This window comes from Rhodococcus sp. SBT000017, assembly GCF_003688915.1.
Lineage (GTDB): Bacteria > Actinomycetota > Actinomycetes > Mycobacteriales > Mycobacteriaceae > Rhodococcoides.
Genome location: NZ_REFU01000002.1, coordinates 173,015 through 403,700 on the forward strand (window position 1 = coordinate 173,015; position 230,686 = coordinate 403,700).

General features: G+C 64.5%; 194 protein-coding genes, 3 rRNA genes and 2 pseudogenes (2 of these 199 cut by a window edge). 92 read left to right on the top strand and 107 right to left on the bottom strand.

From position 1 onward, the window contains the following. Positions 1–583 carry the 3' portion of a serine hydrolase gene (locus tag AYK61_RS21995; protein WP_121873106.1) on the top strand. Its footprint begins 551 nt before the window's first position, so 583 of the gene's 1,134 nt are visible here — the last part of the coding sequence; its start codon lies off the left edge, out of view; the stop codon is at positions 581–583. A 37-nt stretch (positions 584–620) separates the two neighbouring features. Here AYK61_RS21995 and AYK61_RS22000 read toward each other — a convergent pair whose 3' ends face one another. The 5 genes from AYK61_RS22000 to AYK61_RS22020 all read right to left on the bottom strand — a co-directional run bounded on the left by AYK61_RS22000 (position 621) and on the right by AYK61_RS22020 (position 5,772). Further along, positions 621–1,877 carry an ATP-binding protein gene (locus AYK61_RS22000; RefSeq protein WP_259468225.1) on the bottom strand — a complete coding sequence of 419 codons (1,257 nt, stop codon included), beginning with the start codon at positions 1,875–1,877 and terminating at the stop codon, positions 621–623. Between the two features lie 104 nt (positions 1,878–1,981). Then, positions 1,982–3,085 carry an LLM class flavin-dependent oxidoreductase gene (locus AYK61_RS22005; RefSeq protein ID WP_259468226.1) on the bottom strand — a complete coding sequence of 368 codons (1,104 nt, stop codon included), beginning with the start codon at positions 3,083–3,085 and terminating at the stop codon, positions 1,982–1,984. A 28-nt stretch (positions 3,086–3,113) separates the two neighbouring features. Then, entirely contained in the window at positions 3,114–4,160 is a 1,047-nt protein-coding gene (locus AYK61_RS22010; RefSeq protein WP_121873108.1) for an ABC transporter substrate-binding protein, read from the bottom strand. A 28-nt stretch (positions 4,161–4,188) separates the two neighbouring features. Next, the gene (locus AYK61_RS22015) at positions 4,189–4,908 is read right to left on the bottom strand and encodes an ABC transporter ATP-binding protein (protein ID WP_121873109.1); all 720 of its coding nucleotides are present in this window, start codon (positions 4,906–4,908) and stop codon (positions 4,189–4,191) included. A 3-nt stretch (positions 4,909–4,911) separates the two neighbouring features. Further along, entirely contained in the window at positions 4,912–5,772 is an 861-nt protein-coding gene (locus AYK61_RS22020; RefSeq protein WP_397485572.1) for an ABC transporter permease, read from the bottom strand. A gap of 115 nt (positions 5,773–5,887) precedes the next feature. Between AYK61_RS22020 and AYK61_RS22025 the strand changes: the two genes are divergently transcribed. From AYK61_RS22025 to AYK61_RS22035, 3 genes are all read left to right on the top strand, one after another. Next, positions 5,888–6,418, top strand: a complete 531-nt coding sequence (locus AYK61_RS22025) for a GNAT family N-acetyltransferase (RefSeq protein WP_121873110.1) — start codon at positions 5,888–5,890, stop codon at positions 6,416–6,418. Positions 6,419–6,451: 33 nt separating this feature from the next. Beyond that, positions 6,452–7,678 (top strand): MFS transporter, encoded by a 1,227-nt coding sequence (locus AYK61_RS22030; RefSeq protein ID WP_121873111.1) that lies wholly within the window; start codon positions 6,452–6,454, stop codon positions 7,676–7,678. 139 nt (positions 7,679–7,817) lie between these two features. After that, a complete protein-coding gene (locus tag AYK61_RS22035; RefSeq protein ID WP_259468227.1) occupies positions 7,818–8,885 on the top strand; it encodes a ParB/Srx family N-terminal domain-containing protein in 1,068 nt (355 codons plus the stop codon). Between the two features lie 16 nt (positions 8,886–8,901). Here the strand turns inward: AYK61_RS22035 and AYK61_RS22040 are convergent, their stop codons facing one another. Then, positions 8,902–9,555 (bottom strand): DedA family protein, encoded by a 654-nt coding sequence (locus AYK61_RS22040; protein WP_121873112.1) that lies wholly within the window; start codon positions 9,553–9,555, stop codon positions 8,902–8,904. A 176-nt stretch (positions 9,556–9,731) separates the two neighbouring features. On the opposite strand from AYK61_RS22040, the gene AYK61_RS22045 reads away from it, so the two are divergent. Together AYK61_RS22045 and AYK61_RS22050 are read left to right on the top strand one after the other, a co-directional pair. Beyond that, a complete protein-coding gene (locus tag AYK61_RS22045; protein ID WP_121873113.1) occupies positions 9,732–10,952 on the top strand; it encodes a sensor histidine kinase in 1,221 nt (406 codons plus the stop codon). Beyond that, positions 10,943–11,587, top strand: coding sequence for a response regulator transcription factor (locus tag AYK61_RS22050; protein ID WP_121873114.1), 645 nt, complete (start codon positions 10,943–10,945; stop codon positions 11,585–11,587). Before AYK61_RS22045 ends, AYK61_RS22050 begins: the two co-directional genes overlap by 10 nt. A 24-nt stretch (positions 11,588–11,611) precedes the next feature. Here the strand turns inward: AYK61_RS22050 and AYK61_RS22055 are convergent, their stop codons facing one another. Next, positions 11,612–12,616, bottom strand: coding sequence for an HNH endonuclease (locus AYK61_RS22055; protein WP_121873115.1), 1,005 nt, complete (start codon positions 12,614–12,616; stop codon positions 11,612–11,614). 161 nt (positions 12,617–12,777) lie between these two features. Here AYK61_RS22055 and AYK61_RS22060 point away from each other — a divergent pair, with 161 nt between their 5' ends. The 6 genes from AYK61_RS22060 (at position 12,778) to AYK61_RS22085 (ending at position 17,074) form a co-directional block, all read left to right on the top strand. Further along, on the top strand, positions 12,778–13,098 hold the full coding sequence (locus tag AYK61_RS22060) for an SAV_915 family protein (RefSeq protein WP_121873116.1): 321 nt from the start codon (positions 12,778–12,780) through the stop codon (positions 13,096–13,098). Continuing rightward, a complete protein-coding gene (locus AYK61_RS22065) occupies positions 13,095–13,391 on the top strand; it encodes a hypothetical protein (RefSeq protein WP_121873117.1) in 297 nt (98 codons plus the stop codon). The genes AYK61_RS22060 and AYK61_RS22065 overlap by 4 nt, the downstream gene beginning before the upstream one ends. Before the next feature lie 11 nt (positions 13,392–13,402). Then, positions 13,403–14,455: a hypothetical protein gene (locus tag AYK61_RS22070; RefSeq protein WP_147458381.1), complete on the top strand. Its 1,053-nt coding sequence runs from the start codon at positions 13,403–13,405 to the stop codon at positions 14,453–14,455. Then, positions 14,424–15,679, top strand: a protein-coding gene (locus AYK61_RS22075) for an IS3 family transposase (RefSeq protein WP_121872722.1) whose coding sequence is annotated in 2 segments (ribosomal slippage) — positions 14,424–14,697 and positions 14,697–15,679 — 1,257 coding nt in all. Because the reading frame shifts where the segments join, the coding sequence is not laid out codon by codon here. Before AYK61_RS22070 ends, AYK61_RS22075 begins: the two co-directional genes overlap by 32 nt. A gap of 259 nt (positions 15,680–15,938) precedes the next feature. Then, entirely contained in the window at positions 15,939–16,430 is a 492-nt protein-coding gene (locus AYK61_RS22080) for a hypothetical protein (protein ID WP_147458382.1), read from the top strand. A 47-nt stretch (positions 16,431–16,477) separates the two neighbouring features. Then, complete coding sequence (locus tag AYK61_RS22085) at positions 16,478–17,074, top strand: hypothetical protein (protein ID WP_183130497.1); 597 nt, start codon at positions 16,478–16,480, stop codon at positions 17,072–17,074. A 92-nt stretch (positions 17,075–17,166) separates the two neighbouring features. Here the strand turns inward: AYK61_RS22085 and AYK61_RS22090 are convergent, their stop codons facing one another. The 4 genes from AYK61_RS22090 to AYK61_RS22105 all read right to left on the bottom strand — a co-directional run bounded on the left by AYK61_RS22090 (position 17,167) and on the right by AYK61_RS22105 (position 19,898). Then, positions 17,167–17,823, bottom strand: a complete 657-nt coding sequence (locus AYK61_RS22090; protein WP_121873550.1) for a nitroreductase family protein — start codon at positions 17,821–17,823, stop codon at positions 17,167–17,169. 7 nt (positions 17,824–17,830) lie between these two features. Further along, complete coding sequence (locus AYK61_RS22095; RefSeq protein ID WP_121873121.1) at positions 17,831–18,817, bottom strand: alpha/beta fold hydrolase; 987 nt, start codon at positions 18,815–18,817, stop codon at positions 17,831–17,833. Between the two features lie 7 nt (positions 18,818–18,824). Then, entirely contained in the window at positions 18,825–19,154 is a 330-nt protein-coding gene (locus tag AYK61_RS22100) for a hypothetical protein (protein ID WP_259468228.1), read from the bottom strand. A gap of 111 nt (positions 19,155–19,265) precedes the next feature. Further along, positions 19,266–19,898, bottom strand: coding sequence for an isochorismatase family protein (locus AYK61_RS22105; protein WP_121873122.1), 633 nt, complete (start codon positions 19,896–19,898; stop codon positions 19,266–19,268). A 122-nt stretch (positions 19,899–20,020) separates the two neighbouring features. On the opposite strand from AYK61_RS22105, the gene AYK61_RS22110 reads away from it, so the two are divergent. Together AYK61_RS22110 and AYK61_RS22115 are read left to right on the top strand one after the other, a co-directional pair. Further along, entirely contained in the window at positions 20,021–21,001 is a 981-nt protein-coding gene (locus AYK61_RS22110; RefSeq protein WP_121873123.1) for a GlxA family transcriptional regulator, read from the top strand. After that, entirely contained in the window at positions 20,998–21,831 is an 834-nt protein-coding gene (locus AYK61_RS22115) for an adenylate/guanylate cyclase domain-containing protein (protein ID WP_183130499.1), read from the top strand. Before AYK61_RS22110 ends, AYK61_RS22115 begins: the two co-directional genes overlap by 4 nt. Positions 21,832–21,992: 161 nt before the next feature. On the opposite strand, the gene AYK61_RS22120 is transcribed toward AYK61_RS22115, so the two are convergent. Continuing rightward, a complete protein-coding gene (locus AYK61_RS22120) occupies positions 21,993–24,230 on the bottom strand; it encodes an NADP-dependent isocitrate dehydrogenase (protein WP_121873124.1) in 2,238 nt (745 codons plus the stop codon). A gap of 239 nt (positions 24,231–24,469) precedes the next feature. Here AYK61_RS22120 and AYK61_RS22125 point away from each other — a divergent pair, with 239 nt between their 5' ends. Then, on the top strand, positions 24,470–25,846 hold the full coding sequence (locus tag AYK61_RS22125) for an NAD-dependent succinate-semialdehyde dehydrogenase (RefSeq protein WP_121873125.1): 1,377 nt from the start codon (positions 24,470–24,472) through the stop codon (positions 25,844–25,846). Between the two features lie 72 nt (positions 25,847–25,918). On the opposite strand, the gene AYK61_RS22130 is transcribed toward AYK61_RS22125, so the two are convergent. From AYK61_RS22130 to AYK61_RS27440, 11 genes are all read right to left on the bottom strand, one after another. Next, the gene (locus AYK61_RS22130; RefSeq protein WP_121873126.1) at positions 25,919–27,358 is read right to left on the bottom strand and encodes a serine hydrolase; all 1,440 of its coding nucleotides are present in this window, start codon (positions 27,356–27,358) and stop codon (positions 25,919–25,921) included. A 44-nt stretch (positions 27,359–27,402) separates the two neighbouring features. Next, entirely contained in the window at positions 27,403–29,553 is a 2,151-nt protein-coding gene (locus tag AYK61_RS22135; RefSeq protein ID WP_121873127.1) for an MMPL family transporter, read from the bottom strand. Then, a complete protein-coding gene (locus tag AYK61_RS22140; protein WP_183130500.1) occupies positions 29,547–31,376 on the bottom strand; it encodes a non-ribosomal peptide synthetase in 1,830 nt (609 codons plus the stop codon). The genes AYK61_RS22135 and AYK61_RS22140 overlap by 7 nt, the downstream gene beginning before the upstream one ends. Continuing rightward, the gene (locus AYK61_RS22145; protein WP_121873129.1) at positions 31,373–32,698 is read right to left on the bottom strand and encodes an aminotransferase class III-fold pyridoxal phosphate-dependent enzyme; all 1,326 of its coding nucleotides are present in this window, start codon (positions 32,696–32,698) and stop codon (positions 31,373–31,375) included. The genes AYK61_RS22140 and AYK61_RS22145 overlap by 4 nt, the downstream gene beginning before the upstream one ends. Then, the gene (locus AYK61_RS22150; RefSeq protein ID WP_231893662.1) at positions 32,698–32,898 is read right to left on the bottom strand and encodes an MbtH family NRPS accessory protein; all 201 of its coding nucleotides are present in this window, start codon (positions 32,896–32,898) and stop codon (positions 32,698–32,700) included. The genes AYK61_RS22145 and AYK61_RS22150 overlap by 1 nt, the downstream gene beginning before the upstream one ends. 42 nt (positions 32,899–32,940) lie before the next feature. After that, entirely contained in the window at positions 32,941–34,554 is a 1,614-nt protein-coding gene (locus AYK61_RS22155) for a cyclic peptide export ABC transporter (protein ID WP_121873130.1), read from the bottom strand. Then, on the bottom strand, positions 34,551–38,885 hold the full coding sequence (locus tag AYK61_RS22160; protein WP_121873131.1) for a condensation domain-containing protein: 4,335 nt from the start codon (positions 38,883–38,885) through the stop codon (positions 34,551–34,553). The genes AYK61_RS22155 and AYK61_RS22160 overlap by 4 nt, the downstream gene beginning before the upstream one ends. Continuing rightward, positions 38,882–40,978: a non-ribosomal peptide synthetase gene (locus AYK61_RS22165; protein WP_121873132.1), complete on the bottom strand. Its 2,097-nt coding sequence runs from the start codon at positions 40,976–40,978 to the stop codon at positions 38,882–38,884. Before AYK61_RS22165 ends, AYK61_RS22160 begins: the two co-directional genes overlap by 4 nt. Further along, entirely contained in the window at positions 40,975–41,895 is a 921-nt protein-coding gene (locus tag AYK61_RS22170) for a TauD/TfdA family dioxygenase (protein ID WP_121873133.1), read from the bottom strand. Before AYK61_RS22170 ends, AYK61_RS22165 begins: the two co-directional genes overlap by 4 nt. Beyond that, complete coding sequence (locus tag AYK61_RS22175) at positions 41,892–50,429, bottom strand: AMP-binding protein (RefSeq protein ID WP_183130501.1); 8,538 nt, start codon at positions 50,427–50,429, stop codon at positions 41,892–41,894. The genes AYK61_RS22170 and AYK61_RS22175 overlap by 4 nt, the downstream gene beginning before the upstream one ends. A gap of 97 nt (positions 50,430–50,526) precedes the next feature. After that, entirely contained in the window at positions 50,527–50,691 is a 165-nt protein-coding gene (locus AYK61_RS27440; protein ID WP_183130502.1) for a hypothetical protein, read from the bottom strand. Positions 50,692–50,914: 223 nt separating this feature from the next. Here AYK61_RS27440 and AYK61_RS22180 point away from each other — a divergent pair, with 223 nt between their 5' ends. The 5 genes from AYK61_RS22180 (at position 50,915) to AYK61_RS22200 (ending at position 55,075) form a co-directional block, all read left to right on the top strand. Beyond that, positions 50,915–51,853, top strand: coding sequence for a UbiA family prenyltransferase (locus AYK61_RS22180; protein WP_183130503.1), 939 nt, complete (start codon positions 50,915–50,917; stop codon positions 51,851–51,853). Positions 51,854–52,092: 239 nt separating this feature from the next. Continuing rightward, the gene (locus tag AYK61_RS22185) at positions 52,093–53,172 is read left to right on the top strand and encodes a sensor histidine kinase (protein ID WP_121873136.1); all 1,080 of its coding nucleotides are present in this window, start codon (positions 52,093–52,095) and stop codon (positions 53,170–53,172) included. Further along, the gene (locus AYK61_RS22190) at positions 53,169–53,816 is read left to right on the top strand and encodes a response regulator transcription factor (RefSeq protein ID WP_220709167.1); all 648 of its coding nucleotides are present in this window, start codon (positions 53,169–53,171) and stop codon (positions 53,814–53,816) included. The genes AYK61_RS22185 and AYK61_RS22190 overlap by 4 nt, the downstream gene beginning before the upstream one ends. 51 nt (positions 53,817–53,867) lie before the next feature. Further along, entirely contained in the window at positions 53,868–54,164 is a 297-nt protein-coding gene (locus AYK61_RS22195; protein ID WP_121873138.1) for an antibiotic biosynthesis monooxygenase, read from the top strand. A 47-nt stretch (positions 54,165–54,211) separates the two neighbouring features. Continuing rightward, positions 54,212–55,075, top strand: coding sequence for an alpha/beta fold hydrolase (locus AYK61_RS22200; RefSeq protein WP_121873139.1), 864 nt, complete (start codon positions 54,212–54,214; stop codon positions 55,073–55,075). Positions 55,076–55,077: 2 nt separating this feature from the next. Here AYK61_RS22200 and AYK61_RS22205 read toward each other — a convergent pair whose 3' ends face one another. Then, entirely contained in the window at positions 55,078–56,430 is a 1,353-nt protein-coding gene (locus AYK61_RS22205; RefSeq protein ID WP_121873140.1) for a cytochrome P450, read from the bottom strand. 85 nt (positions 56,431–56,515) lie between these two features. On the opposite strand from AYK61_RS22205, the gene AYK61_RS22210 reads away from it, so the two are divergent. Next, the gene (locus AYK61_RS22210; RefSeq protein WP_183130504.1) at positions 56,516–57,133 is read left to right on the top strand and encodes a TetR/AcrR family transcriptional regulator; all 618 of its coding nucleotides are present in this window, start codon (positions 56,516–56,518) and stop codon (positions 57,131–57,133) included. Between the two features lie 73 nt (positions 57,134–57,206). Here AYK61_RS22210 and AYK61_RS22215 read toward each other — a convergent pair whose 3' ends face one another. Next, complete coding sequence (locus AYK61_RS22215; protein WP_121873142.1) at positions 57,207–58,571, bottom strand: acetamidase/formamidase family protein; 1,365 nt, start codon at positions 58,569–58,571, stop codon at positions 57,207–57,209. A 106-nt stretch (positions 58,572–58,677) separates the two neighbouring features. Next, positions 58,678–58,860: a hypothetical protein gene (locus AYK61_RS27100; protein WP_147458384.1), complete on the bottom strand. Its 183-nt coding sequence runs from the start codon at positions 58,858–58,860 to the stop codon at positions 58,678–58,680. Between the two features lie 65 nt (positions 58,861–58,925). Between AYK61_RS27100 and AYK61_RS28035 the strand changes: the two genes are divergently transcribed. Beyond that, positions 58,926–59,882: a hypothetical protein gene (locus tag AYK61_RS28035; protein WP_259468229.1), complete on the top strand. Its 957-nt coding sequence runs from the start codon at positions 58,926–58,928 to the stop codon at positions 59,880–59,882. Next, complete coding sequence (locus tag AYK61_RS22225) at positions 59,879–60,541, top strand: hypothetical protein (RefSeq protein ID WP_121873143.1); 663 nt, start codon at positions 59,879–59,881, stop codon at positions 60,539–60,541. Before AYK61_RS28035 ends, AYK61_RS22225 begins: the two co-directional genes overlap by 4 nt. Here the strand turns inward: AYK61_RS22225 and AYK61_RS22230 are convergent. Together AYK61_RS22230 and AYK61_RS22235 are read right to left on the bottom strand one after the other, a co-directional pair. Further along, positions 60,474–61,742, bottom strand: a complete 1,269-nt coding sequence (locus AYK61_RS22230; RefSeq protein ID WP_121873554.1) for a DUF4185 domain-containing protein — start codon at positions 61,740–61,742, stop codon at positions 60,474–60,476. The two genes, AYK61_RS22225 and AYK61_RS22230, sit on opposite strands and share 68 nt — an antisense overlap. A 142-nt stretch (positions 61,743–61,884) precedes the next feature. Further along, on the bottom strand, positions 61,885–62,298 hold the full coding sequence (locus AYK61_RS22235; protein WP_121873144.1) for a DUF6992 family protein: 414 nt from the start codon (positions 62,296–62,298) through the stop codon (positions 61,885–61,887). A gap of 83 nt (positions 62,299–62,381) precedes the next feature. Here AYK61_RS22235 and AYK61_RS22240 point away from each other — a divergent pair, with 83 nt between their 5' ends. Together AYK61_RS22240 and AYK61_RS22245 are read left to right on the top strand one after the other, a co-directional pair. Beyond that, on the top strand, positions 62,382–62,732 hold the full coding sequence (locus AYK61_RS22240) for a hypothetical protein (RefSeq protein ID WP_259468230.1): 351 nt from the start codon (positions 62,382–62,384) through the stop codon (positions 62,730–62,732). Continuing rightward, complete coding sequence (locus tag AYK61_RS22245) at positions 62,732–63,172, top strand: hypothetical protein (RefSeq protein WP_121873145.1); 441 nt, start codon at positions 62,732–62,734, stop codon at positions 63,170–63,172. The genes AYK61_RS22240 and AYK61_RS22245 overlap by 1 nt, the downstream gene beginning before the upstream one ends. 13 nt (positions 63,173–63,185) lie before the next feature. Here AYK61_RS22245 and AYK61_RS22250 read toward each other — a convergent pair whose 3' ends face one another. Next, positions 63,186–63,752, bottom strand: coding sequence for a peptide deformylase (locus AYK61_RS22250; protein ID WP_121873146.1), 567 nt, complete (start codon positions 63,750–63,752; stop codon positions 63,186–63,188). 22 nt (positions 63,753–63,774) lie between these two features. On the opposite strand from AYK61_RS22250, the pseudogene AYK61_RS28040 reads away from it, so the two are divergent. From AYK61_RS28040 to AYK61_RS22270, 4 genes and pseudogenes are all read left to right on the top strand, one after another. Beyond that, positions 63,775–63,903 (top strand): annotated as a pseudogene (locus AYK61_RS28040) (DUF2256 domain-containing protein); the annotation flags it as partial. 15 nt (positions 63,904–63,918) lie between these two features. Next, positions 63,919–64,170, top strand: a complete 252-nt coding sequence (locus AYK61_RS28045) for a DUF3253 domain-containing protein (protein WP_237669216.1) — start codon at positions 63,919–63,921, stop codon at positions 64,168–64,170. A 46-nt stretch (positions 64,171–64,216) separates the two neighbouring features. Further along, the gene (locus tag AYK61_RS28050; protein WP_259468232.1) at positions 64,217–65,995 is read left to right on the top strand and encodes an HNH endonuclease signature motif containing protein; all 1,779 of its coding nucleotides are present in this window, start codon (positions 64,217–64,219) and stop codon (positions 65,993–65,995) included. A 317-nt stretch (positions 65,996–66,312) separates the two neighbouring features. Further along, positions 66,313–66,852: a DUF2231 domain-containing protein gene (locus AYK61_RS22270; RefSeq protein WP_121873148.1), complete on the top strand. Its 540-nt coding sequence runs from the start codon at positions 66,313–66,315 to the stop codon at positions 66,850–66,852. 1 nt (position 66,853) lies between these two features. Here AYK61_RS22270 and AYK61_RS28055 read toward each other — a convergent pair whose 3' ends face one another. After that, positions 66,854–67,303, bottom strand: a complete 450-nt coding sequence (locus tag AYK61_RS28055; RefSeq protein ID WP_121873149.1) for a hypothetical protein — start codon at positions 67,301–67,303, stop codon at positions 66,854–66,856. Between the two features lie 172 nt (positions 67,304–67,475). Between AYK61_RS28055 and AYK61_RS22280 the strand changes: the two genes are divergently transcribed. Further along, complete coding sequence (locus AYK61_RS22280) at positions 67,476–69,773, top strand: excinuclease ABC subunit UvrA (RefSeq protein ID WP_121873150.1); 2,298 nt, start codon at positions 67,476–67,478, stop codon at positions 69,771–69,773. A gap of 75 nt (positions 69,774–69,848) precedes the next feature. Continuing rightward, entirely contained in the window at positions 69,849–70,775 is a 927-nt protein-coding gene (locus AYK61_RS22285) for an ABC transporter substrate-binding protein (RefSeq protein ID WP_121873556.1), read from the top strand. A 1-nt stretch (position 70,776) separates the two neighbouring features. Here AYK61_RS22285 and AYK61_RS22290 read toward each other — a convergent pair whose 3' ends face one another. The 16 genes and pseudogenes from AYK61_RS22290 to AYK61_RS22360 form a co-directional block, all read right to left on the bottom strand. After that, positions 70,777–71,307, bottom strand: a complete 531-nt coding sequence (locus AYK61_RS22290; protein WP_121873151.1) for an LpqN/LpqT family lipoprotein — start codon at positions 71,305–71,307, stop codon at positions 70,777–70,779. Next, positions 71,304–72,221, bottom strand: a complete 918-nt coding sequence (locus tag AYK61_RS22295; RefSeq protein WP_147458385.1) for a hypothetical protein — start codon at positions 72,219–72,221, stop codon at positions 71,304–71,306. The genes AYK61_RS22290 and AYK61_RS22295 overlap by 4 nt, the downstream gene beginning before the upstream one ends. Continuing rightward, positions 72,218–73,225 carry a WXG100 family type VII secretion target gene (locus AYK61_RS22300; protein ID WP_147458386.1) on the bottom strand — a complete coding sequence of 336 codons (1,008 nt, stop codon included), beginning with the start codon at positions 73,223–73,225 and terminating at the stop codon, positions 72,218–72,220. The genes AYK61_RS22295 and AYK61_RS22300 overlap by 4 nt, the downstream gene beginning before the upstream one ends. Then, positions 73,222–73,521: a type VII secretion target gene (locus tag AYK61_RS22305; RefSeq protein ID WP_121873154.1), complete on the bottom strand. Its 300-nt coding sequence runs from the start codon at positions 73,519–73,521 to the stop codon at positions 73,222–73,224. The genes AYK61_RS22300 and AYK61_RS22305 overlap by 4 nt, the downstream gene beginning before the upstream one ends. A gap of 241 nt (positions 73,522–73,762) precedes the next feature. Next, complete coding sequence (locus AYK61_RS22310) at positions 73,763–74,929, bottom strand: XdhC family protein (protein WP_121873155.1); 1,167 nt, start codon at positions 74,927–74,929, stop codon at positions 73,763–73,765. 7 nt (positions 74,930–74,936) lie between these two features. Beyond that, positions 74,937–75,563: an SRPBCC family protein gene (locus AYK61_RS22315; RefSeq protein ID WP_121873156.1), complete on the bottom strand. Its 627-nt coding sequence runs from the start codon at positions 75,561–75,563 to the stop codon at positions 74,937–74,939. After that, positions 75,560–76,063 (bottom strand): (2Fe-2S)-binding protein, encoded by a 504-nt coding sequence (locus AYK61_RS22320; RefSeq protein ID WP_121873157.1) that lies wholly within the window; start codon positions 76,061–76,063, stop codon positions 75,560–75,562. The genes AYK61_RS22315 and AYK61_RS22320 overlap by 4 nt, the downstream gene beginning before the upstream one ends. After that, positions 76,060–77,289 carry a xanthine dehydrogenase family protein molybdopterin-binding subunit gene (locus AYK61_RS28060; RefSeq protein ID WP_397485759.1) on the bottom strand — a complete coding sequence of 410 codons (1,230 nt, stop codon included), beginning with the start codon at positions 77,287–77,289 and terminating at the stop codon, positions 76,060–76,062. Before AYK61_RS28060 ends, AYK61_RS22320 begins: the two co-directional genes overlap by 4 nt. Then, a pseudogene (locus tag AYK61_RS28065) lies at positions 77,272–78,425 on the bottom strand (xanthine dehydrogenase family protein molybdopterin-binding subunit); the annotation flags it as partial. The pseudogene AYK61_RS28065 and the gene AYK61_RS28060, both read right to left, overlap by 18 nt. After that, positions 78,422–79,222: a xanthine dehydrogenase family protein subunit M gene (locus tag AYK61_RS22330; RefSeq protein WP_220709168.1), complete on the bottom strand. Its 801-nt coding sequence runs from the start codon at positions 79,220–79,222 to the stop codon at positions 78,422–78,424. The pseudogene AYK61_RS28065 and the gene AYK61_RS22330, both read right to left, overlap by 4 nt. 48 nt (positions 79,223–79,270) lie before the next feature. Beyond that, positions 79,271–80,701, bottom strand: coding sequence for an MFS transporter (locus AYK61_RS22335; protein ID WP_237669182.1), 1,431 nt, complete (start codon positions 80,699–80,701; stop codon positions 79,271–79,273). Beyond that, entirely contained in the window at positions 80,698–81,957 is a 1,260-nt protein-coding gene (locus AYK61_RS22340; protein ID WP_121873158.1) for an FAD-dependent monooxygenase, read from the bottom strand. Before AYK61_RS22340 ends, AYK61_RS22335 begins: the two co-directional genes overlap by 4 nt. Position 81,958: 1 nt before the next feature. Next, on the bottom strand, positions 81,959–82,990 hold the full coding sequence (locus AYK61_RS22345; protein WP_121873159.1) for a hypothetical protein: 1,032 nt from the start codon (positions 82,988–82,990) through the stop codon (positions 81,959–81,961). After that, entirely contained in the window at positions 82,968–83,861 is an 894-nt protein-coding gene (locus AYK61_RS22350) for a carbon-nitrogen hydrolase family protein (RefSeq protein WP_183130505.1), read from the bottom strand. Before AYK61_RS22350 ends, AYK61_RS22345 begins: the two co-directional genes overlap by 23 nt. Next, positions 83,858–84,490 (bottom strand): flavin reductase family protein, encoded by a 633-nt coding sequence (locus AYK61_RS22355; protein ID WP_121873161.1) that lies wholly within the window; start codon positions 84,488–84,490, stop codon positions 83,858–83,860. The genes AYK61_RS22350 and AYK61_RS22355 overlap by 4 nt, the downstream gene beginning before the upstream one ends. A gap of 159 nt (positions 84,491–84,649) precedes the next feature. Further along, positions 84,650–85,684 carry a formamidase gene (locus AYK61_RS22360; RefSeq protein WP_121873162.1) on the bottom strand — a complete coding sequence of 345 codons (1,035 nt, stop codon included), beginning with the start codon at positions 85,682–85,684 and terminating at the stop codon, positions 84,650–84,652. A gap of 112 nt (positions 85,685–85,796) precedes the next feature. Here AYK61_RS22360 and AYK61_RS22365 point away from each other — a divergent pair, with 112 nt between their 5' ends. Continuing rightward, entirely contained in the window at positions 85,797–86,852 is a 1,056-nt protein-coding gene (locus tag AYK61_RS22365; protein ID WP_121873163.1) for a LacI family DNA-binding transcriptional regulator, read from the top strand. Here the strand turns inward: AYK61_RS22365 and AYK61_RS22370 are convergent. Genes AYK61_RS22370 through AYK61_RS22385 form a run of 4 tightly spaced genes read right to left on the bottom strand, consistent with a single transcriptional unit; the run spans position 86,823 to position 91,006 of the window. After that, complete coding sequence (locus AYK61_RS22370; RefSeq protein ID WP_220709169.1) at positions 86,823–87,746, bottom strand: PfkB family carbohydrate kinase; 924 nt, start codon at positions 87,744–87,746, stop codon at positions 86,823–86,825. The genes AYK61_RS22365 and AYK61_RS22370 overlap by 30 nt on opposite strands. Next, positions 87,743–89,203: a cytosine permease gene (locus AYK61_RS22375; RefSeq protein WP_121873164.1), complete on the bottom strand. Its 1,461-nt coding sequence runs from the start codon at positions 89,201–89,203 to the stop codon at positions 87,743–87,745. The genes AYK61_RS22370 and AYK61_RS22375 overlap by 4 nt, the downstream gene beginning before the upstream one ends. 30 nt (positions 89,204–89,233) lie before the next feature. After that, positions 89,234–90,235 (bottom strand): ADP-ribosylglycohydrolase family protein, encoded by a 1,002-nt coding sequence (locus AYK61_RS22380; RefSeq protein ID WP_121873165.1) that lies wholly within the window; start codon positions 90,233–90,235, stop codon positions 89,234–89,236. A gap of 33 nt (positions 90,236–90,268) precedes the next feature. Further along, a complete protein-coding gene (locus AYK61_RS22385; RefSeq protein WP_220709170.1) occupies positions 90,269–91,006 on the bottom strand; it encodes a GntR family transcriptional regulator in 738 nt (245 codons plus the stop codon). Between the two features lie 243 nt (positions 91,007–91,249). Between AYK61_RS22385 and AYK61_RS22390 the strand changes: the two genes are divergently transcribed. The 10 genes from AYK61_RS22390 to AYK61_RS22435 all read left to right on the top strand — a co-directional run bounded on the left by AYK61_RS22390 (position 91,250) and on the right by AYK61_RS22435 (position 100,873). Then, positions 91,250–93,001, top strand: a complete 1,752-nt coding sequence (locus AYK61_RS22390; RefSeq protein WP_121873167.1) for a pyruvate dehydrogenase — start codon at positions 91,250–91,252, stop codon at positions 92,999–93,001. A gap of 245 nt (positions 93,002–93,246) precedes the next feature. Then, positions 93,247–94,248, top strand: coding sequence for a tripartite tricarboxylate transporter substrate binding protein (locus AYK61_RS22395; protein ID WP_121873168.1), 1,002 nt, complete (start codon positions 93,247–93,249; stop codon positions 94,246–94,248). After that, the gene (locus AYK61_RS22400; protein ID WP_121873169.1) at positions 94,245–94,754 is read left to right on the top strand and encodes a tripartite tricarboxylate transporter TctB family protein; all 510 of its coding nucleotides are present in this window, start codon (positions 94,245–94,247) and stop codon (positions 94,752–94,754) included. The genes AYK61_RS22395 and AYK61_RS22400 overlap by 4 nt, the downstream gene beginning before the upstream one ends. Beyond that, positions 94,751–96,256: a tripartite tricarboxylate transporter permease gene (locus tag AYK61_RS22405; protein WP_121873170.1), complete on the top strand. Its 1,506-nt coding sequence runs from the start codon at positions 94,751–94,753 to the stop codon at positions 96,254–96,256. The genes AYK61_RS22400 and AYK61_RS22405 overlap by 4 nt, the downstream gene beginning before the upstream one ends. Next, complete coding sequence (locus AYK61_RS22410) at positions 96,249–97,169, top strand: sugar kinase (RefSeq protein WP_121873171.1); 921 nt, start codon at positions 96,249–96,251, stop codon at positions 97,167–97,169. Before AYK61_RS22405 ends, AYK61_RS22410 begins: the two co-directional genes overlap by 8 nt. Before the next feature lie 24 nt (positions 97,170–97,193). Continuing rightward, positions 97,194–97,949 carry an IclR family transcriptional regulator gene (locus tag AYK61_RS22415; RefSeq protein WP_121873172.1) on the top strand — a complete coding sequence of 252 codons (756 nt, stop codon included), beginning with the start codon at positions 97,194–97,196 and terminating at the stop codon, positions 97,947–97,949. Beyond that, the gene (locus tag AYK61_RS22420) at positions 97,925–98,557 is read left to right on the top strand and encodes a bifunctional 4-hydroxy-2-oxoglutarate aldolase/2-dehydro-3-deoxy-phosphogluconate aldolase (protein ID WP_121873173.1); all 633 of its coding nucleotides are present in this window, start codon (positions 97,925–97,927) and stop codon (positions 98,555–98,557) included. The genes AYK61_RS22415 and AYK61_RS22420 overlap by 25 nt, the downstream gene beginning before the upstream one ends. 10 nt (positions 98,558–98,567) lie before the next feature. Then, complete coding sequence (mgrA, locus tag AYK61_RS22425; protein ID WP_121873174.1) at positions 98,568–99,620, top strand: L-glyceraldehyde 3-phosphate reductase; 1,053 nt, start codon at positions 98,568–98,570, stop codon at positions 99,618–99,620. Beyond that, positions 99,617–100,093 (top strand): heme-degrading domain-containing protein, encoded by a 477-nt coding sequence (locus AYK61_RS22430; protein WP_259468235.1) that lies wholly within the window; start codon positions 99,617–99,619, stop codon positions 100,091–100,093. Before mgrA ends, AYK61_RS22430 begins: the two co-directional genes overlap by 4 nt. 75 nt (positions 100,094–100,168) lie before the next feature. Next, positions 100,169–100,873 (top strand): tellurium resistance protein, encoded by a 705-nt coding sequence (locus AYK61_RS22435; RefSeq protein ID WP_121873175.1) that lies wholly within the window; start codon positions 100,169–100,171, stop codon positions 100,871–100,873. Here AYK61_RS22435 and AYK61_RS22440 read toward each other — a convergent pair whose 3' ends face one another. Next, complete coding sequence (locus AYK61_RS22440; protein WP_121873176.1) at positions 100,874–101,941, bottom strand: DNA polymerase IV; 1,068 nt, start codon at positions 101,939–101,941, stop codon at positions 100,874–100,876. 34 nt (positions 101,942–101,975) lie between these two features. Between AYK61_RS22440 and AYK61_RS22445 the strand changes: the two genes are divergently transcribed. After that, complete coding sequence (locus tag AYK61_RS22445) at positions 101,976–102,404, top strand: hypothetical protein (protein WP_121873560.1); 429 nt, start codon at positions 101,976–101,978, stop codon at positions 102,402–102,404. Here the strand turns inward: AYK61_RS22445 and AYK61_RS22450 are convergent. Then, positions 102,398–103,390: an isopenicillin N synthase family oxygenase gene (locus tag AYK61_RS22450; RefSeq protein WP_121873561.1), complete on the bottom strand. Its 993-nt coding sequence runs from the start codon at positions 103,388–103,390 to the stop codon at positions 102,398–102,400. The two genes, AYK61_RS22445 and AYK61_RS22450, sit on opposite strands and share 7 nt — an antisense overlap. An 88-nt stretch (positions 103,391–103,478) precedes the next feature. Between AYK61_RS22450 and AYK61_RS22455 the strand changes: the two genes are divergently transcribed. Continuing rightward, on the top strand, positions 103,479–104,147 hold the full coding sequence (locus AYK61_RS22455) for an SIMPL domain-containing protein (protein WP_121873562.1): 669 nt from the start codon (positions 103,479–103,481) through the stop codon (positions 104,145–104,147). Positions 104,148–104,170: 23 nt separating this feature from the next. Continuing rightward, entirely contained in the window at positions 104,171–104,935 is a 765-nt protein-coding gene (locus AYK61_RS22460) for a YqjF family protein (RefSeq protein ID WP_259468236.1), read from the top strand. On the opposite strand, the gene AYK61_RS22465 is transcribed toward AYK61_RS22460, so the two are convergent. The 16 genes from AYK61_RS22465 to AYK61_RS22540 all read right to left on the bottom strand — a co-directional run bounded on the left by AYK61_RS22465 (position 104,921) and on the right by AYK61_RS22540 (position 130,692). Next, positions 104,921–105,415, bottom strand: a complete 495-nt coding sequence (locus tag AYK61_RS22465) for a hypothetical protein (RefSeq protein WP_121873177.1) — start codon at positions 105,413–105,415, stop codon at positions 104,921–104,923. The two genes, AYK61_RS22460 and AYK61_RS22465, sit on opposite strands and share 15 nt — an antisense overlap. Continuing rightward, entirely contained in the window at positions 105,412–106,266 is an 855-nt protein-coding gene (locus AYK61_RS22470; protein WP_121873178.1) for a ParA family protein, read from the bottom strand. The genes AYK61_RS22465 and AYK61_RS22470 overlap by 4 nt, the downstream gene beginning before the upstream one ends. Before the next feature lie 30 nt (positions 106,267–106,296). Beyond that, positions 106,297–109,236, bottom strand: a complete 2,940-nt coding sequence (locus AYK61_RS22475) for a Z1 domain-containing protein (RefSeq protein WP_121873179.1) — start codon at positions 109,234–109,236, stop codon at positions 106,297–106,299. After that, on the bottom strand, positions 109,233–110,720 hold the full coding sequence (locus AYK61_RS22480) for an ATP-binding protein (RefSeq protein WP_121873180.1): 1,488 nt from the start codon (positions 110,718–110,720) through the stop codon (positions 109,233–109,235). The genes AYK61_RS22475 and AYK61_RS22480 overlap by 4 nt, the downstream gene beginning before the upstream one ends. Beyond that, complete coding sequence (locus tag AYK61_RS22485) at positions 110,713–112,770, bottom strand: hypothetical protein (protein ID WP_121873181.1); 2,058 nt, start codon at positions 112,768–112,770, stop codon at positions 110,713–110,715. The genes AYK61_RS22480 and AYK61_RS22485 overlap by 8 nt, the downstream gene beginning before the upstream one ends. A gap of 129 nt (positions 112,771–112,899) precedes the next feature. Then, positions 112,900–113,523: a DUF6188 family protein gene (locus tag AYK61_RS22490; protein WP_183130506.1), complete on the bottom strand. Its 624-nt coding sequence runs from the start codon at positions 113,521–113,523 to the stop codon at positions 112,900–112,902. 257 nt (positions 113,524–113,780) lie between these two features. Then, positions 113,781–113,897, bottom strand: a 5S ribosomal RNA gene (rrf, locus tag AYK61_RS22495). Positions 113,898–114,055: 158 nt separating this feature from the next. Next, positions 114,056–117,210, bottom strand: a 23S ribosomal RNA gene (locus AYK61_RS22500). Positions 117,211–117,555: 345 nt separating this feature from the next. After that, positions 117,556–119,073: ribosomal RNA gene (locus tag AYK61_RS22505) — 16S ribosomal RNA — on the bottom strand. The 16S, 23S and 5S rRNA genes sit together here, the layout of an rRNA operon. A gap of 507 nt (positions 119,074–119,580) precedes the next feature. Beyond that, on the bottom strand, positions 119,581–120,990 hold the full coding sequence (locus AYK61_RS22510; RefSeq protein WP_121873182.1) for a plasmid pRiA4b ORF-3 family protein: 1,410 nt from the start codon (positions 120,988–120,990) through the stop codon (positions 119,581–119,583). Positions 120,991–121,041: 51 nt separating this feature from the next. Beyond that, the gene (locus AYK61_RS22515; protein WP_121873183.1) at positions 121,042–121,587 is read right to left on the bottom strand and encodes an LpqN/LpqT family lipoprotein; all 546 of its coding nucleotides are present in this window, start codon (positions 121,585–121,587) and stop codon (positions 121,042–121,044) included. 74 nt (positions 121,588–121,661) lie between these two features. Further along, complete coding sequence (locus tag AYK61_RS22520; RefSeq protein WP_147458387.1) at positions 121,662–122,591, bottom strand: hypothetical protein; 930 nt, start codon at positions 122,589–122,591, stop codon at positions 121,662–121,664. Then, on the bottom strand, positions 122,575–123,273 hold the full coding sequence (locus AYK61_RS22525; RefSeq protein WP_147458388.1) for a hypothetical protein: 699 nt from the start codon (positions 123,271–123,273) through the stop codon (positions 122,575–122,577). The genes AYK61_RS22520 and AYK61_RS22525 overlap by 17 nt, the downstream gene beginning before the upstream one ends. 64 nt (positions 123,274–123,337) lie before the next feature. Continuing rightward, positions 123,338–124,177: an HAD family hydrolase gene (locus tag AYK61_RS22530; protein ID WP_121873186.1), complete on the bottom strand. Its 840-nt coding sequence runs from the start codon at positions 124,175–124,177 to the stop codon at positions 123,338–123,340. 28 nt (positions 124,178–124,205) lie between these two features. Beyond that, positions 124,206–125,420, bottom strand: coding sequence for a metallophosphoesterase (locus AYK61_RS22535; protein ID WP_121873187.1), 1,215 nt, complete (start codon positions 125,418–125,420; stop codon positions 124,206–124,208). Between the two features lie 106 nt (positions 125,421–125,526). Further along, entirely contained in the window at positions 125,527–130,692 is a 5,166-nt protein-coding gene (locus AYK61_RS22540; RefSeq protein WP_121873188.1) for an AAA domain-containing protein, read from the bottom strand. Between the two features lie 223 nt (positions 130,693–130,915). On the opposite strand from AYK61_RS22540, the gene AYK61_RS22545 reads away from it, so the two are divergent. The 3 genes from AYK61_RS22545 to AYK61_RS22555 all read left to right on the top strand — a co-directional run bounded on the left by AYK61_RS22545 (position 130,916) and on the right by AYK61_RS22555 (position 138,068). Beyond that, positions 130,916–131,518 (top strand): dihydrofolate reductase family protein, encoded by a 603-nt coding sequence (locus tag AYK61_RS22545; protein ID WP_121873189.1) that lies wholly within the window; start codon positions 130,916–130,918, stop codon positions 131,516–131,518. Between the two features lie 14 nt (positions 131,519–131,532). Then, positions 131,533–132,204 carry a TetR/AcrR family transcriptional regulator gene (locus AYK61_RS22550; RefSeq protein ID WP_121873190.1) on the top strand — a complete coding sequence of 224 codons (672 nt, stop codon included), beginning with the start codon at positions 131,533–131,535 and terminating at the stop codon, positions 132,202–132,204. Between the two features lie 386 nt (positions 132,205–132,590). Then, entirely contained in the window at positions 132,591–138,068 is a 5,478-nt protein-coding gene (locus AYK61_RS22555; RefSeq protein WP_121873564.1) for a carboxyl transferase domain-containing protein, read from the top strand. 127 nt (positions 138,069–138,195) lie between these two features. Here AYK61_RS22555 and AYK61_RS22560 read toward each other — a convergent pair whose 3' ends face one another. The 4 genes from AYK61_RS22560 to AYK61_RS22575 form a co-directional block, all read right to left on the bottom strand. After that, positions 138,196–138,441 carry a hypothetical protein gene (locus AYK61_RS22560; RefSeq protein ID WP_121873191.1) on the bottom strand — a complete coding sequence of 82 codons (246 nt, stop codon included), beginning with the start codon at positions 138,439–138,441 and terminating at the stop codon, positions 138,196–138,198. Between the two features lie 67 nt (positions 138,442–138,508). Further along, on the bottom strand, positions 138,509–139,384 hold the full coding sequence (locus tag AYK61_RS22565) for a pseudouridine synthase (protein WP_121873192.1): 876 nt from the start codon (positions 139,382–139,384) through the stop codon (positions 138,509–138,511). Positions 139,385–139,388: 4 nt separating this feature from the next. Then, complete coding sequence (locus AYK61_RS22570; RefSeq protein WP_121873193.1) at positions 139,389–140,231, bottom strand: rhodanese-related sulfurtransferase; 843 nt, start codon at positions 140,229–140,231, stop codon at positions 139,389–139,391. 21 nt (positions 140,232–140,252) lie between these two features. After that, entirely contained in the window at positions 140,253–141,902 is a 1,650-nt protein-coding gene (locus AYK61_RS22575) for an alkaline phosphatase (protein ID WP_121873194.1), read from the bottom strand. A 127-nt stretch (positions 141,903–142,029) separates the two neighbouring features. Here AYK61_RS22575 and AYK61_RS22580 point away from each other — a divergent pair, with 127 nt between their 5' ends. The 3 genes from AYK61_RS22580 (at position 142,030) to AYK61_RS22590 (ending at position 146,598) form a co-directional block, all read left to right on the top strand. Continuing rightward, a complete protein-coding gene (locus tag AYK61_RS22580; RefSeq protein WP_121873195.1) occupies positions 142,030–143,502 on the top strand; it encodes a cryptochrome/photolyase family protein in 1,473 nt (490 codons plus the stop codon). Between the two features lie 403 nt (positions 143,503–143,905). Next, entirely contained in the window at positions 143,906–145,234 is a 1,329-nt protein-coding gene (locus AYK61_RS22585) for an HNH endonuclease signature motif containing protein (protein ID WP_121873196.1), read from the top strand. A gap of 101 nt (positions 145,235–145,335) precedes the next feature. Further along, positions 145,336–146,598 (top strand): IS256 family transposase, encoded by a 1,263-nt coding sequence (locus AYK61_RS22590; RefSeq protein ID WP_121873197.1) that lies wholly within the window; start codon positions 145,336–145,338, stop codon positions 146,596–146,598. A gap of 177 nt (positions 146,599–146,775) precedes the next feature. Here the strand turns inward: AYK61_RS22590 and AYK61_RS22595 are convergent, their stop codons facing one another. Beyond that, the gene (locus AYK61_RS22595; protein ID WP_121873198.1) at positions 146,776–147,825 is read right to left on the bottom strand and encodes an iron-siderophore ABC transporter substrate-binding protein; all 1,050 of its coding nucleotides are present in this window, start codon (positions 147,823–147,825) and stop codon (positions 146,776–146,778) included. Between the two features lie 100 nt (positions 147,826–147,925). Here AYK61_RS22595 and AYK61_RS22600 point away from each other — a divergent pair, with 100 nt between their 5' ends. Further along, positions 147,926–148,750: an SDR family oxidoreductase gene (locus AYK61_RS22600; RefSeq protein ID WP_121873565.1), complete on the top strand. Its 825-nt coding sequence runs from the start codon at positions 147,926–147,928 to the stop codon at positions 148,748–148,750. Beyond that, the gene (locus AYK61_RS22605) at positions 148,747–149,241 is read left to right on the top strand and encodes an SRPBCC family protein (RefSeq protein WP_121873199.1); all 495 of its coding nucleotides are present in this window, start codon (positions 148,747–148,749) and stop codon (positions 149,239–149,241) included. Before AYK61_RS22600 ends, AYK61_RS22605 begins: the two co-directional genes overlap by 4 nt. Here the strand turns inward: AYK61_RS22605 and AYK61_RS22610 are convergent. Further along, entirely contained in the window at positions 149,232–149,747 is a 516-nt protein-coding gene (locus AYK61_RS22610) for a mycothiol transferase (RefSeq protein ID WP_121873200.1), read from the bottom strand. The genes AYK61_RS22605 and AYK61_RS22610 overlap by 10 nt on opposite strands. A gap of 100 nt (positions 149,748–149,847) precedes the next feature. Here AYK61_RS22610 and AYK61_RS22615 point away from each other — a divergent pair, with 100 nt between their 5' ends. Continuing rightward, positions 149,848–150,882, top strand: coding sequence for an NADPH:quinone reductase (locus AYK61_RS22615; protein ID WP_121873201.1), 1,035 nt, complete (start codon positions 149,848–149,850; stop codon positions 150,880–150,882). Between the two features lie 671 nt (positions 150,883–151,553). On the opposite strand, the gene AYK61_RS22620 is transcribed toward AYK61_RS22615, so the two are convergent. The 4 genes from AYK61_RS22620 to AYK61_RS22635 form a co-directional block, all read right to left on the bottom strand. Beyond that, a complete protein-coding gene (locus AYK61_RS22620) occupies positions 151,554–152,483 on the bottom strand; it encodes a hypothetical protein (RefSeq protein WP_147458389.1) in 930 nt (309 codons plus the stop codon). After that, complete coding sequence (locus tag AYK61_RS27450; RefSeq protein WP_183130507.1) at positions 152,471–154,732, bottom strand: hypothetical protein; 2,262 nt, start codon at positions 154,730–154,732, stop codon at positions 152,471–152,473. Before AYK61_RS27450 ends, AYK61_RS22620 begins: the two co-directional genes overlap by 13 nt. Further along, complete coding sequence (locus AYK61_RS22630) at positions 154,729–155,013, bottom strand: hypothetical protein (RefSeq protein ID WP_259468238.1); 285 nt, start codon at positions 155,011–155,013, stop codon at positions 154,729–154,731. Before AYK61_RS22630 ends, AYK61_RS27450 begins: the two co-directional genes overlap by 4 nt. 205 nt (positions 155,014–155,218) lie before the next feature. Beyond that, positions 155,219–155,908, bottom strand: a complete 690-nt coding sequence (locus AYK61_RS22635) for an MspA family porin (protein ID WP_121873566.1) — start codon at positions 155,906–155,908, stop codon at positions 155,219–155,221. A 442-nt stretch (positions 155,909–156,350) separates the two neighbouring features. On the opposite strand from AYK61_RS22635, the gene AYK61_RS22640 reads away from it, so the two are divergent. Continuing rightward, positions 156,351–156,725: a hypothetical protein gene (locus AYK61_RS22640; RefSeq protein ID WP_147458390.1), complete on the top strand. Its 375-nt coding sequence runs from the start codon at positions 156,351–156,353 to the stop codon at positions 156,723–156,725. Between the two features lie 100 nt (positions 156,726–156,825). Here the strand turns inward: AYK61_RS22640 and AYK61_RS22645 are convergent, their stop codons facing one another. Then, entirely contained in the window at positions 156,826–157,299 is a 474-nt protein-coding gene (locus AYK61_RS22645) for a phosphoribosyltransferase (protein WP_121873204.1), read from the bottom strand. A gap of 82 nt (positions 157,300–157,381) precedes the next feature. Here AYK61_RS22645 and AYK61_RS22650 point away from each other — a divergent pair, with 82 nt between their 5' ends. The 3 genes from AYK61_RS22650 to AYK61_RS22660 all read left to right on the top strand — a co-directional run bounded on the left by AYK61_RS22650 (position 157,382) and on the right by AYK61_RS22660 (position 160,083). Further along, the gene (locus AYK61_RS22650; protein ID WP_121873205.1) at positions 157,382–158,050 is read left to right on the top strand and encodes a bifunctional 2-polyprenyl-6-hydroxyphenol methylase/3-demethylubiquinol 3-O-methyltransferase UbiG; all 669 of its coding nucleotides are present in this window, start codon (positions 157,382–157,384) and stop codon (positions 158,048–158,050) included. 9 nt (positions 158,051–158,059) lie between these two features. Next, positions 158,060–158,422: a VanZ family protein gene (locus AYK61_RS22655; protein WP_121873206.1), complete on the top strand. Its 363-nt coding sequence runs from the start codon at positions 158,060–158,062 to the stop codon at positions 158,420–158,422. Between the two features lie 230 nt (positions 158,423–158,652). Continuing rightward, positions 158,653–160,083 carry a stealth family protein gene (locus AYK61_RS22660; protein ID WP_121873207.1) on the top strand — a complete coding sequence of 477 codons (1,431 nt, stop codon included), beginning with the start codon at positions 158,653–158,655 and terminating at the stop codon, positions 160,081–160,083. Between the two features lie 3 nt (positions 160,084–160,086). On the opposite strand, the gene AYK61_RS22665 is transcribed toward AYK61_RS22660, so the two are convergent. Next, the gene (locus tag AYK61_RS22665) at positions 160,087–160,998 is read right to left on the bottom strand and encodes a phosphodiesterase (RefSeq protein ID WP_121873567.1); all 912 of its coding nucleotides are present in this window, start codon (positions 160,996–160,998) and stop codon (positions 160,087–160,089) included. A gap of 159 nt (positions 160,999–161,157) precedes the next feature. On the opposite strand from AYK61_RS22665, the gene AYK61_RS22670 reads away from it, so the two are divergent. Continuing rightward, the gene (locus AYK61_RS22670) at positions 161,158–161,967 is read left to right on the top strand and encodes an alpha/beta fold hydrolase (RefSeq protein WP_121873208.1); all 810 of its coding nucleotides are present in this window, start codon (positions 161,158–161,160) and stop codon (positions 161,965–161,967) included. A gap of 72 nt (positions 161,968–162,039) precedes the next feature. Here AYK61_RS22670 and AYK61_RS22675 read toward each other — a convergent pair whose 3' ends face one another. Together AYK61_RS22675 and AYK61_RS22680 are read right to left on the bottom strand one after the other, a co-directional pair. Next, positions 162,040–163,167: an acyl-CoA dehydrogenase family protein gene (locus tag AYK61_RS22675; RefSeq protein ID WP_121873209.1), complete on the bottom strand. Its 1,128-nt coding sequence runs from the start codon at positions 163,165–163,167 to the stop codon at positions 162,040–162,042. Positions 163,168–163,183: 16 nt separating this feature from the next. Further along, on the bottom strand, positions 163,184–164,359 hold the full coding sequence (locus AYK61_RS22680) for an acyl-CoA dehydrogenase family protein (RefSeq protein ID WP_094609740.1): 1,176 nt from the start codon (positions 164,357–164,359) through the stop codon (positions 163,184–163,186). Positions 164,360–164,437: 78 nt separating this feature from the next. On the opposite strand from AYK61_RS22680, the gene AYK61_RS22685 reads away from it, so the two are divergent. From AYK61_RS22685 to AYK61_RS22700, 4 genes are read left to right on the top strand one after another with little or no spacing between them, the layout of a single operon-like run. Then, entirely contained in the window at positions 164,438–164,992 is a 555-nt protein-coding gene (locus tag AYK61_RS22685; protein WP_121873210.1) for a histidine phosphatase family protein, read from the top strand. A 14-nt stretch (positions 164,993–165,006) separates the two neighbouring features. Continuing rightward, positions 165,007–165,489, top strand: a complete 483-nt coding sequence (locus AYK61_RS22690) for a RidA family protein (protein ID WP_121873211.1) — start codon at positions 165,007–165,009, stop codon at positions 165,487–165,489. Positions 165,490–165,528: 39 nt separating this feature from the next. Continuing rightward, complete coding sequence (locus AYK61_RS22695) at positions 165,529–167,019, top strand: ABC transporter permease subunit (protein ID WP_121873212.1); 1,491 nt, start codon at positions 165,529–165,531, stop codon at positions 167,017–167,019. Then, positions 167,016–167,762, top strand: coding sequence for an amino acid ABC transporter ATP-binding protein (locus tag AYK61_RS22700; protein ID WP_121873213.1), 747 nt, complete (start codon positions 167,016–167,018; stop codon positions 167,760–167,762). Before AYK61_RS22695 ends, AYK61_RS22700 begins: the two co-directional genes overlap by 4 nt. A 26-nt stretch (positions 167,763–167,788) precedes the next feature. Here the strand turns inward: AYK61_RS22700 and AYK61_RS22705 are convergent, their stop codons facing one another. The 4 genes from AYK61_RS22705 to AYK61_RS22720 all read right to left on the bottom strand — a co-directional run bounded on the left by AYK61_RS22705 (position 167,789) and on the right by AYK61_RS22720 (position 173,236). Further along, positions 167,789–169,867, bottom strand: a complete 2,079-nt coding sequence (locus AYK61_RS22705; protein ID WP_121873214.1) for a xanthine dehydrogenase family protein molybdopterin-binding subunit — start codon at positions 169,865–169,867, stop codon at positions 167,789–167,791. Beyond that, a complete protein-coding gene (locus AYK61_RS22710; protein ID WP_121873215.1) occupies positions 169,864–170,859 on the bottom strand; it encodes a xanthine dehydrogenase family protein subunit M in 996 nt (331 codons plus the stop codon). The genes AYK61_RS22705 and AYK61_RS22710 overlap by 4 nt, the downstream gene beginning before the upstream one ends. After that, the gene (locus tag AYK61_RS22715; protein WP_121873216.1) at positions 170,856–171,356 is read right to left on the bottom strand and encodes a 2Fe-2S iron-sulfur cluster-binding protein; all 501 of its coding nucleotides are present in this window, start codon (positions 171,354–171,356) and stop codon (positions 170,856–170,858) included. The genes AYK61_RS22710 and AYK61_RS22715 overlap by 4 nt, the downstream gene beginning before the upstream one ends. A 104-nt stretch (positions 171,357–171,460) precedes the next feature. Then, positions 171,461–173,236, bottom strand: a complete 1,776-nt coding sequence (locus AYK61_RS22720; RefSeq protein ID WP_121873568.1) for a DEAD/DEAH box helicase — start codon at positions 173,234–173,236, stop codon at positions 171,461–171,463. A 310-nt stretch (positions 173,237–173,546) separates the two neighbouring features. Between AYK61_RS22720 and AYK61_RS22725 the strand changes: the two genes are divergently transcribed. Further along, positions 173,547–175,334 carry a long-chain fatty acid--CoA ligase gene (locus tag AYK61_RS22725; RefSeq protein WP_183130508.1) on the top strand — a complete coding sequence of 596 codons (1,788 nt, stop codon included), beginning with the start codon at positions 173,547–173,549 and terminating at the stop codon, positions 175,332–175,334. Between the two features lie 61 nt (positions 175,335–175,395). Here the strand turns inward: AYK61_RS22725 and AYK61_RS22730 are convergent, their stop codons facing one another. Beyond that, positions 175,396–176,013: an alpha/beta hydrolase gene (locus tag AYK61_RS22730; RefSeq protein ID WP_121873217.1), complete on the bottom strand. Its 618-nt coding sequence runs from the start codon at positions 176,011–176,013 to the stop codon at positions 175,396–175,398. A gap of 79 nt (positions 176,014–176,092) precedes the next feature. Here AYK61_RS22730 and AYK61_RS22735 point away from each other — a divergent pair, with 79 nt between their 5' ends. After that, positions 176,093–179,542: a bifunctional RecB family nuclease/DEAD/DEAH box helicase gene (locus tag AYK61_RS22735; RefSeq protein WP_121873218.1), complete on the top strand. Its 3,450-nt coding sequence runs from the start codon at positions 176,093–176,095 to the stop codon at positions 179,540–179,542. Here AYK61_RS22735 and AYK61_RS22740 read toward each other — a convergent pair. Then, on the bottom strand, positions 179,512–180,726 hold the full coding sequence (locus AYK61_RS22740; protein WP_121873219.1) for an alanine racemase: 1,215 nt from the start codon (positions 180,724–180,726) through the stop codon (positions 179,512–179,514). The two genes, AYK61_RS22735 and AYK61_RS22740, sit on opposite strands and share 31 nt — an antisense overlap. A 90-nt stretch (positions 180,727–180,816) precedes the next feature. After that, positions 180,817–181,458, bottom strand: coding sequence for a TetR/AcrR family transcriptional regulator (locus tag AYK61_RS22745; RefSeq protein WP_121873220.1), 642 nt, complete (start codon positions 181,456–181,458; stop codon positions 180,817–180,819). Between the two features lie 75 nt (positions 181,459–181,533). On the opposite strand from AYK61_RS22745, the gene AYK61_RS22750 reads away from it, so the two are divergent. Together AYK61_RS22750 and AYK61_RS22755 are read left to right on the top strand one after the other, a co-directional pair. Next, the gene (locus AYK61_RS22750) at positions 181,534–182,847 is read left to right on the top strand and encodes a D-arabinono-1,4-lactone oxidase (RefSeq protein ID WP_121873221.1); all 1,314 of its coding nucleotides are present in this window, start codon (positions 181,534–181,536) and stop codon (positions 182,845–182,847) included. A 61-nt stretch (positions 182,848–182,908) separates the two neighbouring features. After that, the gene (locus AYK61_RS22755) at positions 182,909–184,396 is read left to right on the top strand and encodes a molybdopterin-dependent oxidoreductase (RefSeq protein WP_121873222.1); all 1,488 of its coding nucleotides are present in this window, start codon (positions 182,909–182,911) and stop codon (positions 184,394–184,396) included. Between the two features lies 1 nt (position 184,397). Here AYK61_RS22755 and AYK61_RS22760 read toward each other — a convergent pair whose 3' ends face one another. Together AYK61_RS22760 and AYK61_RS22765 are read right to left on the bottom strand one after the other, a co-directional pair. Beyond that, positions 184,398–185,339 (bottom strand): adenosine deaminase, encoded by a 942-nt coding sequence (locus AYK61_RS22760; protein ID WP_121873223.1) that lies wholly within the window; start codon positions 185,337–185,339, stop codon positions 184,398–184,400. 10 nt (positions 185,340–185,349) lie between these two features. Continuing rightward, the gene (locus AYK61_RS22765) at positions 185,350–186,141 is read right to left on the bottom strand and encodes an enoyl-CoA hydratase/isomerase family protein (RefSeq protein ID WP_121873570.1); all 792 of its coding nucleotides are present in this window, start codon (positions 186,139–186,141) and stop codon (positions 185,350–185,352) included. Positions 186,142–186,230: 89 nt separating this feature from the next. On the opposite strand from AYK61_RS22765, the gene AYK61_RS22770 reads away from it, so the two are divergent. Continuing rightward, positions 186,231–187,376 (top strand): acyl-CoA dehydrogenase family protein, encoded by a 1,146-nt coding sequence (locus AYK61_RS22770; RefSeq protein ID WP_032396497.1) that lies wholly within the window; start codon positions 186,231–186,233, stop codon positions 187,374–187,376. Positions 187,377–187,442: 66 nt separating this feature from the next. Here AYK61_RS22770 and AYK61_RS22775 read toward each other — a convergent pair whose 3' ends face one another. The 3 genes from AYK61_RS22775 to AYK61_RS22785 all read right to left on the bottom strand — a co-directional run bounded on the left by AYK61_RS22775 (position 187,443) and on the right by AYK61_RS22785 (position 189,989). After that, entirely contained in the window at positions 187,443–188,897 is a 1,455-nt protein-coding gene (locus AYK61_RS22775; protein ID WP_121873224.1) for a DHA2 family efflux MFS transporter permease subunit, read from the bottom strand. Continuing rightward, on the bottom strand, positions 188,894–189,511 hold the full coding sequence (locus tag AYK61_RS22780) for a PadR family transcriptional regulator (protein ID WP_121873225.1): 618 nt from the start codon (positions 189,509–189,511) through the stop codon (positions 188,894–188,896). The genes AYK61_RS22775 and AYK61_RS22780 overlap by 4 nt, the downstream gene beginning before the upstream one ends. Positions 189,512–189,785: 274 nt before the next feature. Beyond that, positions 189,786–189,989, bottom strand: a complete 204-nt coding sequence (locus tag AYK61_RS22785) for a cold-shock protein (protein WP_008714360.1) — start codon at positions 189,987–189,989, stop codon at positions 189,786–189,788. Positions 189,990–190,162: 173 nt separating this feature from the next. Between AYK61_RS22785 and AYK61_RS22790 the strand changes: the two genes are divergently transcribed. From AYK61_RS22790 to AYK61_RS22825, 8 genes are all read left to right on the top strand, one after another. Continuing rightward, positions 190,163–190,915 carry a GNAT family N-acetyltransferase gene (locus AYK61_RS22790; RefSeq protein ID WP_121873226.1) on the top strand — a complete coding sequence of 251 codons (753 nt, stop codon included), beginning with the start codon at positions 190,163–190,165 and terminating at the stop codon, positions 190,913–190,915. 56 nt (positions 190,916–190,971) lie between these two features. Beyond that, positions 190,972–191,988 carry a glutathione S-transferase family protein gene (locus AYK61_RS22795; RefSeq protein WP_121873571.1) on the top strand — a complete coding sequence of 339 codons (1,017 nt, stop codon included), beginning with the start codon at positions 190,972–190,974 and terminating at the stop codon, positions 191,986–191,988. Between the two features lie 29 nt (positions 191,989–192,017). Then, positions 192,018–192,737 carry a hypothetical protein gene (locus tag AYK61_RS22800; RefSeq protein WP_121873227.1) on the top strand — a complete coding sequence of 240 codons (720 nt, stop codon included), beginning with the start codon at positions 192,018–192,020 and terminating at the stop codon, positions 192,735–192,737. A gap of 43 nt (positions 192,738–192,780) precedes the next feature. After that, entirely contained in the window at positions 192,781–193,620 is an 840-nt protein-coding gene (locus AYK61_RS22805; protein WP_121873228.1) for an LLM class F420-dependent oxidoreductase, read from the top strand. A gap of 122 nt (positions 193,621–193,742) precedes the next feature. Beyond that, the gene (locus AYK61_RS22810) at positions 193,743–194,786 is read left to right on the top strand and encodes an ABC transporter ATP-binding protein (protein ID WP_121873229.1); all 1,044 of its coding nucleotides are present in this window, start codon (positions 193,743–193,745) and stop codon (positions 194,784–194,786) included. Further along, entirely contained in the window at positions 194,783–195,553 is a 771-nt protein-coding gene (locus AYK61_RS22815) for an ABC transporter permease (protein WP_121873230.1), read from the top strand. The genes AYK61_RS22810 and AYK61_RS22815 overlap by 4 nt, the downstream gene beginning before the upstream one ends. 182 nt (positions 195,554–195,735) lie before the next feature. Next, positions 195,736–199,470, top strand: coding sequence for an ABC transporter ATP-binding protein (locus AYK61_RS22820; protein WP_121873572.1), 3,735 nt, complete (start codon positions 195,736–195,738; stop codon positions 199,468–199,470). Between the two features lie 110 nt (positions 199,471–199,580). Beyond that, complete coding sequence (locus tag AYK61_RS22825; RefSeq protein WP_121873231.1) at positions 199,581–203,387, top strand: multifunctional oxoglutarate decarboxylase/oxoglutarate dehydrogenase thiamine pyrophosphate-binding subunit/dihydrolipoyllysine-residue succinyltransferase subunit; 3,807 nt, start codon at positions 199,581–199,583, stop codon at positions 203,385–203,387. A 157-nt stretch (positions 203,388–203,544) separates the two neighbouring features. Here the strand turns inward: AYK61_RS22825 and AYK61_RS22830 are convergent, their stop codons facing one another. Beyond that, positions 203,545–204,204 (bottom strand): TetR/AcrR family transcriptional regulator, encoded by a 660-nt coding sequence (locus AYK61_RS22830; protein WP_121873232.1) that lies wholly within the window; start codon positions 204,202–204,204, stop codon positions 203,545–203,547. Between the two features lie 69 nt (positions 204,205–204,273). On the opposite strand from AYK61_RS22830, the gene AYK61_RS22835 reads away from it, so the two are divergent. The 3 genes from AYK61_RS22835 to AYK61_RS22845 are packed head-to-tail and all read left to right on the top strand — an operon-like array spanning position 204,274 to position 207,645. Then, complete coding sequence (locus tag AYK61_RS22835; RefSeq protein WP_121873233.1) at positions 204,274–205,845, top strand: NAD(P)/FAD-dependent oxidoreductase; 1,572 nt, start codon at positions 204,274–204,276, stop codon at positions 205,843–205,845. Then, positions 205,842–206,675, top strand: a complete 834-nt coding sequence (locus AYK61_RS22840) for an SDR family oxidoreductase (protein WP_121873234.1) — start codon at positions 205,842–205,844, stop codon at positions 206,673–206,675. The genes AYK61_RS22835 and AYK61_RS22840 overlap by 4 nt, the downstream gene beginning before the upstream one ends. Before the next feature lie 13 nt (positions 206,676–206,688). Next, complete coding sequence (locus tag AYK61_RS22845) at positions 206,689–207,645, top strand: alpha/beta hydrolase (RefSeq protein WP_121873235.1); 957 nt, start codon at positions 206,689–206,691, stop codon at positions 207,643–207,645. Here AYK61_RS22845 and AYK61_RS22850 read toward each other — a convergent pair. Further along, positions 207,601–208,491, bottom strand: coding sequence for a glycine betaine ABC transporter substrate-binding protein (locus AYK61_RS22850; RefSeq protein ID WP_121873236.1), 891 nt, complete (start codon positions 208,489–208,491; stop codon positions 207,601–207,603). The genes AYK61_RS22845 and AYK61_RS22850 overlap by 45 nt on opposite strands. A 209-nt stretch (positions 208,492–208,700) precedes the next feature. Between AYK61_RS22850 and AYK61_RS22855 the strand changes: the two genes are divergently transcribed. Genes AYK61_RS22855 through AYK61_RS22870 form a run of 4 tightly spaced genes read left to right on the top strand, consistent with a single transcriptional unit; the run spans position 208,701 to position 212,177 of the window. After that, positions 208,701–209,675, top strand: a complete 975-nt coding sequence (locus AYK61_RS22855) for an ABC transporter substrate-binding protein (RefSeq protein ID WP_121873237.1) — start codon at positions 208,701–208,703, stop codon at positions 209,673–209,675. Next, complete coding sequence (locus AYK61_RS22860) at positions 209,675–210,826, top strand: ABC transporter ATP-binding protein (RefSeq protein WP_121873238.1); 1,152 nt, start codon at positions 209,675–209,677, stop codon at positions 210,824–210,826. The genes AYK61_RS22855 and AYK61_RS22860 overlap by 1 nt, the downstream gene beginning before the upstream one ends. Continuing rightward, positions 210,823–211,488, top strand: a complete 666-nt coding sequence (locus AYK61_RS22865; RefSeq protein ID WP_121873239.1) for an ABC transporter permease — start codon at positions 210,823–210,825, stop codon at positions 211,486–211,488. The genes AYK61_RS22860 and AYK61_RS22865 overlap by 4 nt, the downstream gene beginning before the upstream one ends. Beyond that, entirely contained in the window at positions 211,485–212,177 is a 693-nt protein-coding gene (locus AYK61_RS22870) for an ABC transporter permease (RefSeq protein ID WP_121873240.1), read from the top strand. The genes AYK61_RS22865 and AYK61_RS22870 overlap by 4 nt, the downstream gene beginning before the upstream one ends. A 78-nt stretch (positions 212,178–212,255) precedes the next feature. On the opposite strand, the gene AYK61_RS22875 is transcribed toward AYK61_RS22870, so the two are convergent. From AYK61_RS22875 to AYK61_RS22890, 4 genes are all read right to left on the bottom strand, one after another. Then, positions 212,256–213,461 (bottom strand): NADP-dependent malic enzyme, encoded by a 1,206-nt coding sequence (locus AYK61_RS22875; RefSeq protein WP_183130509.1) that lies wholly within the window; start codon positions 213,459–213,461, stop codon positions 212,256–212,258. A 242-nt stretch (positions 213,462–213,703) separates the two neighbouring features. Then, positions 213,704–213,991 (bottom strand): hypothetical protein, encoded by a 288-nt coding sequence (locus AYK61_RS22880; RefSeq protein ID WP_121873241.1) that lies wholly within the window; start codon positions 213,989–213,991, stop codon positions 213,704–213,706. After that, on the bottom strand, positions 213,988–214,602 hold the full coding sequence (locus AYK61_RS22885) for a MarC family protein (RefSeq protein WP_121873242.1): 615 nt from the start codon (positions 214,600–214,602) through the stop codon (positions 213,988–213,990). Before AYK61_RS22885 ends, AYK61_RS22880 begins: the two co-directional genes overlap by 4 nt. Beyond that, positions 214,599–215,435 (bottom strand): PHP domain-containing protein, encoded by an 837-nt coding sequence (locus tag AYK61_RS22890; RefSeq protein WP_121873243.1) that lies wholly within the window; start codon positions 215,433–215,435, stop codon positions 214,599–214,601. The genes AYK61_RS22885 and AYK61_RS22890 overlap by 4 nt, the downstream gene beginning before the upstream one ends. A 57-nt stretch (positions 215,436–215,492) precedes the next feature. Between AYK61_RS22890 and AYK61_RS22895 the strand changes: the two genes are divergently transcribed. Both AYK61_RS22895 and AYK61_RS22900 read left to right on the top strand, forming a co-directional pair. Beyond that, the gene (locus AYK61_RS22895) at positions 215,493–216,581 is read left to right on the top strand and encodes a magnesium and cobalt transport protein CorA (protein WP_183130510.1); all 1,089 of its coding nucleotides are present in this window, start codon (positions 215,493–215,495) and stop codon (positions 216,579–216,581) included. A 140-nt stretch (positions 216,582–216,721) separates the two neighbouring features. Further along, a complete protein-coding gene (locus AYK61_RS22900) occupies positions 216,722–217,684 on the top strand; it encodes a lipase (protein ID WP_121873574.1) in 963 nt (320 codons plus the stop codon). A gap of 7 nt (positions 217,685–217,691) precedes the next feature. Here the strand turns inward: AYK61_RS22900 and AYK61_RS22905 are convergent, their stop codons facing one another. Further along, positions 217,692–218,285 (bottom strand): suppressor of fused domain protein, encoded by a 594-nt coding sequence (locus tag AYK61_RS22905; RefSeq protein WP_121873245.1) that lies wholly within the window; start codon positions 218,283–218,285, stop codon positions 217,692–217,694. Positions 218,286–218,355: 70 nt separating this feature from the next. Here AYK61_RS22905 and AYK61_RS22910 point away from each other — a divergent pair, with 70 nt between their 5' ends. The 4 genes from AYK61_RS22910 (at position 218,356) to AYK61_RS22925 (ending at position 221,976) form a co-directional block, all read left to right on the top strand. Beyond that, positions 218,356–219,072 (top strand): metallophosphoesterase, encoded by a 717-nt coding sequence (locus AYK61_RS22910; RefSeq protein ID WP_121873575.1) that lies wholly within the window; start codon positions 218,356–218,358, stop codon positions 219,070–219,072. Then, complete coding sequence (locus tag AYK61_RS22915) at positions 219,062–219,922, top strand: chromosome partitioning protein ParB (RefSeq protein ID WP_121873246.1); 861 nt, start codon at positions 219,062–219,064, stop codon at positions 219,920–219,922. Before AYK61_RS22910 ends, AYK61_RS22915 begins: the two co-directional genes overlap by 11 nt. 140 nt (positions 219,923–220,062) lie before the next feature. After that, positions 220,063–221,529, top strand: coding sequence for an MFS transporter (locus AYK61_RS22920; RefSeq protein WP_121873247.1), 1,467 nt, complete (start codon positions 220,063–220,065; stop codon positions 221,527–221,529). 162 nt (positions 221,530–221,691) lie between these two features. Next, the gene (locus AYK61_RS22925; RefSeq protein ID WP_121873248.1) at positions 221,692–221,976 is read left to right on the top strand and encodes a hypothetical protein; all 285 of its coding nucleotides are present in this window, start codon (positions 221,692–221,694) and stop codon (positions 221,974–221,976) included. Positions 221,977–222,039: 63 nt separating this feature from the next. Here the strand turns inward: AYK61_RS22925 and AYK61_RS22930 are convergent, their stop codons facing one another. From AYK61_RS22930 to AYK61_RS22955, 6 genes are all read right to left on the bottom strand, one after another. Beyond that, on the bottom strand, positions 222,040–223,209 hold the full coding sequence (locus tag AYK61_RS22930; RefSeq protein WP_121873249.1) for an ABC transporter ATP-binding protein: 1,170 nt from the start codon (positions 223,207–223,209) through the stop codon (positions 222,040–222,042). A gap of 5 nt (positions 223,210–223,214) precedes the next feature. Next, positions 223,215–224,048, bottom strand: coding sequence for a carbohydrate ABC transporter permease (locus AYK61_RS22935; protein WP_121873250.1), 834 nt, complete (start codon positions 224,046–224,048; stop codon positions 223,215–223,217). Next, positions 224,048–224,998 (bottom strand): carbohydrate ABC transporter permease, encoded by a 951-nt coding sequence (locus tag AYK61_RS22940; protein ID WP_121873251.1) that lies wholly within the window; start codon positions 224,996–224,998, stop codon positions 224,048–224,050. Before AYK61_RS22940 ends, AYK61_RS22935 begins: the two co-directional genes overlap by 1 nt. Then, the gene (locus AYK61_RS22945; RefSeq protein WP_121873252.1) at positions 224,995–226,317 is read right to left on the bottom strand and encodes an extracellular solute-binding protein; all 1,323 of its coding nucleotides are present in this window, start codon (positions 226,315–226,317) and stop codon (positions 224,995–224,997) included. Before AYK61_RS22945 ends, AYK61_RS22940 begins: the two co-directional genes overlap by 4 nt. Positions 226,318–226,512: 195 nt before the next feature. Then, complete coding sequence (locus AYK61_RS22950; protein WP_008714301.1) at positions 226,513–227,001, bottom strand: general stress protein; 489 nt, start codon at positions 226,999–227,001, stop codon at positions 226,513–226,515. Positions 227,002–227,071: 70 nt separating this feature from the next. Beyond that, positions 227,072–228,013 carry a CoA ester lyase gene (locus AYK61_RS22955; RefSeq protein WP_121873253.1) on the bottom strand — a complete coding sequence of 314 codons (942 nt, stop codon included), beginning with the start codon at positions 228,011–228,013 and terminating at the stop codon, positions 227,072–227,074. A gap of 74 nt (positions 228,014–228,087) precedes the next feature. Here AYK61_RS22955 and AYK61_RS22960 point away from each other — a divergent pair, with 74 nt between their 5' ends. The 3 genes from AYK61_RS22960 to AYK61_RS22970 all read left to right on the top strand — a co-directional run. Next, the gene (locus AYK61_RS22960) at positions 228,088–229,362 is read left to right on the top strand and encodes a magnesium transporter MgtE N-terminal domain-containing protein (RefSeq protein ID WP_121873254.1); all 1,275 of its coding nucleotides are present in this window, start codon (positions 228,088–228,090) and stop codon (positions 229,360–229,362) included. Between the two features lie 20 nt (positions 229,363–229,382). Further along, on the top strand, positions 229,383–229,925 hold the full coding sequence (locus AYK61_RS22965; RefSeq protein WP_121873255.1) for a DUF1003 domain-containing protein: 543 nt from the start codon (positions 229,383–229,385) through the stop codon (positions 229,923–229,925). Positions 229,926–230,037: 112 nt separating this feature from the next. Then, positions 230,038–230,686, top strand: the 5' portion of a protein-coding gene (locus AYK61_RS22970; protein ID WP_183130511.1) for a murein transglycosylase. Its footprint extends 224 nt past the window's final position; only the first 649 of its 873 coding nucleotides appear in the window; its start codon is at positions 230,038–230,040; its stop codon lies beyond the right edge, outside the window.

Genomic DNA, 230,686 nt, shown 5'->3' on the forward strand with positions numbered 1-230,686 from the left:
GATCTCCGGACCCCTCGGTGCCGACTTCCAGATCGGTGCCGACCAGGGCGACTTGGATCGGATCGCCGACGTCGTACCGCCGCCTCCGCCCACCGACGACGCTGTGCCCGACCCATCGATGGTGCGTCGAAAGACGTTCCTCGGGCCGTTGGTGCACGCCGAGTCGGCGAACACCGCGGCCTGGCGCGGCGCGGACATGGGCGCCTTGAACGGGCATGGCAATGCGCGATCGGTTGCGAGAATCCTGTCGGTGATTTCCCGAGGCGGCACCGTGGACGGCATACGACTGCTGAGCCCGGAGACGATCGACACGATCTTCGAGGAGCAATCCAACGGAGTCGATCTGGCTATCGGCATTCCATTGCGCTTCGGCCTGGGCTTCGCTCTGCCACAGCAGGAATCGGTGCCCTACATCCCCGACGGCAAGATCTGCTTCTGGGGTGGTTGGGGTGGATCCTTGGTCGTCATGCACCCGGAATCGCAGCTGACCATCGCGTATGTGATGAACCGAATGGGACCGGGAATCATCGGCTCGGATCGGGCGGAGCAGTACGTGCGCGCGGTGTACGCCGGAATCTGCTGACAGGGCGTATCACCGACTCCGAGCGGCCGAGGCCCGGCTATGGCGCGAGCAAAGCCAACGGAATCACCGCGACACCGTCCTGTCGGCGGTAAGCGTGAGGACCTGTCGTCACTACGATCGCGTCCCTCATTCGACTGCCCACTGCGCTCCGAAGCCACTTCAGATGTCGGACATCGTGGTCCGTGATGTCGGGCGAGACTTTCACCTCGATGCCGATGAACGATCCATCGCCTTGCTCGACGATCAGATCCACTTCGGCAGTCCTGCCACGGAAATGAAACAGCCTCGCCTCGTTCGCTTGCGCGTACACCTCGAGGCTTTGCGTTACGAACGACTCGAAAAGGTGCCCCAATCTGACGCCCGCCGAGCCGCCGGGCGTCAACAGGGACTCAGCTGTCACGCCGAGCAATCGAGCGCACAGGGCTGGGTCCACTAGATGGTGCTTCGGTGCCTTGGCCAGCTTCCCCAACGAATTATCCTGCGGCAACCATGCTTCTACGTCATGCAGCATGCGCAGGCGACTGAGCACATCGCGATAGTTGATCGATGTTTGACGGGTTGGCTTGTGGGTCGCACCCGGCGTTGCCGCATCCCTGATCGACTCCCAGGATGCTGTGGTCGATGTGGCTGCAGCGTATGCAGTCATCCAGGCACGAAGGGATTCCGGACGTCGAACCACGTGGCCTTGCTCCGGAAAGTCGTGTTCGATGATCGCGTGCAGGTAGCCGTCCAAAGCTGCGCGATTCGCGCGACCGGCGAGACGACGGATGCCAGGGAAGCCGGAAACCAGCACTTCTTCGATGTAATCGGCGAGCATGGTCTCGGTCGAACCCGAAATAGTCACCTGCCGGGGAGACAGCAAGTCCTTCAGGGATACAGCCGAATCCGACGGCCGACGTTCGGCGAAGCTCATAGGCCACATTCGTACACGGACAATTCGGCCTGCACCGGAGTGGACGACAGCGTCGGAAGGCGGCGCGTTTCCCGTCAGCAGAAATTGCCCACCCGACGCATCGTTGTCCACGGCTCTGCGAACCAGATCCCATGACGGCGGGAATCGTTGCCATTCATCGATAAGCATGGGGCGCGCCGATCTCGCGAGCAGATCTGGGTCCGCAGAAATCAGCTGCCGATCCACCGCGTTGTCGAGTTCGAGAACCGACTTCGCACGGCGGGTGGCGGTAGCGGTCTTGCCTACGCCCTTCGCACCGTCAAGGTTGATCGCGGCTAGGTGAGGGAGGAGGTCGTCGAGCTCCTCGTCCACGATTCGCGGGACGTACATGGCACTGGACACTCAGCAATCATACAGATTTGCACTCTTCTATCATCCATTTTTCACACCATCTACTGAACAGATTTCCCAAATGCGTAGTCCCGTCGGGTTCGATCCCACGTGCTCTAGCGCGCGGGAACCGTGATTCCTCGGGTGTCGAGGATCGGGCGCACTCCCTCGGCGAAGTGATACGCCTCCTCCAGGTGCGGGTAGCCCGAGAGGATGAACTCGTCGAAGCCGGCGTCGTGGTACTCCCCGATCAGGTTCGCGACCTCCTCGTGCGAACCGACCAACGCCGTCCCTGCGCCGCCGCGAACGAGTCCTACGCCGGCCCACAGGTTCGGGTAGATCTCGAGCGAATCCTTGCTGCCACCGTGCAAAGCGGCCATCCGACGCTGACCCTCGGACTGTGACGACGAGTGCAGTCGATGCGCCTCGGACACCTGCTCCTCGGGGAGCTCGTCGAGAAGCTTCTGCGCGACGGCCCAGGCCTCCTCGGACGTATCGCGGCTGATGGTGTGCAGCCGGATGCCGTAGGTCAGCTTGCGTCCCTCGGCGTCCGCGAGCGCCTGCACCCGCTCGATCTTGGCGCGAGCATCGGCCGGCGGCTCGCCCCACGTCAGGTACGTCTGAACCCGCTTGGCGGCGACGGCCAAGGCCGGCTCGGACGAACCACCGAACCAGAACTCCGGCACCGGATCCGGCGCTTCGGACACCCGCGCATCGGCGACCTTGAAGAACTCGCCTTCGTGATCGACCGACGTTTCGGTCCAGATCCGTTGCACGAGTTCGAGGAACTCGTCGGTGCGTGCGTAGCGCCGATCGTGGTCGATCCAGTCCCCGAAACGGCGCTGTTCGACGTCATCGCCCCCGGTGACGATGTTGAACAACACTCGCCCTTCCGAGAACCGCTGCAACGTCGCCGCCTGCTGCGCGGCCAACGTCGGGGGCGTCAGACCGGGACGGAAGGCGACGAGAAACTTCAACCGTCGCGTGCTTTGCAGTAGAGCCGCCGTGGTCAGCCATGCGTCCTCGCACCAGGTTCCCGTCGGTGTCAACACACCCTCGAAGCCGAGTCGATCGGCGGCCTGCGCCACCTCGGTGAGATAGCGCAGCGACGGGCGACGAAATCCGGCCGGTTCGCGGAGGTTGCCGGATGCGTGGGACGCGCCGACGATGGAGCGGCCGTCGCCTGCGGTGGGGAGGAACCAGAAGATGCGTGCGGTCACGAGTGAACTCCTACGACGTGGTGGGTGATCAGTTGGTCGAGGCGGTCGCGTCGGCGATGGAGTCGTTGTAGCGCGTGTCGACGAAGTCTGCGAACGTGTTGCCGCCGGGGATGCTTCCGCTCTCGACGAAGGCATCGAAGAGTGCCTGCTCGGACTCGATCACACTCTCATCCAATGCAATTGCGGGTCGCTGGCTCCGTCCCTGCGCCAATTCTCCTGCAGCTGGATCGATGCCGACCGCGGCCGAGTACGCTGCCGCCCACTCGGCCGGGTTGGCGTCCGCCCATGCAGAGGCTTTGGCTAGGCGAATCACGAAGTCCTGCAACGCCGTGTTCTTCGCGGGATCGTCCAGAGCCTGCTGCGAGGCGATGCCGAAGCCGTAACCGTTGGCGACCCCCTCGGCTGTGGTCAGTGTCTTCGAGCCGTTCTGCACCTGCGCGATCGCGGTGAACGGATCCCAGATCGCCCAGGCATCGACCTCACCCGAGGTGAATGCCGTCAACGCATCGGCGGGCTGGAGGAATACCAGCTGAACGTCGTCGGTGGTCAAGCCGGCCTTCTGCAACTGCAGCAGCACATGGCCGTGCGCCGAGCTTCCCTTGCCCACTGCGATCTTCTTGCCGCGCAGGTCTGCGAACGACGCGAGAGTCGAATCGGCAGGCACGAGGATCTGATCCCCACTGGCGTCGTTGGTGTAGGCGGAGACGACCTTGATGCGCGCGTTGGCTGCCACACCGAACACCGGAGGTGTGTTGCCCGTGACCGCGAAGTCGATCTGGCCGGCGGTTGCGGCCTCCACCTGCGGCGGGCCGGAGGTGAAGGTGGAGAACGCGACATCGTACGGCGCAGAGTCCAGCTCACCCGATGCGCGAAGCAGCGCCTCGGTGCCGCCTTTCTGGTCGCCGACGTCGAGGGTGACGGTGGTGAGCTGGTCGTTCGAGACGAGGGCGGGGGCTTCGGTGGCAGTGGTGTCGCTGCCGCGGGAGACGCAACCGGTGAGTCCGACGACTGTCAGGGACAGGGCAGCGAGTATCCCGACGGCGCGCAGCGAGCGGGAAGGAGCGTGTGACGACATGCGTGAAAGATCCTTCGTATCAGTGAAATCAGTGGACGCCGAGGGCACCGAGTAGATGGGTGCGGATGCGAGAGAATCCGGCTGTTCCCCGGTCGCGGGGACGAGGAGGATCGACGGTGACGGTATCGACCACGGCACCAGCGTCGAGCACCAACACCCTGTCCCCCAACGCAATCGCCTCGTCGACGTCGTGCGTGACCAGAAGGATGCCGAATCGGTGCCGTCCCCACAAATCGAGCAGGAGCGACTGCATGGTCAGCCGAGTCAATGCGTCGAGCGCTCCGAACGGCTCGTCGAGGAGCAGCAGTTCTGGCTCCCCCACCAACGCTCTGGCCAACGCGGCGCGCTGAGCTTGGCCGCCGGACAGCGTCATCGGCCATGCGTCCCGCTTGTCGGCGAGCCCCACTTCGTCGAGGGTCGCATCCGCAGCAGTCAACGCCTCGTTACCCGTCACGCCTGCGGTGTTGAGCCCGTAGGACACATTCTGGCGAACCGACCGCCACGGAAACAGTCGTGGTTCCTGGAACGCCACTGCGGGGTGCCCGGCGACGCGTCGCTCCCCCGTGTGGTCCGTCGACAGACCTGCCAGAATGCGCAGGATCGTCGACTTGCCGGAGCCGGATCGTCCGACCAACGACACGATTTCGCCGCGTTCGATGGACAGGTCGACGCCCTGCAACACGTGACTCGAGCCGTAGAACTTGTCGATGCCGCGCAGCGTGGCGACGGACGTAGTTGTCGTGGTCATGGGTCAGACATCCAATCGGTAGCGGAGAGCGCGCTTTTCGAGAACTCGCACTATGCCGTCGGTGGCGATCCCCATCAGTGCGTAGACGACAAGTCCGAAGATGATGGTGTCGACCCTCAGGAAATCGCGCGCATTGTTGATGATGTAGCCGATCCCGGATTCGGCGTTGATCTGCTCGGCCACGATCAGCGACAACCACGCAATGGCCAACGACTGACGAAGTCCCACCAGCAGTTGCGGGGCAATGCTCGGCAAAATGATGGTGGTGAATCGCTGCCGCCACGAGAACCCGAGTACGACGGCCGTGTCGAGGAAATTGCGATCGATCTGACGAATCGCCGAGAAGGTGTTCAGGTACAACGGAAATGCGACGCCGAGGGCGACCAACAGAATCTTCGGAGTCTCACCGATCCCGAACCACAGAATGAACAGCGGGATCAGGCCGAGATGCGGTAACGCGCGCAGCATCTGCAACGGCGGGTCGACGGTTGCCTCGGCAAGTTTGGACAATCCGACCAGCGCTCCGAGTGCCACTCCGATCACCCCACCCAGCACGAGTCCCTGGACTACGCGGGTTCCCGAAATGGCCAGGGCGTCGACCAGTTCTCCGTTGCGCAGCAATTCCAGCCCTGCGTCGAAGATCAGCGACGGGGCGGGCAGTACTCGTTCGGAGAGCACGCCTGCAGCACTGGCGATCTGCCACAGGACGAGGAGGGCGACGGGTGACAGGACACGTAGAACGGTCCATCGGTACCGCTGCCATGCCGAGTCTCTCGGTGACAGGGTTATGGGGCCGACGTCGGAGGCGGCACTGTCACGCATGTCCACAGGTCCCGCGGGAGCGGCGTACGACGTCACGACCATGGATACAGGCCTTCCGGTTGAGTGCGAGCGGGTTCGAGTACTCACCCTCGTTCACACCGGGTTCTACGACCAGGGTTCGAATCAGCGTGAATCTAGGTCGGGCAAGATTGGACTCATGAATGTCGAGCCCATCCACACCGAGCGCCTGACGCTGCGCCTGTACCAACCAGACGATGCGGACAAGATTCTCGCGTACTACAGCGACCCGGAGGTCTGCCGCTACCTTCTGCACGAAGCCTGGTCACACGCCGATGCCGTTGCCGCGGTGGGTAAACGGATGAAACGAACCGGATTGCATACCCAGGCGCTGTCGATGGTCGTCGAACACGAGGGCACGGTGGTGGGCAACGTCGAGGCATGGTTGATCGACGGATCACCGGCCCTCGCCGAACTCGGGTGGACGTTCTCCCCCGACGTTGCGGGCCGCGGGTACGCCACCGAGGCGGTCAACGCGCTGATCGAGCACGTGTTCTTACTACCCCAGATTCACCGGATCAGCGCACAGCTGGACGGACGCAACGACGCCTCTGCCCGTCTGGCCGCCCGGGTCGGGATGCGTCAGGAAGCGCACTTCCGCCAGAACTGGTGGTGCAAGGGTGAATGGACCGACACCCTCGTCTACGCGATGTTGCGCGAGGATCGCTGAGTCGGTTGTGCGGAGGCATCGTGAGCAGAACCCGTGAGTGACGTCTCGACACCAGGCCGTCGTTCGTCGTTTCGCCGGTTTCTGACGGCCGCAGTGATCAGCTCGGCCGGCTCGTCGGTGACGGCGGTTGCGCTGCCCATCTTGGTGGTGCAGCTTCTGGACGCGACACCCTTCGAGGTCGGGGTGGTGAACGCTGCACAGTTCATCCCATATGCGGTACTTGGGTTGGTCGCCGGGGTATACGTCGACCGGTGGCGTCGCAAGCCGATTCTCGTGTGGGCCAGCGTCGGCCGCGCAGTGACGCTCGGTGCTGTGCCGCTCCTGTGGCTCGCAGGCCTACTTCACATCTGGGTACTGATCATCGTGTTGCTCTTGTTCGGATCCTTCTCGGTGTTCGGATTCGCTGCGATGCAGTCGTTCCTGCCTCGGTTGGTGCCACGCGGTGAACTGGTGCAGGCGAACGCTCGACTCGACCAAGCCGACGCGGCAGCAACGACATTGGGACCGACACTCGGAGGCGGACTCGTAGGCCTGCTCGGCGCTCCCCTGGTGATTACCGTCGATGCCATCAGCTATCTAGTCGATGCAGCACTCAATGCAAGTCTCGATGTGGACGAGCCTCGACCTACTGCTAACGCCCGCAACCTGATCCGCGAAGTACGTGACGGTCTGAAATTCACGTACCGCCACCGCACGCTCAACCCGCTCGCTGTCTCGACACACGTGTGGTTTCTCGCCAACGGAGCCGCATTGACCGTGCTGTCGCTCTTCGCGCTCCGCTCACTCGGATTCAGCGCCTACACATACGGATTGCTGCTGACGACGTTCGGCGCCGCCAGCCTGCTCGGAGCGTCCGTTGCCCACACGCTCGGCAAACGACTCGGCTCGGGTCCAGCAGTGGTTCTCGCCCGCTCGCTGTATCCCCTCGCCTGGATTCTCGTGGCCTTCGCAACCGACACATTGATCGGCCATGTTGTGCTTTTCGCAGCCCTGGGCCTCCAAGGCCTCGCGGCGGGCGCGGAGAACGCGAACGAGATGGGGTACTGGCAAGCGCTCACCCCGGATGAGCTACTCGGGCGTGTGAATGCTGCCAGGCGCTCCGTCAACCGCACCATGGCCGCGGTCGGTGCCGTGATCGCGGGCCTGTTGGTCAGCGTGATCGGTGAACGACCGACCCTGATCGGCGTCATCATCGTATTCGCCATCGCCGCAGCCATAGTGGCATTCTCGCCACTGCGGCACCCTGAAGCCGGGTTCTGACACAGCCATCCCAGGGCTGTGTCCGCGATGTGACGCGTTCACCTCACGAACACCTCTGCGTCGGTTACACGACATCGACCGGTGACCGTGGTGCGACAGTCTCGGGAAACTTCACTCGAACTCATGGGAGTTTTCACCGATGGCCCTGCGTCGTAGCGCTGCCCTGCTGGGCACACTTGCCCTGATCTCTATTTTGTCCACGTCGATGGGCGGCGTTGCCACGGCCGCTCCGACACGGACGGTGTCGCCGTTGTGTCAGGTCGCGGACCTGCTTCCCACCGGATCGTCCGCGGGCCTCGGCTACCAATGTGCCGAAGCGGGTGAGCTTCTCGATCTCCCGATCGGTGAGGTGCGCGCAACGCAACCGTCGCTCGGGTACGACGAGGTGTACTACAAGCTCGGTCGATACACGCTCGGGAAAGACGAGATCAACAAGAAGTTCGACGACTGGTGCGAAGCCAACGGCCAGGAAGAGGCCGCGTCCGCGTTACCCGATGCACGACTGGACAATCCGTCGTCGTTCACCTGCACCGTCCCCGTCGGCCAGGAAACGCCCGACACCATCGCCCCGATGAAGACTGTCGTCATCGGGCCGGGCGGTGTGCCGTACCTGACCGACGGACACCACACGCTCACCTCGTTCTACGAAACGGCCGACGGCGGACCGAATCTGCACCTCCGCCTGCGGGTGGTCGCGAACCTCAGTGACCTGAGCACCGCCGACTTCTGGGCGCGAATGAAAGCCGAGAAGTGGGTGTGGAACTACGACGTCGACGGCAACGAGGTTCCAGTGGAACAGCTGCCGTCGGGAGTCGGTCTCGCCAAGTTCCAGAACGACAAGTACCGCAGCCTGACGTACTTCGCCCGAGACATCGGCTTCACCCCCGGAACCATCCCGTTCCAGGAATTCTATTGGGGTGCATGGGTTCGCGACTCCGGCGCAGTCGACATCAGCGGCTGGGACAGCAACAACCTGGCGAGCTACCTGAGCACCGTCGAGTCGGTCTCGCGCGCCCAGGTCGCGGCACCGAAAGACGCGGTGATCGACAGTGGCCGCACTGCAGCAGAACTCGGTGCACTGAGCGCATGGAACGACGGCAAGGCCGCGACCAAGGGTGAGTTCGGAAAGCTGTCGGCCCCGTACTCGGACGACAAGCCCGGCAAGCTGGCCTACGCCATGCAGTACAAAATGGGGCTGCCCAGGTAGTTCCGTTCCGGCGTCGTCACAGCCGGGCGCGGCGGGACCGCAACCGCATAGCTACGAATCCGACAGTGGCGACTGCAATCGACACGATGACGATCTTCTGCAGGATTTCGGCGTAGGCGTCGACCAGGTGCCAGTTCTCGCCGAGTTGATATCCCGCAGTGACGAAAATGGTGTTCCAGATCAAGCTGCCGAGTGTGGTGAGTACGAGGAACTTCGCCATCCCCATTCGCTCGATTCCAGCGGGCAGGGAGATGAAGCTGCGAAACAGTGGGACCATCCGGCCGAGGAACACTGCCTTCGAGCCGTGCTTGGCGAACCAGGCCTCCGTTCTGTCGAAGTCGGTGGCCTTGATCAGCGGGATCTGCACCACCAGTGCCCTCGTGCGCTCGCGCCCGATGAGCGCGCCCACCGCGTAGACGATGATCGCGCCCAGGACCGAGCCGAGCGTCGTCCAGAAGAGAGCAGCACCGAAGGAGAACACGCCCTGACTGGCCGAGAAACCGGCAAGGGGCAGAACGAGTTCGCTCGGGATCGGCGGAAACAGATTGTCGGCACCGACGACGACGGCGGCACCGGGCCCGCCGAGTGCGTCCATGACCCCGACCGCCCATCCGGCCAGCCCGTCCAGTTGCTCGGTGTCAGCAGTTGCAGCAATCAGCAAGTTGGACATATTCATTCCCCTGTTCGTCGGTGACGCCTCCCGTCGGGACGGCCACTGAGAACGCTAGAAATTCTCCGAATGGGGGACATCGAGGAAAACCGTCGACCATTCATGCGGACTCCCCCCGCCGAAATCTTGCGGTTTACCGCAATACCAGCGGCCACATACCCCGCTACGCTGCTCGAGTGCTCGGAAACGACGTCGTACATCCACCTGACCTGGCGGATCGGATTGCCGTCAGCTCGCTTGTTCGGCGTTGGCTGATGGCTTTTGCCGGGGTCCTTCTCGGCAGCGTCACGGCGGTCTCTGCCCTGTTGTTCTCCGTGGCTGCGGTACTCGCCCTCGCGTTGGCGCGACTCCTCGGCCGGTGGGGAGCGCCACTGAGGGCTGTAGTCGATGCTGGTGCACTGACGTTGAGCGAGTGGGAGATTCGGCGAATCACCCGCTTCCACGGCACGCTCCACACTGATGTGGCGACCCCTCACCGCTGTCGCTGGTATCTCGGAACACGCTGGACGATAGGGCTACTCGGTATCGGCGTGGTCCTGCTGCTGACGCTGTGTCTCGTCGTGGCCGGCTCGATGATCTCGGCATGGGTGCTGAGCGGCGGCTGGGGCCTGATCGAGAACTCCGACCGGGTCGACGGCGGACTCGTAGCGCTGGTGTCGCTGCCCGGCATCCTCTTGATCTTCGTCGCAATCGTCGGAGTAGCAGGGGTGGGATCGTTGGACCGCTGGTTCGCCGTCCAAGTACTCGGCCGACAGTCGGATCGGTTGCTGCACCAGCGGGTAGCCGAGCTGACGAGCAGCCGCGATCACGTGGTCGATGCCATCGACGACGAACGCCGCCGCATCGAGCGCGACCTGCACGACGGCATACAGCAGCATCTGGTGGCCCTGGGGATGCTCATCGGCCGAGCCCGCCGCGCCGAGAAGCCCGACAAGGTGCACGAACTCCTCACCCAGGCCCAGGCCACATCACGCGAGGCGATCACCGAGCTACGCGAGGTCGCCAACCGGGTGTACCCGATCGCGCTCGACAAGGACGGACTGCGCGCATCTGTCGAGGCGATGGCCGACCGGGCCAGTGTTCCGGTCCGAGTCACCTACGACCTGACGGACAGGTTGCGACCCGCGGTGGAGTCGGTCCTCTATTTCGTCATCTCGGAGGCCGTCACCAACGCAGCCAAGCATGCGTGCCCGAAACACTTGGAGGTCAACGTCACTCACCAGAAGTTGAACCGCGTGCTGGCCACCGTCACCGACGACGGACCCGGTGGAGCCGATCCGTCCGGCACCGGCTTGTCCGGGCTGTCCCGCCGCGTCGCCGCCGTGGACGGCACGCTGAGTGTGCACAGCCCGGTCGGCGGCCCGACTGTCGTGACGGCGAGCGTCCCGTGCGGGTGATCGTCGCGGAGGACTCGACATTGCTGTGTGAGGGTCTGGTCCGTCTGCTCGTCGACGAAGGCCATGACGTGATCGCGTCCGTGGGCGACGCCGATGCGCTTCTCGCCGCGGTGGAACAGGATCGTCCGGACATCGTCGTCACCGACGTGCGCATGCCTCCGGGTCACAGCGACGAGGGACTGCGGGCAGCGCTGACGATTCGCCGTCGCTGGCCTGAGGTGGCGGTGCTCGTACTGTCCCAGTACGTCGAGAACCGTTACGCAGCAGAGCTGATCAGCGGATCCGGCGGCAAGGTCGGGTATCTGCTCAAGGACCGCGTCGCGCAGGTCGACGAATTCCTGGACGCCTTGGACAGGGTGGCCGATGGCGGAACGGCTTTCGATCCGGAGGTGGTGCGACAGTTGTTGTCACGCAGCAGCCGATCGAATCCGCTCGACCGACTCACTCCGCGCGAACGCGATGTGCTCGAGCTGATGGCTCAAGGTCTCACCAACGCGCGCATTGCAGCTGATCTCTACATCTCGGTGAGCTCGGTCGAGAAACACATCAACGCAGTGTTCGACAAACTCGGATTGGCGAACTCCACCGGTATGAGCCGCCGAGTGATGGCTGTGGTGGCGTACCTGCGCACCTGATCGGGACTGCTATCCCTCCGACATCTACAGCGACGCGAAGACGTTCTCCCGGTGCCAGGTCAGGTACGACACTTCAGGAGCTATCGACTCTTCACCGAGAATGAGCTTCTCGTGGAGTGGGGGCTTTCCCAGCGCATGACGCAACGGCGGTGACACTTTCAGGTCGTTCTCGATCCCAGGCGCATAACTGACACTGAGATCTTTGTTCACCGTGATGAGTCCGGTGTCGAAAGCGACGTCATGGGTTGGACACGCCGTGAGACCGTTGCGTCTATCGAGACGTTCTTTGTTCGTGCTGTCTCGCCACGGTTTGATATGGCTCGCCGCCAGCAACCGCGGCCGACGCTTTCCGCCGATTACACCGCTCATGCCGCAGAACACACAGCGGTGCTGATGATTTCGCAACACCGACTGCGCGAAGCGGTGCTGCCCCACGCGTACCGCGGAGATCAGCATTCTTTCTGTCGTTGCGATCGGCACGTCAGCGCGCTCGCGAGCCCATCTTTCCAACGCATCGACGAGCGAGGACTCGACATCGCTGGAATCCAGCTCGTACTGCCCTTCGAGCTCGAACTGCTCACCGTCCTCGAGCCCGAGGAAGTCCGGCAACTGATCGCGGTCGATACCGAGGCTGCGCGCAGCATCGAGAATTCGGAGATAGATTCCCTGCAGAAGTTCGACATCGCCCAGACGCGCCGCAACCTCGAGTTCGTACTTGCCGCCGTTGCTACGGGTTCCGTCCAGATTTGCCATCTTCGCAATGATCGATGTCGGGGGTCGTTTGAACAATTGGGCCAGGTGCTGCACCGGAAACTCTGCCTTGTGTGCAGTCGAGCTGCCGTATTTGCTGTGATCCATCAACAGCGACGCGCAGTGACACAGAACTACTTCGCAGGGAACGAAATTCACCTGTCGCACGCCCTGTGGAACCACCTTGCGGGCAAGCACCGACAGCCACTGATCCCGCAGCAAGTCGGCACTCGGATCGACGAATGCTGCTACCCCGGCACTCATCGGGTCAATCGTCATTCACTCTCCAGCAGCACAGTGAGCACGCTACACAGATGCGCGAACGGCGGTGCGCAGTCGTTGCCTCGAGTTGGCAACGCCTCCGAATCAGACAGAACCCGCTACTGTATTGCCGGAGTCAGCACGCCGGGGGTTGCTGACGTCGACTTACCGGGGGGTAAATGTTCGAGCATCGCGGCAGTTCGCCGGGGTTGTATGTGCCGCTTCAACCGTCGGAGGGCACTGCCAGCAGGACGGTTGATCTGCGAATCCTGCCCGACGGCCGAGTCGGGTTGGCGGCATACACGTCGCTGACATCATTGGTCCAGAACTGCGGCAACGGACAGCCGTGGGGGCTGGTGGACGAACACGGGCTCGCGGAGATCCGCGAGTCGGCCGAAATCAACGTCGTCCTACTCGATGCCGCACTTCCGCTGCCGGACAGACGTATCGGTGTTGCTAGCAGTACACCCGGTACCTACATGACGGATCCGCTCCGATGAGCCTGCCAGGCATCGAGATCGGTGACCTGAACGAACCCGCTCGGATACTGATCGAGAACACGCAAGCGTTGGATTCGAGTGGCGACAGCGCACCCGAGGTGCCGAACGCAGGCCCGTCCACCATCTTCGTCGGCGAGGCCATAACGTCTCTGGCGCAGGCGATGTCGGAGCTGATGATCGCCTCGGCTCGCGCAGCCGACGCAGTGCAGGCGTGCGACGAGAACTACGCGACGGCAGAAGACTCGAACACTGCGGCCGTTGTCGATGCCGGTACACCGGGCGGTCCCCGCTGATGACGATCTACGTGTACCTCGACGTGGACATCGATGCCTGCCGCGAGTGTGCGGCAGCGTTGCGCACGCTCGGCGAGAGTGCAGAAGGCGGATTCGAGAGGTTCCGCGACGCACGCGACCGATCCGAGGAAGTGTGGAAGTCCGGAGCCGGAGACAGTTTCCGCGACACGATCTCGACGCTGAGTACCGCGGCAGAACGCACCGCCGACCGCGCCGAAGCGTTGGCGCAGGCACTCGAGTCATTCGCCGACTCGATGCTCACAGCCCGGGAGTCCCTGAACCGAGCGGTCGCCCGCGCCATGGAAACCGGCATCTGGGTCGGCCCGGATGTCTGCAACGCAACCTGGATCGGTGATCCTGAACCACTACATCCGACGGGCCCCTGGTCGATCGATCAACTGACAACGCAGGCGAACCAGATCGCGGCGTACAACGATGCCGTCGACATGGTCGTCGAGGCACGGACGACCGAGTCGAAAGCTCACACGGCGCTGCAGTCCGCCTTCGATGACCGTGCTGGCTGGCTGGACCGGCTGCGCAGCTCTGCGCCGTGGATGGCCGCCGGCGGAGCGATCAGCTACCTGGGCACTGCCGCTCAGCAAGCCGATCACTGGGGCGCGATTGCTCAGACCAGGGCTGCGCAACTGGAACGGTTCGTGGCCCTTGCCGCGGAAGCTGCACCAGATTCGGTCACTGCGGCTGCAACGAGATCGACATCGGCCTTCACACCTGCGGCAGATGATGCAATTCGAGTCGCTGCGCAAAACAGGGCGCTGTTGCCGGGGACTAGCGCTACTACGCTCGGGCGTCTCGCAACTGTTGGACTTCCTTTCGGAGGCAAGGTCGGATCAAAAATCCCGATTGTTGGAATCGGGGTCACCGCAGGCCAAGTCGTCTATGACCTCCAAGATGCTGAAAGCCCGGGAGACGCGGCCAAGATAGTCGCAAAAGACGCTGGGGGTTTCCTCGCAGGTACTGCAGTGAACCGTCCCGGGTTTGATGCCGCTTCGTTCTTTGTGAAGGATGAAGTACATGGCGAAGCAGTACCCGGCCGAGCAACGTGAGCGTGCGGTGAAGATGGTCCTCGACCACCTCCACGAGTACAACTCCGTGTACGGCGCGTGCAAAGCGATCGGACCGAAATTGGGCGTCGGCGCGGAGTCGCTCCGGCTCTGGACACGCCAGGCTCAGATCGATGCCAACCAAGCCCCCGGAGCAACAACCGAGGAGCAGCAACGCATCAAGGAACTCGAACGTGAAAATCGAGATCTCAAGGAAGCCAACGAGATCCTGAAGTCGGCATCGATTTTCTTCGCGAGGGAGCTCGACCCTCGCCGCCGCAAATAGTCCAGTTCATCGATCAGATGCGTGCACAAAATTACCGGGTCGAGTCGATCTGCCGCGTGCTTACCGAGCACGGCGTGCAGGTCGCCCCACGCACGTACCGCAACTGGAAAACCGCACCACCATCGGCTCGCACTGTCTCCGACGCCTACCTCACCGCCGCTCTCCGCGACACGGTCGGCGAACCGGAAGAGCTCTACGGTCGCCGCAAGATGTACCGGCACCTGCGCAGGAAGGGCCATCACGCCGCTGCCTGCACGATCGACCGCCTGATGGGTGACGAGGGTATGTCCGGCGTCGTCCGAGGCAAACGGCACCGCACCACGATCCAGGGCGGCAAGAACGCCACACGGGCTCCTGACCTGCTCGACCGTGACTTCACGTCCGAGGCCCCGAATCGGAAGTGGGTCACCGACTTCACGTACATCAGAACATGGGCCGGGTTCGTCTACGTCGCGTTCGTCATCGACTGCTTCTCCCGAGCGATCGTCGGGTGGCACGCCTCGACGGTCAAAGACACAGCGATGGTCACCACGGCGCTGAAGATGGCACTGTGGCGACGAGATCACGGGGGACACCGCGTCGGCTCGGGGCTCATTCATCACAGCGACGCGGGCAGTCAATACACGTCGATCGCGTTCGCGGAAACGCTTGTGCTCGAGGGCATTGCAGCATCGATCGGCAGTGTCGGGGATGCCTACGACAATGCGTTGGCGGAGAGCACAATTGGGTTGTTCAAGACCGAGGCGGTATCGAAGAGGAGTCCGTTCCTGAACGGTCCGATGAAGACCATCGACGATGTCGAGTTCGCCACGATGGGATGGGTCGACTGGTTCAACCAACGCCGCCTGCACAGCACCCTCGACTACCTCACACCGGACGAATTCGAGGAGGTCTACTACAGTCAAGAATCGGCACTCCGCCCGGAGATGTTGCAAGCGTAGGAGCGGCAAGAAACCCGGGACGGTTCACAGCGACGACTTTGCTACTCGGGAGCGTCGCTGGGGGGCCAGCAACAGTCGCGGCCGTTGGCGTCGGAATTTTGGTCAGCTACGGCGTGGGCGAGCTCATCGAATGGGCCGCCGACTGATGTCGAAATCGCGACGCATTGCGAGGAAGCCAGCTCCGATGCCGAATCCGACGACAGGCGAACCTCGACCACCGACCGCGCACCGAGGTGAGGCACGCGCACATTGGGTGACGATGCCGGGCGACCTCGAAAAAAGCGTTGTGCCACTCGAACACGGCCCAGCATTGGAAGCTTTCGAGGAGCCCCGAGGGACTAAAGTTCTCCAAGCTTGGATGCTGTTCGCGATTTTCTTGCTGGTTTTTGTCGTTCCCTTCCGCGGCTTCGGATGGGCTGACCTTTGGTTTCCTTGGTTCGTGATTCTAGGACTCCCTCTTCTGCACTATCGCAAGTCCCTCGGCGACCGCGTCCTGGCAGGAGCCCGCTGGGTTCAACAGCGCGACCAGTGGATCTCGACCTACGAAATCACCAAAATCCGATCCACCACCGTCGGACTGAACCGAGCATCCAAGATCGAAGATGTCCACGGCAACAAGCTCATCCTTGTACTGCGCGACGCCCAGATGAACCCATTGCTGTGGAACCTCGTCTACAACGGCATCGCGCACTCCGTCGCCTACGGCAATTGCGACATATCGAAAGCGGCACGCCGAATTCTTAGGGTGTAGAGGCAATCTCCCGTCAATCGTTCCGCGCCCAGCAGAGAAGACCGAACATGCGCAGAGTCACCCAACCCGCCCGAATGCCCGACCCGATGACTGGCGAACTGAGACCGCCATCTGCACCCCGCACCGAATCCAAGGGCATCCGCACAACACCACCCGGCTTCCCCACGACCGAAGTCGTCGCACCCGAAGAAATGGGACCACCCCTCGAATGGTGCGAAGAATCCAAGCACTACCCACTTCAGGGAGCGATCTTCTACCTCTGTCTTTTTGCCGTCAGCGGAACAATCATCTACCGCGGATTCGAGTGGACATCCAATTGGTTTCTGTGGGTCTTCATCACCGTGATCTGCGTGGCGATGTACTTCCATCTGAAGAAGGACCGTGTTGTCGCCGGATCCCGGTGGGTTCAACAACGCGACGAATGGATCTCGACATACGAGATCACCAAAATCCGATCCACCACCGTTGGACTCAACCGAGCATCCAAGATCGAAGACGTCCACGGCAACAAGCTCATCCTCGTACTCCGCGACGCCCAGATGAACCCACTGCTGTGGAACCTCGTCTACAACGGCATCGTCCACTCCGTCGCCCACGGCAACTGCGACATATCGAAAGCCGCACGCCGAATTCTGAAAATCTAGTCGCCGCCTGAATAGAACCGTATTGGCGACAGCGCCATCATAATTCGGTTCGTCCGACATCGTTCCTCGGCTCCGCATCCTGCCAAGCCGATTCACCACCGATCGACGTGCAGCACCGTCTCGATCGGATCCCGCGGAGCGACTTTGAACGTCTCCCCCGTGTAGTACGCCGTGGGTATCAGCGCACCCTGGTGGAAGCCCTCGGGGATGCCGAGCAGTTCGGAGATCTCGGCTTCCTTCGCGAGATGAATTGTCGTCCAGGCTGTTCCGAGACCGCGCGCCCGCGCAGCCAGGGCGTAATTCCATACCGCGGGCAGCAGCGAGCCCCACAGACCTGCCTGATTACCCGCTGGCAACGTCTTGCCCGCCTGGATGCAGGGAATCAGCAGAACCGGAACCTCACCCATGTGCTCGCCGAGCCAGCTCGCACTGTCTCCGACGCGCTTCTGGACCGATGCGCGTTCCGGGTCGTCGGTGAACAAGGCCGTCGCGGAATGCTTGGACGCCTGATACGCGGTGAACAGTTCGCCGTAGATAGCGCCGATGCGTGCACGCAGATCAGGATCGGTGACGACAATCCACTGCCACCCCTGCTTGTTCGAGCCGGACGGAGCCTGCAGAGCGATCTCCAGACATTCCTTGATCAGCTCCGTCGGAACCGGACGCGTCAGGTCGAGGCGCTTGCGGACTGTACGCGTCGTGGTCAGCAGCTCGTCGGGAGTCAGGTCGATGATCGGGAAGGAAGTCACTTCTCGATCATGCACCATTCGGTGACCGCAGTGCCCTGTCGACCAAATCTTGGTTCGCTGCATCCCAGTACGCACTCATGGACTTGCCCCCGTGCCCGTCATTTTCGTCGACGACGAGCGTCGATCCGGGCCAAACCCGGTGCAGACGCCACGCAGTGACAGCGGGTCCGGACACGTCGCGTCGACCGTGGATCAGTACGCCCGGCATCTCGCCCAGATCTGCTGCGCGGTCGAGCAGCGGCGGATCGCAGAACCCGTCGTGTGCCCAGTAGTGCGTGGTTAGTCGCACGAAGGCAAGGCGGAACCGGTCGTCTTCCCACCTGGGATTACGTCGGATGCCGCCGGTGCCGATCGAGATGTGGACGTCTTCCCACAACGCCCACTCTCGGGAAGCCCTGTCCCGCAACGCAAGATCGTTCAAGTTCAACAGTTGGGCGTAGGCGTCGACTATTCGTCCGTGTCCGCGGTGGTAGCCGACGCCGGCCTGCTCGGCGAAGGTGGCGAAACGATCCCACGCTTCGGGGAAGATCGCGCCGACGCCCTCGGTGATCCAGTCGACCTCCTCGCGGCCGGTCGTCGTGACGGCGGCCAGGACAACGCCGATGACGCGCTCCGGGCGTGCGAGAGCGTAAGCAACTGCGAGAGTCGATCCCCAGGATGCGCCGTTGACAATCCACGCCTCGACGCCGAGGTGCTCACGCAGGGCTTCGATGTCGGCAATCAGATGGGCAGTGGTGTTGGTGGACAACGACGTCGAGGGATCGGACGCGTGTGGAGTGGACCGTCCACACCCGCGCTGCTCGAATCCGACCGCTCGAACTTTGGAGAGGTCGAAGTGGCGACGAAACTGGCTCGCGTTCAGAGTCCCACCCGGACCGCCGTGCAGGTACACCGCCGGCACGCCATCGGACGGACCCCACTGCTCCCAGTAGATGTTCTGGCCGTCCCCCACATCCAACATTCCGTGCAGCGTCGGCTCGTCGTCGAGTGTCATGCAGCCATCACATCATTGAAGGCAGCAACTGTCGGATCACTGCCCACGCGGACGCGTCGACCCACGACGGATTCGATTGCTGCGGTGAGCGGAACACCTCGAGGGCCGACAGTGCTGCGATGGACTGAATGCCAGACGCAAGGATCGGCTCGTCGAACAACACAATGTCGCTGGCTACCTTCCACTGCGGACCCGGGACCGGGGTACCGGTCAAGGTGCCGGCACCCCAGATTCCGCGTCGCGGATGGCTACTGACCCAGAACAGGACCGGTTGGCCGGGCACCATCAGTCGAGTGCGGTAGTTGTCGGCGACGCACCAGTGCTCGTGGGCTTTCACTGACGCGACCATCGGTGCCAAGTCGGTCTTGTGCGGATTGCACTTGATCACCCATGCGCCGAAAGTCTGATCAGTTATCGCACGAGCAGTCACCATTGCCAGTGTAGGGACTCAGGCCACCGCGTCGTTGCCCTGCGCTGCAGAGACAACCAAATTGTTTGCTGTGAGCCCGTTTCCATTCTTGGCGGCGTCGATCCACTGATCCGTCGTCGCCACCGCCGCGAAGTTCGACTGGTAGAGCACCATCAGCGCCTTGTGCAGTTGTTCGGCCGACACGGTGCCAGCCTCGTTCGATAGGTTGATCGCGCCGGTGGCGTCGGACAGGATCTCGACGGTCAGCTCCAGCGCCTCGGCGTCGGCGCTGGAGGCGAGGTCGCAATTGTTGGTCATGTAACCGACGATCGTGACGGTGTCGATGTTGTTGCCCTGCAGCCACTTCGCAACGCCAGTACCGGCGAACACGCTGCTGTACTTCTTCTCGACCCGCTCGAAGGAGGGCTGCACGACGGCCTGAATATCGGGGTGCAGCTCGTACGTCGGGGTGCCTTTGACGAAAGCGGGCGAACCTTCGGGCATCTCGTGCTGCACGATGGCCACGGGAACATCCTGCGCCACAGCCGCTTCGATGGCGCGGACGATATTGGCCAACGACTCCTCGCGAGGCGGGTACTGAATCTTCAGCACTCCCTCGAAGTATTCCTGCTGGACATCGATGACGATGAGAGCTCTGCGCGGTGCAGTCATGGGCGTTCTCCTTCACGTGGCGTTCTCGGTCGATACCCATACTTCGTCATCGACCTTGCATCCACGAGTGGCACGGATGCATACTTTCGATGGAATTGCGCCAACCCGTCGATCGGAGTCCCATGCGCATCGCGCTGTACGTGTTCGACGGCATGACGATGTTTCATCTCGCCGCCCCACTGATGGTGTTCGGCGAGGTGACCCGACTCGGTCTCGCCGCGGACTGGGAGACGCGAGTGTGGTCCGAAAAACCAGGGTCGATCCTCACCGAGGAGGGGTTCCCGATCGGGGAGATCGCGGGTCCCAACACTGTCGACTGGGCCGATATCGTCATCGTGACGTCGTGGCCGGAGTCGTTGCCGCACATAGGCACTGACTTCTCGAAGGCTCTCCGCGAAGCACATACCCGAGGCGCAGAGATCGCGGGTATGTGTCTCGGTTCGTTCGCCGTCGCAGACACTGGATTGCTGGCCGGCCGCCCCGCCGTCACGCACTGGACCAAGATGACCGAACTGCGGGCGCGAAACGCACACGCCGGCGTCGACGAGTCGGTTCTCTACATCGACCACGGAGACGTGATGACCTCCGCGGGAACCGCGTCGTCGATCGATTCCTGCCTCCACATCGTCCGCAAGCACCTCGGTTCGGCTGCGGCGACGCGGGTGGCGCGCAGTCTGGTGGTCGCACCGCATCGCGACGGCGGTCAAGCGCAGTACATCGAACGGCCGGTCATCGAGGCATCCGGAGATACTGCGATCGCCGACGCACAGAGCTGGGCACTCGAACGACTGGACGAGGCGTTACCCATCGAGCGACTGGCCGAACACGCGCGCATGAGCCGACGCAGCTTCATCCGTCAGTTTCAGCGCGAGACGGGGTCCACCCCGGCTCGCTGGGTGCTCGACAAGCGACTGAACGAGGCCAGGAGCCTGCTGGAGACCACCGATCGCAGCATCGACAACATCGCTGCCCTGTGCGGATTCGGCAGCGCCGTGACCCTGCGTCAGAACTTCCGCTCGGCATTCGCAGTGACACCGACGGCCTACCGACGGCAATTCGCCGTCGGATGTGCGCCCACACATGCGGTCGACAGGCAAGGATGAGCGACGTGATCCTGTGGATAGTTGCCGGAGTAGAGCTCGCCGCCATCATCGCGCTCGGTGTGGTCCTGATCGTGTCGCGTCGCAAGCTGAAGCACACGCGCCGAGCGCTCGACCGCGCCCTCGAATCGCAGCACCGCCGTAAGCGACGCGGCCTGGTGCCCTTCGCGATCAGAACCGCCTTCCACACCACCGACTTGCTCATCAACAAGGGCTTCGGCGCAACGGTCCGCAACTCGGTCGAGGATCTCGCCGGCTGGGCCAAGGTGGAACGCCCCGATCTGGCACGCATGACCGCCGACGGCGACATCGTGGTGATGTTCTCCGACATCGAGGGATCCACCGCACGCAACGAGGAACTGGGCGATCGCGGCTGGGTGAAGCTGCTCGAAAAACACAACAAACTGATCTGCAAGAACGTCGCGGATCACGGCGGACACGTGGTCAAGAGCCAGGGCGACGGATACATGATCGCCTTCTCCGACCCAGCTCAGGCCGTGCGCTGCGGGGTGAAAGTGCAGGAAGCACTGCTGGAGAACCCCGATCGATGGGACCGCATCCGCGTCCGAATGGGCGTGCACGTGGGCAGCTCGGTGCGCCGAGGTGACGACCTGTTCGGCCTCAACGTGGCAATGGCAGCACGCGTCGCGGGACAGGCCGACGGCGGCGAAATTCTGGTCAGCGAACCGGTCCGCAACGCCATCGGTGCAGCGCACGATCTGTCTCTCGGTACACCGCGAGACGTCGAACTCAAGGGTATGAGCGGAAGTTTCCAACTGTTTCCGGTGGAGCTCCCGGTGCTGCCCAATGCGGAGGTCGCCCTGAACGAATGAATGGTCCATTCAGTACGTCTGAGCGCGTGAAAGTCACATCGATCCGGACGGGGTGGGTGGCGGACCGAATTCTGTTGCGTCCCAGAACGAATGAATGGCCCATTCACAACGTCTGAGCGCGTGAATGGACCATTCATTCGATGGGGGTGAACCAGTGGGAACTACTGCTTGGCCGACTCCAGAGCCTCGTTGAAGGTCTTGGACGGACGCATCACTGCCGCGGTGGCTTCGGGGTCCGGGTAGTAGTAGCCGCCGATGTCGACTGCGTTGCCCTGAACCTCGTTGAGCTCGGCGACGATCTTGTCTTCGTTGTCGGACAAGGTCTTCGCCAGAGCAGCGAAGTGCTTGGCCAGCTCGGTGTCCTCGGTCTGTGCGGCGAGTTCCTCGGCCCAGTAGAGAGCGAGGTAGAACTGGCTGCCACGGTTGTCGAGTTCACCGGTCGAGCGCGACGGTCCCTTGCTGTTCTCGAGCAGCTTGCCGGTGGCGGAGTCGAGTGCCTTGGCGAGGATGGTCGCCTTGACGTCGCCGGTCTTGGTACCCAGATCTTCGAGGCTCACTGCCAGAGCCAGGAACTCGCCGAGCGAATCCCAGCGCAGGTGGTTCTCCTCGATGAGCTGCTTGACGTGCTTGGGAGCCGAGCCACCCGCACCCGTCTCGTACAGTCCGCCGCCTGCCATCAGGGGAACGATGGAGAGCATCTTGGCGCTGGTGCCGAGCTCGAGGATCGGGAACAGGTCGGTGAGGTAGTCACGCAGGATGTTGCCGGTGGCCGAGATGGTGTCGAGTCCGCGGACCAGACGCTCCATCGTGTACCGGATCGCGCGAACCTGCGACATGATCTGGATGTCGAGGCCCTCGGTGTCGTGATCCTTCAGGTACTTGCGCACCTTGCCGATGAGCTCGTTCTCGTGCGGGCGGTACGGGTCGAGCCAGAAGACGACCGGCATGCCGGACTCGCGCGCACGGCGCACGGCCAGCTTGACCCAATCCTGGATCGGGGCATCCTTGACGATGCACAGACGCCAGATGTCGCCCTCTTCGACGGTCTGCGTCAGCAGTACCTCGCCGGTGGCCTTGTCGGTGATGTTCGCGATGCCCGCCTTCGGCACCTCGAACGTCTTGTCGTGCGAGCCGTACTCCTCGGCCTTCTGCGCCATCAAGCCGACGTTGGGCACGGTGCCCATCGTCGTCGGATCGAACTGGCCGTTGGTCTTGCAGAAGTTCACCATCTCCTGGTAGATCCGGGAGAAGGTCGACTCGGGGTTGACGGCCTTGGTGTCCTTGGGACGGCCGTCCGCTCCCCACATCTTGCCGCCGGCGCGAATCATCGCAGGCATGGACGCGTCGACGATAACGTCGCTGGGAGAGTGGAAGTTGGAGATGCCGCGAGCGGAGTCGACCATCGCGAGCTCCGGACGGGTCTCGTGACACTTGTGCAGGTCCTCGATGATCTCGTCGCGCTTGGACGCCGGGAGGGTCTCGATCTTGGTGTAGAGATCCGACAGGCCGTTGTTGACGTTGACGCCCAGCTCCTCGAAGAGCTCGTTGTGCTTGGCGAACGCATCCTTGTAGAACACTCGCACGGCGTGGCCGAACACGATGGGGTGCGATACCCGCATCATCGTCGCCTTGACGTGCAAGGAGAACATCACGCCGGTGTCGTAGGCGTCCTGCATCTCGTGCTCGTAGAAATCGAGCAGGGCCTTCTTGCTCATGAACATCGAGTCGATGACGTCACCGTCGGTGAGCGACACCGTCTCCTTGAGCACGATCGGCTCGCCGTCGGTGGGCAGTAGCTCCATCTTGATCTCGCGGTCGCCGTCGACGACGGTCGACTTCTCACCGTGGTAGAAATCGCCCTCGCGCATGTGCGCAACGTGGGTGCGCGACGCCATCGACCACTCGGTCATGCTGTGCGGGTGCTTACGGGCGAATTCCTTCACGGCCTTCGGGGCACGACGGTCCGAGTTACCCTCGCGCAGAACCGGATTGACCGCGCTGCCGAGGCACTTGGTGTACCGGTCGCGGATTTCGCGCTCTTCGTCGGTCTTCGGATTGCCGGGGAAGTCGGGAATCGCATAGCCCTTGTCCTGCAGTTCCTTGACGGCTGCGAGCAACTGCGGCACCGAGGCGCTGATGTTCGGCAGCTTGATGATGTTGGTCTCGGGCAGCTGCGTCAGCTTGCCCAGCTCGGCGAGGTTGTCGGTCACTCGCTGGTCTTCGTTGAGGTAATCGGGGAACTCGGCGAGGATGCGGTTGGCAACGGAGATGTCACTCGACTCGACGTTGATCTCGGCCGCGCTGGCGAAAGAACGTATGACCGGCAGAAACGCGTGAGTCGCCAGCATGGGCGCCTCGTCGGTCAGGGTATAGATGATGGTCGGCTTCTTCGCAGTCATGTTTCGCCTTTGCCTCAGTTTCAACGTCGTCTTTTGGATGCGTCCACTGTCGACTTTAATCTTTGAACCCGCCGCTGTGCGTCCCAGTGGGGTATCACTCCACCTGCGGTTCCAAGTTACCGACCAGTAGGGCGCTCAAAGGTTTTCGCAGCGTTCCTCGATCAGCCCCTGACCACCGCCGGAGCATCCGATTTGCCCGAATAGGAACAACAACCCCCGTCGCGGCCGTTGAACCGGATATGACGACCTACAAAACTGTCAATCCTGCCGATGGCACAACCGTCAAGGAATTCGAGACTCTCGATACGGCCGGCGTCGAGCGCGCACTCGCCGACGCCCACGCCGGGTTCCAGACGTGGCGCAAGACCTCACCGAAGCACCGCGCCGAGATTCTGCACAAGGTCGCCGACCTCTACACCGAGCGTTCCGAGGAACTGGCCCGAACGATCTCGCTCGAAATGGGCAAGCCGCTGACCGAGTCGCAGGGCGAGGTGGAACTGTCGTCGAACATCTACCGCTACTACGCCGACAACGGCCCCGCCCTCCTCGAGGACGAGAAGCTCGACGTGCCCGGTGCGGAAGACACTGTGCTGCAGCGCAAGCCGGTCGGCGCGCTCGTCGGCGTCATGCCGTGGAACTTCCCCTACTACCAGGTGGCCCGGTTCGCAGGCCCGAACCTGATGGTGGGCAACACGATTCTGCTCAAGCACGCACCGAACTGCCCGCAGTCGGCACTGCTGATGGAAGAGATCTTCCAGCAGGCCGGACTCCCTCAGGACGCGTACATCAACATCTTCGCGACCAACGAGCAGATCGCCGACATGATCGCCGACTCACGCGTGCAGGGCGTCTCGCTCACCGGTAGCGAGCGAGCCGGAACCTCCGTCGCCGAAACCGCAGGACGCAACCTCAAGAAGGTCGTCCTCGAACTGGGCGGATCGGACGTCTTCATCATGCTCGACTCCGACGACATGGACGCAACCGTCGAATCCGCAACTCGGGCGCGGCTGTCCAACGCAGGTCAGGCCTGCAACGCCGCAAAGCGGATCCTCGTCGCCGAGGAGTTCTACGACGACTTCGTCACCAAGCTCGTCGCATCCTTCGAGGCCGTGCAGACCGGTGACCCGTTGGACGCGAACACCACCCTCGGCCCCCTGTCGTCGCAGACCGCTGCCGACACATTGATCGAGCAGATCGACGACGCCGTCGCCAAGGGCGCGACGCTTCTGACCGGCGGCAAGAAGATCGACGGACCGGGTGCATTCGTGCAGCCGACACTGCTGACCGACGTCACCCCCGACATGCGGGCGTACAGCGAAGAGCTGTTCGGACCGGCCGGAGTGATCTACAAGGTCGAAAGCCCGCAGCAGGCAATCGAATTGGCGAACTCCTCGCCCTACGGCCTGAGCGGATCGGTGTGGAGCACCGATCTGGACAAGGCCCGTGATGTGGCCGAGCAGCTCGAGGTCGGTATGGCCTTCGTCAACGAGCACGGCACCACCCTCCCCGGCCTGCCGTTCGGCGGAGTCAAGCGCTCCGGCGTCGGCCGTGAGCTGGGACCGTGGGGCATGGACGAGTTCGTGAACAAGAAACTCGTGCGGGTCTCCGCGAAATAAGCACCATCTCGACCGAGCTGCTCCCCGGCCCCGCGGCCGGGGAGCAGCTCGTCTGTTGGTTCGTCGGATCTGCTAGGTCTGCCGAATTCGGCTGTAGTTGACCACCTGATCGGCCACGACCAAGGCAGACGCGAGGAACACCGTGCCGAGCAGAATCCAGAACGCCAGAGTGACGTCGGGAGCCCACAGGGCCATGACCGACAGTGACGCACCGACGATCGACGGCACCCCGATGTAGGCACCGATCAGCACCGACCCGCCCAACACCGTGGTGATCGCGATACGAAGCGCTGCACCGCCGAGCGAACGCTGTCGAACCTGCCCGGTGAACAGCCGAACGGTGACCCAGACGACGATGGCGAGCAGGACCGCCACGGCCGAGAAGATGGCACCCAACACCATCGGAGCCGACGACGACGGTAGGCCGGTGGTCGACCCGTCGATGACGAGTGTGGTGAGATTTCTGCCCACCGCGGCGATGTGTTCGGCTTCGATCTCGCCGTATCGATTGGTGGCCAACACCATTGACCTGTCCAGGGCTGGCACGAATGCCACGTAGGTGTAGTAACCGGGGACGGCTCCGGAATGCCACCACACGTCCTGTCCGGCGATCTTCTCGTGAAACAGTCCGTCGCCGTACTCGGTGCCCTCGCCGGTGTCGACCTCGGGGGCTGTGTCCTCCCCGCCCTGCAGTTGGCTCAGTCGCCAGGATGCGTAGCGTCCGAGATCGCCCGTGGAGCCCGCGAGGTAGCCGTAGCCCAGACCAGCCGAATCGACACCGACGTCGATGGGTCGGGCCGAGCCGAAGAACGGCACATGACCCGGTGGAACATCTTCGGTGAACTGCTCCGGATCGGTGATGGCGGACGTCTCGGCAGGCGCGAGGACCTCGGCGTCGAGCGCATCGGCGAACGACTCCCCCGTCACCGACTCGACGACTGCCTGCAGGAGCAGATAGTTCAGGCTCGAATACCGGAACGATCCACGTTCGGTCGTCCCCACCGGATGCGAGATGGTCGCGACTGCGTCGACGGCCGAACCGCGGCGGGACCAGTCGTCGGTGACCGTGATGTCGTGCGGCAAGCCGCTGGTGTGGTGCACCAGGTCGTCGACTGTCGTTGCCGGATCGCCCAGCATGTCCCGCGCTCGCGGAACGATGTCCACGACGGGCGTGGACTCGTCGAGTGCACCCTGCCGTTCCAACCCGACGACAGTGGCCGCCGTGAACTGCTTGGACACCGAGCCCCACACGAACGGTGTCGAGGCATCGACGGGCTCGCCGTTGCCGTCGACACCGCTCGATGCTTCCGCCACCACCGCGTCCGAGTCGAGAACCTGGACCGACATTCCCGGGGCTCCGATCTCGGCCGCCCACCCATCCACTGCATTCTGCAGCTCCGTGTTCGACAACGACACTGCCGCAGCAGGACCGGGCGCAAGCCCGAGAAGGAAGGTCAGAGTCACCAGCACTCCCACGACGAGTCGTCGGGTACCTGCCGCTACGGTCGCCATCCTTCTCGAGCTCCTGTCCGTGAGGTGATCGGCCGTACCGGTGGTCAGTGATGCCCCGCGCCGTCGAGCGAGCGCTTCCACACGCCGGCCCCCAGCAGTCGCAATGCGGCAGGGACGAGAATGCCGCGAACGACAGTCGCGTCCAGAGCAATTGCCGCGGCCAGCCCGACACCGAGCTGCTTCATCTCCGGCGTCGGCAACAGCGTGAACATCGCGAAGATCACCACCATCACGGCCGCAGCCGCAGTGACGGGCGGCGCGGACCGGACCACACCCTGCCGGACGGCATCCTCGACACCGAGGCCACGACCGAATGCTTCGCGCACCCGAGTGAGGATGAAGACGTGGTAGTCCATCGACAGGCCGATGAGGATGACCAGCATCATCACCGGCAGCAAAGTCACCACCGGGCCGACGTACTCCGATCCGAACACCGTTGCACCCCAGCCGTACTGGAACAACAGCACCAGGATGCCGTAGGACGCGAGCACCGACAGCAGATTCAGACCCACACTCAGAGCGGCCAGCCCGACACTGCGGAAGGCGAGGTAGATCAACGCGAAAGCGACCAGCAGGACGATCGGTATGACGATCAACAGATCACGCGACGTCGATTCCGAGACATCGACGCTGACCGCGGTCTCACCACCGACGAGGATCTCACGATCACCCGCGAACTCCGGAACGAGGTTGCCTCGCAACTCGTTCAGAGAATCCCTCGCCGATTGCGCGTCGATACCGTCTGCGTCGGTGCCGATCTCGATGCGCGCCACCGACTCGTCCGTGGAGATCTGAACCTCTCGTACCTGCCCGTCGAATCCGGGCAGCCCGGCCGCGTCCTCGGCGATGTCGGTGAGGACCGCCGAGGTACCGGCGACGTCACCGCCGGTCTCGGTGACCACGGTATGGCTGACGCCGTACAGCGGGAACTGCTCGGAGACGTCGTCCAGCGTGCGCAGCGTCTCGAAGGTGCGCGGCATGCTGTCGGTTCCCGGAAACTGCAACTTCATGGTCGCGACCGGTGCTGCCAACAAGACCATCACGGCCAGTCCGGCGAGCAGCGCAGGCACCGGGCGCCGAACGACCGTGCCCGACAGCCGACCCCAGAACCCTGTCTCCTCCGCCGCGTCGTCCGGGGTCTTGCCGAACAACTGCTTGACGACTCGTCGACGCCCCAACGCCAACAGCGCCGGGAGCAAGGTGATCGACGCAAGCATCGCGGCGACGACGACGAGAATGATGCCGAGTGTGAGCGAGTGGAAAATCGGCGATTCGGTCAGGAAGGCTGCGATCACCGACACACCGGTCACCAGACCGGCCACCAGAACCGAGCGCACCGTCATCGACACTGCGATCGTGGCGGCCGCGTCGGCGTCACCGGATCGGGCGAACTCCTCGCGGGCGCGTCTGACGAAGAACAACGAGTAGTCCACGCCCAGAGCGAGACCCATCAGCAAGATGACGCTCATCTGGTTGCTCTCCATGGGCACCAACAACGACGTCGGCCCGCTCCAGAGGATGGCCAGTGCCACCACGGCGAGGCCGGTGACAAGCGGGATCAACGTGGCAATCAGACCGGCGAACACGAGGAACAACACGACGGCCGTGACGGGGAGGCTGAGCATTTCCAGCAAGACCAGTCGCTCACCGTAACTGGTGGTGACGTCGGCCTGCACCGAGATGGGCCCGGTAGCCGATATGGCAGCACCCGGGTTGGCCTCGCGGGCGCTCTCGATCGCAGACTCGATCCCCTGCACGCGCTCGGACGGCGATGCCTGCTCGTCGGGCAGCAGCACCTGCAGAACCCGTTGGTCCCCGGCAGCGGCCGTCAACTTCTCCGGAGGCTGCTGCGCCGTCCCCGCCAGCGCCGCGGCCAACTCGTCCGCGATGCGATCGGAGTCCCCCGCCGAGTTGCCCTGCACCAGAATGGTTTCGGTGCGCGAGGACAGGAAGTCCGAGCCCGTTTCCAATTGCTCCGCCGCGCCGGACTCGCCGACGAACCCTTCCGCAGGAGACAACTCGGACATACCGAGTCCCACGTATGCCCCGGCCGACAACACCAGCGCCACAAGCCATCCCGCAAGCACTGCGAGACGATGACGGTAGCTCCACCTGGCCACTCCCGCGAAACGTTCCAGGATGGAGCCATCCCTCGTCGCGCCCTCGATCGGGGGCCTCTCCCTCGTGGTCACCATGACATCTCCTCCTGTCCACGGCTCGACGCCGATGCGCCGACCGACAGACGATTCGTTTCTCTGTCCACGACCGACGCGATCTCACGCACGGTCAGTCCCTCCACTACATCCGCCAACTGCAACCGCACCCCGAACTCACGGGCGATGCCGTTGACCAAGCGCGCGACCAACAAGGAGTGGCCGCCCAGCGCGAAGAAATGGTGATCGGTACCGATCTCCTCGATTCCCAGCAGACGTCGCCACAGCGTCAGCAACCGCTCCTCGGTTTCGGTCTCTGCCGCGCGGCCCGCGGTGGTGCCGGCAACGAAGTCGGTGATCACCGGCGCGGGCAACTTCGCGACATCCAACTTCTGGCCGACGGTCACTGGAACCTCGACCACGTTCACCAGAGCGGCAGGCACTGCGTGGCGCGGCAGCGTGCGATAGAGCTGCGACCACAACTCCGCACGATCGACATCGACATCGTCGAAGGTGGCGAAGTACGCGACGAGAACATCGAGGTCGGTGCCGCCGACCGTGGCATGGGACCACCGGATCCCCGGGTGCGACGCGATCGCTCGCTCCACCTCGCCGAGCTCGAGCCGGTACCCCCGCAACTGCACCTGGTCGTCGGCGCGGCCGTGATAGACGAAGCGGTCGCCGGCGTCGGTACCGACGATGTCCCCGGTGAGATACAACCGATCACCGTGACCGGCCGGGTCCGGGACGAACGCTGCTGCGGTCGCGCGCGAGTTTCCGAGGTATCCGTGCGCGAGCTGGTCGCCGCCTACCGCAAGTTGCCCGAGGCCGTCGACCGAACCGACACCGTCCGCGACCGGCAGTACCGCCGTTCGCACACCCGACAGAGCGGGCCCGATGGACGTTCTCGGCTCGGCGAGATCCTGTTCGACGAGTTCGCCGCCGGTGCAGGACACCGTGACCTCGGTCGGGCCGTACCAATTGACGAGTCGGCACCGGCCGAAAGACGGTGCGGCCATGACGTCGGCGAGCCTGCCGCCGTCGGAGGCCTCACCGCCCACCAGCAACGATCTCAGCGCCAGCCCGCCCCCGATCGCCTCGTCGTACGCGCCGAGTTGATACGCCGCGGACGGCGTGGTCGAGAGCACGGACGCACCTGTCTGCGTAAGAAGCTCGTGCAGCCGAGCAGTATCGGCCGCAACACCTTCCACGACGAGGACTGCGGTGGTGCCTGCCTCCACCGATGCGAACAGTTCCCACACCGACAGATCGAAGGCAGCGGACGAACGCGCAGCCACGACATCGGATGTCGAGAGGGCGACGACCCCGCGGGCCGCGTCGAGAAAGGCCAGCACGGCTCGGTGCGGCACCAGAACGGCTTTCGGCGTACCCGACGTCCCGGATGTGGTGATGATGTACGCGGGGTCGTCGATGCTGCGCGGTGAGGGCGACACCGGCTCGAACGAACCGAACAGGAAGACGACGGCGTCGCCGAGTGCCATGGACGGGCGTCCGCGCCAGGACGCCGGATGCAGGTCCTCCCACACCACCATGGCGGCAGGCTCGACGGTCTCGAGCAACAGCGCTTCGACCGCCTGCGGACTGTTGTACGGGATGACCGTGTACGCGGCACCGGCACCGAGAATGCCCAGCAACGTCGGTAGCAACCAGGAGTCGCGGCGGCCTTTCACGGCCACGACGTGCCCGCGGCCGACGCCGGCACGCAACAGGGCCTCGCGGACCTGTGTGCTCCGCTGTAGGAGTGCGGTGACGCTCAATTCACCGTCCGCGCAGAGCTGCACGGGACGGACACCGAAACGCTCCGAGAGCCCGGTGAGCACGAGTTCGTCGACGGAGGCTGTCACGAGCGACCCACCGCCGTCAGTGACCGAGTCACTGCATCGAACGACAGTGCCAGTTCCTGCTCGGTGACCAACAGGGACGGACGCCAACGAATCGACCGGGTCCCGCACGGCAGGAGCACGGTGTCGTGTTCGTCCAATGCGATGCCGAGCACGGCGTCGCGCAGCTCGCGCGAGGACAGTGAGACGGCTCCCCACAAGCCCCGTGAGCGGGCCGCAGTGACACGACCGCCCGAGGAACTCACCATCGCGTCGAGTCCGGCGCGCACGAAGGGGCCCATCGCCGCCGCTCGCGCGATCACGTTCTCTCGCGCGATGTATTCGTAGAGCAGTGCGAAGCGCACCAGATCCACCAACGAACCGCCCCAGGTCGAGCTGATCCGACCTGGTACTGCGAACGCATTGGTGTCGAGATCGTCGACGCGACGGCCACCGATGACCCCGCACACCTGCAACCGCTTACCGAATGCCACCAAGTCCGGATGCAGTCCCAATGCCTCGTGCGCCCACCGGGCGCCGACTGTGCCGCCACCGGTCTGGACCTCGTCCGCGACGGTGAGGACGTCGTGCTCGACGCACAACGACTGCACGGCCCTGAGGAATGCAGCACCCAGGTGTCGGTCGCCGCCTTCCCCTTGAATCGGCTCGTAGACGAAGCACGCGATCCTGTCACCGTCGGCGACGAGGGTCGCTTCGATCTCGGCGAGTGTCCGACGTTCGGCCGCACTGAGCTCGGCTCGGTCGGCTTCGTCACCGCCGTCCTCACCGCGAGCCGGGGCTTCGATTCTGGGCCAGTCGAATTTGGGGAACCGCGCCGTCTTGGCCGGATCGGTATTGGTCAGAGACATGGTGTAACCGCTGCGACCGTGGAAGGCCCAACGAAGATGCAGCGCTTGCAGTTTCGATTCGTCGGTGCCTGCACGCTGGGATTTCCAGTCGAAGGCGACTTTCAGTGCGTTCTCGACGGCAGCCGCACCACCGTCTATGAGGAACAGATGCGGCATGTCCTCCGGCATGAGCAGGCGACGAAAGGTCGAGACCGAATCCGCCAGTACGCGGGACGCGAAATCCGGGTTCGAGGGCTTCATCTTGGCTGCTGCCAACAGCTTTCGCTCGGCTTCGATGTGCGCGAGCGGTGTGGGATTGTGGCCGAGCGGGGACGACGAGAAGAACATCCCCATGTCCAGGACCGGTCGCCCGGCTGCCTCGTCCCAGAGGTAGGAACCGGACGAACGCTCGATGTCGATGGTCATCGGCAGGAAATCGCCCACGAGGGTCCTGGCCAGCGACGCGGGGACTCCCGACGCGGTATCGAGGACGGTCATCACGCCACCCCCAGCGCGCGGCGTAGCGACAAAGGGCGGATGTCGGTCCACACCAGTTCGATGTGGTCCAGGCACGCCTCACGGTCGCCGGTGAATCCGACCTCGTACCACCCCAGCGGCAGTGGTCGCTTCGCCGGCCAGATCGAATGCTGTTCCTCGTCGTTCCGTACGACTGTCCATTCGGAAATGTTGTCCTGCACTGTGATCCCCTGTTCCTTCGACTGGTTGCGTGATGGCTTGCGTCAGTTGTGTACGGGCTGATCGACGAACACCTGCGCGCCCCGCTCGAGTTTGACGAGGTGATCGCACAGGTCGAAGTAGCGATCGTCGTGGGTCACGACGATCACGATGCGGCCTTCGTCGCGAATGCGCGGAAGGATGTCGGTGTAGAAGCGGTGGCGGTTCTCCGGATCCTGTTCTGCGGCCCACTCGTCGAGCACCACGACATCGCGTGGGTCGGCCAGCGTTTCCACCAGGGCCAGCCGCTTGCGCTGTCCGCTCGAGAGTCCCTCGAAGATCAGCCGTTCCCCGTCGAGCTCGACGACCGCGTCGAGACCGAGCTCGTGCAGCCAGTAGCGGGCACGCGCGGCGACCTCGGGATCGGCCGACCGCAACCGTCCGAACACGAACGAGTCGGCGAAGCAAGCCGAGACGTTCTCCCGATAGGCGACGATCTCGTTGGGTGAGAGGGCACTGCCGTCGACCTCGAGCGATCCACCGTCCGGGGTGTACAACCCGGCCAGTACGCGGCCCAATGTGCTTTTGCCGCTGCCGTTTCCGCCCACGAGGAAGGTGATGGTGCCGCGGGCGAAGCGCTGTGTCACCGGTCCGATCGCGAAGGCCTCCCCTGGCGAGGCAGCGTCGTACGCGAATGTCATACCCTCGACGCCTATCTCGTCGACCACGGCGGGTCGCTCGACGTCGACGACAACTTCGCTGTCCTCGCGCAGTGTCGCGACCTCGCCGATTCGGCGCAGTGCCACGACGGCACGCGACAGAACCGGTCCGATGTTGAGCACGGTGACGAGCGGGGTGTTGAGGTACAGAACCGCCAGGGCGACACCGACCCGATCCTGCGCCGGAATACCGAGGGCGTCCCCGCCGAAGGCGACGGCACCGACGCACGCCAGGAAGAGCATCTGCCCCCAGTACCCCGTGACGAGGCTGACGGTGGAACCTCTGACGACACTGCGCGCGTAGTCGGCCGATTGCCGACGCAGGTCCTGCTCCACCAGGGATGCCCTCAGCCGGGAGCTGAGCTTGACGTCCTTGAAGCCGTGCGTGATGGCCTGGTATGTCTCGTGCAGTCCGTCCTGAGCTTCTCGTGCTCGGTACATGTGAGCTCCGGCTTTGCCATTCGCGAACGCGTACGCACTGCCGCCGATGACGATGACCAGCACCAAGACTCCCAGCGCAACGGGCGAGAGTATGCCCACGTACCCCAGTGCACAGATGACGATCACCGAGTTGATGAGCAGCAACGGCAAGGACTGGACGGCCTGACCCACGGCGGCGAGGTCCTCGGTGAGCACCGCCATCGCGCGGGCCGTGCGGAACGACTCGAATCCGCGCAGCGGCACCGACAGAAGGTCGTCGACGAGCTTCGTGCGCAGTCGGTCGACCGACTTCTGTGTCACCCGCACCAACGCGTTCGAGGCCAACGCACCGGACAGCAGTACCGCCACGGCCGCCGCGACGAACGGTGCCAGTGCGTCGAGTCCGGTGTCGGAGGTCACCGCGCTGGTGATGGTCGCAACCATGACGATGGTGGCAACACCGGTGACGATTCCCGCAATCACGGCCAGGGCCGAGATTCCGCGACCGCCTCGAAGTAGAACTGCGAGCAATGTTTTCATGACGAGGTGTCTCCTTCGGTGGCGTCGACCGCTGTCGCCGCATCGGCCAGTGCTGCGCGGTACGCCTGGATGATCCGTCGGTGCCGCGGCGGTGACACACGGGCGGTGTCGACGACGAGCATCAACGCGAGCCGATGCTCGGGTGGGTGTATCGAGAACGTCGCCATCAGGGCGAAGTCGGTGTCCTCCTGCGAGAAGTGGGAATCGTCGTCTTTCGATCCGAAGGTGTGCGTCTTCTCGATGTCCGAAAGACGATGGAAACGAACGAAATTGAATCCGTAGTCGAACAACGGTCCCTTGCCGACGGCCGTCGTGATGTCCACGTTCGGCAGGCGTCGGTGCGGCATCAAGGCTGCCTCGGTGCGAGCGCATTCCTCCGCTGTCGCGATCGGATCGGCCAGGGCACGCAGCTGCAGCGGCAGCATGTTCAGGAACATCCCGCGGGCGTCGACACCGCCCTCGCGCTCGAGCCGGCCGTTCGCGGTTGTACCGGTGACCAGTTCACGATCGCCGAAGACGTCGGCCAGCGCGTGAACGTGCACGGCCATCGCGAGGTGACGAACCGAAATACCTGCTGCTGCGGCACGTTCACGCAGAGCGTCGGCGTCGATCTCGGTGCGCCGGACGTGTCTGTCACCGATGCTGCGAACATCGGCTACCCGGCGCGGCCGGACGCCGCGCAGGTGCTCGGCCCAGGCCTGCGATGTCGCTGCGGACGATTGCGCACGTCGTTCTGCTGCAACGTAGTCGACGAACTTGACGGGTACGGGTGGGTAGCGGGTGTCGTACGCCTGATCTCGTCGGAGCAGAGCGTTGTGTCGGTCGACGACCTCGGCCAGTGTCGAGGTCCAACTCCACCCGTCGAGTACGAGGTGGCTGTCGCTGATGATCAGCTGGTCCTCCCCCGGCGCGACGCGAACCAGCGTGAGGCGGAACAGCGGTGCCCGGTCGAGGTCGAACGGGCGCACCCGTTCCGCGGAGACGATCTCGTCGATCACCGCATCGGCGTCCGAACCGGCAGGCACCGAGACCACCGACAGGGGTGTGGCCACGTGCCGATGCACCAATTGCAGGGGCTCCGCTGCACTCCACTCGTCGACGGAGGTGCGCAGCACCTCGTGCCTGCGCACGGTATCGGCGAGTGCCACTCGAAACGCCAACGGATCGAGCCCGCCGCGAATGCGCACGCTGACCGTGTTGTGGTAGACGCCAACGGCCGAATCGGAGCGAATATGGAACAACATGCCCTCCTGCGCTGCCGACAACGGGTACGCATCGGCCACGTCGTAGGGCAGGCCATCACGAACCTCGGCGTCGATCAGCGAGAACGGCAGCAGCTCTTCGTCTTCGGGCTCGGTCCTGGGCCCACGATCTGCAACGAGTGCGGCAAGTTCTCTCAGACTCGATGCGCCGAGTACATCGCCGATTCCGAGTTCTGTTCCACGCGAGCGGGCATCGCTGACGAGGCGGACCGCGAGAATCGAATCGCCGCCGTTGGCCAGGAACGACCGGTCTTCGTCGTGCGACCGAACTCCCAGCGCATCGGTGAGTGCGCGCTCGAACCACCCTCGGGCAGAATCCGATTCGTCACGCTGCCTCACCTCCGGCGGGAGCGCCACAGCAGTCAGCGACTCCACTCGCCGATCGAGCTTGCCGTTGACCGTCACCGGGAACTCGCGCACGCGATGGATTCGGTCGGGTACCTCGTAGGCGGCCAGGCCATCGGCTGCACCGGCGTACAGATCGGCGCAGTCGTCGGCGGCGTCGACGAACGCGAGCAGACGGTTCTCGTGGGCGACGACGCAGGCCCGCCGAACGCCGGGGAGCTGCTCGAGCACGGCCTCGACACCGGCCGTTTCGATCCGGTGTCCGCGAACCTTCACCTGAGAGTCGATGCGACCATCGACGTGCAGTTCCCGTGGTGCGAGCCACCGGCCCTTGTCGCCGGTGAGGTAGAGCCTCGAACCGGGCAGAGCATCGGGAAACGGATCGGGAACGAAGCGTGACGCTGTCAATCGACCGCGTCCGAGATAGCCGAGAGCCAGACCTGCGCCACGAACGGTGATCTGGCCTTCGAGGCCCCTCGGCAGTGCCCGCCCGGCCGCGTCGATCACGACGACGTCGAGATGTGCGAGCGGTTCCCCCACCTGGACGGCGGAGGCCTCGAGATCGGTCCGGGTGACCACCCGCCGAGTGGTGTGCACCGTGGTCTCGGTGGCACCGAGCATGTTGATGACTTCGACGCTCCCCGCAGGGTGTTCGACTGCGTCGAGCCACTGCTGCACGTAGCCGGACGAGACCTGTTCCCCGCCGAGCACCACGCGTCGCAGCGACGGCAGAACCGGCCGCGCCGCAATGAGCGACCCGAACGCCGAGTTCGTCAGCGACACAACGCTCACACTGTCCGCGTTCAGCCGCACGGCCAATTCGAAGGGGTCGCGAGCGACGTCCTCCTCGTAGATCACGACGCGCGCCCCGCGGGAGAGCGCCGTCCATATCTCCCAGACACTGAAGTCGAAGGTGAACGCGTGCACGGCGGAGACGATGTCGCTCGGCTCGATGATCGACGCGGTGGCATCGCGCAGCGCCAACAGATTGGCGTGAGTGACCGGGACACCCTTGGGAGTGCCGGTGGTGCCCGAGGTGAAGATGACGTACGCGGGGAGACCTGACACGACAGTCGGCAGCTCGACCGCATCGACCTCGGGAACCACCGGTTCGCGGTCGATCGCGTCGAGACCGGGCGGAGCATCGGCGGCGTCCGAGAACACACCCGACTTCGCATTCGACTGTGCCGCAATGGAAGCGATGCGCGCTGCTCCGTGCCGAGTGTCCACCGGAACATAGGCTGCTCCGAGCGCCATGATCGCCGCAGCCCATGCCACGAACTCGTGGTCACGCTCGACCGACAACAGGACTGCGTCTCCGCGGACCACGCCGTGCTGCGTCAGAACTCCTGCACGCACCCGAATTTCCCGAACCAGCTCCGCACGCGTGAGGGTGCGATCGGGTGCCACCAGCGCTACTCGGGAATCGTCTGTCGCGGACAGCAGCGGCGCGAGAATCGAGGTGTCGAGCGTCGATCGAGACGCCGTCCTACCCGTGAGTCCGACCGAGAGTTCCCCGACGGGCACGGACGAATCTGCGTGGAGCACGGTGAGCAGGACGTCTCGAATGCCGTCGTGTGTCACCGCCGACCAACCCGGCAGCGCCGACTCGATCTGCACCTCCGGCGATTCGGTCGCCGAGATACTCACCGTCAGTGCGGCTTTCATCTCACCTGTGTGCACTGCGACAGGCCGAGCTGTCGCGCCGCCCAGCGCGATGTCGGACCGATCGACGCTCTGGACGTTGACGAACACCTCGGTCGGCAGAAAGAACTCGGGGTCATCGCGGCGGAGGTCGCCGACCACGCCTGCCAGATCCACATCTGCATGCGCGCTCGCATCCTCGACCAGTGCTTCGATGCGGCTACGAACCGTGCCGAGACTGTCGGACTCGCACACCTCGACGACCAGAGGCACGGTGCTCACGAGTGGGCCGACCACGTCGAATTCCTCGACCTCTCGACGGTTGGCCAGTGGCACCGACAGGCACAGAACCTCCGAGCCCAAAAGCCTCGACAGCGTGACGGCCACTGCAGTGAACCAGCTCGTGGCATCCCGGCGACCGGCCTTCACCGGGCCACGGCTTACGACGGGTTCGCCGGGCTCGGACGGCCGCCAGGCGCGGTGATACGGCACCGTGGACAGGTGGTCCGTCCACCACGACCTCGACGAACGCCGAACGCGGACAACATCGCGGTACCGGGGACGAGTCCGCATCGAGGACGTACCCGGTTCGGCGAGCTCCCGGGCGATGTCGGTGATCAGGAGCGACACCGAATGGCCGTCGATCACGGCATGGTGAAACACCATGGCGATGCGGTCCGAGCGTCCCTCTCGGCGAAACAGCGCGACCCGCACCAACGGTCCGCTCGACCACCCACGTGCAAGCAGTTCCTCGGTCGCGGCGTCCAAGTCGGCCACGACAGCGATCTCGGGAACGATCGGACCGACGGGTTCGAGAGCGAAGCCGGGGCCGTCCGCGTCGACGATGCGCGTGGCGAACACGTCGTGCGCTGCCAGGACCTCGAGGATCGCCGCGAGCACGCGTGCGCTGTCTCCGCCGTCCAGATCGAACACACACGGCACCGAATATGCGGTCGACGGTGCAGCGCAGTGCGCTCTCCAGAGCCGTTCCTGGTACGGGCTCGGTGCCCGCAGATCTGCGGCCTCCTTCGCGTCGACCCCCGTGTCTGCGACAGCGAGGAGGAGGTCGATGTCGCTCACCGTTTCGCCCCGTTCAACGATGCGGCCATTCGGTCGAGGTGGGCGACGTCGACGCGCTCGAGGAGTAGGTCTTCGTGTTCACCCAGGGTGTCGCGTTGCTTGAAATCCTGAAGCGAGACGTCCACTTTGAGGATGCGCCGGTAGAGCGCGACGATCTTGAGCTGCTTCATCGAATCGCCGCCGAGCGCAACGATGGACGACGACCGAGTCGGCTCGGATCCGAGCACGGACGTCCAGATCGTCTCGAGCACGCGGTGCGGCGGCGCGGGCGCTGCCGCTGCCGCCGTCGGTTCGAGGCCTGCCGACACAGCCGGCCGGTCCGCGTGCCGGGCGAGGGCCGCGACGTCGACCTTGCCCACCTCGGTACGAGGAATCTCGGCCACCCAACGCACCCGGCTGGTGCGCAATTCGCGTCGCCAGGTGGTGTCGATTCGTTCTCGCACCGATCCGAGCACATCGTCCCGCTGTTGCGGTGCGCATTCGACGACGACTTCGATCCCGCCGTCCACCACGACCACGGCGGCTCTCGTCACCCCCGGGACGACGGCGATGTCGTTGCGCAGAGCCTCGAGGTCGGTGCGGACTCCGTTGACCTTCACTTCGGCATCGGTACGGCCGAGATAGACCAGCCCGTCGGACGTGGCTCGCACCCGGTCGCCGGTCGCGTACATCCTGGTGCCCGATCCGGTTCCGCAGTCCACTGCCATGGGCAGGAACGAGGCCGCGGTGCGACGCGTGTCGCCGTGGTAGCCCCGCGCAACGCTGTCGCCCGCGATATGCAGGGTCCCGACAGCGCCTACGGGTACTGGGGTGAGGCGGTCATCGAGTACCACTGCGACCGAACCACGGATCGCGGCGCCGATGGGCGTGCGATCGCGCCTGCGGGTGACCTCGCGCAACCACGTTGCGTTGGAGGTGCATTCGGACGGTCCGTACAGGTTGACGATACGTACGCCCGGCCACAGAGCCCGGGTGCGGTCGACCAGAACCGGATCGAGCGCCTCACCACCGAGCAGTAGCGTTCCCTGCGTCGTGATCGGACGGTGCGTCGCCACGTCCAGGAATTGATTCCACACGGCCGGCACCGTGTTGATCGACACGTTGTCGATCGCAGTGGCGCGGTCGATCTCCCGTAGTACGTCGCCCGACTCGGGCAGCACCACCGTGCCCCCGGCGGTGAGCTGCCCCCAGATCTGCTTGACGATGGCGTCGAATTCAGGAGCGCTGAGGACCGGCATGGTCACCCCTGGGCCGCAGAGGTTCTCGGCCTCGAGAAACGCGCAGTAGGCCGACAACTGAGCCCGTTCGACGACGATCGCCTTCGGCTTCCCCGACGTTCCCGACGTGAACTGCACGTACGCGGCGGCGGAGGCCGACGTTCGATCGAACCCGCCGGAGGCCGATTCCTGATCCGAGGCGATGGTCGATGCGATGCGGGCATAACCGGATTCGTCGTCGGAGGACAACAACAGATAGGCGCGCCCCGAGATCAGGGCTCCGAGCAGTTCCACCACCGAGCCGATCGACCGATCGAATCGCACCGCAACCACCTGACCGGCTCGTGATGCATCGAGTTCGTCGGCACGCACCTCGGCGGCGCGGACCAGGTCCGCATAGTCGACAGCCGCGGTAGCGGAACGAATTGCAGTGCGGTCGGGTGTGATTCGGGCATGTCTGCGGATGCGCTCGACGACATCGACGTTCTCGAACTGTTCGGCCGCGGGCAAAGGCACGTGACCGGCGATACCCGCGTCGAGTCGGCGTGCCGTTTCGGTCGCGATGGAGTGCGCGACCAACGAATCGAGTGTCCACCCGTCCGCCTGCCCCGAGACCTCCACCCGTTCGGATGTGGCCGTGATGGTGATGTCACCGGCGTCCACCACCCAACCGGCACCGGTACGCGTCGTCCGCAGCGAACCGATAGTGCCTTCCCCCAACAGAAACGGTGTCAGCGCAGCATGGATGGCGGCCTCGACAGCATCGACGGAGGTGTCGGCCACGTGCGCCGTCACCCCGTTCGGTTCGTGGCCTGCGCTGTCGTCGACCGCGACCCAGGCCCCGGCCAAACGAGCGAACAACGTATCGGCGGTCATACCCAACTCCCCTCTCCGGTCATGCACACCCGCACCTCCCGGGAGCCGGTGTACGGCTGCCGTCCGTGTGCGAAGCGGCGATTGTCGACGATGGTCAGATCTCCTGCCGCCCAGGGCACAGCGGTCGATGTCGCGTCGACCGCATCACGTACCGCGCTGATGTCGGATTCGACGAACGGCGTGCCGTCACCGAGCAGAGTGTTCTTGGGAATTCCGTCCTCACCCACGACGTCGAGCAAGTCCTCTCGCACCCCTGACGGCAGCGTGCGCACGTTGAACGCGACCATCTGGTTGAACCACGACTCGACGCCGCCCTCGCTGTCTCGGTACGCAGGCAGGGTCCACGACGACGTGACGACGTCACCGTCGATGCGCACGTCCTCTCCGCGTCGGGCGGCAGCGTCGAGAAGCTCGGCCTCGTCGTTCACGCCGTATGCGCTGCGCCAGTCGGTGCCGAGCAGCGGGTGAAAGGCGCGCCGGTACCGGATGCCGAGGAGACGGAGCCGCTCGGCAAGCGTGCTCGGAATTCGCTCGGCGATCGCCACAGTCGATGCAAGCGGAGTGGCCCCGCCCGAACGTGGAGGCTGCGCACAGCAGAATGCGAGGTAGAGCGGCCAGGTACGCGAGTACGCCATCTCCGAGTGCAGATCGATCGCATACTCGGACGGGAAATCCGTGGACGAGTACACGTTTCGATCGATTCGGGTACGCGGCGTTGCGCCGCCGTGGTACTCGAGTGGCGCAGCGCCCGTCACGGTTTCGGTGATCGCGTCGAACTCGCGAACTGCCTCTCCGAGACCGCGCAGCCGCAGCACGCCCTCGGTCGTGAGAATCTCGCGGAGTTCGATCAGATGGGAATCGATCCACGCGGTCGCGTCGGCCCCGACGTCGATCGCCGTGCTGGTGGTGGTGGTCAACGTGTACTCCTCGGTGCAGAGTCGGCTGTGGTGCTGATGGGCAGATCGGGAACGCGTCGGTCCGTGGAATCGGCAGGCTCGGCGAGCTCGGCCAGGATCGCGAGAAGATCACACAGGATGCGGTGTCCGTCCTGCTCGGTCACCTGCTCCAGATCGCAGTTGAGGGTCACCTCGATGCCCGACGCGCCGCCGTGGTCGATCACCGACACGGTCAGCGCAAGGCCCGTGCGTTCACGGGTAGACAGCACATCGACGGGGCGACCGAGAAACTCTGCGGCCGAACCGGTTCCTCGCGCGTCGTCGACGATCACCGCGGTCTCGTACATGGCACCGACACCGGCCGTGACGGCATCATTTGGATCATGTTCGTGCACATCGGATTCGGCCTCTGTTCGCAGAGCGCTGTGCATCGACTTCAGCAGAACGTCGACATCGGCGGGCAGTCGCACGTCCAGCGTGCGGGTTTCGATGTACATGCCGGGCGCATCGTCGTGGCCCGCCGGACGGTGTTGTCCCACACTGCCGAACCGCACGTGCCGACCGGACCGGCCGAGCAGCAGTGCCCAGCCGGCGTGGGCAAGTGATGCCAGAGTGACACCGCGTCGGGCGGCGGCCCGCCGGAGCTGCCGAGCAGCCCCCGGTTCGACGGAGCGGGTCAGATCGATGTTCCCGTGGCCCGCCGCGGGTGCGTCCGGATCGAGTGGTGGCAGCAGCGTGGCCGGGGAACGGTCGAGGGAGGGGGGCCGGTGCCGATTCGCCGATACCACCATGTGCAGGAGCATCCGGTGATCGGCGTCCGTCGGCACGGGTCGATCGAAATAGTGATCGTTTATGTGCTGCAGCAGCATTCGGACAGTCCAGCCATCGGCGACGAGATGATGGAAGGTCAGGGCCAGTGCACCGTTCGAGATGGTGGCCCGAAAGAGCGCCGAACCGTGTGCAAGAGAATCGACTTCGATCCCGGCATCGAGGGTGTCGGACACGAAGACCGGTTCGGCGTGCGCTCGCACCACCAGGATGGGATCGGCGAGCCCCTCCCATACGATGTCGCCGCGTAGAAGGGGCATCACCGCGACCGCGGATCGGACGGCTGCGCACAACCGGTCGACCTCCACGCCGTCCGGCAGTCTCAGGACGATCTGCTCGACGTACGCAGCAGCGGGATCGGAACCGCTGCGCAGGTACATCGCCTCCTGAACTTCGGTGAGCGGCGCGAGGGCCTCGACAGGCCCGGAAGCAAGTACGTCGTCGATCGTGTTGCCGCGCAGATCGATCGCACACAGTCCTGCCTCGACCGCAATCGGCCGGGCCGTCGTCGCGGCTGTCACCGCCGCGACGATCGCATCCGCGACCAGTTCCGCCGACTCCCCGTCCACGTGTTCGACCGCCACGACGAATTCCCCGCCTCTGAACCAGGCGTCGATCTGTACGGCGACCGGTCGCGCAGCGTGCGCGGCACGCAGGTGCCCCTCGCCGTACGCACCCGCCGAGCCCGTCCGATCGGCGTCGAGCCTCCCGACGTAGTTCACGCCGACGTGTGGACGCAGTCCCGGGCACGGATCCGACCCGAGGACGTACCGCAGGACCGTGGGCAGCTGGCCGGTCGCGCCGAGACACGTTCTTCTCGAGCGGATCTCGGCGATCTGCTCGCCCGGTGTCGCGGGGTGCACCGGAACCGCGGACAGTCCGGTGAACCACCCGACGGTTCGGGTGAGATCGATACCCTCCGCATCGAGCTCACGTCCGTGCGTCTCGACTTCGATGACGACCGGCGATGCGCCTGCTGTCTCGGCGTACGCCGTGACCGCCGCCGACTGCAGGATCTCCTCGACGCTGGCGCCGATCGCTGCCGTCGCCGCGTCGATCACCGCTGCGGGAACACTTCGGTGCACCGAGACCGCGTCGCCCTCGGTGCCCGGGTCGACGCGTCCGGCATCAGCGCCTGTCGGCGTCAGTCCTCGATAGGCCGCGCGGCATCGCTCGTACGCACCGGGCGCGCTCGCGTCGGAGGCCAGCCATTGCACCCACTCGTGAACGCTGGTGCGCTCGGACGGAAGACGAGCGCCGTCGTTGCCGTGAGCGATGGCCTCGATCAGGTCGCCCGCAACGATGTGCAGGGACACGACATCCATGACCAGGTGATGCGCCAGCACGATGATCGTGGCCGCACCCGAGTCCATAGCTCGGACGACACCGAAACCGATCGGTGTGCCGTTGTCGATGCCGACTCGGCCGGTCAACCGGTTGAACACCCGCTTGCACGCGTTCGTCACTTCGTGTTCGACCGTGTCGAAGAAGAACAGAACAGGGCATGCCTCCGTGAGAACGAACTCCCGAACCGAGTCCGTTTCTTCGAGTCGGACGCGAAGCATCGGGTGTACGCGAAGCACCTCCGCTACTGCCGCGTCCACGTGGGCACTGTCCGGCAGGAAGTCCAGATCGAGCCGAATTGCCATGTTCCACTGCGCGATCGGCTCGCTCGACACGCGATCGCTGAACCAGTGCACTGCCGGCGGTAGGAGTCTGCTGCGATTCGGCTGGGTACCGTCGGCCATGGCAGACGGGTCGACGGATGCGGTTGCCACCAGGGCATCGACGGTGCCGTCGGCGAGGGCTACCCGTACGTCGAGTACGACACCGCTGCGCCGCACTATCGCCGACAGTTCCAGCGCACGCAGCGAATCGCCTCCGGCGGAGACGAACCCGACGTTTCGATCGGTGACTCCGAGAACCTCCCGCACCGCCGAGGTGACGATCCCGTCGATGTCGGCGGCGTCGCCGGGGTCACCCACGGCTGAGGTACCGGCGAGAATCCGAGTCCGCAACGCGACGTCGTCCACTTTCCCGTTTCGGGTCAGCGGCAACTCGGGGACCACGTGCACACGCGACGGCACCAGATGGGCAGGCAGGGTGGTTCCCATTGCCGCACGAACGGACCGAGCGTCCCTGTCTCGAACCACGACAACGCATTCGATGCGCACCGCCACACCGTCGCTGGGTGCTACGAGCAGTGCGCGCGCCGAGACCACGCCGTCCACTGCAACCGCCGCGGTCTCGATCTCGGCCGGATCGACTCGGTATCCTCGGACCTTCGCCTGACGGTCGACCCGGCCGACGAACGTGATGGAACCGTCGGCAGCCCTGAAGCCGAGATCTGCAGTGCGATACATCCGTTCGCCCGCCGATGCTCCGGTGACCGAGTTCGGCCGGAACGCATCGGCCGTACTTCGGGGGTCTCCCAGATAGCCTGCGGCCAGAATGCCGGTCAGCCAGATCTCGCCGATCACGCCGTCGGCGACCTGCAGCAGATCGGGGCCGAGGACCGCCGCACCGCGGCCCGGCTGCGACGTTCCGATCGGGAGTGGATCGATCGCCCGGCCGTCGACGCGGTGGGCGAGCGCCGTCACCACCGCCTCCGTCGGGCCGTACGCGTTCCAGAGCGCCACCCCGTCCGGTACGCGAGTTGCCCACGCCGGCAACGCCTCTCCACCGACGATGACCGTGCGCACGGTCGGGGGCAGCGCAGCGGAGGTGAACTGGGTCCAATAGCCCGTGGGCGGGTTGAACACAGTGACGGCGAAGTCCTTCAGGAACTGTGCGAGTTCGGTCGGCGCAACGATGTCCTTCGGTCTGCCCACCGCCGTAGCACCGACATACAGTGCACCCAACAACTGTTCGAGCGACGCATCGAACGCCACGGAGCCGAACACCAACACGACGTCGGTCGGCCGATAGTCGAAACGCGAGCACGTACCGGAAAGATGGCGAGCAAGTGCGCCGTGCTCCACAGCGATCACCTTGGGCTCACCGGTGGTGCCGGACGTGAAGATCAGGTATGCGAGATGATCGGCCGAGCTCGCCCCGGAACTCGGCGGCAGCGCCACGGTCGACCGCACGGCCCGCTCGCCCGGCACCAACGACCAGTGCGCACCGGATCGGGCGAGCATGGCGTCGATTCGCTGGGCCGGAAGGTCGTCGTCGACGACCAGCCAGGTGGCACCCACGGTCACGATCGCGAGAAGCGTACGGGCCAGCGACACGGACGCCGGTGCGTGCACGGCCACCACGTGCCCTGGCGCGACACCGACGGCACGCAATCGAGCCGCGTCGTCTCTACGAAGCTCGTCCAGTTCGGCGTAGGTCGAGCGGACGCGACCGTCGACCAGGGCGACCTGAGCGGGATGGTTCCGCGCGTTCTCGGCGAATCTCTCGACCATCGAAACCGCTTGTTCGACAGCGTGATCGATCTCTCGGTGCACGGGGGCGGCGAGGATCGCCGCCACCGGAGTATCACCCGTGGCAGTCGCGAGCCCCGAGAGCACGGCTCGAACTCGTCGAGCCACGGCTCCTGCGGCTGCCGGCGAGACCCTCGTGGTGTCGACGTGCAGATGCAGCGCGCTCGTCGGCCATGTCCGGTACTGCAGAACCAGTGCGAACTCGGTCTGTTCGACGAGCTCCACCGATGCCGTCTCGATCCCTGGTCCGAACGAGAGCGCCGACGGATCGAGGGGATAGTTCTCGACGACAACGAGGGTCTCCGGTGCCCACCCGGTGGCAACAGGTCCGTCCATTGCGGCGGCCACCTGATCGGCGACCAGAGCACCGAGGTCGGCGAGTTCGGTGACGTCGGTCCACGTCGAGGTGATCGGGTCGATCCGCACGAACATCCCCACCGCGCGATCCATCCCCGGTGTACCGATGTAACGGCCGCTGCCGACCATGCCGTGCTCGACGGTCTGCACTCCGAAGACACTTCCGAGCACCAGCGACCACACCGTGTTGACCAGTGCGGCCTCCGTGATGCCGAGTCGGTCGGCCACGACATCGAGATCGACTGGTGGAGTGATGGTGTGGGTCCGGGTGGCACCGAGTTCGAGCTCCGTCGGCGAGGTCAGCCTCTCCACCAGAGGGCGTGCACTCGATCGATGGGCGGCAACGGACTCGTCCGCCGACGACTCGAATCCGGCTTGTCTTTCGCCGACGTCGCCCGAGCGATACGCGGCCGCGAGGCCGCCGACTATCACCGGAAGGGACCAACCGTCGGCGATTGCGTGGTGATGAGTCCACAGGACCCGCACACCTTCCGCGTGCGGCGCAATCAGCACCCGCGAGAGCGGGTCGACCGGCAGGGTGAAGCCGCGCGCACGATCTTCGGTCAGCACGTCGGTCCAATTCACGACCTCGTGGCGGACGTCGATCGGAACGGTGCCTGCTCGTCCGGTGTCGAGGGTGAGGTACGGGGCCGCAGTGGCGTGCGCACCGAGGACTGGGAAGGCCTCGAACACGGCTCGCCACGCGGCGGCGAGCCGGACCACGTCGACATCACCCGACAGTTCGAGCACCAACTGCTCGACGTAGACCCCCGGGGACGACGCCTGCGCGGTCTGCAGCAGCATCGCTCGTTGAGCACGGCTGGTGGCGAGCGCATCCGTCCGATCGCCTGTGGGCCGGACCGAGGGAACCACCTCCTGTCCGGCGACGAGCGACAGTTCGCGTAGCGGTACCGGTGCCAGAAGTCGGCGCGGTGACAGCTGCACACCCCGTCGGTGCAAAAATCCCACGACCCGCATAGCGGCGATCGAGTCACCGCCGTGCTCGACGAACGTTCGACTCGCGTCGACCTCTCGCGACAACGCACGCCGAACCGCATCCAGGAGTAGGCCGTCGGTGTCGGTGGAGGGCACATCGGCCGCATCGCGCTCGGTCGTCGGGACCGCGACCTCGGACAACAATGCCGCAACCGCACGCCTGTCCACCTTGCCGTTGACATTGCGCGGGATGGACTCGACGACCCGCACAGCGCGCGGCGCGAGATGTGCAGGCACCTCCTCGCGAATGCGCGAGAGCATCGCTTCGACATCCACGTCTGCGAACACGGCATCGTCGACGGCGATGACGAGGTCGCGGCGTCCACCAGGCCCCGTCGCGACACCCGCGACGCACTGATGCCCGGTGATCCGACGCACCACCGCTTCGACCTCGCGCGGTTCGATACGAAACCCGGAAATCTTGAATTGCTCGTCGACTCGGCCGTCGAACAACAGCCGACCGTCGGATCCGATCCGCACTCGATCCCCGGTTGCGTACACCCGCCGTCCGCCGGTCCCCCACGGATCGGGCCGAAACTTGTCGGCCGTCGCGCGCGGGTCGCCGTCGTATCCGTAGGCCAGTGTGCCGGTCAGGTGAAGTTCTCCTGGCGTGCCTGCCGGGACCGGGCGACCGGACTCGTCGACCACGCGAGTACCGATACCGGGGACTGCTCGCCCGATCGTGACCGGCTCACTCGCCGCGACGTGATCGGCGGTCGACCAGATCGCACTTTCGGACGGGCCGTACTCGTTGGTCAGTGTGGCACCGGGAAGTCTCGCATGGTGTCGATCGACCAGAGCCTCGGTGCACTCCTCGCCCGCGACGATCACCTGTCGCAGCGAGAACAGGCTCGCGGACTCGTCGAGCAGTGCCTCGTACAGCGACGGGATGGCAAGTACGTGGGTGACACCCCGATGGGCGACGATATCGGCCAGTTCTGCGGTCGAGCGCGGTTCCCCGGTGTCGACGAGCAACAGCTCACCGCCCCGCACCAACGTCCAGAACAGACCGGCGTATGCACTGTCGAACGACAGCGACGACAGGTGCAGAAAGCGTTGCGGCTCTTCGTCGTACACGACATCGCGGGCAGCCGTGGAGTACGCCAGAGCTGTGCGACCGACGAGCACCCTTTTCGGCCGTCCGGTCGATCCCGAGGTGTGCACGGCGTATGCAGCACGCGTCGGAGGTGTGCGGTCCGGTATCGGAAGCGCACCGGCCGTGGGACTCCCGACCGCACCGCCGTGTTCGATGACGGCCCCTGCGAACGTCTCGGGAATCGCGCCCCTCGTACCGGTCGCGACGACGACCACGTCGAGGCCGGCGAGCATGATGGCACGGCGCTGCTCGGGATACATCGGGTCCACGACGACGAAAGCGTTGCCGGACAACATCACCCCGAGCATTGCGGCCACCGTGTCGGGCTCTTTCGGCATCGACACGGCCACGATCTCGCCCCGTCGACCGCTCAGCAGGCGGGCCACCCGACTCGCCGAATGCCACAGGTCTGCGTAATTCAGCCGGTCCGAACCGGACGACACTGCGGAACGGTTGGGGTGCGAACGCGCGATGTCTCCGATTCGTGCGATCACATCGGCAGGTGGCGGAGCAGGCTCGCGATCGGCCGGATGCACCCAACCCGAACCGAAGCGACCCGGTTCGACGAAAGCGATGGACGCCGGTCCCGATAGGCGCTGGAGATCGTCTCGGATGTGTTCGGCGATCAGCACTGCGGCACGGTGATGCCGCGGTCCGAAATGCACTGCACAGACATATCTTCCGTGCACCAGTCCGACCTGGAATCTCAGATCGAATTGGCCGGTCTGAGAGGGCACCGGATACGGGTTCGCCCGATAATCCGACAGATCGAATTCCCATCGATCGCCGAGAACGAAGGCAGTGCCGAACGCCAGATGTGACGGCTCGTAGAGAAAGGTGGTGCGAGTCAGGTGTGCCGGTTCGTCGGCGTACTGTGCGTACTCCGAGAGCGGAAGGCGTCCGTGGCGCCTGGCACCCGCAATGGCCGCGCCTGCTGCCCGAAGGTCGTCGTCGAACGAGAGCCCCACACGCGAACGCGCCACTGCGAGTTGGGTGAAGCTGCCCAGCGTCGTCAGATGTCGTTCGTCGCGCTGCAGCACCGGCATTCCGACAGCGATGTCGGCGGCGCTGGAGGTCGAGACGGCGGCGAGAGCGCGCTGGAAGGCTGCGAGGAACAGTGCGGCCGGCGACACCGCGGCGGACTTCGCATGTGCGCGAAGAGCGTCGGCGACGTCGGGCTCGGCCTCGAAACGCACGAACGGTTCGAGAGGGTCGTGAGCGGGGTCGGTCGAGGTCGGCAGATCGGCCAGCGGATCGTTCGAGTAGCCCTCGACTGCAGCACGCCAGTACGCTCGATCTGCTTCCGCGTCGGCGGATCGCAGGTAGGCCTGCTCGGCATCGACGAACTGCTCGAAGTTCGCTCCTGGATCGATCGTCGTTCCCGGTTCGCCGAATTCGAGCGCTCGCAGGTTCGCGAAGTATTCGTTGAGAATCAGTGGTGCGCTCGCGACGTCGATCAAGATGTGATGGACCACCAGCGACACCACGGCACGGTGCCCGTCACAACGGACCGCCGCGCGGACGAGGGGGCCGGCGAACAGGTCGAACGGTTGCATCGCACGAAGCGCGAGGTCCTCTCGCACACTCCGGTCACGCACATCGGGCACCTGAGCAACGTCGACCGACATCGACCCGTCGGCCGTCTGGAATCGGAACCCGCTGTCGTGAGCCACAATTCGGCTCGTCAGAACCGGGTGCCGTCGCAGTGCGTCCTCCCACGCCGATCGGTGCGCGGCCGCCGATGCCGCACTCGCAACGATCACCGACGCCACGACGTTGTTCCCCACATCCGTGGGTTCGGCGATCTGGTCGAACAGCATCGCCGACTGAGCGGCGGTCAATCGATTCATCTCGCAGATCTCCCATGGGCTGGCGTCGGAATCCCCGAAGGCGCGACGCGCATCGGCTCCGACGGTGCAATGCGGGGTACAGGTCGGGTCCGGGGTTCTACTCCGCCGGGTCGTTCTTCCCCGGCACCGTGCGGTGATCGTCCGAGCGGGATGCCGTCTGGCGTCCGCGTACCAGGACCACCAGTGCAACGACGACCACCACGATGATGATGGCGATGAAAGCCATCCATCCGAGCGCCAACCAGACATAGTCCGTGTTCACGAGCATTCCACCTTCGTAGGCCGATGAGAGTCGGCGACTGTCGTTCTCGTGCGCCGGGTTCCGATTCCGTCGAATGCGGTGTTACAACTCGAAAGCTAAGTGGCAGAACACCGAAAGCCAATGGGGTCGCCGCGAAGGTGCACCCTCCACTACGACCAAGGTCGTAGTGGACTACGACCCTCGGGCCATAGACGTGCGTCGCCCGGCCGTAGACGATCGACGCATGGCCACCGCTAGTGGAACAGTCGGTCCCAGCACTGCATCGCCGAGTCACGTTGTCGCTGCCGGTGCGCCCGATCGGACGCTGCGGTCGTCGATCCGCTCCGCCTGGTCCGAAGCTCGCCCCGCGGTGCAGATCATCTTCCAGCTTCGGATTATCGCGGTTGTCGCCGTGGCTTCTCTCGACGCCGGAGCTGTTCCCCGGTGGACGGCCGTCGCACTGTGCTGTGCGGGTTGGTTGTGCATCACGTGGTCGATCTATCTGCTCAACGGTCTTGCCGACCGCGTCGAGGATCGGTTGAACGGTTCCACGCGGCCACTTGCGCGGGGAACGCTCGATGCGGGAGTTGCTCGCCAGCTCGTCCCCGTTCTTGCGTGCGCGGGTGTGATTCTGTGCGCGTCGGCCGGCCGATCGGTCCTGGTGTCGGCGCTCGTCATGGTCGCCCTCGGCTTTCTGTACTCCGCCGGGCCCGCGCCGTTGAAGAACAGAGTGTGGGGAGTCCAGGTCTCGGTGATCGGAGGCGGACTTGCCACCTACACTGCCGGAGCCTGTGCGGCCGGCATCGGGATCTCGCCGGCCGTGGCCGTCTTCGCTGTCGTCATGTCCGCGTGGATGGGAGTCGGAGGTCTGGCCAAGGACCTGTCCGACGTCGAGGGCGACCGCGCCGCCGGACGGTCGACGCTGGCGATGTGGAGCGAACGCGGTACCTGTCTGATCGTCGCTTCGCTGGCCGGGATCATCGCCGTCGGCTTCGCCGTCTCGGCATTCACGGTGGAAGAACGTCTCCTCGTCCCCGCCCTCGCCTTGGGCTGTGGAGTAGCGGCGATAGGCGCATGCGCGGTCGCCGGACGATCGCGTCGATGGCATCCGCGTACCCCGTACCACGCCTTCATGTACTCGCAATACGGTGCGCACACGGGCGCGCTGTGCATGCTGCTGTGATCGACACCCGGTCGCCGCGAATCGAGATCCGACCCGACCACGCAGCGAACCACCGGTGACCAGCAGGTGAACCACTTCGGGCGAAGTCCCGAACGGAAGCGCCTCGACGTGCGGGTATCCGTGTCCTCGGTACCAATTGCGCTGTTTGTCCCGCTAATATGATGCGATCGGGATCGGCGTCGCGAATCAGGCTTTCCAGGGCCTGATCCGTCCGGTTCTCCAGGGCGGGGGCGAACGAAGTGAGTGTCGAGCCGAATCGACTCGTCGATCGAGCGGTCGCGGCGTACACCACCCTTCTCGACGGTTCGGGAAGCCCGGTCCTCACCGACCGATCGTTGCAATTGCAGCTGACGCGTCAGGCCGAAGCCGTCGTGCGCGTCGTCGCAACAGCGTTCGCCGCTTTCGGGACACCGACATCGACGTTGCCCGCGCCCGATCCGAGCGAGGCCATCGGTGAGCAGCGCGCCAAATCCGGTATTCACCCGACCCAGTCGCTGGCAGCGGCCACCTTGATGTTCGAAGCCCTGTTTCCCGTACTCGTCGAAGCATTCGACCCACCGACCGCGACCGATACCGTCGTGGCCTTGGGAACCGCTCTGCAACGCGAGATCCAGGAACGGTTGGCGGTCGGATCGATCCCGTACGTCAACTATCTCTTGACGAAGCTTCTGTCCTCGCAGCAGGACGAACGTAGCCGGATCGCTCGCGACCTACACGACCGCATCGCTCACGGAATGGGTGCCGCACTCCAACAACTCGACCTCTACGACCACTACCGCTCGCGCGATCCCGTTCGAGCCCAAGCCCATCTCGCCACCGCACGCGAGTCGATCAAGTCGAGCTTCGACAGTACTCGGCAGGTGTCGGCGGACCTGTGGGTTCGGTTGGGCGGCGAATCGCTGAGCCAGTCGTTGGCGTCCTACCTGGAATCGACCGTCCCCGAGGGAACGGTCTCCGAAGTAACGGTGGACGGGGACGAACCGGGTCTGGCGGACGAAGTTGCCCAGGAGCTCTACCTGCTGCTGCGAGAAGCGATCCGCAACGCCGTCGTCCATGGGAAGCCCGACACGATCACCGTCGAACTCGCCACCCAGCAGGACAGACTGCGCGCCGTCGTCCGCGACAACGGGTGCGGCTTCGACGTCGGAGCCGTCACGGCGATCAAGATCGTGGGTGGGCTGGCGTCCATTCGCGAACGCGCCGAGTTGCTCGGTGGGCGCGCCGTGATCACAGCCGATCCGGGGTGCGGCACCACGGTCGAGGTGCAGCTGCCGTTGCTCGACCGCACCGCCGAGTCGCTCGGGAGGAACCGGTGGTGACCGGCCACGCCATCCGTGTGATCCTCGCCGACGACCACACGCTCTTCCGCGACGGTCTCGCAGCGTTGATCGAGACCGACCCCGCGTTCACGGTGGTCGCGCAGTGCCCGGACGGAACGACCGCCATCGAGGTGATCACTCGAGACGTTCCGGACATCGCGGTGGTCGACATCGAAATGCCGGGCCCAGGAGCACACGCGGTGGTGACGGCGATTCGCGCCGCAGCACCGACCGTCTCCATCGTCGTCCTGTCGATGCATCAGGATGCCGAACTGTTGCGCAGCCTGCTCGATGCCGGGGCATCGGCATTTCTGTCCAAAACCGTCGCGCGCGATCAACTGATCGCCGGGCTGCACTCCGTCCAGCGCAGTCCGGACAACGTACTGCTGTCCACGTCTCGCGATTCGATCAGCTCGGCGCTCGACTCCGACATGCCGGGAACGCCGAACCTGTTGTCGCCCAGGGAACTCGAAGTTCTGCACCTGCTCGCCCAGGCGCGTTCGAACTGGCAGATCGGGCGAGAACTCGGAATCACGGAATCCACGGTGAAGCGCCACCTGACCAATATCTATGCCAAACTCGGTGCTGTGTCACGGGTGGATTGCGTCCGTAAGGCCACGGCGTTCGGAATTCCGGGCGTCTAGGGCTTCGGGCCCGCCGAACCGGCGCCGGGCTGCGCCTCGCATACTGTCCCGATGATCGTCGAACACGCCCTCCTGCATGTCATTCCCCGCCGAACCGACGAGTTCGAGGCAGCCTTCGCCGACGCGAAATCGATCATCGCGTCGATGCCTGGGTTCGTGAATCTGACGCTCTCGCGTGGCGTCGAGCAGCCCTCTGTTTATCTGCTTTTGGTGGAGTGGGAACGCCTCGAAGACCACACCGAGGGCTTCAGGCAGTCCGACGAGTACCAGGAGTGGAAGGCGCTGCTGCATCACTTCTACGAGCCGTTCCCCGTCGTCTCGCATTTCGACCCGATAGAGAACGCCTAGGAGATAAGTTCGAGTCTCGTCCCCATCGCCGTTTCGAGGAGATATTCGTGGCCAACGCTTCGTCGTTCGTATCCAAGCAGGACGACATCGAGATCAGCACCTACACCTGGGCCACGTCGGCCGATCCGGCTCGCGGCGTCGTCCAGATCGCGCACGGACTCGCCGAACACGGCAGCCGCTACGCCCGATTCGCCGCTGCCCTGAACGACGCCGGATTTCACGTCGTCGCGTCCGATCATCGTGGTCACGGCCAGTCGATCGTCGACACCCCCGGTGATTTCGGTGCGGCAGCGTTCGCGGGTCTGTGGGCCGACATCGAGCAGTTGGGCGAATCGTTGCTGGGCGAGTACCCGCACCTGCCCCTGTTCTTGTTCGCGCACTCGATGGGTTCGTTTGCCGCGCAACATGTTCTGATCGAACGATCCGACTTGTACGAGGGCGTGGTGCTGTCGGGATCGACGACACTGAACATCCTCGCGGCCGGGATGGCCGACGCCCCCGCGGGCGATCTGAGCGTGTTCAACGCCGCCTTCGAGCATCGCACCGGATACGAATGGCTCACCCGCGACGAGGCAGAAGTGGACGCGTACGTCGCCGATCCTCTGTGCGGATTCGACCTCCCGGAGTCGACGGTCCCCGCGTTGTTCGGTGAGGCCGACAAGCTGGCCGACCCGCACAATCTCGAGCAGATCCGCTCCGACCTACCGCTGCTCATCACCTCGGGAACCGACGACCCACTCGCCGGCGGCGGACAGTTGATCGAGACTCTCGCCGCCCGGTACCGCGAGGCCGGGATGAGCGACGTGACCGTCACCCTCTACCCCGGCGCGCGCCACGAAATCCTCAACGAGACCAACCGGGACGAGATCACCGCGAACATCATCGGCTGGCTCACCGACCGCGCCGGATAGACCTACCGCTTTCGTAGCTGCACGGGCTGCCCGTCCTCCGGGAAGGGCAGCGACGTGAAGTTCAGCGGCGCAACGTAATCGGGATCGACCGACCAGTCGAACCGCAGCAGCAGGTGGTGCATGATCGTCTTGATCTCCGCACCTGCGAAGAACATGCCGATGCACTTGTGCACGCCTCCGCCGAACGGCTCCCACGCGTAGCGGTGCACCTTGTCTTCCCGGCGGTCGTCGGCGAACCGGCCGGGGTCGAACTTCTCGGGGTTGGGCCAGTACTGCTCCATGTGGTGCGTGAAGTGCGGCGCGACCGACGCGTACGTCCCCGCGGGTACGAACTTTCCCTGCACCTCGGTGTCCTTGACAGCGCGTCGCGCCACCACCGGAGTGGGCGAGACCAACCGCAGGCATTCCTTCATCACCAGGTCGACACTGTGCAGTTCGTCGAGTTCCGCGAGCGTCGGCGCATCGGTGCCCAGTGACTCCGATTCCGCGCGGCACTTGTCCTGCCACTCCGGATGCTGCCCGAGGTACTGCATCATCGTCGAGAGCGTGATCGTCGACGTGTCGTGCGCGGCCATCAGCAGGAAGATCATGTGGTCGATCACTTCGTCGTCGGAGAAACGCTCGCCGTCGTTCCCCTCGATGTGGCACAGAACCGAGAACAGGTCGTCGGACTCGTTGGCTCGCCGCGCTGGTATGTAGCGCCGGAAGAACTGCTCGAGCATGGCGCGGCCATCGAGGCCACGCTTCCACCGCGTTCCCGGAACGCGATAGCGCACTATCGAGGTCGCAGCCTGGACGCACGCCACGAAACTCGAGTTGAGCTCGGCTATCTCGGCTTCGGTGCTGCCCTCGGCACCGCCCATGAAGATGCTCGTTGCCACCTCCAGGGTCAACGCCTTGAGCGCCGGGTAGACCTGGACGTCGCGCCCGCCCTGCCACGCGTCCAAACCGGTTGCGGTGACAGGATTCAACGCCTCGACGGATTTGGTGAGCCGGTCCCTCGTGAAGGCCTGCTGCATGATTCGTCGATGCTTCAGATGCTCGTCGGAGTCGAGCAGCATCAAACCACCGTGAAAGAACGGGCCGATCAGCAGCGACCAGCCGTCACCGTTCGCGAACGCCTTGTCTGCGTTCTGCAACACCTCTTGGCACGCATCCGGACCGAGAACGGTGATCCACTTCTGCCCGGCCATCGTCAGCCACGACACCTCGCCGTATTTCTCCCACCGACTCCCGAGCAGTTTCAGCGGATCTCGGATGTACTCGAGGGTGTGCCCCACGACCGGCATGCCGCCATCGCCGTATACCGGTTGGAGCGTTGAATCAGCAGGTGGAGCAGCCAGAGCACGTGCCATCGTCTACCTCCGTCAATCTGACAGAGTGTCCTGTCAGATGGGATGTAGTCTGCGTCACACATGCTTCCTCTGTCAAGATCCATCCATGGCTTCCACGAAGCGCCGCTACAACGGCATGAGTGCCGACGATCGCACCGCCGACCGTCGCGCGCGGTTGCTCGAAGCCGGACTCGAGGTGTTCTCGACGGCCGGTGCCCAGAACACGACCATGACCGCGATCTGCGCGGAGGCCAAGCTGACCGAGCGCTACTTCTATCAGAACTTCTCCAGCAAAGAGGACTTGCTCGAGAAGGTGGTCGAGTCGGTCTCCGACGAGATCCGGGCCGCTGCTCTGGACGCGCTGCACTCCCCGGCACCCACCGTCGAGGAACAGGTGCGTAACGCCATCGGCGCGTTCGTCGGCGTGCTCACCGACGACCGACGCAAGGGCCGCGTCGCGATGATCGAGTCACTGGCCGTCGACTCACTGCGGGACTACCGACGAAAGTCCATGCGCGCGTTTGCCCATCTGGTAGCCGAGCAGTCACGCGAACTGTTCGGCGAACAGGCCTGGCCGCAACCACAATCCGAAATCAACGGCCTGCTGTTCATCGGCGGACTCGCCGAACTGGTCATCGCGTGGTTGAACGACGAAATCGACGTCACCCCAACAGACATCGTCGACGCCGCCGCCCGCCACTTCGTCGCGACAGCACACCGCTGAGGTGCCTTCGACAGTGGCGTGATTATGTGCCCGCGCAGGCACTTATTCGCACCACTGCGCCGAAGGCGCACTCCTACCGGTCGAAGTGCGCCTTCGAGATCTGGCCGTGCACGCCGACGGTCTTGTCGACCACCTGCGACACGGTGAAGTTCGCGGCCGCGGAGAGGTACGCATAGGCCGTCGCCCGGTCCATGCCGAGGTCGGTCTCGAGGAAGTCGAGCGCGTTGACCACGGCGCGACGCATGGCGGCGTTCAGGTCCGAACTCTGGCCGCCGACGGCACCGTCCGGATCGGACAGGCCGATCGGAATCCACGAGTCCTCGTTCTCGGCAAAGGGATACGAGTACGCGACGGACGGGGCATCCCCGCTGCCCGCCTTGCAGACCGTGAGGCGGAAGGTGCCGCGCAGGGAGCCTTCCATCGCAGTCAGCGCCACCTCACCGTCGCCCATCGCCATGTGCGGATCGCCGACGTAGAACAACGCACCCTCCGCGAACACGGGGAGGTAGAACGTCGATCCGACGCCGAGCAGGCCGACGTCGATGTTGCCGCCGCCGAGTGTCGGTGGAATCGAATTCGCATTCGGTGACGTCAGACCCGGGTCGCTGGCGAACGCGACACCCATCATGCCCATGAACGGACGGAGCGGAAAGCGCACGGCCGCATCGCCGTACCGCATCACACCCTGCCCGTCCTCGACGGCGGTGAACGTGGAGATGTTCCCGTACTGAGTCGGGTCGCCCGAAGTCCTGCCATCGTTTGCGATCGGCGGCATCACCTCGTCGAGGCTGATGCCCGCAGGTGCCTCACCGGACCCAGTGACCGCCAGAGCGCCCTTGCCGTGCCTGCTCGACACCACACCGTACGGAACGCGTGGAATCGCCTCGAGCGTCTCGATCTTGAGCACGTCGCCTCGCTGCGCCCCTTCGACGAACACCGGGCCCGTCACCACATGCGGGCCGTCGACGTCGAAATTACGGACCGTCCGGTCGTAACCGCCGGCGATGTCGATGGCGTCCTGCAGCACGTCGGATTCCAATACACCTTTGCCGCCGAAGAATTCGACGGGGTCGCGGCCCTGGTCTTCGAGAATTCCCTCATGGCTGAGCGCGTCGATGGTCACCGTCTCACCGGACTTCATCTGCAGCACCGACTCGGACTCGACCGTCGGGACGTAGCCCCACAGGACCTTGTCGACTTCGGAACTCAGGTAGTGATCGCCGGCGATGTCGCCGGCTCCGGGCTGAAGGATCCCGCCAGCGGTAGTTGCGGGTGCCGATGAACTCGCAGCGGCTGTGTTCGACGAGGACGTAGAACACGCTGCCGTTCCGGCGATTCCGACGCCCGCGCCCAGGGCCGCCACCGCCTGGATGAAACCGCGCCGACCGATTCCCTTGGTGATCGTCTCGGCTGCGTGCTCCGCCATCGACTGCGCCATTGCTACCTCCAGAATTGTCCGAATCTCGAACGTAGACCGGAGGTGTTTCTCGGCAGTTACGAACACGCGTCGTCGCAATTGCTCCGCAGCTCAATTGCTCCGCAGCTCAACTGGGATCGCTCCCGCCTATCGCGGACCACCAGAGCGCGGTGACCGCGGCCAGAACGGAGACTGCAACGAACTCGGCGAATCCTCCCCCGTCGACGATCAGCCACAGCAGGCCGATGATCGGGCCGGCCACCGCGGCGGGGGCGTCGAGCGAAGCACCCGGAGAAATCGTCGACCGCAATATTCATGGCTCGACGGGAAAAGCGAGAATAGGTGCTGCCCACTCACATCGGTAGATTCACCACTATGCCGACTGCCTCCACACCCGACGGATTCACCTTCGAGCGATTCGACGTCACCGACGCCGGATCCATCGCCACGGTCTTCGCGGCCAAGGAACACCGAGCCGGGCTCTACGTTCTGCACTTCACCGACGGCTCGGCCTACGTCGACCATTCCGATTCGGTGGCCGCGCGGTTCGCCGCGGACCTCGACGCGTGGACCGACATCGAGGCACTCGACTTCACCGCAGGCACAGCAGACCAGCTCGAGCAGTTGCAGGATCTCGTGTCGCGCCTGACCCGCCTACGCGAACGCCCCTCGGTGCCCGGTGCAAACGGCGAGGCCCCGAGCGCGAAATCCGCACTGCCGAAGGAAAGAGCCAAGCGGGCCACACTGCTCGACACGGCCGTCGGCAAGGCGCGCAAGCAGTTCTGGGACCTGTCCGACCACATCGCGTATCCCGCCATCCGCAGCATCGTGGCCGACTACATCAACTCCTCGATCCCCGACCCGGCGAACACCGCGAAATATCTGTGGCAGATCGCCGCCCTATCCGACGAGCCCGCAGACACCGGGCCTCGACGCTTGGTGACGCTGACGTGCGGCGGCTTCGAGACGCTCCGCGTCGACGAGATCGTGCACGACGACGACACGATCGAACTCGACCTGCGGATCAACACCAACGTTCCGCGCGACCGGACCGACGAGCAACTCGAGGTCTCCAACGAGACCGTCAGCGCCGGGCGCGGACCATACCGGGACGAACGCGTGTGGTCGTGGTCGATCGACCTCGGGGCGCTACTGGAAGAAGACGTGGACGTCGACCTCGGCATCGACGACGACACGTTCGACGACCTCGCCTACGGCCTTAACGCCAGGCTGATGCGATCCGGAAACTCGACGGGCGCAGCGTCACACAACCACGACCTCGCGGCCGACCTGCTCGCCGAGGCGTACCGGCAGCTGTTCGAGACCGAGTGACCGGTCAGCTCTGGTACGTCTCGTACGGTTCGAATCTGCTGCGCGAGAGGTTCTTCACCTACCTGACGGGATCCGACGAAAGCTCCGAATTCGGTGCGCACCCACCGGCACCCTCGACAGCGTTGCCTGCCGGGGAAAGATGGCTGTGGATCGATTATCCGCTGTACTTCGCCGGAGTCTCGCGGCGGTGGACCGGAGCATCTGCGTTCGTCTCGACGACGGCAGATACCGCGAATCGGTCTGTAGCGCATGGCTATCTACTCGACCGCGTCCAGTTCGCTCACCTGGCTGCCGTCGAGAACGTCGTCGCATCCATCGATGCCGGGGCGACGGAGACACTTGCCATCGGACAGTGGTCGCAACTGGCAGTGGATCGCGAAGGTGAGAGCTTCCGTGGGAAATACGATGCACTGCTGCGGCTTCCGGACATCGACGGACGTCCCGCGTTCACGCTGACAAGTTCGATCGTACGGGAGCCCGGCGAACCGTCGAGCAGATATCTCTCGACGATCCGGCGCGGATTACTTTCCGCCCCCGACGATCTCGATGTGGACGCCTACCTGCAGGCGGCGATCGAACGATCGGCGGAGCTCACTTCAACGCATCGAGGTTCGTCTTCAACAGCAACACGTTGTAGTCCGACCACCGAGAAGCAGTGAAGTACAGGTCTTTTCCGCTCGACATCGGGTGAATGAACGGCGCATAGATTCCGCCGGCCGTCTGACCGGCGTCGAGGATCGTCTTCGGAGCACTCCACGGACCCTCGGGATTGTCTGCAGTGCGCGCGACCAAGGTTCGGGAGTTCTCGTCCCCGTACATCATCACGTAGCGGCCGAGGTAGTCGTTCCACGCAACCGACATCTCGCTGACCGGGCCCTTGACGATGGCAACGGTGTCACCGATGTTCTTCGACCACTGCTTCGTCGGATCAGGATCCTGCGTCGAGTACTCGTACGCGTCGAGATTCTCGATGTCGTTCGGTGCCACCCGCGAGACGAAGGCGTCGCCGAATCGTCCGTTGGGAGTACCGAACTGGTACAGGTATTGGCCGTCGCGACCCAGCACGTACGCACTCTGCTGGAACTTGCCCTGGCTTTCGTGGACGTTGGTGAAACCCGGGATGGTCACACCCTTGTTGACGCGGATCGTCTTGGGATCCGTCGACCAATTCTGGCCGTTGTCAGTAGATTTCGCCGTCGCAGAGTAGTTCGTGATCCAGCGCCCGGGTGTGCCCCAGCTCTGCACCGACATGTAGTTGATGTACTGGGTGTTGCCGATCGCTATGGCCGCCGTGGGAATCGTCGTGTCCTCGACGCTGGGCAGCTTTGCGCTGGAGATGATCTCGGCTGCATAGTTCGGACTGCCGGCCCGCACGACGGCACCGGAGGTGTTGTCCGCGGGGTCGGCCGGACCGATCTCGATGCCCTGCGCCAAATTCGTCGACGCCTTGTCCGACCGGAAGAGCGCGTTGCTGCGCCACTGGGCATTGCCGGAGGAGCAGTCTCCGAAGGTGTCACCGAACGCCATCAGGATCTGGCCGGCCCCGTTGTCCCAACTGATCCCGAGGTCGGTGCCGGACATCGCGAGGTCGTTGTAGGTGTTGTTCACACTCTGCGGACCCGTGACCCAGGCGATGCTCTGCGTGTTCCCGGTGATCCGAGGAAGCGGCCCCTGAGGGCCTTGCGGGTTCTTGCCCGACATCCCGGCACTGCCCGACGACCCGAACAGCGGAGACGAGCCCGGCCCACCGAGCCCACCGCACGGTTCGGCCGACACGGTGGGCGCGGTCAGAGCGCTGAGTCCGCTCACTGCCAGTGCCAGGACAGCCCCGACAGCAATCTGCCGACTACGTACACGCATGAACGAACCCACCGTTTCCCGTGTGACCCACGATACTGATGTGACTGATGGGACGAGTGTTACGCAAATCTACTGATCACGCAACAAATCGGGCGTGTTGATACTTGACAAAACGCCTACGGCGAGAATGACACTCGTGTGATTAGCCGGCAATCATGCGGGCGTGTGTCGTGTCCAATACGAGAAGCGCAGCGCCCTGGACGACGACGGCAGAGCCGTGGCCCAGCGCCTGGTCAGCAGTGATCCGGCCGCCGAACCGAGGCTTCCTGACGGCGATGTGCGCACCGGTCGCGATGTAGAGGACGTCGAGACCGGCATTGATCCACAACAGCTTGGTCAAGCTCTTGGACGTCGGGACCGAGGAGTTCAGCGCCCCGGCACCGGCGATGGCCACATCGATTGCTCCCCACCCGGCGGTCTGCTGACCGAACGCCCGCCAGGCAGGCGACGACCCGCGCAAGGCCAACACCGTTCCAACAAGCACACTTCCTCCGCCCCACACCGAGAGACGACGGCCGAGCCGCTGGGCAACGATGGGCGCTTCGAGTGCTGTCATCACTCCAGTGTGCCGGGTTCGAGGGAGGAACCGGTTCGTAACGCGCGGTCGGTTGCGGCCGATCCCATGAGCACTGAGCATTCGTGCTCGAAACGAACGGAGCCACCATGCTGAAGAAGATCCTCGCCGGAGTCGCGCTGGCAATCGGCGGCGCAGTGTTCGTCGCACCGACAGCCTCCGCCGCTCCCGAAGACAACCCGTTCGGGCCCAAGGACTCCACCTCTAGTTTCGTCAGCGCATTCGACCCCGCGGCGTTCAGCAGCAATAAGTCGTTGATCGTCAGCCCGTTCGGCACGAGTATGCAGATCGATTGTTGGTCGTTTCACGCCCGCGGTTCGTGCTCCCAGAACGGCCGGGTCCTGACGGAGATTCGAATCCCGGCCGGATCCTCGGAGTGGGACTACCGGATGCTCTACGTCTACAACCCGTTCTGATGATCGTCGGACGCGCGCTGTGCGGACTGGCTCTCGTCGCTCTCGCCGGTTGCGCCGCAACGGAACCCGAGCCGACGATCGACGCCGCGGTGAACGTTGCGCCGTCGTCGTTCCCGGCACCTCCTCCCTCCGTCGCACCCTCCGCCATCCCGACCCCGGACGAAGCGACCGCCATCTTCCGTACCGTTTTCGACTGGACCGCAGAGCGGTCCGACCGCGCCGACGCACTCGCAGGCACTCTCGAGGAGAACGCAGCGTTGTTCGACAGCGGCGGGGTCATGTCGGACCTGACGTTCGACCGCGTCGACGCCGTCGCACCCGGACGGGTCGAGGCGAGCGGCACTTCCGACGGGCCAGTGTCCTCGATCGGTTTCGTTGTCTCCGAGGGCCGTTGGAAGCTGGAACGCGCAGCGGCATGCGCACTCACCGGAGTGTGTTGATCGCCGGTTCAGGTCACCATCCGAAAGGGTCCGAGTCGGACCCGGGCAGCCAACTGTTGCCGGGTCCGACCCATCCTCGCGCCTTGATCATCTTCTTCGCAGCACGCTGATTGCGGCCGATCAGGCGATCGAGGTACAGGTGACCGGCCAGATGGTCGGACTCGTGCTGCAGACACCGAGCCAGGTAACCGTGGCCCTCGACCGACACGGGATCGTTCTTCGCATCGACACCGGTCACGCGGGCCCAGTCCGCACGGCCGGTCGGGTACCGCTCCCCCGGTACCGACAGACACCCTTCACCGTCTTCGGGGTCGGGCATCGTCTCCGGGATCGCCGACGTCTCGAGCACTGGGTTGACCACGTGCCCGCGGTGACGGACCCCGCCGTCCCTGAGGTCGTAGACGAACACTGCACGCGGGTCGCCGACCTGGTTGGCAGCAAGACCCGCACCGTGCGCCGCGGTGTTGGTCTCGAACAGGTCCTCCACGAACGCCGCCAACTCGGCGTCGAACACGGTGACGGGTTCGGCGACCGTCGTCAGCCGCGGGTCACCGGCAATGAGAATGGGTCGAATCGCCATGCACCGAGGTTACTGTCGAAGCATGGCCCATTCTCGTCGCTCCTCCACTGCGCCGCCCGCCGACAAGGTCTGCGCATCGTGCGGGCGGCGAATCGAATGGCGCAAGAAGTGGGAGAAGAACTGGGATGACATCAAGTACTGCAGCGACGCATGCCGGCGGCACAAGGTGAGCACCACCGACAAGGAACTCGAAGACAAGATCCGTTCCCTGCTCGACGCCCGGTCCCGCGACTCCACGATCTGCCCCTCCGACGTCGCACGTGCCCTGTCCGACGACGGTTGGCGGGAGTTGATGGAACCGGTCCGCCGCGCCGCCCGCCGGATGGTCGACGCGGGAGAAGTCGAGATAACCCAGAAAGGATCCGTCGTCGATCCGTCGACCGCGAAGGGGCCCATCCGCATCCGGTGGACGCGCTGACCTGCGCCGACAGAAGTTGTCGGTGGGTGGGTATAGCTTTCGTGGTGTGAAGACATGGGGGGATGTGTTCGGGCTCGGGGACCAGGACTTGGTCTCCGCGCTCGCTGAGGTGTCCTCCCACGAAAATGCCGCCGCCGCAGCCAGATACACGATGCTCGCGAAGATCGAGCGACGTGGTCTGGCGATGAAACTCGGGCATTCGACGGTCACCCGCTGGTACGCGAGGTCGGTGCGGATCACCGACGGGTCCGCTGCCCGTCAGATGGAGTTGGGGCAGTGGCTCACCGGCCGGCGCACGGTGCTCGACGCCCTCGCCGGTGGTGACATCCACGCCGCGCACGCCTCGGTGATCGCCGACGGCTACGCCACCGTGCTGGTCGCCGACCCCACCCTCGACGAACAGCGCCGCGACGCTGTCGTCGCGGAACTGCTCGAGACCGCGATGCGCAGCACCGCCGGGCAGGTCACCTCCCGTGCGCAGGCTCTCGCGCATTCTGCGGCAGAGGACGCGCGAGAAAGGCACGAGCAGGCCGAGAAGAAACGACGGGAGCAGGAGCGCGAGCGCGAACGGGAGCAGGCGAGCCGAGCCGATGCAGGTGGCTCCGGTGATTCAGGCGGCTCGGGTGCCACTGGGCCCGAACCTGCTGGGCCGGAGCCTGTTCCGTCGGGGCCGCCGCCGGTACCGGTGTCGGAGAACCCGAACCTGAACCGGTTCGACGTTCACCCGTTGTCCGACGGCCGCTTCCAGATCGGTGGCAACGTCGACCGGCTCCTCGCCGAGAAACTGCTCACGACACTGTCGGCTTTGACCGCACCGCGGCCCGGCCCCGGTGGTGAGCGTGACCCGCGGAGTCCGTCGAAGCGCCGAGCCGATGCACTCGATCAGATCCTCGACAGGCACCTACGCGGCAGCACCCGCGGATCGGCAGGTGGGTCACGGGCATCGGTGCACCTGATCGTTCCACTGCGGGACCTACTCAGCGACCGCGGAAAACAGCACACTGCCAGCGCACCAACGAGTTCGACAACACACGGCACCGGTGCCGACGGCGGCGACCGCGCCGGCGGGAGCAGCGCTGGTGCCGGCGACCGTTCACGAACCGGCGATACCACCACGGCACCCGAAGCCGGTGCTGACGGCGGTCGCGTCCGCGGGAGCAATGCTGGCACCGTCGGCAACTCACGAACCGGTGATGCCGACGCCGGTCCCGATCGTGGTGCTGACGGCGGTCACCGCACCAGCGAGAGTGCTGGTGCCAGCGACCGTTCACGAACCGGCGATTTCCGCGACGATCGTGTCGGCCGTAGCGATGCCGGTAGTGATGCCGGTGGTGATGCTGCCGGTGGTGGTGGCGCTGCCGGGGAGAAGTCTGCTCCCGAGTCGGGCGATGCCGAGTGGCCGTTCCACTTCGATTGGACCGGGCCGATGAGCCGGTCCCTCGCCGAGCTTCTCACCTGCGACGCCGACCTCACCCCGGTCATCGTCGACCACCACGGAGTCCCGCTCGCGCTCGGCCGCACCACCCGACTCGCCTCCGACGACCAACGCATCGCCCTGACCATCCGCGACCGATGCTGCGTGATGTGCGGCCGCCCCGCGCAGTGGTGCCAGGCCCACCACGTGAAATTCTGGGAACACGGCGGCCCCACCGACCTGAACAACCTCGCCCTGGTCTGCGGAGAATGCCACCGCCTCGTCCACCACGGCGACTGGCAACTACTCATGGGCGACGACGGACACCCCTACGCCATCCCACCCGAATCCATCGACCCCACCCGACAACCCATCCCCAGCTACCACCGACGAAAACGCCGCGCAGCCTGACAAGGAGAACCACCCAGCGCAGGCACCAAAAGACCCACACCCATGTGGGGCAACTCGTCGTCGAGTGTTGCTCGAACGGAACTCACCCACGCGAGCACCCCTCAGCCGACCCTGCGGATGACGGCAATGCGAATGACGGCAATGCCCATTGCTCGACGTCGACGCAGTTGCGCCCTGGATCCTGCCGGCAGGACCTTCGAGGCTGTCCAGTGACGCCGTCCGCGGCGTTCGACCCTGTGCGCAGTAGCGTCCGTATTCCGCCCAGTGTTTGGCTGCCCTTGGGGTTGGCACATCCCCAGTGGGGCATTCGCCCAGGTATGACACTCAAGCAAGCACTCGACAGCCTCGAATCGGCATCGTTCCTCGACGGAGCCGGCAACGCCATCAACGACGTCCTCGAGCCCGCACTCGACGACAGCACCGTCGGTAGCGCGCTCCGGGGACGGTGGATCGGACACCCCATCCACCCGGCTCTCGTCAACGTCACCATCGGTAGCTGGACCAGCGCCGTTGCCCTCGACCTACTCAATCACCAATCGAGGGCCAGCAAGCTCGTCATCTCCGTCGGGCTCGTGTCCGCGCCGGCGGCCATCGCCACCGGATGGGCCGACTGGTCGACGATGAACACCCGCCAGCGACGCGTCGGGATGATCCACGCGGCCTCCAACGCGACCGGCGTCTTCCTCTTCCTCGGCTCCTACCTACGGCGTCGGAAGCAGACCGATGGCATCGCCAAGGCCCTGGCTGCTGCCGGTCTGGCAACAGCAAGCGTCGGCGGCCTCATCGGAGGCCACCTCGCCTACAGCTCGACCGAGCAGGAACCGACTCCAGCAGGAAAGCACAGCCTTCTCCGCTAGATCAGCAGTTGTTCGGCTCCCCGATCTTCACCGCAGACAGCAGAGCGTCGCCCTCACCGACGAGCACCCCTGCTTGCGGATCCTGCGCCACAACAATCCAGTTCGAGTCGTTGACCTGTCTGCGGCTCGCACCGGACGCATCGACGCTCCGGGAGTAGAAGATCCCTGCCGCCTGGATCGCGTTCTGGGCGGACTGCAGGTTAATGCACACGACCGAAGGCATCGCGGCGAGGACAGGCTCCGCCGCGGGCGGCTCGGTCGCGGTGGTGTCCGGGACGCCGATCCTCTCGACCGGTGTCGGTGCGGGCGTGGTCGCCTCCACGGTCACAGTCCGCACTTCGGTCCGAACGTCGGGCTCGGAAGAATCCGTTGATCCGCAGCCCGCGAGGACGATCACAGGAAGGGCGAGCACGATGACCGACTGCACGCGGGAACGACTATTGCTCGTCATGGAGACCTTTCGACACGACCGATGGCCTGATGCAACCGGCACCATGTGAGATCGCCAGACCGGTAAGTCTGTTACCTGCCATCACCGGTAGCAATTCCGTACACCGTACGGTAGACTGCGTCGGCCCCGGACGAACCAGCGTCGGGGGCGGCGAAAGGCGACCGAAGCGCACATGACCCAGGCCCAGCCGACGACACCAGCTCAGCCATTTATCGACGAACTGTCCACCATCCTCGTTCGCGGAGCACGCGAGAACAATCTTCGCGACGTGAACCTCGACCTACCCAAGCGTTCGCTCGTCGTGTTCGCGGGCGTCTCCGGGTCGGGGAAGTCATCACTCGTCTTCGACACCATCGCAGCCGAAGCTCAACGGCAGATCAACTCCACGTTCACCGCGTTCGCGCAGACATTTCTTCCGTCCTACGGTCGCCCCGACGCCGATCTGATCGCCAACCTGTCGGCCGTCGTGATCGTCGACCAGAAGCGACTGTTCGGTGGCCCGCGGTCGACGGTCGGCACCATCACCGACATCGGCGACTGGCTGCGCATGCTCTGGTCCCGCGGCGTCACCCCGACGATCGGGTTCGCGAACGCGTTCTCGTTCAACGACCCGGCCGGCATGTGCCTCGAGTGCGAGGGGCTCGGCGAGGCGAAGGTCGTGGACCTCGCAGAACTGGTGGACGAGTCGAAGTCCCTGCGCGAGGGGCCGTTCAAGCATCCGGACTTCGAGGTCGGCAAATGGCCGTATCGGGTGTTCGCCGACTCGGGCCTGTTCGATCTCGACGTCCCGATCGATCAGTACTCCGCCCGCGAGCGCCACATCTTCTTCGACGCCAAGCCCGGCGAGGTCGACGTGCTGAATCCCGACGCCGTCATGAAAAGCTACGAAGGGATCGTCTCCCGGTTCCGGCGCAGCTACCTGGCGAAGGACGCCGATGCCCTCAAGGGCAAGGCCAAGCTCGCGTTCGAGCGCATCGTCACGCGCGGCGTCTGCGAGTCCTGCGGCGGCTCCCGCTACAACGAGACCATCCGCGGTGCCACCCTCGAGGGCCTGTCTCTGCCCGACGCGTTCGCGATGCAGGTGTCCGAACTCGCCGATCGTATCGACGGGTGGCAGATCAACGGCCTGGGTACCGTCACCGCCGAAATCGTCACGCAGCTGCGAAGACTCGTCGATCTCGGTCTCGGCTACCTCAGCCTGGACCGAGCGACGTCGTCGCTGTCGGGCGGTGAATCGCAGCGCATCAAGATGGTGCGGCACCTGGGAGCCACCCTCAACGACATGCTCTACGTCTTCGACGAACCGACGACAGGCCTCCACCCCCGCGACGTCCACCGTCTCGACGACATGTTGCTCGCGCTGCGCGACAAGGGCAACACCGTCCTCGTCGTCGAGCACGACCCCGAGGTCATGGCCATAGCCGACCGCATCGTCGAGATCGGTCCCGGCGCGGGAAAGGCCGGTGGCACGGTGGTATTCGAGGGAACCTACGACGAACTACGCAGCGCCGACACCAGGACGGGTGCCACGTTGCGGCGCGAGGGCGTCGAATTACGCACTCCCCGTGCCGCTTCGGGCTGGTTGAGCATCACCGGAGCGAGTACGCACAACCTGCGTGATGTCAGCGTCGACGTTCCGCTCGGAGTGTTGACCGCCGTCACCGGCGTCGCCGGTTCCGGCAAGTCGAGCCTCATCCACGGCCATCTCCGTGACGCCGCGCCGGACGCCGTCATCATCGACCAGGCACCCATCCGCGGATCGCGCCGCTCCTCCCCCGCGACCTACACCGGTCTGCTCGATCCGATCCGCGCCTACTTCGCCAAGAAGACCGGGCAACCGCCGTCGCTGTTCTCGCCCAACTCCGACGGCGCGTGCCCCGACTGCCAGGGCAGCGGCGTCATCTTCACCGACCTCGGATTCACCGACCCGGTGACGAGCACCTGTGAGACGTGCCAGGGCAGGCGGTTTCGGTCGGGCGCGATCCGGCACACCGTCGACGGCATCAGCATCGCCGACATCTTCGAGATGTCCGTCGAGGACGCGCAGGACTTCTTCGAGGTCAAGAAGATCCGCGACATCCTCCGCCGGTGCCGGGACGTCGGGCTCGGCTACCTCTCTCTCGGCCAGAACCTCTCGTCGCTCTCCGGCGGCGAGCGTCAACGGCTCAAGCTCGCCACCGAACTGGTCGGGTCGTCCCCGGTGCTGGTTCTCGACGAGCCGACGACCGGTCTGCACCCGTCGGACGTGTCGAACCTGATCGCGTTGCTGTCCGGGATGGTCGACGAGGGCAGGTCGGTGATCGTGATCGAGCACAACCTCGACGTCATCGCCGCTGCCGACTGGGTCATCGACCTCGGCCCCGACGGCGGACACAACGGCGGTCTGATCACCTTCACCGGAACCGTCGACGAGTTGGTGGTCTCCGACACCCACACCGGCACGTACCTGGCACGGAGCCTGGGTCGCTGACCACGACCCGATAGTGTTGGCGCTCCACGAGGTATCGGAAACACAGGAGTGGCAGTGCAGCGTCGATCGGCACGAATGATCTCAGCCGGGTTCGCGGTCATCGCGCTGGTCGCAACCGGATGCGGCAGCACGACCACGGGCTCCCCGCCGACTACCACCTCGGCCATGGCGTCGAGCGGGGAGTTCCCGAGGACGATCGCGTCGGGCTCGGACGGCGGGACCGTCACCATCGACGCGATGCCTCGTTCGATCGTCTCCCTGAGCCCGACGGCGACGGAGACCCTGTATGCCGTCGGGGCAGGTGAGCAGGTGGCGGCCGTCGATGATCAGTCGGACTATCCCGCCGACGCTCCGAAGACCGGGCTGTCGGCGTTCACGCCGAGCCTCGAGGCGATCGTCGCCTACGACCCTGATCTGGTGATCACCTCCACCGACCTCGGCCTGGTGACGTCCACTCTGGCCGAGGCCGGCATTCCGACGCTGCTGGTCCCGGCCGCGACGAGCCTCGACGACGCGTACTCCCAGATCGAGCGCGTCGCGGACGCGACCGGGCACGACGCGGACGGCGACGCAGCGGTCGCGCAGATGCGGTCCCGGATCGACGCTGCCGTGGCGAGCGTTCCGGATCGTGATCGGCCGCTGACGTACTTCCACGAACTCGACGACACGTTGTACACGGTGTCGAGCGCGAGCTTCGTCGGCCAGATCTACGGTCTGTTCGGCCTGACGAGCATCGCCGACGGCTCCGGCGCAGGCGACTACCCACAACTGTCCGCCGAATCGGTGATCACCGCGGATCCCGATATCGTCTTCCTCGCCGACGCCCAATGCTGTGGCGTCACAGCCGAATCGGTCGCAGCTCGGCCAGGGTGGGGTTCTATGACAGCCGTCCGAGACGGCAGGATCTTCCCGATGGACGAGGACCTGTCGAGTCGGTGGGGACCACGCATCGCGGATCAGGTGGAAGCCGTCGCCGCCGTGGTGCAGCAGATTCCCGAGTAGATCACCCCTGCCCGATGCGTACCCCGTCGATGAATTCGTCTGCAGCGCAGGATAATTTCTGCCGAAGCGAATCCGGCACGGTGACCGTCACCTGAACCAGATACTGATCGACGATGTGGTGGACGACGACGTACCGGGTGCGGGCGAAGAGCAACCGTCCGTCGCAGTCGTAGCGGCCCGCGGTCGAGACCGCCGGCAGACCACGGAACGGGTCTCGGTCGTGACCGATCTCGACCCAGCCGGGAAGAGCCCTGGAGTCTCCGAACCCATACTCCAGCAACGATTCCGGATGAACAGATCGACTGAGCTTGCCGACCAGAACCACCGCGTTCGGAACGAATCCATCGACTGCGTCGGTCGGCGAGCACAGCACCGCGGTGGCGTGCGGGAACAGGTGCTCGGGAACGACGTCCCAGTCCGGTAGCACCGGGAGCTCGAGCCCGAACCTGTCGCATTCGGCGCGGTGCGCCGGAACGAGTTCGACACCCTGTTGCTGAAGAAACGCCCCTATCGATTTCTCTCGAACCGTCACTGGAGAGCATTCCCTTCACCGGAGGTCGATGCGGCACGGTCGGCGCGGATACGGTCGAGCAGCCTGGGCGGGCGCAGCAACTCGCGCGCATCATCGTGGTCCAGTTGCGCACGAGCCCAGGGATTGTCGCGACACCACAGAAGCAGCGCGAGCAGCGAATTCGGTTCGACCTTCTTCTCACACGCCATGATGACCAGCTCCGGTTCGTCGGTCTCGCTCGAAAGGCGCGGGACTCGAATCACCGGCAGGTCACCCCGGTGCGGGACCGCTGGATTCGGATGCTCCTCCAGGCGCAGATCCGCAATGTCGCTCCATCGCACGACCGTCACGTCCTTCGACACCTTCCACCCACGACGTCGATAGATCTGTTGGACAATACCTTCGGGGTGCAGAGAGACCCTGGTGCGGTTGACGACGACGAACCCCAGGACGAACCACGCCAGGCATGCCGGCGCGCCTATCGCCGTCAGCAACTCGGCCATCTCTTGGCGAGGGTCCGGTCCGTCATCCCTGAATACGAAGTAGGACAGGCCCACCACCGACGCGAAGGCAAGTAGACCTGCCCGAGCCACGAAGTCCCCGCGCCCGGGCACCGACAAACCTGCGCCGACGCCTGCAACGTCGACCCGCCGCACGAAACGTGACAATCGTGCAGATCCGATGCCGGAGATCGGCACAGCCATCCCCAAGGGAAGGAGCACGAAGAACGCGAGCCACAACAGTGTCAGGAGGCCTCCTGCGCCCGTCCTGGCAATCACAGGGACGGCGACAACCAGCAGCCCCACCACTACCGTACAGATGCCGAAAACCACTGCGAGCCAGCCGAGGTGGACACTGCGCCATCTCCGCACCCACACAGGTCTCGGATTCGCTGTCGCAGGCGTGTTCGCGCCTGTGTCCTCACGGTCGGTCATCGCAGCGTCCATTCGAAGACCTTCGATACGCCGTGGCTGACGGAACCCCCGACCAAGGCACCCAACGCGACGCCTGCGGCAGCACCGGCCACCGTGCCCGGCCCGGGAAACACCGAACCCGCGGCACCACCGAGTCCCGCAAGGGCGCCGGTCACGTAGCTCGCAGCTGCGAGGCCGGCGGCGGTACTCGCCGTATTGACCGCAATCGCCTCGGTGGGGCTCACCCCCTCATCGATGTCGTGTGCAATCGAGGGAATCGTTCCGGCGACCGCACCGAACGCCCCGAGTCCTCGGCCGATGTTCTTGGCGACGTCGTCCACGGAACTGATACCGGGCAATTCCAGCGCCCTCTTCGTGACGTCGCTCATGCCTCCGATCACCGTCGCAGCTGCGGTCGTCGGCCAGTCCGGGATCCATGAGAACGATCCGTCCGGGTTCTCGACGAACTTGCCGGTCGGACTGCCGAGCGCCAACTCGGTCAACAGCTTCGTGGGTTCGGCCAACTGCTGCGCAGCGTCGACCGCAGCGCGCTCGGCCTGCAACAACGCCCCCTGGATGTCCCGCGTCAATTGGGCTGCAGCAGCGCGAAGTTCGTCCGCCTGGCGTACCTTCTCCTCGCCGAGGCTGTCGGGAATCAGCGCAATCATCCCCTCGGGATCCACCACGCCGTCGGCCCGTACGGCGAACCCGCTCGTCGTTGCTGCGGACACCTGCGCCTGCAGGTGCGCCTTGGCGGCGTCGACCATTCCGGCGGCGCTCTCGAATGCCATGCCGAGCGACTCGATCTCACCGCATACCGTGCCCATCCGGGAGCATTCGGTCACCACACGTTCGGCTGCGGCGTCGGCTGCTTCGCCGGTCCACGTCTCGGCCAACGTGTCTTGCTCCTCCAGCACTCCGGTGCGTTGGCCGTTGACGCGCTCGACGATCTCCGACAGTTCGATCATCGTCTTACGCATCGACTCCGGCTCCCACCCCGCGACGTGCGGGACCGTCGGGGTCACTTCGGCTGGTCCATCGCAGCGAGGCGGCGGGCGAGTTCGTCGTCGGCGATCTCGTAGTTCTGCGCGACGCCGCGGGCGATGCCTGCGATACATTCGGCTCGCCCGGCCAGTGCCGCAACTGCTCCGGCCGCTGCTGCTGCCGCCGCCGCACATGCTGCGTGAAAGTCACTACCCTGCAACGCATTCTCCGACGCACGGAACGGAGCAAGAGCATCCACCTCACGGATCACCCCGCCAGTTGCCGACAACACATTCGAGAACTGCCGCAGGATCGCTGGATCCACGTTCACTGTCATGACGCTCCCCCGAGTCGCACTCTGTCGACGCCCGGTCGTTCGGCGTCATCGGGTTTGACGCCCGCGGTCTCCGATCGGTTCCATCCCATCGGTAGACGGGTTTGCGCGAATCTCTCCCGAATCGAGGGGGCGTCGCATCAGGTTGGGCGTGGCGTACATCGGTTCGGTTGCCTGCCTTGCACCGCCGAGCCGATCGGTTCCCTTCGATCCGTTTCGGACGAACTCGGGCGCGGCAGGTGGCCTACAGCGTCGGACAAGTGCTGGCACCGTCGGGCGTAGTGCCTGCGACCGACGCACCGATCCCCGGGGCGCTGCGGAGGGCACCGTCCTCACGGCCGTGCAGCGATCCCGTGCCGTCGCGCAACCGTCCGCCGGAGCGCCCGTTCGATACCGCGACCATTTCGGCCACGATCGACAACGCGGTCCCTCCGGGGCTACGCCCACCGAGATCCAGACCCACGGGCGAGGCCAACCGCGCCAAAGAATCCGCGTCGACCCCGCGTGCAAGGAGTCGGCGACGGCGATCCTCGTGTGTTCGACGGCTCCCCAGCACGCCGATGTAGCCGGCCGGGGTGCGTACCGCGACGTCGAGCAGCGGGACATCGAACTTCTCATCGTGCGTCAGTACACACAGTGCGGTGGAGCCGCCGATCGATCCCTTGCCCCACTGAGCCGTCAGATACTCGTGCGGCCAGGCCACCACGACCTCGTCGGCGTGTGGAAAGCGTTCGGCCGTAGCGAAGATCGGCCGAGCGTCGCACACCACGGTGCGGTATCCCACGATCGCGGCTGCCCGGGCGACGGAGTCGGCGAGGTCGAGCGCGCCGAAGACGATCAGTAGCGGCGGAGCCGGGAACGATCGCACGAAGACCTCGACGGCGTCGATCTCACGAAGTCCGCTCGATCCGTCCGCCAACATGACCCGAGCGAGCTCGGTGGCTCCAGCGTCGAGAAGCGGGTGGCCGATGGAGCCGAACGAATCGTCGGCCGTCACCACGAGGTGACCGCCCGCAGCACCGGAGGCGACGGTCACTTCGGCAACCGAAGATCGCGACATGATTCGCTCCAACAGCTGTCCGTAGTGCGGGCGGCTGTTCCGATCGACTCGGTCCACCACGACCTCGATGGTGCCGCCGCAGGTGAGCCCGATGGCGAACGGGTCATCTGCCGCGACGCCGAATCGAAGCCGATCAACGAATCCACCCGTCGCCGCCGACACCGCAGCGTCGAACACTGCACCTTCGACGCATCCGCCGGATACACCTCCGAGTGCTCCGCCGCCGGCGTCGACGGCCATGACGGCACCCACCTCTCGGACCGCACTGCCGGAGGTTGCCACGACGGTGGCCACACCGAACGGCCGTCCGCTGATGAACCAGTCGTGGAGTGTGGCGGCGAAGTCGAGCATCGCGAACCTACCGTCGCCCGAAAGCCCTGGACACCAACCATCCCTCGACCATTCCGGCGAGGAAGATGCCGGCAATCGGCGCGTATTTGCGCACCGGTTCGGGCATCAGAGACATCGCATTCAATTCGCCGTCCATCGGGCTCGGAACAGCGGCCTTCACCGCCGAAGGCGGGGTTGATTCGGCCGTAGCCGAACCACTGAGCAGCGCACCGAGATTGACGGCGAACTGTTGCAGGACCTTGTTCGACACCGCCACGATCGCGCCCTTGCCGAACGAGACGATCTTGCCGCTGATCACCAGATCGGTGTTCAGGGTCAACCGCGAACGGTCACCGATCGACTCGACCGCGAGATCGACCTGGGCCTCGGCGTCGCCGTTGCCGTGCGAGTCCGCTCCTTTGGCCTCAAGTGTGAGCGTGCGCGTCTCGGCGTCGACCTCGAGGAATCGAATCGTGCCGGCGTACGACGCACTGATCGGGCCTACTTTGACCTTGACTCCACCGAGGTAGGTCTCGCCGTCCTTACCCGTGATGGCGGCCCCCGGTACGCACGTCGCCACCTTCTCGACGTCGTTGATCAATCGGAACACGTCCTCGGCGGACGCGTCGATGTCGAGTGTATTGGTCAGTATCACTTGCGAACTCCGTTCACACAGCCGGCGCAGCGGCGCTGCTCGGCGCACGAGTCGATGGCCTCGACGATGGTTTGATATCCGGTACAGCGGCAGTAGTTCGATGCCACCACCTCGCGGATCTGTTCCTTGGTGGCATCGGGGTTGTCGGCGAGGTAGCCCTCGGCCAGCATCAGGAATCCCGGTGTGCAGAAGCCGCATTGCAGGCCGTGGTGGTCTGCGAAGGCCTGCTGCAGATCGTTCAGTTCGCCGTCGTTGCCGAGCGATTCGACGGTCTCGATGTCCGAGTTCTCCACCTGCGCTGCGAACGTCAGGCACGCGCGGGCCGGCTTGCCGTCGATCAGCACGGTGCAGGCCCCGCACACGCCGTGCTCGCAGCCGACGTGTGTTCCGGTGAGCTGCAGGTCGTGCCGCAGTACATCGACCAGAGTTCGGCGTGGTTCGGTGATCACCTCGTGGACGGTGCCGTTGACGTTCAGTTCGATCAGTTGCTTGTTGCTCATGGCCTTCCCTTCGCCAGTGCTGCCTGTACTGCCACAGGGGTGATCGGTGTGTCGTTCAGTTCGACTCCGGTGGAACGCAATCCGTCGTTGACGGCGTTGAGCACGGCGGCGGGTGCCCCGATCGTGCCGCCCTCACCGGCTCCCTTGGCTCCGGATTCGGTGAACAGGCATGGCGTTTCGAGGTGATGGATCTCGATGTCGGGGATCTCGCAGGCGGTGGGCACCTTGTAGTCGATGAAGCTGGCGCACAGTGGGTTTCCGTGGTCGTCGTACGAGACCTGCTCGAACAACGCGCCGGCGATGCCCTGGGCGATTCCGCCCCGGCACTGGCCTTCGACGATCTTGGGGTTGATGGCGACGCCGCAGTCCTCGACGCACACGTACTTCAGAATCTCCACTCGGCCGGTGCCCTCGTGCAACTCCACCACGACGCCGTGGGTGGCGTTGGAGAACGTGCCGTCGTTGAACACGTCGAAGCTGGCCGTCGCGGACAATCCGGGTTCGACGCCCTTCGGTAGCAGTTGCGCCTTCAGGTACGCGACGTCGGCGATGTCCCGGTAGGTGACGTACTTCGAGTGGTCGTCGCGCTGACGGACGCGGCCCGAGGCCAGCTCGACGTTGTCGTCACGGGTCTCCATCAGGTGCGCCGCGATCTCACACAGTTTGTCTCCCAGCTTGTTCGACGCCAACGCCACCGCGCTACCGCCGATGGTGATCGAGCGGGAGGCGAACGACCCGAAGCCGTAGGTGATGCGGTCGGTGTCGCCCTGCACGATCTTGACCTGTTCGACGTCGATGCCGAGCCGGTCTGCGACGATCTGCGCCATGGTGGTCTCGTGGCTCTGGCCGTGGCTCATTGTGCCGGTCGTCACGACCACCGTGCCGGAGGTGTCCATCCGGACCTCCGAGATGTCGAATCCCGGCACCACGTTCATCTTGCGGGCCGCGAATGCGCTGCTGCCGTAGCCGGTTCGCTCGCTGAAGCACGAGTATCCGATGCCGATGTGTCGGCCGTCTGCGGTCGCCCGCTCCTGGAAGTCGTACCACCCACCGTCTAGTAGCATCTGCTCGCACAGGTTCAGTGCCTCGAGGTAGGAGCCCGGATCGTAGGTGATGTTGTTGACGCCGGTGTAGGGGAAAGCGGTGATGACGTTGCGCCGTCTGATCTCCACCGCATCGAGGTTCAGTTCGCGGGCCGCTCGCTCGAACAGCCGCTCCATCACCATGACGTACTGCGGGCGGGACACCCCGCGGTACGGCGCGGTCGGTGCCTTGTTGCTGAACACGGAACGGCCCCGCACCCGATATGCCGGAACCTGGTACACCCCGGCATTTCGGCCGAGGCCATGAGCGGCTCGATGCCTGCGGTGAAGGGGTAGCACGAGTACGCGCCCATATCGCACACGACATCTGCGTCGAGGCCGAGAATGTGCCCCTCGGAATCGAACGCTGCCCGCACGTCGTACTGCTGTTCGCGCGCCAGGAACGACGCCGTCAGTGCGTCCTTGCGGTCCTCGATCCATTTGACCGGGCGGCGGAGCTTCAATGCGGCTGCGGCGACGGCGATCTCCTCGCGACCGACGACGCACTTCTGTCCGAAGCCGCCACCCATGTCGGGTACCACGACACGGACCTCTCGCTCGTCGAGCCCGAGGCACAGCGCGGTGACGGTCCGAACCTGGTGCGGCACCTGTGTACAGATGTGGACGATCAGCTGCTTGTCGCGGTCGTCCCAGTACGCGATGCAGCCGCGGGTCTCGAGCGGAAGCGCGTTCTGACGCCCGGTGCGCGATCGCACGGACACGACGGTGTGCGCGTCGTCGAAAATCTCGTCGATGCCCTCGGTGGCGAACATCTGTACGTCCACGACGGTGTTGTTCGGAACCGAATCGTGCACCAGGGGTACGCCGTCGGACATGGCCTGGTCTGCGGAGGTGACGGCGGTGACGGTCCGGTACGACACCCGTGCCGCTTCGAGCCCGTCCTCGACGCTGTAGGCATCGGCGGCGACGACGATGGCCAGTGGCTCACCGACGTAGCGCACGACGTCGTGCGCCAGTACGGGCATGTCGGTGGGCACGAATTCGCTGAGTGGACGGGATAATTCGGCTCGGATCGGCCGCAGCTCCAGGTCCGCCGCGGTGAAGACGCCGCGCACTCCCTCGACTCCGGCGACATCACCGACGTCCAGACCGGTGATCGAGCCGGCCGCGACGGTGCTGCGTACGAACTGAGCGTGCAACATTCCCGGCATCGCGATGTCGTCGACGAATCTGCCTCGGCCGGTGAGCAACCGCGGGTCTTCCCGGCGGGCGACCGAGGTGCCGACGAATTTCGGCGTGAGGACCTGATCGACGCTCATGTGGGCACCCCCTGCGAGACCAGTGCGTCGCTGCAGGCTTCGGCGACCAACGTGCGCACCAGGGTGCGGCGGTACTCTGCGGTGAACATGCCCTCGTCCTCCAGTTCCAGTGCTTCGGCTGCGGCGTCCGCGCAGTCGGCGAACGTTCCACCGGCGGCGAGCGCGGCCTCGCCTGCCGGCGATCGCATCGGCGTCGCGCCGACGCCCGCGAGGGCGACGCGTCCGCCGACCACGGCCACCCCGTCGAGATCGAGGGACACCGCTGCACCCACGATCGCGAAATCGCCCTGTCGCTCGGCATATTCGGTCACTGCTGCGTGCGGTGCCGGGTTCGGGAACACGATCTCGACGATCATCTCGTCGAACGCGAGATCGGTGGAGTAGTACCCGAAGAAGAACGCGTCCGCCTCGACGGTTCGCCGCCCCCGCACGCTCTCGACGACGATCCGGGCGTCGAGCAGGATGGCGAGCAGGCACCATTCTGCGGTGGCGTCCGCATGGGCGATGCTGCCCCCGACGGTGCCGCGGGTACGGATCGGGTAGTGCCCCACCCACCGCATGGCGTCGCGAAGAACAGCGAAGTCCGTTCCCACGTGACCGGATTCGACGTCGTGGTGGGTGGTGAGCGCTCCGATGTGCAGGCCGTCGGATTCTCGGCGGATGTATCGCAGAGTGTTCAACCCACCCACGTCGATCAGGTGCCCGGGCCGGGCGAGGCGGAAGTTCATCATGGCGACCAAGGACTGGCCTCCGGCGATGATCTTCGCGTCCTCGCCCAGCTCGGCCAGCAGCCGCACTGCACCCGAGACATCGCGCGCGGTGGTAGTCGAACTGTGCGGGCTTCATCAGACCCGAGCCTCGCCTGCGACTACCTCGGTGGGTTCGTCGACGAGGGTGTCGAGTTCGCGTCCCTTGGTCTCCGGTGCGAAGTACGCCATCCAGATCACCGCGAACAACACGAACGCGGTGACGATGCCGAAGGTCAACGGAAGACCCAGGATCGGCCACATCACGGAGCCGAAGAGCAGTGGCGCGAAGCCCGTGGCCACCCGGCTCACCGAGGACGCGTAGCCGAATCCCGAAGCGCGAATATTGGTGGGATACAGCTCCGAGACGTAGCAGTAGAGCACCGGAATGGTCAGCTGAATGACGAAGCCGAAGATGCCGAGCCAGATCAGCGCAGCGGATTGAATGTCGAGCATGACGGCGAACATGACCAGCGCACTACCCGCAATCGGGCCGGACAGCCCGATGACCCATTTGCGTCCGAAGATCTCCACGATGAACGCCGAGGTGAGCACACCGACGATGCCGACTCCGGTCATGAGCGTCGTACCGGCGAAGGCTGCGAACTCACCGTAGCCCTCGGCGCGGAGGATGGATGGCATCCAGCTCAGCGCTGCGTAGTAGAGCAGCATGATCGACACGAACAGCATCCAGGCCGCGGCGGTGATGCGCGGGCTGTAGCGCCAGACCGACTTGAGCTGTGTGAGAGCAGCTTTCATGCCGCCCGGTCCCTTCGGGGCGGTGTCGGCGACGATGACGTACTCGACGGCCTCGGATCCGGTGCGGGTCACCATGTCGTCGATGACGGCGCGGGCCTCGGCTTCTCGCCCGACCTTGGCGAGGTAGATGGGTGACTCCGGGATGCCGCGTCGGACCCAGAACAGCAGCAGCGCAGGCAGAACCATGAACAGCAGCATGTAGCGCCAGCGAACATCACCGTCGATCGGGACCAGAAGTGTTGCCACGACGCCGCAGATGGTGGCACCGATCGGCCACCAGACGTCCATCGCGGACAGAATCTTGCCGCGAATGCGGCGGGGCGAGAATTCGCTGACCAACGCGTAGTCCACCGGGATGCAGCCGCCGAGGCCGAACCCTGCGAGGAACCGCAGGATGATGAAGATCTCGAAGTTCGGCGCGAAAGCACCGAGGACGGAGAACAGCGCAAAGATCAACAGCGTCAACGAGAATGCACGCTTACGCCCGACCCTGTCTGCGATCGTTCCCCACACGACGGCTCCGACGGCCATGCCGATCAGGTTGCCGGTGGCGACGAGCCCGCGCTCGGCCTGGGACAGATCCCAGTAACTTCCGAGCAGCGGCGTCAAGAAACCGTTCAGCGCCACGTCCCAGGCGTCGAACATGTAACCCAGTCCGCCGATGATGAAGATCTTGCCCTGCACACCCCATTTCCAGGGGAGTTCCTGTACTACCTGATCACCAGTCTTCATCGCAGCCTCCGGCGCGGTGTTGTGGTCCGAGGTCGTCATCGGACGAACGAGTAATGGAATTTCTCGTCGTCGCTGTCGTCGAGCGGGGTACCGCTCCACAGCCAGTCGTACGAGATGTCGGACTCCCCATCGAACGACGCCAGTGTCGCGTCCCGCTTCTGCTGCTCGGGTCCATCGGGTATGTGGTAGAAGGTCTTGTTCTGCAGGCTCGCGTCCTGCACCATCCGTGCGTGCCGGGCCCGGCGAAAGACGTAGCGCGCCAACGCGTCGTCGATTCCGCTCGAGGTCACCTTCGCGAGTTCCTCGGCCAGCACGGCGGCATCTTCCATGGCCTGCGAGGCACCTTGCGCCTGGTACGGCAGCATGGCGTGGCAGGCATCGCCCAGCAGCGCTACGCGGCCGTCGGTCCAACGCGGGTCGGGCCTGCGGTAGTAGAGCGCCTGGCACAGCACGTTCTCGTCGGCCTTGGACAGCATCGCGTGGGCGCGGTCGTCCCAGTCGGGGAACGTCGCCATCAGTTCCTCGGGCCCGACGAGCCGTGGTCCACCGTCGCGGACCTCGTCGGTACACGGTGCCAGCGCAACGACATTGAGGTATTCGCCGTTTCGGATCATGTAGTGCACCAGGTGTCGGTCGGGTCCGTACCAGATGGTGCTCTGGTATCGGTCGACGAGCCAGCGGGTCGCCGGGTCCTTGACGATGCGATCACCCGGAATGAGTGCGCGATAGGCCATTTCGCCGGAGAACACCAACGTGTCGGGCAGGCCGATGAGATCGCGTACCGTCGAGCGGATTCCGTCGGCTCCGATGAGCAGATCCGATTCGTATCGACGTCCTGCTCCGGTCACCGCGACGGGCCGCATCGGATTGGTGCGGTCGACCTCGACGACCTTCGCGTCGGTCTCGAACACCACGACCGGGCCCGGGCCGTCGGGGTCGAGGCACTGTGCATGGATGGCGGAGTGCAGGTCCGCACGGTGGTAGTGCCAATACGGCGCGTTGAAGGTCTTCTTGCAGTATTCGCCGAGCGCGGTGAGCGCGATGACCTTGCCGTTCTCCCAGCGCCTACGCACCTGGTCCATCGGTTCGGTCTTGATCGCTTCGAGCTTCTCGCGCATACCGAGGGCTATCAGGATGCGGCTCGCGTTCGGTGCGGTCTGGATGCCGGCACCGACCTCGCCGAGTTCGGCGGCGGCTTCGAGTACCGTCACCTGGATTCCTCTGTGTCGCAGCGAGAGCGCCGCGGTCAGCCCGCCCAGACCGCCGCCTGCGACGACCACTTCGATCGGTGCCATGTCAGTTCTCCACCAATCGGCCTTCGGTGACGACGTCGATGCCGTCGATGGATACGGTGCAGGCGCGCATTCCGATGTCGAGGTGTGCGTAGGAGTCTCGGCCGAGTACGGGGTGCGGGCCGGTGGACCACAGGAAGCTGCCGGCGAAGGCTCGGGCGTCCATGCCCATGATGTCGTCCTTGCCGTACATCGCGGCCGCGAACCAGTCTCCGGTCTTCATCAATCCCCAACCCATGTGGGACAGGTAGCGCGCCCATTTGTCGTTGGAGTCGGCGAAGAACATGTTGAGCAGAGCCGCCTCGCCACCGCCGGTGACCTCGTCGATGTGTCCGTTGGTGACGGTCAGTGTTGTCCTGTCGCGGACGTACTCCTTGAACGGCAGCAGGATGTCGCCCTCGGACAACACGATCTGTCCGTTGGAGATCTCCGGCCAACACAACACCATGGTCGACGGCCAGTGATCCCAGCGTCCCTTGTCGTCGGCGAAGCCCACCTGGAACTCGGGCTGCGAATTGCTCAGTTGCACGGTGAGATCGGTGCCGGCCTCGTTGGTGATGCGCATCGTCGAACCGTTGCGGATCAGATCGACGCCTGCCTGCACCCGTTCCTTGTCGCCGTCCTGCGGCATGTTCCTGATGAGCACGTCCGGGGCGTCGCACACGAAAATGATGCGTGTTCCGGCGGCCAGGATCTCCTGCTGGATGGGAGCGTGGATGAAGCCCTCGCTGGTCAGATCGACCACGAGATCGGCTCCCTTGAGCATGTCCTGAGCGACCGAACTGTTCATGACCGACACCAGACCGGGGCCGGCACCGGTGTGGGTGCTCGGCATCGGTGCCGGACTGCCGCCGGGAACGGTGGCCGAGAGTACCTGTGCGCCCAAACTCTGAGCCGCCCCGAATGCAGCCGAGACGTAATCACCGCGGCTCGACGGCTCCGCGAGAATCACCACCTGCTCTCCTGGCTGAACTTTGCACAGCTCGAGCTGACGGGTGAACGCGCGCAGGAGATCAGCTGATCGCAGATCGAACATCTCGGTTCCTCTCGTGAGGGTTCTCGGTTGAATCGTTGTCGGTGATTCCGCCCAGGCGGGCAAGGTCTTTCAGATAAGGCACTTCGTCGCGTGCGTCGAGCAACTCACGGCGAGTCACTGTCGCCGAGACCGATCCGACGCTCTCGTCCATCTCGACGATGGTGCGCCCCTGCGGTCCGACGATCACGCTGTGGCCCGCGAACCGTGGGCCGTCGCCGGTCTGTCCGGTGAGTCCGGCGGCCGCGACGACGACGCCGTTCTCGAGTGCTCGGGAGCGAGTGAGCAGCTTCCACACGTGCAAACGGACGTGTCCGAAGGCCGACGGTACGGCGATCACATCGGCTCCTCGCTGGACGAGGTCTCGGACCGTCTCGGGGAACCCTGCCTCGTAGCAGATCACGACGCCGATGGTGCCGAACGGAGTGCTCACCAGCAGTCCGCTCTCCGCGCCGGGAGTGAACACCGATTTCTCTCGGTCCCACAGAAAGCGCTTGTGTCCCAATGCGATCAGGCCGCCGGGACCCACGACGAGCGAGCTGTCGAAGACGACTCCGTCGGCATCACGAAACGCGATGGCCGTCACCAGAACCGTGTCGGTTTCGGCGGCGAGTGCTCCGAGCGCGGTCGACGTTCGACCGGGTACGGACTCGGCCATCGTTTCGATGCTGTCGAGATCGTAACCGCTGGCGAACAATTCGGGCAGAACGATCAACTTCGATCCGCCCGCGGCGAGAGACTGCACCTCCGCGCGCACCGCGTCGATGTTCTGCTGCCAAGCCCCGATTCGCGAACCGGTCTGCACCACAGCGATATCGAACGTATCGACAATCGACTCGGTGTCGACGCCGCGCAGACGGGCCGAGGCCGTCACTGCGCCACCCGATTCATGTCGGTGGTGTAGAACGGGCCCGCCAGCCGGCCCAGGAAACGGTGTTCGAGAGTATCGACGTGCAGGTCGGCGGTGAGCAGGCCGGGCCTGCTGGTCACCGCCGTCACGGTCCCCAACACCAGAGTGTCCGTGCCGAGTGCGATTTCCTGCATGGTGCGGCATTCGAGAGACACCAGGGATTCGAGCACCGACGGGGCCGCGACCGACACCGACGGCACCGCGGTCATGTGCGAGAGCTCGAATTCGTCGACCTCCGTGTCGACGGTGGCGCAACTCGCTGTCACCGCGTCCACGGTGTCGGCGGACGGAATGTTGACGACGAATTCGCCGGTCTCGCGAATGTTGACCAGCGTGTCCTTCAGCTCTCCTGGGAACCCGATGCGTTCACCGATGGAGATCATCAGCGTCGCCGGATTGCGCGAGGCGACGTTGAAGAAGCTGAACGGTGCGAGGTTGCGGACGCCGTCGCCGGAAACGGTCGAGATCCATGCGATCGGACGAGGCTGCACTGCACAGGACAGCAGTTTGTACACATCCCCCGACGACATCGAGTCGATGTCGTGGCGGGTGCGATCCGTGAGCTCCAGAGAGTCGCCTACCTGGGAAGTCATCGAAACGAGCCTTCTTTCGCTTGCTGTGCAACCGGTCGTGCAACCGATTGCGTTGCTCTGACGATAGAGGGGTTTCTCAGTCGATGTCGAGCTTTGGGCGACAAATCCGAAACCAATTAATGGCACCGTTACACGGGCACCGGCTGCGTAACCTGCGCCTTACTCGCCGCGCATCCCGGCCCTGGCCGTATCGATCGGACTGCCGTGTCGGCGCGGGGGTCCATATCCCTCCGAGGTCCCGTCGACGATGTGAACCTCGTCCTCCCACGGAACTCGGTAGGTTCCGTCGGCGAGATCGCGGACGTAGGTGTACGGGCAATCGCGCGCCCCTCCGTCGAGCGCGGTGTACCCACGATGACCCAGTTGATAGATGTTGTTCTCCACTCCCCACTCGCGACGTGCCGCATCGGCCCTGGCGGGCTCGATCGACACGGTCACCACCCGATCGGGTGTGGAATCGCCGCGCTCGATGATCGTTCCTTCGTAGTCGCACACCATCGCCTCGCCCATGGACGGGATGCCGTTGCCGTCCTCCCCCGCCAGACACACCGACGCCGTGTACGCCAGATTGTGAAAAGCGTTGGCCTCGTTGGTGATACGCCAGGACTGCCGCAGCGGAAACTTGTACCCGGCCGTGCGCAGCAACACGTTGGCACCGCGGTAGCTCGCCTCACGCGCCATCTCGGGAAACATTCCGTCGTGGCAGATCAACAGCGACAGCACCGAGCCCTTGGGCCCCGGGCAGACCGGTAGACCGATGTCGCCCGGTTCCCATGGCTCCTTGGGCGTCCAGGGATGCAGTTTGCGGACGTACAGGGCTATGTCGCCTCGGTCGTCGACGATGATTCCGGAGTTGAACGGCGCTCCGCCGGGGTTGCGTTCCATGATGCTGAAGCAACCCCACACTGTCGACTCACGGCACGCGTCGCGCAATCGCTCCACCTGCGGACCGTCCATGTCGCACATCACCTCGTCGGACGCCCACGACGACTTGCGTAGACCGTGCAGCGAGTACTCCGGAAACACCACGAGGTCGAGCGCCCCGAACCCGGCCTTCGCCTCGCGCAACTGCCGGCACACGCGATCGGTCGTCGCGTCGACATCATCCATGCTCGTGATCAGCGGAACCTGCTGCTGAACCAGGCCGAGCGTGAGAGACGTCGGCGACGGATTGAGACCACCAAGACCTGTCATCGAATGTCCGTTCCTCGAGGGCAACTTGTTGCGCAAACGATTGCGCACGGTGCTAGCTTAGGGGTCATCAGGGGTCGGGGCAGCGCCGACGGAGGATCGAGGGGAACCGCCAGTGGACAGCACTACTTCGGGAAGCGTCACGCTCAAGACGGTCGCAGCTGCTGCGGGAGTACATGTTTCGACCGTCTCCCGAGCTCTGCGACGCGTTGCGCTCGACCCTGCCGGTGCCAGCGCCGGAGATCTGCGATTGTTCGAGCTGGCCCGCGAGATGGACTACGTCCCCAACCCCAACGCGGCGAGCTTGACCACCAAGAAATCCACCGCGTTCGGAGTACTCGTCCCGCGATTGACCGACGTGGTGCTCTCCGCGATGTACGACGCCATCGAGGAAACTGCGAACCGTGCCGGGTACGAGACCTTCGTCGCCAACACTCACGACGATCCGATTCAACAGCGTCGACGCATCGATCTGTTGCTCGGCCGCAACGTCGACGGCCTCATCTTCGGTGATGCTCGCCTCGACAGCGAGAACCTCGAAGACCTCCACCGCCGAGGGATCAAGTTCGTGCTCATCAGCCGTCGATACCCCGGGATGACCTCGGTGACGTGCGACGACCATCGGGGCGGCTACCTCGCCGGCGAGCACTTGGCCAGACTCGGCCACACCCGAGTGGGGATCGTGTCGGGTCCGGCGTGGGCCAGCACCGGAATCGACCGATTGGAGGGCTGCCGGGCTGCCCTCCGCGACGCAGGAATCGACGTTCCGGACGAGTACGTTCGGGAAGAGGGTTTCGATCCCGAGGCCGGACGACGCGGGGCCACAGCACTTCTGGCATTGCCGAAACCTCCGACGGCGATCTTCGCGACCAACGATTTCAGCGCCATCGGAGTCCTCGGCGTGCTGCGCGAAGCGGAATTGCAGCCGGGACGCGACATCGCCGTCGTCGGCTACAACGACATCTCGATCTGCAGCGAACTGACGGTGCCTTTGACGACAATTCACAGTCCGCACCGCGAAATCGGCACACGCGCAGCCGAAATGCTGTTGGCCGTCACCCACGGACTACCGGTGTCCTCGGTGGCACTCACACCGACACTGGTCGTCCGCGACTCCACCGTTCCGGGGCGAACTGCCCCCTCACTCTCCGACCAACGCGTCGGTACGTGATCGAAGCGGGGCCGTCGCTGGTCCACGTTCGGTGACGGCAAGCGCTGCAGCAGCATTCGCCCGCAATGCCGCCTCGTACAGGTCGAGTCCGCGCGACAGTCCTGCCAACAACACACCGGCGTGCGCGTCGCCTGCACCGTTGGAGTCGACCGCCTGCACCGCAAACCCGGGCACCGACCGGGACGGCCGTCCGGCGCTCGCGATCCGGCACCCCTCCGGACCGGTACGCAGTACCACCGATGCCGCAGAGCGCACCCGCTCGGCCAATCCGACCGCGATGGAATCGATGTCGACCGCACCCGTCATGAGCGCACCCTCGCGCAGATTGACACTCACGATGTCGGCCCGAGCGAGTACGGCGTCCACGACGCATCGGTCCAGAGTCTCGATCAGCGGGGACGGATCGAACAAGACCACGACTTCGTCCGGCAGCGTCGGAAGCCAGTTCATCAGTGCCGCAGCGTTGCTCTCGTGTGCCAGTCCGTATCCGGTGACGTACACCAGATCACCGCGTCGAACCCCGGTTGCCTCCAGGTCCGCAGCGCCCAGTTCGGCCTCGGCTCCCGGGTACGTCACAAATGTTCGCTCGGCATTCGCGTCGACGAGGGCGATACAGAACCCCGAATCCTTCTGCAGTGGTCGATCATTGACCACGTTGGCCCCGCTGACAGCGAGCGCGTCTCGGACGATCGAGCCGTAGTGACCCGAACCGAACCTACCGGCGAAGACGACGGGAAGGTCATCGCGAATCGCAGCCACCATGACGTTGAGGCCGCCTCCGGCAGTCTGGTTCAGTGACGTTGCCACGACGTCTCCGCCCGGAGTCGGGACCTCGGGGACGGCCATCACGACGTCGACGATGACTTGGCCGGTGTGGATCAGCCGCGGACTCACCGCGCTACGGTCTCGGTGCGGCGCGCTCCCCCGGTGGCGAGGTACAGACCGGCGGCGACCACGAACGACGCGACCCAGCCGAGACCGTTGTCACCGATCCAGCTGCCCGACAACGGCCCGGTGTAGATGACGTCGCCATCCACAGCGATGGCAGTGAACAGGAACCCGACGACGATGCCCGCTGCCCAGCTCGCGAACGCGTACCAGTTGACTCCGCCGGAATACCAATAGCGGCTGGTGTTCCCGATGTTCATGATCGATGCCGCGTCGTAGGTCTTGCGCTTGATCATGTCGGACATGAACACCCCGAGCCATGCCGTGAGCGGAACCGCGAGAACCGAGATGAACGTGATGAACGGGCCGTAGAAACCGTCGGAGATCAGCATGAAGTAGATCGCACCGACGAACGTGACGAACACGTCGACTGCGACCGCGTAGACCCGCTTGATCCGGAAGCCGAGTGTCAACGTGGTCAGACTGGCCGAGTAGACCGAAAGATGATTGGACAGAAGCAATCCGCCGAATGCGGTGATCAGGTACGGAACGGCCATCCAGGCCGGCAGAATCTCCCGGATCGCTGCGACCGGATCCGACGCCGAAGCGAGGCTGTTGTCGCCGGCCGAGAGCAGTGCGCCGAGTCCGATCAGCAGTACGAGCGGAATACCGGCACCCGCCGCACTGGACAGCACCAACGAACCGGCTCCGACGCTCTTGCGCTGATAGCGCGACATGTCGGCTCCGGCGTTGGCCCAGCCGATACCTGTTCCGGCGGCGATGGTTCCGATACCGATGACCATCGCGCTGATCGATCCGGCCGGGGTACTCGTCACAGCGGTCCAGTCGACGGTGGCGATCAAGAAGACTGCAACGAAGATGTTCAGGGCACCGAAAACCCACGTCGACCAGCGCTGGATGACGAGTATCGCCGAGTGTCCCAGCCCGCTGACGACGAGCGTGAGCACGATGAAGATGACGATGGACACGATCGTCACGACAGGGTGATCTTTCGCGGCACCGGATCCACCGAAGATCAGAGTGAAGATCGACAGCAGCACGAATGCTGCGGTGGTGGTGTTGACGGTTTCCCAACCGAGCCGCGACATCAACGACACCAATGTGGGTCCGATGTTGCCTCGGACCCCGAATGTGGCCCGCGACAGTGTGAGACTGGGGGCACCACCGCGTTTACCTGCGATCGAGACGATGCCGACGATGGCGAAGGATCCGGCGGCACCGATCAGCGCGACGATCAGCGCCTGCCAGATATTCAGCCCGGTGAAGACCACGAGAGTGGCGCCGAGCGGGAGACCCAGGATGGAAATGTTCGCGGCGAACCACACCCAGAACAGTTGTAGCGGATTACCGTTGCGCTCGTTGTCCGGGACGGGCTCGATGCCGCGAGTCTCCAGCGACAGTGCGTCGGCTGTAGTTTCCGAGACGGAGGAGGAAGGGGTGATGGTTGTGCTCCAAGAGTGAGTCGAACTGTGTCAGTTCGTATTACGGAGAGCGAGCAGCCGGTCGACGAGGGGCTCGAGATCGAGCGAGTTGACGTCGATGACCGTTCGAATCGCTTCGCCGGGCCACGCTGCCAGGCCACCGACGGCACCGCGGAGCGCACCTGCTATCGCTGCGATGGTGTCGGTGTCGCCGCCGATGGTGGCGGCTGCCAGTACGACGTCCCACGGGTCGTCGTACGCAACGGCCAGAGCAAAGGCCGCTACCACTGATTCCTGTGACGCAACGGACGTGCCGACGATGTCGGCGACCGTGACCGTGATGTGTTCGTCGGTGGTGGTACCGACCAACTGGACCGCCCACTCGATTCGGGTCGCGATGTCTCCACCGGCAACCCAGTATCCGCGGGCGGCGCCCTCGGCCGCAGCAGCAACACCGATGTCGACTGCTTCGGGTAGGTCCGCGCCCGCGATGCCGGCGCTGATCGCGCCGGCAACCGCTGCGGCAGAGGCTATTCCGAGGGAAGTGTTGTGGGTGACGAAGCTGCATCGGTAGATCGCGTCGACGAACGAGCTCATGCCGCCGTCCAGCGAGGCTGCGATTGCCGCAGGGGTGATACGCATGGCTGCGCCATTGGTGCTGCCGAACCTACCGGCTTCGGTCGGATCCGATCCGTCGAGAATGCGTTCGACGGCACGCTTGGTCGACGGACCGAGGAGGTCGAGCGATCCACGTGCCTTCATTCGCGATTCCCAGGCAATCAGGGCGTGCGCGAACGCGGTCGGGTCCACGATACCGGCACCGTCGATGATCAACTGCGCCAACATGATCGCTTGCTCGGTATCGTCGGTGATCGAACCGGCAGGCATTCCGTGAGCGATGAACTGGCGTGGGCCGGCGTCGACGAATCCGCGCAACTGGCCGTAGTCCTCGGCAATGTCCCTGCGGCACATCGATTGTGTCGGCATTCCCAGCGCATCGCCCAACGCCAGACCGTAGAAGGCCCCGAGGGCGCGATCGCGTGAAGCAGACATCGAAACAGTCCTTGCCGAGAGTGGGGTGATCGTTCAGGAATTGAAAGTGAGGTGGAGCCGAAAGCGGTCGGGTGCCAGCAGACTGACGACCTTCTCGACGAACCGACCCGACGCGTCTCTACTGACACGAATGCTGTGCAGGTACGGGGTGCCCACCGGCACTTCGAGAACAGCTGCATCGGCCGCGTCGACAGGAACCACCGAGACCCATTGCTCGCCACTGGCAGCCACGAGCCCCGCGGACCTCAAGGTTGCCGTCAGCGAGTCGCCCACCAATCCGTTCTCGGGCAGGTCCGCGAGCGGTCCGAGTGCTGGGATACGGCTGCGCTCCAACGACACCGGACGCCCATCGACCACGTGCCGCACTCGGTCGACGGCAACGAAGTTCAGTGTGTAAGTACCGGCCTCGGCTGCCAACTCGGGATCGACGATGCGCTCGACCCGGAGAGTACGGGTGTGCATCTCGACTCCCGCAGACGACAGCGCCCGTGCCCATCCGTCGGCGGTCTCGATCTGATGGCCATCGAAGGTAACGAGTGACCCTATGCCGCTGCGCTTTTCGATGAGTTTCTGATCTTCCAACTCACTGAGTGCAGAACGAATGGTTCCACGACTGACCGAGAACTCGCGGGCGAGTTCGTTCTCTCCTGGCAGGAACGAACCCGAGGGGATGTCGCCGGACTCGATGGTGTTCTTGAGTGAGGCGAGCACCTGATGGCGCTTGTGCCGCGCACGCTCCGATGTGCGCTGAGTCATAGCGGGCTCGGTCATGTCAGTACCCTACATCCCAAAAGTGAACCTGTACAGAGCCTGTTTAATTTGACGGGAACGGGCACGAGCACTTCCGGGAGCATCGCGTCGTGACGCAGATCGCCACAGCGCTCTACCAGCGCTTTCCCCTTGACTCGCCGCCTGCGCGTACCCAGGATGTTTGACAGGCCCTCCACGCAGGGAAGGCGTCGAGAAGACGCGGCCGAGGCACATCGGTGCGTCACCGAATTCTGAGGAGAATCAATGCCAACCACAGTGGCCGATCAACTCGTTCGAGGACTCGTCGACGCCGGCGTACAACGCATCTACGGCATCGTCGGCGACAGTCTCAATCCGGTGGTCGACGCAGTGCGTCGCACCGGTGGATCGGCCAAGGGCGGCATCGACTGGATTCACGTCCGGCACGAGGAAGCTGCGGCCTTCGCTGCGTCGGCCGACGCGCAGACCACCGGAGCGCTCGCCGTCTGCGCGGGTTCGTGTGGACCCGGAAACCTGCACCTGATCAACGGCCTGTACGACGCACACCGTTCCGGCGCACCGGTTCTGGCGATCGCGTCGCACATTCCCAGCAGCGAGATCGGATCGGGATACTTTCAGGAGACGCACCCCGACCGCCTCTTCGGTGAATGCTCGCTCTACAACGAATTCGTCTCCACCGCCGAGCAGGCTCCCCGGGTGTTCCGAGCAGCGATCAACGCAGCCGTCACCGGCGGCGGAGTGTCCGTGTTGACGCTTCCCGGGGACATGGCCGAGCTGTCGGCCGCCGGCACGATGGATCCGATCGCCATTCCGTCCACACCGATCGTGACACCGCCTGCGGCGGACATCCAGAAGCTGGCCGATGCCATCAACAACGCCGAGAAGGTCGCCATCTTCGCCGGCTACGGAGTCAAGGGTGCCCACGACGAGGTGGTTGCGTTCGCCGAGACCATCGGCGCTCCCGTCGGACATTCGTTGCGCGGCAAGGAGTTCATCCAGTACGACAATCCGTACGACGTGGGGATGACAGGGTTGCTGGGATACGGCGCGGCCCATGCCGGGATCCACGACGCGGATCTGCTCATCCTGCTCGGCACCGATTTTCCTTATCAGCAGTTTCTGCCGGAGGACGTCACGACTGCACAGATCGACATCGATCCAACGAAGCTGGGGCGTCGAACCGCGGTGCAGTACCCGATTCACGGTGATGTCCTCGCGACGCTGAATGCCCTGCAGCCGTTGGTCACTCGCAAGACCGATCGCCGCTACGTGCAGAAGTGGGTGGACAAGCACAACGACCTGATGGGCAAGACCGTGGGCGCGTACACCCGCAACGCCGAGAAGCTGGTCCCCATCCATCCCGAGTACGCCGCGTCGGTGCTCGACGACCTCGCCGCCGATGACGCCGTGTTCACCACCGACACCGGCATGTGCAACGTGTGGACCGCGCGTTACATCAACCCCACCGGCAGAAGGGCGTTCGTCGCGTCGATGCTGCACGGTTCGATGGCCAATGCCCTGCCGCACGCCATCGGAGCGCAGTTCGCCAATCCGGGCCGCCAGGTCGTCTCGATCTCCGGCGACGGAGGATTCTCGATGCTGCTCTCCGAACTCCTCACAGTCGCGATGTACAAGCTGCCCGTCAAGATCGTGCTGTTCGACAACTCGACACTGGGCATGGTCAAAGCCGAGATGCTCGTCGACGGTCTGCCCGACTTCGGAGTCGACGTACCGCAGGTCGACTACACAGGTATCGCCGCAGCTGCGGGTATCCACGCACAACGCGTCGATCGGCCCGAGGACATCCGCGGCGCACTCGAGACCGCGTTCGCCGTCGACGGTCCTGCGCTGGTTCAGCTGATCACCGATCCGCTCGCGCTGTCCGTCCCACCGACCATAACCGGGGAGCAGATCAAGGGATTCGCACTCGCGATGAGCAAGGTGGTGCTCAACGGCGGTGTCGGCGAGGCGGTTCGGATGGCCAAGTCGAATCTGCGCAACGTGCCGCGCCCGTAGATCGGATTGCAGCCCGAGAAATCGGCGCGATGGGTGGCCCTCGAGGCCTCACCCGTCGCGCCGATTTCTGTCGCTATCTCGTTCGGCCCAACCTCGCCAGTGGAGCGCGTTCCGTCACAGTAAAGAAAGTCTATGCCGGGGGTCACACATGAGCTACTCTATGTGCACAGCGAGCAACGCTGTTGCATACAGTGCAACACTTGCTCCGCGCATCGACCAGACGCCGCTCACCCTCGGAGGATCCCGTGCCCACTTCCACATTCGCGTTCCGCTCCCGCACCGTCAGGGTCGCCGTCGGCAGTAGTGCCGCGGCAGTACTGCTCATCGGCGGAGTCACCGGCTGCGCCGACCGCTCATCGGGAGGTGGCGACAGCGCAAGCTACCCGAGCGGCAACATCACCCTGCTGACGCCGACGTCCGCAGGTGGCGCAACCGATCTCACCGCTCGAACACTGGGTAAGCAGATGGAAGCTGACCTCGGGGTCAGCGTCATCGTCGAAAATCGCCCCGGCGGAGCCGGTTCGATCGGCATGCAGTATCTGGCCGACCAGGATGCCGACGGCTACACGATCGGGGTGCTGCCGGTCGAGGTGAGCTTGCTCGGCCACCAGGGATACTCCATCGACCCTGCGTCCTACGACTTCCTCGGCCAGGTCAACTCACAGCCCGGCACCATCGCAGTGCCTGCCGCCAGCCCGTACCAGACCCTCGACGATCTGATAGCCGCGGCCGAAGCAGACCCAGGCTCCATCACCGTGTCCAATGCCGGACCCGGTTCGATCTGGGAAGCAGGGGCCATCGAACTCGGCCGCGTGGCCGGCGTCGAGTTCACCGGAGTCCCGTTCGACGGCGGCGCACCAGCGGTCACCGCAGCGGTCGGATCTCAGGTGGATGCCGTGGTCGCGGGCATCGGCGAAACTGCACCGGCACATTCTGACGGACGCCTGCGCGTACTCGCCGTGTTCACCGAAGACCAGGCACCCGCCCTCCCCGGCGTCCCCACCGCCACGGAACTCGGGCTGGATGTGGTGATCGGTAGCTGGGCCGTCATCGCTGCGCCGTCCGGCCTGCCCGAGGACATTGCGACGAAGCTGGAGCAGTCTATCGAAACAGCCTCTGCTACAGACGAATACATCGATCTGATCGAGTCGGGCGGCAACCTGCCGCTGTACCGTTCGGCCGGCGAGACCACCTCGTTCGTGGGATCCGAGTCCGATCGCTTCGCAGAGTTGGCGGCACAGGAATGACCACCCGAGACGTACCTACCGTCGACCAGAGGACGGAAGGCGCGAGGGCGGACGCCCCGCGCACACCGAACCGGCGGTCATACGAAGCTGCAGTTGCCCTCTCGGTCGTCGCACTGGGTGTACTCGTCTACGTCATGACAAGCCGCATCGACGTCGCGCGTGAGGGGCAACAGTTCGGACCACGCTGGTGGCCGACGGCTCTCGCTGTCGCGATGATCATCATCGGACTCGGGCTGGCCCTGCAGTCCGTTCTGAATCGCATCACTTCGGACGATCCGCCCATAACCAAGTCCGGCGGGTTCGTACTGACGGTCACGCTGGCGACGATCGTCTTGTACGGAATCGCCTGGCATTACCTGGACTTCAGGCTTGTCACCGTATTCCTACTGGCCGCCATCACGGCCATCTCTGGAGGTCGCGGCATCAAAGCTCTCGTCGTGTTCCCGATCCTCACGACCGGAATACTGTGGTTGATATTCGGCTTGCTGCTGCAGGTGCCCCTGTGAACGCGGTCGTCGAAGGCCTCGGTGCATTGCTCGATCCAAGCATCGGGCTGTGCTTGCTGGTCGGTGTACTGCTCGGCACCCTCGTCGGTGCCGTTCCCGGCATCACCGCCGCAATGGCAGTCGCGCTCGCAGCCGGTTTCACCCTCACACTCGAGCCACTTCAGGGCCTCTCGGTTCTGCTGTCCATCTATGTCGCGGCACAGTTCGGCGATCGCGTCCCCGCAATTCTGATCAACACCCCCGGCACACCGGCCTCCATTGCCACGACATTCGACGGCTTTCCGATGGCCAAACAAGGTCGTGCCGGAGTTGCGTTGACCAGTTCGGCGTTGGTCTCTGCTGTCGGGTCGGTCGTCGGCATCTGCATCCTGGTCTTCGCCGCACAACCCATCGCCGGTATTGCGCTGGAGTTCGGCCCAGCCGAGATGTTCGCACTCGTCGTCTTCGGAATGACCATGATGATCGGCGTTTCCGGTGGACGCGTCGTAAAAGGACTGTTCGCGGGCGTACTCGGACTCATGTTCGGTGCCATCGGCCGTGACCCGATCACCGGCGACGGGAGATTCACATTCGGGCTGAACGAACTGAGCTCCGGCATCCCGTTCATCGCCGCCATTGTCGGACTGTTCGGCATCGCAGAAGTGTTCAACCAGATGATCACTCGCCACCCGAACATGATTCCGACACCGATTACCCAACTCGGCAAATGGTGGCCGAACAAGTCCGAACGGCACGAATTGATCAAACCGGCCTTGATCGGATCCGGCGTCGGAGCAGTAGTCGGCGTGGTCCCCGCGGCAGGCGGCGACATCGCAGGCATCGTCTCGTGGGACCAAGCGCGTCGTGCATCGCAGACACCGGAGAAGTTCGGCAAGGGCTCACTCGAGGGACTCGCCGCGGCGGATACCGCAAGTACCGCAACCATGGGCGGGTCGGTGACAACCACTCTGGCACTCGGTGTTCCGGGAGATGCGGTCATGGCCGTCATGATCGGATCGATGGTGATCTGGGGCCTCCAGCCCGGCCCGGCACTGTTCGTCAACTCACCCGATCTCGTCTACAGCCTCGCGGCGATCATGCTGCTCGCCACGCTCGCTGCACTGGCGCTGGCACTGGTACGTATGCGCGGTGTCATCAAGCTGCTGGATCTCCCGCAGCAGTACCTGTGGGCCGTCATCATCACGTTCTGCATGGTCGGCACCTACGCCGTGCAGAACAGTGCATTCGACGTCGGACTGATGCTCGTGTTCGGGATCCTTGGTCTGGTGTTGCGGCGCAATGGTTTTCCGGCAGGCCCGCTGGTACTCGGACTCATTCTCGGGCCTCTGGCCGAGAGCAACATTCGCCGCGCGTTCCTGATCGACGGTGCCGCCAGCATCTACACGAGCGCAATCGCCGTCGGTCTGCTCGCGCTCAGTGTGCTCGCCGTCGTCGGGCCCCATATTCGAACCGCCTTCACGAAGGGCCGCCGCCGCGAGGCCAAGGAGGATATCGATGCCTGAGGTCATCTGCATCGGTGAGACCATGACCATGGTCGCACCCGTCGACGCCACACCTCTTGTGTCGGCTGACCTGTTCACCCTGCACATGGGCGGCGCGGAATCGACTGTCGCGCTGTACCTCGCCGAACTGGGGCACGACGTCGCGTGGGCCAGCAACGTCGGCAAGGACCCCCTCGGCCGCCGCATCGTCGATGATATTGCCTCCTACGGCGTCGATACCTCCCTCGTGAGCTTCGTCGAAGACGCTCCCACCGGGGTGTACTTCAAGGACCCCAAAGGTGCTGCGACAACTGTCCACTACTACCGGAGAGGTTCCGCGGCCTCCCAGATGTCTCCCGCAACCCTGGACGGACTGCCGCTACGAGAGGCATCTCTCGTGCACGTCTCCGGCATCAACGCCGGGCTGTCCGATTCATGTCTCGACATGATGCGAGCATTGTTCGACCTGTGTGTCGGCTCGACAACGCGCATCTCCTTCGACGTCAACTACCGGCCGGGAGTATGGAGCACGGCCGAGGCCGGTCCTGTTCTCCTCGAACTCGTTCGTCGCGCCGACGTCGCCTTCGTCGGCCGCGACGAGGCCGCCGACCTGTGGGGCACCACCGACGCGAACTCGATCGGCAGTCTGATCGATGCCGGACCCCACCGGGTGGACACACTCGTGGTCAAGGACAGCGACGTCGGTGCTACCGAGATTGCCTCGGCGGGTATGACATTCGTGCCGGCACATCGAGTCGATGTCGTCGAGGTCGTGGGAGCGGGCGATGCATTCGCGGCGGGATACCTGTCGGGGCTGCTGAACGGCAGGAATGCTCGCGAACGATTGTCTCTGGGACACGACCTCGCGGCCCGAGCGTTGTCGAGTACCAACGACTACGTTCCAGCTATCACCTCGGTCCGCGCACATGGGTGACACCCCTACGAACAGGAGCAAGCAATGTCGCAGAGCGTGGAACGCGCCGTCGAGATACTCGAGTACGTCGCCGTGCGTCCTCGCACGCAGAGCGAGGTCGCAGCTCACCTCGACGTACACCGCTCGACGGCGCTTCGAGTGCTGCAGACGCTCACCGACTACGGTCTCACCCGCAGACGCGAGGACGGTAAGTACAGCGTCGGATACCGGCTCGCCGGGCTGGCGAATGCCGCCCGAGAACAATTCGATTTCGCCAACGTGGCGCGCCCCTACCTCGTCGGTCTCGGCGAGCAATGCTCGCACACAATCCATCTCGCTGCGCTGGAAGCGAACAGGATTATCTACATGGACAAGATCGAGCAACCCGGCATGATCAAATTGTTCTCACAAATCGGGGCCTCGGTTTGTCTGCACACTGCAGGCGTCAGTAAGGCGATTCTGGCGTTCCAGGATGCCGATACAGTCGATTCAGTCATGGCTGCAGCCGATTTCGAGAAGCACACGTCGACCACGATCACCTCGCGTGCGCAATTCGACGACGAACTCGCGCTGGTCGCAGAGCGAGGCTGGTCCGTCGACGACGCCGAATACGAGGACTACGTCAACTGCGTCGCGATGCCGGTACGCGACGCCGCGAACCGTGTCGTCGCAGCAGTCTCGGTCACAGCCCTCAAGGGCCGTGCCGATCTCACCGCACTCGGTCTTCTACTGCCCGATCTGAAGGCAGTGACCGACAACATATCCAAGGAGCTCGGATGGAGACCACAGAATACGGAGTAGCGCAGGCGAACTCCTGGTTCGACGGGGCGTTCACGGCCACGCCCGTCATGGCAATCCTGCGAGGGTTTTCACCCGATCGGACAGTCGAACTCGCTCGTCGCGGTTGGGATGCCGGAATCACGTGCATCGAAGTACCGATTCAATCTGCGGTGGCGCTCGACGCGCTCTCCGCAGTGGCGGACGCCGCGCGTGAACGTGGCCTCGTGGTCGGGGCAGGCACCGTCGTCAGCTCCGAGCATGTGACTCGCGCGCACAATTGCGGAGCATCGTTCACGGTGGCACCCGGATTCGATGCCGCGGTTGCCGGTGCCAGCATCGCCGCGGGGATGCCGCACCTGCCAGGTGTGGCAACCGGTACTGACGTACAGCACGCCGCTGCCTTCGGCCTGAGCTGGGTAAAGGCCTTTCCTGCTTCGGTACTCGGCCCGGATTGGTTCACGGCGATGCGAGGACCGTTTCCGCAGGTGAAGTTCGTGGCCACCGGAGGCATGAATGCACGGAACGCCCCTGCGTACCTCGCGGCCGGAGCCAGCGTGATCGCCGTTGGGTCCGCCCTCGAAGACGAGGTCCAAATCGACCTTCTCTCAAACCTTCTCGCAGTTCGATAGGAGATCCACCATGCCCTCGCTACTCAACGACGTCTACACCCCGTCGCCCTCTCGTTACGAATCCATGGAGTATCGCGCCGTAGGAAGATCCGGACTGGTGTTGCCTGCGGTCTCACTCGGTATGTGGCACAACTTCGGGGACGATACACCTTTGCAGCGTCAGCGTGAGATCATCAGAGCTGCTTTCGATCTCGGGATCACACACTTCGACCTCGCCAACGGTTACGGTCCGCCGATGGGGTCATCCGAAAAGAATGTCGGACGCATTCTGCATGAGGATTTCGCGAATCGCAGGGATGAGATCGTGGTGTCCACCAAGGCCGGCTACGACTTCTTTCCGGGGCCGTACGGCCGCGGCGGCGGAGCCAAGTATCTCCTCGGCAGCCTCGACCATTCGTTGCGCAGCCTCCGGCTCGACTACGTGGACATCTTCTACAGTCATCGTTTCGACCCGAATACTCCGCTGGAGGAAACAGCGCGCGCACTAGACGCCGCCGTGCGCTCGGGTAAGGCTCGCTACGTGGGCATTTCGTCGTATTCGGCAGCGCGAACCGTCGAGATGGCCGCGTTGTTGCGCGATCTCGGAACCCCACTGGCCATTCACCAACCGTCGTATTCGCTTCTCAACCGTTGGGTCGAGGACGGTGAGCCGTCGTTGCTCGAAGTACTCGACGCTCAGGGAATCGGCTGTATTGCCTTCTCCGCGTTGGCACAGGGTTTGCTGACAACCAAGTACCTCGACGGCATTCCCGACGGATCACGCGCTACGCAGGGCAAGACGATGCGCGAGGGAATGCTGTCGCAGGAAAACCTGGACAACGTGGCTGCTTTGAACAAGATCGCCGAGCGGCGCGATCAGAAGCTGGCGCAGATGGCACTTGCATGGGTACTTCGTCGCTCGCAGATCTCGTCGGTACTGGTCGGTGCGTCACGTCCGAGCCAAGTCGCCGACAGCGTTCTTGCGTTGCGGAGTCCAGAGTTCACAGACAGCGACCTCGCGGAGATCGACGAATATGCAGTCGACGGAGGCCTGAACATCTGGCTTGCATCGAGCACCGCGTGAACGCCGCCGACTCGAACGTGCTGGACGAGCAGTCGATGCGATTTTCCTGCTTCGACTACGACGATGCCTGGGACCTGGGCTGTCAGTTGCGGGCGTCCGCAGTGAAACGCCGACTGCCGATCGTCATCGGTGTGGTGCACGGCCAGCAGCGCGCATTTCATTCGGCACTCCCCGGGTCGTACCCGGAGAACGATCATTGGCTCAGCCGCAAGATTGCCACCGCGCAGCGTTATGGCCGCAGTTCGTTGGACGTGCTCGAATTCTTCGACTCGACCGGCCGCGATTTCGACACCGACTCACGACTCCCCCACGACGAATTCGCAGCTGCGGGCGGGGTTCTTCCCATCGTTGTCGAGAGAGTAGGCATCGTCGGGTTCGTCGGTGTGTCCGGCCTACCGCATCGTGACGATCACACGTTCGTCGTCGAACAAGTGCAGTTCTTCCGCCGGTCGCAGAGGGTCGATCCGAGGTAGAGGTCAGGGCACGGGTAGTCGTTTTGTTAGGGTCAACTAGGCATTTCGGGCACACCTCGATCGAAAGGCACGACCATGGCCATCGACTACACCCGCAAGCCCTCGACGGGGCAGAACTCAGCGCAGCAACCCGGAGCTCCCGTCAGTCTGAGCAAAGTCACGCTGTCCAAGGCGTCACCGACGATCAGCCTCACCAAGTCCGGCGAGAAGCAGGGTTCGATGCGGGTGAACCTCAACTGGTCGACCGGCGCACCCGCGGCGCAGCCGAAGAAGAAGGGCTTCCTGGCCAAGTTGGCTGCGGCGTCGTACGGCTCCGGCGGTGTAGATCTCGACCTCGGCTGCCTCTACGAACTGCGTGACGGTTCCAAGGGCGTCGTCCAGGCTCTCGGCAACAGCTTCGGCTCACTGCAGGATGCCCCGTTCATCGCGCTCGACGGCGACGACCGCTCCGGTTCGGTCAGTGGCGGCGAGAACATGCACATCAATCTCGCCCACCCCGAGAAGTTCGCTCGAATCCTGATCTTCGCGATGATCTACGACGGCGCACCGAACTGGGCCGCCGTGGACGGGGTGGTGACGCTGTACCCCACCAGCGGACCGCAGGTGGAGGTACGCCTCGACTCGGCCGAGAACTCCGCGCGAATCTGCTCGATCGCATTGTTGGAGAACACCTCTGCGGGGATCACCGTCACCCGCGAGGTCGAGTACATCCAGGGCAGCCAGGCCGACCTCGACAAGAAGTACGGTTGGGGACTGCGCTGGGCGGCGGGCCGCAAGTAGTCAGAGAGGTTGCGGCGGAGTCATTTCCAGCCGGACGCCGATCAGTCGAACCTCTCTCGTGTGGTCGAGGCGATCGACGAGAGCCACGGCAGCCGAGGTCAGGATCTCCGGATCGAAGGTGGGCGCGCCGACGATCGGTGCGCTGACGGTATGCGTCTCGAACGGTGCATAGCGGATCTTCAGTGCAGCCCGAACGGCGGGTCGGTTCTCGGCTTCGATGTCGGCCAACACCGTCGACGTCAAAGCGGCGACCTCGTCTCGGATGATCGCCCAATCGGCGACGTTCTTCTGGAACGTGACCTCGCGGCTGTGCGACCGAGCGACCCACGGCTCGGACGTCACCGGTGCGAGGTCGACGCCTCGCCCTTTCGTACCGAGCCACGGACCGATCTTCGGTCCGAACGCGGCGGCGAGGTCCGCGTCATCGGCATCGGCCAGTTCTCGGACTGTCGAGATGCCGAGGGCGGTCAGCCTCTTCGAGATCTTCTTGCCGATCCCCCACAGCGCGTCGGTACTGCGATCGCCCATCACCTCGAACCAGTTGTTCTGCGTCAGCCGGTAGATACCCTGCGGCTTGTCGAAGTCGGTGGCGATCTTGGCTCGTAACTTGTTGTCCCCGATGCCGACCGAGCAATGCAGCCCCGTCGCGTCGAACACCGCGTCGTGCACGGTCTTCGCCACGCCCTCGGGGTCATCGGTCTCCACACCGAGAAATGCCTCGTCCCAACCGATCACCTCGACCACGAATCCCAACGTCCCCAGAGTGTCCATCACGAGCACCGACGCCTCGTCGTACGCCGGCTTGTCCACGGGGAGGAAGATGGCGTCGGGAATCTTCTTCGCGGCGACGCGCAGTGGCATTCCGGATCCGACGCCCTTCGCACGCGCCTCGTACGAGGCCGTCGACACCACCCCGCGCTCGGTCGGGTCTCCCCTGCCGCCGACCACGACGGCTTTGCCCGCCAGATCCGGATTGCGGAGCACTTCCACGGCGGCGATGAATTGATCGAGGTCGACGTGCAGTACCCATCGGCGCCGCGCTGGGTCGGTCGGTGTACTCCCGGTCATAGTGCTCAGTGTGCCCGTGGTGTCTCATGACGCCATGACGAAATCGATATCTCGCACCATCGGACGAGTAGTACTGGGAGCCTTCCTCGTCTTCGCCGGCCTCAGTCATCTCTTCTGGGCGAGGAGCACCTTCGCCGCCCAGGTGCCGACCTGGGTCCCGATCAGTACCGACTTCGTCGTGCTGGCATCAGGCGTCGTGGAGATCGCGCTCGGCTTGGCGCTGCTGTTCTGGACCGCTCGCGCGCCACTCGTCGGTTGGGTGGTCGCGGCGTTCTTCGTCGCAATCTTCCCCGGCAACATTTCGCAGTTCGTCACGCACACCGACGCGTTCGGCCTCGACACCGATACGGCCCGAGGAATCCGATTGCTGTTCCAGCCACTGCTGATCGTGTGGGCGCTGTGGTGCACCGGGGCATGGGCGCATTTCCGCGCATCACGTCGGGGCCGCAGTCGGAATCAGTAGACAGACTGCCGACCGGCCGCAGCGATGCCGTGGTGCAACTGCGCCACGTCGGGGTGTGCTCGCGTTCGGGACTTCCACGCGTTCTCGCCGTAGGTGCTGTAGATGGGATTGGCGGGATCGTTCTCGACTCCCCGGGACTGCCGGGCCAACTCGGCCGGCAGTTCGATCACCGGGACGACGGCATCGAGGGCCGGACTCAGAAAGTGTGGCACCGATATCCGGTCGGTGTCGGGCCCTGGCGCGACCACCCGATGCCGCGTCGCCCGTAGATAGCCGCCGGTCGCAACTTCCAACAGCTCGCCGATGTTGACGATGAACGCCCCGGCCAATGGTGGAACGTCGATCCAGGTATCCGGCGTCGTCTCCACCTGCAGCCCGGTCGAGTCCGGCTCGACGAGCAGCAGCGTCAACACCCCGGAGTCCTTGTGCGCACCGACGCCCTGCGAATGATCGGGAGTGCCCGGGTAGCGCACGACCTTCATCAGCGTCGCGGGCGTGGTAGCGAATGCACCATCGAACGCATCCGGGGGCGCTCCGAGGGATTGCGCCCAATGACGCAGGAGGCGAAGCCCGAGACCCGACACCGTGCGTTCCCACTGCTCGAACGTCTCTCTGAATCCTGCGGGCTGCGACGGCCACAGATTGGGGCCCTGAAGGTTCCAGTACCCCACTGCTCCGTCGATCGCCGGGCGTTCGGGACCGATGTCGATCTGCTCCCGCCAATCCACCCGACCGTTCGTGAGCTCGCCGCCCACCCGCGAGTAGCCGCGGAAGTGCGGGCTCTTCAGCTGACTGATCTCGTCCTTGACGTGATCCGGCACGGCGAAGAACTCACGCGCGAGGCGCAACACCTCGTGCATTCGTTCGATCTCGATCCCGTGTCCGACGAGATAGAAGAAGCCGGACCGGTGAGCTGCTTCGCGCAGGGACAGCTGGAACGCGCGGGGGTCGTGGTCGGCCAGACCGAGATCGAGAACGGGAAGCATGTTCACGATTGTCCTCCTCCCTCGACGCGTCGGCCAGCACTGTCCAGGTTCTGTGAAACCGCCGGACCCGGATGCAACACTGAATGCCATGAGCCCCGAAGCACTCGACATCACCGTCGTCGGTCACGGCGCAGCCACCTACCCGCCCGAACAGTGCACGCTCGCGCTGACTGTTCGCACCGACGGTCGCACTGCAGAGTCTGCATCCGAGCCGGCTCAGCAACTCGTCCGAGAGCTCACGAGACTGGTCGAGCCGCTCTACAACAGCGCTGGGGGACCCATCGATCGGTGGTCGGTGGACCAGGTGCGCCACTCGCGGCAACGCCCGTTCAATCACGACGGAGAACAACTGCCGTACGTCTATCAAGCCGAGGCGTCAGTGGAGGTGCAGTTCAGCCAACTCGATCTGGTGGATGCGTTCGTCTACGCAGCCTCCGCACTCGAGGGAGTGTCGATCGACAATTTCCACTGGGACCTCACCGAATCCAGCAGAATTGCGCACACCCTCGCGGTCCGGGAACTCGCAGTGCGCGACGCGGTCTCCAAGGCCGAGGCCTACGCGTCGAGCCTGGGACGATCGGGCGTGCACGCTGTCGCGGTGGCCGATCCCGGTCTGCTGCCAGGGGTCGCCGAGCACGGTGGCGTCGAATCCTCGGCGCGGATGTTCGCAGCGAAATCTGCGCCGGCAGGATTTGCTCTCAAGCCGGAGAACATCACGATCTCCGCGAGCGTGCACGCCCGATTCACCGCCTCCTGACGCCTCGCGCCTACGCTCGAATCATGAATCGAGACGATGCCCGACGCCTCTGGCCGCGGCCACCGCTGCTGCCTCGTCCGATCGTGATGGATCAGCGATGGGAACGGCTGGTCTTTCTGCATTGGCGGGTTCCGAGTTCGGCTGTCGCCCCACTGTTGCCCCGCGGTTGCGTACCCGACGAATTCGACGGCTCGTCGTGGGTCGGGCTGATCGGCTTCCACATGGTCGGAGCCGGCCTCGGCTACCGTCACCCCGTTCCGTACTTCGGCACGTTCGGTGAGATCAACGTGCGCCTGTACTCGGTCGACGCGGAGGGTCGACGCGGCGTCGTGTTCCGCTCCCTGGAAGCAACCAGACTCGCAGTCGTGGTGGGCACCAATGCCGCTCGCATTCCGTACCGCTGGTCATCGATCGACATCGGCGACGACAGTCGAACGATCGGCTACCGCAGCCGGCGACTCGCACCACCGCACCGCGGCGCAACTACGGACTTCGGCGTCGTCAGAGGGTCACGCGACATGTCCGAGGATCCGCTCGCTGTGTTCCTCACCGCGCGTTGGGGATTGCACACCTCACTGGCCGGCCGTCTGCTGTACGTCCCGAATGTGCACCGGCACTGGCCGCTGGTCGACGCAGAACTCACCCACTGCTCCGACGAGCTCCTGGCAGCTGCAGGCCTACCCGATGTCAGTACCCGGCCCCCGGACTCGGTGCTGTACTCCCCCGGTGTGGAGACCCAGTTCGGTAGGCCTTACGCGATTCCCTCGGGTGGCTCACCGAAACACTGACCCCTTGTCTGCAAGCAACTTCACACGCTCTACGATCCAGTCCGCGACGATTTCCGGCTTGCGTTTGAGTCGCATCTCCTTGTGAATGTCGATTTCCTGCTCCGCAATGATGTCTCGCAGCTGCTCCAGATTCAGTTCAGCAAGCTTCGCAGCAAGGGCCTCTTCACCGCTGTCTCTGTAGATGTCGAACGGATCGAACTGGCCCGCCTGGCGGATCACTTTCTTAGGTGCCGCCTTCTTGCGCACGGGTGGCTTCGCTACCACTTCGGCAATCGGTTCACCGCCGCTTACTGCAGCAACAGCGAATGCACCGGCCAGCGCTTTTGCGAAACGCTTCGACTGGGCGGCCTCCTCAGCAACTACCTGAAACAGTTTGGTCAGCAGTGCTGCGGCAGTCGCATCCGTTGCGTTGAGTTTGAGCAGAGCTCCACCGAGTTCCTGAATCTGCATGCGCTGCTTGCCATCATCTGGTGTGGTCATAGCTTTGCTTCGGCCTCCGTCATGATGTGCTTCGTAATTTCACGTAGCTGATCGAACTGACCAGCGTTGCCGTACTTGACTTTCAGAGTGCTGTACTTGGAAAAGAGAGCAGATGCCGCTATTGCGTTGGACTCGGCAAGATAAACCGGAAGAACGTTCTGAATCTCCCTGTCGCGGCGGAGGTTTCGGACTGTTGCATTGTGTATCGCGGAATTGGACTTGTACTTGGTGATGACGAGTCCCAGTTCGACGATGTCGCGACCCAACTCTCTACCGAACTTCGCAATGTGAGTCTGAATCTGCGGAATACCGTAGGTCGACAACACATCCGGGATGGTCGGAATGATGTACCCATCCGACATCGCCAACCCGTTCAGAGTGATCGGGCCGATGTTCGGCGGGCAGTCGATCAAGATGTAGTCGTAGAACGCCGCAACCGGAGCAATTGCGTTTCCCAGGATATTCACCGCTGCTGTAGTGGATCCCTCGGCGACTCTGAGAGCACTCAGCTGTTCTTGAAGGGAGATCAAATCCAGCGACGACGGCAACAGGTCAACGCCGGTCACCCTTTTGACGCTGGAGACTCCACGCTGAATGCTCGCCTGCACGTCGAAGTTCGACGTTCCCTCGATCGCATCCCTGAACGCTGTAGCAAGCGTGAGGCCTTTGTTGTTCAGCTCCCACCACTCGTTCTCGCCGATCATCATCGTCGTCAAATTTATCTGGGAATCGAGGTCGACGACGAGAACCCTCTGACCGAACTCCAGCGACATGAACTCCGCCAGTGCCGCCGTGATGGTTGTCTTGCCTACCCCACCCTTGAGACTGATCGTGGTGATTATTTTGGGCATCGTGCACAGTTCCTCTTCATGACAGTTCCCTCATGTTGCATCGACGATTGCGTCCGGACCAGGCTGTCGCACACGGAATCCGATCCTCGGCGTGGATTCTGCCAAGTACGGCAGAGCGTAGGAGAAGAGAGTGGCGAAATCACCTGGATCGACCGGCCCCGTTCTCGCGCGCTTCATGTTCTTGGAGCCGACAGCAGGATCGTTCGCGAAGACCAAGATCAGTCCCCCTCGGGTGCCCTGCCGTAACTGTCGAGCCTGTGGCCCACCGTCTTTTCCCGGAGCCCCTGCGATGTGCTCGATAGCTTCTCGCTCGCGGACGGCTGTACCGCTGAAGCCGGAGCGGTACTCACCGTCCAGTCGTTTTCGGTTGACGATGGGAAGCGGTTCATCCCAGCCCTTGACCGCGACGGGCTGACGGGTCTTCGGCTTCGGCAGCAGAATCGCGAAGTCCTTCAGCATGTCTCGTTCGATCGCGGATCTCATCGCCGCCAGATGGGGCTCGAACGTCCACTTCTCGTCCCACACGAATCGACTGACGATCTCGAGGACCTCTTCGGCCAGAACAACTCCGTACTGCGCCTCGAATCTCCGACGAATTCCGTGACTTCCGGTCATCTCGAACGTGGCCGAGCCCTGCATGCTCCTCAGCAAAGGTCCAACTGCCTCGAAGTGCTTCTTATTGTTGGTTCCGTCGCCGCGCGGCTTTTGCATCGTGAAACTGAACGCCTGTCCGCCGACGCCGCGGTAGACCTGCTCGGCGTTGTACATCTTGTTCGCGGCCGCAGGCTTGAGCCACGGTTGGGACTGAAACACCATCGGCGGTACGTCCATGGGGGTCACCATCGGCTCCCCGCCTGCATTGAGGTCGGCGAACCGGGCCAGCTCAGATCGGAACTCCGCCTCGTCCGCCACGATCGTCGCGAAGGCCTCGTACATGTCGAACGATCTACCGGCAGGCCCTGGAACGTCGCGCCCGATGAACAAGCGCACCAGGTCACGGTATCCGGGCCGGAAGCCGAACCAGCGCCCCATCTGCATCAGAGTGTCGGCTTGCGGCGTCCGACGTGTGTAGTAGGTAGTGGTCAATCCCTCCACGGTGAAACCGCGACTGAGCTTCGTTCCGCCGACCAGAATCTTCCACACCCCGCGTGCCTCGAAGTTCAGCGCTTCCTGCAGGTAGTCGTCCTGCTTCTCCCCGTTGACGATGATGACGGGACTCGAGCCCTCGGAAATCTTGTTGTACGCGATGCCGACGAATTCTTCGAGCTCCTCGAACGTTGTTGGGTTGACGACGCCAACCTCGGCGCGTGCGGCGGAGACGACCGAGAAGTCTTCGACCCACAACTGCTCCAGTCGAACGAGGCTCGATGGCTGGGAGTAGCCGGCAGACTTCCACAGCGCCTTGAACTCGTCCGCGACTGCGGTGTGCTCGGTAGTCTTCACCGATTCGTGGACGAGCATCGTATGGTGCCGGAAGGTACTGGATCCCTTGCTTTCCCGGAACAGTTTGATGGCACCGGACAGCACAAACGAGTCCAATGCCTTGAGCTGCTCGCTCTCACGGCCTTCACCATCCCAGCCCGCCCACAAGTCACGTACGAATGCGGCCTTGTTCGAGTTGGCGGGCGTCCGCTCCGAATCGTCGAACTCGTCACCGTCGTCGGAGTCATGGAAATCAGAACCACCCATGTACGGTTTCGGACGGTCGAGACTGACGATGAAGTCTTTGGGAAAGATCGTTTCACTGTCCTCGACGTCGACGAAGACATTTGCGAAAGGCGTTGCCGTGTAACCGATGTATTGGGCGCGCTTCAGTACGCTCAGCAGGTCGGTGATGCGTGCATTGATGGCCGTGCGCTCGATCGTGTCGGCAGCCCACCTCGCCGGATTCAACGTGTTCACCGATGCCTGGTCAGCCTCGTCGTCGATTATCAGCGCGGGAATCTGTTCCAGCGCAGTACGACTACGCCCCAGATCTTCGACCAGTCGTGTCAGCACGGTGGAGTTCTTCTTGACCACAGCGACACGGATATTGCTGGCAAACAGGTTCTTCGGATCGTTCAGCGGGCGACTGTGGTCGACGAACTCCCACTCCAACGCGCTGATACCCTTGTTCAGCGTCTTGTAGTCATCGGTTGCGCCAGTGAGTCGTCGTATCGCGGGCGATGTCGACGAGAAGTTCGGATCTTCCTCCAGACGAACAAATTTGCCAGCATTCCAGTCCGGATCTTGGGCATAGTCACCGTCAGCACCGATGTTCTGCTGTCCGATGAGTTCCATGTCGAGGCGGCGCTGAGTCTGACTGCGTAGCAGTTCGATCGTTCCCGTCAGGACGACAACAAACCGGTATCCGGCATCTATCGCCTTCGCAACGACACCGGTGAAGTTTGCCGTCTTGCCGCTCTGCACGTAGCCGACGACCAGGCCCTTCGATTGGTAGGGCTCTTCGCGAACGGGGTCGGCAAGCCGCGCAACGATCCTCGATGTCACCGAATCCAGGTCCTCGACAGTGTCTGCGTCCAGCTTCGAGGACAGCACGCCCCGATACGCGCGCCAGTAGAAGTTGTGCTCGAGTTGGCGTTGGTGGGTATACCACGGCGACCAAGGCTGCTGCGCAGCAATGATGACCGCTCCACCGCGCCTCGGGAAGGTGCTGTCGAGAATGGAGAAGCCCTCGTCCGGAACTCCAAGCAACTCGTATATCCGCACACGCCGCTCGGGTGATCCGGGACCGGTATCGAGACACCAAGGTTCAGCTGTCTCCAGATCCCACTTCAACAGGCTCGCACGAACAACAGCGCGCAACTGAGGAACGTCGTCGGAGACCAACACAGTTACGATGTCGTCTATCCCAAAGTCCTCTGGTACTGAGTTACCGAGTCGACCCTTGATCGGAGCCACCAACGGCTCGGGCGGATACAAACCAAACTCTCGTCCGATTGCCGCGATCAACTGAGCCGAGTCAGTCATCGAAGTGCCCCCATCTGCTCACGGTGGGCAGACATTGCCGCCACCAGCACGTCCTGCCATGCCTGCATCTGTTCCTGCTGTCTGGAACTATGACGGTGCACATCGAACATGCTGTGCACCAACAGATACAGCAATGTTCTTAATATCGGCACGTCCGTGTTGTCGGTACCCTTACGACCCAGTATCTCGCGTCGGAAGCGGGCATTGATCCACAAAGTGCGGGTCTTGAGATCCACCTCGAAGAATGCGTCTCTGGCGAGCACCCGCCAACCGACGCTGACCGGATCCACACCGTCAACGAATGTGAACGCATCGCTGAAGGCGTCCGAAAGTTCTTGAGGGAAGCCCTCGAAGGGCTCGACGACCGAAATGGGTCGCGGCGTGTGACTGCGTGCCGCATGAAGTACGGAGGTGGCGTCGGACAGAAGGTTTCTACCGTCGTATTCACGCAGTATGGCCTGCTGCAAGACCGCGACTGCGGTCGCGTCGAGCACCACGCCGGACTTCTCCGGGTTGATCGTGACGTGCGATCGAAGGTCGTCATCGAGATCGATTGCAATCCGCGCCAGTCCGAAATCGGGCCGACCGTGCCAGAGCCCGTTCCAACCGCCGATCTGCAGCAACCTGTCGTTTCGATAGAAGTACAAGCCCTGCCAGTCGCGACCGGGCGCGCCGAAGAGCTTGAACTCTGTCGACTGACTCCGTGCCGGCCAGATATGCGCCAAGACAGTCGATCCCGTGCCGGTGTCCAGCGGCATCGGATACCGGGCTCCGCCAGTCCCCAGATATCCGAACGGATCGATGGGCTTGACGTTGTTCAGCGCCCCCGCCCGCTTGTAGCCGATGTCGAAGACATCGAGGCCGATGGTCAGATCCTTGCCTAGCAACCTGTGGAAGACGATGCCGAGATGACTCCGAATGTCACCGATGGTCGCTTCGAGCCAGCTGACCTGCTCATCGGCATCAGCAGACATCAAGAACGATCTGATCCCGCGCCACTCCACCACAGTCCCCGTCACGAACGGGAATCGAGGCTTGATCGATGTGACAGTGGAGCCGGCAAGCGTCGGGTCGATGGAGTGCACCTGCTGCGTGTTTGCGCCGTGTATTGAGCGTGCCTGTGCGTCATGACCGTCTGCTTTCGACCACACGAACAATGACTCCGCCTGACTCATCGAGGCGGCCTTTAGACCGACTCCGAAGTGGCCGAGATCGGACGTGCTGTAATTTCGCCGAGTGCCATAAGACATCGCGGCATCTATTGTCGCGTGATCCATGCCCCTACCGTTGTCGATCACCATCAGACCAACGATCGCGGCGCCATCTTGAATAAAGCGAACAAGGACATTGTGTGCCCGGGCGTCGATACTGTTGTCGATCAGGTCTGCAAGCGCGCTAGCCAGGGTGTGATGTAGTCCGATAGACCTGGACAAGAACTGGTCTTGTGCCGTGTTCGTCGTGGCCGACGTCGAAATTTCACTCATCCGCGGTAACCCTGTGCACCCAAGCCTCTTTCAACAGATCCACGACTTGTTCTTCGCTCCCGGTCTCGTATTCTCGTAGCAACCGGCGAGGACGACTTTCTCCGTACAGACCGATCGCATCAGCAAGTACACGGGTGACATGGCGGTCAGCGACACTCATCGGCTGAGGGTGTCCGATAGCCGCGAGGGCCCGACGGAGCGGATCAGCATCGGGCGGAACGGTTTCGGGACGCACCACCGTGAACGACCTGTCCGGCGAAAACTCCAGCAGCACTTCGTCTCCTGGCTGCGCATCCAAGTCCCGCAGAAAGCGTCGAATCGTGCCTGAAGTCGGCTGGGCTCCGGTCCACCTCACCATCTGAGCGCCAAGTCTGCTGCGTAGTTCGACGGTCCCGCCACGCTCGCAACCGACCGCGACCGCAACTCCCGCGGGCAGGGCAAACCCCGAACCTCTCAACTGATCCGCTGTGACCACGATTCGGTACCTCCAAGCAAGGCCGATTCGATACAACCGACGCGTCTGCTCCGGGGTCTTCCCATTGCGTTCACGCCGACGTCGACGCACCACGCCGTCGTCCGCCGCCTCGAAGTCCTCAAGCAAATCGACTGCAGCAGGCATGACGGCGTCCGCCCAGGCAATCAGGCTCCACAGACCGTCGGACCCGAGCACCGAGCGGTCGTCGCCGACGAGCGCGCGGTGCACTGCCTGGGCAGGCTTGCCGCTGTCGACGAGTACTGCGATATCCGACGCCGCCCGAGGTTGTCCGACGGCTTCGAGGACTCCTACGGCTGCGTCGACAACTGTTTTGGTTCGAGTCAGTGCGGATCCGTGCACTACGGGAATGGCGCACCATCCGAGCCAGGCCTCGAGTTCACTACGCGGCATCGTCACGAGCAATTCGAGGTCATCGAGAGGAACGACGCCGTTCGGCGACTCCAGATCTTCGAGAATGGATCGTGTCCTCATCTGCGCTCCATTGACATCGGGGGCGGCCGCCCACCCATCCGTGACCTCGAAGTAGTCGTCCAGCCGATCCAGAACCAGCCACAGCGGCACTCCCAGGCTTGGCACAGGTTGCTCGATCTCGGGGTGCACGGAGACCAAGCGTGACATCGAGGCAACCGGCTGGATCTCCACCCGCAGACTTGCCAGCAGGTTTCCAACCGCTGTCCCATACCCACAGGCTGCGTTGATCTTGGCCTTCGTGCGGGACTCGATCGCACCTGAAGCGGGCTTGGACAGGTGCAACTTGGTGCTCAGTTCACCCAGAGAGATCGGTTCCGCCGCCAACAGCCTTTGATGCAGCGCGATACTTTCACGACCGTCGAGCTGCGAGATCAGATTTTCGATCTCATCGACTGCATCGCCCGCACAGATGTCCGGAAAGTCCCTCGATGTCACCGATTCGAGCCGCGCCGCGACTTCCTGGACGGCCTCGGGCGAATCGTCGTCGATCTCCACCGACATAAGAGGACGATCAATTTCGCCCCGAATCCGACGCCAAACAGCCAGTTCCGTCAAGTCGTCGAGAAGCTGTGTAACAACGGGCGCCGTCTCACCATCGTTGTGCTCATCGAGGCGACCGAGCGGGTCGCGAAGGACCGCACAGTAGAGCAAACCGTGGACAACGTCACGCACAGTCTGCTCGCTTGTGCCTGGCACAGCAAAGATGTCCGTCACTGTGTGAGAAAGGAGCCCTGACAACGTCGAGGCGGACGTCAACCGTTTTACGGCGGTGGCCGCTCTGGCCTCCAAACCCATCAGCGCGATCGGCAATGATTGCAGCAGAGCCGGAACGGCATCCGCGAGCAACGTGTCCTTGTGTCCAGCGACAAACAGCTCCGCCAGGCCTGCAAGCAGATTGTCCAGAGTCACCTCGTCCTCAACCACAGTCTCGGACGGGCCGTCTTCCAGCCACCAATCCGTGCCGGGCGCGAGTCGTTCGAGCAGAGCAGCACGCTGAGAGACGTAACCGTCCAACCAAGGCATCAGCTCTACCCAGTGTGCGTCTGTCAGCACCGCCGAATCGAGAGTGTTCACACCCGACATCCATCAACCACTCTCATGAACCTGCCTTCGCAATACCTACAAAGTAGGCCACGCGGTCGGCTTGCGCAGAGAGGGGTGCCGTCATGCATCGACTGTTCATTCAGTCGGATGAACGGCTCTTGGTAGGCCCTACACGGTGCGCGGTCGGTAGAAGATCACGTGCCCCGAGGACAGCTCAACTACCCAATCCTCGTGAGCCCTATCGCCGCCTTCTTTTGAGCTGGAGCTCGACGTGACGCTCTCCCTCAACACGAGATATCCGGAATCGAGCGGAAGATCGAACAGCAGCTTCGTGTTGTCCGAGAATTCGACGGCAGGGTTGTCGCCAGTGGAGAGCCTGACCACGGTGGCTCCGATGGACGGAAGCCTCTCGACGGTCGGGGCCACCGCCTTCGGGTGCTCGGGTGCGGGCCACGATTCGACGGCCCCTTCCGGTCCACACAAAACAGTCGAACCGTCCGCGGCGGTGTACTCCCAGGATTCGACTTCGTCTCGCGGGCTGGCCACCACTCTCTGCCGGCCCCCGAACGTCAGACGGAGAACACCGAATTCGTCGTAGTCTGCGTCGTCGCATACAAGACCGTGCAGTGTCGCGAATGCGCGTAGGCCCTCGAACTGATTGTCCTCGTCGACGATGAGGCCATCCACCGTCACCTCACTGAAGGCAATGCTGGCACCGTTGTCGAATTCGATGCTCAGATCGAAATCGAGCAGAATTCTGCTGACGCGGAGCTGATCGACGGCGAGTTTCATCGCCGTCGACTGTGCCACAGAATCTCGTGGGAGCCCACGAAGACTGGCCGGAGGCATGATGCGCGGCAGCCTCGCCGGATGGCAAGTGCGCGCGCGTGTGTCAGGTGCGCGGGGAATGGGCAGTGGCCGGGTGCGATCGTGCGCGCGTGTGGCGGATGCGTGCGCGTTCGTCCGCGAGAGGGTGGTGTGGGTGTGGGTGGTTTCGAAATGCAGAATGGCCCCGGACCTGGTGGTCGGGGGCCATTCTGGAATGTTGTGTTCGGCGGTGTCCTACTCTCCCACACCCTGTCGAGTGCAGTACCATCGGCGCTGGAGGGCTTAGCTTCCGGGTTCGGAATGGGACCGGGCGTTTCCCCTCCGCTATGGCCGCCGTAACTCTGCGAAACAGAGATCACGAGCGGTCTCAGTCGGAGAACACAACCCCCACATGCAGTCTGGGGTGGTGTTTCGTTCTTGGACCTGTATTCGATTGTGCTTGCTGAATCAACTCGTGTGTTGTTTCAGATATTGCACAGTGGACGCGTAGCTTCTTTGTGGTAAGTCCTCGGCCTATTAGTACCAGTCACCTGCATCGGTTACCCGACTTCCAGTTCTGGCCTATCAACCCGGTGGTCTGCCGGGGGCCTTACCCCCTCGAGGGGGTGAGAAACCTCATCTTGGAACAGGCTTCCCGCTTAGATGCTTTCAGCGGTTATCCCTTCCGAACGTAGCCAACCAGCGGTGCTCCTGGTGGAACAACTGGCACACCAGAGGTTCGTCCGTCCCGGTCCTCTCGTACTAGGGACAGCCTTCCTCAAGTTTCTTACGCGCGCGGCGGATAGAGACCGAACTGTCTCACGACGTTCTAAACCCAGCTCGCGTGCCGCTTTAATGGGCGAACAGCCCAACCCTTGGGACCTACTCCAGCCCCAGGATGCGACGAGCCGACATCGAGGTGCCAAACCATCCCGTCGATATGGACTCTTGGGGAAGATCAGCCTGTTATCCCCGGGGTACCTTTTATCCGTTGAGCGACACCGCTTCCACTTGCCGGTGCCGGATCACTAGTCCCGACTTTCGTCCCTGCTCGACTTGTCAGTCTCACAGTCAAGCTCCCTTGTGCACTTGCACTCGACACCTGATTGCCAACCAGGCTGAGGGAACCTTTGGGCGCCTCCGTTACATTTTAGGAGGCAACCGCCCCAGTTAAACTACCCACCAGGCACTGTCCCTGAACCAGATCATGGTCCGAGGTTGAGGTATCCAATACGATCAGAGTGGTATTTCAACAACGACTCCACAGTAACTGGCGTCACCGCTTCACAGTCTCCCACCTATCCTACACAAACCGAACCGAACACCAATACCAAGCTGTAGTGAAGGTCCCGGGGTCTTTTCGTCCTGCCGCGCGTAACGAGCATCTTTACTCGTAATGCAATTTCGCCGAGTCTATGGTTGAGACAGCTGAGAAGTCGTTACGCCATTCGTGCAGGTCGGAACTTACCCGACAAGGAATTTCGCTACCTTAGGATGGTTATAGTTACCACCGCCGTTTACTGGGGCTTAAATTCTCAGCTTCGCCATCACTGGCTAACCGGTCCTCTTAACCTTCCAGCACCGGGCAGGCGTCAGTCCGTATACATCGTCTTACGACTTCGCACGGACCTGTGTTTTTAGTAAACAGTCGCTTCTCACTGGTCTCTGCGGCCCCACCCAGCTCACACTGCAAGAGTGATCACCGGACAGGGCCCCCCTTCTCCCGAAGTTACGGGGGCATTTTGCCGAGTTCCTTAACCATAGTTATCTCGATCGCCTTAGTATTCTCTACCTGACCACCTGTGTCGGTTTGGGGTACGGGCCGTGTAACAACTCACTAGAGGCTTTTCTCGGCAGCATAGGATCACTGAATTCGCCTCAATCGGCTACGCATCACCTCTCAGGCTTGATGAACGGCGGATTTGCCTACCGTTCGCCCTACAGGCTTACACCAGTACAACCACTGACTGGCCCAGCTACCTTCCTGCGTCACCCCATCGCTTGGCTACTACCAGATCAGGTCCCACGCATCCACCACACGCCTCACTCTCGAAAGAGATCAGTCACGTGGATTCAGGGTGGTTAGTGTCACTGATTCACCATGGGCGCGGTTACACGGGTACGGGAATATCAACCCGTTGTCCATCGGCTACGCCTGTCGGCCTCGTCTTAGGTCCCGACTCACCCTGGGCGGATTAACCTGGCCCAGGAACCCTTGGTCATTCGGCGGACGAGTTTCTCACTCGTCTTTCGCTACTCATGCCTGCATTCTCACTCGCGCAGCCTCCACACCTGGATCACTCCGATGCTTCCATGGCTGCACGACGCTCCCCTACCCACCCACACACCTGCACACAAATCCGCAGACTTGCATGGGGCTGTTGTGTGAGTGCCGCAGCTTCGGTGGTGTACTTGAGCCCCGCTACATTGTCGGCGCAGGATCACTTGACCAGTGAGCTATTACGCACTCTTTCAAGGGTGGCTGCTTCTAAGCCAACCTCCTGGTTGTCTTCGCGACCCCACATCCTTTTCCACTTAGTACACGCTTAGGGACCTTAGCTGGCGATCTGGGCTGTTTCCCTCTCGACTACGAACCTTATCGCCCGCAGTCTCACTGCCACGCTCTCACTCACCGGCATTCGGAGTTTGGCTGATTTCGGTAAGCTTGTAGGCCCCCTAGACCATCCAGTAGCTCTACCTCCGGCGAGAAACACGTGACGCTGCACCTAAATGCATTTCGGGGAGAACCAGCTATCACGGAGTTTGATTGGCCTTTCACCCCTACCCACAACTCATCCCCTCAGTTTTCAACCTAAGTGGGTTCGGTCCTCCACGACGTCTTACCGTCGCTTCAACCTGGCCATGGGTAGATCACTCCGCTTCGGGTCTAGAACACGCCACTACACACCACGAAGGTGATACGCCCTATTCGGACTCGCTTTCGCTACGGCTACCCCACACGGGTTAACCTCGCGACATGCCACTAACTCGCAGGCTCATTCTTCAAAAGGCACGCCATCACCAGCCATGACGAATCATGCACCAGCTTTGACGGATTGTAAGCGCACGGTTTCAGGTACTATTTCACTCCCCTCCCGGGGTACTTTTCACCTTTCCCTCACGGTACTAGTCCGCTATCGGTCACCAGGGAGTATTCAGGCTTATCGGGTGGTCCCGACAGATTCACAGCAGATTTCACGGGCCCGCTGCTACTTGGGTATCCACAACGACAGTTGCAATGTTTTCGTCTACGGGACTCTCACCCTCTACGACAGGCCGTTCCAAACCACTTCGACTAACACCACAATTTCTCACTGTCGGCCGATCCGGCAGAATCGACAATGCAAACCCCACAACCCTCCATACGCAACCCCTGCCGGGTATCACACGCACAAAGTTTGGCCTCATCCGCTTTCGCTCGCCACTACTCACGGAATCACTATTGTTTTCTCTTCCTGTGGGTACTGAGATGTTTCACTTCCCCACGTTCCCTCCACACACCCTATATATTCAGGTGCAGGTAACACGACATCACTCGTGCTGGGTTTCCCCATTCGGACACCCTCGGATCACAGCTCGGTTGACAGCTCCCCGAGGCTTATCGCAGCCTCCTACGTCCTTCATCGGCTCCTGGTGCCAAGGCATCCACCGTACGCTCTTCATTACTTACAACAAAGATGCTCGCGTCCACTGTGCAATTCTCAAACAACACACAACCAACTCCATACACGTCGACCTCAGACATCCCCCAACAAGGGAACCGATAGATACAACCGAAGCTGCCTGTATACGTCTTGCCTAGAAAGAAACATGCTTTCGCGTGTTCTCTCAGGACCCAACAGTGCATCGATATAACTCGTTCGGCCACCGGCATTGCCGGCGACACGATGAACGAATTGGTTGTCAGTGTTCCACCCGTGAGCTCCCGCCGTTCCACGTGTGGGAACGAAACGGGCTCTGCCAGACCATCATCCGAGCACCTGTGTGCTGGTACATGGTCTGGAGAATGCTCCTTAGAAAGGAGGTGATCCAGCCGCACCTTCCGGTACGGCTACCTTGTTACGACTTCGTCCCAATCGCCGATCCCACCTTCGACGGCTCCCTCCCACGAGGGGTTAGGCCACCGGCTTCGGGTGTTACCGACTTTCATGACGTGACGGGCGGTGTGTACAAGGCCCGGGAACGTATTCACCGCAGCGTTGCTGATCTGCGATTACTAGCGACTCCGACTTCACGGGGTCGAGTTGCAGACCCCGATCCGAACTGAGACCAGCTTTAAGGGATTCGCTCCACCTCACGGTCTCGCAGCCCTCTGTACTGGCCATTGTAGCATGTGTGAAGCCCTGGACATAAGGGGCATGATGACTTGACGTCGTCCCCACCTTCCTCCGAGTTGACCCCGGCAGTCTCTTACGAGTCCCCGCCATAACGCGCTGGCAACATAAGACAAGGGTTGCGCTCGTTGCGGGACTTAACCCAACATCTCACGACACGAGCTGACGACAGCCATGCACCACCTGTACACCGACCACAAGGGGGACCGTATCTCTACGGTTTTCCGGTGTATGTCAAACCCAGGTAAGGTTCTTCGCGTTGCATCGAATTAATCCACATGCTCCGCCGCTTGTGCGGGCCCCCGTCAATTCCTTTGAGTTTTAGCCTTGCGGCCGTACTCCCCAGGCGGGGCGCTTAATGCGTTAGCTACGGCACAGATCCCGTGGAAGGAACCCACACCTAGCGCCCACCGTTTACGGCGTGGACTACCAGGGTATCTAATCCTGTTTGCTACCCACGCTTTCGTTCCTCAGCGTCAGTTGTTTCCCAGAGACCCGCCTTCGCCACCGGTGTTCCTCCTGATATCTGCGCATTTCACCGCTACACCAGGAATTCCAGTCTCCCCTGAAACACTCAAGTCTGCCCGTATCGCCTGCAAGCCCGAAGTTGAGCCCCGGGTTTTCACAAACGACGCGACAAACCGCCTACGAACTCTTTACGCCCAGTAATTCCGGACAACGCTCGCACCCTACGTATTACCGCGGCTGCTGGCACGTAGTTAGCCGGTGCTTCTTCTGCAGGTACCGTCACTCACGCTTCGTCCCTGCTGAAAGAGGTTTACAACCCGAAGGCCTTCATCCCTCACGCGGCGTCGCTGCATCAGGCTTCCGCCCATTGTGCAATATTCCCCACTGCTGCCTCCCGTAGGAGTCTGGGCCGTGTCTCAGTCCCAGTGTGGCCGGTCACCCTCTCAGGTCGGCTACCCGTCGTCGCCTTGGTAGGCCATTACCCCACCAACAAGCTGATAGGCCGCGGGCCCATCCTGCACCGATAAATCTTTCCACCACAACACATGCATGCTGTAGTCATATCCGGTATTAGACCCAGTTTCCCAAGCTTATCCCAGAGTGCAGGGCAGATCACCCACGTGTTACTCACCCGTTCGCCGCTCGTGTACCCCGAAAGGCCTTACCGCTCGACTTGCATGTGTTAAGCACGCCGCCAGCGTTCGTCCTGAGCCAGGATCAAACTCTCCGTAAAAGACCTGCGAAACAACAACCCCACCCCCGAAAAGAGAGCGAAAGCTGCGAATCAGTCAAAGACATCAAGTCAAATCACTAGCAAAAAAACTCAACTAGCATTTCAAAACAACACCCGACAACAACCACCACAAGCGGATGATTGATACATCGAATGCTTCACCAAAACAAAAAATTTCGGCACTGACATTCATCGACACACTGTTGAGTTCTCAAAGAACACGCACACACTCTCAACCCACGAACACACAGTCCGTCGGCCTCAAGGGCAACTGTTCCAGCCTATCCCAGCTTGGTCTCGGACACAAGGCCCGACTCTTGGGGGATAAAACCTGCCGAGCCACACGTCCAACCTCGTTCACCCTGTCCGTGAAGACCGGGTCGGTGTCCGTCGCTCTGACTCGACAAAAGTTACGCCACCAACCACACCAACGCAAATCGCCTGCTCAGCGGCGACCCTCCGCGGCGCGAGCCCGAATCGGCCTTCCTGAAACCGCTTCTCGACGACTCAGCTCAGCAATGCGTCCCTTGCGAACCTGCGCGACCAGCTCGGCGAGTCCGATACCTCTTGACGGAAGTAGAACCGCGGACCGTGTGCACCGATGAGATCGAGGAAGCTCACCGTGGCCTGCGCCGCGAACTGAGCGTCGAAAACACCGGAATCTTCGCTGGCCCAGCCTAATTCGGCCACGGTCTCGATCAACATCTCGTTGCGATGCGCCGCGGATGCCGATGCGGCCAGGGAGATCAGGAAGAGAGTCGCCGCGTCGGTCTCGTACGTCTCCTTTCCCAGAGGGAGGCGCGAGGCCGTATGTCGCCACATACCTACCGGGTCGTCGGTCAAAGCTGCACCGAGCTTGGTGCGCAGCAACCTGCCCTTCGATGTGCGGGTCAACCCGAGGTGCCGCGCCGCCTCGCGCAGATCGGTCACCTGATGATGGTCGATCTCGCGATTGCTCGGCCCTACCCACCCCAGACCCCAGTCGAGCTCCTCACGAATCGCCGCCACGAATGCGGGCTTGAGGTAGCCGGCACCCGTCAGGTCGGCTCCGTCGTTGCCGATTCTGCCGAGAAACCACGTCAACTTGGCCATTGCAATTTCTGCGACGGGTAGATCGACCGAGCTCTCGACTGTGAGTTCGCACCGCGGAAGCAACGCCATCAGTGACGGCACCTCCGTAGGACGCACCCGACCGAACAGCTTTCCGATAGCCGGAGCCGCCGCCACCGCTTCGGCGAGCACCGAACGCCCCACGTCGAGCGAGTGCAGCACTGTGTTGACTGCATCGGCGTCGAACAGAGCCGGATCGAAAGCCGCGCCCCACCGCGCCAGCTGGGCTGCGTGTTCGGGATCGGACGGGTCGGCAGCGATGTCGAGCGCCTGTGCATAGCGCGAAGGCCCGCCAGACTCCTCGGGTGGACATGCGCGTGCCCCGTCGAGGCAGACGGATCGGAGGTCGTCGATATCGGAATCGATCTGCTCCAGAACGATCGTGTGTGTCCACCCGTCACCGAAGTCGTACTCGTACGTCATGGTGGAACCCGATGCCGTGAGCACGTCGTCGATCCGCACTCGCTCTTCGCTCGACGCCTCGCCGTCCGGTTCGTCGTCGAGCGTCACTTCCATCTCGAATCGACGCGTGGCACCGGCGGTCCTGACGCTGAACGCATGCAGATGCCGGTCCTCCCACCCGAGAGCCTTCTGGAGCACCGCGTGCAGCTCGGACAGCAGCAGATCCGAGCGCACCCGCACCCGACGCCAGATCTGCGGACGGGTGTGATCCACGGTCACCCGAAGCACCAAGTTCACCAGGCCCCGCCGCATGGCTTCCGTCGCGTTGTCGTCGGCCGGTTCGTCGGTGTCGGACAAATTCGGCACCACAGACAGGTGCCGGACGCGACCGGTTCTCATCGACATGGAAAGGACCCTAGTCGGACCCGTGCGTCGGACGCAGGGGCTCGCGGTCTTCTACGTACCAGTGGTCAAACCATCGTTGATCGCGGCGACGTCGAAGGCCAACGCATCGAGCTGAGATGCCAACGTCGTCACCGTCAACTGCACCAGGTATTGGGTATCGACGCCCACCACCACATACCGCGTCGTCACGGCGGCTTCGAGTTGCTGCGCGACGTACGTACCCCGAATGAATCGGGACGGCCAGCCGAGCCACGACGCCGCGCTCGCCTCGCGCTCCACCCAGCCGGGCATCGCACGTCCGTCGCCGAAACTCAATGCCATCAACGCTTCCGGGTCGATCGTGCGTGACAACGCACCGACCAGAAGCACCGCGTTGGGCGCGAACCCGTTCTCCACCAGGTTCGGTTCCACGATGACCTGAGTCGCCCCGGGAAACTGCGCCGGATCGAGCGTCTGCCATCCCGCAGGAATCGGCACGGTGATGCCGAGTTCGGCCGCCGCGGCACCGTCGAGCGGCGACACGCGCAACGCGTGTGCGTTCAGATACTCGGCGATCGTGGTGGGCTCGGACGATTCCGTCGACAGGGCGTCGTTCACAGCAGGGCCTTTCGTGATGGACGATTCACTGACACGCCAGAGGCTACCCGCGCCGGTACGCTGGTCCGTAGCTCCTAGACGCAGTGACCGGCGGGGAGCTGGGCGCTGTGCGACTCCAACCATCCGCCGACCGCGTCGAGCATGGCAGTTCCGTCGGCGAACTCACCCGAATTCGGTTGCGCCGCAATCGCTACCCCGACTCGCCCGGCAACGGTGGTGACGATACCGACCTGCCGGACGTCGTAGCCGCCTTGGAGGCTCGGCCCCCAACCGCCTTTGTAGGCCGCATCGGACAGCTTCGCGAGACCCCATTGATGCTCGGGCACAACGGTGTTCATCATCTCGACCACCGGTGCAGCGTCCGGGATACACGACAGGCCCGCCGCGAACGTCGCCTGATCCTGCGTCGACCACTCGGTCTGTCCGAATGCGCTGAATTCAGGGCGAATCCGCTCCCGCTGCACCGCAGTGGCAGCGTCTCCGCCCTGCCGCAAAACCGATTCGACCGAAGCACCTGCGGCAGCGGAATCTCCGAGCGACCCCCACAGGGCCTCGGCCGCTGCGTTGTCGGAGCTTTCGATCGCGGCGGTGGCGTCCGCAAGCGCCGCGTCGCCACCGCGACGCAGGGCGGCCACAGCCAGAGGCACCTTGACCGTCGACCACGCCACACCGGAAGTCCAGGTGCCGAGGACTGTCGACGGTCCGCCGCCGACCGGAACCAGAGCGAGGCCGATGGGACCACCCACCGTCGACTCCAGTGCGCCGAACTCCGTGGCCAGATCGTCTGCCGGCAGCGCCTCGACAGGAGGCGCAGTGGTCCACACTCCCGAATCGGACGTCGGCGCACTCGCCGGAGGCACCGGAGCAGAAGATGTTTCGGACACGACGGGTGTTTCGGGGCCGTCGTCGGTGGCGATGGTGCAGCCGGCCATCAGAACACCGACCGCAAGGGCGACCGATCCGACTCTTCCGACGCGGCGGGCCGAACTAGAAGAGGTAGACAACAGCGTTCTCGCCACCGGTACACGTCACCAACTGCGCAGACGAGACGCAGTTCATCTCGTATCGCTTGCCGGTGACCGGGCTGCTGGCCACCACCGTCCGCGAATTCCGATCCGAACCCGCCCTGGTGTAGGCCAACCGAACCTCCTCGGCGAACGGGCACGACGTGACAGTGGATCCCACCGCCGAACCTCGAAGCCCGCTGCTCGACGCCACGGTGGCCGGGCAAGTCTGCGCACCCGCGGGCAGAGTGGCGACGCCCGGCTGCGGTGAGTTAGCCGCCGTGGGCGCGGGTTCACGGCCTGGAACGCTGCCGTCGGATACTGCCGAGGACGATGCTGCACCCGACGACGCCACCGCGGGAGTTGCGTCGTCGCGCACCACCACCCACGCGATCACGCCGCCGAGAATCACAGCGACCACAGCCAGAACGGCCACCACGATCCAGATGCCACCGCTGCCTTTTCTCGGCGGTCCCGGTGGAGGAGCACCCGGGACACCACCGGCGCCGAACACGGGTGGCCGCGGAACCGCGCCGTACCCACCTGGCTGCGCCGCGGCACGAGACTGTGGCGCGCCATCTCCAGAGGACGGCGGCGGAATGACTCGATCGGATGGATTCGGCTGCGCGCCGTACTGTCCGTACGCGCGCTGCGAGGGGTCGCCCGAACCTGGATAGCTCACTGGTGTCCTTCTGCCGATGATGGGGCCAGCCTCTCATACGGCGTCGCAACCAGCAGACCGGACGCTACAGTTTCGCTCTGCGCGCGGTGAGCTCCTCCAGATAGCGCGCAACCGCGTCATCGTCGTTGGATTCGAGCACTCGATCGGCAACGGATCGCACGGGCTCAGCGGCATTCGACGGGCACAACGCCGTACCCGCCCAGGTCAGCATCGGCAGATCGTTGCGCGCATCTCCCACTGCCGCAACCGAACCCGAAGAGATCCCCCAACGCTCGCACAATTCCTGCAGGGCACTGGCTTTCGAGACTCCCGCTGCGGACATCTCGATGTACGGAGCACCGGAATGGGTCAACTCCACTCCGTCCACCCCCACAGCAGCGACGAGCTCGTACAACTCCTCGCTCGTCGTATCTCTGTGCCGAGCAACGATTTTGACCGTCGGCTCGACGTCGACCGGCAGACCGTGCTCCGACAGTTCCATCTCGTGCGGCTGCCGGTGATGGTCTGCGAACACGCACAGCTCGGCGTACCGCGCCTCGGCCACGAATCGCGTGGCACCGACGGTCGCGAAAGCCACGCCGGGAACGAGGGAGCGCACGACCGATTTGGCCGAGGCCACCGTCTCGGCCGGTACCGACCTGGTGCCGACGATGGCCGGGAAGCCGTCGGCCAAGTCGAGGACGACAGCCCCGTTGGCACCGATCGCCGTCCCGCGAAATCCGCAGGACGCTGCGAGTTCGTCGATGGAGTGTCGCGCGCGAGCGGTGGCCCACACCACCCTGATTCCGGCGGCGTCAGCCGCAGCCATCGCGGCGGCCGTTCGCGCAGAGACGGTTCGGTCCGAACGCAACAGGGTGCCGTCGAGATCGGTTGCGACAACGACGACCTCTTCGGTTCTCTTCACCCCACCGATACTGCCAGGTGTCGATCGCTCAGCCGGCGACCAATGTCAGAACGGAAATCTCACTGGGCGCGAACACTCGGAAAGGCGGACCCCAGAATCCCGATCCGCGGCTGGTGTAGAGCTGAGTTCGCGCGCCGTGTCTGCTCAGACCGTGCACCACCGGCTGGTCGAGCCGAACCAAGGCCGAGAACGGCCAGATCTGACCGCCGTGTGTGTGGCCGGAGACCTGCAGATCGACGCCGGCGTCGACAGCGTCACCGATCTGTTTCGGCTGATGAGCCAGCAACAGTACGGGGATCGCGGGATCGGTTCCGGCAAGTGCGCGCACGAGATCGGCACCGTGGCCGGGCGCACCCGACCCTGCGGCGGTGGCGTCGTCGACGCCCGCGATGATCAGTGCGTCCTCACCGCGGTACAGCACCACGTGGCGATTGTGCAGGGAGTTCCATCCGAGGTTTTCCATGTGATCGAGCCACTCCTGCGCCTCGCCGAAGTACTCGTGATTGCCGGTGACGTACACGCGCGCCGCACTCGCGAGCATTGCCTCCAACGGCGCGGCCTGCGCTCGACGCCGATCGACCGAGCCGTCGGCGATATCGCCGACGTGGGCCAACACATCAGGTTCGAGCGCATTGACGGCGTCGGTCAATCGATGCGACCACGTCGTTCGATCGAGCGGGCCGAAATGCGTGTCGGTCACGAGAACCACTCGTAGACCGTCGAATCGAGCCCCGAGCCGATCGATCCTGACGGTCGTGTGTCGCACGCGGGGAGTTCGCATCGCCTCGTAATGACCCCACAGCGCCAGGACGACTACGACGACCACGGTTGTCACCGACACGATCCGCGACCGAAGAGGGTCGTCGACCCCGGCCACCCACAGACCGAGCCGCAGCAGCAGCGAGAGTGCCGACCACACGAACGCGATCCAGACCGAGCCCAACAACACGTCTCCGACGCGCGCCCACGCGTCCTTGGGGGCCCCCTCGGCACTCGGCCGGTGGCCCAGATACATCGCCGCAGGCAGAGCCACGAATGCGGCGACCGCAACCGCAGAGCCGACCAGCTGTGCAACCACCGGCCACTGCGCACCCGCGAACACGATAGTCCAGGCCGGCAGCGCGACAAGCACAGCGCAGACCAACGAAACAACGGTCGGCACGACGATCCGTCGAGTGCGCGGTCGCGTCGACCCGTCCGGTGAGACCGACTGTTCGGGGTGCTGCGTCTGTCGATCCGTCATCGGCGTCGAACCCTCTTCACTCGTACGTGCGCGCAATCCGAGGCCAAGACTACGTCGCCTTCGCTGGTTCGTCCCGGGCGCTGAGCCTGCCGGTCAGGAGCCGGAGCTACGGCCGACGTCGGGTGGTGTATCCGCGAAGTCCGTTGAGCGGCAACTCGTGTTCTGCGATGCCCTCGTCCTCGGGTGCCTCCAGGGTGCCGCTCGGCTCGGCATCGGCCGTCGTCGCTTCCGTCGAATCGCCCTGTGTCTCGGCCGGATCGGATCCGTCGAGCGCGGACTCCTCGACGCTTGCCGCGGCCTCGTGATGTGCGACCGTCTCGTCGGCCTCGTCGACCCGGTCCGTGGCCGCTGTCGCAGTGTTCGTGGTTTCGCCGACCTCGGTGGCCGAGTCGCTGCTCGCCCCAGCGTCATGCACCCGCGCGGACGCGTCGGTCTCCGCGTCCTGTGCGGGTGTGGATCCGTTCGTCATCGCCGAGCGGTTCGATGCCGAAGACTCGCTCGGCCGAGCAGCGCCATTGGAGCCGTTGGAACGACCGGCACCGTTGGTGACAGACGCACCGTTCGTCATTCCCGAGCCGTTGGTCGGTCGCGAACCGTTCTTGACGCCGGCTCCGTCGGTGGTTCCGGAACCGTTCGTCATGGGCGCCGATCCTTCGCGGTCGCCTCCTCGAGCTTCCGATTCGGACTGCTCCTCGGTGGGAATGTCTATGCGCGGCATGGTCCACAGAGACAGCACCGACCCGTGCCGCGCGGGCGAGCCTGCGTGCGCGGACGTCTCGAAAACTCCGGAATCGTCGAACTGCGAGGACTCGAGTGGGACCGGGGTCCAGGCCTCTTCCGAGCTCTCGAGACCTTCCACGACAACGCTGTTGGGCTTGATTCCCAGGCGGGCCAACGTGGCCCAGAGGCTTTCCAGCGCTGCGTCGCGGTCCAGGTAGTACTCGGATTCACGCACCCGCCAGAACGTCCAACCGCACCGCTTGAGTTCCTGCTCCCGCTGCAGATCCGCCAACCGCTGAGCCGGGGTCGACAGGAAGGTGTCGCCGTCGCACTCGACGGCGAGCCGCGAGGAGTCGCCGGTGACGACCAGGGCGAGACGCCTGTTGTTCACCTCCACACCAGGATTGACGTGAAAACCTCGCTCGACGAGGTCGTTCCACAACTGCTGCTCCAGCAACGTCTCGAAGGGTGCCTTCCGGACCTCGCGCGAGACATCGACCGGCATGGGATCGGCCGGAGCGGGCGAGACGGAGGTGACGTAGCTCAGCAGCGAGTTGCGCAGGTCCGCTCGCTTGAGACGGTCGACGGTCACCGAGTGGAAGAGCCACAGCTGATCCTGTGCCCGCGACGCTGCCACGTTGAACCGCCGCTTGTACTGATTGGCGGTGAGGGTCGCGAAATTCTGGTCGGGTGCCACCACCATCGACAGAAACACGACGTTGCGTTCGTCGCCCTGGAAGTCCGGCGGCGTACCGACGCGAAGCCGACGCTGTTCCCACTGTTCGATGCCGATCCGCTTGATCAACTCGTTGCGAATCTCGTCGACCTGCGATTGGCCCTGCAGCACAACCACTCCGAAGGTCAGGTTGTCGTACGCGGAGTCTTCGAGGCAGTCGGCGATCTGGTCGGCGATCGCGATGGCCTCGGTGCGGTTGACCAGTGATGCGTTCTTTCCGGTCACCGTCGCTCCGCGAACGTACGTGTGCCGCAACGGCGGTAGCCGATCCGCACCGAACTGCCGCACGGGCACGAGCGGGGAGTCTCCATAGAACTGTTGACTCGACCAGTTGATGATCTCGGGCATCGAGCGGAAGTGCTCACGCAACCGCACCACCTGACCGAACCTGGTACGCAGCATGGAGAAAAGGCTCGACCTCGGGGTCAGCGTCGCACGCACATGCTCGGGCAGATCGGGCAGGTAGACGTCCAACCGATCGAACACGTCCTCGAGCGTTCCGGTCTGCGGGACATCGGCCGGTGCGCACTGCCTGTCGTCACCCACCACGATCACGCGGGGTGCGAGATACAGCAGGAAGAGACTGGTGATGTCGGCCTGACTCGCTTCGTCGACGATGACGACGTCGAAACTGCCCGGCACCGGCGGAATCGATGCCAGCACCTGGGAGAGAGGCATGACCCAGGCGGGTACCGCACTCTGCGCCTCACGCATCGCCGATCGTGCTGCACTGCGGTAGGTTTCGGCGTACTTGCCGGCTCCTGAGCCGATGCTGGAGATGTGCTCGCGGTAGGTCTGCAGCGCACGCACCTCGACGGCAGTCATTCGTTCGAGACTGTTGCGCCAGGCACTGGCGGCGGCGAGACGTGTCGTGAGATAGGCGATGTCGGTATCCGCAGCGGCCAGCTCCGCCTCCAATTGCTGCTCGAGACCCCCGTGGTGCTGCTCGCCGACCCACTCGCGTGCCCGACGCCACGCCCAGGCCTTCGACATCTGCCAGCTCAGCTCATCCCATTCGACGTCGCCGGCGGTGTCCCTGACCAAGTCGAACAGCGCGGGTGCGACCTCGGACAGCGACGCCGACATCGATTCGAGCAGGAGCTGATCCTCCTGCTCGGAACACGCCAGCGAATACGCCGCAACGGCGGCAGCCAATTCCAAGGGATCCGCGGTGCTCAACGCACTCACCAGATTCGAGCCCTCGGGCGACGGACCGGCATCGATACGAGTGGCAACCGCGAACTGCAGGGCGTCGAGCTCGGCACGTGCGGCGTCGATGTCGATACGCGTGGCGATGGCCTCGGCGGCCCCGGCGACTTCCTGAGCTTCGGCCAGGCTCCGAATCCACGGTGCCGCAGGCGAAATGGCGTACAGCCGGTGCACCAGGGCATCACGGGCAGCGACGACTGCCGACACCAGACCCAGCCGGTCGGCGATACGCGCCACGTTGTTGACGCGAATCGAGCGCGTGCCGTCGAGCGGAACGACGATCGTGAGGTCGGCCAGCAGCACCGCGGCGGTCTGCACGGTCTCGAGCGCGCGAATGTGCTCTGCCACCAGACGCGCGGCCATCGCCGTCGTCGCGGGTTGTCCGTCGACGGTGGCGACGATGTCGAGAGCCTCGACGGCCTTCTGCTCCTCGCTTCGACGGAAGCGGGGCTTCCACTCGATACCCGACTCCAGCGCGCCGGCGAACGCGTCCATCGCCGTGAGTGCCGCAGGCGAGCTCGACGAGCACTGCACATCGTGCGCACCGACGTAGCGATCGGACGCAGCTGCCGTCTCGACCATCGCGTCGATTCCGCTGACCCGAGACCACAGGTGGGCGGCCTCGCCGGACAGCACGGAATCGGTCAGGCGTGGGTAGGAGCCGTCGAGTTCGACGACCGCTCGCACTCGGGCGGCGAGCTCCTCGCACAGCTGCTTGATCTCCGATGACACCGCGGGTTCGACCCCGTCGAGCAACGCCACGAGATCCGCGGCCTGGGGCGAGAGAGTGTCGATTCGTGCACCCACGCGCTGGCAGAGCAGTGCGAGTTCGGCCGAGTTCGGAAGCATCGTCTCCGGACGCGGCAGCACCTGGCGCGAGCGGAGTTCGCGAGTGCCGTCGGAGCCGGCGATGAGCTTGCGAAGCTGATCGACCTGGGCACCGTCGAGGGGTGGGCGATCGGCGAGCAGTGGGCCGGGCAGCCACTCGTGGGCACCTTCGGCTGCTTTGACCTTGCGCACGATGGACGACACCGTGCCGTCGTATCCATCGGAAACATATTCGTGCACAACAGTTTCGGACTCGCGTAGCGCACTGACACGATCGAGCAGCTCGGCCCGCCGGGCCAGAGCCGCGCCGCGCTGCGTCGTCAGCGCCTCGATCTTCTGCACCTCACTGGCCTCGTCGAACGAGGTCTTACGCTCCGCGATCTTCGCAACGCTGCGGTTGAGCTCGTCCGAACCACCGCGAGAGAGGTCGGTGATGGACACGCAGAGCTCCTGTAGCTCCGGCGGGAGCTTATCGCGCAGCACGCGCAAAGCTTGTGACTTTTCACTAGTGACCAGAACCCGTTGACCGCGAGCCAACAGCCCGGACATGAGGTTGGCGATCGTGTGGGTCTTGCCCGTTCCCGGCGGCCCTTCGACCACGACGCCGCTGTCACGCCCCAGCCGTTCGATGATCTGCGACTGCTCGGCGTTGGCCGGCAGCGGGAACAGCGGGTCCTCCGCCAGTGCCGCCGACTCCCCCGCCCCCGTGCGTTCGAGCCACGCCATCCGATCTGCAGGCTCGATGGCATCGACCAATTGCGCGAGCCCCAGCGGTACCGGAGAGTCGGCGAACTCGAGGTCGGCGATCATCTGCTCGTAGTACTCGACCAGCGCGAACGAGTCTCGAACGCGGAGAACGAGGGCAGGTGAGACGGTGAGCGTGCGGTCGTCGTCGATGTAGGCGAGAGCCCCGGGCGGACCGAGACGATCGAGCACCTCGATCTCGTGCCGTGGCACCCGCGCCGCCCAGTTCCTCAGGAACTGCTCGACCCCGGCTCCGATCGGTGAAGTGACGGTGTCGTGCAATTCTTGGGCCAGAGCGACCGACCCGGAGGTGTCGAAATCGTCCGAACCGGTCAGCAGCTGGCCGTCCTCGAGCCGCGGGGTGGTGCTCGCGGCGAGGCGAACCAGCAGATCACCGGTGCGCACGTCGCGTTCGATGCTGGCCGACTGCGTGATCAGGTGAGTGCGCACGCTGCGTTGCTGATCGGTGTTGCTCGACGTCAGCAGCCCCGAGGCAACCACGAGTTCGATGGACTCGGGTCGCGATGCCAGCTCCTGCATCATCAGCTGCAGAGCCTGGTACAGAGCGGCCTGCGGTCGCCGATCCCGATCCTCCTGCGCCCACTCCTTCCACGATTCCGAGTACTCCTCGAAGGCCTGCTTGATCTCGTAGGCCTTACGGATGTCGAAGTCGGCGTCGGACTCCTGCGCCTCCGCTCGACGGCGGGACGTCACCGATGATGCGTCGGCCAACTCGAGTTCGCGATAGCGGCTGTCCGCGACGACCTGAGGATCGAGCCAACCCGACAGCAGCGCAGGCGGCTCGGGCGGCTCGTCGACCGCGATGCGCGGCGCGCGGAGCACCACACCACCCTGCTTTGCCCGCGGGTCGAGCTGCATGGGCACGTCCCCTGCGTGCACCCATTCGACCTGGACGTGGTCGTCGAAACGCAGCACCGGGTTCGAACGCGCCTCGACGATTTCGCGAAGGAAGCGCAGCAGGCGTTGAACCCTGCTCTTGAGCTCGTCGTCGTGTTCACGACCGGTAGCCGTCACAGTTTCCCCACAAAGTACTCGAATGGTCGTCCTAAACAGGGACGGTGTTTGCACACCCGGGCCACACTAGCCGTTGAAAACCAGTTGTTCATCGCGTCCTGAGCACACAAAATACGTTCTAGTGCTGGGTCACAAAGACCCACTTCGGTCGCTGGATTCCCTACAGCGGACCGACCCGCCCTGCCCACGGGTTCTCTACCCGGTCGACCACGACAGGAGCCGAATGCGCAAGCTGGTTTACTACATCGCCGTCACCCTCGACGGGTTCATCGCTGCACCGGACGGTAGCTACGACTGTTTCGTGTCCGAAGGCGATCATCTCGACGCCATCGTGGCAGAGCTGCCCGAGACGTTGCCGGTCCACGTGCGGTCCATGTTCGGCCTGGACGGTCCGCCCGCTCGATTCGACACCCTCGTCATGGGCCGTGAGACGTTGCAACCGGCGCTCGACGTCGGGATCACCAGCCCCTATCCCCACTTGCGCCAGTACGTCTTCTCTCGCACCCTCGCCCCGTCGGACGACCCGACTCTCACGGTGGTGCACGAGGATCCGCTCGGACTTGTCAGGAGCCTCAAAGCCGAGGAGTCCGAGCTCGACGTCTGGATCTGTGGCGGCGGAAACCTGGCCGGTCAACTGCTGCCCGAGATCGACGAGCTGTTCCTCAAGGTCAACCCCGTCGTACTCGGCAAGGGCATCGGCCTGTTCTCGTCCGGCATCGGTCCCGATCCGTTCCCCGCGCAGCTGTTCGGGCACCTCGAATCACGCCAGTTCGACAGCGGGGTGAGATTCACCCGGTTCATCCGCCCGGACGCTCGCCAGCGATGACGTATAAAGACTGAATGCCTGCCGCGCCGGAGCCAGACCGTGAGCTGCCGAATCGGGAGCTGCCGACCACCCCGCGCGGACTGAGGACCCGATCCTCGCTCGTGGCGGCCGCCCGTCGAGTCTTCGAGGACAGCGGCTACCTCGACTCCCGACTGATCGACATCACCCGCGCCGCTCGATGCTCCGCCGGCACCTTCTACACCTATTTCACCAGCAAGGAAGAGATCCTGGCCGCGGTGCTCGAGCAGGCCAGGGACGACATGCTGCATCCCGGGACCGAACGAGTGGACCCACACGACGATCCGGTCGCCGTGATCGCCGCGAGCAACCGTGCGTACTTCGAGGCCTACCGACGCAACGCGAAGCTGATGGCGCTGCTCGAGCAGGTCTCGAACATCGATCCCGAGTTCCGACGCCTCCGCCGTGAACGCGCCGATGCCTTCGTCAGGCGCAATGCCCGCAGCATCGAGAGCCTGCAGAGCCGCGGTCTGGCCGACGCGGAGCTCGATCCCCTGCTGGCTTCCCGCGCACTGTCCTCGATGATCAGCCGGCTCGCGTTCAATCACTTCGTCGTCGACGCCGCAGACGGCCACCCACCTGCGGACTCCGAGGATCTGCTCGCGACGGCGACGAGGCTGTGGGTCAACGCGCTGCGACTGCCGCGGATGAGCGAGGGTGACAGGTGAGGGAGACCGCACTCGTCGACGAGCGAGGCAACTCGAGCCGATCGGCTCGAGTTGTACCCGTCGGTAATGTACTCGCCGGTAGCAACGCAGGTCGTCGAATGGCGAATTACGCCTCACGCCAACGCTACTCGCGAGTACGTTTGCAGGGTGAACGGAAATCGACAGCGAGTTCGCAGCCAAAGTGGTTGCCACAGAATATGATTCACCTGTTGGTGATCAATCACACTCACGCCGAACGCCGTTGGCGGTGCACAGGGCCTCGTTACCGTTAGAATGAGCCGATCGGAGTGCCGCATGGTGAACGAGAAAATGACATGCCCGGCACCAATCCACGTTCCATCGAGTGCACCGACGCGGTGCGCCCACACCGAGCGAAGAGAGATACGTTGTTCAAGCGGATTGCAGTAGTCAACCGAGGCGAGGCAGCAGTACGGCTGATCCGAGCCGTCCGAGAGCTCAACGCCGAACACGATTACGGCATCCGCACCGTAGCGCTGCACACCGAGGCGGAGAAGCGGGCCATGTTCGTCCGCCAGGCCGACGAAGCGGTCACGCTGCGCAAGCCGGCAAGTGGCTCGGCGTACCTCGACTACGGCGTCCTCGAGGCCGCACTGGTCGAGTCCGGTGCCGATGCGGTGTGGGTCGGCTGGGGCTTCGTCGCCGAGGACCCGACGTTCGCCGATCTCGTCGCCCGCCTGAACATCACCTTCATCGGCCCGTCGGCCGACGCGATGCGCCTGCTCGGAGATAAGGTGCAGGCCAAGCTCCTCGCCGAGAAGGTCGGCGTCCCCGTCGCACCGTGGTCCGGCGGCCCGGTCGAGACCCGCGCCGACGCCCGCCGTCACGCAGCGGCGATCGGCTATCCGCTGATCATCAAGGCCCGCTCCGGCGGCGGTGGCCGCGGTATCCGCAAGGTCTTCCACGAAGACGAACTCGAACTCTCCCTCGAACGCACCCAGGGTGAGGCCGAGCGCTCGTTCGGCGACCCCGTCGTCTTCCTCGAACGGCTCGTCACCGACGCCCGCCACGTCGAGGTTCAGGTGATCGCCGACAGCCACGGCAACGTCTGGGCCCCGGGCGTGCGCGACTGCTCCATCCAGCGCCGCAACCAGAAGGTCATCGAAGAATCCAGCTCGCCGCTGCTCACCAAGGAGCAGGCCGACCAGCTCCGGACCGCCTCGGCCGAGCTCGTCAAGGCCGCCGGCTACCAGGGCGCGGGCACCGTCGAATACCTCTACCAGCCCGAGCAGAAGATCTTCACCTTCCTCGAGGTCAACACCCGCCTCCAGGTCGAGCACCCCATCACCGAATACACCACCGGCATCGACCTGGTGAAGCTGCAGATCCTCGTCGCCGACGGCCAGGCACTGCCCGGCGAGTGCCCCACAGAGTTCGGCCACGCCGTCGAAGCTCGCCTCAACGCCGAAGATGCCGACAACGGCTTCGCGCCGGCCCCCGGCACTGTCGAGCTGCTCAAGTTCCCCCTCGGCACCGGCATCCGCGTCGACACCGGCATCGCGCAGGGCGACGTGATTCCACCCGACTACGACTCGATGGTCGCCAAGGTCATCGCCTGGGGCCGCGACCGCAGCGAAGCGCTGGCGAGATTGCGCAATGCGCTGCGGGAAACCACCGTCGTCATCGACGGCGGCACCACCACCAAGTCCTTCCTGCTGAGCCTGCTCGACCGCGAGGAAGTCATCTCCGCCTCCGCCGACACCGGCTGGCTCGACCGCACCGAAGCCGGCTCCCAGGTGGGCCCGACGGCCGTCGCCGACATCGCCATCGTCGCCGCAGCCATCGATGCCTACGACGCCGAGGAAGCCCGCGAGCGCACCGCGTTCCTCAACTCCGCCCGCGGCGGTCGCCCCCGCGCCACCCATGCCATCGGCCGCACCGTCGAATTGAACTACCAGGGTCAGGCCTACAAGCTCGAAGTCGGCCAGACCGGCACACACCGCTACATCATCGACGGTGACGGCATCGGCGATCTTCAGGTCGACGTCGAACGTCTCGGTACGTACGAGAGCCGTCTGGTCATCGGCGACCGTCGCTACCAGGTGGTCACCGTCGCCGGAGCTGCGCACTTCCTCGTCGAGGTCGACGGCATCAGCCACCAGATCTCGCAGGACGAGGCCGGGTTGGTGCGCGCACCGGCTCCCGCCGTCGTCGTGGCCGTGCCCGTTGCCGTCGGAGACGAGGTCGAAGCGGGACAGACCCTGGTCGTCCTCGAATCGATGAAGATGGAAACCGCCGTCCGGTCCCCCTACGCGGGCACCGTGCGTGAAGTACTGGCCTCGGTCAACGGACAGGTCGACGCTGGAGCGGCACTGCTGCGCGTCGATCAGGCCGGTGAGCAGAAGGTCTCCGAGCAAGCACCGCGCGTGCAGTTCCGCGGGATCGACGACGCCGAGCAGCGTACGCCGCAGCGCCGGGCACTGGACCGACTCGACGAACTCGCCGCCCTCATCACCGGCTTCGATGTCAGCGGAGCCCGCGCTCGAAACCTGTTGTCCACCTACGAGACTCTGCGTGCCGATGTGCCACGGAACGATTCGGGACTGGTCTCCGCCGAGCTGGCTCTGCTGAACACGTTCGCCGATATCTGCGAGCTCTCCCGGAACCGTCCGACGATGGACGAAGAGAGCACCGACGAACGCGTCCACTCCCCTCGCGAGCACTTCCACTCGTTCCTCCACTCCCTCGACGCAGACGTTCAGGGGCTCCCGGAGTCGTTCCGCGCCAAGCTCACTCGCGCACTCGCGCACTACGACGCCGCCATCGACGAGGGCCGTACCCCCGAACTCGAAGAGGCCGTCTACCGCGTCTTCCTGGCACTGCAGCGCATGGAGAACCAGGTTCCGGTCATCGCGGCCCTGCTCGGCCATTGGCTCAGCGACTGCTCGGCGCAGCCCGAAGCCACCCCGGCCATGGCCGAGGTACTCGAGCGACTCATCGGTGCCACCCAGGCCCGCTACCCCGTCATCGGCGACGTCGCCCGCAACCTGCGCTTCCGACTGTTCGACGAGCCACAGATCCGCAGTGCACGCGAGAAGATCTACGACGGAGTCCGCGGTAGCCTGCAGTACCTCGCCGAGAACCCCGACGCTGCCGACTATTCGGCGCGCATCGCAGCTCTCGTCGCCACCCCGGAACCGTTGATCGAGCTGCTGGCACAACGGATCACCGATCCCGGTGCCCTGCTCGAAGTGATCACTCGGCAGTACTACGAGATCCGCACCCTCGAAGACGTCAAGGCTTTCGACCGCGACGGCAAGCACTTCGTCACCGGCAACTTCGAGCTCTCGGGCGAACGGCTGCATCTGGTTTCCACCGCAACCGATTTCGACTCGCTGGCAGCGACTCTGGATTCGGTCGACGACATCGCCGGACCGGCACCGGAGAACCTGGCCGTCGACCTCTACCTGTCCTGGCCGGACGCTCCGACCGACGGCGACGAGCTCTCGGCCCAGCTTCAGGCCGTCCTCGCCGCGCACCCGGGCACCGGCCGCTGGCGTCGCGTCACGGTGACGGCCTTCGGTTCCGCCGCTCGAAAGATGACCTACCGTCGCACCACGGTCGAAGGGTCCGAGCCTCTCGCCGAGGACACGATCATTCGGGACATGCACCCGCTGACCGGTCAACGACTCGACCTGTGGCGACTGAAGAACTTCGACGGTGTTCGGTTGCCCGCCAGCGCCGGAACGTACCTGTTCCACCTGACGTCGAAGGCCAACCCCTCCGACGAGCGACTCGTCGCACTCGCCGAGATCCGCGGCGTCACAACGCAGTTGGACGACGCCGGTAACATCGTCGCGGTACCCGAGATCGAACGGACAGTCGCGGCCTGCCTCGACGGAATCCGCCGGGCCCAGGCCGGACGCGGCAAGAAGCGACTCGACGCCAACCGCGTCGTGCTCTACGTCTGGCCGGTACTGAACGTTCCCGCCGACCGCATCGCCACCATCGCCCGGCACATCGCGCCGCTGACGATCGGTGCAGGCCTCGAAGAGATCACCCTCATCGCACGTCTGGCCGAAACACCCGGCGCCACACCACGCGAGGTCGCACTGCGCCTGTCGTACCGCTCCGGTGCCGGCATCGTGGCCAAGGTGACCCCGCCGCCGACCGAGCCGATGCGTCCGCTCGACGAGTACACCCAGAAGGTGCAGCGCTCCCAGGCCCGCGGCACCGTGTACCCGTACGAGCTGATTCCGTTGCTCAGCAGCAACGGCGGCACGTTCACCGAGTACGACTTCGGCTCCGACGGCGTGCTCGCACCGGTCGACCGTCCCTACGGCCGCAACACTGCAGGCGTCATCGTCGGCGTGGCGACCACACCCACCGCCAAGTACCCCGAGGGCATCACCCGCGTCGCACTGTTCGGTGACCCGACCAAGGCCCTCGGCACCGTCGCCGAGGCCGAGTGCTCGCGGATCGTCGCGGCCATCGACCTCGCCGAGCAACTCGGCGCACCCGTCGAATGGTTCGCATTGTCCTCCGGTGCAACGATTTCCATGGAATCGGGCACCGAGAACATGGACTGGGTCTCACGTGGACTGCGTCGCATCATCACCTTCACCCAGGCCGGCGGCGAGATCAACATCGTCGTCGCGGGTATCAACGTCGGCGCTCAGCCGTACTGGAACGCCGAAGCCACCATGCTCACCCACACCAAGGGCATCCTGGTGATGACCCCAGACAGTGCGATGGTGCTCACCGGAAAGCAGTCCCTCGACTACTCCGGCGGCGTCTCGGCCGAGGACAACTTCGGCATCGGCGGCTACGACCGCGTCATGGGCCCCAACGGCCAGGCACAGTACTGGGCACCGAACCTGCGGGCCGCGTGCGACATCCTGTTCGCGCACTACGACCACGCGTACGCCGCACCGGGAGAACGCTTCCCGCGCCGCGCGGCCACCGCAGACCCGACAGAACGCGACGTGCGTACCTACCCGCACGTGCACCCGTCGAGCGACTTCACCAACGTCGGCGACATCTTCTCCTCGGTCACCAACCCGGACCGCAAGAAGCCGTTCGACATCCGCACCGTGATGCGCGCCGTGGTGGACCAGGATCACTCGGTGCTCGAGCGTTGGGCCGACATGGCCGACGCCGACACCTCCGTGGTGTTCGACGCCCACCTCGCCGGGATCCCGGTGTCCGTCATCGGTATCGAATCGCGGGCCATCCCCCGTAAGGGCTGGTTCCCGTCCGACGGCCCCGATCAGTGGACCTCGGGAACCCTGTTCCCCAACTCGTCGAAGAAGACCGCACGCGCCATCAACGCCGCCAGCGGAAGCCGGCCGATCGTGGTGCTGGCCAACCTCTCCGGCTTCGACGGATCACCGGAATCGCTGCGCAACATCCAGCTCGAATACGGTGCCGAGATCGGCCGCGCCATCGTCAACTTCGACGGACCGGTCGTGTTCTGTGTCGTCTCCCGCTACCACGGAGGCGCTTTCGTGGTGTTCTCCGGAGCGCTCAACGACAACATGGAGGTCCTCGCAGTGGAGGGCTCCTTCGCCTCCGTACTCGGTGGAGCCCCGGCAGCAGCAGTGGTGTTCACCCGCGACGTCAACGCCCGCACCGCAGCGGACCCGACCGTCAAGGAACTCGAGACTGCCCTGAACACAGCCGAGGACGACGCCACCCGCTCGGCCCTGCGCGTCGAACTGGCCACCGTGCGAGCGAACGCCCGCAACGCCAAACTGGGTGAAGTGGCAGCCGAATTCGAGGCCATCCACAACATCCAGCGAGCACAGAACGTCGGATCGGTGCACCACATCGTCCCCGCCGCAGAACTACGACCGCAGCTGGTCGCAGCCATCGAACGCGGAATGGCGCGGTCGCTGGCGAAGTAGGGCCTGGGCTCGCTCAACGCACACGCGCGCTCGTTTGCTGGATGCTCGCGGAACGGTTACCTGTTCCGCGAGCGTCTGGCGAATGCGCGCGCGTTTGTCGGTTCGGTGGTGTGGCTCAGGCCGAGCGTTACCAGTAGGTCACGTCTGTGGCGACGACACCGGTGCATTGACCGGTGAAGATGGTCACCGCGCAGGCCTCCCAGAGCCGCGACAGCATGTCGAAACCACCCAACGCACTGCTCGAGCTACCGGTGCTCGCACTTCCGGTATCGGCCACCGCGACTGCCGGCGACGCGATGGCGATGACTGCGGCTCCCAGCACAACAGCAAGACGACGCTTCACGCTGTTCTCCTCTTCGATTCCGTCGGACATGGTTCGCTCGACACGCTAACCTCGCGTCCCCATTGTCACAATCGTCCGAACGAACGATGCCGAGCTGTCAGAGCTCGAGGGTTCGGGCGCTGACGAAGCGGCGGGGCTCATCGGTGAGTGGGTCCGTGAAATTCAGAGCCCGGGCGAGAAGTTGCAACGGCCGGGTGAAGTCGTCGGCCGGGATGGAAGAGAACTCCGGATAGTACGGGTCGTTCACGATGGGAATACCCAACGAGGACAGATGGATCCGCAGCTGATGGGTCTTGCCTGTCTTGGGGAAGAGTCGATATTGGGCGAACGTGCCGAACGTGTCGACCAGTTCGATCAGGGTCTCACTGTTCGGCTCCCCCGGCTCCTCGTATGCCGTCATGACCCCGTGTTCTTTGAGGATTCGACTACGCATTATGCGCGGAAACTCCAGCGCTGCATCGAATCCCGCAACTGCCTCGTATTCCTTGGTGACGTTGCGCGAGGAGAAGAGTTCCTGATACGGCCGTCGGGCCTGCTTGGTCTTGGTGAAGAGCAACACCCCGGCGGTGGCGCGATCGAGTCGGTGCGCGGGCGTCAGGTCCGGGCAATCGAATTGCCTACGCAGCCGTACCGTCGCGGTTTCGGTGACGTGCCTGCCACGCGGAATGGTGGCAAGGAAGTGCGGCTTGTCGACCACCAGCAGATTCTCGTCCTCGTGCAGGATGCCGATCTCGAACGGAACCGGAACCTCCTGCGCTGGAATGCGATAGAAGTACACCTGGCTGCCGGCGCGGTACCGCGTCGCGTCGGAGATGGGCCTGCTCTTCTCGTCGACCACTTCGGCGTCGCGCATGGCCCGTCGCCAGTCGTCCTCGGGCATCTCACGTTCGAGATACTCGACGATGGTGGTGGCCGAATCACCATGCGGTAAGAGCAGTCTCAGTGGTGCGAGGCCGTCCCGGAAGGGCAGCATTTCTCTACGCGCAGTCGAGACAGATCAACCGCAGACCGCGGCCGGCGTCGCCGTCGAAGTCCTGGTAGCGGGATGTCGGGTTGCCGCAGGCACTGCAGCGCCCGATGACGGCGGTGTGATCGGAGAAGTTCTGTACCATCCGTTTGTCGAAGACGAACAGCGAACCCTCCCAGAGCGCGTCGTCGCCGAAAGTCTCTGCGTATCGGACGATTCCGCCGTCGAGCTGATACACCTCCTCGAACCCGCGCGCGACCATCAACGACGAGAGCACCTCGCACCGCACTCCCCCGGTGCAGTACGTGACCACCGGGGACTGCTTCAGATGGTCGTAGGCACCGGAGTCGAGTTGGGAGACGAAGTCTCTGGTTGTCTCGACGTCGGGCACCACTGCGTTCTTGAACTTGCCGATCTGCGCCTCGAAGGCGTTGCGGCCGTCGAAGAAGACGACGTCGTCGCCGCGGGAATCGACGAGCTCGTGCACCTGCTGCGGGCTCAGATGGGTGCCGCCGCCGACCACTCCGTCGGCGTCGACCTTCAACTCGCCCGGCGCACCGAAGGTGACGATCTCCTCGCGCACCCGCACGCTGAGGCGCGGGAAATCGTTGCCGAGTCCATCGGACCACTTGATGTCGGCCGACTTGAACGCCGGATAGCTGCGAGTGCCGCGCACGTACCGTTTGACATCGTCGACGTCGCCGCCCACCGTCGCGTTGATGCCGTGTTCGGAGATCAGGATGCGTCCGGTCAGGTTGTTCGACGCGGCCAGCGTCTGCTGCCACAACCGGATCGCCTCGGGATCGGGCAATGGAGTGAACACGTAGAACAGGACGATTTTCGGTACAGCCACGCCGACCAGTATGGCGCGTTGTCAGGCAGGCGGCGGCGCCGCCCGGACTCGCTGGGTGCCGGAGTCGACGGTGAAGCCCGCTCCCCAGTACACGCCGGTCTGCGGATCCTCCTTGGCGGTGAGGAACCAGTGATCCATCCGAGCCGCCGTCTTGGTGACCTCGAAGACGCCGAAACCGTGACTGTCGAGGTCCACGAACTTCACGTGCTGGTTGAGCGCCTTGAACGCCTCCTCGGCGACCCGGCCCAGCGTGTGCGGCGGAGTACGCGTCAGGTCGTCGATGTTGGCCGAGCTCACCGAGGTGACGACCAGCTCGGTGGCAGCAGGCTCCGTCGTTGCGTAGTGCGCCGCGTCGAGCGGCACCTCGCAGGCCCAGGCCGAGTGGATGTCGCCGGTGATGAACACCGTGTTGTCGACGCCCGCGTCCACGATGGCACCGAGCAGCTTGCGGCGGTCGGCGGTGTAGCCGTCCCACGGATCGGCGTTGTACGGCAGACCGCCCTCCGGGATCCCGAGCAGCGACGTGACCGCCCTGGCGGCATCGCGATCGAGCGGCGGGATGAGAGTGGGCGTGATCATCACCGGGTTGCCGACGATCTTCCACTGCGTCGGCGATGAGACGATGCCGTCGGTGAGCCACTGCATCTGCTCGGCACCGGTGATCGTTCGGTTGGGAGAATCGACCTCGGGCCCGTTGAACGGCAACACCTGCTGCGACCGATAGGTGCGTAGGTCCAGCATCGAGAGCTCGAGCAGGTTGCCGAACCGCAGCCGACGGTAGAGGTGACGGTTCGTCGCCGTGCCTGCCGCGCGCACCGGCATCCACTCGTAGTACGCCTGCTCGGAATTCGCCTTGCGCGTGGACCAATCGCCCTCGGTGCCCGGGGTGTGATTCTGCGCGCCGGTGTCGTATGCATCGTTGGCGGATTCGTGGTCGTCCCACGTGCAGATCCACGGCACGCCGGCGTGCGCGGCCTGCAGATCGGGATCGGACTTGTACTGGCCGTGGCGCTGACGGTAATCGGAGAGCGTGACGATCTCGTGGGTGGGCGAATGCTGCCGGATCACGCCGTCGCGGCCCGGGAACCCGCCCGTCTCGTACTCGTAGATGTAGTCACCGAGATGGACGATGGCGTCGAGGTCTCCCCTGGCGGCCAGATGCCGGTAGGCACCGAAGTACCCCGACTCCCAGTTGGAGCACGAGACGACACCGAAGCGCATCGCGTCGATATCGGCATCGTTGGCCGGTGCGGTGTGCGTGGTCCCGACGGCCGATGCCGCGTCGCTCGTCCGGAAATCGTAGAAGTACGTGGTGTCTGCAGCCAGGCCGTCGACGTCGACCTTGACGGTGTGGTCGGCGTCGGAACCGGTTGCGACGGTTCCGGAGGAGACGACGTCCCCCATGTCTGCACTGCGGGAAATCCGCCACGTCACCGATACCTGCGGGCCGACGCCGGAGCCCGGGGTGGCGTCGGGCGTGGGGGTGAGCCGAGTCCAGAGGACGATCGCGTCGGGCAACGGATCTCCCGATGCGACTCCGTGCAGGAAGCCGCGGTCGCTGCCCTGCGCGTGTGCGACCGCAGGCAGTGTCGTGGCGACTCCGGCCACTGCGACGGCCACCGACGACGAGCGAAGAAACGTCCTTCTGGAAAGCGCAGAATCAGCGTGCATCGGGTCAGTCCATGCGATGGATGGTCGGTGGTCAAGTAAGGCGCACCTGGGTCGGCAACAGTGTTCACCGGACGGCCATGTGCCGGACGCTGGTTTGCCGGAGTGGTGGCGGGAGAACACTGGGGGCATGGACGCTCTGTGGTTGTTCGGTGATCAGCTCGGTCCGCACTTTCACTCGGTGGACGAGCATGCCGATCGGGATGTGCTGATGATCGAGTCCCGGCGCGTGTTCCGGCGTCGTCGATACCACCGGCAGAAGCTGCACCTCGTGTTGTCGGGGATGCGTCATCTGGCCGACGAGCTGGGCGATCGCGTCACCTACCTGCAGACCGAGACGTACCGGGAAGGGTTGGCCGAGTACGGCAAGCCCGTGGTGGTGTTCGAGCCCACCTCCCATGCGGCCGAGAAGTTCGTCGCCGCGCTGCACGAGGAGGGACTGGTCTCGGAGATTTTGCCGACGCCGATGTTCGCGCTTCCCCGCGCCGAGTTCGCGGAATGGGCAGCCGAGCGCGGCACCTTTCGGATGGAGACGTTCTACCGGGAGCAGCGCAAGAAGTTCGGGGTGTTGATGGACGGTTCGGAACCGGTCTCCGGAAAGTGGAACCTAGACGCCGAGAACCAGTCGCCGCCCCCGAAGGGACGCCTGACCCTCGGTGTCGAGGAACCGTGGTGGCCGACCGAGGATGCCATCGACGAGCAGGTGCGCGCCGACCTCGACTCTTGGGACCTCGACACCGTCGGAGTGGACGGGCCTCGCGTGTTCGCGGTGACCGCTTCTGAGGCGTCGGAAGCATTGGCGCACTTCGTGAATTATCGATTGGACGACTTCGGCAAGTACGAGGACGCGGTGATGGCCGATGACTGGACGATGTCTCACTCGCTGCTGTCGGTTCCACTGAACCTCGGACTGCTGCAACCGTTGGACGTGGCACACGCAGCCGAGGACGCCCACCGCGACGGCACCCCGCTGGCGAGCGTGGAGGGTTTCGTTCGCCAGATCCTCGGCTGGCGCGAATACGTGTGGCACCTGTATTGGCATCTGGGGCCGGAGTATCTCGAACGCAACAAGCTCGAAGCCCATGAGCCACTGCCGGATTGGCTGCTCGAGTTGGACGGCGACGCCGTGGTGGCGAAATGCCTGTCGTCGACGGTGGACGGCGTGCGCGAGCGCGGCTGGGTGCACCACATCCCCCGACTGATGATTCTGGGAAACTTTGCGCTGCAACACGCCTGGGACCCACGAGCGTTGACCGACTGGTTCGCAACGGCTTTCGTCGACGGGTTCGCCTGGGTGATGCCGGTGAACGTGATCGGCATGAGTCAACACGCGGACGGCGGCGTGATCGCAACGAAGCCCTACGCCTCAGGCGGGGCGTATCTGAACCGCATGACCGATTACTGCAAACCATGCGAGTTCAACCCGAAGAAGCGATTGGGCGACGACGCCTGCCCGTTCACTGCCGGTTACTGGGCATTCGTGCACCGGCATCGAGAGATGTTGGCGCTCAATCACCGCACGGCGCGGCAGGTGTCGTCGATGAACCGATTGAGCGACCTCGAGCAAGTGTTGGAACAGGAACGGCAGCGCGAGGTGTACTGACGCGTTGGATGCCTGAACCGAGGATTTCCGAATCTCTAGAGCGTCGCGCTCTGTGACGAAACGCCGCATCGGTCCGATGGCCGTACGTTGGGCGAATCTGCATGCGCGACACTCCCCACATGTCGCGGACCGCCCGCGCTGCAGATGAACCGCCACGAAGACGCCCCAGTAACGCCAGCGGCGGATGGGAACGAGTTGGCGCTGGTCGACTACGCGTAAAAAATCGAAACAGTCACCGCGCTGCTCGGACTGGAATCGCTGCAGCGATCACTATCCGGAAACGGGCTCCGAGCTCCTACCACAGGCTACCGACAGGTTCAGATTTGCGAATCCTTATGCACAGCAATAGTTTTCGATTGCACTATGATTGCCAGTCGAACGCGCGTTCTATACACTTGCTTCTATGACCACGGAGATCTGGCAACTGAGCGAAAGCGAACTCCTCGCCGACGCCGCCGCGGTCTCCCACCAAATCCAACTCCTCGAAGCCCGACGCATCGCTCTCGTCGGAGAGATCGACACCCGCGTCTCACGGGAGAAACTCGGCTTCCCCGGACCCGCAGGCTGGCTGACCTCCACCACACTGCTCTCGCCGTCCAAGGCCACCAAGATCGTCGCCCTCGCCCGCGGGTTGAAGAACTTCTCCGACATCGCCGACGCCGTGAACACCGGTGTCATGTCCGTCGACCACGCCGCGCTGATCCTCACCTTCGCCGAAACCCCACCGAAGGACCTCCCGGAAGAGGGTCGCGTTATGGCCCGCACCGCGATGATCGCCGCCGCGACCGGGCCCGAAGCTCTTACCGGCCGGATCCGAGCAGCGATCACCAAGCTCGAGGACGAGTTCGGCGGCAAGACCCCACCACCCGAGAACACCGACCGCAACGAACTCTTCGCCTCCAAGACGTTGAACGGGCGTCTTGTGTTGAAGGGTGATTTCGATGCGATCACCGGAGAAAAGCTGCTCACCGCACTCTCACCGCTGACCGAACCCCGACCCGCAGCCGACGGCACCGAGACATTCAAAATCGCAGACGATCGCAGCCCCGCGAGGCGCAGAGCCGACGCCTTCGGACACATCCTCGACCAATACCTCGCCTCCAGTGATCGCCCCATCGAAGGCGGTGAACGCCCGCACCTGAACCTGCACATCAGCCTGCGCGATCTCACCGACCTCCGCGACAGTGCTGACGTCGATGACATCGCCGACGACGAGAACACCCGCGCTGCAGACGAATCCGATGCCGGGCCTACCGCCGATCGTGGTGCCTATCGAGACCTGTTCGGCGACGGCACGTCGGTCGGGTGGCTGCCGTGGATGGGACCACTCTCCCGCAATACTTCTCGACAGTTGGCGTGTGACTGTGTTCTCACCGCCATCGTGATGGACGAGAACGGCTCACCGATCAACCTCGCCCGCACCGCACGCACCGTCACCGCCAAACAACGCAAAGCCCTCACCGCCCGCGATCACGGCTGCGCGTTCCCTGGCTGCGGCAAACCCGCCGCCTGGACCGAAGGCCACCACATCTGGCATTGGGCCGACGGCGGCCCCACCGACATGAACAACCTGGTCCTACTGTGCGGGTTCCATCACCGACTCATCCACCACTCCGATTGGGAAGTCTTCATCGGCACCGACAACCACCCCTGGTTCATCCCACCAGCAACCGTCGACCCGTACCGACAACCCCGACCATCCCACGCCCGAGCAGGCCCACACATCGCCTGAACCCGCCCAAAGACCACTCCAGCCCCGCGGGACTGTCAGATAAACGGTTGATCCGGTCTTGGTTCGACACGCCGAGCTGAGCTTGGCGGGAAGGATCAACGATGACCGAAACACTGGATCCCATGGCGGATGAGGTGGATCAGAAGCAGTTGGCCGAGCAGCTCCTGGCTCAGGCCAAGGAGCAGGGCGTGGAGTTGATGGGCCCGAACGGGCTGTTGAATCAGCTCACCAAGAATGTCCTCGAGACCGCACTGGATGCGGAGATGACCGAGCATCTCGGTTACGAAAGACACGACGCTGCCGGCCGCGGCAGTGGCAACTCGCGCAACGGTACCCGCTCGAAGACGGTGCTCACCGAAATCGGACCGGTGGAGATCGACGTCCCGCGCGACCTCGATTCCTCCTTTGCTCCGCAGATCGTCAAGAAGCGACAGCGTCGCCTGACGGGTATCGATGAAGTCGTATTGTCTTTGACTGCAAAGGGTTTGACTACCGGCGAGGTGTCCGCTCACTTCCAGGACATCTACGGGGCGACCGTATCGAAGGACACCATTTCCCGTATCACCGACAAAGTCGTCGGGGAGATGACCGAGTGGCAGAATCGGCCGCTCGAGCGGGTGTACCCGGTGATCTTCATCGACGCTGTGCACGTCAAAGTTCGGGACGGTCAGGTCACCAACCGGCCGATGTATGTCGCGATCGGCGTCACCGTCAACGGTGAACGAGACATTCTGGGGATATGGGCGGGCGAGGGTGGTGAGGGTGCGAAATTCTGGCTGTCGGTGCTCACCGAGATCAAGAACCGCGGTGTTGCCGATGTCTGCATCGTGGTGTGCGACGGACTGAAGGGTCTGCCGGAGGCGATCAACACCGTGTGGGAGCTGGCGGTGGTGCAGACGTGCATTATCCATCTGATACGCAACACTTTTCGGTTCGCATCCCGAAAGTATTGGGATGAGATGGCACGTGATCTCAAGCCCGTCTACACCGCTCCTTCGGAGTCGGCGGCGAAGGAACGGTTCACCGAGTTCGCCGGAAAGTGGGGTGATCAGTATCCGGCGATCGTCAAGATGTGGGACAACGCGTGGAGCGAGTTCGTACCGTTCCTGGACTACGACGTCGAGATCAGGCGGGTGATCTGCTCGACGAACGCGATCGAGTCCGTCAACGCCCGCTACAGGCGTGCGGTGCGGGCTCGTGGGCACTTCCCCACCGAGCAGGCGGCGCTCAAGTGCCTATATCTGGCGACGCGTGCTCTGGACCCCACCGGGAAAGGTAGGGCACGATGGGCGATGAGGTGGAAGCCAGCACTCAATGCATTCGCTATCACCTTCGAAGGACGTATCACCCCGAACGGTAACTAACCGACGCCGAGATCGGATCCACCGTTAATCGGACACTCCCAGCCCCGCACCGAAACACCGGTGCGGGGCTGGAAAAGATTGTCGTGCAGCTACTTCAGCAAGGATCCGTCACCGCGGTCGTGCCACATCACCTCGAGCAGGTGTTGGAACGGCAACGGCAGCACAGTGTGTACTGACCTAGTTCGCGTCGAGCTTCGCGACCGCCTCGTCGATCATCGGCACGTATCGCTCGAGTGCCCACGGCACCGTCAGTGGATTGATGATGGACGAGCCGGTGACGAACGACTGATCCGTCGGTGACACGACAGAACCGCGAGACACGGCCGGGATCTGCTTGTACGCAGGCTGATTCTCGGTGTCGGTACGGTTCTGCGGGTCCGAGTAGAAGGTGAAGATCAAGTCGGAATCGTTGAGCAGATTCGCGTTCTCCAAACCGATCACCGCGGAGTCGGTGCCCTCGGTCTCGTCGAGGGTGTTCACCACCGGATCGACCTGCAACCCGAGCGCACGGACCATCGCAACGCGCTGCTCGTCGGCGAGGAACACCCCGAGCGTCCCCGGCCCGGTGTTGTAGATGTACGAAAAGCTCACTCCGGCATATTCGGGATGATCGGTCGTGGCGTCGACGAAGCGGGCCTTGATCTTCTCGATCTCGTCCGCTGCCTTCTGCTCCTCACCCATGGCCTTGCCGATGACGGTGATCTGGTCTTCCCAGGTGATCGTCCACGGCTGCTCCTCGTAGGCGACCACTGGAGCGAACGCACTGAGCTTGTCGAACTGGTCCTGTGTCACTCCCGACCACGGGGCCAGGATCAAGTCAGGTTCGAGAGCAGCAACGGCTTCGATGTTGAGCTCGGTTCCACCGGTGAATTGTTCGGGAAGTTCGGCACCCAACTCGGTGACTGCGTCGTGAACCCACGGCAGATACCCCGAATCGTCGGCACCCCACGAATACTCCTCGACGCCGACCGGGACGGTCCCCAGTGCGATCGCGGTCTCGGCCGACCCCTGACCGAGAGTCACGATGCGCTCGGGCTTCTCGGTGATGACGGCCTGCCCCAGAGCCGAATCGATGGTGACGGCGGCAAAGTCGCCGCCGTCGGCCTGTTCGGGCTCGGCAGTGTCGGCAGACGAGCACGCCCCGACCACCAGGGCCGACACAGCGAGCACGGACAGCAGGGACGCACGGCGAGTGAAACGTCGACCGGCTGTTGGAGCAGAGAACATGGATACCTCTCGACGGACCAGCGGTTAAAGGTAAGTCAAGGCTAACCTACAAGAGTGGTTCGAATGCACTGCACAGCGGGCGTTCGCTACGGTGGGAGCCATGAGCCTTCCTCGTCCCGCCCCTGATCGGACAGCCGTCGTGACCGGAGCGTCCTCGGGAATCGGAGCCGCGATCGCCCGCGTGCTCGCATCCCGCGGCCACGGCGTCACCCTCGTCGCCCGGCGTGCCGACAAGCTCGAAGACTTGGCACAGGAGATCCGCGCACGGGGAGTCCGAGCCGAAGTGCTCGCCGCAGACCTGTCCGACCGCACTGCTCGCGCCGAACTACTCGGCCGCATCACCGAACTCGGCCTGATCCCGGACATCCTGATCAACAACGCCGGGCTCTCCACCCTCGGACCTGTCGCAGAATCCGACCCGGACGCCGAGATGCACATGATCGAGGTCGACGTGGTCGCCGTCGCGGATCTGTGCACCCGATTTCTTCCCGGCATGATCGAACGACGACGCGGCGCACTGCTCAATGTGGCCTCGACCGCTGCTTTTCAGCCTCTGCCCGGTCAGGCCGGATACGGCGCGTGCAAGGCGTTCGTGCTCTCCTACACGCAGTCGCTGACCGGCGAGCTGAAGGGAACGGGCGTAACCGCAACTGCACTGTGCCCCGGCCCGGTGCAGACCGGGTTCGGCGAGGCCGCCGGCTTCGCGAAAGACGATGCAGAGAAAGCACTTCCGTCGATCATGTGGGTCTCGGCCGAGACGGTGGCCAGAACTGCCGTCGACGACATGACCAAGGGACGTATGGTGTCGATCCCCGGGCCCGCCAATCGAATCGGATCGATCTTCGCGCAGATCACCCCGCGCACACTGTTGGTCCCGATGCTCACTCGTGTTCATCCCGGCCTGAAGAAGGGTGCGTCGTCGTGAAGCGCGAACTCACCGTTTCCGACAGCATCGTCGTCGAGGCCGACGCCGACACTCTCTACGCTGCGATCAGTGACCCCACGAAAATGGGTCAGTGGAGCCCCGAGAACACCGGTGCCACCGTGCACGAACCCCGCGAAACCGCGTATGTGGGAATGGTGTTCGACGGCACCAACAAACGCGGCCCAGCTACGTGGGTCACCCGCTGCACCGTGACTGCTGCCGACCCGGGCAAGACGTTCGAGTTCCGAGTCCACGCCATCGGCAAGAGCGCTCCGAAGATCAAGGGCGCGAATGCAACCTGGCGATACGACTTCGAACCGGTCGAGGGCGGAACGAAAGTCACCGAAACTTGGACCGACGACCGCACGAAGTGGCCCGACGCGCTGGCGCTGGTCTTCGACAAGATCGTCACCAGCGGAAAGACGTTCCCACAGTTCCAGCGTCGCAACATCCGTAAGACGCTGGAGAACCTGCAGAAGCGTTACGCCTGAGCGCTTCTGGAATACATGCCGAGCACGTACGACGCCTGCCCCGCGTGCTGGAGGTCGTCGGACAGGACCGAAACCAGCCTGGTGCCCAAGGTGACCGGCGGGTTCCAGTTCTCGTCGACGATCCGATCCAGATCGTCGGCCCCGACACTGCCCAGGTACGCAATGGTTTTCGAGTGCACAGCGTCGTAGTACTCGCGTAGTAGCTCGGCACTCGAGGCGACCTCGGCGACGTCGGACGAGGACTGGCCGTACCCGATGTCGGAACGGTCGAAAGGGAGACCGAAGCGCTCGAACCACGAGTCGGACGTCCAGACCTGCTCACTCCCGGCCACGCCCGCGATGTGGTCGTCCTGCACCCGCGTCAGGTGCCACACCAACCACGCGATGCTGTTGGCATCGGCGTCCGGTCGATAGGTCAACGCAGCCGCGGGAATGTCGTCCAGGACCGAATGCACGAGCTCCTTGATTCGGTCGAACGCGTCGGTGAGCAGGTCGTTGTGATTCATGAAAGATCCATCTCTTCTCTGACAGCACTGATGACCACTCATGCATACCCCGATGGGAGCGGAGGGAACATCGGGGCGGTCCGGGCGCGTTGGACCGGATATGACTGCTCCAGCAATTGTGTACACCCGCACCGGCGATTCGTCCGTCCTCGAACTGCAGTATCGCGAGGTGACCGAGCCCGGCGCAGGCGAAGTGCGTGTTCGCATCGTGGTCTCCGGCGTCAATCCGACGGACTGGAAGAACCGAACCGGCTCCGGACCGGGTGAGAAGCTGGCATTCGACGAGGTGGTGCCCAACCAGGACGGTGCCGGAGTGATCGACGCGGTCGGCTCCGAGGTCGACGGCCTGGCCGAGGGAGATCGTGTCTGGGTCTACCTGGCCCAGCATCAGCGTCCGACCGGAACAGCACAGTCCTTTGCAATTCTGCCTGCTTCCCGGGTGGTTCCTCTGCCCGACGGCGTCGGCTTCGACGTGGGCGCGAGCCTCGGCGTGCCCGCGATGACGGCACACCGTGCGCTGACCGTCTCCGAGGACGGACCCATTCGGCTGCACCCGGGCGCGTTGGACGGCAAGTCGGTTCTGGTCGCCGGTGGTGCCGGTGCCGTCGGCCATGCTGCGATCCAGTTGGCCCGATGGGCAGGCGCGACCGTGGTGACGACTGTCAGTGGACCGGAGAAGGGCGCACTGGCGACCGCCGCGGGCGCTCACCACGTGGTGAACTACAAGGCCGGTGACGCCGCCGCCGAGATCCGCGAATTGGTTCCCACCGGAATCGATCTCGTCGTCGAGGTTGCTCCCGCACAGAACGCAGCACTCAACGCTGCTGTGGGAGCGAACCGCGCCTCGATCGCGGTGTACGCCAACAACGGCGGTGACACCGTCACGCTCGACGTCCGGCCGAACATGGTGCTGAACACTCGCTACCAGTTCGTGCTGCTCTACACCGTGGGCGACGAGGCTCTGCGGAACGCCGAAGAAGACGTCAGCGCGGCGGCAGCAGCAGGTGTGCTCGAAGTGGGTGACGCCACCGGCCTACCGCTGCACCGCTACTCGTTGAGCGAAACCGCTGCAGCACACGACGCCGTGGAGAACGGAGCCGTCGGCAAGGTGCTGATCGACGTCGCCAGCGAATAATTCAGGTGATGACCGGCAACGTGGACCAAGGGAAAACGATCCACCTGCCGGTCATACGCTGCCAGTAGTACTGCTGCTCAACGATTCTGAGATCGGCAGGCGCTGACCAACGCCCCAACATCGGAGGCTGCGACTTCGGGGTGATCGCGTTCGGCACATTCGTCGATGCGGGCAACCACGAATCGAGTGCACGCCCGGTCGGATCGGAGCAAACCAGGCTGGTCTCAGGTTTGGTAGAGGGCGTCGAGGTCGAATTTGCGGAGATGGTGTTTCGTGCGGTCGAGGTCTCCGGTGGTGGTTCTCCCAGGTCTTGAATGCAGTCGGGTAGTTATGACCCCATTCGGCGGCTTTGAAGTCATCGAGAGCGGCCTGGGCCGCATCGACGGTGGGCGCCGGTATAGATCGACCGTAGTGACGACGCCACCGCCTTGCGGTCGCCGTAGGACACGAACCGCATCGACGCACTGGCCGGTGTCGATCTTGGCCATCACCTCATCGAGCGCACCGAGGCCTTCAGTGCATCGAACGCGCTGGGCTCGGATCGATCGATATTGCCGCTGTCGGTGCCGCCGTTATGATTGTTGCCCACAGTCATGGTCACGATGATGCTCCATCCGTGTCAGCTCGTACTTACACAAACCATCTGACACGCCCTGCTGAGAGATGAGCGCTCAACGATCGTCAGCGGCGGATTCTTTCCACCGTGCACGCAGAGCAGGAAGCTGGCACATCTCACGAAAGCTCTCCTCTCGCAAGAGCTGACGACTTTCCGGGTGCATGTGCAAATGCTGCAGTACAGCGAAGAGCATGTTCGGCTCCATGGGAAGGAGATGCAACGCAACTCGATAGTTTCCATTTTTGAAAGCCCATGACGGACCATGCACCTCGGCCCCCTCGGCGACGCGTAGGTCAACAATCGGAACCGCGAGCGGGGCGAAACCGTATCCGTAGGCAATCGAATCCGGGATCACTTCCTCGATCCGATCCCAACACGCACGCGCTCCCGACCTGCGATGCCAGAACGGAGCATCCCGCTTCTCCTCGATCTCAACTCCATCTGCGGTCAGACGCAAAGTCACCCTGACCTGGGTCAACACGACGAACAACAAAATCAACATGGCAGTAATCGCCCCGACGCCGGACAGTACGGCCCCAAACCAACCCGCTCCGCCGGCGGGGATCAGCGACGACCAACCCATGAACCACGACAAGACCGACAGTGCGGCGCACACGAACAGCCCCGACATAATCACCAACAACAGGATGTTGCTCAGCCTGGGGCTGGCGATGGTGACAGCAGGACCACTCTCGAAATGAACATGACGCAAAGCGGATCGTGAAACAAAGCGAAAACCCGCGCGATCGAACAAACCTGCTGAGCATCCCACCAGCAGCATCGCCAGTCCGAGGTAACTCACTGGTACTGCTATGCCCGACCACGAACGAATTGAGTTCAGTGCCAGCGAGCCGATCGGCACTGCGGCCAGAAGCAGGAACAGTGCCGCCGCCAACGCGAACCAGGAGAGCCTCTGCGGCCACTGCGGTTTCCACTGCACCGGACTTGATCCCCCTTCCTGCGCACATCGTTCTACTTCCACCATGACTGCAATCCTTTCGTCGCTAGATACGCTGTCACGCCACCTGCGACAACTCCGACCACAAATCCCGCTGCGGTTCCCACACCTGGGACAGGAACGAGCGTTCCGATTGCTGCACCCGTCGCGCCCGCAGCCAACCAACCAGCGGCCACCCCTGCCCCGGCACCGATCGCATTGCTTGTCACGGCCACCGAGGGGTCCATACCGCTTCTGATGTCGTTGCTGATACCCGGAACCGTCCCGACCACCACCCCGGCAGGTCCGAAGCGCCGACCGATCGTGAGCGCAAGGTCGTCCGCTGAAGCCGTGGCTGCACTCGTCAGAGCACGCCCGGTCGCATCCGTCATAGCACCGATAATTCCAGATGCCGTCCCCGCTTCAATCGCTGCTCGATCCGGTGCCCAGTCGATTCCAGGACTTGCAGCACGACTACTGGGGTTAGCTTGGGCGTTCGAAGGATTAGGCACTGGTTCCCATTTCTCGGTGAGTGGGTTCCATGCCGTGTTCATTTCACTGCTCTCATCGAACAGTCCGGTGGGCGAGCGATCAGGATTCAACGCGATGAGATCACCGTCAGGTATCAGCACCGACTGCGTACCTTCGTTGTTCAACGTAGTGGTGTAGTTGTTGCCGTCCTCGTCGAGTGCGCCGGAATGCACATACGAATTCGATTGATCCGGGTTCGTGATGGCCGAATCGTACGAACCGTCGTCGTTGGCAGCCCAATTCGCCGTCGAGGTGGTGCCGTCCTGGTTCGCCACCACAGTGCTGCCCTCGGTGTTCGCCGCGTTCGCCTCGGACAACGCATCCGGCGACGCGCCGTTGGTCGGGCTGCCGGTGGTCCACGTCTCGGTTGAGGACTCATCCGAGCTGACATCGGTGTTGTTGTACGACGCTGCACCCCAACTGTCGTCGGACCAGGTGTTGATGTTTCCTCGACCGTCATCGTTGGTCCTGGTGTCGGTCCACGTGCCGTCTTCGCGAGTGATGCGAGTGTCGACCGCTTCCGCATTGATCAGCGTGTGCGTGGCGGTTTGTCCACCAGGAAGAGCCTCGGTCCACGTCTCTCCATCAGAGCGGCCGGTGGTATCCACCATCCCGATCTTGTCCTCGGGAGGATCGGCGAGGATCGGATACAGAATGTTCTCGATGCCCACGGTGTCGACGACCTGGACCAGATGTCCGTCGCGGATCTCGTAGTGCGTGGGAATCGGTGTGCCGTCGGCGGCGTACGCCCACGGCGCGGCGACCCTCGACACCGAATTTCCGTCGGCGTCGACGACGGTCACCGAACCATCCGGATCGACCGACATGTGGCCACCGGGCGGCACCGTCACCGGAATCACCGATTCGTGCGACGACGACCGGTCGTGGATCAAGAACAACGTACGACGACCCCCACCCGGATCGGGGACGGTGATCTTCGACTGCCCACCGGGGGCATACGCCATCAACGGCGAAGCAACAGTGCCGACCGCTTGGGACAGAACCGATTCCGGAGTCCGGGCACCGACCGGGGAACGACGCCCACGCACTCCGATCCCGCCGGCAGTGAACGCGGCGGCACCGACCAACACGAGTTCGAGATACCGATCACGATCCGCTCCCTCCCCGGATGCGGAGGACCCCGCGTCCGGAACCGGTTGCGCTGCTGCGGCATTCGAATCGGTATCGGTGGGTATCGGTCCGGGACCCCGATCGGGAATCGGCGGGGTCGCGGTGCGCGGGATCGTATCGGATTCGGTATCCGACACCGCGACAGGGGTGGGGGCGGGGGTGGGTGTTTCGTTGCCCGGCGAGGACGGGGAAATATCCGCTGGCACCTCGATCGCGGGGACCGCCACGATGGGGGTGCCGTTGTAGGTGGGGAAGTTCGTCGGAGCGTTCGCTCCGACGTTCGGGCCACCGCCGGGTGCTTGCGCGCCCGGCAGCCCGGCCGTGCTCGTCGGCGGAGCAGTCGTGGTCGTGGGCGGTGCGGTCAGGCACGGGTTGATGTACTCCGGTGGGATCGGAGAGCCCGGAGGTAGAGAGGCGATCAGGTTCAGATAGATCTGATGATCACGCGCCCGCACCGCCGCACAATCCTCTTCCGGTGTCGCATACGCCGGCCCTGCTGCGAGCACGATCGCGGCACCGATCACTGCGGCGGTCCCGGCCAACAATGCCCCGACAGCGAGGACTCCCGCCACCGACCTGCGTAGCGTCGGGTTCCTCGATGCCGCAGTCGGTTCCGATATCGGTTCCGGCCTCATCGGTGGTCCTGGGCCGCCGTCTTCCGGACCGTGGCAACCACTCTGTCGGTGCCCCACCAGAACACCCGCCCAGCGATCGACATCCACACAAAGAACGCCAGATACACCAGGATCGTCCCGTGCTCGTCAGCCCACCCGGCGAGGCGTCCGATCACCGCGAACGCCACAACAAGCAACCCGAGCCCGAACAGTGTCGCGATGACCGCTGTCGAGGTTTCGTTGCGTGCTGCGCCGACGTGGCGGGTCGGTGGGGTCATCGGGTCGACCGGTGAAGTGGTCATCGAAGTAGTCCTCAATTCCTTTCCCCGCCAACCGGCATGCGGGACACGCGGTGCTTGTCTACCGGGGTGGGCGGCGGGAGCAGATGGAGCTTCCGGACCGAACACGGTGGGGTCGAACTTCTCGGTCGACGAACACGGTGGGTGTCAATCGAACGATCACTGTCCGTGGCCGGAGTCAGATAGTCGACCGGGCCGCAGGGCTGTGTCAGAGCCAAGTGGGGTCGGAATACACGAACACACTGTTGTCCGAGGTCGACGTCGACACCGCGAACTGCGCGTAGGTGCGGATCGTGACCGGTCCCATGCACGCATCGACCTTCACATGCACGTTCTCCGCCGTGATCGAGGCCTTCGATGATTCGAGATCCTTGATGCCGAGCGGAATAGTGGTGATCGTTCCCGGAGCGATGGTGGCCTGAATGCTCGGGTTCACCGAGGCGTTGACACCGATATTCGCCGAGGGAACCCCCGAGATGGACACACCCACCGATGGACCGAACGAGAACCCGAGCCCCACACCGAGTCCGGAGGAGACATCGATCTGGCACCCGATCTGCAGGCCCTGTTCGATGTATCCGGTTTTCACCGCCGTCTCACCGGCACCGGTGATGGTGCCGGTGACCTTCGCCGAGACGAACCCCTCGCGCGTGAACGCCGTCGTCGCCACGTTCGGAACCGGGTTGACCGACAGGTTGCTGGCAGTGAGATCCAACGTCCAGCCATCATCGGTGACCGTGCTCGCGAACTTGTCGGCCAACGGCGTCGGCGTCGCCGACGCGGTGCCCGCGAACGCAGCAGAACCCACCATCACTGCTGCCGACACCACCGCACAACCAGCCACGGCCCTCGATATGCCATGTCCCCGCACCGTCGAACCAGTGGTAGCGCGTGCCATCGTTTCCATGAGCGAGTCTCTCCGTACGCGTGTCGGTGATTCCACCGACCACAATGGTTGCTGAAAGATAACTGCAGATCTGCCCGGGACGGTACAACACCCCACACATCCCCGACAGGCCTTCGACACCCGAATCACGCCGGCGACACCCCTACCCGGGCGTGACAGAAACATCTCCGGACACGCACGACCAGGCGGTTTACCGCGTCACAGCGAGTGACGCACCTCATAGTCACAGAATGGTGACGACCCAAAGCGAATGGAAATTTCCAGCAACCCTGGCGCAGTGGTTGTTACGAGGGCACGCTCTGCAATGTCCGAAGCCGCGCTTCCCCAGCGAGTCGGTTTCGAGCCACTCGACGGGCGCTTCACAGAACTGCTGTTTGCCGCGGCTCCGAGGCGGCACCCTCCACGTACCGTATGTACCATCTGTCGTACCGCGATGCCCGCGGGCATGCACTATGCGAGTTCGAGAGGCAGCTTCAACGGTGACACGACACCTGAATTCGGCAGCGTCGACGCCGATCATTCCCACAGCAGGCGTGCTCAGTTGCTGAGAGCGGCACGCTGCGCAGCGACCTTCCTGCTCGTTCCGGCCACGGTGACCGTTCTGGCCAGAACGGTCGTAGCTCGCGCCGGCCGCACAGAAGGCGTCCAGCACAGCACCGAAGACTGCAGCGGGTGCGGTCTGGTCGTTTACGACGGCCGCCGAGTTGGCGCGATGATCGCGCCCGAACCTGGCTGGACCGTGGGTGACGACGAGCAGTATTGCCCGGACTGCTCGGCCACCAGATTCCACACCTGGGGCTACACGTAGCAGTCGAACACGGTGCGCCGATGCCCCTTCGAACTCCGGCCGACACGATCGATCACGTCGACCACCCCGGCCCGACGGCGCAATGGTCTGGACCGGTAGCTCAGGTGATGACCGGCAACGTGGACCATGGAAAATTGATCCACTTGTCGGTCTCTCGCCACGAATAGTCCGGCTGCACAATGGTTCTCGACTTGGTGTAGATCACGGCCGACCGCACGTCGAGCGTGTGTGCCTTCAACAGGTCGATCACCAGAGCCAGAGTGCGGCCGGAATCGGCCACGTCGTCGACGACGAGCAGCTTCTTGCCGACGATTGCGTCGGTGTCCAGAAGAGGTTCGAGGACAACAGGATCGGGCAGGGTCTCCTCGATGTCGGAGTAGAACTCGACATTGAGGGTGCCGGCGGCCTTGACGCCCATCGCGTAGGAGATCGCACCCGCGGGGATGAGCCCACCGCGAGCGATCGCGATGACGATGTCCGGAACGAACCCGTCGTCGACGATCTTCTCGGTCAGGTCGCGCGACGCGTCTCCGAACGTCGCCCACGTCAGCACTTCACGTTCCGGTTCGGTCATGCCGCATCACTCTACCCAAAGCAATTTTGCCGATACAGCAAATAGGTTTGCGTCGACGGCCGGCAGCGGGCAGTCTCGAATCATGGCCGACCACACACATGCTCACACCCATCCTGCCGACCGGACCCACGCAGAGCCGGATTTCGAGAACGGTGCCTTCGACGAAGCATTCTGGGACGACCTCTACAACCAGCGCACCACCATCTGGAGCGGAAATCCCAACGCCGTGTTGGTACAGGAGGCATCCGAACTGACCCCGGGCCGCGCCTTGGACATCGGCTGCGGGGAAGGTGCCGACTCACTGTGGCTGGCCGGTCGAGGCTGGAACGTGACCGGTGTCGACATCTCCGACGTCGCCCTCGGCCGCGCCCGCGCGGCACAACAGGCACTCGAGCCGTTGACTCTCGCCGTGAACTGGCAACAGGAAGACGTTCTGGCCTGGACTCCCCCGGCCGCGGCGTTCGATCTGGTGTCGGTGCACTTCCTCCAGGTGCCACCGGACGAGCTCGACCTGACCACCCGCAGGTTCGCCGCAGCGGTCTCGCCGAAGGGGCGTCTGCTGATCGTCGGGCATAGTCCCAGCGACAGCCACGCCTCTCAGCACCCGGCCAAGCACCGACTGTTCGCACCGGAACCGGTCGTCGCTGCGGCGGGCGACGGGTTCGAGGTGATCCACGCCGAACACCGCACCCGTACGACGCCGGACGGCGATGAGCGAATCGACACGGTCGTGGTGCTGCAGCGCCGCTAAACTCGGGCAGTGTTCTCGCAGTCGACGTATCGAATACCCCTGGCCGTCACCTTCGTCGTAGCGCTGATCGTGCTCTTCACCCCCGCGTCCGGGGTGCCCTCGGGATTCCAGCACAGCGACAAGATCATCCACTTCGTACTGTTCGCGGCCCTGGCGTACACCTCGCGCCTGGCCGGAATCGACTGGATCCGAACCGCACTGTGGGTACTGGCGTTCGCGGCGATCTCGGAGGTCCTGCAGGCGATCCTGCCTCTGGGACGCTCCGGATCGGTCGCCGACGCTCTCGCCGACGCCACCGGAGTTGCTGTGGGCCTGGTCGCGGCGAGTCGGGTTCTACCGCAGCGCGTCGGACGTGCGTCGGACCTGCACTAGACTGACTCTGCACCGGGGTTCCTCGGCCAGCGCGCAACTCCGGAAGGAACGTCATCACCTCGTCTTCTGCCCCGCACGATATCTACCTCGTTCCACCGGAGCACGAGACCAACGATGCCGTCACCCGAGAATCTGCCGCATCCGCAGCGCGACTGAGCGAGCGATCCGACGTCGTCAGTCACGACGGCCGCTACGCACTGACCATCACCTCCACCACCCCGCACCAGGCGATGGTCGAGGATCTGCTGTTCATGCGCGCCGTGCTCGACGCCGCACGCATCAAGTACCTGCTCGTTCGCGGCAACGACGAACGTCCCGTCATCGCCATCGAACTGGCCGCACGCGAGGCGTTGACCACGGCACTGGTGCACGCCTGCCGCGCCGAGCCGTTCTACTCCAAGACCGTCGACGCCCGTGGCAAGGCAGTGCTGGTGGCCGACGGGTCGCTGTCTCCGTCCGCGAACGCACGAATCGTGCGCCTGTACCGCCCGCGGGTCGAGCCGTTCAGCGGTCTGTACTACGGCGCGTCCACGGCGGTACAGATCGAACTGTGGTCGTTCTCCCCGTCCGAGATCGTGCTGCCGATCGAGAATTCGCTGACCAGGCGCAACATCCGGCCAGACGAGGCCGTCCGCGGTACCGTCGAGCGCTTCGGCAGAACGTGGCCGACCATCGAGAACATGTTCGCCGACCACGCGTCGGACATCAATTTCGACATCGACATCGTCTTCTCCTGGGTCGACGGCTCCTCCGCCGAATTCCAGGCTCAGCGCGCGCGGCGAATGGCGAATTACGTCGTCGGTGAGGGTGACGATTCGGCTGCCCGCTACCGGCAGATCGACGAACTGAAGTACGCGCTGCGGTCGATCCACCTCTACGCACCGTGGATCAGACGCATCTTCGTCGCCACCGATTCGCCGAGGCCGGCGTGGCTGGCCGACCATCCCAAGGTGACGTTCGTACCGAGCGAGGCCTTCTTCGTCGACACATCCGTTCTGCCGACCCACAATTCGCAGGCCGTCGAAAGCCAGCTGCACCACATCCCCGGGTTGTCCGAGCACTTCCTGTACTCGAACGACGACATGTTCTTCGGTCGACCGGTGAGCCCGTCGATGTTCTTCTCCCCCGGCGGGATCAGCATGTTCATCGAGGCGACGACCCGAATCGGGTTGGGATACAGCGACGCCGACCGCAGCGGCTTCGAGAACGCAGCCCGCGTGAACCGTCGGATCCTGCAGAACCGCTTCGGAATGACCACGACCCGACACCTCGAACACGCGGCAACCCCGTTGCGGCGCAGCGTGATGCAGGAAATGGAGAACGAGTTTCCGGACGAGTTCGCGTCCACTGCCGCCAGCGCCTTCCGCGCGAGCACAAACATCTCGGTGACCAACTCGCTGTACCACTACTACGCACTGATGAGCGGCCGGGCTGTGGTCCAGAAGGACGCCAAGGTCCGGTACATCGACACCACCACCGTGGCGGGCCTGGACACGATGGAGAAGCTGCTCCCCAAACGATCAGTGGACTTCTTCTGCCTCAACGACGGCAGCTTTCCGGAGGTCGACCTGGACCTGCGCACCCGCACCGTGACTCAGTTCCTGGACAAGTACTTCCCCATCGTCGCACCCTGGGAACGCTCCAGAACCGACGAACGCTGACGCTCAGGCGTCGCTGAACGTCTTGCGCCTCGCACTGTCTGCGATGGTGACTCCCGCTTCGCTCAGCCTGCGCGCGGTCTCCTGAGCCGAGACCGGTTCTCCCACTGTGTCGTACGAGCCCGTCGGTACCACAGAGTGCACGACGGTGTCCTCGTAGACGTGGACCAGGTTGTATCCCTGGGCACCGTCGCGACCGCGCAATCCGCCTGCGGGCACGTTCAGATCCTGGGTGTAGCACGTGGCCGACGCCACCGAGACGGGAATACCCGCGAACGTGGCCGTCGTCGAATAGTGCAGGTGCCCAGCGAGAATGGATCGCACGTCGGTTCCGCGCAGCACGTCGGCCAGGCGCGGCTGATCGATCAGCTCGACCAGTACCGCGAGATCGAGCACGGTCGGCACCGGCGGATGATGCATCGCCAGGATCGTGCCGAACTCGGCGGGCGTGGCGAGTGTGTCGGCGAGCCAGGCCAATTGCTCGTCGCCCAGCTCACCGTGATGACGGCCGGGAACCGTCGTGTCCAGTGTGACGACACGGAGACCGTCGACGTCGTGGACGCGGTCTATGGACTGCACGGTCGGTTCGGCGTCGAGAAGCTTCTGGCGGAACGTCGCACGGTCGTCGTGATTACCCATCGCCCAGACGATCTGCGCACCGAGTTCCTCGGCCACCGGCTCGACCAACGCCCGCAGCTTCTCGTAGGCACCGGCCTCGCCCTTGTCCGTCAGGTCTCCGGTGAACACCAACGCGTCGGGACGCACACCCGAGTTGCGTACGTCGGTCATCACTTGTTCGAGCCGCAACTCACTGTCCACGCCGCCGTACAACCGACCGCCACCGTCGACGAGATGCGTGTCGCTGACGTGCAACAAGCAGTGATGGGGGCGTGGGTACTCGGCCATCCGAGACTTCATCGAACTCTCGCTCACGATCGGACCTACCGTTTTGCGATCGCCCGGGTCGGACGAACGCCACTGCTGCAAGCCAAGCATACGAGCGTTCACTGAGAAGAAGCTGGTCGGATCTCGGCGGTGAACACCGCACGAACTTCCGGCGTGTGACAAATTGTGGGCATGACGAAACCGAAGTTGATCACACTTCTCGCAACTGCAGGACTGACGGTGGGATCGATGGTCGGCATCGGCGTCGCGCCCGCTGCCGCGCAGGAGCTGCCGACCGTGGTGCTGGTGCACGGAGCCTTCGCGAACAACACCAGCTGGGACGGCGTCGCCGAGAACCTCCGCGGCCGCGGCTACCCCGTGGTGACGGCGGACAACTCGCTGCGCGGGCCGGCAGTCGACGCGGCCTCGGTCACCGATGTCGTCGAGAGTATCGACGGTCCGGTGATCCTGGTGGGCCATTCGTACGGCGGCACGGTGATCAGCAACGTGCATGCCGACAACGTGGAAGCACTCGTCTACGTCGCCGCGTTCATGCCCGTAGAAGGTGAACCCGTCGCTCTGGAACTCGACCCCATCCGATTCCCGGTGACCGCGCTGGTGCCGCCGGTGATCGGCCTGACGATCGTCGACGACGCGTCGAACATCATCGGTAAGAACGTCGATTCATACATCACGCCCGCACTGTTTCGCCCGTTCTTCGCGCCCGATGTGAGCGAGGAGCAGGCCGCGCGCATGGTCGCGAATCAGAAGACGATCGCTGCCGGTGCACTGCTCGAGCCGAGCGGTCCGCCGTCCTGGGCGCACACGCCGTCGTGGGCGCTGATCCCCCAGCAGGATCAGATCATCCCGACCTCCGCCGAGCGGTTCATGGCGCAGCGGGCGGGCGCTCAGGTGACCGAGGTGCCGGGTTCGCACGCGATCCTGGTCTCCAACCCCATGGCCGTGTCCGATCTTGTCGTCGCGGCAGACGCGGGTAGCTGACACCTCACGAAACGAACTCGGGCCCGGCCACCTGTCGAAGGTGGCCGGGCCCGAGGAGTTTCATGACGAGCGTCAGATCCCGATGAGGTCGTGATCGGCTACCTTCGACGCCAGAATGCGCAGGTGCTCGTCGGCACCACCGAGAGTGTGCTCGATGGCCACCAGCCGACTGGTGTAGTGCCCGACCGGATATTCGGCCGTGACGCCGATTCCGCCGTGCAACTGGATGGCCTCCTGGCCGATCTTGCGACCGGACCGCGAGATCTGCAGCTTCGCGCGCGACGCGATCGTCGTGTCGACGTTGCCGTCCGCCAACGACATCGTGGCGTACAGACTCATGCTGCGGGCGAGTTCGAGCAGCACGTACATGTCCGCCGCCCGGAAGGTGAGCGCCTGGAACTTGGCCAGCGGAACCCCGAACTGCTTGCGCGCCTTGAGGTAATCGGTGGTCAGCCGCAACGCCTCCTCCATGGCACCGATCGCCTCGGCGCACAACGCAGCCTGAGCCCGCACCTCCGCACCGGTGATGGCCGCTGCCGCGTTCTCGGCGGTGCCGAGCGGTTCGGCTGCGACATCGACGAATTCGATCTGAGCGGCGCGCTGACCGTCGTGGGTGGCGTAGGACTTGCGCGTGAGACCGGTCGCGTCGGCATCGACCACGAACAGTCCCGTTCCACCGGTGGGCAGCGCGGCACTGACGACGATCACGTCTGCGCTACCGCCGTGCGGAACCGGGTTCTTGACGCCGTTGATCGACCACGAACCGCCGTCCTCGGTGGCGGTGGTGGCGACCTCGATGTTGGGCCAGCGGCTGCCGGATTCGTTGTGCGCGAACGCCAACATCGACGACCCCTCGGCCACCGGCGGCAGCAGCCGCGCGCGCTGGTCGGCGCTACCGAGCTCGGAGATCAACCCGCCGGGGACGAGGACGGCGTCGAGAATCGGCTCCGGTGCGAGCCGTCGTCCGACCTCGGTCATCACGGCCATGATCTCCACGGGACCGGCGTCCATCCCGCCGTCTTCCTCGCTGAACGTCAGACCCAGCAGGCCGACCTCGGCCAACTGCTTCCAGACGTCGGTGCTCCAGCCCAGCTCACCGGCAACGATCTTGTTGCGCTTCTCGGTGTCGTAGGCCCGCGTGAGCACCTCACGAGTGGTGTCGCGCAGCAGCTTCTGCTCTTCGTTGAGTTCGAAATCCATGTCTTCAGATGCTCCCTTACAGTCCGAGAATCGCAGAGGCGATGATGGTGCGCTGAACCTCGTTCGAGCCGCCGTAGATCGACACCTTGCGGTAGTTGAGATACCCCGGTACCGAGCGCTGCGCCCAGCCCTCGCTCTCGATGTCCTCGCCCGCCTCGTAGGGCAGTGAGTCCGGCCCGGCAACGTCCATCAGCAATTCGGTCGTGGCCTGCTGCAGTTCCGATCCCCGCAGCTTGAGGATGGACGACGCCGGATTCGGCTTGCCGTCGTCCGAGCTGGACACCAAACGCAGCTGAGTCAGCTCGAGGGCGAGCAGTTCGTTCTCGACCTCGGCCATCTTGGCCGCGAACAAGGGGTCCTCGAGCAGCGTGCCGCTGCCGACCTTCGTCTGTGCTGCGTGCTTCTTCGCTTGTCCCAGATGCACTTTGGTGTGTCCGGCACGGGCGACGCCGGTGCGCTCGTTGCCGAGCAGGAACTTGGCGTAGCTCCAGCCCTGGTTCTCCTCGCCCACGAGGTTCTCCGCCGGAACGCGGACGTTGTCGAAGAAGACCTCGTTGACCTCGACACTGCCGTCGATCAGCTTGATGGGGCGCATCTCGATGCCGGGAGTGTTCAGATCGATCAGCAGGAACGAGATTCCGGCCTGCTTCTTCGGCGCATCCGGGTTGGTGCGCACGAGCGCGAAGATCCAGTCGGCGTACTGGCCGAGCGTGGTCCACGTCTTCTGTCCGTTGACGATGTAGTCGTCACCATCGCGGATGGCGGTGGTGCGCAACGACGCCAGGTCCGATCCGGCCTCGGGCTCGGAGAAGCCCTGGCACCACCAGATATCGAGGTTCGCCGTCTTGGGCAGGAACTTCTCCTTGAGCTCCTGAGAGCCGAACGTCGCGATGACCGGGCCGACCATCGAGGCGTTGAACGCCAGCGGCTCGGGCACCGACGCCAACTGCATCTCATCGAGCCAGATGTGACGCTGCACAGCGGTCCAGTCGCGGCCACCGAACTCCGCGGGCCAATGCGGCACCGCCAAGCCGTTCTCGTTGAGGATTCGCATGGTCGTGACCACCTCGTCCTTGCTCAACTCCTGACCCGTCGCGCTCTTCTCGCGAATCTCGGCGGGGACCTTCGTGGTGAAGAACGTCCGCATCTCGTCACGGAACGCGGCCTCTTCTTCTGTGAGGGCAAGATTCATCGACAATCCTCCAAGCTCGTTCGCGTATCTTCGTATCGACCGTACTCCCTGGTAACTCTGGGATATTCTCCGCTCACTATGACTCTTCTGGCACTGGTTCGGCACGGTGAAACGAACTGGAATCTGCACGGGCGTCTGCAGGGCTCTTCGGACATTCCTCTCAACGACACCGGCCGCGCCCAGGCCCGCGAGGCCGGCCACGACCTCGAGTACCGGGCCTGGGACCACCTGGTCAGCTCCCCGCTGATCAGAGCGGCGGAAACTGCAGACATCATCGGCGCGCACCTGGGCCTGACCCGCACCGCCGAGTTCCCCGATCTGGCCGAGCGGCATTTCGGTGACGCCGAGGGGTTCACCGATTGGGATGCGTACTCGCACTGGCCGGACGGCCGGTATCCGGGCTTGGAGCCGCGATCGAACCTGATCGTGCGAGGCGTGCGCGGCGTGGACGAGATCGCCTCGCGCTATCCGGACTCCGCGGTGATCGCCGTTGCGCACGGAGGCGTCATCCGGGCGATCTTCGACGCGATCCGGCGACGCCACTCACCCCGCATCCTCAACGCCGGCGTTTCCACCCTCGAACACGACGGTTCTCGCTGGACCGTTCGCACCATCAACGGCGTCCCGGTCTGACAGAGTTTTCCTTCATGGAGATCGAACGTCGCATCACCGAACTGGGCTTCACGTTGCCCGGCGAACCGACCGCCCCACCTGGTTTCGAGTTCTCGTTCGAGTGGGTGCGCGTGCGCGGCAACCGGGTCTTCGCCTCGGGCCATTCACCTCTGGCGGAAGACGGCGCCCTGGCAGGCCCGTTCGGCGCGGTGCCGTCCGAGGTGAGTCTCGACGCCGCCACCGACGCCGCGCGCGACGCGGCTCTCGCCGTGCTGGGCAGCCTCGCCCGTGCGATCGGTGACCTCGATCGAATCAGCGCATGGCTGACCGTGACCGGATCGGTCAACGCCGACCACGGATTCACCCAGACCACCACCGTCGTCAACGGCTTCTCGGATCTGGTGCTCGCCATCTTCGGTCCGGAGATCGGTGCCCATGCCCGCACCGCACTCGGGGTGGCTGCACTGCCGATGAACAACACCGTGGTGGTGTCAGCGGAACTGGAGATGGACGGGTAGGTTCTGCTCCACTCGTACATACGGCGAAAGCGGGCGCAGATGGTGCGCAGATCGATTCTTGCTCTGGTCGCGATCCTCATCGGCATCCTGGGATTGTCCGGCTGCAGCTCGTCCTCCCAGTCATTGCCGGACCGGGTGAAGGACGAGGGCGTACTGGTCGTCGGCACCGAGGGCACCTACAGCCCGTTCACCTATCAGGGCGGCGACGGACAACTCACCGGATACGACATCGACGTCATCAACGCCGTCGGGGCCGAGTTGGGCGTACGCGTCGACTTCGTGCAGACCCCGTTCGACTCGATCTTCGCCGGTCTGCAGTCCCAACGCTTCGACCTCATCGCCAACCAGGTCTCGATCACCCCGGCGCGCCAGTCGGCCTACGACCTGTCCACGCCCTACACGGTGTCGGAAGGCCAGATCCTCACCGCCGCAGACGACTCCACCATCACCTCTCTCGCCGACCTGGCGGGCAAGACCACTGCCCAGTCCTCGACGAGCAACTGGGCGGAGGTCGCGGCGGACGCGGGCGCGAACGTCGAAGCCGTCGAGGGATTCGTCCAGGCGGTCACGCTCGTCAAGGACGGCCGCGTCGACGCCACCGTCAACGACTCCCTCGCCATCGCCGAGTACCTGCAGCAGACCGGCGACACCGGAGTGAAAATCGCCGGCGAGACCGGCGACACGACCCTGCAATCCTTCGTGGCCCGCAAGGACAGTGGGCTGATGGACGAGGTCGACACCGCCATCGACACACTCCGCGAGAACGGCACCATCGCCGAGATCTCGAACAAGTACTTCGGCAGCGACGTCGCAGCACCGACCGCGGACACCGTGGTTCCGGAGAGCGATGACGCGGGTTCCACGGCACCGTCCAAAACGCAGCTCGTTCTCGACAACCTGTGGCCGATGCTCAAAGCCACGGTGACCATGACGATTCCGCTGACCGCCATCAGCTTCGTGATCGGACTCGTGATCGCTCTCGCGGTGGCGCTCGCTCGCATCTCGTCGATCACGCCGCTCGCTGCGGTCGCCCGGTTCTACGTCTCGATCATCCGCGGCACTCCGCTGCTGCTGCAGCTGTTCATCATCTTCTACGGGCTACCGCAATTCGGCATCGTGATCTCGCCGTTCCCGGCCGCAGTGGTCGCGTTCTCGCTGAATGTCGGTGGCTACGCGGCCGAGGTGATTCGTGCCGCGATACTGAGCGTGCCCAAGGGCCAGTGGGAGGCCGCACAGACCATCGGGATGGGATACCGAACCACGTTGCAGCGCATCGTGCTTCCACAGGCACTGCGCACCGCAGTACCGCCGTTGTCGAACACGCTGATCTCGCTGGTCAAGGACACCTCGCTCGCATCGACCATCCTCGTGACCGAGCTGCTACGGGTCGCGCAACTCGCGGCGGCACCGACATTCGACTTCTTCACCCTGTACACCGTTGCGGCGCTCTACTACTGGGTGATCTGCATCGTTCTCTCGTTCTTCCAAGGCAAACTCGAAGTCCGACTCGACAGGTACGTGGCCAAATGACAGACCTGCTGGAAGTATCCGCACTGAAGAAATCGTTCGGGCCACTCGAGGTGTTGAAGGACATCTCGTTCGGCGTGCCATCCGGCACCGTCACCGTCATCATCGGCCCCTCCGGATCCGGCAAGACCACGGTGCTGCGCACTCTGAACGCACTCGATCAGGCCGACGCAGGCCTCATCCGCATCGGGGACGTGTCGGTGGATTTCGCTCAGCCGGTCGGCGCGGCGCAGCTCCGGCACTTCCGCGCCCAGAGCGGCATGGTGTTCCAGAGCCACAACCTGTTTCCACACAAGACGGTACTGCAGAACATCATCGAGGGACCGGTGATCGTGCAGAAGCGCGCCAAGGACGACGCCATTCGCGACGCGCACGCAATCCTCGATCAGATCGGTCTCGACGCCAAATCCGACCAGTACCCGTTCCAGCTCTCCGGAGGCCAGCAACAACGCGTCGGAATCGCCAGAGCTCTTGCGCTGCGCCCCAAGCTGATGCTGTTCGACGAACCTACCTCGGCTCTCGATCCCGAACTCGTCGGCGAGGTACTGGCCGTGATCAAAGGCCTTGCCGCGCAGGGCTGGACGATGGTGATCGTCACCCATGAAATCCGCTTCGCGCAGCAGGTAGCCGATCAGGTGCTGTTCATCGAGAACGGCGTCGTCCTCGAACGAGGAACGCCGGAGCAGGTGCTGGTGAACCCGACCGAGCCGCGTACCCGCCAGTTCCTGCAACGGATATTGGCCTAGCGGCCAGTGGAGTGGTTGAGTGCCGCCTAGGGCACTTGATCACTCCACTGCGTCAGCACCTTGTCCAGGGTGATCGGCAGGTCGCGGACTCGGACGCCGGTGGCGTTGTAGACGGCATTGCCGATTGCCGCCGAGGATCCGACTGCGCCGATCTCACCGATTCCCTTGCCGCCCATCGGCGCGAGTTCGGTGTCGACCTCCTCGACCCACATGGCCTCGAGATCGGTGACGTCCGCACACGCCGGGATGTGGTACTCCGCGAGATCGTGATTGGCGAACCCGCCGAACTCGTGATCGGTGATGCCGTTCTCCATCAGCGCCATGCCGAGTCCGAACGTCATGCCGCCGATGAGCTGAGACCTCGCCAGCCGCGGATTCATCACCGCGCCGATGCCGAACACCCCGAGCATCCTGCGCACTCGGACCTCACCGGTGTCGATGTCGACGGCGACCTCGGCGAATTGAGCGCCGAACGCCATGCGCGCCAGCTCCTTCTGGCCCTCGACGTCGTCGGTGGTGTCGGCCTCGGCCGAGTTTCCCGGCTCGTACGAACCCTGCGCCTTCAAGGAGTGGCAGACCTTGGTGACGGCCCAGCCCCACGACGAGGTACCGGAGGACCCACCGGCTCCGGGAGCCGTCGGGAGCGCACTGTCTCCCAGGGCCAGAACCACGGTGTCCGCGTCGACCCCGAGGGCATCGGCCGCGATCTGGCGCAGCACGGTGCGCGCGCCGGTTCCGATGTCCGACGCAGCCACGGACACCGTGATGGTGCCGTCCTGCTCCACTCGCGCCGACGCGGTACTCGGTGAGATCAGCACCGGGTAGCTCGCCGTCGCGACTCCCATTCCGATCAGGGTGTTGCCCTCTCGACGCTGACCGGGCGCGGAATCGCGGCGGTCCCACCCGAACTTCTCGGAACCCTCGCGAAGGCACTGCACCACGCTGCGTGAGCTGAACGGGTTGCCACTGGCGGGATCGACGTCCGGCTCGTTGCGGATACGCAGTTCGATCGGATCGATGCCGGTGGCCACCGCCAATTCGTCGATGGCCGTCTCGACGGCGAACATGCCGGGCGCTTCGCCGGGTGCCCGCATCCACCGCGGCGTTCCGACGTCCAGCTGTGCGAGTCGGTGGGTGGTGCGACGGTTCGGGGCCGCGTAGATGTGGCGAGTGGATTCCGAAGTGTGCTCGCAGAACTCGAAGATCGTGCTGGTCTGCTGAAACGAATCGTGCACGATCGATTGCAGCGTGCCAGCCGAATCAGCGCCAAGCCGAACGTGGTTGAGCGTCGGGGTTCGGTAGCCGACGAGATCGAAGAGCGCCTGCCTCGGCAGCACCAATTTGACGGTGCGCCCGGTGGCTCGCGCGGCCATCGCCGCAAGGATCACGTTGGGCCGAGAGCTGCCCTTGGCTCCGAATCCACCGCCGACGTTCTCCGCGATCACGCGAACGTTCTCTGGCTCGAGGTCGAATGCCGTGGCGAGGTCGCCCTGAACACCGGACGGTGCCTGCGTCGAATCCCACACCGTCAGAATGCCGTCGGACCACTGCGCCGTGGTGGCGTGCGGTTCCATCGGACTGTTGTGCATCGGCGCGGTGGAGTACCAGTGGTCGACGAGGTGCTCGGCCGATGCCAGCGCCGCGTCGGGATCGCCGACGGTGACGTCGGTGGGAAAGCCCGCGTTGACGGACTCGGGTGCGTACAGCGTGCTGTGCTCGGCCGTCAGACCGTTGTCGGGCGAGCGCACATCGGCGTAGTGCACGTTAACTCGGGCTGCGGCGGCGCGGGCGTCCTGGAGAGTGTCGGCCAGGACGACTGCCACGATCTGACCGCGATAGGCGACGGTGTTCGACTGCAGCACATGCAGTTCGGCGTCCTCGAGATCACCCAGTTGCTCGGCGTTGCCGTGCCACAGCACTGCGTGAACCGCGGCGTCGGCGTCCAGTTCGACACGTTCGACCGAGCCCGCAGGAATTGTCGCGGGCACGTACCAGGCGAACAGCTGCCCGACGGCCGGCGGCTGCTCGGCGGCGTACCGAGCCCGGCCGGTGACCTTCGCGATCGATTCGGTGCGCTGAATCGGTTGTCCGATAGATGCCGTCATGACCGATCTCCCGAATTCGTGAGTTCGACCAGGGTGCGGGCGACGAGGTTGGTCACCAGTGGAACTTTGAACGCGTTGTCGCGCAACGGCTCTGCTGCATCGAGTTCGAGTGCGATCGCCCGCCGGAACGACGCCTCGTCGGCGGCCGCGCCGAGCAGCGTGTGCTCGGCCGTTCGGGCCCGCCATGGTTTGTGCGCGACACCGCCCAGCGCGATCGACACCCCACGCACGATCCCGTCCTCGACGTCGAGAGTGGCGGCGACCGAGGCGATCGCAAATGCGTAGGACTGCCGATCCCGAACCTTGCGGTAGGTGGAGACGGTGCCGTCCGCCGGTGCCGGAATCTCGATGGCCGTGACTATTTCGTCTCGCGCCACCGTGTTGTCGCGCTCGGGCGCGTCACCGGGGAGCCGGTAGAAGTCATCGATCTCGACGATGCGCTCACCGTCGACCCCACGTACGACGATGCGAGCATCGAGCGCCGACAACGCCACCGCCATGTCCGAGGGGTGCGTCGCGACGCACGACGGGGAAGCTCCGAGGATCGCGAGATTCCTGTGCTCACCGGTTCGGGCCGGGCAGCCCGAGCCCGGTTCGCGTTTGTTGCACGGCTTCGATACATCCATGAAGTACACGCACCGGGTGCGCTGGAACAGGTTTCCGCCGGTGGTGGCCATGTTGCGCAGCTGACCCGAGGCACCGGAGAGCACCGCCCGTGAGAGCACCGGATAACGCTGACGCACCACCGGGTGCACCGCGAGATCACTGTTGCTCACCCCGGAACCGACACGGAGCGAGCCGTCATCGGATACGTCTATGTCGTGCAACGGAAGTCGCGTCACGTCGATCAGCGTCGTCGGGCCTGCGACTCCGAGCTTCATCAGGTCGACGAGGTTGGTTCCCCCGCCGAGCAACATCGCGTTCTCGTTGTCGGCGAGGCGGGCCACGGCGTCGTCGACGGCGGTGGCTGCGTCGTACTCGAAGGTCTTCACGACGCGTCCCGTACGGCCGACACGATATTGCAGTAGGCACCGCAACGACAGAGGTTGCCGCTCATACGTTCTCGCACTTCATCGGAATCGAGTTCGACGTCGGCGGCCTCGATGTCCTCGGTGACCGCGCTGGGCCAACCCTGCTTGGCCTCTTCGATCACCGCGACCGCCGAACAGATCTGCCCGGATGTGCAGTACCCGCACTGGAAGGCGTCACGATCGACGAAGGCCTGCTGAACCGGATGCAGCGTGTCCCCATCGGCCAGCCCTTCGACCGTGGTGATGTCGCGATCCTGTTGCGCAACTGCGAACGTCAGGCAGCTGTTGATCCGCCGTCCGTCGACCAACACCGTGCAGGCTCCGCACTGCCCGTGGTCACACCCCTTCTTCGCCCCGATCAAATCGAGGTTCTCCCGGAGAGCGTCGAGAAGGGTGGATCGGGTATCGCAGTCGATCTCGCGATCGGTCCCGTTGACACGGAGGGTGACGTTGGTCATGCACGGGCGGATACCCGAGGCCAGGGCCGCCAAACGCTCACGATGGGGTCGTGCGCGGAAATTCGTAGTGGGCTACGAGTTGCCGCGCACGTGCGCGTAGCGCTCTAGCGCCTGCCCTTGTACTTCCCGCCGCCGCTGCGTCCGGGAGGACCGGAATCGGGCTGCAGTTGGATCAACACGCCACTGATGCGGGTGCGGCGCAACGCCTCGACCGTCTCGTCAGCGAGGTCGGCCGGCAACTCCACCAACGAGTGGTCGGGACGAATGCTGATGTGCCCGAAGTCGCTTCGACGCAGACCGCCCTCGTTGGCGATGGCACCGACGATCGCTCCCGGGGCGACGTGATGCCGCTTGCCGACGCTGATGCGGTACGTCGCCATCTCTTGGCCCGTCTTGCGGTGATGCGAGCTGGCCGCATCCTCGTCGAACGTCCGCGGCGGCCGCGGTTCGCGAGGCTCACGGGGTGCACGCGGCGGGGCAGGTGGTTCGGGCTTGAGCAAGAACGCTTCGCCGTCGCGGGACTGAATGGCCAGCGCTGCCGCGATGTCGACCAGGGGCACGTCGTGCTCGCGCTCGTAGTCCTCGATGAGACGACGGAACAGCGCCAGGTTCTCGTTGCCCAGGCTCTCGGTGATGGAGTCCTTGAACTTCGTCACGCGCTGCGCGTTGACGTCGTCGACGCTCGGGAGCTGCATCTCGGTGATCGGCTGACGCGTCGCACGCTCGATGGCCTTGAGCAGGTGCCGCTCGCGCGGTGCGACGAACAGCAGAGCCTGACCGGCCCGGCCCGCGCGACCGGTACGGCCGATGCGGTGCACATAGGACTCGGTGTCGTGCGGGATGTCATAGTTGATGACGTGCGAGATGCGGTCGACGTCGAGACCGCGGGCCGCGACGTCGGTGGCGACCAGGATGTCGATCTGACCGTTCTTGAGCTGCCCGATGGTGCGCTCACGCTGGGCCTGCACGATGTCGCCGTTGATCGCAGCGGCCGAGAAGCCCCGTGCGCGCAGCTTTTCGGCGAGTTCCTCGGTGGCCTGCTTGGTGCGCACGAACATGATCATGGCCTCGAACTCTTCGACCTCGAAGATTCGAGTCAGTGCCTCGAGCTTGCGCTGATGGGCCACCTGGACGTACCGCTGGGTGATGTTCGGTGCCGTCGACGTCTTGGTCTTGACGGTGATCTCCACCGGGTCGTGCAGGTACTGCTTGGAGATCTTGCGGATCGCGGCAGGCATCGTGGCCGAGAACAGCGCCACCTGCTTGTACTCCGGGGTATCGGAGAGGATGCGCTCGACATCCTCCTGGAAGCCCATCTTGAGCATCTCGTCGGCTTCGTCGAGCACGAGGTACTCGAGCCCGGACAGGTCGAGGGTGCCCTTCTCGAGGTGGTCGATGACGCGACCGGGGGTACCGACGATGATCTGCGCGCCCTTGCGCAGCCCGGAGAGCTGGATGCCGTACGCCTGACCGCCGTAGATCGGCAGGATGTGCAGACCGGGAATGTGGGTGGCGTACTTGCCGAACGCCTCGGCGACCTGGAGCGCGAGCTCGCGGGTCGGGGCCAGCACCAGTGCCTGCGGTACCCGACGCGAGACGTCGAGACGCGACAGGATCGGCACCGCGAACGCGGCGGTCTTGCCGGTTCCGGTCTGCGCGAGTCCGACGACGTCGTTGCCTGCCATCAGCGGCGGAATGGTGGCCGCCTGAATGGGCGACGGGCTCTCGTAGCCCACGTCACGCAGGGCCTTCAGGACCCGCTCGTCGATCCCGAGATCGGCGAAAGTGATGTCGTCACCCGTCGCCGAGGACGACTCGCTCGCGCGGACCGGAGCGGAGGCGGACTCATGAGGGGGCGAATTCGTCTCGTCGGACGTCACGGCGGCATCCTGTTCAGTTTCTGAAGTGCTCATATGTCGACAGAGTTTAGTACCTGCTCGGGCCCTGCGAACCCTTCTACGCTGATCAGGTGACGAAAACGGTCGAGACGGCATGCGGTGCGAGCGGCATCACACCGGCGACCCGACACCCGAACCCGCCTGCAGGCGGTTAAGTTGTACCCCGAGTCACACTCAACCACCCCGGACTCGCGGCAAAGTCGACAAACCGGACACCCCGGATGGTGCGCCACGGCCTCGAATGTGATGAAATGCACAACTACCACGCTATTTATCCGTAAGGGGTCCAGCAGTGCGCGAATATTCTGTGCCGGCGTCGTTCACCATTCCTGACGACGCATCCATGGCCGACACCGTCTACAGGTACGAGAAGGAATCGCCCAACTTCGTACCGTTCCAACGTTTGGAGAACGGTAACTGGACCGACATCACCGCAGCTCGGTTCGCGACAGAGGTCGCGGCAGCAGCCAAGGGACTGATCGCCTCCGGTATCGAACTCGGCGACCGCGTCGCCATCCTCAGCGCGACGCGCTACGAGTGGGTCGTCCTCGACTACGCCATCTGGTCCGCGGGCGGATGCACCGTGGCGATCTACGAGACCTCCTCCGCCGACCAGGCGCAGTGGATTCTCGAGGACTCCGCCACCAAGCTGCTCGTCGTCGAGACCGCAGCGCACTCCTCGAACCTCAAAGAGGTCACCGAAGGTGCCAAGGATCTGCGTGAGGTTCTGCAGATCGACGCCGGAGCCATCGAAGAACTGACCACCCGAGGTGCCGGGGTCAGCGACGAGGATCTGCATGCACGACGCCATCAGGTCAGCGCGGCATCGCCGGCGACCCTGATCTACACCTCGGGCACCACCGGCCGCCCCAAGGGTGTTCAGCTCACGCACGCCAACTTCTACGCCGAGGTTCAGGCCACCCAGATCGCGCTGCACGACTCGATGAAGGAGGGCAACCGCACACTGATGTTCCTCCCGATGGCGCACGTGTTCGCCCGCGCCGTGTCGTTCGGCTCGTTCGAGTCCAAGGTCACCGTCGGACACACCTCGGACGTGACGACGCTGGTGGATCAGTTCGCCGTGTTCAAGCCGGACTTCATCCTGTCGGTGCCGCGCGTGTTCGAGAAGGTCTACAACTCGGCCAAGCAGAAGGCGCACGACGGCGGCAAGGGTTCGATCTTCGACAAGGCCGCCGCGACGGCCATCGAGTGGAGCGAGGCCCAGGAGAAGGGCGGAGCCGGGCTGGTTCTGAACCTCAAGCACACGGTGTTCGACAAGCTCGTGTACTCCAAGCTGCGCGCAGCACTCGGCGGCAACTGCACCCGCGCGGTGTCCGGCGGCGGACCTCTCGGTGCCCGCCTCGGCCACTTCTTCCGCGGTGCAGGCGTCCCGGTCTACGAGGGCTACGGACTGACCGAGACCAGCGCGGCCATCACCGTCAACACCACCAAGGACCAGCGCGTCGGCACCGTCGGCAAGCCGATCGACGGCCATTCGGTGAAGGTTGCCGAAGACGGTGAACTGCTGCTCAAGGGACCGGTCGTGTTCAGCGGCTACTGGCACAACGAGAAGGCCACGGCCGAGGCCATCGTCGACGGCTGGTTCCACACCGGCGACCTCGGCGCGATCGACCAGGAGGGTTACGTCTCGATCACCGGCCGCAAGAAGGAGATCATCGTGACCGCGGGCGGCAAGAACGTTGCCCCCGCAGTGCTCGAGGACGCCCTCCGCGCGAACGCGATCATCAGCCAGTGCCTCGTCGTCGGCGACGCCAAGCCGTTCATCGGTGCGCTCATCACCCTCGACCCGGAAGCACTGCCGGGCTGGCTCGAGCGGCACAACCTGGCCGCGGACATTCCGTTCTCCGAATTGTCCAAGAACGCCGAGATGGTCGCCGAGATCGACAAGGCCGTCGCCGAGGCCAACAAGAAGGTCTCGAGCCCGGAACAGATCAAGAAGTACACGATCCTCGAGAACGACTTCACCGTCGAAACCGGTGAGCTCACCCCGACGATGAAGCTCAAGCGCAACATCATTCACACCGAGCGTGGCAGCGACATCGAGGCCATCTACTCGTAGATCGACCACACAGAGAAAGGGCCCGGCGCGATTCTCGCGCCGGGCCCTTTCTCTGTCGGTGTCAGGACATGTGGTCGTCGAGGAACTCCGCCACCACCGACGTCACCTGCAGGTGGATCTTCTCGTGCAGCAGGTCGTGCCCACCGTCCTCGAATTCGCGCAGGGACGCGTCGGGAACGCCGCCGATCCACTCGCGCACCGCATCGATCGGAGCCAGACGATCGTCCACGCCGTGCACGGCCAGAAGCGGAATCACGTTGTCGGCGAGGTCGGTGACCGAGCCGGTCACCGACTTGGGCGTTCCGCACAGCACGGCGCACTGCACCGCCTTCGGATGCGCGCCGAGAGCCGCGATGGCCGTCGCCGCACCCAACGAATGGCCCATCAGGGCGAACGACAGTTCCGGGTGCTCGGCCTCGGCCATGTCGAGCAACTGCAGCGCGTTCTGAGCGAGTGCGGGGATCTGAGCAGCGTCCGTCAACTCACCCTCGGTGAGGCCGTGGCCCACGTGATCGACCGCCCACACGTCGACTCCGCGTCCGTTGAGGACCCGAGCGAAACGGTGATAGTGGCCGCTGTTCTGGCCGAGACCGTGCAGAAATACGAGACCGAAACGAGCATCGGGAACAGTCCAGTTTCGGTAATGGACAGCACCGGTGGCTCCGTCGAAAAAAGGCATTCGATCATTTTGCCTCCTCGCGACGGCATCCGCGCGCAACGTGACCGGTACCGCTCGCGATGGTGACTAGGGTGGGCGCGTGTTCCTCATCGGCGATCGCGTCATCTACAGCGCCAGCGACCTCGCCGCGGCAGCGTCGTGCGAATTCGGACTGCTCCGCCGACTCGACGGCCTCACCGGTCTGATCCCGCGGGCAACCGCCGCGCCCGATCCGATGCTCGACCGCACCTCGGCACTCGGATTCGAGCACGAACGCCGTCAGCTCGAGACATTCCAACAGCGATTCCCCGGCGGCGTTCTGACGATGGACCGACCGGGACGGACGGCACAGGAACTGGCCGACGCGGCCTGGGGGACGTTCACCGCCCTCACCTCCCGCACACCCGTGGTCTATCAGGCCACCTTCTTCGACGGCCGATTTCTCGGTTTCTGCGACTTCCTGGTGGCCGAGGGCGCTCGGTACGCCGTGTACGACACCAAGCTGTCGCGGCACGCGAAGGTTCCGGCACTGCTGCAGTTGGCGGCCTACGCGGACGCGCTGCGGTCCGGCGGTATCACTCCGAGCGACGAGGTGCACCTGATGCTCGGCGACGGCAGCGACTCCGCGCACTCGCTCGCCGAGATCCTTCCGGTCTACCGGCAGTCAAGGGGACACCTGCAACACATACTCGACGAGCACCACGCCGAGGGCACCGTCGTCGACTGGTTCGACTCGCGCTATTCCGGCTGCGGGCAGTGCGAGGCATGCACGGTCGAGGTGGAACAGCACCGCGACCTGGTTCTCGTCGCAGGCATGCGCGCGAGCACCAGGGACAGACTGCTCGACGCCGGCATCTCGACGGTCGACCAACTCGCCGCGTCGACCGGGAGCGTGGACGGCATGCCGACTCGCACGGTGACGAATCTGAGAGCTCAGGCCGCGCTGCAGGTGCGCCAGGAACACAGCGGCGACGCCGAGTTCGAGATCTTCGACGCCGACGCCCTCGGCGTGATCCCCGAGCCCGATCCGGGCGACATCTTCTTCGACTTCGAAGGCGACCCACTGTGGGCCGAGGCCGGCAGCACCGAATGGGGGCTCGAGTACCTGTTCGGCGTCTACACCGCCGACGGCGACTTCCTCCCGTTCTGGGCGCACGATCGCGCGCAGGAACGCCGCGCTCTGATCGACTTCCTCGACTACGTGACCACCCGTCGCGCCACCCACCCGAACATGCACGTCTACCACTACGCGCCGTACGAGAAGACCGCGCTGCTGCGCCTCGCCGGACGCTACGGCGTCGGTGAGGACGCGGTCGACGACCTACTGCGGGACAACGTTCTGGTGGACCTCTATCCGATCGTGCGATCTGCGGTACGCATCGGAGCCAGGTCCTACAGCATCAAGAAGCTCGAACCCCTGTACATGCCCGCCGCCCGCGACGGAGACGTCACCGATGCGGCCGCGTCGATCGTCGAATACGCGAACTGGTGCGATCTACGAGACCAGGGCAAGGACGCCGAGGCTGCTGCGTTGCTCGCCGACATCGCCGAGTACAACCGCACCGACTGCGAATCGACACTGCAACTGCGGGATTGGTTGCTGGGGCGCGCCTCGGATGCCGGTGTGCACCCGCGCGCGCCGCAACACCTCGAGCTCGAGGACGGTGCCGTCGACACCGCGAGCCCGCTCGAGCTCGAACTCGCCGACTACGCCGGTCTGCCGTGGGAGCGGACCTCCACGCAACAGGCCGTCGCACTGTTCGCCGGTTCCATCGGATATCACCGACGCGAACGAAAGCCGTTCTGGTGGGCGCACTTCGATCGCCTGACCCACCCACTGGACGAGTGGGCCGACGCGGCCGACGTGCTGAAGGTCGAGCGTGCCGAACTGGTGCACGACTGGATGAAAACTGCACCGAAGCAACGGGTTCTGCGACGGCAGCTCAAACTGCTGGGGCACCTGACGGGCGGAGTCCTGTCCAGCTCGAAGGTAAAGCTGCTCTACGACGACCCGGCCCCGGAGGGATTGCCGAAGCAGCAGCCGACCCATCGCGCGACCACGACGGTCGAGATCGTGCAGGCGGGCTACGAGGGCACCCTCGACATGGTGGTGGTGCAGGAGAACCTGCGCAAGGGAGTTGACGAGTACCCCGACTTCCCCATCGCCACCGCACCCGAACCGCCCCCGGCGACCAAGTATCTGGAGCAGGCGATCGTTGCCGTCGCCGCCGAGGTCAACGCCGCCCTGCCGCACCTTCCGCGCACGGCCGTTGCCGATCTGCTGACGCTCTCGCCGCCCCGAACCCGTTCCGGCACCGGCCTTCCCGAGGTGTACGCCGGCGACTACGCGACGGCCGTCACGGCGGCGCTGCTCGATCTCGATCTCTCCTACGTTGCCGTGCAGGGGCCGCCCGGGACCGGGAAGACGTACACCGCCGCACGGGTGATCGCCGAGTTGGTCGATGTCCATCACTGGCGGGTCGGCGTGGTGGGCCAGTCGCATCACGTGGTGAACAATCTGCTGGACACCATCGTGGCGGCAGGCGTCGACCCGGGGCGAGTGGGCAAGAAGGCACCGACATCCCATACCGTCGTGGACCCGGCGGAGTACTCCCGCTTCGTCACCGAGGCCGAGGACGGCTGCGTCATCGGCGGTACCGCCTGGGACTTCTCCAACCCCGGCCGCATTCCGCCCGAGTCGCTCGATCTCCTGGTCATCGACGAGGCCGGGCAATTCTCGTTGGCCAACACCATCGCCGTCTCGGTGTCCGCACGTAACCTGCTGCTGCTCGGCGACCCGGCGCAGCTGCCGCAGGTCAGCCAGGGCACCCACCCCGAACCCGTCGACGAGTCGGCTCTGGGTTGGATCACCAGCGGTCACCCGACGCTGCCCGCCGACCGCGGGTACTTTCTGGCCACGACGTGGCGGATGCATCCCGATCTGTGTGCGCCGGTCTCGACGCTGTCGTACGAGGGCAAACTCGAGTCCAACAGTGCTGTGACACAGGCCCGTTCGCTGGAGTCGCTTGCACCGGGACTGCACACCGTCTACCTCGACCACCACGGCAATTCCACCGACTCGGTGGAGGAAGCCGACGAGATCGTCGCCCGCGTGCAGAATCTGCTCGGTCGGCAATGGCGCGACCCGCAGTCGTTCGAGGGTGCGCGGCCCATGCACCAGGGCGACTTCCTGGTGGTCGCGGCCTACAACGCGCAGGTAGCCGTCATCGCCCTGCGACTCGCGGCCGCCGGCCTCGACGAGGTCGCGGTGGGCACCGTGGACAAGTTCCAGGGACGACAGGCACCGGTGGTGCTGATCTCGATGGCAGCGTCGGCGATCGAGGACGTTCCGCGAGGCATGGGATTCCTGTTGTCCCGCAACAGACTCAACGTCGCCGTCTCTCGTGGCCAATGGGCCGCGATACTGATCCGGTCGCGGGCACTGACCCGGTACCTGCCGTCGACCCCGGCCGGACTGGTCACTCTCGGCACCTTCATGAGCCTGTGCGAGAACGGAATTCAGCCGAACGCCATGCCCTCACCACGGTAAGTGGGGACTGCCTCGACGGAACCGTCGGCGTGCACCAGATGCAGGGTGTCGAATCGCTCGCACAGCTCGCCCGCCTTGGCATGCCGGAACCAGACGCGATCACCGATCCGGATCTCCTCGGCTCCGCTCACCGGAGTCTGCACCTCGCCGGCACCCTCGTTGCGCAGCAACCGCAGACCGGACGCCACCACTCCCCTGGCCTGTCTCGACCACGCGACCGGCCGCGGGGACCTCGATGCCGACGCCGGACCCGACGCGATGTAGCCACCACCGAACAGCGTGGCGATCTGCGGCGTCGGCTTGCGCACCGCGGGCAGCGCGAAGAACAGCGAAGGCTCGGCCGAGAATGCGCGATACCGATCGAACAGCGTCGGCGCGAACAAGCCCGATCCCGCGGTCACCTCGGTGACGACCGGATCGGCCGCCGAGAAGTCGATCGACCCGGTACCGCCACTGTTGACGATCTCGATCCGACCCACTGCCGCGGTCACGGCCTCGACCACCGCCGTTCTGCGCGTAGAGATCTCACGCGACGACAGCGACTTCATCCATTCCACCGCAAGATTGGAATCGGGCACACCGGCGATCTGTGCCTCGTAGAACATCAGACCGACCACCCGGAACCCACGCGCCTGCGCCGCCCGCGCGAAGGCGGCGACCTGCTCGGGTTCGCGCAACGGCGAACGTCTGACACCGATGTGCACCGGCCCGATCCGTAGCGAGGCATCGACGTCGATACAGACACGCGGCTTGAGAAGATCACTGTCGGTGGCGTCGCGCACGATGTCGAGTTGTGCGACGTCATCGACCATCAGCGTGATTCGTCCGGACAGAACGCGATCGTTGACGACCTGGGCGAGGGCGGTGCGATCGACCGTCGGGTACCCCATCAGGATGTCCTCCGCGCCGTGGCGCGCCAACCAGATCGCCTCACGCAGGGAGTAGGCCATGACCCCGCTCACGCCGTCGGCCGCGAGTACCCGATCCAGTACCGCCCGGCACCGAACCGACTTGCTCGCGATCCTGATCGGCACCCCGTCCGCCCGTGCTCGCAGCGCCGCGGTATTGGCATCGAGGGCAGCGGAATCGACTGCAGCCAAAGGCGATTCGAGACCCTCGGTGGCAGCGGCGATACGGGACAGTGGTGTCGTGTCGGTGGTTGCGACACCGGCGATCGAACTCATGCGGCGTATTCCTTCGTCGTCGTTGCCAGGCCTACACAGTCAAACACTCCGCAGCCCAGAAGTCCCAGCGAGCATCGGCCACGCCGGTCCTCAGCAGTCCATGGCCTTGCCCGCGATCAGCCCCGACAGGTCGTCGATCTGCGCCAGCACCTCGAGATCGTCGCCGTCGACCAACCACCGCAGCACCAGCCCGTCGAGGGTGGCCATTCCGAAACGCGCGATCGAGGCCACCGGCTCGAGCCAGCGCGTACCGGTGTGAGCGGAACACTTCTCGAAGAACAACCGGGCCTCGGAGTCTCGGATTCGGTACTGCCCACTGGCGATCTCGGCGGCCGTGGCGGACCCGAGCGCGCGATGACGCAGCAGATAGGTCTTGATCTCGTAGGCGAGCAACTGCCGATCCGGTGACTTCTCGATCAGCAACCACACCGCGCTCAGACCGCCGTGCACCAGCTCTCGCAGGCCACGGACGCCCGGGAGTTCGCGCGTGCCCACGGCACTGTCCAACGCGGCGTGCAGAATCTCGGTGACGTCGACGATGAGGTGCTCGCCCATCGCGATCACCAGATCCTGCTTGGTCTCGAAGTGGTACTGCACGATGCCCTTGGTGACCTCCGCATGCTCCGAGAGAGCGCGCACGGTCAGGGACTCGATGCCGACCCGCTCGGCGACATCGATCGCAGACTGCACCAGTTGTGCGCGTCGCACATCAGCGGGCAGCCTCGATTGCATGACCCGATCCTAGGGCGCGGGCGAGGTCTGTGCCTCGGATTGCCCCAGGGGAGCGCGCTGCGGGATAGTGATTCGATGATCGAGCGGTCGTGGCAGAACTGGGCGGGCAATCAACACGCTTTTCCGGCGAAGCGCTCCGAGCCCAGGTCGGTGGACGAGCTGCGCGCCGTGCTGGCGGGTGCCGTCGAACGATCGCGCACAGTGCGGTGCGTCGGGGCCGGCCATTCCTTCACTCCGATCGCGGTCACCAACGGCGTCCAGATCGGTCTGGATTCGCTGCGCGGCATCGAATCCGTTGTGCGCAGCGACGACGGTTCTGCCCGGGTGACGGTGCTCGCGGGCACTCGGCTGCGCGAGCTGACCGCGCGGTTGTGGGACCTCGGCCTGGCCATGACCAACCTCGGCGACATCGACGAACAGTCCGTCGCCGGAGCCATCTCCACGGGTACTCACGGAACGGGAGGCCGTTTCGGCGGCATCGCCACCCAGGTGTGCGCAGTGGAACTGATGACCGCGGACGGCGAACTCGTGCAGTGCTCTCGCGCGGAGAACACAGAACTGTTCGACGCCGCCCGCATCGGTCTCGGTGCACTCGGCGTCATCACCCGAGTCACGCTCGAGTGCGTTCCGGCCTTCGCCCTACGAGCCGTGGAAGAGCCGTCGACGTTGCGGGCAACCATGGCCGATCTCGATGCGACCGTCGCAGGCGTCGACCACTTCGAGTTCTACTGGTTTCCGCACACCGACCGCGTGCTGACCAAACGCAACACCCGGCTACCCGGCGATGCCGTGTTGAAGCCGCTGGGAAAGGTGCGCTCGTACATCGACGACGAGCTGTTGTCCAACACGGTCTTCGAGGGTCTCAACCGCATGGTGACGCGAATGCCGGCCCTGATTCCCCGGGTCAACGCGATCTCGGCCCGAGCGTTGTCGGCTCGCGAGCACACCGACCGCTCGTATCGGGTGTTCGCGTCGTCGCGGACCGTCAGGTTCGTCGAGATGGAGTACGCCGTGCCTGCGGCCGAGATCGGCTGGGTGCTGCGCGAGGTGAATCGCTGGCTCGAGCGGTCTTCGACAGCCATCGCGTTCCCTGTCGAAGTGCGCTTCGCCGCGGCCGACGACATCTGGCTCTCCACCGCGTACGGACGCCCGACGGCCTACATCGCCGTGCACCAGTACCACCGCCGCGATCACCGCGAATACTTCGATGCAGTCGAGGCCATCTGCCGCAGCGTCGACGGGCGACCGCACTGGGGCAAACTGCACTCCCTCGGCGGCGACGAGCTGCGTGATACCTACGAACACTTCGAAGATTTCCTGCGCGTCCGCGATTCGATGGACCCGGGGAAGCTGTTCGGCAGCGAGTACCTCGAGCGTCTGCTGTCGTGAGCGGTAACTCGTAGCAGGCTACGAACTACCGCGCACGACCGATTCGCTTACATTGGAGCGAGTGAGCACAGGAAAACGCGCGCTGTCCGGCATCGTCGCCGCCGGGGTGGTCCTCGGCGTCGGTGAATTGATCGCCGTCCCCATCGGACCCAACTCGTCACCGCTGACTGCCGTCGGGTCCTCGGCCGTCGACCACAGTCCGGCCCCGATCCGTGAATGGGCCATCGACACGTTCGGCACCTCCGACAAGCTCGCGCTGTTCGTCGGCATGGCCGTGGTGATCGGAGCGATTGCCGCAGCGGCCGGAATCGCCCGCAAGCCGATCGGTGCGGTGGTGTTCGCCGCACTGGGCGTTGTGGGCGTACTCGCGGCAGCGACTCGCCCCGACGCGACGGCCTTCTACGCAGTCCCGACCATCGGCGGCGTCGTCGTGGGCATCGTCGTACTGCACGCCCTCATCGGTGCCGCCGCGCCTGCGACCGAGGGCATGAACCGACGCAGCTTCCTCACCCTCGCCGCCGGTGCCGCGGTACTCGGCGTCGTCGCCGGAACAGCCGGACGAATGCTCACCTCGGCCCGAGCAGTCACCGCCGATCGACTCGGCTTCATGCTGCCCACGCCGACCCCGCAACCCCCGATACCGGCGGGGGCGGACCTGAAGATCGACGGCCTCGCGTCGTACATCACCCCGAACGACGACTTCTACCGCATCGACACCGCACTGGTCGTACCGCGGGTGGCGTCGGATACGTGGTCGTTGCGGATCCACGGCATGGTGGACCGCGAGATCGAGCTGACGTTCGCCGACCTTGCGCAAAGACAAGCAGTGGAAAAGACCGTCACCCTGACTTGCGTGTCCAACATCGTCGGCGGTGATCTCGTGGGCAACGCAACGTGGATCGGCTACCCGCTCAAGGACATTCTCGAAGAAGCAGGCATCTCCCCCGACGCAGACATGGCGCTGTCGTCGAGCAGTGACGCCTTCACCGCGGGCACTCCCCTCGAGGTTCTGCTCGACGGCCGCGACGCCCTGCTGGCGGTCGGCATGAACGGCGCACCGCTGCCCGTCGAGCACGGCTACCCGGCGCGGCTCGTCGTCCCCGGTCTGTACGGATACGTCTCGGCGACCAAGTGGGTCACCGACATCGAGATCACCCGATTCGACAGCGCGACGGCATACTGGACCGACCGCGGCTGGGGCGCACGCGGACCGATCAAGACGGCCTCGCGAATCGACACTCCACGATCGGGCAGTTCCGTGCCCGCCGGGCGGACCGTGATCGCGGGCGTCGCCTGGGACCAACACACCGGCATCGACGCCGTGGAAGTGCAAGTGGACGAGGGCAACTGGGTGCCGACAACACTGTCGGAGGAGTACTCCAAGGACACCTGGCGGCAATGGACTGTAGAACTCGACCTACCCGCAGGCCAACACTCGATCCGAGCGCGCGCCACCAACTCCGCAGGCGAGCTACAGACCAACCAGACCGCCGACACCGTTCCCGACGGTGCCACCGGCTACCCGCGAATCTCGGTGACGGCGAGCTGATCTAGACAGTCTGGAAGCTCGCGCGGATCGAGTTCTCGGCCAACTGCTTTCGCTCGGCCCCGGTGAGGCCCATTCCCGCTTCGAGGGCAGAGAAGTTGTCGTCGACGTAGCCACCGAAGTAGGCGGGATCGTCGGAATTGATCGACACGAGAAGTCCGCGCTCGAGCATCTGCCGCAGCGGTAGCTGCCCGACATTGTCGATCACCTTGAGCCGGACGTTGGACAGCGGGCACACGGTGAGCGGAATCTGTTCCTCGACAAGTCGATTCACCAGCGCCTCGTCTTCGAGGCACCGCACACCGTGGTCGATGCGCTCGACCTTCAGCAGGTCCAGTGCCTGCCAGATGTAATCGGGCGGCCCCTCTTCGCCGGCGTGGGCGACGACGTGCAACCCCTCGGCGCGCGCCTTGGCGAACACGTCCACGAACAGCGACGGCGGATAGCCCACCTCTGCGGAATCGAGACCGAGACCGATGATCGGGGCCTGCATCGCCAATAGATCGTCCAGCAGTTGATTGGCGTGCAGCACCGGCTTGTCTCGCAGGATCGACGCGATCAACCCACTGGTGACGCCGAACTCGCGCTCGCTGGAAGCGCAGGCGTCGGCCAATCCGTCGACGACGGCCTCGAGGGGGACACCGCGCTCGGTGTGCGCCTGCGGATCGAAGAAGATCTCCGCGTGCGTCACCCCGGCCTGCGCGGTGCGGCGGAAGTAGGCCCGGGCGAGGTCGGCGAAATCCTCGCCCGTGCGCAGCACGGCCATGTTCGCGTAGTACAGATCCAGGAACGACTGCAGGTCGGTGAACTCGTACTTCGCGCGCAGTCCGTCGATGTCGTTGTACGGCAACGACAATCCGTTGCGCTCGGCGAGCTCGAATATCAGCGGAGGTTCGAGTGACCCCTCGATGTGCAGGTGCAGTTCGGCCAGCTGGTCAGTACTCACTCACCCGATGCTACTTGCCCGTGTACGTCGCCTTGCCCGGACCGACCTCGAGGAAGCTCTTCACCGCACCCCGCAGATCCTCTGTCTCGAACAGTGCGCCGGAGACCTCCGAGGTGATCTCGTCCGCATGGGCCACACCGCCCGAACGCCACGCTGCCACAATCTGTTTCGTTGCCGCATGCGCGACGGTGGGTCCGTCGGCCAGTCGATGTGCCAGAGCGAGCGCCGCGGCGTCGACGTCGTCATGGATCTGATTGACCACGCCCCACTCCTTCAGCGTCTGCGCGTCGTACAGGTCACCGGTCATGACGAGCTCCCGAGCACGACCCGAACCGGCCCGCTCGGCGAGGCGCTGCGGCCCTCCCATCGACGGCGTCAACCCGACGACGGTCTCGACCAGACCGAACTTGGCCTTGGGACCGGCAAGAATGATGTCGCACGCCAGCGAGATCTCGAATGCCGCGGTGAGCGTCAGACCGTGCGCGGCGTAGATCACCGGGCAGGGCAGCGCCTCGAGCGGATGAGCAATCTGCGCGAACAGACCACTCCACAGATCGGCACCCTGCGCGGCGGACAGGCCCTCGAAGACATGCACGTCGACACCCGCGGAGTTCACCTTGCCCTCGGCGCGCAGCAATACCGCCCGCGGAGGTCGCGCGACGAGATCGGCGACATCAGCGACCACCGCGTCGAACATGGCCTGATCGAAGAGGTTGAGCGGGCCGTGATCGAAGGTGAGGACGGCGACCTCGGCGCCTGCCGCGGTGGTGGTACGAACGAGCGAAGTGGGTGCGTCAGCCATGGTTCGCATAGTGCCACACCGGTCCGTGGCGGTTGTTACCAACGAGTATTGTGCCCAGGTAACTCACCGTTACCGAGAGGAACAGATACATGAAGCGCAGCCTGTTCGAGGCCGATCACGAGGACTTCCGTGCGTCGGTGCGCGAGTTCGTCACCCGTACCATCACACCGGTCGAGGAGAAGCTCGTCGAACAGCGGTACATCGACCGGGAGATCTGGCTCGAAGCAGGACGGAACGGCTTCCTCGGACTCGAAGTGCCGGAAGAATACGGCGGCAGCGGAGCCGAGGACTACCGATTCAACGCCGTCCTCGCCGAGGAACTCGCCCGCTCGAGTGCCGCGGTGGCGTCGTGCTTCGGTATTCACGTCGACATCGTCGCGCCCTACCTGGTCAAGCTCACCACCGAGGAGCAGAAGAAGCGCTGGCTCCCCGGCTTCTGCAGCGGCGAGATCCTCACCGCGATCGCGATGACCGAACCGTCCGGCGGCTCCGACCTGGCCGCGCTGAAGACCACCGCCGTCAAGGACGGCGACGACTTCATCATCAACGGTTCGAAGACCTTCATCACCAACGGCAATTCCGCAGACCTCGTCATCGTCGCCACCCGAACGACGCCGGAGAAGAAGGCCAAGGGCATCACGCTCTTCGCCGTCGAGAACGGCACCGAAGGATTCTCCCGCGGCCGCAAGCTCGACAAGGTCGGCCAGCCCGAATCCGACACGGCCGAGCTGTTCTTCGAGAACGTGCGCGTCCCGAGCTCGAACATGATCGGCGAATTCGACGGCGGCTTCATCCACATGATGCAGCTGCTCCCCCAGGAACGGATCAGCTGCTCGGTGGCCAACCTCGGACACGTCCGCCCCATCCTCGAAGAGACGCTGCAATACGCCAAGGATCGCAAGGCGTTCGGCCAGCAGATCGGCTCACTGCAGTGGAACAAGTTCCTGCTCGCCGAGCTCGTCACCAAACTCGATGTGGCACAGGCGTACATCGACAACTGCATCGCCGCGCACGGCATCGGTGAACTGACGGCCATCGACGCCGCCAAGGCGAAGTGGTGGAGCTCGCAGGTACAGAACGAAATCCTCGACCACTGCGTCCAGCTGCACGGCGGCTACGGATTCATGAACGAATACCGTGCCGCTCGGGCATGGAAAGACGCTCGCGTGACCAAGATCTGGGCCGGATCGAACGAAATCATGAAGGAACTCATCGGCCGCGATCTGGGCCTGTAGTGCGCTTCGCGCAGTGGTGTGGTTGTGTGCCGCAGGGGGCACCTAACCGCACCACTGCCGCAGGCACTACTTGAACGCAGGCCGAGCGTAGAAGCAGACCGCAATCATGCCGACGATCAACACGGCAGCGGGCAGAATCAGCGACTGCGCCATTGCGGTGGTGAAGCCGTCACGCAGCATCTCGGGCACTCGGCCGGCGAATTCGTTTGCCTCCGATGCCGATCCACCGGTAGGTAGTTCGGCGGCCAAGCGCGATTGGATGAGCGCGCCGATGCCCGCACTACCGAGCACGGAGCCGATCATGCGGGTGGTGTTGTAGATGCCCGAGCCCGCGCCGGCCTGGCTCATCGGCAGATTGCGCGTCGCCGTGGCGGCCAGCGGTGACCAGATCAACGCATTCGCCACACCCATCGCTGCGACGGGGAGCAGCAACTTCCAGATCGCGGTGGTGGGTGTCATCTCGTAGGCGAACCACAGCAGCGACGCGGCCAGAATGAACAGTCCCGAACCGGCGATGTAGCGGGGATGGGTCCTGTCGACGAGCCTGCCGACATTGGGTGCAAGAATGCCGGTCAGCAGGGCCATCGGCACGAACAGCAAAGCCGAACGTGTCGGGGTGAGCCCGGTGACGCTCTGTGCGTAGAACATGATCGGCAGCATCATGCCGGACATCGCGAAACCCATTGCGGCGATACCGATGTTGGACAGCGAGAAGTTGCGATCGCGGAAGAGCGCCAACGGAACCAGCGGTTCGCGCTTGTTCACCGCCTGCCAGTAGACGAACCCGGCGAAGACGAGCAGTCCGACGCCGATGAGGATCCAGATACCCGTCCCCCAGTCGTACTTCTGACCCTCCTGGATGCCGAACACGATGCAGAACAGTCCGATTGCGCTCATTGCGACACCGAGGAGATCGAACTTGTGGTCGTTCGTGGGCAGAACAGGAACGAACCTGAGCGCCAACGCAATTGCGACGACGCCGACCGGCAGATTGATGAAGAAGATCCACTCCCAGCCGAGGGAGTCGACCAGGACGCCGCCGAGGATCGGGCCTACGAGTGTCGCCACGCCTGCGACGGCACCCCACGCCCCCATGGCCGTTCCGCGCTTCTCGGCGGGGAACACCCGGGTGATCACGGCCATCGTCTGCGGGGTGATCATCGCAGCACCGATGCCCTGGACTGCACGAGCCGCGATGAGCATCTCGATGGACCCGGAGAGGCCACACCATGCCGACGCGAGTGTGAACAGGACGAGGCCGGCGATGTAGAGGTTTCTGGGACCGAACTTGTCACCGAGACGCCCGGTGACGAGCAGCGGCACCGCATAGGCCAGCAGATACGCGCTGGTCACCCAGATGACGTTGTTGATGTCGGTGTTCAGGCCCGCGAGGATGGCCGGCTGAGCGACGGCCACGATGGTGGTGTCGACCAGAATCATGAAGAAACCGAGGCACAGCGCCCACAGGGCGGGCCAGGGTTTGATCTCTCGTTGCGGCGGAGCGGTCTCGACGACGTTCATGTGCTCTCCTGGTTCCGATCCGTCAGCGTCGTGTGCTGTGCGGAAATGTCGTGCGGCCACGGGAGATCGCCGCTGTCGATACGTTCGATGTATCGGGTCAACCAGCTCACCTCCGCGGACTGCATATGGTGGAGGTAATCGATTCCGGCCCAATAGATTTCGGAGACCTTCCGGTCTGCGGCAAGCTGCTGGTAGCCGGCCAGCTCCGCGATATCCTCGGCCAGGTCTTCGATGCGGCCGCGCAGATGGGCGACAGCCTCGGACGCCGACAGGTTGTGCATCTCGGAAAGACCGAGAACGAATTGCGGATACTCGCGCACCGGAGTTCGAAGAATCTCCGCAAGTCGATCGGTGAGCACTCGACGTCCAGCGGGCGTGATCTCGTAGGTCGTGCGTTCCGGACGGTTGCCACCGCGGTCCGTACCCACTTCGGTGACCAGCTCACGCTCGTGCAGCCTGGTCACCGCGTGATAGAGCGATCCGGGGCGGATCTTGACGATGCGATCCTCTTTGCGCGACAACAGAAGTTGATACATCTCGTAGGGATGCATCGGACCTTCCGACAGCAAGGCGAGCACCGATACGCCCAGGGGATTGACCGCTCCATCCCGCATCGCCCCACCCCCGGTCTGATACTCCGCTCGAATTATTCCGACTGGAATATATGGGTCCCGGCGAGTGCAAAGCAACCCGGACAATCCTCCGACCTGCGGATCTATCGGACATACAACACACACAGGGCACCGACCGAGGTCGATGCCCTGTAAAACAGACGAAGGCCGGATACTCGGAATTTCTTCCGTGTATCCGGCCTTGTCACCGAGTTTCTGGTGAAACTTACTTCGAGAAGTTCACTCCACCAGGAGAAGTCGGGTTACGAAGCTTGAATCAGATGGCGCGGACGCCGGTAGCCTGGGGGCCCTTCTGACCCTGGCCCACCTCGAACTCCACGCGCTGGCCCTCGTCGAGCGACTTGAAGCCGCTACCCTGAATCTCCGAGTAATGAACGAAAACGTCCGGTCCGCCACCATCCTGCTCGATGAAGCCGAAGCCCTTTTCGCCGTTGAACCACTTCACACTGCCCTGCGTCATTCTGTAAACCTTCTGTAAGCGAGCTAGATCTTCACGTCGAAGCTCTAATCTCAAAAGTGAGTCTGCCATCTATCGGCGCTGAGCGAAACACCGGGGGCAAAAAAGTTCGAAAGATTGCTTTGGGACGGTGAAACCGAAACGTCGCCCAGCGCCTCTGTGGCTAGGGTTCAGACGTGGATTTTCCCCTTCTCGATGCCGGCCCGTTCGATTCCCACCGACTCGACATCGTCCGCCTGGCCTGGTGTCGCCGGTTGCAGCTGGACGATCGCGCCCTCGACACCGACGCCGACCGCGTCGAACATGTCGGTGCCACCGAGGACATCACCGTGCTGCGACTGGCCGAGACCACCGTGATCGTCGGTCCGTCCTGGGCCGTCGAAGCATCACGCGCGATCGCCGGCCACGCCGGTACCGACCGAACCTGGATCTCGTTGCTGCTGGGTGACCGCTCGGAGCGCTACGAGATCGGCAGTCACATGCTGGCCTACGGCTCGGACATCGGCCACACCATCGACGTACACGACCCGCTGATCTCCCACGATGCGGAACACGCACGCAACCTCGCCGCGCACTGCAGTGACGCCGACGTCGCCGAAGCATTCGGCGAACCGGTCTCGCGACACTGGTTCACATTGCTCGGCGACGACCGACCGGCGGACTCGGCGCGCTCCCTCGCCTCGGCCGGCTACTCGGAAGAGCAACTGATCCTGGCCGACATGCGGGTCCTGACGGACCCGGACCATCGCCGACGGGGCCACGCCCAGGTGGTCGGCAGGTTGGCAACCAACGACGCCATCGACGACGGCCTGATTCCGCAGTGGCGATCGCGACCCGAGAACGCCAGTGCTCGACGCCTCGCCGCGCGGCTGGGTTACGTGGAGATCGGCGCGTGTCACACCGCCGTACCGCGCGCTGATCGAGATTGAGTCGGCTCCGAACTGGGTAGCGTCGACAGAACAGATCGATGCGAGGAGTGATCAACATGGCCGACGATGCCGCCTACGTGAAGCCGGGTAAGGAATTCAAGCGCGACACCAACTACATCCCGACGCGGATCACCGCCGACGGCCGGGACGGCTACCCGGTGGAGCCGGGACGGTATCGACTGATCGCCGCGCGCGCCTGCCCGTGGGCCCATAGGTCCATCATCGTTCGTCGATTGCTCGGCCTCGAAGACGTGCTGTCGCTGGGTATTCCGGGACCGACCCACGACCCACGCAGCTGGAACTTTCAGGAAGAGCCGGGCGGCGTCGACTCGGTGCTGCAGATCCCGAGGTTGCAGGATGCGTACTTCGCCCGCTTCCCGGAGTACGAGCGCGGCATCACCGTCCCCGCCATCGTCGATGTTCCCACCGGCGAGGTCGTCACCAACGACTACCCGCAGATCACACTCGACCTGTCCACCGAGTGGACTCAGTACCACCGCGCCGGAGCCCCCGATCTGTACCCCGAGGCGCTGCGCGGCGAGATCGATGAGGTGGCCGATCTCGTGTTCCGAGACGTCAACAACGGCGTCTACCGCTGCGGATTCGCCGGCTCGCAAGAGGCGTACGACAAGGCCTACGATCAACTGTTCGACCGTCTCGACTGGCTCGTCGAACGCCTGTCCACGCAGCGCTACCTCGTCGGGGACCACATCACCGAGGCCGACGTGCGCCTGTTCACCACGCTCGTGCGCTTCGATCCGGTCTACCACGGCCACTTCAAGTGCAATCGAAGCAAGCTCAGCGAGATGCCGGTGCTGTGGAACTACGCACGCGACCTGTTCCAGACCCCCGGATTCGGCGACACCGTCGACTTCGACCACATCAAGCGGCACTACTACGAGGTGCACACCGACATCAATCCGTCGGGCATCGTCCCCAAGGGCCCGGATCTGACCGGATGGCTCGAACCACACGGCCGCGAATCCCTGGGAGGATCACCCTTCGGCGACGGCACCGCTCCCCCGCCGCCGAAGCCCGAGGAACTCGTTCCATCCGATCACTGGGTGCACTGACTCACAACTCTCCAGAAGAAAGAGGACCGATGGCCGGCAAGAAGGACGACGCACAGGTCGAGGTCGGGGGCGGAGGCAAGCTCGAACGCGCGCTGGTCAACATCCTCGACAACGCCAGCCGCCTCCAGGGACCCGCCGTCGACAAATACGTCGCGCACGTGCGTCGAGCACACCCGTACGACACCCCGGCACAGATCATCGAACGCCTCGAGAAGCGATTCCTGCTCGCCGTCACCGGCAGCGGCTCGGCGGTGGGCGGTGCCGCGGCGATCCCGGGCGTCGGGACCGTCGCCTCGCTCGCCGCGGTGGGTGCCGAAACCGCGTTCTTCATCGAGTCCTCGGCGCTGCTGACACTCTCGGTCGCGTCCGTACACGGCATTCCCGTCCAGAACCACCAGCAACGACGCGCCCTGGTGCTGTCGGTTGCTCTTGGCGAATCGGGCATGCAGATCGTGCAACGAACCGTCGGCAAGACGGCCAAGAACTGGGGCCCGCTGATCACCTCCCGCATCCCGGGCGGCTCGATGGCGACCATGAACAAGTCGCTGGTGAAGAAGTTCATCACCAAGTACCTCGCCAAGCGCAGCGCGCTGCTGGTCGGCAAGATGCTCCCCGCCGGAATCGGCGCAGCGATCGGCGGCGCGGGCAACCGTGCGGTCGGCAAGGGTGTCATCAAGAACGCCCGCGACGCATTCGGTCCGCCGCCTGCCCGATTCCCGGAGAACCGCATCATCGAACCGGACGCATGAGACCAGGCGGAATCTTCGCGAGTGGAACGCGTTGACTCAGAACATGACTTCCACACCTGAACTCGGCAAGTACGGCGTCTGGCGACTGCACTCGGCGTTCACCCCCGAACTGTCCCGGGCGATCGAATCCTTCGGCTACGGCACGATCTGGCTCGGCGGCTCACCGCCGGCGGACCTGACCACCACCGAGGAGATCCTCGACGCCACCGAGACGGTCGTCGTCGCCACCGGCATCGTCAACATCTGGTCGGACGCAGCGGCCGACGTCGCCACGTCGTATCACCGGTTGGAGAGCAAGCACCCGGGCCGTTTCGTCCTCGGAATCGGCGCGGGCCACCCGGAGGCGACACAGGAATACACCAAGCCGTACGACGCTCTGGTGGCCTACCTCGACGCTCTCGACGAGGCCGGAGTCCCGGTGGAGCGACGCGTCCTCGCTGCTCTCGGCCCGAAGGTGCTCGCGCTGGCGGCCGACCGCACCGCAGGTGCGCATCCGTACCTGACCACCCCCGAGCACACCCGTGAAGCACGAGAGGCATTGGGACCGAACAAGATCCTGGCACCCGAGCACAAGGTGGTCCTCGAGTCGGATCCGGAGAAGGCGCGCTCGATCGGGCGGCCACCGGTCAACAATCCGTACCTGCACCTGCGCAACTACACCAACAATCTGAACCGACTCGGCTACTCCGACGAGGAGATCGGCGACGGCGGCAGCGACCGACTGATCGACGCGTTGGTGGCGCACGGTACCGCCGACGCGATCGCAGCACGATTGAACGAGCACATCGACGCAGGTGCATCGCACGTGACCCTGCACTCGCTGCCCGACCTGGCCGATCCGTTCGAGACCTACCGAGAGATTGCCGCCGCGCTGCATCGCTGACGCGGGAGGGCTCGCGCACGAGTGGCCGCACCGGATGTCGGTCGCACACCGTAGCCTCGAGTACCGGTTGCCCCGAGCAGCCGGTACTCGAGGTGACCAACGGCCAGGGGGATTGCGCACAGATGACCAGCTATCCGGGAGCGGCGCTCGAAGCGCAGGCACTGACCAAGCAATTCGGCACAGTTCACGCGGTCTCGGACCTGAGCTTCGTCGTTCCGCGCGGAACGGTCACCGGATTCCTCGGCCCCAACGGATCGGGCAAGACGACGACGCTGCGCATGCTCCTCGGACTCGTCGCCCCCACCTCGGGTGTCGGCCTCGTCAACGGGGCTCCGTTCCGCGCTGCGACCCACCCGGCCCGCACGGTGGGAGCCGTCCTCGACTCGCTGAGCCTGCACCCCAAGCGCAGCGCTGCTCATCACCTGAAGATCTACACCGCCGCGATGGGCGTGCCGGACAGTCGCGCCCTCGACGTGCTGCACCTGGTCGGCCTCGGCGACGCCGCCGACCGCGCCGCGGGCGGCTTCTCCCTCGGGATGCGTCAGCGCCTGACGTTGGCGACGGCGCTGCTGGGAGATCCGGAAATCCTCGTGCTCGACGAACCCGCGAACGGTCTCGACCCCGAGGGAATCGCCTGGCTTCGCGACTTCCTGAAGGCATTCGCCGCGTCGGGGCGCACCGTGCTCGTATCGAGCCACATCCTGCGCGAGATCGAGCAGACCGTCGACAATCTGGTGATCGTCAGCGCAGGCGCACTCGTGTACCAGGGTTCCATCGCGCAACTGCGATCGACGCGTCCGAGCCGCGTCCTCGTGGCCGCATCGGACCCCGCGGCCTTGGCGTTGGCGTTGGCCTCGAATGGGTTCAACAACAGCCAACTGCTGCCCGACGGACGCATCGGCGTCGCCGGTACCGACGCGGCCACGATCGCCCGCATCGCGGCCGACGCCCAGGTGACGATCTTCGGGACCACCGGTGAACACGTCGACCTCGAGCAGGTGTTCCTGTCGATGACCGCGGGTCAGTACAACGCCGCACCCGTTCAGCAGAATCCGTACGGTTACGGCCCTCCGGGTCATCAGCAGGGTTACGGCCCACCGCCGGGGTACGGCCCTCCGCCGCAGAACTACGGTCCGCCACAGAACTGGAACGGGGGTCCGCGATGAACGCGTTGCTCACGTCGGAGATCCGCAAGGTCACGACACTGAAGTTCTGGTGGGCTCTGGCGATCGCTCCGATCGTCGTCGGAGTGTTCGCGTCCGTCATCACGTCGGTGATCGCGAATCAGCTGGGCGAATTCGAGGAGGACCTCGACATTTCCGGCGGGGTCGCCTCGATCGGCCTGTACGTCGCCGCCGGTGCCGCGATTCTGTTCGCCGGCATCTTCGGTGCCGTCAACGCCGGAACCGAATTCCGCCACAAGACCATCACCACCAGCTTCCTGACGGCCCGCGGCCGCGACGGGGTGATCGCCGCCAAACTCATCGTCACTGCGCTGTTCGGCCTCGGATACGGCCTGGTGGTGCTGCTGGCCAGCTTGATCTGTCTGCTGATCTTCAACGAGCGGACAGTGCTGCTGGACGGCGCGTTCATCGGCGTGGTGGCATCGTGCCTCCTCGCAGTGGTGCTGTGGTCTATGATCGGTGCCGGCCTGGGTCTGCTGCTCAAATCTCCGACGTGGGCCGCGATCGTGCTCGTCGCCTGGCTGCCGTTCGGCGAGGGTCTCATCTCGTTGATCCTGTTCGGACTCGGGCTCGGATCGGTCGCCGTGGCGTTGCCGTCGAATCTGACTCTGCCGACCATGGCGGCGACTCAACTCGACGACGCGGGCGACCTGGCGTCGTGGCCGTGGGCACCGTTCGGACTCGCGCTGTGGGCCGCGATCCTCACCGGCGTCGGCTGGTTCCTGGCCCGTACCCGCGACATCGACTGACGTCGCTTCGTTCGCGGGCCGACCCTGTCGGTGGCCGGGTCTAGCGTGGTGAATCGATGGCACACAGTAATGCGGTGAAAGACCGTGCAACGGCACCCCGACGCGGCTCGTCGACACTCGACAGCGCAGAACCCGCGTCGAGTACTCGGCGTGGGTGGATCAGACGTCTGATCGCGCAGTGCATGCTGCATCGACGCACCGCACTCGGAGCCTTGGGCGTGACGATGATCGCCGCGGTCATCGACATCTCGTTCCCGTTGCTCACCAGGGTCGCCATCGACGACGCGACCGCAGGCAGGGGCGAGAAGATCGCCACCGTCGCCGCCGCCATCGCACTGTTGGGTCTGGTGCGCTTCGCGTGCCAATTCGGTCGACGCATGCTCGCCGGCCGGCTCTCGATCGACGTCCAGCACGATCTGCGCCTCGACCTGCTCGCGTCACTGCAGCGGCTCGACGGGCGCAAACAGGACGAGATCCGTACCGGCCAGGTCGTGTCGAGATCGATCACCGACCTCCAACTGGTGCAGGGACTGCTGGCCATGGTGCCGCTGTCGGCGGGAGCCGTCCTGCAGTTCGTGCTGGCGCTGGCGGTGATGGCATATCTGTCGCCACTGCTCACCGTCGTCGCGGTACTCATCGTTCCTGCGGTCGGCATCGTGGTCTATCGAATTCGGCCCACTCTCTTCGCGGCCACCTGGTCGGCGCAGCAACGCGCCGCCGATCTGGCGCAACATGTCGAGGAGACGGTCACCGGCGTCCGAGTGGTGAAGGGCTTCGGACAGGAAGCCCGCGCGGTGGATCGCATCGAGACACTGGGTCGCACGCTGTTCGCCGAGCGCATGCGATCGGCCAAGATCAACTCGCGGTTCGCGCCGTCGATGGCCACCATTCCTCAACTCGGACTCGTCGGAGTCATCGCCCTCGGCGGCTATCTGGCCCTGGAGGGCCACATCACGATCGGCACGTTTTTGGCCTTCGCCACCTACGTCGCGACCCTGTCCGCCGTTACCCGCACCGTCTCGTCGGTGGTGATCATGGCTCAGCTCTCCCGCGCGGCCGTCGAGCGCGTCTACGAGGTGGTCGATACCGAGCCGTCCGACCCGGAACCGACCGAGCCCGTCGCGTTGCCCGATGGCCCGCTCGGAGTGCGCATCTCCGAGGTGACGTTCCGGTTCGAGCCCGAACGCGACGTGCTCACCGACCTGAACCTGACCGTCTCGCCCGGTGAAACGGTGGCCGTCGTCGGCCACGCGGGCTCGGGAAAGACCGCACTCGCACTCCTGCTCCCCCGCTTCTACCGCCCCGTTCGGGGACAGATCGCCCTGACGTCCGACGGAACGTCCATCGATATCGACGACCTCGACTCGACGTCCCTGCGCGAGGCCGTCTCTCTGGTATTCGACGAGCCGTTCCTCTTCTCCGACACCATCGCCGCCAACATCGCCCTCGGCAGGCCCGACGCAACCGCGGAGGAGATCGAGCATGCGGCGCGGCTGGCGCAGGCCTCGAACTTCATCGACGCCTTGCCCGAGGGATACGACAGCCTCGTCGGTGAGCGCGGCCTCACCCTGTCCGGAGGCCAGCGCCAACGCATCGCGCTGGCCCGCGCTCTTCTCGTCGAGCCGCGCATTCTGATCCTGGACGACGCCACCTCCGCCGTGGATGCCGAGACCGAGGCCGCCATCTTCGACGCGTTGCGCGGCGTCCGCACACGCGCGACTCTCGTTCTCGCTCATCGCCGCTCGACTCTGACCCTGGCCGACCGCGTTGCCGTCCTCGACAACGGCCGCATCATCGACACCGGAACGGTCGACGAACTGGATCAGCGTTGTCCGTTGTTCCGGGCCCTCCTGGCCGGCGGAGACGGCGAGCCGAACGACGATCCCGGCGCGGAGCCGACCGTGGACCCATCCGCCGACACGCTCTGGCCCGATACGTCTCCCGAGTCGACGGTCGCACCCGGCGCAGCCGCGGTACCCACGCCCGGAGGCGGAGGTGGTCACGGAACTGCGATGGCCGGGGCATTCGGCTCATTGGCACCCACACCGGCCATCTCCCGGGCAGTCGCGGCCCTGCCGCCTGCGACCGAGGACCCGGGCACATCGGGATCCGAACTGCGTCGACCCGACCCCGAGTTCCGGCTGTCGAGACTGCTGAGCCCGGTGCGCTTGTTGCTGGCAGCGGTGGTGGTGCTCCTCGCGCTGGACTCACTGGCCTCGATCGCCTTCCCCTCCCTCGTTCGCTACGCCGTGGACAGCGGGGTGGCCAGTGGAGACTCGAACACCCTGTGGATCGCCACCTCGATCGGCGTCGTGTTGGCAGCGGTGAGTTGGTTCGTCGTCTGCTGGACGACGGTCATCACCGCGAGGGCAGGCGAGCGAGTGCTCTTCGGACTCCGGGTGCGCAGCTACGCGCACATTCAGCGGCTCGGCCTGGACTACTACGAACGCGAGCTGTCGGGTCGCATCATGACCCGAATGACCACCGACGTCGATGCGCTGTCTTCGTTCATCCAGACCGGAGCCTCGACCGCGGTGGTGAGCGTGCTGACCATCGTCGGCATCGCCGCCGCACTGCTCGTCACCGACCCGGCACTCGGACTGGTGGCGCTGGCGGTGGTGCCGCCCCTGGCCGTGGCCACCGTCATCTTCCGGCGCATCTCCTCGGCGGCGTACTCGACGTCCCGCGAGCGCATCTCGATCGTCAACGCCGACTTCCAGGAGAACGTCACCGGACTGCGCGCCGCACAGGCGTACCGGCGCGAGGAGTACGCCGCATCCCGGTTCGCCGAACGCTCCGACCGCTACCGGGCGAGCCGAATGCGATCGCAGACCGCGATCTCGGTGTTCTTCCCCCTCATCACGTTGCTCTCCGACATCGCCCTCGCTGTCGTCGTGTTCGTCGGCGCACATCAGATCGCCACCGGCACCACCACCGCGGGCACCCTCGTGGCGTTCGTGCTCTACCTCGGGCTGCTCTTCGGACCGATCCAGCAGCTCTCGCAGGTGTTCGACGGTTACCAGCAGGCGCGTGTCGGCGTCGGCCGCATCGGGGATCTGCTGCGCACCACGAGTTCGATAGAGACCTCCACCAACGCGGACACCACCGCACTTCCCGGTGGACGCCTGCGCGCCGACATAGAACTAGTCGACGTCGGCTTTCGGTATGCCGGGGCACACTCCGACGCCTTGAGTGAGGTAAATCTCACCATCCCTGCCGGTACCACCGTCGCCTTGGTCGGACGCACGGGCGCGGGCAAATCGACGGTCGTGAAACTGCTGGCCCGCTTCTACGACCCCACCTCCGGATCGGTGCGCGTCGGCGGCCACGATCTACGCGACTATCGCCTCTCGGACTACCGGCACCGTCTCGGCGTCGTACCGCAGGAAGCGCACCTGTTCACCGGAACGGTCGCGTCGAACATCGCCTACGGCAGGCCCGACGCCACCCGCGCCGACATCGAGAACGCGGCTCGCTCCGTGGGCGCTCTGGCCACCATCGCTGCACTTCGCGGCGGCATGCACCAACCCGTCGGCGAGCGCGGGCAAGGGCTGTCCGCGGGTCAACGACAGCTGATCGCACTGGCCAGGGCCGAGCTGGTCGACCCCGACCTTCTGCTGCTCGACGAGGCCACCGCCACCCTCGACCCCGCGACCGAACGCACCGTGCTCGCAGCCAGCAGCGCCGTCGCACGCACCCGCACCGCAGTGGTCGTCGCGCACCGCTTGGCGACCGCCGCGCGAGCGGATCTGATCGTGGTGGTCGACGGCGGCCGTATCGTGGAAGTAGGTCGACATTCGGAGCTGCGCACGCGGGGCGGGTTCTACGCGCATCTGTGGACTGCGGCCGAAACGAACCGAGGGAATAATTCGATAGTCCAAGGTGTCATCGACAACGAGGCCGATGGTTACCGGTGAGTACATATCACAGCTACGTCCCGGACGCACGTGAGCTGGACCAAAGGTCTAGCCTGGACACGTACGCGCGCTGAACGGGAACGAAGACAGAAACGAGGCGAACTACTGCCGTGAGCAGCAGCTCTACTACCCAATTCGGACAGAATCAATGGCTGGTCGACGAGATGTACCAGCGATTCAAGCAGGACCCTTCATCCGTCGACGCGAGCTGGCACGAGTTTCTGACCGGTTACGACCCCGATGCTGCGGCCGACGAGACCGCCGGATCCAACGGTGCGGCCGGTAACGGCGCAGCCTCGAACGGTAGCTCGACCAAGTCCGCGCCTCCCGCAGCACCCGCGCCACCAGCCAAGCCGGCTGCCTCTGCTCCCGACAAGACCGACGCTCCGAAGGCCGCAGCACCCAAGGCCGCTCCGAAAGCCGCTGCTCCCAAGGCCGAGGCATCGAAGCCTGCCGCTGCCGCCAAGCCTGCCGAGAAGAAGGCAGCACCGGCCAAGTCCGCTCCCGCAAAGCCCGCCGCAGCCGAGTTCGGTGAAGAGTCGAGCAAGATTCTGCGCGGCGCTGCTGCCGCGGTGGCGAAGAACATGTCCGCCTCGTTGCAGATTCCGACCGCGACCAGTGTGCGTGCGATCCCGGCCAAGCTCATGGTCGACAACCGCCTCGTGATCAACAACCATCTCGCTCGCACCCGCGGCGGCAAGATCTCGTTCACACACCTGCTCGGCTATGCCATCGTGCAGGCCGTCAAGGCGTTCCCGAACATGAACCGCCACTTCGCCGAGGTCGACGGCAAGCCGAACGCCGTCACTCCGGCAGCGATCAACCTCGGTCTCGCGATCGACCTGCCCGGCAAGGACGGCAACCGTTCCCTCGTCGTTGCTGCCATCAAGAACACGCAGGACTTCACGTTCACGCAGTTCTACAACGCGTACGAGGACATCGTGCGTCGCGCTCGCGACGGCAAGCTCACCGGTGAGGACTTCCAGGGCGTCACCATCTCGCTGACCAACCCGGGTGGAATCGGAACCGTGCACTCGGTGCCGCGTCTGATGAACGGCCAGGGAGCCATCATCGGTGCAGGTGCCATGGAATACCCGGCGGAGTTCCAGGGAGCCAGCGACGAGCGTCTCGCCGAGTTCGGCGTCGGCAAGCTCATGACGCTGACCTCGACGTACGACCACCGCATCATTCAGGGTGCGGAGTCGGGCGACTTCCTCAAGACGATCCACAACCTGCTGATCAGCGACGAGTTCTACGACGAGCTGTTCCACTCGCTGAAGATCCCCTACGAGCCCATTCGCTGGCGCAAGGATTTGCCCGAGGGCACGGTCGACAAGAACACCCGCGTGCTCGAGCTCATCGCGGCGTACCGCAACCGCGGTCACCTGATGGCCGACACCGATCCGTTGCAGTTCACCAAGGACAAGTTCCGGATGCACCCGGACCTCGACGTGATCAGCCACGACCTCACGCTGTGGGATCTCGACCGCGAATTCAAGGTCGGCGGATTCCACGGCAAGGACAAGATGAAGCTGCGGGACGTGCTCAGCGTTCTGCGCGACTCGTACTGCCGCCACGTGGGCGTCGAGTACACCCACATCCTCGAGACCGAGCAGGTCACCTGGTTGCAGGAGCGCGTCGAGGCCAAGCACGTCAAACCGACTGTGGCGCAACAGAAGTACATCCTCAGCAAGCTCAACGCAGCCGAGGCGTTCGAGACGTTCCTGCAGACCAAGTACGTCGGGCAGAAGCGCTTCTCGCTCGAAGGTGCCGAGTCGGTCATCCCGATGATGGATTCGGTCATCGACCAGAGCGCCGAGTACGCCCTCGACGAGGTCGTCATCGGCATGCCCCACCGTGGACGGCTCAACGTGCTCGCCAACATCGTCGGCAAGCCGTACTCGAAGATCTTCACCGAGTTCGAGGGCAACATGAACCCGGCCGCCGCACACGGCTCCGGCGACGTGAAGTACCACCTCGGTGCCGAGGGCACGTACATCCAGATGTTCGGCGAGAACGACATCAAGGTCTCGCTCACCGCGAACCCGTCGCACCTCGAAGCCGTCGACCCCGTTCTCGAAGGCCTCGTCCGTGCCAAGCAGGACCTGCTGGACAAGGGCACCGGCCAGGGCGGTTACTCCGTTCTGCCGCTGATGCTGCACGGAGACGCGGCATTCGCAGGCCAGGGCGTCGTCGCCGAGACGCTGAACCTGTCCGATCTGCGGGGCTACCGCACCGGCGGCACCGTGCACATCGTCGTCAACAACCAGGTCGGCTTCACCACCTCACCGGAGTTCTCGCGTTCGTCCGAGTACTGCACCGATGTGGCGAAGATGATTGCCGCACCGATCTTCCACGTCAACGGCGACGACCCCGAGGCGTGTGCCTGGGTGGCTCAGCTGGCGGTGGACTTCCGTCAGAAGTTCCACAAGGACGTCGTCATCGACATGATCTGCTACCGCCGTCGCGGCCACAACGAGGGCGACGACCCCTCGATGACGCAGCCGGCGATGTACGACGTGATCGACACCAAGCGCAGCGTCCGCAAGAGCTACACCGAATCGCTCATCGGCCGTGGAGACATCTCGCTCAAGGAAGCCGAGGACGCGCTCCGCGACTACCAGGGTCAGCTCGAACGCGTCTTCAACGAGGTACGCGAACTCGAGAAGTACACCCCGGAGCCCAGCGAATCGGTCGAACTCGACCAGCAGTTGCCTGCCAAGCTCACCACGGCCGTCGACAAGGCCGTGCTGCACCGTATCGGCGATGCGCACCTCGACGTTCCCGACGGCTTCAACGTGCACCCGCGCGTCAAGCCGGTGCTCGAGAAGCGTCGCGAGATGGCACACGAGGGCAAGGTCGACTGGGCATTCGGCGAGCTGTTGGCGCTCGGATCATTGGTCGACGAGGGGCGCAACATCCGCTTCTCCGGCCAGGACACCCGCCGCGGCACGTTCACCCAGCGTCACTCGGTGATCATCGACCGCAAGACCGGTGCCGAGTACACGCCGCTGCAGAACATCGGCAGCGACAACCCCGGCAAGTTCATGGTCTACGACTCCGCGCTCAGCGAGTTCGCAGCCGTCGGCTTCGAGTACGGCTACTCCGTGGGCAACCCGGACGCACTGGTGATGTGGGAAGCGCAGTTCGGCGACTTCGTCAACGGCGCACAGTCCATCATCGACGAGTTCATCTCGTCCGGTGAAGCCAAGTGGGGTCAGCTCTCCGACGTCGTGCTGCTGCTGCCGCACGGCCACGAAGGCCAGGGTCCCGACCACACGTCCGGACGCATCGAACGCTTCCTGACGCTGTGCGCCGAAGGCTCGATGACCGTCGCACTCCCCTCGACCCCCGCGAACTACTTCCACCTGCTGCGCAGGCACGCGCGTGACGGTATCCGTCGCCCGCTGATCGTCTTCACCCCGAAGTCGATGCTGCGCAACAAGGCAGCAGTGAGCAACATCGAGGACTTCACCGACGGCAAGTTCCACTCGGTGTTCGACGAGCCCACCTATGACACCGGCACCGGAGACCGCAATGCGGTCAAGCGCGTGCTGATGGTCAGCGGCAAGCTCTACTACGAACTGCTCGCTCGCAAGCAGAAGGACAACCGCGACGACGTCGCGATCGTTCGCGTCGAGCAGCTCTACCCCGTGCCGGTCCGTCGCATCAGGGAAGCCCTCGAGAGCTACCCGAACGCCACCGAGTTCCGTTGGGTTCAGGAAGAGCCTGCGAACCAGGGTGCCTGGCCGTTCTTCGGTCTCGCACTGCCCGAGCTCATGCCCGAGAAGCTGGTCGGCATCAAGCGCATCTCGCGTCGCGCAATGTCCGCCCCGTCATCGGGATCGAGCAAGGTGCACGCCGTCGAGCAGCTCGAAATCATCGACGAGGCCTTCAACGCAGTCGGCGAAGGCTAGACAAGTAGTTCGATAGCGACAGCGGCCCACTCCCTCGGGGATGGGCCGCTGTTGTCGTTTCTGGGCTCACCCGTTCCGCCCCCGCCAGGTTCGGATCAATGTGAGATTCAGTCATTCAGAGTGCAACAAAGGGACATTGATCCCAACGGGGGCGGGATCAGGCGTCCGCGTCGGTATCGGGGTTCGTTCCCAGGAGTGCGGTGATCATTCCCGGCGCCAGGGCGACAGCGGGGAGGGCGTTGACGTTGAGGTCGATCAGTTCGTCGCGGCCCAGCTCCGGCGCGGTGAGCCAGTTGATGGTCGTTTCCTCGACGAATGCGATCCAGCCGCGGACGGCCAACACGATGGTGGGGGTGACCTCGATGTCGATTCCCCCGAGTTGCGCCAGCGTTCGGTCGGCCATGGCGGAACGGGTGTCCTCGAACACCGCGCGCATCTGCGGGTCGCCGCTGGGGGTGCCGCGCAGGAGGGAGACGTACATCTGCCGCTTGTCGGTGACGTAATCGACGTAGTTCGCGATGGAATCGCGCAGAATCTCGTACGGTGGCAGCGAAGGATCGGGTGCGGTGCGTTCTAGCATGACGCGCGAGGATTCACGCACGATTTCGAGGTGAAACTCCTGCTTGGAGGCGAAGTAGTGGAACAGAAGGCCTCGGGAGACACCTGCTTGGTCTGCGATGTCCTCGACGGAGATCTGTTCGAGGGGGCGGTCGGCGAGCATCTCGGTGCCGAGCTCGATCAGTTGCGCTCGTCGTTGCTGCGGACTGAGTCTGGTCCTCTTCGTGGTCGATGCGGCGGGGCTGTTCACGAACGCCATGCAACCACCCTACTGAATGTTAGTCAATAACTATTGACTCACACTCAATAAGCTTCTACGCTCCCCTACATGAGTCTTCCCGTAACAGATACTTCGGACCGTGCAACGACGCCGCGTCACGTCGATACGCTGATCATCGGCAGCGGATTCGCCGGCCTCGGCGCCGCGATCAAGCTGACGAAAGCAGGCAAGAAGGACTTCGTCGTGCTCGAACGCGGCCACGACGTCGGCGGCACCTGGCGCGACAACACCTACCCCGGTGCCGCCTGCGACGTGCCGTCGCACCTGTACTCCTACTCGTTCGCGCTGAACCCGGACTGGACGCGCTCGTTCTCCACGCAGCCCGAGATCCAGAAGTACATCGCCGGGGTGGCGCGTAAGTACGGCGTCATGGACAAGCACGTGTTCGGTACGGATGTGACCTCGGCTCGCTGGAACGCCGAGACGAGCCGCTGGGACGTCGAGACCACCACCGGCAACTACACCGCCAAGATCGTCGTCTCGGCCGTCGGCGCGCTGTGTGAGCCGAACCTGCCCGACATCAAGGGAATTCACGACTTCAAGGGCGACGTCTTCCACTCGGCTCAGTGGAATCACGACGTCTCGCTCGCCGGCAAGCGCGTCGCCGTCATCGGTACCGGCGCGTCGGCGATCCAAATCGTGCCCGCCATCGCGGGCCAGGTGGAACACCTGGACGTGTACCAGCGCACCGCGCCGTGGATCCTTCCCCGCGCCGACCGTCCGTACACCAAGCTCGAGCGCTTCGCCTTCAAGCACGTTCCCGGATTCCAGCGCCTCTCACGTAGCGGCATCTATGCGATGCGCGAGACCCAGGTCGTCGGACTGGCCAAGGCTCCGGCCTTCATGAAGCCGCTGCAGTGGGCGTCGGAGAACCACCTGCGCACCCAGATCAAGGACAAGGCCCTGCGCGCCAAGGTCACCCCGAACTTCCGCATCGGCTGCAAGCGCATGCTGATCTCGAACGCGTACTACCCGGCGTTGGCCAAGAGCAACGTCGACCTCGTCACCGACGGCATCGCCGAGGTCCGCGAGGGCTCCATCGTCACCAAGGACGGCACCGAACGCCCGATCGATGCGCTCGTCGTCGCCACCGGCTTCCACGTCACCGACTCCCCCGCGTACCACGGCATCACCGGCAAGGACGGCCGCACACTGGCCGAAACCTTCGAGGACGGCGGACAGCAGGGTTACAAGGGTGCGGCGGTCGCGAACTTCCCCAACATGTTCTTCCTGGTGGGCCCCAACACCGGCCTGGGCCACACCTCGATGGTGTTCATGATCGAGTCGCAGATCAACTACCTGGTCGACGCGTTGAACACCATCGACAAGCACGACATCGGCACCATCGAGGTGCGCAAGGACGTCCAGGACGAGTACAACGTGACGCTGCAGGACCAGCTCGCCAAGAGCGTCTGGATGAACGGCGGGTGCGCCAGCTGGTACCTCGACAAGCACGGCAACAACACGACGCTGTGGCCGGGCTTCACCTTCGAGTTCCGCAGAATCACCAGGAACTTCGATCTCGATGCGTACCGTAGCGTCGCTACCGCAGACCTGCCCTCCGGATCGTCGGCGAACAACTCCGCCGGCAACAACACAGACAAGGTGTCCGCACGATGAGCACATTCACAGGCAAGGTGGCCGTCGTCACCGGCGCGGGCTCGGGAATCGGCCGCGCGTTGGCCCTCGAGCTGGCCGGACGCGGAGCGAAGTTGGCACTGTCCGACGTCGACACCGCCGGACTCGACGAGACCGTTCGACGGGTCGAGGCGCTGGGTGCCGAGGTCAAATCGGATTTCTTGGATGTCTCCCAGCGCGAGACCGTGCTGGACTACGCCGAGGCCGTCGTCGCGCATTTCGGCAAGGTCAACCAGATCTACAACAACGCAGGCATCGCGTACCACGGTGACGTCGAGAAGTCATCGTTCAAGGACATCGAGCGCATCGTCGACGTCGATTTCTGGGGAGTCGTCAACGGCACCAAGGCATTTCTGCCGCACATCCAGGCCTCCGGCGACGGCCACATCATCAACATCTCCAGCCTCTTCGGCTTGCTGGCCATGCCGTCGCAGTCCGCGTACAACGCCGCGAAGTTCGCCGTCCGAGGGTTCAGCGAATCGCTGCGCATGGAGATGCTGATCTCGAAGGCACCGGTGAAGGTGACCGTGGTGCACCCCGGTGGCATCAAGACCGCCATCGCCCGCAACGCCACCGTCGCCGAGAACTTCGACCAGGCCGACGTTGCGAAATTCTTCGACGCCAAGCTGGCCAAGACCACCCCGATCGACGCGGCCAAGACCATCCTCAAGGGCGTCGAGAAGGGCAAGGGCCGGGTACTGATCGGGTCCGACGCCATCGCGCTCGATCTGCTGCAGCGCATCACCGGTTCGCGGTACCAGGGCTTGGTCGCCATGGTGTCCAAGCGGGCGATGCCACGCACGAAGAAGTAGAAGGGGACCGTCGGTGAAGTCGTTCTACATTCCGCTGCCGATCGTCGCGGCCGCGTTGAAGCCGTTCTATCGCGTCGCGCTGAATTCGCGCTTCTCGTTTCGCACGCAGCGGCTGATCCTCGAAGCCGGGGCTCCGCTGCAGACGCTCCCCCACGGAACCGTCGCGCAGAAGTTGACGCTCGCCGGGCGTCGAGCAGAGCGCATCACCGTCGGGGCGACCGAACGTGACACCGCGATTCTGTACCTGCACGGCGGCGCGTACACGATCGGTTCGATCAACACGCATCGGTCACTGGCCGCGCATCTGGCCCGGGAATCGGCCAGCGCCGTCTACGTGCTCGACTACCGGTTGGCCCCGGAGAATCCGTACCCGGCAGGTCTGGACGACGCCGTGGCGGCGTTCCGCGAGCTGGTCCGACTGCACGGATTCACTGCGGACCGCATCGCCATTGCAGGCGATTCCGCAGGTGGAGGGTTGACGGTTGCCACCGCCCGGCGTCTGGTGGACGACGGCACCAGCCCGGCCGCCCTCGGCCTGATCTCGCCGTGGGTCGATCCCGGAGCGCGCGACGCCGCGAAGGACCGCGATCTCGTGGTCAACACCGGCTGGTCGTACAGCTCGGCCGACGCCTATCTGGGCGCGGGCGATCCACTGGACCAGGGCTTTGCTCCACTGTTGGGAAACCTGGACGGATTGCCCCCGGTCGTCATGCACGTCGGCACCGACGAGGTGTTGTACGCGCAGATCACCGCGTTCGCGGACAAGCTGCGACTGTCCGGCGTGGAGCTCGAACACGTGGAATACAAGAAGCTCTGGCACGTGGCCCATCTACAGGCGTCGATCCTGCGGGAGGCGGCTCAGGCCGTCCAGCACATGGGCTCGTACCTGGGGCGCAAGGTCAGGGCAACGCAGACGGGCACAGCGTCACAGGTTGCGCTCACCGAGCCAGCGGCCGGCGACCTCGCCTGACGGAACGCCGTTGCGGACCTCGCCGATCATGTCGGCGAGGTCCGCAGTCGTCAGCTCCCCCGCCACCACCGAGAACGACCTCAGAGCACTCTCGTCGAGCACTCCGTTGGCGTAGAGCGGAACCACGTTCTGCGCCGGATACACATGGTCGTCGTCGGGCAGCGTGGTCAGATCCTTCGCCAACGGGCCGAACGACGCGGTGCGAATCGCCAGTACGTCGACCTCCCCGGCGTTCAAGCCGTCGACGGCGGACTGCGCATCGGCATACGGGGTGACATCGGTGAAGGACGCCCCCGTGAACGTGGAGCTCCTCGTGCCTTCCACAAGGACGTCCATCGGATCGACCTGGCCGTCCACGATTCCCACGGTTCTTTCCTCACGCCCCAGGAACTCGGTCACCGTCTCGTCGCCCGATTCACTGCCCGACGCCTCCGCGATGGCAAGTCGATCCTCGGCGGTGGCGTAATCCCCCACCGACAGACCGGCCGGCAGTGATCGGTTCAGTTCTGTGTAGACGTCCTCGGCCTCGGTTGCCGCGGACAGAGTGTCGAAGGTGCGCAGCAGCTCTCCGGTCAGGTCGGGAACCATCGTCACCTCCCCGCGGTCCAGCGCCGCGAGGTAGTCGGCCCGATCGCCCATGTCTTCCTCGACCGAGACGTTCGCTCCCGTCGACCGCAGTCCCCCGGCGTAGATCTGCGCGAGCAGACGCGAAAGATCCGAGCTGCCTGCTCCGACGACGACGGGCGCGGCAGCCGGGTCGGCCGACGTGCCCGCACTGCATCCGCCGACCAGTCCGGCGATCGACATCACCAGGGCCGCTGCCAGAACCGACGATCGCACTGTCATTTTCTCCTGTTCACCGCCCGGATGGTTTACCGATCTCGGCCGCGGGGCACTAGTGCGAACGAGACGGTAGTCGAACCAACCTTATGGGCACGCTGAATTCGACTACCATCCCGAGCAGCCCGAGTCCTGGTTCCTTCGATGCCCCCGCAGCGCGAGTGGGGTCGAGAAGGAGATGGGTAGGACTGTGCCCGAACCGATGGAAGGACACCATGACCACCTCCCGAATCACGCGCGCGTTCTCCGCTCCGAGGGCAGTGGCAGCCGTTGCCGCACTCGCTCTCTCGGTCACCGCTCTGACCGCCTGCGGCGGAAATTCGGACCCACTGTCCAGCGGTGGCGGCGAGAGCAACAGCGACACCAACTCCATCATCATCGGCTCGGCCAACTTCCCCGAGTCCGAGACCGTGGCGAACATCTACGCCGAGGCCCTGCGCGCCAACGGTTTCGAGGTGAGCACCAAGCTCAACATCGGCAGCCGCGAGGCCTACATTCCCGCAGTGCGAGACGGGTCGATCGACCTGATCCCCGACTACACCGGAAACCTGCTGCAGTACTTGGACGAATCCGCGACCGCCACGTCCTCCGAGGACGTCCTGGCTGCGTTGCCCGCCGCACTGGGCGACGACCTCACCGTGACAGCGCAGGCACCGGGCGAGGACAAGGACGCCGTCGTCGTCACTCGCCAGACCGCCACCGAGCGCAACCTCACCACCATCGGCGATCTCGCCCCGTTCTCCTCCGAGGTGACGTTCGCCGGTACGCCGGAGTTCCAGGAGCGCGTCGGCGGTCTGCCCGGTCTGCGAGACAAGTACGGCCTGGACATCTCGCCCGGCAACTACATCCCGATCTCCGACGGCGGCGGCCCGGCCACGGTGGAGGCGCTCGTCTCCGGGCAGGTCGTCGCGGCCGACATCTTCACCACCGCACCTTCGATCGCACAGAACGATCTCGTCGTCCTCGAGGACCCGGAGAACAACTTTGCGGCCCAGAACATCATTCCGGTGCTGCGCACGTCCAAGCAGTCCGACAAGCTCACTCAGGTGCTCGACGCCGTCTCGGCACAGATCACCACCGAAGAGTTGATCGCGCTGAACACGCGAGTCTCCGGTGACGAGAAGGTCGAACCCGCGGCAGCAGCAGCGGATTGGGTAGCGGACAAGGGTCTGGATCAGCCGGTCAGCTGATGATCACCTTCGAGCACGTCAACAAGACGTACCCCGACAACACCACCGCGGTCGACTCTCTGGACCTGGTGATCGAGCCCCACTCGTTCACCGTGTTCGTGGGGCCGTCCGGCTGCGGCAAGACCACGTCGATGCGGATGATCAATCGCATGATCACGCCCACCTCGGGCGTGATCACGGTCGACGGTCGCAACATCGCGGACACCGACGCGGTGAAGCTGCGCCGCGGTATCGGCTACGTCATTCAGAGTGCCGGGTTGTTGCCGCACCGCACCGTCGTCGACAACGTCGCCACGGTGCCGGTACTGAACGGCGAATCGCGTCGCGCTGCACGCAAGGCTGCGCTCGACGTCCTCGAGCGCGTCGGCCTGGACCCGGCATTCGCCTCGCGCTACCCGGCGCAACTGTCCGGCGGGCAGCAACAGCGGGTGGGTGTGGCCCGGGCGCTGGCCGCCGACCCGCCGATCCTGTTGATGGACGAGCCCTTCAGTGCGGTGGACCCGGTGGTTCGTGAAGAACTGCAGATCGAGATGCTGCGATTGCAGGCCGATCTGAAGAAGACGATCGTCTTCGTCACCCACGACATCGACGAGGCCGTCCGGCTCGGCGATCGCATCGCGGTCTTCGGACCACAGGGCCGACTGCAGCAGTACGACAAGCCGGAGACCGTACTCGCCGCACCGGCAACGTCGTTCGTGGCGTCGTTCGTCGGCCGCGATCGCGGCTACCGCGGGCTGTCGTTCAGGTCGGCGCAGGCGGTAACCATGCACCCGATCCACACGGCGACGCAGGACGAGATCCACGGCCTCCGACTGGACCAGGGGCAGTGGGTTCTCGTCGTCGACGAGCAGCGCCGTCCGCTCGGGTGGATCGACGCGACCGGAGTCGAGAAGGTGCGCGACGGCCGGAGCATCGACGAGAGCACGGCGGCGGGTGGCTCGCTGTTCCTCGAGGGCGGCGATCTGCGTCAGGCACTCGACGCGGCGATCTCCTCGCCGTCGGGAATCGGTGTCGCGGTCGATGCGTCCGGGGCGGCCGTGGGTAGCGTCGACGGTGCGGAGATCCTCGAACACTTGGCTGCGCAACGTAAGTCGGAGGACTCCGAGCGCAACCGGCACCACTTCCTCTCCAGCGGGGACTCCGACCAGTGACCTGGCTGTTGGACAACTTCGATGTGGTTCTCGGCTACACCAAGACGCACCTGTATCTCTCGCTCGTCCCGCTGTTCGTCGGGTTGCTCATCGCCATCCCGCTGGGCACCGTCATTCGCAACACTCGCTGGGTTCGTCGAATCACGTTGACGGTGGCCAGTATTGCGTTCACGCTTCCCTCGCTCGCCCTGTTCGTCACCATCCCCGCAGTGGTCGGTCTACCGGTACTCGATCCGTTGAACGTGGTGATCGCCCTGTCGGTGTACTCGACCGCGCTGCTGGTGCGCGCGGTTCCCGAGGCTCTCGACTCGGTGCCGTTCGCCGTGGTCGATTCCGCCGAGGCGATGGGCTACTCGTCGCAGCGGCGAGCGCTGACCGTCGAACTGCCACTGGCGCTTCCGGTACTGATCGCGAACATCAGAGTCGTGGCAGTCACGAACATCTCGCTGGTCTCGGTGGGATCGGTGATCGGCATCGGCGGCCTCGGCCAGCTGTTCACCCAGGGCTACCAGCGTGACTATCCCGACCAGATCTTCGCGGGCATCATCTCGATCGTGTTCCTTGCGTTGATCTTCGACGCGGCCCTGTTCCTGCTGGGCCGTCGACTCACTCCGTGGACGCGGCTGAGCACGGGCTCGTCGAAGAAGAAGGCACGCGCATGAATCTCTTCACCGAGGCGTTCTCGTACATTCTCGACGGCGGAAACTGGGCCGGGCCAACGGGAATCGGCGCACGACTGATCGAACACATGTGGTACAGCCTGCTGGCAGTGCTGCTCTCGGCTGCAGTCGCGGTTCCCGTCGGTCTGCTCATCGGTCACCTGCGCCGCGGCGAGGCCTTCATCGTCGGACTCGTCAACGCGCTCCGGTCGCTGCCGACCCTCGGCATCCTCGTGTTCCTGGTTCTGGTGATCGGATTGGGTCTCGTCCCCCCGATCATCGCACTGGTGCTGCTGGGCATTCCTCCGCTGTTGGCCGGCACGTACTCCGGCATCGCCAACGTCGACGCCAACGTCGTCGACGCCGCCCGCGCCATGGGGATGACCGAAACCCAAGTGCTGTTTCGGGTCGAGATCCCCAACGCGCTACCTTTGATCCTCGGCGGACTCCGCAACACCACCCTGCAGATCATCGCCACCGCGACCATCGCGGCCTACGTCAACCTCGGTGGGCTCGGCCGCTACATCTTCGACGGGCTCGCGCTCTACGACTACGGCCGCGTTCTCGTCGGCGCGATCCTGGTGGCTCTGCTGACCCTGATCGTCGACGGCCTTCTCGCCCTCGCGGTGTGGACGTCCGTTCCGGGAACCGGTCGTCTGCGGCGGATGCCGACCGGACTCGCGAAAGTCTGACTCGTCCCACGACGAAAGACACCGGCGAACCGCAGGCCCGGGTGGGGCCGGGTTCGCCGGTGTCTTCTTTCCGTTTTCCTACGCGACGCCCTCGGCTCGCGCTGCTGCCGCAACTGCGTCCGCAACGGCCGGGGCGACACGAGGATCGAGTGGGCTGGGCACGATCTTGTCCGCAGCCAACTCGTCGCCGAGAACCGAGAGGATTGCCTCGGCAGCGGCGAGCTTCATGCCTTCGGTGATGCGGCGGGCACCTGCGTCGAGCGCGCCCTTGAACACACCGGGGAAGGCGAGAACATTGTTGATCTGGTTCGGGAAGTCGCTGCGTCCGGTCGCGACGATGGCGGCGTACTTCCTCGCCACCTCCGGATGGATCTCCGGATCCGGATTGGACAGCGCGAACACGATGGAGTCCGGGGCCATCGACGCGATGTAGCTCTCGTCGACCTTGCCCGCGGACAGACCGAGGAACACATCGGCTCCGGCCAGAGCGTCGGCCGCTCCACCAGCGAGTGCCCGGGGGTTGGTGCGCGCAGCGAGATCGGTCTTGACGCTGGTCAGATCCAGGCGATCGGAAGAGACGATCCCCTTCGAGTCCAACACCACCACGTCCCGGATGCCGGCAAGGAGAAGCATGTTCGCGCACGCCACACCAGCTGCCCCGGCTCCGGAGATGACGACCTTCAGTTCGGAGGTGGTGCGGCCCTGAACCTTCGCGGCCCCGTTGAGCGCGGCGAGGACGACGATGGCGGTGCCGTGCTGGTCGTCGTGCATGACCGGGCATTCGAGCGCCTCGATGACGCGGCGTTCGATCTCGAAACAGCGCGGCGCCGAGATGTCCTCGAGATTGACCGCACCGAAGCTGTGCCGCATCCGCACGATCGTCTCGACGATCTCGTCGACGTCGTTGATGTCGAGCACGATCGGGATGGAGTCGAGGCCGGCGAACTTCTTGAACAGTGCCGCCTTGCCCTCCATCACCGGCAGGGAGGCACGCGGGCCGATGTCGCCCAGGCCGAGCACTGCTGAACCGTCGGAGATGACGGCGACGAGGCGATCGGTCCAGGTGTAGCGCTTGGCCAGCGAGGCATCGGCGGCGATGGCGCGGCTGACCTGCGCCACTCCGGGGGTGTAGGCGATCGAGAGATCGCGCTGCGTGTCGAGTGGCGCTGCCAACTCGACCGACAGCTTGCCGCCGAGATGCCCGGCGAAGATCTCCTCGTCGGTGATCGCCGCCTGCCCTGCCGGTGCGGTGTGTGTTGCTGCGGTGTCTTCGACTGCCGTCACGGTGAAAGCTCCTCGCACTGTCGACCTCGACCAGCAAGGCGACGAAATGTCAACGAAGTGAGTGGTGGAAATGAGGGCCGTCGGAGTGCGCCAGTGCTGGCTGCAAACTGCCGAGAGCGTGTCTCGCATGTGAGGCGGGTGCGCCTGCACGATCAGCGATGGGCTGTAGCCCTGTCGGTGCTCCAGTGTGCCATATCGCCGCCCCACCTGACCACAGAGTCAGGAACCACCGGCACTGATTCTCACTGCCACCATTGTGTCCACAGGACGAGGCCGGTGGCGACGAAGACAACGATCGCCCCGAGAACTGCCGAGAATCCGCGACGGTGATCGGTGATGCGCTGAGCGATCACGGCAACGACCGCCGCGACGATGTGCGCGGCGACCGAGAGACCGCCGGGACCGGGGAAGCCGCGGGAGTGGCCCAGATACTGCGTGACGGCGACGCCGATGGCGAGCACCACCAGCCCCGCGGTGACGATGCCGCTGAGCCCGCGCAGCAACCGGAGTCCGAACGACGCCCCGGTCATCCGCCGGCCACGAATCCGCGAACCGAATCCGCGATCAACTGCACCGCGATGGCGGCGAGCAACAGACCGGCGATACGTGCCAACAGCGAGATACCGCCCTCGCCGAGGAGCCGGATCAGCGCCGTCGAGAATCGCAGCACCAGGAAGAACAGAACGTGAATAGTGATGATGCCCAACGCAATTGCAAGAAAGGAACCGGCGTCACCGTCGGCCTGGCTGACGTAGACGATCACCGCGGCGATGGCACCGGGGCCGGCCATGAGCGGAGTCCCGAGCGGCACGAGTGCCACGTTGACGTCCTCCGCGGCGGTGTCGCCGCCCGCCCCCTTTCCGGTGAGCAGCGACAGTGCGATGAGCAGCAACAGCAACCCACCTGCGCCCTGCAGTGCCGGAATGCCGATGTGCAGGTAGCTCAGGATCGCCTGGCCGCCGATCGCGAACACCGAGATGACGGTCAGGGAGACCGCGGGGGCCTGCCACGCCGCCTTGTTGCGTGCTTCTTTGCTCTTGCGGCCCACCAACGACAGGAACACCGGGATCGCGCCCGGCGGGTCCATGATGACGAACAGGGTGATCAACACCGTCAGGTAGAGCGTCACGTCGAATGTCATGGCCGTGCCGCCGCAACCAGACGGTCGTATTGCTCTGGGGCAGTAATGTATTCGCCCAGCTTCACCGTCTTGTTGGTGCCGTGGTAATCCGAGGATCCCGTGACGATCAGGTCCAGTTCCGCGGCGAGATCGGCCATCACCGCGGTGTCCTCCGGCGAATGATCCATGTGATGAACCTCCACCCCACCGAGCCCCAACGGCACCAGCTCTCGAACCTGATCCAGGTCGAGTATTCGGCCGCGAGCACGGGCGCGGGCATGCGCGAGCACGCTCACCCCGCCTGCTGCGGCGATCATCTGCACCGCGGCCTCGAGAGGGGTGTCGACCTTCTCTACGTAGTACTTGCCGCTCGTCGCCAACGGACCGGCGAACGCGGCGTTCATGTCCGAGACGTACCCGGCGTCGATCAGTGCGCGACCCAGATGGGGTCGCCCGGCCGCGGCACCGGCCGAGGCAAGCACTGCGTCGGGGTCGATGGGCAGACCGTCCGCCGCCATCTTCTCGGCGATGGCACGCAATCGAGTGACCCGCTCACCGCGCAACCGAGCGCGCTCGTTCGCGAACGCCTCGTTCGCGGGGTCGAACAGATACGCGAGCAGGTGCACGGGAACCGGTTCGCCGTCCTCGCCTCGCCCTGTGCAGGAGAGTTCCATGCCGCGCACGAGCGTGAGACCGGACGGCAGCGCGGAGGCCGCTTCGTCCCACCCCGACGTGGTGTCGTGGTCCGTCAGAGCCACCACCGACAGTCCCGCCTCTGCTGCGGCGCGGACCAGCTCGGCGGGGCTGTCGGTGCCGTCGGACGCCGTCGAGTGGGTGTGGAGATCGATGAGCACCTGCACAGTGTTCCAGGCCCACTCTCTCGTCGTTTTGCTGGCGTACGATTGCCCGCCATGCCGTCCCTTCCACCACGCCCGTCGCTGCCGTCACTGCATCGACGATCGGCCAAGGTCGGTCCCGAGCCGACACCGCGAATTCCGGTGCCCACGGCCCGCGCGATCGTCGACTGCGCGGTCTACGTCGACGGCGCTCGACTACCCGGCAGATTCACCCACACCTCGGCCATCGCGGAGGTGCGGGCCCGCGGTCAAGGATTCGTGTGGGTCGGTCTGCACGCACCCGACGACCAACAGATGAGCGCGATCGCCCAGTGTTACGGCCTGCACGAGCTGATGGTCGAGGACACCGTGCACGCCCATCAGCGGCCCAAGCTCGAGCGCTACGACGACGTCGCGTTCCTGGTACTGCGGACGGTGAAGTACGTCGAGCACGAGTCGGTGACGACCGCCAACGAGATCGTCGAGAGCGGCGAGATCATGGTGATGGTCGGCCGTGACTTCGTCATCACCGTCCGGCACGGGGAGCATTCGGGGTTGGCAGGCGTGCGTCAGCGCCTCGAAGCGAACCCCGAACAGCTCGCACTCGGTCCGTCGGCGGTGCTGCACGCCGTGGCCGACCACGTCGTCGACGAGTACCTCGCAGTGACCGACTCGATCGAGCGAGACGTCGACGGCATGGAGGAGGAGGTCTTCTCGCCGCACCACCACGTACCCATCGAGAACATCTACCTCCTCAAGCGGGAGGTCGTCGAGCTTCGCCGGTCGGTGACACCACTGTCGACGCCGTTGGCGCGGCTGGTGCAGGAGCCGAGCGTCCCCAAGGCGGTGCGACGCTACCTGCGCGACGTACAGGACCATCACACGACGGTCGCCGAACGCATCTCCGAGTACGACGAGGTGCTCAGCTCACTGGTCGACGCCGCGCTGGCGCGCGTGACGATGCAGCAGAACCTCGACATGCGCAAGATCTCGTCGTGGGTGGCGATCGCCGCCGTGCCGACGATGGTCGCGGGCATCTACGGGATGAACTTCGACAACATGCCCGAGTTGCACTGGACGTACGGCTACCACCTGGTGGTCGCGGTCGTGTTGTGCGTGTGCATCGGACTGTGGCGAACGTTCCACAAGAACGACTGGCTCTAGGAGCCGCACCCTCGATTGGACGATGTCCAATCGTTTCGGGTGGTCGTTGGTGATTGCCCCGACTGCCATCGTGTGACGAGCCCACCCGTTCGTGCCGGATGAGACTGCAGAAGCCCTGCATTGTCGTCCGGAAGGGATCGATGAAAATCCGCTCACTGGTGCTGGCGTCGGCCGTCGCCGTGCTGTCCACGTTGGTACCGGGAACCGCATCGGCAGGATCGAACCTCGATCCGGGTCCCGTGCTGACCGTCGATCTCGCCGCCCTCGACCACGCCCTCACATGCACAACCGACCTGCACGACGCCACCCGCGATCCGGTCCTGCTCGCCCCGGCCTTCGCCACCGATCAGCAGTCCTTCGGCTGGAACTATCTGCAGTCACTGCCCGCCGCAGGGATACCGGTGTGCAGCCTCTCCCTCCCCGACGAGGGGTACGGCGACCTGCAGATCGCCGCCCAGTACGTGGTTCATGCGCTCCGCACCATGGCCGCCGACAGCGGTCGCCAGGTCGTCATGATGGGTCACCAGCACGGTCCACTGGACGAGCTGTGGGCATTGACGTTCTGGCCGGATCTGCCCGCGCTGGTGTCGGATGTCATCTCGCTCGCCACCCCGTACAACGGCACCGATTCGGCACGCTCGGGATGCGACGACTCGCAGGAGTGCCCGCCCGCGAACTGGCAGATCGCCACCGGATCGAAGTTCCTCACCGCGCTGGCGGCGCGTCCGTTGCCGGACGGGCCGAGCTACACCTCGATCTACACGAAGTTCGACCAATTGATCTATCCGCAACCGCACGCCAGCAGCCTCGCCGGAGCGGCCAACATCGCCGTACAGGACGTCTGTCCGCTCCGGCCCGTCGAACACTTCTCGATTCTCGGTGACAACGTCGCCTTTCATCTCGTCCTCGACGCGCTCGATCACGACGGACCTGCTGTACGCGAACGCATTTCGAATGACCTGTGTTTCACAACCACCATGCCGAACTTGCGCTACGACGCGCGTGCGGCGATCACCGGACTGAAGTATCTGGCCCAGGTACCTCGGCACCTGATCGACGATTCCGTCACCGCCGAACCGGAATTGGCGTCCTACGCGCAGTGAGTGGGCGTCAGAGACTGGCCGCGGACCGATTCGGATCGCGCACGTCGATCCCGGCCTCGGCCCAGGCCTCACGCAGGGCGGCAGCACCGCGCAACCGCACCCATGCGGCCTCGGTACCGGTCAACGGCACGGCAGCCAGAAAGCGAACCGGATCGTAGGGCTCGGGCAGCGTCAGAGTGGCGATGTCGCTGTCGCCGAGCAGCACCGCGGTGAACGGCGCGTTGGTCCACAGCGGCTCGCCCAGATCGAGCAGCGCATCCTCGACGAGCACGACGCCCTCCACCGCGGGAGAGGCAGCGAGCACGGCCAGGGACTTGTGCACGCCCGACGCCACGCCTGCCCCACCGCGAAGAGTGAGCACCAGTTCTGCTCGGGGGCCGCGCGAGGGATCGGCGACGAGTTCGTTGGGATCGGCCATGGGGTGACGAGAACAGCCGAGACTGACGTACCGGACCACGTCGGAGTCCGCGCCGAATCTCAGCACGTCCAGCGACTCGAGGCCGAGGAACGTCACCGACGCCGACGACGGACTCTCGTCGCCGATCTCGGTCACCAGATGTGCGCGTACCGCTGCAATGACACTGTCGCTCACCTGACCCATCCAACACCACCGATGCCCGAGAAGTCCGTTCGGAGGTACCACCGCACCCGAGGTGGGTACCGTCGTACCCGTGGTCTCCGTTCTCGCAGTTGCCGACGAAACGATCGAATCTCTGTGGAGTCCGCAGGTGAAGTCGCTCGGAGTCGACCTGATTCTCGGCGCGGGAGACCTCCCGTTCGACTACCTCGAGTACCTCACCGACGCGTTGAACGCACCCTGTGTCTTCGTGCCGGGCAATCACGACGCGGACCTCACCGGATACTCGGCCGGGCGCGCAGGGTGGATGCGCGCCGGACTGCCCGCAACCTGGCCCGGACCGGTCGGTGCCGTCAACGTCGACCGTCGCATCGTGTCCGCGGCAGGATTGCGGATCGCCGGTCTCGGCGGATCCATCCGCTACAACGGTGGTCCCAATCAGTGGACCCAACGGCAGCAGCGACGGCGATCACGCACCCTGACCCGGACGTTCGCATGGCATCGCAACGTGCGCAAGGATCTTCGGCCCGTCGACATCCTGCTCACCCACAGTCCACCGCTCGGCGTCGGCGACGACACCGACCCCGCGCACATCGGCTTCGATTGCCTCGACGAGGTGACGCGTCGACTCTCCCCACAGTTGTTGTTGCACGGCCATATTCATCCGCACGGTCACACCCCGGACGATCTGACCCTGCACGGCGCGACGGTGATCAACACCGTCGGATACACCCTCCTCGAGATCGAACCGGGCGGCGAGAGACCGGATTTCGAGACACCGAAGATCGTGAGGCGCAGACATGGCACGTGACACCGGATTTCCGGCCGCCGATGCGGAGAACGACTTCACCCGCCAGCGCCGACGCGCCGACGTCGCACGTCTGGTGGGGTGGCTGCGTCGTCAACCCGACGACGTCAACACCATCCTGCCGTTCGACGAGGTGGTCGCCGCCCTCGGCAAGGTGGGCGAGCGGCACCTCGGCCTGCAGGTCATTCGCGTCGACACCATCGTCGGAAGCGTCGATCGCACGCGCGATTTCGACCGCTTCTTCCGTCCGACGTCGGCGCGCATCCGCGAACGCTGGCAGCGACTCGCGGCCGCCCAACGCCGCGGCGAGGCGATGCCGCCGATTCAGGTCTATCGCATCGGCGGAATGCACTTCGTCGTCGACGGCCATCACCGAGTGTCCATCGCCTTCGCGATGCACCGGACGTCGATCGACGCCGTCGTCACCGAGATCATCACGCGCATCTCCCCCGAGGGCATCACCCGACGCGGCGACCTGCTGATCAAGGATCACCGGCGCATCTTCCTCAGTCGTGTCCCGTTGGTGGGCAAGGCACGCGAGGCCGTTCAGGTGACCGATCCGTTCGATTACGCCCAGCTGAGCGAATCGGTGGAGGCGTGGGGCTTCCGGTTGATGCAGGAGGTCGGGGAATTCGTCGACCGCGGTACCGTCGCGCGGCGTTGGTTCGGTGAGGAATACCTACCGGTGGTGCGCATGGTGCGCGCAGCGGAGATCCTCGAGGACCGCACCGACGCGGAGGCGTACCTGTGGATGAGCCGGGAGCGCTACCGCCTGGTGCGCGAACACGTCTGGAACGACGAGATCGTCAGCGAACTCCGTCAGAAAGCTCTGGGAAAGCCCAGTAGGCCGTAGTAGAGCCTGCGTCGATGCCCTGCCGTGGTGGCGGCCCGCTCACTTCCCTGGTACACCTATCTCCGATAGTTACTTAGATGCGTTCATCATTTTGTTTTTCGTTCCACCGCATAGTCGATACGTAACGAGGTAGTTCGTTCATGTCCTCCCGCCGCATACTGCTGCCCGGACTCTGTTTCATCGTCATGACTCTCGCCGTTCTGCAAACGATGGTGGTCCCCATCGTTTCGACCATCGGCACCCAACTCGGGGTCAGCACCACCGCCGCCGGATGGGTACTGACGGCCAATCTCCTCGCGGCGGTGATCGCCACCCCGGTCATCGGTAGGCTCGCCGACCTGCACGGTAAGCGTCCGGTGCTGATCGGTGTGCTCACCGTCGTCCTCGCCGGATCTCTGCTCGCAGCGCTGACCCACTCGTTGCTGTGGCTGATCGTCGGCCGGGTCCTGCAGGGCGTGTCCTATGCACTGTTCCCCATCGCCCTTGCCGTCCTCCGTGACGAGATGCCTCCTCGTAAGCTCGTCGGCTCGATGGCCGTCCTGTCCGGCACACTGGGCGTCGGCGGCGGATTCGGACTGGTGTTGACCGGGCTGCTGACGGCCAACGGTGCCGACTACCACCGCGTGTTCTGGCTCACTGTTGCGTTCGTCGTTGTCGCGCTCGCGATTGCCTGGTTCGGCGTACCGGCGCGCCCGAGAACAAGTGGCGGCACCGTCGACTGGTGGGGAGCTGCACTGCTCGCGGTGACTCTGCTTCTGCTGTTCCTCGCCCTGACCCAGGGCCGCACCTGGGGGTGGGGTTCGGTTGCCACCATCGGCTGCGCGGTCGTCGGTGTAGTCGCGGGGGCCATCTGGTGGAACTTCGAGAAACGCGCCGACGAGCCACTCGTCGCACCCCGCATGCTCACCCACGGACCGTTGCTCGCCACCAACGTCGCCACCCTGTTCGTCGGTATCGGGATGTTCGTCAATTTCCTCGCCTGCTCGTACTTCGTACAGACACCACGAGCTGTGGCCGGCTACGGCTTCACCGCGAATGTTCTCGAGGCGAGCGTCGTCTATCTGCTGCCCGGCGCAGCGGTCGGAGTAGTCGCGGCCGTCGTCAGTGGCCGCCTCATCCGGGCGTTCGGGCCGCGCCGAGTACTGATCGCAGGAGCCGTGATCGGGTTGTTCGGATTCGTCTTCGTCGCACTCGCCCACGATCACACCTGGCAGCTGATCACCGCAGGCATCGTCATCAACATGTTCGTCAGTCTCGCATTCGCTGCCCTGCCGAACCTGCTCATGGCCGAGGTCAGCGCAGCGGACACCGGGGTGGCGAACAGCGTCAACTCGATCGTCCGGACAGTCGGTACCTCGATTGCGAGCGCCACCCTGTCCACCGTCCTCGCCATGTTCACCATCGACGGAACGGCAGTCGCCCGCGAAATCGTCTACACCGCAGCCTTCTTCGCAGGCGCCCTGGCATGCGCGGTCGTCGTCCTCGCAGCCCTCGCCATCAAGAGCACCACGCCGGAGCGGGAATCGACCGTCGTGGCCGAATCCGAGTCGGCCGTCCCGCGGGGGACCCCGGCTGGGAGCACTGCCAGCCCTTCGACAACAACCTGACAACACCGGTACCGATCCGACCAGGACCGACACCTCGAAACCGCTGGTAGCAACCTTTGGCAGAACGCTCGTAATCTCCTGGGAGGTAGCGCTTTCCCCTTACGCGCACCGATCCACCGGACCTAACGTCGTGCAGGTAGGAACCACGACGAAAGGGAACACATGAACACCCGAAAGATTCTCACCCGCGCAGCAGTGACCGGGGCTCTGGTGGCCATTCCTCTGGTAGCAGTCACCGGTACCGCGTCGGCCGATCCGCTGTGGACGGACCGGGGCGACAACCACACCCGGTACGACGACAACCGAAACGACCGGCAGAACCAGTTCGAGCTCCCCGAGCTGTTCCCACAGGCACCGGCACCGCAGCTGCAGAACCCGGCACCGAACGTGGTCCCGTTCGACTTCTTCCAGGGCTACCAGTTACCGACCACCGGTTCCGCGTTCTGAGTGCTGCGCAGTGGTGTGGCTGAGTGCCCTCCAGGGCACTCAGCCACACCACTGCCGAAGGCACTACAGCGTCAGGTTCGCACCCGAGGCCTGGTCGAACACCGAGATCTTCGCCGGGTCGAACCACAGTTCCACCTGACCACCCTCGGCAGCCTTGGACTCGGCGGCCAGACGCGCAACCACCTGTGCGCCACCGAGATCGGCGATACCCGCATCCGCTGCGAGTTCCTGCAGCTCGCTGGATTCGACCCGCGCACCCTTGAGCGTGAAGTAGACGTACTTGTCGCTACCCATCGACTCGAGTACGTCCACGGTGGCGGTGAAGGTCGCGCCGCTCATCTTCTGGTAACCGTCGATCAGAGCCGCGTCCTCGAAGTGCTCGGGACGGATGCCGACGACCACTTCCCGGCCCGGGTTCTTGGCCTTGATCGAGTCCATCCGCTCGAGCGGGATGTCGATGTCACCCAGGGCGGTGGACACTCCGTTCGAGGTGAGCTGTCCGGGAACGAAGTTCATCGAGGGCGATCCGATGAAGCCGCCCACGAACAGGTTTCGCGGCTTGTCGTAGAGCTCCTGCGGCGAACCGATCTGCTGCACCAACCCGCCGCGCAACACCACGACGCGATCGCCGAGGGTCATGGCCTCGGTCTGGTCGTGCGTGACGTACACGGTGGTGGTGCCGAGCCGCTTCTGCAGGCGCGAGATCTCGGCGCGAGTCTGCACGCGCAGCTTCGCGTCGAGGTTGGACAGTGGCTCGTCCATCAGGAACGCCTTGGGCGTACGAACGATGGCGCGGCCCATGGCAACTCGCTGACGCTGACCACCGGAGAGGTTCGACGGCTTGCGGTCGAGGTGCTGACTGAGATCGAGGATCTTGGCTGCCTCTTCGACCTTGCTGTTGATCTCCGACTTCGAGAGTTTCGCGAGCGTCAGTGGGAAGGCGATGTTCTGCCGCACCGTCATGTGCGGGTACAGCGCGTAGGACTGGAACACCATCGCGATGTCGCGATCCTTCGGTGCCTTCTCGTTGACGCGCTCCCCCGCGATACGCAACTCACCGGACGAGATGTCCTCGAGGCCGGCGATCATGTTGAGCGTCGTGGACTTTCCGCAACCGGACGGCCCGACGAGGATGATGAATTCGCCGTCGGCGATGGTGATGTCGACGTCGCTGACCGCGGCGGCGCCGTCGGGGTAGAGCTTGGTGACTTTGTCGAGAACGATTTCGGCCATGACGGTTATCCCTTCACTGCGCCGGACGTCAAGCCCGCCACGATACGTCGTTGGAAGAAGAGCACGAAAATGATGATCGGGATCGTGATGACGACTGCTGCCGCCGCGATCGACCCCGTGGGCTCCTCGAACTGAGAGCTACCGGTGAACTGCGAGATGGCCGCCGGGACGGTGACCGAACGTTCCGTCGCCGTCAAGGAGATGGCGAGCAGAAGGTCGTTCCAGGCGAAGATGAACACCAGAATGGCGGCGGTGACGATGCCGGGGGCGGCCAGCGGGGCGATGACCTTGCGGAACGCCTGTGCGGGCGTCGCGCCGTCCATCTTCGCTGCCTTTTCGAGCTCCCACGGAATCTCGCGGAAGAACGCCGACAGGGTGTAGATCGCCAACGGCAACGCGAAAGTGATGTACGGAATGATCAGTCCCGGCCAGGTGTCGAACAGTCCCAGCGATCGGGAGATGTCGAACAGCGGTGTCACCAGCGAGATCTGGGGGAACATCGCGATGAGCAGTGCCGCACCGACGAGTGCCTTCTTGCCCGGAAAGTCCAGGCGGGCAACGGCATACGCGGCCATCGTGCCGATCACCACGGCGATCACCGTGGTGATCAGTCCGATGCCGATGGAGTTCACCAGCGCCGAGGTGAACTGGTTCGTCTGGAAGATGCCCTTGTAGTTGTCCAGGGTGAACGACTGCGGAATGAACCTGCCGTCCGCGATGGTCGCCGTCGACTTGAACGAGAGGCTGATGATCCACAGCAGCGGAACGAGTGCGTAGAGCAGGACGAGGACGTTGACGACCGTCCAACCGACCTTCTTGCGAGGCGTAACAGTGGTCATTACTTGCGGCCTCCGTCGTCGGATCCCGGTGCCGAGGCACCGAACAACTTGATGAACACGAACGCGATGATCGCGACGCAGAAGAAGATCAGGATGCTGATCGCCGACCCGAGTCCGAGGTTGAACGCACCGAACAGGTTGTTGTAACCCAGAATCGACACCGATCCGGTTTCGTTGCTGCCTCGGGTCAGGACGTAGATGTTGTCGAAGATGCGGAACGCGTCGAGGGTGCGGAAGAGCACCGCGACGAGGATCGCCGGCTTCATCAACGGGATGGTGATCCGCATCAGCCTGGTCCAGCCGCCCGCTCCGTCCACCTCGGCGGCCTTGAGCAGATCGTCGGGTACCAGCGCCAGGCCTGCGAGCAGCAGCAGCGCCATGAACGGCGTCGTCTTCCACACCTCGGCCAACACGACGATCGCCAGTGACGGGAACTGCTCGGTGAGCGGAGCACTACCGTCGGGCAGCAGATTGGCGAGGTAGCCCGTGCCGGGGGTCCACGCGTAGTACCAGCTGTACGCGGCGGCGACGGTCACGATGCCGTACGGAATGAGCACCACGGTGCGCACCAGTCCGCGACCGAAGATGGTGCGGTGCATGACCAGAGCCACCGCCAGGCCGAGGATGAACTCGATGATCACCGAGATGATCGTGATGCCCGCCGTCACGCTGAACGCCGTCCACCAGTAGCCGTCGGAGAGCACGGTCACGTAGTTGGAGATGCCGACGAATTCACGATCTTCGGGGAATGCGAGGTTGTACTTCTGCAGGCTGAGCCAGAACGCGTAGATGATCGGATATCCGGTCACCGCGATCATCAGCAGGGCGGCGGGTGCGATGAGCATCAGCCCCAGGCGACGTTCGGCCTTCTTGCCGTCGGAGACGTTCTTCAGCGCCGCCTGCTTGTCGACAGGCTGCGATGCGGGCTGTGACTCGGTGGTGGCGCTCATGGAATCAACCCTTCGGAATTGACGGCCTTGGTGACCAGATCTGCGAGCTTGTCCACGTCGGCCACCGGATCGATGTTCTGCGGCGGGTTGAGCGCATCGGTCAGCAGAATCGAAATGCTCTGGTAGGCAGGCGAAACAGGTCGGACGGCCGCCGACTCGATGGAACCGAGCACCCCTTCCCATGCGGGGTAGACGGCCTGGAACTCCGGATCGTCGTACAGGCGTGCAAGCACCGGCGGCACACCGCCGTTGACGGCGTTGTTGCGCTGGTTCTCCTCGTTGGTGAGGCACTCGACGGCCTCCCAGGCGAGGTCCTCGTACTGGGTGGTCTTCGCGACGCCGATGTTGAACCCACCGATGGTGACCTTCGCAGGCTCGCCCGGATTCACCTCCGGATACGGGGCGCTGCGGAAGACCTCGGCGATCCGCGCGTCCTGCTCTTCGGCGGGCACGGTCGACAGATCCAAGAACGAGACGGCACCGGCGACGGCGTTCTCCTTCAGACCGGGCAGCACGAACGGGTAGTTGACCTGGAAGGCCATCCGCCCCGCTTCCATCCCGAGCCGGGAGGTTCCCTCGTCGCTCTGCGAGACCGACGGGTCGCGGCCGTCGGCGGTGGCGACCCGCTTGATGATCTCGAGGGCCTTCTCGGTGGCGGCGCGGTGCTCGGGAGTGTCGTTGAGTGTCACCGTCGTTCCGTCTTCGCCGACGACCGATCCACCCGCGCTCTCGAGCAGCGAGTTGAACCAGACCATGAAGCCCTCGTACTGCTTGGCCTGGACGCCGATCTCCGCAGGCCTACCCGCGGCCGCATTGGCCTCGGCCACGTCGATCAACTGATCCCACGTCTGCGGCGGTACCCCGTCCGGCACCTCGTCCGGTCGGTACCAGAGCAGCTGGGTGTTGGAGTTGAGTGGAACCGCGTAGAGCTGGTCCTCCCATTCGGCCGTGGCGAGCGGACCCTCGAGGGTGGAGCCGTCGCGCAGCTTCTCGGACAGGTCGTCGGGAACGGGTAATGCCCATCCGGCTTCGGCGAATTCGGCCGTCCACACCACGTCGAGTGTCATCAGATCCAGCGTCCGGTCGTTGCCGGCGAGACGCCGCGCGAGCTGGAGACGCTGATCGTTCGCGCTCTTGGGCAGCGTTCGCTGCTCCACGCGGTAGCGGCCGTTCGAGGCGTCCGAACACACCTGTGCCGCAGCGGCGTACTGCTCTGCGCCGTCTGCGGCAGTGTAGAAACTCAGAACCGGAACCGAACTGTCGGACGAACCACACGCTGCGAGCAACGGACTCGTCACCAGAGCCGCTGCCGCCAACACCCCTATCCTCGTTGCTTTTCCACGCCTACGACCACGATGTCTCGGCACTTTCCGCCTCCGTACGTTCAGTTACTCGCGCAGCACACTGTGTGGGACTGCCGTGCACGAAAGAAACGTAACCGAACTCACTGGCATTGAGGGGAGATTGGGGCTATTCCGTTACCTGTCGGTTGCCTGGTCGTCCACCAGGTGTGATCAGATCGACAATTTTGCGAGCAGGTCGCGTGCTTTCTCCGCGGTTCGGGGCTCACAGAGGACGTCGTATCGACCGGCGACCAACTGCATGCTCGACGCGAAATCTCGCTGCCCCTTGGTGGCCGCGTACGGAATGGACGCCGAGATCAGGCCGAAGATGATGCCACCGCCGACGCCGATGAGCAGCGCTCCGAAGATGTTCTCGCTGAAGATGCCGAGGACAAGGCCGAGGAAGACACCCAGCCACGCACCCGAAACGATGCCTCCACCAATCACTTTGGGCCACGTGAGGCGACCGAGGACGCGCTCGACCTGCATCAGGTCGACGCCGACGATCGTGACGTCCTGCACCGAGAACTCCTCGTCGGACAGGTAGTCGACAGCGCGCTGCGCCTCGGCGTAGGTGGGGTAGGAACCGATCGGCCAACCGGAAGGCGGCGTCGGCAGTCCCTGCCCTGGGCGGCCCGACTGTGAGAGGGGATTAGTCATGACTCCATTGTGCCCCGAAACGGACACCCGGCATACCCGTTGTCGCGGTTCACAGCAGGTTGACGGTCGGTCAGGACGTGGGCGGCACGAAGGCGGTCGTGCGCGCCATTCCTGCCGCTCGGCCCTTCGCCGAGACGACGAGCGCCATCTTGCGGCTCGCCTCGTCGATCATCTCGTCGCCCAACATCACTGCCCCGCGCCCGCCGCCCGCCGCGGACGTGTGGAACTCGTACGCGTCGAGAATCAGCTCGGCCTTGTCGTAGTCGGCCTGACGCGGCGCGAAGATCTCGTTGGCCGCCTCGATCTGCGTCGGATGCAGTACCCACTTGCCGTCGAAACCGAGACCTGCCGTGCGACCCGCTGCCCGGCGAAAAGCGTCGAGATCGCGAATCTGTAGATAGGGGCCGTCGATGGCCTGCAGACCGTGTGTCCGGGCAGCGAGCAGGATGGTCATCAGAATGTGGTGATAGGCGTCGCCCGTGTCGTATCCGACCGGCTGCTCGCCGACGACGAGAGTGCGCATGTTGACGCTCGCCATCAGATCTGCTGGACCGAACACCAGGGTTTGCACTCGCGGGCTCGCGGTCGCGATCTCGTCGATGTTGCGCAGACTGCGGGCGCTCTCGATCTGCGGTTCGATCCCGATGGCACCGATGTCGAGTCCGTGCTCTTTCTCGATCTGGGTGAGCAGCAGATCCAGCGCCTGCACGTGCGCCGCGCACTCCACCTTCGGCAGCAGGATGGCGTCGAGATTGCGCCCGGCACCCGACACGACGTCGATGACGTCGCCGTACGTCCACTGCGTCGTCCAGTCGTTGACGCGTACGACCTTGATCTGATCGCCCCAACCGTCGGAGTTCAGAGCGTCGACGATGCGCGCTCGGGCTGCCACTTTCGCCAGCGGCGCGACGGCGTCTTCGAGATCGAGAAAGACCGCGTCCGCGGGGAGCCCCTTGGCCTTGGCGATCATCTTGTCCGAACTGCCCGGAACGGCCAGCACCGACCGCCGCATGCCCGAAACACTCACGAAAGCACAACCCCTGTCTGATTCACCCTCTGTATTGCGAAGCCTCTAACCTTGCCATCATGGCAGCACTGAGCAAGGTATTCGCGGCCAGGCTCGCCGGCCTGGGTGTCCTGGGCCCCGACGGAGAATCGATCGGACGGGTCCGCGACGTGGTGATCTCGATGCGCGTCGGCAGAGCACAACCGAGAGTCCTCGGCCTGGTGGTCGAATTGGCAACTCGGCGAAGAATTTTCGTGCCGATGCTCAGAGTCACCAGCATCGAACCGAACTCGGTCCAGCTCACGACCGGGAACGTCAGTCTGCGTCGATTCACTCAGCGCGCGAACGAGATTCTCGTGTTCGCGCAGATTCTCGACTCCAAGGTGCGCGTCGACGACCCCGAGCTCGACGAGCTGCACGACGTCGATTCCGTCGTCGTCGACCTCGGCATCGAACTCACCCGAACTCGCGACTGGGTGGTCGCGCGGGTGGCGGTCCGCAAGCAACGGCAACGGCTCGCACGACGCGGCGCCATCCACGTGGTCGACTGGCAGCACGTGCAGGGACTCACGCAGAACGAACTCTCGCTGCCCGATCAGGGTGTGGCACAGCTGCTCATGCAGTTCGAGGGCCTGCGCGCGGCCGATGTCGCGAACGCGATGCGCGAGCTGCCGGCCAAGCGCCGCATGGAGGTGGCGATGGCGCTGGACGACGAGCGACTCGCGGACGTCGTCCAGGAATTGCCCGACGACGATCAGGTCGAACTGATGCACTACCTCGGCGTCGACCGCGGAGCCGACGTGCTCGAGGCCATGGACCCCGACGATGCCGCCGACCTCCTCGGTGAGCTGCCCGAGACCGAAGCGGAATCGCTTCTGCGACTGATGGATCCGGAGGACTCGGCACCTGTCCGCCGTCTGCTCGAGCACTCCCCCGACACCGCAGGCGGTCTGATGACCCCCGAACCCGTCGTACTCACCGCATCGACGACGGTGGCCGAGGCGCTCGCCCGGGTGCGCAACCCCGACCTGACGCCCGCGCTGGCCTCGCTCGTGTTCGTGGTGCGGCCACCGACCGCCACCCCCACCGGCCCGTATCTCGGCTGCGTTCATCTGCAGCAATTGCTGCGAGAACCCCCGGCGAGTCTGGTCGGCGGGGTGGTGGACAGCGCGCTGCCGCGGTTGTCCCCCGAGGACAGCCTCACCGCCGTGACGCGATACTTCGCGACGTACAACCTCGTCTGCGGCCCGGTGGTCGACGACGAGGACCACCTGGTCGGGGCCGTGACCGTGGACGACGTCCTCGATCACCTGCTGCCCGAGGACTGGCGAGATCAGGAAGTGGCCGGACAGTGAAAGAAACAGCACGCCAGAGAATGGACACTCCGCGCGGGTCGCGGATGTTCAACGTCAATGTCGACTTCGACCTCGGCAAGTCGGGCGAGAAGGCCGCGAGATTCCTCGGTACCGGCCGCTACCTGGCAATCCAGACGGGCATCGTGATCGTCTGGATCTTCCTCAACGTCGTGGCGGTCAACCTCAGGTGGGACCCGTACCCCTTCATCCTGCTCAATCTCGCGTTCTCGACCCAGGCCGCGTACGCGGCTCCGTTGATTCTGCTCGCCCAGAATCGGCAGGACGACCGCGACCGCGTCTCCCTCGAAGAGGACCGTTCGCGCGCACAACAGACCAAGGCCGACACCGAGTTCCTCGCCCGCGAACTCGCAGCCCTGCGCATCGCAGTCGGAGAGGTCGCCACCCGCGATTACCTGCGCCGCGAACTGGACGAGGTCAAGGCACTGCTCGAGCAGGCGACGGGACAGCCCGTCGCGACTCCGAAGAAGGCACGCAAGAAGGCGGCCGCGCGGGTGCAAGACGAAGTGGGGATGCCGGACACGTCGGACCCCGATACGCGATAGATCTGCTCTGTAACAGCCCGATAACGGAACAGTCTCGAATCAGGTACCCTCGATCCCGGTCATCAGGTCGGGCCCCGGTTGTCACCCGGGGAAATCAGGAGGTACAGCACGCGTGGGTCGTCACAGAAAAGCATCGACTTCCAAGGTCCGACGGAACTCGGTGATTGCTCTGGCAGGTCTCGTCCCCGCAGGACTCGTCACCGCCGCCACCAGCGCCGGAGCCACGGAATACATCCCGTTCGTCAGCGCGAAGACGTCCCCTGCCGCTCAGGAATCGAACTCCGTCGTCGAGACACCGCAGCCGATCGCCCAGGATCAGCAGGCGCAGCCGGTGGCCCAGGCCGAGCTTCCGGTGCCCGCTGAGGTCCCCGCACCCGCTCCGGTACCCGAGATCCCGCCCACACCCGAGCTGCCCACCAACCTCGCCGTCAGCCCCATCGCGATTCCGGTCGTCAACGTCTCGGCATACAAGAACGCCGAGCGCATCCTGGCTCAGCAGCAGCCCGGCTGCGGTATCAGCTGGACCGTCATCGCGGGCATCGGCCGCGTCGAGTCCACCCACGCCAACAACGGCAAGGTCGACGACTCGGGCGAGCTGCACGAGCCCATCCTCGGGCCGCGCCTGAACGGCACCCTCGCCGGCAATCAAGTGATTCGTGACACCGACGGCGGCGCGCTCGACGGCGACACCGAATACGACCGCGCGGTCGGACCGATGCAGTTCCTGCCCTCGACGTGGAACCTCTATCACGCCGACGGCA

Bases quoted from the DNA above. Each gene is read 5' to 3' on its own strand.
- AYK61_RS22895 (WP_183130510.1), top strand. From the start codon at position 215,493: ATGCCGTCCCTTCCACCACGCCCGTCGCTGCCGTCACTGCATCGACGA.
- AYK61_RS22385 (WP_220709170.1), bottom strand. From the start codon at position 91,006: ATGACCGAGCCCGCTATGACTCAGCGCACATCGGAGCGTGCGCGGCAC.
- AYK61_RS22245 (WP_121873145.1), top strand. From the start codon at position 62,732: ATGATCGTCGGACGCGCGCTGTGCGGACTGGCTCTCGTCGCTCTCGCC.
- AYK61_RS22445 (WP_121873560.1), top strand. From the start codon at position 101,976: ATGACGAAATCGATATCTCGCACCATCGGACGAGTAGTACTGGGAGCC.
- AYK61_RS27450 (WP_183130507.1), bottom strand. From the start codon at position 154,732: ATGAGGCCGGAACCGATATCGGAACCGACTGCGGCATCGAGGAACCCG.
- AYK61_RS22695 (WP_121873212.1), top strand. From the start codon at position 165,529: ATGGTGCGCAGATCGATTCTTGCTCTGGTCGCGATCCTCATCGGCATC.
- AYK61_RS22060 (WP_121873116.1), top strand. From the start codon at position 12,778: ATGTTCGAGCATCGCGGCAGTTCGCCGGGGTTGTATGTGCCGCTTCAA.
- AYK61_RS22640 (WP_147458390.1), top strand. From the start codon at position 156,351: ATGCCCGCGGGCATGCACTATGCGAGTTCGAGAGGCAGCTTCAACGGT.
- AYK61_RS22740 (WP_121873219.1), bottom strand. From the start codon at position 180,726: ATGAGTTCGATCGCCGGTGTCGCAACCACCGACACGACACCACTGTCC.
- AYK61_RS22550 (WP_121873190.1), top strand. From the start codon at position 131,533: ATGCCTGCCGCGCCGGAGCCAGACCGTGAGCTGCCGAATCGGGAGCTG.
- AYK61_RS22470 (WP_121873178.1), bottom strand. From the start codon at position 106,266: ATGCCCAAAATAATCACCACGATCAGTCTCAAGGGTGGGGTAGGCAAG.
- AYK61_RS22635 (WP_121873566.1), bottom strand. From the start codon at position 155,908: ATGGCACGCGCTACCACTGGTTCGACGGTGCGGGGACATGGCATATCG.
- AYK61_RS22485 (WP_121873181.1), bottom strand. From the start codon at position 112,770: ATGTCGGGTGTGAACACTCTCGATTCGGCGGTGCTGACAGACGCACAC.
- AYK61_RS22295 (WP_147458385.1), bottom strand. From the start codon at position 72,221: ATGACCGACCGTGAGGACACAGGCGCGAACACGCCTGCGACAGCGAAT.
- AYK61_RS22125 (WP_121873125.1), top strand. From the start codon at position 24,470: ATGACGACCTACAAAACTGTCAATCCTGCCGATGGCACAACCGTCAAG.
- AYK61_RS22670 (WP_121873208.1), top strand. From the start codon at position 161,158: ATGACGAAACCGAAGTTGATCACACTTCTCGCAACTGCAGGACTGACG.
- AYK61_RS22545 (WP_121873189.1), top strand. From the start codon at position 130,916: ATGCGCAAGCTGGTTTACTACATCGCCGTCACCCTCGACGGGTTCATC.
- AYK61_RS22780 (WP_121873225.1), bottom strand. From the start codon at position 189,511: ATGCGGGATGGAGCGGTCAATCCCCTGGGCGTATCGGTGCTCGCCTTG.
- AYK61_RS22830 (WP_121873232.1), bottom strand. From the start codon at position 204,204: ATGGCGTTCGTGAACAGCCCCGCCGCATCGACCACGAAGAGGACCAGA.
- AYK61_RS22715 (WP_121873216.1), bottom strand. From the start codon at position 171,356: ATGACCAACGTCACCCTCCGTGTCAACGGGACCGATCGCGAGATCGAC.
- AYK61_RS22835 (WP_121873233.1), top strand. From the start codon at position 204,274: ATGAGTCTTCCCGTAACAGATACTTCGGACCGTGCAACGACGCCGCGT.
- AYK61_RS22080 (WP_147458382.1), top strand. From the start codon at position 15,939: ATGCCGGGCGACCTCGAAAAAAGCGTTGTGCCACTCGAACACGGCCCA.
- AYK61_RS22115 (WP_183130499.1), top strand. From the start codon at position 20,998: ATGAGCGACGTGATCCTGTGGATAGTTGCCGGAGTAGAGCTCGCCGCC.
- AYK61_RS22930 (WP_121873249.1), bottom strand. From the start codon at position 223,209: ATGGCCGAAATCGTTCTCGACAAAGTCACCAAGCTCTACCCCGACGGC.
- AYK61_RS22680 (WP_094609740.1), bottom strand. From the start codon at position 164,359: ATGAATCTTGCCCTCACAGAAGAAGAGGCCGCGTTCCGTGACGAGATG.
- AYK61_RS22620 (WP_147458389.1), bottom strand. From the start codon at position 152,483: ATGGTGGAAGTAGAACGATGTGCGCAGGAAGGGGGATCAAGTCCGGTG.
- AYK61_RS22960 (WP_121873254.1), top strand. From the start codon at position 228,088: ATGGCAGCACTGAGCAAGGTATTCGCGGCCAGGCTCGCCGGCCTGGGT.
- AYK61_RS22475 (WP_121873179.1), bottom strand. From the start codon at position 109,236: ATGACTGACTCGGCTCAGTTGATCGCGGCAATCGGACGAGAGTTTGGT.
- AYK61_RS22355 (WP_121873161.1), bottom strand. From the start codon at position 84,490: ATGACTTCCCAGGTAGGCGACTCTCTGGAGCTCACGGATCGCACCCGC.
- AYK61_RS22135 (WP_121873127.1), bottom strand. From the start codon at position 29,553: ATGGTGACCACGAGGGAGAGGCCCCCGATCGAGGGCGCGACGAGGGAT.
- AYK61_RS22435 (WP_121873175.1), top strand. From the start codon at position 100,169: ATGGCCATCGACTACACCCGCAAGCCCTCGACGGGGCAGAACTCAGCG.
- AYK61_RS22800 (WP_121873227.1), top strand. From the start codon at position 192,018: ATGGCCGGCAAGAAGGACGACGCACAGGTCGAGGTCGGGGGCGGAGGC.
- AYK61_RS22250 (WP_121873146.1), bottom strand. From the start codon at position 63,752: ATGGCGATTCGACCCATTCTCATTGCCGGTGACCCGCGGCTGACGACG.
- AYK61_RS22685 (WP_121873210.1), top strand. From the start codon at position 164,438: ATGACTCTTCTGGCACTGGTTCGGCACGGTGAAACGAACTGGAATCTG.
- AYK61_RS22765 (WP_121873570.1), bottom strand. From the start codon at position 186,141: ATGGCTGACGCACCCACTTCGCTCGTTCGTACCACCACCGCGGCAGGC.
- AYK61_RS22840 (WP_121873234.1), top strand. From the start codon at position 205,842: ATGAGCACATTCACAGGCAAGGTGGCCGTCGTCACCGGCGCGGGCTCG.
- AYK61_RS22885 (WP_121873242.1), bottom strand. From the start codon at position 214,602: ATGACATTCGACGTGACGCTCTACCTGACGGTGTTGATCACCCTGTTC.
- AYK61_RS22165 (WP_121873132.1), bottom strand. From the start codon at position 40,978: ATGACCGCCGATACGTTGTTCGCTCGTTTGGCCGGGGCCTGGGTCGCG.
- mgrA (WP_121873174.1), top strand. From the start codon at position 98,568: ATGCCCTCGCTACTCAACGACGTCTACACCCCGTCGCCCTCTCGTTAC.
- AYK61_RS22145 (WP_121873129.1), bottom strand. From the start codon at position 32,698: ATGACCGTCCTCGATACCGCGTCGGGAGTCCCCGCGTCGCTGGCCAGG.
- AYK61_RS22645 (WP_121873204.1), bottom strand. From the start codon at position 157,299: ATGACCGAACCGGAACGTGAAGTGCTGACGTGGGCGACGTTCGGAGAC.
- AYK61_RS22705 (WP_121873214.1), bottom strand. From the start codon at position 169,867: ATGACGGCATCTATCGGACAACCGATTCAGCGCACCGAATCGATCGCG.
- AYK61_RS28060 (WP_397485759.1), bottom strand. From the start codon at position 77,289: ATGGTGATGGAGCGGCTGTTCGAGCGAGCGGCCCGCGAACTGAACCTC.
- AYK61_RS22380 (WP_121873165.1), bottom strand. From the start codon at position 90,235: ATGTCTGCTTCACGCGATCGCGCCCTCGGGGCCTTCTACGGTCTGGCG.
- AYK61_RS22340 (WP_121873158.1), bottom strand. From the start codon at position 81,957: ATGGCACCGATCGAAGTGGTCGTCGCAGGCGGCGGTCTGGGCGGGCTG.
- AYK61_RS22205 (WP_121873140.1), bottom strand. From the start codon at position 56,430: ATGGCACGTGCTCTGGCTGCTCCACCTGCTGATTCAACGCTCCAACCG.
- AYK61_RS22230 (WP_121873554.1), bottom strand. From the start codon at position 61,742: ATGCGTGTACGTAGTCGGCAGATTGCTGTCGGGGCTGTCCTGGCACTG.
- AYK61_RS22650 (WP_121873205.1), top strand. From the start codon at position 157,382: ATGGCCGACCACACACATGCTCACACCCATCCTGCCGACCGGACCCAC.
- AYK61_RS22335 (WP_237669182.1), bottom strand. From the start codon at position 80,701: ATGACGACCTCGGACCACAACACCGCGCCGGAGGCTGCGATGAAGACT.
- AYK61_RS22055 (WP_121873115.1), bottom strand. From the start codon at position 12,616: ATGACGATTGACCCGATGAGTGCCGGGGTAGCAGCATTCGTCGATCCG.
- AYK61_RS22095 (WP_121873121.1), bottom strand. From the start codon at position 18,817: ATGACACTCGACGACGAGCCGACGCTGCACGGAATGTTGGATGTGGGG.
- AYK61_RS28035 (WP_259468229.1), top strand. From the start codon at position 58,926: ATGCCGACTGCCTCCACACCCGACGGATTCACCTTCGAGCGATTCGAC.
- AYK61_RS22180 (WP_183130503.1), top strand. From the start codon at position 50,915: ATGGCCACCGCTAGTGGAACAGTCGGTCCCAGCACTGCATCGCCGAGT.
- AYK61_RS22575 (WP_121873194.1), bottom strand. From the start codon at position 141,902: ATGCACGCTGATTCTGCGCTTTCCAGAAGGACGTTTCTTCGCTCGTCG.
- AYK61_RS22410 (WP_121873171.1), top strand. From the start codon at position 96,249: ATGCCTGAGGTCATCTGCATCGGTGAGACCATGACCATGGTCGCACCC.
- AYK61_RS22490 (WP_183130506.1), bottom strand. From the start codon at position 113,523: ATGAAACTCGCCGTCGATCAGCTCCGCGTCAGCAGAATTCTGCTCGAT.
- AYK61_RS22210 (WP_183130504.1), top strand. From the start codon at position 56,516: ATGGCTTCCACGAAGCGCCGCTACAACGGCATGAGTGCCGACGATCGC.
- AYK61_RS22590 (WP_121873197.1), top strand. From the start codon at position 145,336: ATGACCGAAACACTGGATCCCATGGCGGATGAGGTGGATCAGAAGCAG.
- AYK61_RS22700 (WP_121873213.1), top strand. From the start codon at position 167,016: ATGACAGACCTGCTGGAAGTATCCGCACTGAAGAAATCGTTCGGGCCA.
- AYK61_RS22420 (WP_121873173.1), top strand. From the start codon at position 97,925: ATGGAGACCACAGAATACGGAGTAGCGCAGGCGAACTCCTGGTTCGAC.
- AYK61_RS22285 (WP_121873556.1), top strand. From the start codon at position 69,849: ATGATCTCAGCCGGGTTCGCGGTCATCGCGCTGGTCGCAACCGGATGC.
- AYK61_RS22450 (WP_121873561.1), bottom strand. From the start codon at position 103,390: ATGCTTCCCGTTCTCGATCTCGGTCTGGCCGACCACGACCCCCGCGCG.
- AYK61_RS22595 (WP_121873198.1), bottom strand. From the start codon at position 147,825: ATGTTCTCTGCTCCAACAGCCGGTCGACGTTTCACTCGCCGTGCGTCC.
- AYK61_RS22360 (WP_121873162.1), bottom strand. From the start codon at position 85,684: ATGACAGGTCTTGGTGGTCTCAATCCGTCGCCGACGTCTCTCACGCTC.
- AYK61_RS22310 (WP_121873155.1), bottom strand. From the start codon at position 74,929: ATGCTCGACTTCGCCGCCACACTCCACGACTGGTTCATCAGCGGACGG.
- AYK61_RS22675 (WP_121873209.1), bottom strand. From the start codon at position 163,167: ATGGATTTCGAACTCAACGAAGAGCAGAAGCTGCTGCGCGACACCACT.
- AYK61_RS22025 (WP_121873110.1), top strand. From the start codon at position 5,888: ATGAATGTCGAGCCCATCCACACCGAGCGCCTGACGCTGCGCCTGTAC.
- AYK61_RS22035 (WP_259468227.1), top strand. From the start codon at position 7,818: ATGGCCCTGCGTCGTAGCGCTGCCCTGCTGGGCACACTTGCCCTGATC.
- AYK61_RS22155 (WP_121873130.1), bottom strand. From the start codon at position 34,554: ATGAAAACATTGCTCGCAGTTCTACTTCGAGGCGGTCGCGGAATCTCG.
- AYK61_RS22860 (WP_121873238.1), top strand. From the start codon at position 209,675: ATGATCACCTTCGAGCACGTCAACAAGACGTACCCCGACAACACCACC.
- AYK61_RS22770 (WP_032396497.1), top strand. From the start codon at position 186,231: ATGAAGCGCAGCCTGTTCGAGGCCGATCACGAGGACTTCCGTGCGTCG.
- AYK61_RS22810 (WP_121873229.1), top strand. From the start codon at position 193,743: ATGACCAGCTATCCGGGAGCGGCGCTCGAAGCGCAGGCACTGACCAAG.
- AYK61_RS22615 (WP_121873201.1), top strand. From the start codon at position 149,848: ATGACTGCTCCAGCAATTGTGTACACCCGCACCGGCGATTCGTCCGTC.
- AYK61_RS22345 (WP_121873159.1), bottom strand. From the start codon at position 82,990: ATGTTCGATCTGCGATCAGCTGATCTCCTGCGCGCGTTCACCCGTCAG.
- AYK61_RS22010 (WP_121873108.1), bottom strand. From the start codon at position 4,160: ATGTCGTCACACGCTCCTTCCCGCTCGCTGCGCGCCGTCGGGATACTC.
- AYK61_RS22940 (WP_121873251.1), bottom strand. From the start codon at position 224,998: ATGAGCGCCACCACCGAGTCACAGCCCGCATCGCAGCCTGTCGACAAG.
- AYK61_RS22565 (WP_121873192.1), bottom strand. From the start codon at position 139,384: ATGCTGCCCTTCCGGGACGGCCTCGCACCACTGAGACTGCTCTTACCG.
- AYK61_RS22815 (WP_121873230.1), top strand. From the start codon at position 194,783: ATGAACGCGTTGCTCACGTCGGAGATCCGCAAGGTCACGACACTGAAG.
- AYK61_RS22020 (WP_397485572.1), bottom strand. From the start codon at position 5,772: ATGGTCGTGACGTCGTACGCCGCTCCCGCGGGACCTGTGGACATGCGT.
- AYK61_RS22920 (WP_121873247.1), top strand. From the start codon at position 220,063: ATGTCCTCCCGCCGCATACTGCTGCCCGGACTCTGTTTCATCGTCATG.
- AYK61_RS22785 (WP_008714360.1), bottom strand. From the start codon at position 189,989: ATGACGCAGGGCAGTGTGAAGTGGTTCAACGGCGAAAAGGGCTTCGGC.
- AYK61_RS22040 (WP_121873112.1), bottom strand. From the start codon at position 9,555: ATGTCCAACTTGCTGATTGCTGCAACTGCTGACACCGAGCAACTGGAC.
- AYK61_RS22085 (WP_183130497.1), top strand. From the start codon at position 16,478: ATGCGCAGAGTCACCCAACCCGCCCGAATGCCCGACCCGATGACTGGC.
- AYK61_RS22175 (WP_183130501.1), bottom strand. From the start codon at position 50,429: ATGAATCGATTGACCGCCGCTCAGTCGGCGATGCTGTTCGACCAGATC.
- AYK61_RS22900 (WP_121873574.1), top strand. From the start codon at position 216,722: ATGAAAATCCGCTCACTGGTGCTGGCGTCGGCCGTCGCCGTGCTGTCC.
- AYK61_RS22455 (WP_121873562.1), top strand. From the start codon at position 103,479: ATGAGCCCCGAAGCACTCGACATCACCGTCGTCGGTCACGGCGCAGCC.
- AYK61_RS22130 (WP_121873126.1), bottom strand. From the start codon at position 27,358: ATGGCGACCGTAGCGGCAGGTACCCGACGACTCGTCGTGGGAGTGCTG.
- AYK61_RS22745 (WP_121873220.1), bottom strand. From the start codon at position 181,458: ATGCAATCGAGGCTGCCCGCTGATGTGCGACGCGCACAACTGGTGCAG.
- AYK61_RS22880 (WP_121873241.1), bottom strand. From the start codon at position 213,991: ATGACCGGGGCGTCGTTCGGACTCCGGTTGCTGCGCGGGCTCAGCGGC.
- AYK61_RS22925 (WP_121873248.1), top strand. From the start codon at position 221,692: ATGAACACCCGAAAGATTCTCACCCGCGCAGCAGTGACCGGGGCTCTG.
- AYK61_RS22870 (WP_121873240.1), top strand. From the start codon at position 211,485: ATGAATCTCTTCACCGAGGCGTTCTCGTACATTCTCGACGGCGGAAAC.
- AYK61_RS22415 (WP_121873172.1), top strand. From the start codon at position 97,194: ATGTCGCAGAGCGTGGAACGCGCCGTCGAGATACTCGAGTACGTCGCC.
- AYK61_RS22775 (WP_121873224.1), bottom strand. From the start codon at position 188,897: ATGAACGTCGTCGAGACCGCTCCGCCGCAACGAGAGATCAAACCCTGG.
- AYK61_RS22480 (WP_121873180.1), bottom strand. From the start codon at position 110,720: ATGAGTGAAATTTCGACGTCGGCCACGACGAACACGGCACAAGACCAG.
- AYK61_RS22750 (WP_121873221.1), top strand. From the start codon at position 181,534: ATGATCGAGCGGTCGTGGCAGAACTGGGCGGGCAATCAACACGCTTTT.
- AYK61_RS22460 (WP_259468236.1), top strand. From the start codon at position 104,171: ATGAATCGAGACGATGCCCGACGCCTCTGGCCGCGGCCACCGCTGCTG.
- AYK61_RS22580 (WP_121873195.1), top strand. From the start codon at position 142,030: ATGGACGCTCTGTGGTTGTTCGGTGATCAGCTCGGTCCGCACTTTCAC.
- AYK61_RS22440 (WP_121873176.1), bottom strand. From the start codon at position 101,941: ATGACCGGGAGTACACCGACCGACCCAGCGCGGCGCCGATGGGTACTG.
- AYK61_RS22915 (WP_121873246.1), top strand. From the start codon at position 219,062: ATGGCACGTGACACCGGATTTCCGGCCGCCGATGCGGAGAACGACTTC.
- AYK61_RS22665 (WP_121873567.1), bottom strand. From the start codon at position 160,998: ATGAAGTCTCGGATGGCCGAGTACCCACGCCCCCATCACTGCTTGTTG.
- AYK61_RS22120 (WP_121873124.1), bottom strand. From the start codon at position 24,230: ATGACTGCGAAGAAGCCGACCATCATCTATACCCTGACCGACGAGGCG.
- AYK61_RS22795 (WP_121873571.1), top strand. From the start codon at position 190,972: ATGGCCGACGATGCCGCCTACGTGAAGCCGGGTAAGGAATTCAAGCGC.
- AYK61_RS22400 (WP_121873169.1), top strand. From the start codon at position 94,245: ATGACCACCCGAGACGTACCTACCGTCGACCAGAGGACGGAAGGCGCG.
- AYK61_RS22390 (WP_121873167.1), top strand. From the start codon at position 91,250: ATGCCAACCACAGTGGCCGATCAACTCGTTCGAGGACTCGTCGACGCC.
- AYK61_RS22510 (WP_121873182.1), bottom strand. From the start codon at position 120,990: ATGTCGATGAGAACCGGTCGCGTCCGGCACCTGTCTGTGGTGCCGAAT.
- AYK61_RS22805 (WP_121873228.1), top strand. From the start codon at position 192,781: ATGACTTCCACACCTGAACTCGGCAAGTACGGCGTCTGGCGACTGCAC.
- AYK61_RS28055 (WP_121873149.1), bottom strand. From the start codon at position 67,303: ATGACGAGCAATAGTCGTTCCCGCGTGCAGTCGGTCATCGTGCTCGCC.
- AYK61_RS22730 (WP_121873217.1), bottom strand. From the start codon at position 176,013: ATGCCTTTTTTCGACGGAGCCACCGGTGCTGTCCATTACCGAAACTGG.
- AYK61_RS22820 (WP_121873572.1), top strand. From the start codon at position 195,736: ATGCTGCATCGACGCACCGCACTCGGAGCCTTGGGCGTGACGATGATC.
- AYK61_RS22235 (WP_121873144.1), bottom strand. From the start codon at position 62,298: ATGACAGCACTCGAAGCGCCCATCGTTGCCCAGCGGCTCGGCCGTCGT.
- AYK61_RS22950 (WP_008714301.1), bottom strand. From the start codon at position 227,001: ATGACTAATCCCCTCTCACAGTCGGGCCGCCCAGGGCAGGGACTGCCG.
- AYK61_RS22015 (WP_121873109.1), bottom strand. From the start codon at position 4,908: ATGACCACGACAACTACGTCCGTCGCCACGCTGCGCGGCATCGACAAG.
- AYK61_RS22660 (WP_121873207.1), top strand. From the start codon at position 158,653: ATGGTCGAGGATCTGCTGTTCATGCGCGCCGTGCTCGACGCCGCACGC.
- AYK61_RS22105 (WP_121873122.1), bottom strand. From the start codon at position 19,898: ATGACTGCACCGCGCAGAGCTCTCATCGTCATCGATGTCCAGCAGGAA.
- AYK61_RS22610 (WP_121873200.1), bottom strand. From the start codon at position 149,747: ATGAATCACAACGACCTGCTCACCGACGCGTTCGACCGAATCAAGGAG.
- AYK61_RS22320 (WP_121873157.1), bottom strand. From the start codon at position 76,063: ATGAGCAACAAGCAACTGATCGAACTGAACGTCAACGGCACCGTCCAC.
- AYK61_RS22465 (WP_121873177.1), bottom strand. From the start codon at position 105,415: ATGACCACACCAGATGATGGCAAGCAGCGCATGCAGATTCAGGAACTC.
- AYK61_RS22560 (WP_121873191.1), bottom strand. From the start codon at position 138,441: ATGTCCGACGGAATCGAAGAGGAGAACAGCGTGAAGCGTCGTCTTGCT.
- AYK61_RS22955 (WP_121873253.1), bottom strand. From the start codon at position 228,013: ATGCGGCGGTCGGTGCTGGCCGTTCCGGGCAGTTCGGACAAGATGATC.
- AYK61_RS22305 (WP_121873154.1), bottom strand. From the start codon at position 73,521: ATGACAGTGAACGTGGATCCAGCGATCCTGCGGCAGTTCTCGAATGTG.
- AYK61_RS22280 (WP_121873150.1), top strand. From the start codon at position 67,476: ATGACCCAGGCCCAGCCGACGACACCAGCTCAGCCATTTATCGACGAA.
- AYK61_RS22965 (WP_121873255.1), top strand. From the start codon at position 229,383: ATGGACACTCCGCGCGGGTCGCGGATGTTCAACGTCAATGTCGACTTC.
- AYK61_RS22585 (WP_121873196.1), top strand. From the start codon at position 143,906: ATGACCACGGAGATCTGGCAACTGAGCGAAAGCGAACTCCTCGCCGAC.
- AYK61_RS22065 (WP_121873117.1), top strand. From the start codon at position 13,095: ATGAGCCTGCCAGGCATCGAGATCGGTGACCTGAACGAACCCGCTCGG.
- AYK61_RS22195 (WP_121873138.1), top strand. From the start codon at position 53,868: ATGATCGTCGAACACGCCCTCCTGCATGTCATTCCCCGCCGAACCGAC.
- AYK61_RS22905 (WP_121873245.1), bottom strand. From the start codon at position 218,285: ATGGGTCAGGTGAGCGACAGTGTCATTGCAGCGGTACGCGCACATCTG.
- AYK61_RS22110 (WP_121873123.1), top strand. From the start codon at position 20,021: ATGCGCATCGCGCTGTACGTGTTCGACGGCATGACGATGTTTCATCTC.
- AYK61_RS22850 (WP_121873236.1), bottom strand. From the start codon at position 208,491: ATGACAGTGCGATCGTCGGTTCTGGCAGCGGCCCTGGTGATGTCGATC.
- AYK61_RS22270 (WP_121873148.1), top strand. From the start codon at position 66,313: ATGACACTCAAGCAAGCACTCGACAGCCTCGAATCGGCATCGTTCCTC.
- AYK61_RS22690 (WP_121873211.1), top strand. From the start codon at position 165,007: ATGGAGATCGAACGTCGCATCACCGAACTGGGCTTCACGTTGCCCGGC.
- AYK61_RS22535 (WP_121873187.1), bottom strand. From the start codon at position 125,420: ATGACGGATCGACAGACGCAGCACCCCGAACAGTCGGTCTCACCGGAC.
- AYK61_RS22935 (WP_121873250.1), bottom strand. From the start codon at position 224,048: ATGACCACTGTTACGCCTCGCAAGAAGGTCGGTTGGACGGTCGTCAAC.
- AYK61_RS22630 (WP_259468238.1), bottom strand. From the start codon at position 155,013: ATGACCACTTCACCGGTCGACCCGATGACCCCACCGACCCGCCACGTC.
- AYK61_RS22600 (WP_121873565.1), top strand. From the start codon at position 147,926: ATGAGCCTTCCTCGTCCCGCCCCTGATCGGACAGCCGTCGTGACCGGA.
- AYK61_RS22215 (WP_121873142.1), bottom strand. From the start codon at position 58,571: ATGGCGCAGTCGATGGCGGAGCACGCAGCCGAGACGATCACCAAGGGA.
- AYK61_RS22855 (WP_121873237.1), top strand. From the start codon at position 208,701: ATGACCACCTCCCGAATCACGCGCGCGTTCTCCGCTCCGAGGGCAGTG.